Annotated in this window: 196 protein-coding genes and 1 tRNA gene (1 of these 197 cut by a window edge); 115 read left to right on the top strand and 82 right to left on the bottom strand. The window is 64.0% G+C overall.

The genetic code is table 11. From position 1 onward, the window contains the following. From BUS12_RS17175 to BUS12_RS17185, 3 genes are all read left to right on the top strand, one after another. Positions 1 to 260 (top strand): MerR family DNA-binding protein (locus BUS12_RS17175; protein WP_171991673.1); only part of this gene is annotated, 260 nt, incomplete at its 5' end. A 298-nt stretch (positions 261 to 558) separates the two neighbouring features. After that, positions 559 to 705: a DUF3563 family protein gene (locus BUS12_RS17180; RefSeq protein ID WP_074265275.1), complete on the top strand. Its 147-nt coding sequence runs from the start codon at positions 559 to 561 to the stop codon at positions 703 to 705. Between the two features lie 261 nt (positions 706 to 966). After that, positions 967 to 1,329, top strand: a complete 363-nt coding sequence (locus BUS12_RS17185) for a hypothetical protein (protein ID WP_074297627.1) — start codon at positions 967 to 969, stop codon at positions 1,327 to 1,329. A 102-nt stretch (positions 1,330 to 1,431) separates the two neighbouring features. Here the strand turns inward: BUS12_RS17185 and BUS12_RS17190 are convergent, their stop codons facing one another. Then, on the bottom strand, positions 1,432 to 2,277 hold the full coding sequence (locus BUS12_RS17190; RefSeq protein WP_074297629.1) for a 23S rRNA (adenine(2030)-N(6))-methyltransferase RlmJ: 846 nt from the start codon (positions 2,275 to 2,277) through the stop codon (positions 1,432 to 1,434). Between the two features lie 283 nt (positions 2,278 to 2,560). After that, positions 2,561 to 3,532 (bottom strand): potassium channel beta subunit family protein, encoded by a 972-nt coding sequence (locus tag BUS12_RS17195; protein WP_074297631.1) that lies wholly within the window; start codon positions 3,530 to 3,532, stop codon positions 2,561 to 2,563. Between the two features lie 255 nt (positions 3,533 to 3,787). On the opposite strand from BUS12_RS17195, the gene BUS12_RS17200 reads away from it, so the two are divergent. Together BUS12_RS17200 and BUS12_RS17205 are read left to right on the top strand one after the other, a co-directional pair. After that, positions 3,788 to 4,585: a 3-hydroxybutyrate dehydrogenase gene (locus tag BUS12_RS17200; protein ID WP_074297633.1), complete on the top strand. Its 798-nt coding sequence runs from the start codon at positions 3,788 to 3,790 to the stop codon at positions 4,583 to 4,585. 10 nt (positions 4,586 to 4,595) lie between these two features. Then, the gene (locus tag BUS12_RS17205; RefSeq protein ID WP_074297635.1) at positions 4,596 to 5,834 is read left to right on the top strand and encodes a DUF3734 domain-containing protein; all 1,239 of its coding nucleotides are present in this window, start codon (positions 4,596 to 4,598) and stop codon (positions 5,832 to 5,834) included. Positions 5,835 to 6,009: 175 nt separating this feature from the next. Here the strand turns inward: BUS12_RS17205 and BUS12_RS17210 are convergent, their stop codons facing one another. Next, positions 6,010 to 7,209 (bottom strand): amino acid aminotransferase, encoded by a 1,200-nt coding sequence (locus BUS12_RS17210; protein ID WP_074297637.1) that lies wholly within the window; start codon positions 7,207 to 7,209, stop codon positions 6,010 to 6,012. A 481-nt stretch (positions 7,210 to 7,690) separates the two neighbouring features. On the opposite strand from BUS12_RS17210, the gene uvrB reads away from it, so the two are divergent. From uvrB to BUS12_RS17235, 5 genes are all read left to right on the top strand, one after another. Beyond that, on the top strand, positions 7,691 to 9,784 hold the full coding sequence (gene uvrB, locus BUS12_RS17215; RefSeq protein ID WP_074297639.1) for an excinuclease ABC subunit UvrB: 2,094 nt from the start codon (positions 7,691 to 7,693) through the stop codon (positions 9,782 to 9,784). 405 nt (positions 9,785 to 10,189) lie between these two features. Further along, on the top strand, positions 10,190 to 10,738 hold the full coding sequence (locus tag BUS12_RS17220; protein ID WP_074297641.1) for an iron transporter: 549 nt from the start codon (positions 10,190 to 10,192) through the stop codon (positions 10,736 to 10,738). A gap of 57 nt (positions 10,739 to 10,795) precedes the next feature. Next, positions 10,796 to 11,128, top strand: a complete 333-nt coding sequence (locus BUS12_RS17225; RefSeq protein ID WP_074297643.1) for a cupredoxin domain-containing protein — start codon at positions 10,796 to 10,798, stop codon at positions 11,126 to 11,128. A 93-nt stretch (positions 11,129 to 11,221) separates the two neighbouring features. Then, positions 11,222 to 12,067, top strand: coding sequence for an FTR1 family iron permease (locus BUS12_RS17230; protein WP_074297645.1), 846 nt, complete (start codon positions 11,222 to 11,224; stop codon positions 12,065 to 12,067). Further along, positions 12,064 to 13,485 (top strand): 4Fe-4S binding protein, encoded by a 1,422-nt coding sequence (locus BUS12_RS17235; RefSeq protein ID WP_074297647.1) that lies wholly within the window; start codon positions 12,064 to 12,066, stop codon positions 13,483 to 13,485. The genes BUS12_RS17230 and BUS12_RS17235 overlap by 4 nt, the downstream gene beginning before the upstream one ends. A gap of 246 nt (positions 13,486 to 13,731) precedes the next feature. Here BUS12_RS17235 and hemP read toward each other — a convergent pair whose 3' ends face one another. From hemP to BUS12_RS17255, 4 genes are all read right to left on the bottom strand, one after another. Beyond that, positions 13,732 to 14,001 carry a hemin uptake protein HemP gene (gene hemP, locus BUS12_RS17240; RefSeq protein ID WP_074297649.1) on the bottom strand — a complete coding sequence of 90 codons (270 nt, stop codon included), beginning with the start codon at positions 13,999 to 14,001 and terminating at the stop codon, positions 13,732 to 13,734. 202 nt (positions 14,002 to 14,203) lie between these two features. Beyond that, the gene (locus BUS12_RS17245; RefSeq protein WP_074297651.1) at positions 14,204 to 14,686 is read right to left on the bottom strand and encodes an SRPBCC family protein; all 483 of its coding nucleotides are present in this window, start codon (positions 14,684 to 14,686) and stop codon (positions 14,204 to 14,206) included. 58 nt (positions 14,687 to 14,744) lie between these two features. Next, on the bottom strand, positions 14,745 to 15,143 hold the full coding sequence (locus BUS12_RS17250) for an OsmC family protein (protein ID WP_074297654.1): 399 nt from the start codon (positions 15,141 to 15,143) through the stop codon (positions 14,745 to 14,747). Positions 15,144 to 15,250: 107 nt separating this feature from the next. Continuing rightward, complete coding sequence (locus tag BUS12_RS17255; RefSeq protein ID WP_074297656.1) at positions 15,251 to 16,123, bottom strand: pirin family protein; 873 nt, start codon at positions 16,121 to 16,123, stop codon at positions 15,251 to 15,253. Positions 16,124 to 16,246: 123 nt separating this feature from the next. Here BUS12_RS17255 and BUS12_RS17260 point away from each other — a divergent pair, with 123 nt between their 5' ends. Further along, positions 16,247 to 17,275, top strand: coding sequence for a LysR family transcriptional regulator (locus tag BUS12_RS17260; RefSeq protein WP_074297658.1), 1,029 nt, complete (start codon positions 16,247 to 16,249; stop codon positions 17,273 to 17,275). Between the two features lie 372 nt (positions 17,276 to 17,647). Here the strand turns inward: BUS12_RS17260 and BUS12_RS17265 are convergent, their stop codons facing one another. The 5 genes from BUS12_RS17265 to murI form a co-directional block, all read right to left on the bottom strand. Beyond that, positions 17,648 to 18,067 (bottom strand): ExbD/TolR family protein, encoded by a 420-nt coding sequence (locus BUS12_RS17265; RefSeq protein ID WP_074297660.1) that lies wholly within the window; start codon positions 18,065 to 18,067, stop codon positions 17,648 to 17,650. A 16-nt stretch (positions 18,068 to 18,083) separates the two neighbouring features. Next, positions 18,084 to 18,815 carry a MotA/TolQ/ExbB proton channel family protein gene (locus BUS12_RS17270; RefSeq protein ID WP_074297663.1) on the bottom strand — a complete coding sequence of 244 codons (732 nt, stop codon included), beginning with the start codon at positions 18,813 to 18,815 and terminating at the stop codon, positions 18,084 to 18,086. A gap of 65 nt (positions 18,816 to 18,880) precedes the next feature. After that, positions 18,881 to 19,618 carry an energy transducer TonB gene (locus tag BUS12_RS17275; RefSeq protein WP_074297665.1) on the bottom strand — a complete coding sequence of 246 codons (738 nt, stop codon included), beginning with the start codon at positions 19,616 to 19,618 and terminating at the stop codon, positions 18,881 to 18,883. Between the two features lie 236 nt (positions 19,619 to 19,854). Further along, entirely contained in the window at positions 19,855 to 20,091 is a 237-nt protein-coding gene (locus tag BUS12_RS17280) for a (2Fe-2S)-binding protein (RefSeq protein ID WP_074297667.1), read from the bottom strand. 252 nt (positions 20,092 to 20,343) lie between these two features. Then, a complete protein-coding gene (gene murI, locus BUS12_RS17285; RefSeq protein ID WP_429307135.1) occupies positions 20,344 to 21,255 on the bottom strand; it encodes a glutamate racemase in 912 nt (303 codons plus the stop codon). Here murI and BUS12_RS38800 point away from each other — a divergent pair. Beyond that, a complete protein-coding gene (locus BUS12_RS38800; protein WP_171991674.1) occupies positions 21,254 to 21,400 on the top strand; it encodes a hypothetical protein in 147 nt (48 codons plus the stop codon). The two genes, murI and BUS12_RS38800, sit on opposite strands and share 2 nt — an antisense overlap. Here the strand turns inward: BUS12_RS38800 and bfr are convergent. The 6 genes from bfr to BUS12_RS17315 all read right to left on the bottom strand — a co-directional run bounded on the left by bfr (position 21,397) and on the right by BUS12_RS17315 (position 26,286). Beyond that, positions 21,397 to 21,876 carry a bacterioferritin gene (gene bfr / locus BUS12_RS17290; protein ID WP_074297671.1) on the bottom strand — a complete coding sequence of 160 codons (480 nt, stop codon included), beginning with the start codon at positions 21,874 to 21,876 and terminating at the stop codon, positions 21,397 to 21,399. The genes BUS12_RS38800 and bfr overlap by 4 nt on opposite strands. 217 nt (positions 21,877 to 22,093) lie before the next feature. Further along, the gene (locus tag BUS12_RS17295; RefSeq protein WP_074297673.1) at positions 22,094 to 23,617 is read right to left on the bottom strand and encodes a fumarate hydratase; all 1,524 of its coding nucleotides are present in this window, start codon (positions 23,615 to 23,617) and stop codon (positions 22,094 to 22,096) included. A gap of 51 nt (positions 23,618 to 23,668) precedes the next feature. Further along, positions 23,669 to 24,268, bottom strand: a complete 600-nt coding sequence (locus BUS12_RS17300; protein ID WP_074297675.1) for a TIGR00645 family protein — start codon at positions 24,266 to 24,268, stop codon at positions 23,669 to 23,671. 217 nt (positions 24,269 to 24,485) lie between these two features. Then, on the bottom strand, positions 24,486 to 25,094 hold the full coding sequence (locus tag BUS12_RS17305) for a hypothetical protein (protein WP_074297676.1): 609 nt from the start codon (positions 25,092 to 25,094) through the stop codon (positions 24,486 to 24,488). A 105-nt stretch (positions 25,095 to 25,199) separates the two neighbouring features. After that, positions 25,200 to 25,682 carry a hypothetical protein gene (locus tag BUS12_RS17310; RefSeq protein ID WP_074297678.1) on the bottom strand — a complete coding sequence of 161 codons (483 nt, stop codon included), beginning with the start codon at positions 25,680 to 25,682 and terminating at the stop codon, positions 25,200 to 25,202. A gap of 133 nt (positions 25,683 to 25,815) precedes the next feature. Continuing rightward, positions 25,816 to 26,286, bottom strand: coding sequence for a ribbon-helix-helix domain-containing protein (locus BUS12_RS17315; RefSeq protein WP_083640496.1), 471 nt, complete (start codon positions 26,284 to 26,286; stop codon positions 25,816 to 25,818). Between the two features lie 274 nt (positions 26,287 to 26,560). On the opposite strand from BUS12_RS17315, the gene sctC reads away from it, so the two are divergent. The 17 genes from sctC to BUS12_RS17400 are packed head-to-tail and all read left to right on the top strand — an operon-like array spanning position 26,561 to position 40,567. Then, entirely contained in the window at positions 26,561 to 28,549 is a 1,989-nt protein-coding gene (sctC, locus tag BUS12_RS17320; protein ID WP_074297680.1) for a type III secretion system outer membrane ring subunit SctC, read from the top strand. After that, the gene (locus tag BUS12_RS17325; RefSeq protein ID WP_074297682.1) at positions 28,539 to 29,636 is read left to right on the top strand and encodes an FHA domain-containing protein; all 1,098 of its coding nucleotides are present in this window, start codon (positions 28,539 to 28,541) and stop codon (positions 29,634 to 29,636) included. Before sctC ends, BUS12_RS17325 begins: the two co-directional genes overlap by 11 nt. Then, a complete protein-coding gene (locus BUS12_RS17330; protein ID WP_074297684.1) occupies positions 29,614 to 29,871 on the top strand; it encodes a hypothetical protein in 258 nt (85 codons plus the stop codon). Before BUS12_RS17325 ends, BUS12_RS17330 begins: the two co-directional genes overlap by 23 nt. A 17-nt stretch (positions 29,872 to 29,888) precedes the next feature. After that, on the top strand, positions 29,889 to 30,242 hold the full coding sequence (locus tag BUS12_RS17335; RefSeq protein ID WP_074297687.1) for a hypothetical protein: 354 nt from the start codon (positions 29,889 to 29,891) through the stop codon (positions 30,240 to 30,242). 55 nt (positions 30,243 to 30,297) lie between these two features. After that, complete coding sequence (locus BUS12_RS17340) at positions 30,298 to 30,756, top strand: tetratricopeptide repeat protein (protein WP_074297689.1); 459 nt, start codon at positions 30,298 to 30,300, stop codon at positions 30,754 to 30,756. Position 30,757: 1 nt separating this feature from the next. Continuing rightward, positions 30,758 to 31,090, top strand: coding sequence for an acyl carrier protein (locus tag BUS12_RS17345; RefSeq protein WP_074297691.1), 333 nt, complete (start codon positions 30,758 to 30,760; stop codon positions 31,088 to 31,090). Then, positions 31,090 to 32,034: a type III secretion system inner membrane ring lipoprotein SctJ gene (gene sctJ / locus BUS12_RS17350; protein ID WP_083640497.1), complete on the top strand. Its 945-nt coding sequence runs from the start codon at positions 31,090 to 31,092 to the stop codon at positions 32,032 to 32,034. Before BUS12_RS17345 ends, sctJ begins: the two co-directional genes overlap by 1 nt. Further along, the gene (locus BUS12_RS17355; protein WP_074297693.1) at positions 32,031 to 32,606 is read left to right on the top strand and encodes a hypothetical protein; all 576 of its coding nucleotides are present in this window, start codon (positions 32,031 to 32,033) and stop codon (positions 32,604 to 32,606) included. The genes sctJ and BUS12_RS17355 overlap by 4 nt, the downstream gene beginning before the upstream one ends. Further along, complete coding sequence (locus BUS12_RS17360; protein ID WP_074297695.1) at positions 32,600 to 33,382, top strand: FliH/SctL family protein; 783 nt, start codon at positions 32,600 to 32,602, stop codon at positions 33,380 to 33,382. The genes BUS12_RS17355 and BUS12_RS17360 overlap by 7 nt, the downstream gene beginning before the upstream one ends. After that, entirely contained in the window at positions 33,379 to 34,350 is a 972-nt protein-coding gene (locus BUS12_RS17365) for a FliM/FliN family flagellar motor switch protein (RefSeq protein WP_074297697.1), read from the top strand. Before BUS12_RS17360 ends, BUS12_RS17365 begins: the two co-directional genes overlap by 4 nt. Continuing rightward, entirely contained in the window at positions 34,347 to 34,991 is a 645-nt protein-coding gene (locus BUS12_RS17370) for an EscR/YscR/HrcR family type III secretion system export apparatus protein (protein WP_074297699.1), read from the top strand. The genes BUS12_RS17365 and BUS12_RS17370 overlap by 4 nt, the downstream gene beginning before the upstream one ends. Continuing rightward, positions 34,988 to 35,263 carry a type III secretion system export apparatus subunit SctS gene (sctS, locus tag BUS12_RS17375; protein WP_074297700.1) on the top strand — a complete coding sequence of 92 codons (276 nt, stop codon included), beginning with the start codon at positions 34,988 to 34,990 and terminating at the stop codon, positions 35,261 to 35,263. Before BUS12_RS17370 ends, sctS begins: the two co-directional genes overlap by 4 nt. 2 nt (positions 35,264 to 35,265) lie before the next feature. Further along, positions 35,266 to 35,988 carry an EscT/YscT/HrcT family type III secretion system export apparatus protein gene (locus BUS12_RS17380; RefSeq protein ID WP_074297701.1) on the top strand — a complete coding sequence of 241 codons (723 nt, stop codon included), beginning with the start codon at positions 35,266 to 35,268 and terminating at the stop codon, positions 35,986 to 35,988. Continuing rightward, complete coding sequence (locus BUS12_RS17385) at positions 35,985 to 36,725, top strand: EscU/YscU/HrcU family type III secretion system export apparatus switch protein (RefSeq protein ID WP_074297703.1); 741 nt, start codon at positions 35,985 to 35,987, stop codon at positions 36,723 to 36,725. The genes BUS12_RS17380 and BUS12_RS17385 overlap by 4 nt, the downstream gene beginning before the upstream one ends. A gap of 1 nt (position 36,726) precedes the next feature. Further along, positions 36,727 to 38,805: a flagellar biosynthesis protein FlhA gene (locus BUS12_RS17390; RefSeq protein ID WP_074297705.1), complete on the top strand. Its 2,079-nt coding sequence runs from the start codon at positions 36,727 to 36,729 to the stop codon at positions 38,803 to 38,805. Positions 38,806 to 38,843: 38 nt separating this feature from the next. Next, a complete protein-coding gene (locus BUS12_RS17395) occupies positions 38,844 to 40,142 on the top strand; it encodes a FliI/YscN family ATPase (protein ID WP_253190153.1) in 1,299 nt (432 codons plus the stop codon). Beyond that, complete coding sequence (locus tag BUS12_RS17400) at positions 40,142 to 40,567, top strand: hypothetical protein (protein ID WP_253190247.1); 426 nt, start codon at positions 40,142 to 40,144, stop codon at positions 40,565 to 40,567. Before BUS12_RS17395 ends, BUS12_RS17400 begins: the two co-directional genes overlap by 1 nt. Before the next feature lie 132 nt (positions 40,568 to 40,699). Here the strand turns inward: BUS12_RS17400 and BUS12_RS17405 are convergent, their stop codons facing one another. Together BUS12_RS17405 and BUS12_RS17410 are read right to left on the bottom strand one after the other, a co-directional pair. Then, positions 40,700 to 41,632, bottom strand: coding sequence for a DUF1521 domain-containing protein (locus tag BUS12_RS17405; protein ID WP_083640498.1), 933 nt, complete (start codon positions 41,630 to 41,632; stop codon positions 40,700 to 40,702). Between the two features lie 214 nt (positions 41,633 to 41,846). After that, entirely contained in the window at positions 41,847 to 44,840 is a 2,994-nt protein-coding gene (locus BUS12_RS17410; protein WP_143788388.1) for a hypothetical protein, read from the bottom strand. A 500-nt stretch (positions 44,841 to 45,340) separates the two neighbouring features. Between BUS12_RS17410 and acs the strand changes: the two genes are divergently transcribed. Further along, positions 45,341 to 47,323, top strand: coding sequence for an acetate--CoA ligase (gene acs / locus BUS12_RS17415; RefSeq protein WP_074297716.1), 1,983 nt, complete (start codon positions 45,341 to 45,343; stop codon positions 47,321 to 47,323). Positions 47,324 to 47,500: 177 nt separating this feature from the next. Here acs and BUS12_RS38235 read toward each other — a convergent pair whose 3' ends face one another. Further along, positions 47,501 to 48,331, bottom strand: a complete 831-nt coding sequence (locus tag BUS12_RS38235) for a hypothetical protein (protein ID WP_143788389.1) — start codon at positions 48,329 to 48,331, stop codon at positions 47,501 to 47,503. 408 nt (positions 48,332 to 48,739) lie between these two features. On the opposite strand from BUS12_RS38235, the gene BUS12_RS17420 reads away from it, so the two are divergent. The 8 genes from BUS12_RS17420 (at position 48,740) to BUS12_RS17455 (ending at position 58,732) form a co-directional block, all read left to right on the top strand. Beyond that, a complete protein-coding gene (locus BUS12_RS17420; protein WP_074297718.1) occupies positions 48,740 to 50,500 on the top strand; it encodes a cytotoxic necrotizing factor Rho-activating domain-containing protein in 1,761 nt (586 codons plus the stop codon). A 141-nt stretch (positions 50,501 to 50,641) separates the two neighbouring features. Beyond that, entirely contained in the window at positions 50,642 to 51,001 is a 360-nt protein-coding gene (locus BUS12_RS17425) for a DUF4212 domain-containing protein (RefSeq protein ID WP_074297720.1), read from the top strand. Between the two features lie 4 nt (positions 51,002 to 51,005). Further along, on the top strand, positions 51,006 to 53,024 hold the full coding sequence (locus tag BUS12_RS17430) for a sodium:solute symporter family protein (protein ID WP_074297722.1): 2,019 nt from the start codon (positions 51,006 to 51,008) through the stop codon (positions 53,022 to 53,024). A gap of 115 nt (positions 53,025 to 53,139) precedes the next feature. Beyond that, a tRNA-Ser gene (locus tag BUS12_RS17435) sits at positions 53,140 to 53,230 on the top strand. 350 nt (positions 53,231 to 53,580) lie between these two features. After that, positions 53,581 to 54,207: a methylamine utilization protein gene (locus BUS12_RS17440; protein WP_253190154.1), complete on the top strand. Its 627-nt coding sequence runs from the start codon at positions 53,581 to 53,583 to the stop codon at positions 54,205 to 54,207. A gap of 74 nt (positions 54,208 to 54,281) precedes the next feature. Then, the gene (locus BUS12_RS17445) at positions 54,282 to 56,603 is read left to right on the top strand and encodes a bifunctional diguanylate cyclase/phosphodiesterase (RefSeq protein ID WP_253190155.1); all 2,322 of its coding nucleotides are present in this window, start codon (positions 54,282 to 54,284) and stop codon (positions 56,601 to 56,603) included. Positions 56,604 to 56,685: 82 nt separating this feature from the next. Further along, on the top strand, positions 56,686 to 58,248 hold the full coding sequence (locus tag BUS12_RS17450; protein WP_143788390.1) for a methyl-accepting chemotaxis protein: 1,563 nt from the start codon (positions 56,686 to 56,688) through the stop codon (positions 58,246 to 58,248). A gap of 181 nt (positions 58,249 to 58,429) precedes the next feature. Further along, entirely contained in the window at positions 58,430 to 58,732 is a 303-nt protein-coding gene (locus tag BUS12_RS17455) for a hypothetical protein (protein ID WP_074297725.1), read from the top strand. A gap of 45 nt (positions 58,733 to 58,777) precedes the next feature. On the opposite strand, the gene BUS12_RS17460 is transcribed toward BUS12_RS17455, so the two are convergent. Next, complete coding sequence (locus BUS12_RS17460) at positions 58,778 to 59,641, bottom strand: alpha/beta hydrolase (RefSeq protein WP_216352727.1); 864 nt, start codon at positions 59,639 to 59,641, stop codon at positions 58,778 to 58,780. A gap of 226 nt (positions 59,642 to 59,867) precedes the next feature. Here BUS12_RS17460 and BUS12_RS17465 point away from each other — a divergent pair, with 226 nt between their 5' ends. The 3 genes from BUS12_RS17465 to BUS12_RS17475 all read left to right on the top strand — a co-directional run bounded on the left by BUS12_RS17465 (position 59,868) and on the right by BUS12_RS17475 (position 61,729). After that, positions 59,868 to 60,407, top strand: coding sequence for a YbaK/EbsC family protein (locus BUS12_RS17465; protein WP_074297727.1), 540 nt, complete (start codon positions 59,868 to 59,870; stop codon positions 60,405 to 60,407). Between the two features lie 333 nt (positions 60,408 to 60,740). Further along, positions 60,741 to 61,352, top strand: a complete 612-nt coding sequence (locus BUS12_RS39935) for a hypothetical protein (protein WP_437123874.1) — start codon at positions 60,741 to 60,743, stop codon at positions 61,350 to 61,352. Positions 61,353 to 61,510: 158 nt separating this feature from the next. Beyond that, complete coding sequence (locus tag BUS12_RS17475) at positions 61,511 to 61,729, top strand: hypothetical protein (RefSeq protein ID WP_074297731.1); 219 nt, start codon at positions 61,511 to 61,513, stop codon at positions 61,727 to 61,729. 72 nt (positions 61,730 to 61,801) lie between these two features. Here BUS12_RS17475 and pstS read toward each other — a convergent pair whose 3' ends face one another. From pstS to BUS12_RS17495, 4 genes are all read right to left on the bottom strand, one after another. Then, positions 61,802 to 62,893, bottom strand: a complete 1,092-nt coding sequence (gene pstS, locus BUS12_RS17480) for a phosphate ABC transporter substrate-binding protein PstS (protein ID WP_083640499.1) — start codon at positions 62,891 to 62,893, stop codon at positions 61,802 to 61,804. Positions 62,894 to 62,962: 69 nt separating this feature from the next. After that, the gene (locus BUS12_RS17485; protein WP_074297733.1) at positions 62,963 to 64,450 is read right to left on the bottom strand and encodes an MFS transporter; all 1,488 of its coding nucleotides are present in this window, start codon (positions 64,448 to 64,450) and stop codon (positions 62,963 to 62,965) included. A gap of 217 nt (positions 64,451 to 64,667) precedes the next feature. Then, entirely contained in the window at positions 64,668 to 66,065 is a 1,398-nt protein-coding gene (locus BUS12_RS17490; RefSeq protein WP_074297735.1) for an MFS transporter, read from the bottom strand. A 175-nt stretch (positions 66,066 to 66,240) separates the two neighbouring features. Next, on the bottom strand, positions 66,241 to 67,803 hold the full coding sequence (locus tag BUS12_RS17495; RefSeq protein ID WP_074297737.1) for an amidase: 1,563 nt from the start codon (positions 67,801 to 67,803) through the stop codon (positions 66,241 to 66,243). A 241-nt stretch (positions 67,804 to 68,044) separates the two neighbouring features. Between BUS12_RS17495 and BUS12_RS17500 the strand changes: the two genes are divergently transcribed. Continuing rightward, complete coding sequence (locus BUS12_RS17500; RefSeq protein ID WP_074297739.1) at positions 68,045 to 69,220, top strand: glutathionylspermidine synthase family protein; 1,176 nt, start codon at positions 68,045 to 68,047, stop codon at positions 69,218 to 69,220. A 4-nt stretch (positions 69,221 to 69,224) separates the two neighbouring features. Then, entirely contained in the window at positions 69,225 to 69,722 is a 498-nt protein-coding gene (locus BUS12_RS17505) for a hypothetical protein (RefSeq protein WP_143788391.1), read from the top strand. Between the two features lie 336 nt (positions 69,723 to 70,058). On the opposite strand, the gene BUS12_RS17515 is transcribed toward BUS12_RS17505, so the two are convergent. From BUS12_RS17515 to BUS12_RS38240, 4 genes are all read right to left on the bottom strand, one after another. After that, on the bottom strand, positions 70,059 to 71,492 hold the full coding sequence (locus tag BUS12_RS17515) for an HlyD family type I secretion periplasmic adaptor subunit (RefSeq protein ID WP_074297745.1): 1,434 nt from the start codon (positions 71,490 to 71,492) through the stop codon (positions 70,059 to 70,061). Beyond that, positions 71,492 to 73,618 (bottom strand): type I secretion system permease/ATPase, encoded by a 2,127-nt coding sequence (locus BUS12_RS17520; protein ID WP_074297747.1) that lies wholly within the window; start codon positions 73,616 to 73,618, stop codon positions 71,492 to 71,494. Before BUS12_RS17520 ends, BUS12_RS17515 begins: the two co-directional genes overlap by 1 nt. 92 nt (positions 73,619 to 73,710) lie before the next feature. Further along, positions 73,711 to 75,504 (bottom strand): DUF3060 domain-containing protein, encoded by a 1,794-nt coding sequence (locus tag BUS12_RS17525; RefSeq protein WP_074297749.1) that lies wholly within the window; start codon positions 75,502 to 75,504, stop codon positions 73,711 to 73,713. After that, positions 75,505 to 76,095, bottom strand: coding sequence for a hypothetical protein (locus BUS12_RS38240; protein WP_143788392.1), 591 nt, complete (start codon positions 76,093 to 76,095; stop codon positions 75,505 to 75,507). A 437-nt stretch (positions 76,096 to 76,532) separates the two neighbouring features. On the opposite strand from BUS12_RS38240, the gene BUS12_RS17530 reads away from it, so the two are divergent. The 3 genes from BUS12_RS17530 (at position 76,533) to BUS12_RS17540 (ending at position 80,236) form a co-directional block, all read left to right on the top strand. After that, complete coding sequence (locus tag BUS12_RS17530) at positions 76,533 to 77,474, top strand: LysR substrate-binding domain-containing protein (RefSeq protein ID WP_074297750.1); 942 nt, start codon at positions 76,533 to 76,535, stop codon at positions 77,472 to 77,474. A gap of 177 nt (positions 77,475 to 77,651) precedes the next feature. Continuing rightward, on the top strand, positions 77,652 to 78,959 hold the full coding sequence (locus BUS12_RS17535) for an MFS transporter (RefSeq protein WP_074297752.1): 1,308 nt from the start codon (positions 77,652 to 77,654) through the stop codon (positions 78,957 to 78,959). Positions 78,960 to 78,988: 29 nt separating this feature from the next. After that, a complete protein-coding gene (locus BUS12_RS17540; protein WP_074297753.1) occupies positions 78,989 to 80,236 on the top strand; it encodes a metal-dependent hydrolase family protein in 1,248 nt (415 codons plus the stop codon). 81 nt (positions 80,237 to 80,317) lie between these two features. Here the strand turns inward: BUS12_RS17540 and BUS12_RS17545 are convergent, their stop codons facing one another. Next, positions 80,318 to 81,244, bottom strand: a complete 927-nt coding sequence (locus tag BUS12_RS17545) for a DMT family transporter (protein WP_074297755.1) — start codon at positions 81,242 to 81,244, stop codon at positions 80,318 to 80,320. Positions 81,245 to 81,369: 125 nt separating this feature from the next. Here BUS12_RS17545 and BUS12_RS17550 point away from each other — a divergent pair, with 125 nt between their 5' ends. Then, a complete protein-coding gene (locus BUS12_RS17550; RefSeq protein ID WP_074297757.1) occupies positions 81,370 to 82,290 on the top strand; it encodes a LysR family transcriptional regulator in 921 nt (306 codons plus the stop codon). A gap of 76 nt (positions 82,291 to 82,366) precedes the next feature. After that, positions 82,367 to 82,774: a PPC domain-containing DNA-binding protein gene (locus BUS12_RS17555; RefSeq protein ID WP_074297758.1), complete on the top strand. Its 408-nt coding sequence runs from the start codon at positions 82,367 to 82,369 to the stop codon at positions 82,772 to 82,774. 1 nt (position 82,775) lies between these two features. Here BUS12_RS17555 and BUS12_RS17560 read toward each other — a convergent pair whose 3' ends face one another. From BUS12_RS17560 to BUS12_RS17600, 9 genes are all read right to left on the bottom strand, one after another. Next, the gene (locus BUS12_RS17560; RefSeq protein WP_074297760.1) at positions 82,776 to 83,615 is read right to left on the bottom strand and encodes a BtpA family protein; all 840 of its coding nucleotides are present in this window, start codon (positions 83,613 to 83,615) and stop codon (positions 82,776 to 82,778) included. Positions 83,616 to 83,621: 6 nt separating this feature from the next. Next, the gene (locus tag BUS12_RS17565) at positions 83,622 to 84,551 is read right to left on the bottom strand and encodes a ribokinase (RefSeq protein ID WP_074297762.1); all 930 of its coding nucleotides are present in this window, start codon (positions 84,549 to 84,551) and stop codon (positions 83,622 to 83,624) included. Continuing rightward, positions 84,552 to 85,328 carry a glutamine amidotransferase gene (locus tag BUS12_RS17570; protein WP_074297763.1) on the bottom strand — a complete coding sequence of 259 codons (777 nt, stop codon included), beginning with the start codon at positions 85,326 to 85,328 and terminating at the stop codon, positions 84,552 to 84,554. Between the two features lie 117 nt (positions 85,329 to 85,445). Continuing rightward, a complete protein-coding gene (locus tag BUS12_RS17575; protein WP_074297765.1) occupies positions 85,446 to 86,528 on the bottom strand; it encodes a phosphotriesterase family protein in 1,083 nt (360 codons plus the stop codon). A 13-nt stretch (positions 86,529 to 86,541) separates the two neighbouring features. After that, positions 86,542 to 87,537: an ABC transporter permease gene (locus BUS12_RS17580; protein ID WP_074301549.1), complete on the bottom strand. Its 996-nt coding sequence runs from the start codon at positions 87,535 to 87,537 to the stop codon at positions 86,542 to 86,544. A 14-nt stretch (positions 87,538 to 87,551) separates the two neighbouring features. Next, positions 87,552 to 88,340, bottom strand: a complete 789-nt coding sequence (locus BUS12_RS17585; protein WP_074297767.1) for an ATP-binding cassette domain-containing protein — start codon at positions 88,338 to 88,340, stop codon at positions 87,552 to 87,554. 33 nt (positions 88,341 to 88,373) lie between these two features. After that, entirely contained in the window at positions 88,374 to 89,321 is a 948-nt protein-coding gene (locus BUS12_RS17590) for a substrate-binding domain-containing protein (RefSeq protein ID WP_074297768.1), read from the bottom strand. A gap of 247 nt (positions 89,322 to 89,568) precedes the next feature. Further along, entirely contained in the window at positions 89,569 to 90,621 is a 1,053-nt protein-coding gene (locus BUS12_RS17595; RefSeq protein WP_074297770.1) for a LacI family DNA-binding transcriptional regulator, read from the bottom strand. Positions 90,622 to 90,707: 86 nt separating this feature from the next. Continuing rightward, positions 90,708 to 91,505, bottom strand: coding sequence for a helix-turn-helix transcriptional regulator (locus tag BUS12_RS17600; protein WP_074297772.1), 798 nt, complete (start codon positions 91,503 to 91,505; stop codon positions 90,708 to 90,710). 103 nt (positions 91,506 to 91,608) lie between these two features. On the opposite strand from BUS12_RS17600, the gene BUS12_RS17605 reads away from it, so the two are divergent. Beyond that, positions 91,609 to 92,676 (top strand): zinc-binding dehydrogenase, encoded by a 1,068-nt coding sequence (locus BUS12_RS17605; protein ID WP_074297775.1) that lies wholly within the window; start codon positions 91,609 to 91,611, stop codon positions 92,674 to 92,676. Positions 92,677 to 92,688: 12 nt separating this feature from the next. Here the strand turns inward: BUS12_RS17605 and BUS12_RS17610 are convergent, their stop codons facing one another. From BUS12_RS17610 to BUS12_RS17620, 3 genes are all read right to left on the bottom strand, one after another. After that, positions 92,689 to 93,552 (bottom strand): helix-turn-helix domain-containing protein, encoded by an 864-nt coding sequence (locus tag BUS12_RS17610; RefSeq protein ID WP_074297776.1) that lies wholly within the window; start codon positions 93,550 to 93,552, stop codon positions 92,689 to 92,691. A gap of 118 nt (positions 93,553 to 93,670) precedes the next feature. Then, positions 93,671 to 94,252: a carboxymuconolactone decarboxylase family protein gene (locus BUS12_RS17615; protein WP_253190156.1), complete on the bottom strand. Its 582-nt coding sequence runs from the start codon at positions 94,250 to 94,252 to the stop codon at positions 93,671 to 93,673. A gap of 204 nt (positions 94,253 to 94,456) precedes the next feature. Beyond that, positions 94,457 to 95,251: a hypothetical protein gene (locus BUS12_RS17620; RefSeq protein WP_074297778.1), complete on the bottom strand. Its 795-nt coding sequence runs from the start codon at positions 95,249 to 95,251 to the stop codon at positions 94,457 to 94,459. 257 nt (positions 95,252 to 95,508) lie between these two features. Here BUS12_RS17620 and BUS12_RS17625 point away from each other — a divergent pair, with 257 nt between their 5' ends. Then, positions 95,509 to 96,300: an SDR family NAD(P)-dependent oxidoreductase gene (locus BUS12_RS17625; protein ID WP_074297780.1), complete on the top strand. Its 792-nt coding sequence runs from the start codon at positions 95,509 to 95,511 to the stop codon at positions 96,298 to 96,300. A gap of 111 nt (positions 96,301 to 96,411) precedes the next feature. Continuing rightward, positions 96,412 to 96,780 (top strand): single-stranded DNA-binding protein, encoded by a 369-nt coding sequence (locus tag BUS12_RS17630; protein ID WP_074297782.1) that lies wholly within the window; start codon positions 96,412 to 96,414, stop codon positions 96,778 to 96,780. Between the two features lie 37 nt (positions 96,781 to 96,817). Here the strand turns inward: BUS12_RS17630 and BUS12_RS38805 are convergent, their stop codons facing one another. Continuing rightward, complete coding sequence (locus tag BUS12_RS38805; RefSeq protein ID WP_171991675.1) at positions 96,818 to 96,964, bottom strand: hypothetical protein; 147 nt, start codon at positions 96,962 to 96,964, stop codon at positions 96,818 to 96,820. 237 nt (positions 96,965 to 97,201) lie between these two features. Here BUS12_RS38805 and uvrA point away from each other — a divergent pair, with 237 nt between their 5' ends. The 12 genes from uvrA to BUS12_RS17690 all read left to right on the top strand — a co-directional run bounded on the left by uvrA (position 97,202) and on the right by BUS12_RS17690 (position 120,540). Next, entirely contained in the window at positions 97,202 to 103,156 is a 5,955-nt protein-coding gene (gene uvrA, locus BUS12_RS17635; RefSeq protein ID WP_074297785.1) for an excinuclease ABC subunit UvrA, read from the top strand. A gap of 508 nt (positions 103,157 to 103,664) precedes the next feature. After that, positions 103,665 to 104,240 carry a helix-turn-helix domain-containing protein gene (locus BUS12_RS17640; RefSeq protein ID WP_074297787.1) on the top strand — a complete coding sequence of 192 codons (576 nt, stop codon included), beginning with the start codon at positions 103,665 to 103,667 and terminating at the stop codon, positions 104,238 to 104,240. A 378-nt stretch (positions 104,241 to 104,618) separates the two neighbouring features. Beyond that, complete coding sequence (locus BUS12_RS17645; RefSeq protein ID WP_074297789.1) at positions 104,619 to 107,363, top strand: TonB-dependent receptor; 2,745 nt, start codon at positions 104,619 to 104,621, stop codon at positions 107,361 to 107,363. Between the two features lie 329 nt (positions 107,364 to 107,692). Continuing rightward, positions 107,693 to 109,633: an extracellular solute-binding protein gene (locus BUS12_RS17650; protein WP_083640705.1), complete on the top strand. Its 1,941-nt coding sequence runs from the start codon at positions 107,693 to 107,695 to the stop codon at positions 109,631 to 109,633. An 8-nt stretch (positions 109,634 to 109,641) separates the two neighbouring features. Continuing rightward, positions 109,642 to 110,694, top strand: a complete 1,053-nt coding sequence (locus tag BUS12_RS17655; protein WP_074297791.1) for a microcin C ABC transporter permease YejB — start codon at positions 109,642 to 109,644, stop codon at positions 110,692 to 110,694. Beyond that, on the top strand, positions 110,648 to 111,760 hold the full coding sequence (locus BUS12_RS17660) for an ABC transporter permease (protein ID WP_074297794.1): 1,113 nt from the start codon (positions 110,648 to 110,650) through the stop codon (positions 111,758 to 111,760). The genes BUS12_RS17655 and BUS12_RS17660 overlap by 47 nt, the downstream gene beginning before the upstream one ends. Next, positions 111,760 to 113,403 (top strand): ABC transporter ATP-binding protein, encoded by a 1,644-nt coding sequence (locus tag BUS12_RS17665; RefSeq protein ID WP_074297796.1) that lies wholly within the window; start codon positions 111,760 to 111,762, stop codon positions 113,401 to 113,403. The genes BUS12_RS17660 and BUS12_RS17665 overlap by 1 nt, the downstream gene beginning before the upstream one ends. Next, complete coding sequence (locus BUS12_RS17670; RefSeq protein WP_074297798.1) at positions 113,400 to 114,836, top strand: TldD/PmbA family protein; 1,437 nt, start codon at positions 113,400 to 113,402, stop codon at positions 114,834 to 114,836. The genes BUS12_RS17665 and BUS12_RS17670 overlap by 4 nt, the downstream gene beginning before the upstream one ends. Continuing rightward, a complete protein-coding gene (locus BUS12_RS17675; RefSeq protein WP_074297800.1) occupies positions 114,836 to 116,197 on the top strand; it encodes a TldD/PmbA family protein in 1,362 nt (453 codons plus the stop codon). Before BUS12_RS17670 ends, BUS12_RS17675 begins: the two co-directional genes overlap by 1 nt. A 4-nt stretch (positions 116,198 to 116,201) precedes the next feature. Continuing rightward, positions 116,202 to 116,774 (top strand): GNAT family N-acetyltransferase, encoded by a 573-nt coding sequence (locus tag BUS12_RS17680; protein WP_074297801.1) that lies wholly within the window; start codon positions 116,202 to 116,204, stop codon positions 116,772 to 116,774. Next, complete coding sequence (locus BUS12_RS17685; protein WP_074297802.1) at positions 116,749 to 117,303, top strand: GNAT family N-acetyltransferase; 555 nt, start codon at positions 116,749 to 116,751, stop codon at positions 117,301 to 117,303. Before BUS12_RS17680 ends, BUS12_RS17685 begins: the two co-directional genes overlap by 26 nt. Before the next feature lie 12 nt (positions 117,304 to 117,315). Then, positions 117,316 to 120,540 (top strand): multidrug efflux RND transporter permease subunit, encoded by a 3,225-nt coding sequence (locus BUS12_RS17690; RefSeq protein ID WP_083640501.1) that lies wholly within the window; start codon positions 117,316 to 117,318, stop codon positions 120,538 to 120,540. 84 nt (positions 120,541 to 120,624) lie between these two features. Here BUS12_RS17690 and BUS12_RS17695 read toward each other — a convergent pair whose 3' ends face one another. Beyond that, positions 120,625 to 120,996 (bottom strand): hypothetical protein, encoded by a 372-nt coding sequence (locus BUS12_RS17695; RefSeq protein WP_074297804.1) that lies wholly within the window; start codon positions 120,994 to 120,996, stop codon positions 120,625 to 120,627. A gap of 678 nt (positions 120,997 to 121,674) precedes the next feature. Between BUS12_RS17695 and BUS12_RS17700 the strand changes: the two genes are divergently transcribed. The 11 genes from BUS12_RS17700 to BUS12_RS17760 all read left to right on the top strand — a co-directional run bounded on the left by BUS12_RS17700 (position 121,675) and on the right by BUS12_RS17760 (position 133,908). Next, on the top strand, positions 121,675 to 122,658 hold the full coding sequence (locus BUS12_RS17700) for an NADPH:quinone reductase (RefSeq protein WP_074297806.1): 984 nt from the start codon (positions 121,675 to 121,677) through the stop codon (positions 122,656 to 122,658). A 111-nt stretch (positions 122,659 to 122,769) separates the two neighbouring features. After that, entirely contained in the window at positions 122,770 to 123,729 is a 960-nt protein-coding gene (locus BUS12_RS17705; protein WP_074297807.1) for a DMT family transporter, read from the top strand. A gap of 236 nt (positions 123,730 to 123,965) precedes the next feature. Then, positions 123,966 to 124,778: a helix-turn-helix transcriptional regulator gene (locus BUS12_RS17710; RefSeq protein WP_074301552.1), complete on the top strand. Its 813-nt coding sequence runs from the start codon at positions 123,966 to 123,968 to the stop codon at positions 124,776 to 124,778. A gap of 396 nt (positions 124,779 to 125,174) precedes the next feature. Next, positions 125,175 to 125,807 carry an alanyl-tRNA editing protein gene (locus BUS12_RS17715; protein ID WP_074297809.1) on the top strand — a complete coding sequence of 211 codons (633 nt, stop codon included), beginning with the start codon at positions 125,175 to 125,177 and terminating at the stop codon, positions 125,805 to 125,807. A gap of 82 nt (positions 125,808 to 125,889) precedes the next feature. Then, a complete protein-coding gene (locus BUS12_RS17720; RefSeq protein ID WP_074297811.1) occupies positions 125,890 to 126,357 on the top strand; it encodes a RidA family protein in 468 nt (155 codons plus the stop codon). Positions 126,358 to 126,571: 214 nt separating this feature from the next. Then, entirely contained in the window at positions 126,572 to 127,558 is a 987-nt protein-coding gene (locus BUS12_RS17730; protein WP_074297814.1) for a pyridoxal-phosphate dependent enzyme, read from the top strand. After that, complete coding sequence (gene dmpE / locus BUS12_RS17735) at positions 127,555 to 128,337, top strand: 2-oxopent-4-enoate hydratase (RefSeq protein ID WP_074297816.1); 783 nt, start codon at positions 127,555 to 127,557, stop codon at positions 128,335 to 128,337. The genes BUS12_RS17730 and dmpE overlap by 4 nt, the downstream gene beginning before the upstream one ends. A 28-nt stretch (positions 128,338 to 128,365) precedes the next feature. After that, positions 128,366 to 129,283: an acetaldehyde dehydrogenase (acetylating) gene (locus BUS12_RS17740; protein ID WP_074297818.1), complete on the top strand. Its 918-nt coding sequence runs from the start codon at positions 128,366 to 128,368 to the stop codon at positions 129,281 to 129,283. 13 nt (positions 129,284 to 129,296) lie between these two features. After that, positions 129,297 to 130,352: a 4-hydroxy-2-oxovalerate aldolase gene (dmpG, locus tag BUS12_RS17745; protein WP_074297819.1), complete on the top strand. Its 1,056-nt coding sequence runs from the start codon at positions 129,297 to 129,299 to the stop codon at positions 130,350 to 130,352. A gap of 141 nt (positions 130,353 to 130,493) precedes the next feature. Beyond that, positions 130,494 to 131,396, top strand: coding sequence for a pseudouridine-5'-phosphate glycosidase (locus BUS12_RS17750; protein ID WP_367117636.1), 903 nt, complete (start codon positions 130,494 to 130,496; stop codon positions 131,394 to 131,396). Between the two features lie 1,057 nt (positions 131,397 to 132,453). Further along, positions 132,454 to 133,908 (top strand): lysozyme inhibitor LprI family protein, encoded by a 1,455-nt coding sequence (locus BUS12_RS17760; protein ID WP_253190157.1) that lies wholly within the window; start codon positions 132,454 to 132,456, stop codon positions 133,906 to 133,908. 157 nt (positions 133,909 to 134,065) lie between these two features. Here the strand turns inward: BUS12_RS17760 and BUS12_RS17765 are convergent, their stop codons facing one another. The 6 genes from BUS12_RS17765 to BUS12_RS17790 all read right to left on the bottom strand — a co-directional run bounded on the left by BUS12_RS17765 (position 134,066) and on the right by BUS12_RS17790 (position 139,179). Then, positions 134,066 to 135,265 carry a tetratricopeptide repeat protein gene (locus tag BUS12_RS17765; protein ID WP_074297828.1) on the bottom strand — a complete coding sequence of 400 codons (1,200 nt, stop codon included), beginning with the start codon at positions 135,263 to 135,265 and terminating at the stop codon, positions 134,066 to 134,068. Between the two features lie 16 nt (positions 135,266 to 135,281). Next, on the bottom strand, positions 135,282 to 135,710 hold the full coding sequence (locus tag BUS12_RS17770) for an ExbD/TolR family protein (RefSeq protein WP_074297830.1): 429 nt from the start codon (positions 135,708 to 135,710) through the stop codon (positions 135,282 to 135,284). A gap of 63 nt (positions 135,711 to 135,773) precedes the next feature. Further along, the gene (locus BUS12_RS17775) at positions 135,774 to 136,199 is read right to left on the bottom strand and encodes an ExbD/TolR family protein (RefSeq protein ID WP_074297831.1); all 426 of its coding nucleotides are present in this window, start codon (positions 136,197 to 136,199) and stop codon (positions 135,774 to 135,776) included. Between the two features lie 3 nt (positions 136,200 to 136,202). Next, entirely contained in the window at positions 136,203 to 137,126 is a 924-nt protein-coding gene (locus tag BUS12_RS17780; protein WP_074297833.1) for a MotA/TolQ/ExbB proton channel family protein, read from the bottom strand. A 75-nt stretch (positions 137,127 to 137,201) separates the two neighbouring features. Then, positions 137,202 to 137,903, bottom strand: coding sequence for an energy transducer TonB (locus BUS12_RS17785; RefSeq protein WP_074297835.1), 702 nt, complete (start codon positions 137,901 to 137,903; stop codon positions 137,202 to 137,204). A gap of 958 nt (positions 137,904 to 138,861) precedes the next feature. Beyond that, complete coding sequence (locus tag BUS12_RS17790) at positions 138,862 to 139,179, bottom strand: DUF4148 domain-containing protein (protein ID WP_074297837.1); 318 nt, start codon at positions 139,177 to 139,179, stop codon at positions 138,862 to 138,864. 404 nt (positions 139,180 to 139,583) lie between these two features. Here BUS12_RS17790 and BUS12_RS17795 point away from each other — a divergent pair, with 404 nt between their 5' ends. From BUS12_RS17795 to BUS12_RS17805, 3 genes are all read left to right on the top strand, one after another. Beyond that, positions 139,584 to 140,261 carry a response regulator transcription factor gene (locus BUS12_RS17795; protein ID WP_074301553.1) on the top strand — a complete coding sequence of 226 codons (678 nt, stop codon included), beginning with the start codon at positions 139,584 to 139,586 and terminating at the stop codon, positions 140,259 to 140,261. 115 nt (positions 140,262 to 140,376) lie between these two features. After that, positions 140,377 to 141,672 carry a sensor histidine kinase gene (locus BUS12_RS17800; RefSeq protein ID WP_083640707.1) on the top strand — a complete coding sequence of 432 codons (1,296 nt, stop codon included), beginning with the start codon at positions 140,377 to 140,379 and terminating at the stop codon, positions 141,670 to 141,672. Between the two features lie 62 nt (positions 141,673 to 141,734). Then, positions 141,735 to 142,436, top strand: a complete 702-nt coding sequence (locus tag BUS12_RS17805) for a response regulator transcription factor (protein ID WP_074297841.1) — start codon at positions 141,735 to 141,737, stop codon at positions 142,434 to 142,436. A gap of 156 nt (positions 142,437 to 142,592) precedes the next feature. Here BUS12_RS17805 and BUS12_RS17810 read toward each other — a convergent pair whose 3' ends face one another. The 7 genes from BUS12_RS17810 to BUS12_RS17840 form a co-directional block, all read right to left on the bottom strand. Further along, the gene (locus BUS12_RS17810) at positions 142,593 to 142,865 is read right to left on the bottom strand and encodes a DUF4148 domain-containing protein (RefSeq protein WP_074297843.1); all 273 of its coding nucleotides are present in this window, start codon (positions 142,863 to 142,865) and stop codon (positions 142,593 to 142,595) included. A gap of 179 nt (positions 142,866 to 143,044) precedes the next feature. Continuing rightward, positions 143,045 to 144,550, bottom strand: coding sequence for an efflux transporter outer membrane subunit (locus BUS12_RS17815; RefSeq protein ID WP_074297845.1), 1,506 nt, complete (start codon positions 144,548 to 144,550; stop codon positions 143,045 to 143,047). After that, entirely contained in the window at positions 144,543 to 145,760 is a 1,218-nt protein-coding gene (locus BUS12_RS17820; RefSeq protein WP_074297847.1) for an efflux RND transporter periplasmic adaptor subunit, read from the bottom strand. Before BUS12_RS17820 ends, BUS12_RS17815 begins: the two co-directional genes overlap by 8 nt. Further along, on the bottom strand, positions 145,750 to 149,001 hold the full coding sequence (locus BUS12_RS17825) for an efflux RND transporter permease subunit (RefSeq protein ID WP_074297849.1): 3,252 nt from the start codon (positions 148,999 to 149,001) through the stop codon (positions 145,750 to 145,752). The genes BUS12_RS17820 and BUS12_RS17825 overlap by 11 nt, the downstream gene beginning before the upstream one ends. Positions 149,002 to 149,309: 308 nt before the next feature. Next, positions 149,310 to 149,984, bottom strand: a complete 675-nt coding sequence (locus BUS12_RS17830; RefSeq protein WP_074297851.1) for a response regulator transcription factor — start codon at positions 149,982 to 149,984, stop codon at positions 149,310 to 149,312. 28 nt (positions 149,985 to 150,012) lie between these two features. Beyond that, complete coding sequence (locus BUS12_RS17835) at positions 150,013 to 150,936, bottom strand: LysR family transcriptional regulator (RefSeq protein ID WP_074297853.1); 924 nt, start codon at positions 150,934 to 150,936, stop codon at positions 150,013 to 150,015. 435 nt (positions 150,937 to 151,371) lie between these two features. Continuing rightward, a complete protein-coding gene (locus tag BUS12_RS17840; protein ID WP_074301554.1) occupies positions 151,372 to 151,740 on the bottom strand; it encodes a hypothetical protein in 369 nt (122 codons plus the stop codon). A gap of 273 nt (positions 151,741 to 152,013) precedes the next feature. Between BUS12_RS17840 and galU the strand changes: the two genes are divergently transcribed. After that, positions 152,014 to 152,907, top strand: coding sequence for a UTP--glucose-1-phosphate uridylyltransferase GalU (galU, locus tag BUS12_RS17845; RefSeq protein WP_074297854.1), 894 nt, complete (start codon positions 152,014 to 152,016; stop codon positions 152,905 to 152,907). 17 nt (positions 152,908 to 152,924) lie between these two features. Here the strand turns inward: galU and BUS12_RS17850 are convergent, their stop codons facing one another. The 3 genes from BUS12_RS17850 to BUS12_RS17855 all read right to left on the bottom strand — a co-directional run bounded on the left by BUS12_RS17850 (position 152,925) and on the right by BUS12_RS17855 (position 156,359). Further along, on the bottom strand, positions 152,925 to 153,377 hold the full coding sequence (locus tag BUS12_RS17850; protein ID WP_074297856.1) for a GDP-mannose mannosyl hydrolase: 453 nt from the start codon (positions 153,375 to 153,377) through the stop codon (positions 152,925 to 152,927). 4 nt (positions 153,378 to 153,381) lie between these two features. Beyond that, entirely contained in the window at positions 153,382 to 153,522 is a 141-nt protein-coding gene (locus BUS12_RS38810; protein ID WP_171991676.1) for a hypothetical protein, read from the bottom strand. Between the two features lie 236 nt (positions 153,523 to 153,758). Beyond that, positions 153,759 to 156,359 carry a hypothetical protein gene (locus tag BUS12_RS17855; RefSeq protein ID WP_143788393.1) on the bottom strand — a complete coding sequence of 867 codons (2,601 nt, stop codon included), beginning with the start codon at positions 156,357 to 156,359 and terminating at the stop codon, positions 153,759 to 153,761. A 1,195-nt stretch (positions 156,360 to 157,554) separates the two neighbouring features. On the opposite strand from BUS12_RS17855, the gene BUS12_RS17865 reads away from it, so the two are divergent. The 9 genes from BUS12_RS17865 (at position 157,555) to BUS12_RS17905 (ending at position 170,019) form a co-directional block, all read left to right on the top strand. Next, entirely contained in the window at positions 157,555 to 158,553 is a 999-nt protein-coding gene (locus tag BUS12_RS17865) for a GlxA family transcriptional regulator (RefSeq protein WP_074297862.1), read from the top strand. Between the two features lie 66 nt (positions 158,554 to 158,619). Further along, positions 158,620 to 160,164 carry a mannose-1-phosphate guanylyltransferase/mannose-6-phosphate isomerase gene (locus BUS12_RS17870; protein WP_083640502.1) on the top strand — a complete coding sequence of 515 codons (1,545 nt, stop codon included), beginning with the start codon at positions 158,620 to 158,622 and terminating at the stop codon, positions 160,162 to 160,164. A 51-nt stretch (positions 160,165 to 160,215) separates the two neighbouring features. Then, positions 160,216 to 161,616 carry an undecaprenyl-phosphate glucose phosphotransferase gene (locus BUS12_RS17875; protein WP_074297864.1) on the top strand — a complete coding sequence of 467 codons (1,401 nt, stop codon included), beginning with the start codon at positions 160,216 to 160,218 and terminating at the stop codon, positions 161,614 to 161,616. Between the two features lie 79 nt (positions 161,617 to 161,695). Beyond that, the gene (locus BUS12_RS17880) at positions 161,696 to 162,808 is read left to right on the top strand and encodes a polysaccharide biosynthesis/export family protein (RefSeq protein WP_074297866.1); all 1,113 of its coding nucleotides are present in this window, start codon (positions 161,696 to 161,698) and stop codon (positions 162,806 to 162,808) included. Positions 162,809 to 162,920: 112 nt separating this feature from the next. After that, positions 162,921 to 165,149 (top strand): polysaccharide biosynthesis tyrosine autokinase, encoded by a 2,229-nt coding sequence (locus BUS12_RS17885; protein ID WP_074297868.1) that lies wholly within the window; start codon positions 162,921 to 162,923, stop codon positions 165,147 to 165,149. A gap of 120 nt (positions 165,150 to 165,269) precedes the next feature. After that, entirely contained in the window at positions 165,270 to 166,388 is a 1,119-nt protein-coding gene (gene gmd, locus BUS12_RS17890; protein WP_074297870.1) for a GDP-mannose 4,6-dehydratase, read from the top strand. Between the two features lie 5 nt (positions 166,389 to 166,393). Continuing rightward, complete coding sequence (locus tag BUS12_RS17895; protein WP_074297872.1) at positions 166,394 to 167,350, top strand: GDP-L-fucose synthase family protein; 957 nt, start codon at positions 166,394 to 166,396, stop codon at positions 167,348 to 167,350. Between the two features lie 4 nt (positions 167,351 to 167,354). Continuing rightward, entirely contained in the window at positions 167,355 to 168,497 is a 1,143-nt protein-coding gene (locus BUS12_RS17900) for a glycosyltransferase family 4 protein (RefSeq protein WP_074301556.1), read from the top strand. A 91-nt stretch (positions 168,498 to 168,588) separates the two neighbouring features. Beyond that, the gene (locus BUS12_RS17905) at positions 168,589 to 170,019 is read left to right on the top strand and encodes a glycosyltransferase WbuB (protein ID WP_074297874.1); all 1,431 of its coding nucleotides are present in this window, start codon (positions 168,589 to 168,591) and stop codon (positions 170,017 to 170,019) included. A gap of 43 nt (positions 170,020 to 170,062) precedes the next feature. On the opposite strand, the gene BUS12_RS17910 is transcribed toward BUS12_RS17905, so the two are convergent. Next, positions 170,063 to 170,473, bottom strand: coding sequence for a hypothetical protein (locus BUS12_RS17910; protein ID WP_074297876.1), 411 nt, complete (start codon positions 170,471 to 170,473; stop codon positions 170,063 to 170,065). Between the two features lie 286 nt (positions 170,474 to 170,759). On the opposite strand from BUS12_RS17910, the gene BUS12_RS17915 reads away from it, so the two are divergent. The 4 genes from BUS12_RS17915 (at position 170,760) to BUS12_RS17930 (ending at position 175,658) form a co-directional block, all read left to right on the top strand. Further along, positions 170,760 to 171,377: a DapH/DapD/GlmU-related protein gene (locus BUS12_RS17915; RefSeq protein WP_083640709.1), complete on the top strand. Its 618-nt coding sequence runs from the start codon at positions 170,760 to 170,762 to the stop codon at positions 171,375 to 171,377. Positions 171,378 to 171,498: 121 nt separating this feature from the next. Then, entirely contained in the window at positions 171,499 to 173,247 is a 1,749-nt protein-coding gene (locus tag BUS12_RS17920; RefSeq protein WP_074297878.1) for an FAD-dependent oxidoreductase, read from the top strand. Between the two features lie 5 nt (positions 173,248 to 173,252). Continuing rightward, positions 173,253 to 174,449, top strand: a complete 1,197-nt coding sequence (locus BUS12_RS17925; RefSeq protein WP_074297880.1) for a glycosyltransferase — start codon at positions 173,253 to 173,255, stop codon at positions 174,447 to 174,449. Positions 174,450 to 174,512: 63 nt separating this feature from the next. Continuing rightward, on the top strand, positions 174,513 to 175,658 hold the full coding sequence (locus BUS12_RS17930) for an acyltransferase family protein (RefSeq protein ID WP_074297882.1): 1,146 nt from the start codon (positions 174,513 to 174,515) through the stop codon (positions 175,656 to 175,658). Between the two features lie 92 nt (positions 175,659 to 175,750). Here the strand turns inward: BUS12_RS17930 and BUS12_RS17935 are convergent, their stop codons facing one another. After that, positions 175,751 to 176,443, bottom strand: a complete 693-nt coding sequence (locus tag BUS12_RS17935; protein ID WP_253190158.1) for a class I SAM-dependent methyltransferase — start codon at positions 176,441 to 176,443, stop codon at positions 175,751 to 175,753. 62 nt (positions 176,444 to 176,505) lie between these two features. Further along, on the bottom strand, positions 176,506 to 177,717 hold the full coding sequence (locus tag BUS12_RS17940) for an acyltransferase family protein (protein ID WP_074297884.1): 1,212 nt from the start codon (positions 177,715 to 177,717) through the stop codon (positions 176,506 to 176,508). 286 nt (positions 177,718 to 178,003) lie between these two features. On the opposite strand from BUS12_RS17940, the gene BUS12_RS17945 reads away from it, so the two are divergent. After that, positions 178,004 to 179,137: an acyltransferase family protein gene (locus tag BUS12_RS17945; RefSeq protein WP_074297886.1), complete on the top strand. Its 1,134-nt coding sequence runs from the start codon at positions 178,004 to 178,006 to the stop codon at positions 179,135 to 179,137. A gap of 97 nt (positions 179,138 to 179,234) precedes the next feature. On the opposite strand, the gene BUS12_RS17950 is transcribed toward BUS12_RS17945, so the two are convergent. Further along, positions 179,235 to 180,446 (bottom strand): glycosyltransferase, encoded by a 1,212-nt coding sequence (locus BUS12_RS17950; protein WP_074297887.1) that lies wholly within the window; start codon positions 180,444 to 180,446, stop codon positions 179,235 to 179,237. 164 nt (positions 180,447 to 180,610) lie between these two features. Between BUS12_RS17950 and BUS12_RS17955 the strand changes: the two genes are divergently transcribed. Together BUS12_RS17955 and rfbC are read left to right on the top strand one after the other, a co-directional pair. Next, positions 180,611 to 181,828, top strand: coding sequence for an oligosaccharide flippase family protein (locus BUS12_RS17955; protein ID WP_429307205.1), 1,218 nt, complete (start codon positions 180,611 to 180,613; stop codon positions 181,826 to 181,828). Positions 181,829 to 182,024: 196 nt separating this feature from the next. After that, a complete protein-coding gene (gene rfbC, locus BUS12_RS17960) occupies positions 182,025 to 182,576 on the top strand; it encodes a dTDP-4-dehydrorhamnose 3,5-epimerase (protein WP_074297891.1) in 552 nt (183 codons plus the stop codon). Positions 182,577 to 182,628: 52 nt separating this feature from the next. Here the strand turns inward: rfbC and BUS12_RS17965 are convergent, their stop codons facing one another. After that, complete coding sequence (locus tag BUS12_RS17965) at positions 182,629 to 183,525, bottom strand: LysR family transcriptional regulator (protein WP_074297893.1); 897 nt, start codon at positions 183,523 to 183,525, stop codon at positions 182,629 to 182,631. Positions 183,526 to 183,615: 90 nt separating this feature from the next. Between BUS12_RS17965 and BUS12_RS17970 the strand changes: the two genes are divergently transcribed. The 4 genes from BUS12_RS17970 (at position 183,616) to BUS12_RS17985 (ending at position 188,096) form a co-directional block, all read left to right on the top strand. After that, the gene (locus BUS12_RS17970; protein ID WP_074297895.1) at positions 183,616 to 184,494 is read left to right on the top strand and encodes an alpha/beta fold hydrolase; all 879 of its coding nucleotides are present in this window, start codon (positions 183,616 to 183,618) and stop codon (positions 184,492 to 184,494) included. Positions 184,495 to 184,538: 44 nt separating this feature from the next. After that, positions 184,539 to 185,957, top strand: coding sequence for a 3-isopropylmalate dehydratase large subunit (gene leuC / locus BUS12_RS17975; RefSeq protein ID WP_074297896.1), 1,419 nt, complete (start codon positions 184,539 to 184,541; stop codon positions 185,955 to 185,957). Continuing rightward, the gene (leuD, locus tag BUS12_RS17980) at positions 185,950 to 186,570 is read left to right on the top strand and encodes a 3-isopropylmalate dehydratase small subunit (RefSeq protein WP_074297899.1); all 621 of its coding nucleotides are present in this window, start codon (positions 185,950 to 185,952) and stop codon (positions 186,568 to 186,570) included. The genes leuC and leuD overlap by 8 nt, the downstream gene beginning before the upstream one ends. A gap of 140 nt (positions 186,571 to 186,710) precedes the next feature. After that, entirely contained in the window at positions 186,711 to 188,096 is a 1,386-nt protein-coding gene (locus tag BUS12_RS17985; RefSeq protein ID WP_083640504.1) for a dicarboxylate/amino acid:cation symporter, read from the top strand. Here BUS12_RS17985 and BUS12_RS17990 read toward each other — a convergent pair. Continuing rightward, positions 188,059 to 189,033, bottom strand: a complete 975-nt coding sequence (locus BUS12_RS17990) for an EamA family transporter (RefSeq protein WP_083640505.1) — start codon at positions 189,031 to 189,033, stop codon at positions 188,059 to 188,061. The two genes, BUS12_RS17985 and BUS12_RS17990, sit on opposite strands and share 38 nt — an antisense overlap. Before the next feature lie 94 nt (positions 189,034 to 189,127). Here BUS12_RS17990 and BUS12_RS17995 point away from each other — a divergent pair, with 94 nt between their 5' ends. The 3 genes from BUS12_RS17995 (at position 189,128) to BUS12_RS18005 (ending at position 191,178) form a co-directional block, all read left to right on the top strand. Continuing rightward, positions 189,128 to 190,033, top strand: coding sequence for a LysR substrate-binding domain-containing protein (locus BUS12_RS17995; protein ID WP_171991677.1), 906 nt, complete (start codon positions 189,128 to 189,130; stop codon positions 190,031 to 190,033). Positions 190,034 to 190,132: 99 nt separating this feature from the next. Beyond that, on the top strand, positions 190,133 to 190,774 hold the full coding sequence (locus tag BUS12_RS18000; protein ID WP_083640506.1) for a GNAT family N-acetyltransferase: 642 nt from the start codon (positions 190,133 to 190,135) through the stop codon (positions 190,772 to 190,774). 95 nt (positions 190,775 to 190,869) lie between these two features. Next, positions 190,870 to 191,178, top strand: a complete 309-nt coding sequence (locus BUS12_RS18005; protein WP_253190159.1) for a hypothetical protein — start codon at positions 190,870 to 190,872, stop codon at positions 191,176 to 191,178. Between the two features lie 90 nt (positions 191,179 to 191,268). Here the strand turns inward: BUS12_RS18005 and BUS12_RS18010 are convergent, their stop codons facing one another. Beyond that, a complete protein-coding gene (locus BUS12_RS18010; RefSeq protein WP_074265082.1) occupies positions 191,269 to 191,430 on the bottom strand; it encodes a DUF1328 family protein in 162 nt (53 codons plus the stop codon). Between the two features lie 238 nt (positions 191,431 to 191,668). Between BUS12_RS18010 and BUS12_RS18015 the strand changes: the two genes are divergently transcribed. Continuing rightward, entirely contained in the window at positions 191,669 to 193,102 is a 1,434-nt protein-coding gene (locus BUS12_RS18015) for a hypothetical protein (protein ID WP_074297903.1), read from the top strand. Positions 193,103 to 193,163: 61 nt separating this feature from the next. Here the strand turns inward: BUS12_RS18015 and BUS12_RS18020 are convergent, their stop codons facing one another. After that, entirely contained in the window at positions 193,164 to 194,564 is a 1,401-nt protein-coding gene (locus BUS12_RS18020; RefSeq protein ID WP_074301562.1) for a sensor domain-containing diguanylate cyclase, read from the bottom strand. 1,093 nt (positions 194,565 to 195,657) lie between these two features. Here BUS12_RS18020 and BUS12_RS18025 point away from each other — a divergent pair. From BUS12_RS18025 to BUS12_RS18060, 8 genes are all read left to right on the top strand, one after another. After that, positions 195,658 to 198,357 (top strand): bifunctional glycoside hydrolase/polysaccharide deacetylase family protein, encoded by a 2,700-nt coding sequence (locus BUS12_RS18025; RefSeq protein WP_074301563.1) that lies wholly within the window; start codon positions 195,658 to 195,660, stop codon positions 198,355 to 198,357. Beyond that, a complete protein-coding gene (locus BUS12_RS18030) occupies positions 198,347 to 202,312 on the top strand; it encodes a tetratricopeptide repeat protein (protein WP_074297906.1) in 3,966 nt (1,321 codons plus the stop codon). The genes BUS12_RS18025 and BUS12_RS18030 overlap by 11 nt, the downstream gene beginning before the upstream one ends. An 84-nt stretch (positions 202,313 to 202,396) precedes the next feature. Continuing rightward, positions 202,397 to 202,948: a penicillin-binding protein activator LpoB gene (locus BUS12_RS18035; protein ID WP_074297908.1), complete on the top strand. Its 552-nt coding sequence runs from the start codon at positions 202,397 to 202,399 to the stop codon at positions 202,946 to 202,948. A 111-nt stretch (positions 202,949 to 203,059) separates the two neighbouring features. Further along, entirely contained in the window at positions 203,060 to 204,484 is a 1,425-nt protein-coding gene (locus tag BUS12_RS18040; protein WP_074297910.1) for a PelD GGDEF domain-containing protein, read from the top strand. Next, on the top strand, positions 204,477 to 205,490 hold the full coding sequence (locus BUS12_RS18045; protein WP_074297912.1) for a hypothetical protein: 1,014 nt from the start codon (positions 204,477 to 204,479) through the stop codon (positions 205,488 to 205,490). The genes BUS12_RS18040 and BUS12_RS18045 overlap by 8 nt, the downstream gene beginning before the upstream one ends. Beyond that, positions 205,487 to 207,115, top strand: coding sequence for a GT4 family glycosyltransferase PelF (gene pelF / locus BUS12_RS18050; protein ID WP_074297914.1), 1,629 nt, complete (start codon positions 205,487 to 205,489; stop codon positions 207,113 to 207,115). Before BUS12_RS18045 ends, pelF begins: the two co-directional genes overlap by 4 nt. Further along, positions 207,115 to 208,488, top strand: coding sequence for an exopolysaccharide Pel transporter PelG (pelG, locus tag BUS12_RS18055; protein ID WP_074297916.1), 1,374 nt, complete (start codon positions 207,115 to 207,117; stop codon positions 208,486 to 208,488). The genes pelF and pelG overlap by 1 nt, the downstream gene beginning before the upstream one ends. Before the next feature lie 13 nt (positions 208,489 to 208,501). Then, on the top strand, positions 208,502 to 209,446 hold the full coding sequence (locus BUS12_RS18060; RefSeq protein ID WP_074297918.1) for an endo alpha-1,4 polygalactosaminidase: 945 nt from the start codon (positions 208,502 to 208,504) through the stop codon (positions 209,444 to 209,446). 87 nt (positions 209,447 to 209,533) lie between these two features. Here BUS12_RS18060 and BUS12_RS18065 read toward each other — a convergent pair whose 3' ends face one another. The 4 genes from BUS12_RS18065 to BUS12_RS18080 all read right to left on the bottom strand — a co-directional run bounded on the left by BUS12_RS18065 (position 209,534) and on the right by BUS12_RS18080 (position 213,521). Then, positions 209,534 to 210,490, bottom strand: coding sequence for a hydroxymethylglutaryl-CoA lyase (locus BUS12_RS18065; protein WP_074297920.1), 957 nt, complete (start codon positions 210,488 to 210,490; stop codon positions 209,534 to 209,536). A 26-nt stretch (positions 210,491 to 210,516) separates the two neighbouring features. Then, on the bottom strand, positions 210,517 to 211,707 hold the full coding sequence (locus BUS12_RS18070; RefSeq protein ID WP_074297922.1) for a CaiB/BaiF CoA transferase family protein: 1,191 nt from the start codon (positions 211,705 to 211,707) through the stop codon (positions 210,517 to 210,519). Between the two features lie 164 nt (positions 211,708 to 211,871). Next, entirely contained in the window at positions 211,872 to 212,780 is a 909-nt protein-coding gene (locus BUS12_RS18075) for a LysR family transcriptional regulator (RefSeq protein WP_074297925.1), read from the bottom strand. 93 nt (positions 212,781 to 212,873) lie between these two features. After that, complete coding sequence (locus BUS12_RS18080; protein ID WP_074297927.1) at positions 212,874 to 213,521, bottom strand: LysE/ArgO family amino acid transporter; 648 nt, start codon at positions 213,519 to 213,521, stop codon at positions 212,874 to 212,876. A gap of 98 nt (positions 213,522 to 213,619) precedes the next feature. Between BUS12_RS18080 and BUS12_RS18085 the strand changes: the two genes are divergently transcribed. Continuing rightward, positions 213,620 to 214,513, top strand: coding sequence for a LysR family transcriptional regulator ArgP (locus BUS12_RS18085; protein WP_074297929.1), 894 nt, complete (start codon positions 213,620 to 213,622; stop codon positions 214,511 to 214,513). Positions 214,514 to 214,683: 170 nt separating this feature from the next. Here BUS12_RS18085 and BUS12_RS18090 read toward each other — a convergent pair whose 3' ends face one another. The 6 genes from BUS12_RS18090 to irlR form a co-directional block, all read right to left on the bottom strand. Continuing rightward, positions 214,684 to 217,452 (bottom strand): helix-turn-helix domain-containing protein, encoded by a 2,769-nt coding sequence (locus tag BUS12_RS18090; RefSeq protein WP_074297931.1) that lies wholly within the window; start codon positions 217,450 to 217,452, stop codon positions 214,684 to 214,686. Positions 217,453 to 217,752: 300 nt separating this feature from the next. Further along, complete coding sequence (locus tag BUS12_RS18095; protein ID WP_074301564.1) at positions 217,753 to 219,249, bottom strand: SulP family inorganic anion transporter; 1,497 nt, start codon at positions 219,247 to 219,249, stop codon at positions 217,753 to 217,755. A 123-nt stretch (positions 219,250 to 219,372) separates the two neighbouring features. Then, positions 219,373 to 220,005: a carbonic anhydrase gene (locus tag BUS12_RS18100; RefSeq protein ID WP_074297933.1), complete on the bottom strand. Its 633-nt coding sequence runs from the start codon at positions 220,003 to 220,005 to the stop codon at positions 219,373 to 219,375. Between the two features lie 74 nt (positions 220,006 to 220,079). Continuing rightward, positions 220,080 to 220,406 (bottom strand): DUF4148 domain-containing protein, encoded by a 327-nt coding sequence (locus BUS12_RS18105; protein ID WP_074297935.1) that lies wholly within the window; start codon positions 220,404 to 220,406, stop codon positions 220,080 to 220,082. A gap of 51 nt (positions 220,407 to 220,457) precedes the next feature. Continuing rightward, positions 220,458 to 221,909, bottom strand: coding sequence for a heavy metal sensor histidine kinase (locus BUS12_RS18110; RefSeq protein WP_074297937.1), 1,452 nt, complete (start codon positions 221,907 to 221,909; stop codon positions 220,458 to 220,460). Continuing rightward, on the bottom strand, positions 221,909 to 222,589 hold the full coding sequence (irlR, locus tag BUS12_RS18115) for a heavy metal response regulator transcription factor IrlR (protein ID WP_074297939.1): 681 nt from the start codon (positions 222,587 to 222,589) through the stop codon (positions 221,909 to 221,911). Before irlR ends, BUS12_RS18110 begins: the two co-directional genes overlap by 1 nt. A 262-nt stretch (positions 222,590 to 222,851) precedes the next feature. Between irlR and BUS12_RS18120 the strand changes: the two genes are divergently transcribed. Continuing rightward, complete coding sequence (locus tag BUS12_RS18120) at positions 222,852 to 223,112, top strand: DUF4148 domain-containing protein (RefSeq protein WP_074297941.1); 261 nt, start codon at positions 222,852 to 222,854, stop codon at positions 223,110 to 223,112. A 76-nt stretch (positions 223,113 to 223,188) separates the two neighbouring features. Here the strand turns inward: BUS12_RS18120 and BUS12_RS18125 are convergent, their stop codons facing one another. Further along, positions 223,189 to 224,139 (bottom strand): LysR substrate-binding domain-containing protein, encoded by a 951-nt coding sequence (locus BUS12_RS18125; RefSeq protein WP_074297943.1) that lies wholly within the window; start codon positions 224,137 to 224,139, stop codon positions 223,189 to 223,191. Between the two features lie 127 nt (positions 224,140 to 224,266). Between BUS12_RS18125 and BUS12_RS18130 the strand changes: the two genes are divergently transcribed. Next, a complete protein-coding gene (locus tag BUS12_RS18130) occupies positions 224,267 to 225,439 on the top strand; it encodes a M20 aminoacylase family protein (protein WP_074297945.1) in 1,173 nt (390 codons plus the stop codon). A 62-nt stretch (positions 225,440 to 225,501) separates the two neighbouring features. Then, complete coding sequence (locus BUS12_RS18135; protein ID WP_074297947.1) at positions 225,502 to 226,845, top strand: MFS transporter; 1,344 nt, start codon at positions 225,502 to 225,504, stop codon at positions 226,843 to 226,845. Between the two features lie 3 nt (positions 226,846 to 226,848). On the opposite strand, the gene BUS12_RS18140 is transcribed toward BUS12_RS18135, so the two are convergent. Together BUS12_RS18140 and BUS12_RS18145 are read right to left on the bottom strand one after the other, a co-directional pair. Further along, positions 226,849 to 228,093, bottom strand: a complete 1,245-nt coding sequence (locus BUS12_RS18140; RefSeq protein WP_074297950.1) for an MFS transporter — start codon at positions 228,091 to 228,093, stop codon at positions 226,849 to 226,851. Continuing rightward, the gene (locus BUS12_RS18145) at positions 228,090 to 229,085 is read right to left on the bottom strand and encodes a PRC-barrel domain-containing protein (RefSeq protein WP_074297952.1); all 996 of its coding nucleotides are present in this window, start codon (positions 229,083 to 229,085) and stop codon (positions 228,090 to 228,092) included. Before BUS12_RS18145 ends, BUS12_RS18140 begins: the two co-directional genes overlap by 4 nt. A 588-nt stretch (positions 229,086 to 229,673) precedes the next feature. On the opposite strand from BUS12_RS18145, the gene BUS12_RS18150 reads away from it, so the two are divergent. Then, positions 229,674 to 230,686, top strand: partial view of an NCS2 family permease gene (locus BUS12_RS18150; protein ID WP_074297954.1) — the 5' portion only. The gene runs 376 nt beyond the window's last position; only the first 1,013 of its 1,389 coding nucleotides appear in the window; its start codon is at positions 229,674 to 229,676; its stop codon lies off the right edge, out of view.

Genomic DNA, 230,686 nt, shown 5'->3' on the forward strand with positions numbered 1-230,686 from the left:
GGCTGGGCTTCCTGGTCGAGGATATCCGCCGTCTGCTGGCCTTGTGGCAAGACCGTTCGCGTGCGAGCGCCGAGGTGAAGGCCATCGCGCTCGAACACGTTGCGGATCTCGACCGCCGCATCGCAGAGCTGACGGAGATGCGCGACACGCTCTCGCATCTCGCCGAGCATTGCCATGGCGATGCCCGGCCGGATTGTCCGATTATCGAAGGTCTCGCCGATCCGGAAACGGCCGCCACGCACAGTTGCCATACCGGTTGACGACCCTAAGGTGCAACCCGGGCGCAGATTCGTTGCAACCGGGCCACATAAATGCACTATGATGGTGCTTAGATGTGGCTCGATTCCGTCAAAATCAGTTTGAAACATCACTTAAGTTATAAAAATCAGTCGCTTATCGTCAAATTTCCGATGCACCATTCCAAAACGGAATGCACGCCATTCGGGCATTTCACTAGCCAGGTTGCACCAAAAGCCTATAATCCGGGTTAACCCTTCATAAGGGAAATCCCTGATGCCCAATCCACCGGGGATTCATTTTCGATCCTTGGAGAACATCATGTTTGCATACCTTCTTGAAAAGCTGAGCACCTGGTTTGAAACCGCTGAACGTAGCCGTCGTGAGGCTTACCTCGCGTCGTCGTCGGACATCGTCCAGCTCGAACAGCGCATCCGCTCGCTCGAAACGAACGGCTACTCGCTGTAATTCAGGCTTGCAGTACGTTTGACCCGCGGTAACGCAGATCGCCCACCAAGGGGACTCTCTCCAAGGCGCGCGGTCGCAGCAGTAGAGCGTAAGGCCCCGTATAGACGGGGCTTTGTCACATCTGGCGTCTGCGTTTTTTCCGGCGCTCATCGGTTGACTGGCTCGTGTCGTTCAATATCGACTAGCTTGAACGTTGCCACCGCGGTAAGGTAAAGCGTTTTTTGCGCAATCCGGCATTCTCGCAACCAACCCGGTCCGCTCATGGCTCCAGTCCGATTGATTCGCTCCTTGCAAGGGGCCGTTGTTCCCGCGCTGTTCGCTACGGTCGCGATGCTGACGCTCGCCGCGCCGACGGCATTTGCCGCCTCGTCCAGCGGCGGGCAGCCGTTGATACTCGATACGCAGCAGGGCATCAGCGACGGCCACAGCGGCACCGTGCTGCAGACTGCGCCGCTGTCACACGAGCGGATCGTTCAGGCGAAGCCGATCGCGACACCTACCGAGCTCACGCCGAACTCGTCGGTGCCGATCGTCGTTGCCCCGTATATCCAGTTGCCTGCCGGGGGTGGCACGTCGAACTCGCATTCGACGCCGCAGCCCCGTCCGGCGCAGTCGTCGCAGTAGATGCGGTAGACCGCCGCGCCAGCCTGCGGATCTCCGCCGCCGGCTCTTCAAACAAGCGCCTAGAGGTGAATGCGCTGCAGGGCAGCTCACCCTTGAATCGCCTCAATCGCCGCGGTGTTCCACCTTGAATTGCGCGGCTTTGTCCTGGCCGAGTGCCTGCACCAGCCACGGCATGGTTTCTTTAAGCGTTTTAGCCAGCGTATAAGGTGGGTTCAGGATGAACATTCCGCTGCCGAAGAGCCCAAACCCATCTGACGGCGGATTGCTGACGGTCAGCGACACGTGCAGCCAGTTGCGCTCCTGCAAACGCTTCAACTGATCCGGAAAGCGTTGCGATTCAGGGCGCGTCACCTGCGGATACCAGACCGCGTAGGTGCCGGTCGCAAAGCGTTTGAGGCTTTCCTCGACGCAATTCAGCGTACGCGTGTAGTCGCGCTTGTCTTCGAACGAAGGATCGACCAGCACTAGCGCACGGCGCGGCGGAGGCGGCAGCAAGGCCTTGACGCCGTCGAAGCCGTCGCCTGCGTAGAGCATGGCGCGCCGGCCGGCATCGCGAAAATTGTGCTGCAGCACGTCGATCTCGGTGCTGTGCAGTTCGAACAGGCGCATGCGGTCCTGTTCGCGCATCAGCCGCCACGCGAGATACGGCGAGCCGGGATAGAAGCGCAGATTGCCGTCGGCGTTGAGCGCGGCGACTTCATCCACGTAATCGGCCAGCATGGGCGGCAGATCGGTGCGTCCCCACAGTTTGGCAATGCCGGTCTCGAACTCGCCCGTCTTGGTGGCGTAGCCTTCCTTCAACGAATAGACGCCGGCGCCGGCGTGCGTGTCGATGTACCAGTACGCCTTGTCTTTCTGGGCGAGGTAGCGCAACAACTGCACGACGACGGCGTGTTTCAGGACGTCGGCATGATTGCCTGCGTGAAAGGCGTGGCGGTAACTGAGCATGATGAGGTGAGACTCGAAAGAGGGCGTGCCGGTCGATTGAGGGCCGCGGTGGACCCAACGTGGGTCCGCCCGCGCGGGGCGCCGCGTTGCGACCGGAAGTGCACGTGCAAGGCGGACGCGTATTGTACGCGAGCCCGCGTTGCCGTCCGAGCGGCGGCGGGATCTGGACCACAACCTGGCCCCTGGTCTACCGCACCGGCTGTCCGGGTTCCAAGCCGCCGGGGGGCGGTGACAGGTTGCGTTTGCCGCGCTGCCGCTCGCGCGGCGAACGCGGCAACGCGCTTCACTCGTACGTGTCGCCGACGATCTCTTCAATCTTCAGCTTGAGCTCCGGCGTAATCTTCGCGGCCACGTCCTGAGCCTTCATGTTCTCGGCAATCTGCTCGACGCGCGACGCACCCGTGATCACGGTGCTGACATGGGGGTTCTTCAGGATCCAGGCAATCGCCAGTTGGCCGACCGTGCAACCGAGCTCGTCCGCCACGCCGCCGAGCTTGCCGACGACGCCGTTCTTGCCCGTATCCGTGACCTGCTTTTTCAACCAGTCGTAGCCCTGCAACTGGGCGCGGCTGTCAGCCGGTACGCCGTCGCGATACTTGCCGGTCAGGAGGCCCGAGGCGAGCGGGCTCCACGTGGTCAGCCCAAGGCCGATGTCCTCGTAAAGCCGCTTGTACTCCTGCTCGACGCGCTTGCGGTGGAACAGGTTGTACTGCGGCTGTTCCATGACAGGTTTGTGAAGATGATGCCGCTCCGCGACGTCGTAGGCCGCACGGATTTCGTCCGCGCTCCATTCGGACGTGCCCCAGTAGAGCGCCTTGCCGCGCGTGATCATGTCGCTCATCGCCCAGACGGTTTCTTCGACGGGCGTATTCGGGTCGGGCCGGTGGCAGAACACGAGATCCACGTAGTCGAGCTGCAAACGCTTCAGCGACGCGTCGATTGCGTTCAGCAGATACTTGCGGTTCAGCGTGTGGTACTGGTTCGGCGCTTCCTGAAGGCCCCAGAAAAACTTCGTCGACACCACATAGCTGATGCGCGGCCACGCCAGTTCCTTCAAAGCCTGTCCCATGATTTCTTCGGATTTGCCGCCGGCATAGACCTCGGCGTTGTCGAAGAAATTCACCCCGGCGTCGCGTGCCGCCGCCAGCGATTCGCGTGCCGCGTGCGTGTCCACCTGATTGCCGTAGGTCACCCAGGAACCGATGGACAGTTCACTGACTTGCAGGCCGGAGCGGCCGAGTCGTCGATAGTTCATGCATTTCTCCTTGCGAGTTGATGCAGCCGGCATTTACTCCTGCCAGCGAAATCGGGCGCCGAATCGGGCGCGACCCATACAGTTTAAAGAGATACGGATTTCTGCGTGATTTCCGGATGACTTTCACGGGGTTCATGCACAATAGCAAAGTTGGCCGCAGTGCAGCATTCGTCTGAACGGCCTATGCCGTTTGGTCAGCTTTACGCCGCCTGCGTGTCGTGGTGTCATTGCTCATCAACTGTATGGAGGTTCTGGATGTCGTCACTGAACACGAATCTGAATGGCAAAGTCGCGGTTGTCACGGGCGCGGCGAGCGGGATCGGCAAGCAGATCGCGCTGACATTGTCGGCAGCGGGCGCCGCGATTGCGATTGCCGATCTGAATCAGGATGGCGCGAACGCCGTCGCTGAAGAGATCAAGCAGGCCGGCGGCAAGGCCATTGGCGTCGCAATGGACGTCACGAACGAAGAAGCCGTCAATCAGGGTATCGACAAGGTGGCCGCGGAGTTCGGCTCGATCGACATCCTCATTTCGAATGCCGGCATCCAGATCGTCAATCCTATCGAGAACTACGCTTTCTCCGACTGGAAGAAGATGCAGGCCATCCACGTCGACGGTGCGTTCCTCACCACCAAAGCGGCCCTGAAGCACATGTACAAGGACGATCGCGGCGGCACGGTGATCTACATGGGCTCGGTCCATTCGCACGAAGCCTCGCCGCTGAAGTCGGCGTATGTCGCGGCCAAGCATGCCTTGCTGGGTCTCGCGCGCGTGCTGGCGAAGGAAGGCGCGAAGCACAACGTGCGCTCGCATGTCGTCTGTCCGGGCTTCGTGCGCACGCCGCTCGTCGACAAGCAGATTCCCGAGCAGGCCAAAGAACTCGGCATCAGCGAAGAAGACGTGATTCGCAACGTGATGCTCGGCGGTACGGTGGACGGCATTTTCACCACGGTGGAAGACGTCGCGCAAACCGTGCTGTTCCTCTCCACTTTCCCGAGCGCGGCCTTGACCGGCCAGTCCTTCATTGTGAGCCACGGCTGGTTCATGCAATAAGGAGACGGTTATGGCGCAACGCAATGTCAAGCGGGCGCGTGCCGGCACCCTCGGCGACGGGGATGGCGAGCACGCCGGAGCAGCGGCTGGCGTTCGCGCCAGCCGGCATGTCCAGTTGCCCCAATACGAAACCATCGCGCTGATGCTGCAAGGCGGCGGCGCACTGGGTGCCTATCAGGCCGGTGTTTATCAGGGCCTCCACGAGGCCGGCATTGAGCCGAACTGGGTCGCCGGTATTTCGATCGGCGCGCTCAACACAGCCATCATTGCCGGCAATGCACCGGAGCATCGCGTCACACGGCTGCTCGAATTCTGGGAGACCATCTGTCAACCGGCTTTCGCGCCGCCGCTGCCGCCGTTCCTCGAGCAGACGCTGTTCAATTCCAACGACACGATCCGCAAGGCGTTCACCGCCATGCAGGCCACGGGGGCGATCGTCCAGGGGCAGAAGGGCTTCTTCGTGCCGCGCTTCCCGCCGCCCATGCCCACCGTTTCCGGGCCGCCGCAAAACGCCAGCTACTACGACACGTCGCCCATGAAGTCGACGCTCGAAAAGCTGTGCGATTTCGACCGCATCAACTCGGGTGAAACACGCGTCTCAGTCGGCGCGGTGAACGTCGGGACGGGCAATTTCGCGTACTTCGACAACACGCACATGAAATTGCGGCCGGAGCATTTCATCGCCTCGGGCTCGCTGCCGCCGGGGTTCGGTGCAATGGAAATTGATGGGGAGTACTACTGGGACGGCGGCCTGATGTCCAACACGCCGCTCTACGAAGTCGTCCAGACCACGCCACGTCGTGACACGCTCGCGTTTCAGGTGGATCTGTGGAGTGCCATCGGGCCGGTGCCGGACAATATCACCGACGTGCAGGGCCGCATGAAGGACATCCAGTATTCGAGCCGCACGCGCCTCGTTACCGACATGCTGCAGCGTTCGCAGCGTTTCAGGCACGTGCTGCGCGAAGTGCTCGACCGCGTGGCGCCCGAACATCGCGACGACCCCTGGTGCAAGTTGGCGGATGATCTGTCCTGTTCGAAACGCTACAACGTCATCCATCTGATCTACCGGCAGAAGGAGTACGAAGGGCATTTCAAGGACTTCCAGTTCGGCTTGTCGACCATGCGCGAACACTGGGAAAGCGGCTTGCAGGATATCCACAACTCTCTGGCGCAACCCGACTGGCTGGCGATGCCTGATAACGACGCCGGTTTCGTCACGCACGACATCCATCGCGACAAACGCTGAGGGTTTAGCTGAAAGCGTGGTTGAGGGTTTAGCCTCAACGGTTCTTGGCGCCCAACAAAAACGGCGCCCTGCTGATCGCAGGGCGCCGTTTTCTCCGCCAGGCCAGGCCAGGTCAGGCCAAGCCAGGTCAGAGCGGAGGATAAGCGGCTTCCAACTGCGCCGCCGCCTCAGTCCATTACTTCAGGACTTGAGCAACCGCGCTGGCCACGGCATCGAGATTGCGCGTGTTCAGCGCAGCCACGCAGATGCGGCCCGTACTCACGGCATAGATGCCGAATTCTTCACGCAGACGGTCCACTTGCGCTGCCGTCAGGCCCGAATACGAGAACATGCCGCGTTGCGCGTTCACGAAGCTGAAGTCGCGGTCCACGCCGCTTGCTTTCAGGCGTTCCACCAGGCCGTTGCGCATGGCGCGAATGCGGTCGCGCATTTCGCCGAGTTCCGATTCCCACGTCGCGCGCAGTTCCGCCGAGCCGAGTACCGCTGCGACAACCGAGCCGCCATGGGTGGGCGGGTTCGAGTAGTTCGTGCGGATCACGCGCTTGAGTTGCGACAGCACGCGCGACGCTTCTTCCTTGCTGCCGGTGATGATGGACAGCGCGCCGATGCGTTCGCCGTACAGCGAGAACGACTTCGAGAACGACGACGAGACGAATACGTTCAGTTCAGCGAGTGCGAACAGACGCACGGCGGCAGCGTCGGATTCGATGTTGTCGCCGAAGCCCTGATAGGCGATGTCGAGGAACGGCACCAGTTCGCGCGCCTTGACGACTTCGACGATCTGCTGCCATTGGGCCGCGGTCAGGTCGACGCCGGTCGGGTTGTGGCAGCACGCGTGCAGGACGACGACCGTGCCGGCTGCATAGCCGTTCAGGGCCGCCAGCATGCCTTCGAAGTTCACGCCATGGGTCTTCGCGTCGTAGTACGGGTACGAGACGACTTCGAAGCCTGCGCTTTCGAACAGCGCACGGTGGTTTTCCCAGCTCGGGTCGCTGATGGCGACCTTGGAGGCCGGGTTGACGCGCTTCAGGAAGTCCGCGCCGATCTTCAGCGCGCCCGTGCCGCCCAGTGCCTGTGCGGTCACTACACGGCCCGCGGCGATCAGCGGCGAGTCGTTGCCGAGCAGCAGCTTCTGCACGGCCGCGTCGTAGGCAGCAATGCCTTCGATCGGCAGGTAGCCGCGCGGCAGCGCCGCTTCGATGCGAGCCTTTTCCGCGTCGCGCACGGCGCGCAGCAGCGGAATCTTGCCTTCTTCATTGAAGTACACGCCCACGCCCAGGTTGACCTTGGTGGTGCGCGTATCTGCGTTGAAGGCTTCGTTCAGGCCCAGGATCGGGTCGCGGGGAGCAAGTTCGACGGCGGAGAACAGAGACATGATGGTTCGGCAGTAGTGAAAAGAGGGACGGCTCGAGCCTGGCTGCGGCACCGGTGGGGCAGAGCCTGTGCGGGCGGCCTGCGGTTGATCAGGCCGAATCGGGCAGGTCGGTGTCTAAAGACGGTGTCTAAAAGAGCAGCAGCGAGCGCAGCATGCCATTGTAGCGAATCCCGGGGCGTTTTTTGGGCCGTGGCCGCATCCAAAAGCGATTATTTGCTTGAAAAACAGCGCTTTGGCACCAGTTTCGACAAGCGGGCGGCACTGCGCCGGCGTCTGCGGGCAGCCCGGCAAGCGGTGGCGCCGCGGCTTTGCCGGGATCCGCTCTGGCGCCGGAGCCATACCCGGACAACCACCGCAGATCGGCCTGAACGTCCTCCGCAATCCAGCCATTTCCGGCCGCATCAGGCTCCTGTCCTCCACTCAGCCCGCGCTCCCGCAAACCGCTAGAATAGTCCTTTGCCCAGGCCCCGGTGCCGCACACATGTCCGAACATCATCTGACTGAAGTCAACGACGCTCTCGACGAGTCGAAATTCGTGACGTTCGACGACTCGCCGTTCCAGCTTTACCAGCCATACCCGCCCGCCGGCGACCAGCCGAGCGCCATCGACACGCTCGTCGAAGGCGTCGAAGACGGCCTGTCGTTCCAGACGCTGCTGGGCGTAACCGGTTCGGGCAAGACCTTCACGATGGCCAACACCATCGCGCGGCTCGGCCGCCCGGCCATTGTGTTTGCGCCGAACAAGACGCTGGCGGCCCAGCTTTACTCGGAGTTTCGCGAGTTCTTCCCGCGCAACGCGGTCGAGTACTTCGTCTCGTACTACGACTACTACCAGCCGGAAGCGTATGTGCCGCAGCGCGACCTGTTCATCGAGAAAGACTCGTCGATCAACGAGCATATCGAGCAGATGCGGCTCTCGGCGACCAAAAGCCTGATGGAGCGGCGCGACGTGGTGATCGTCGCGACGGTGTCGGCAATCTACGGTATCGGTAATCCGTCCGAATATCATCAGATGATTCTGACGCTGCGTACCGGCGACAAGATCGGCCAGCGCGACATCATCGCGCGGCTGATCGCGATGCAATACAACCGCAACGAGACCGAGTTCCAGCGCGGCGCGTTTCGCGTGCGCGGCGACACCATCGACATCTTTCCGGCGGAGCACGCGGAGATGGCGGTGCGGGTCGAACTGTTCGACGACGAAATCGAAACGCTGCAATTATTCGATCCGCTGACGGGCCGCGTGCGCCAGAAGATTCCGCGCTTCACCGTGTACCCGTCGTCGCACTATGTGACGCCGCGCGAAACCGTGATGCGCGCGGTGGAAACGATCAAGGCCGAACTGCGCGAGCGGCTCGAGTTTTTCTACAGCGAAGGCAAGCTGGTGGAGGCGCAGCGTCTGGAGCAGCGCACCCGTTTCGATCTGGAGATGCTGCAGGAGCTGGGTTTCTGCAAAGGCATCGAGAACTACTCGCGGCACTTTTCGGGCGCGGCGCCGGGCGAACCGCCGCCGACCCTGGTCGACTACCTGCCGGGCGACGCGCTGATGCTGCTCGACGAATCGCACGTGCTGATCGGCCAGTTGAACGGCATGTACAACGGCGACCGCGCGCGCAAGGAAAACCTCGTCAATTACGGTTTCCGCCTGCCTTCGGCGCTGGATAACCGGCCGCTCAAATTCAACGAATTCGAGCGCAAGATGCGCCAGGTGGTGTTCGTGTCGGCCACGCCTGCCGACTACGAGCAGAAGACGGCCGGGCAGGTGGCCGAGCAACTGGTGCGGCCAACGGGTCTCGTCGACCCCGAAATCGAGGTGCGTCCGGCCCGTACCCAGGTCGACGATATCCTCTCCGAGATCAACGAGCGCGTAAAGGCGGGCGACCGCGTGCTGGTCACGGTGCTGACCAAGCGCATGGCCGAGCAGCTGACCGAGTTTCTCGCCGATCACGGCGTCAAGGTGCGCTATCTGCACAGCGACATCGACACGGTCGAGCGGGTCGAAATCATCCGCGACCTGCGGCTCGGCACCTTCGACGTGCTGGTGGGGATCAACCTGCTGCGCGAAGGGCTCGATATTCCGGAAGTGTCGCTGGTGGCGATTCTCGATGCGGACAAGGAAGGCTTCCTGCGTGCGGAACGCTCGCTGATCCAGACCATCGGCCGGGCGGCGCGGAACGTGAACGGCCGGGCGATCCTGTACGCCGACCGCGTCACGGATTCGATGCGCCGCGCGATCGACGAAACCGAGCGGCGGCGCACCAAGCAGGTCGCCTTTAACCTGAAGATGGGCATCACGCCGCGCGGTGTGGTCAAGCGCATCAAGGACATTATCGACGGCGTGTACAACGTCGACGAAGCGCGCGCCGAACTGAAGGAGCAGCAACAGCGGGCCAAGTTCGAGGACATGTCGGAGAAGCAGTTGTCCAAGGAGCTCAAACGGCTCGAGAAGCAGATGATGGAGCACGCCAAGAATCTCGAATTCGAAAAGGCGGCTCAGACGCGCGATGAGCTCGCGCTGTTGCGCCAACGCGTGTTCGGCGCCAACGTCGGCGATCATCTGACCGGCACCAACTGAGATTTCGGCCCGGCACCCGCAGCCGGCCGGCAAGCCGTGCGGTGCTCAGCCGCGCGGCCTGCGACTTCAGCGTTCCCTTCGTCACGTCCTTCCGTTGGATCTCATTCCAGCCGCGCTGCGTTCAATCTGACCCCGAGTCGAACTATTCTGTAAGGCTACAAAGATAGCTCTGTCAGAACAACGCCCCGCCTATCCGGTACGCCAAGTCCTTTGTCCACAAGGGTTTCTTGGCGCCGCCATTTGTTCTCAACGCCGAAGAATGATAAAATCCGTTCAATATTGAGAATGGTTCGCATTAGCGTTAGTAATTTTGAGAAATGCGTTTGAATGGAATGCCATACCTTTCTCAATCTGGCGTTTCAGCCCGGCATTCGTCGTCTTAGTCTAAAAAAACAAGGAGTTTCAATGCGAGTCTCTTCATTTCTGCGCGGCGGTGTGGTGGCCGTCGCGGCGGTGGCCACGATGTCGGCCATGGCCGCTGAATATCCCATCGGCAAGCAGCAGATTCAGGGCGGCATGGAAATCGGCGCGGTCTACCTGCAGCCAATCACGATGGAGCCCGAAGGCATGATGCGCAAGGCAGCGGATTCGGACGTCCACCTCGAGGCCGACATCCACGCCGTCAAGAACAACCCCACCGGCTTCGCCGAGGGCGACTGGATGCCCTATCTGCAGGTGAGCTACGAGCTCTCGAAGGCCGGTTCGGCGCAGACGCAGAAGGGCGAGATGATGGCGATGGTCGCCGACGACGGTCCGCACTATGGCGACAACGTCAAGCTGCAAGGCCCCGGCAAATACCACCTGAAGCTCTTTATCGCGCCGCCCATGCAAGCCGGCCACATGGCCTTCGGCCGTCACGTCGACAAGGAAACCGGCGTGGGTCCGTGGTTCAAGCCGTTCACGCTCGAATACGACTTTACGTATGCGGGGATCGGCAAGAAGGGCGGGTATTGATTCACGCGATTCACGCAGCCGGCGCATGAAGGCGCGCCGGGTTTTCCGGAAGGACCCATGAGAATCAACCGAAAGATCGCGATCCTTGCCATGACGACTTCGCTCGTCGGCGCCGCCCATGCTGCGGACCTGCCGACCTTCAAGCTCGAGATGGCGGACGGCAAGCTCAATCCGGCGCGCATCGAAGTGCCGGCCGGCCAGCGTATCAAGATCGAAGTGCGCAACGCGGGCAAGGGCGCGGCTGAATTCGAAAGCGTTCAGTTGCGCAAGGAAAAAGTGCTGGCGCCGGGCGCGGAATCGTTCGTGGTGATCGCGCCGCTGTCGCCGGGCGAGTACAAGTTTTTCGACGATTTCCACCAGCAGGCGCAGGGCGTGATCGTCGCGAAGTAGTTGAGGCGCGCGAGCTGTGTCGACGGTGTGTCGAAGCGGCGAAGGGTCTGGGTGCGGATGCAAGGCGTCCGCTCAAGCAGTAGGAGAAGTTCGATGGGTCAGGTGTTGTTCATCGTGTGGCGGGAGAGCGTCGAGGCGCTGCTGGTCGTCGGCATTCTGTATGCGTGGCTGAAAAACGGCGACGACAATGCGCGGCGCGGCCTGCCGTATCTGTGGGCGGGCGTCGGCGTGGGCATCCTCGCGGCGATCGGGCTCGGTGCGGCGTTGATCGGTTTCACCGAGGTGTTGTCCGGCGACGCGCAGGACTACTTCCAGACGGCGATGGTGCTGGTGGCCTGCGTGCTGATCGTGCAAATGGTGCTGTGGATGAAGCAGCACGGCCGCACGCTCAAGCGCGACATGGAACAGTCGCTGCAACAGAGCACGCGCGATTCGAACGGGTGGGGCATTGCCGTGCTGGTCGCGCTCGCGATTGCCCGGGAAGGCAGCGAGACGGTCATCTTCCTGTATGGCCTCGGCTTCGGCCAGTCGGGCCACGTGGACGGCGGCCAGATGCTGGCCGTGCTGCTCGGTCTGGGCCTGGCGTTCCTGACGTTCTACGTGCTGCAACTGGGTGGCAAGTTCTTCTCGTGGCGGCTCTTTTTCCGCGTCACCGAAATCATGCTGCTGTTTCTCGGCGCGGGTCTGTTCCAGGCCGGCGTCGACAAGCTGATCGACAAGGAGATTCTGCCCACCTTCGTCGACCCGCTGTGGAACACCTCGGCGCTGCTCGACGATTCGAGCACGTTCGGTTCGCTCGTCGCCACCCTCACGGGTTACCGTGCCCATCCCGCGCTGACGAATCTGGTCGCTTATGCGGTGTACTGGGGCGTCGTGTATCTGCTGGTACGCCGGGCTAACCGGCGGCCGGCGCAGCGCGCGGCAGGGCGCGCAGCATGAGGGGTGCCCTTGACCACGCCGGCCATTCGAGCCGTCCCAGCCGGCTCGCCGCGGCGGGCCAGTGGATGCAGCGGCATGGTGCGCTGATTCGCGTCGTCCAGTGGGGCGTGGTGGCGGTCTATGCCTTTCTGATTCTCGTGCCGGCCTTCACGCCGTTGCCCGATGACACGGCGCATCTGTGGAGCAACCTCACGCTGGCCGCGCAGTTCGTGTTCTGGGGCATCTGGTGGCCGTTCGTGCTGCTATCCATGGTGATGCTGGGCCGCGTATGGTGCGGCGTGCTGTGTCCGGAGGGCGCGCTCGCCGAGTTCGCCAGCAAGTACGGCCGCGGCTGGGCGATCCCGCGCTGGATGCGCTGGGGCGGCTGGCCGTTCGTCGCCTTCGGACTGACCACCATCTACGGTCAGATGGTGAGCGTCTACCAGTATCCCAAGGCGGTGTTGCTGGTGCTTGGCGGCTCGACCTTCGCCGCGATGATCGTCGGCTTATTGTATGGACGCGAGAAACGCGTCTGGTGCAAGTACCTGTGCCCCGTCAACGGGGTTTTTTCGCTGCTGGCGCGGCTCGCGCCGTTTCACTACAAGGTCGACGAAGACGCATGGCGCCGCTCCTACAAAGAGGGCGAACACGGGCATCGGGTGATTCCGATCAACTGCGCGCCGCTCGTGCCGTTGCGCAACATGAAGGGCGCGGCGGCCTGCCACATGTGCGGCCGCTGCAGCGGTCACCGCGATGCCATTGCATTGACGTGGCGCGCGCCATCCTCGGAAGTGGTGGAACTCGGCGACCAGCAGGCGAGCGCCTGGGACACCGCGTTGATTCTCTACGGCCTGCTTGGCATCGCGATTGGCGCGTTTCACTGGACCGCGTCGACATGGTTCGTCGACCTGAAGATGTTCCTCGCGACGTGGCTGGTCGACCGCGACATCACATGGCCGCTCGCCACCAACGCACCGTGGTTTCTCTTCACGCACTATCCTGAGCAGAACGATGTGTTCTCGTGGCTCGACGGCACGCTGGTGATCGGCTACATCCTCGCCACCGGGTTCGTCTACGGCACGACCCTGCTCGTGCTGTTGATGGGCGCCACCCGCACGCTGGGTCGCTTTAGCGCGACACGCTTGCATCATCTCGCGCAAGGGCTGATTCCGCTTGCCGGCGCGGGCGTGTTTCTTGGGCTGTCGGCGACCACGCTGTCGCTGCTGCGCGCGGAGCATGTTTCGCTAGGGTGGGCGGCGGATCTGCGCATCGCGATTCTGGTGGTGGCCAACCTCTGGAGCGCCTGGCTCGCGTGGCTCGTCACGCGGCGCTACAGCGCGCGGCTTTTCCAGCGCGGCCTGGCAATGCTCTGGTTTATCGCCGCCCTTGCGGTCGTCGATAGTGCCTGGTGGCTCATGTTTTGGGGCTGGACGCGCTAAAAACACCAAAGCCGTGGGATGTCGCCATCCACACGGCTTCGTCGTTCTGTTCATTCAGCAGTTGCGACCCGCGCTTCGGCGCCTGTCCGCATTGGGTGGGAACCAAAAAAATGGCCTGGCTTGCTGCGACGGCTGGCTTGGTTATCTGCACGAAGGGGTCTAGATCTCGCGTGCAAGCCGTCGTTGCTGGCTAATGCCCAACACCTCTCGAGGAGGTGGTCCCCACAATACCCGGTGTGTCCTTCGTTACTTCGTCAAAATCAGCTTGCCGAGCCGTGTGGCGCGAAGCTGGTAAGTCTCGCCGTTGTGCACGATGCTCACGTGGCTGTGCCCTTGCAGGAGCGTTTCGCTACGTACCGACGGCGCGGCCGTTCCCGTCTTCGGCGCGACGGCATTGCCGCGTTCGCTGGACGGTCTCGGTGCGGTTGCCGTCGTGCCGGTTTTCGGACGGCTGGTCAGCGCAGCGCTCGCGGGGCGGCGCAGGCTAAGCGTAGAAGAGCGCGTGAGGTCGTTCATTCGTTCCGTCGGGTTGTCGATTCGATGGACTAATTCTAAATGATAATCGTTCCCATTTACAAGTCCATTAATTCATCGGAATAATGTTTCGATAGTCAGGGGGACGTAAGTTCGAAGATGAGAGGCGCGTGCGGTTGAGCGTGGAGCCGCGCCGCATCCGTCCGGCGCGCGACCCGGACGGACAACGGGCCGCCCTTCGTGCTCAATGCAGCGCGTCAGGCGCCTTGCGGCCTTGCACGTACTGACGAATCAGGCGGACCGTATCGATGTCCGACTCGCGGTAGGCCGATTTGACGATTTCCTGCGTCTGGCGCGCATCCTGATCGTCGGAGACGGGCAGGGTGGTGCTGTACTCGAAGCGCAGGAACAGTTGCAGTTCGTCGGGCTGTTCGATGGTCATCGTGAGCGAGCCGCCCACATGCGTTTCGGTGGCGAGGATGTCGTAGCGCACGCTCTGATCGGGCGAGAGCGTCACGCGGTCGCGTACGGTGACCTGCCCGTAGTGCAGTTCGCGCTCGAGCGTGCTGTCGGTGCGCGACAGGATCGTGCACGTGTCGAGCCCCAGCACGAACAGTTGCGGCTGCTCGGCGCGCAACACCAGGCCTTCCCACAACTGCTCGCGGGTCATGGTGTCGACGAACGGATTCAACGGATCGTTGATCTGGACGAGATGTTCGAAATTCAAAACGGTGGCTTCCTCTTAAGCAATGGGTCCGAGCCCGCTGCGATGCCTTCGGGCTGGCTCAAGCGGCAGCCAGGCCCGAGCGGATCGAGATCGGGTGCGTCAGGATCTTGTGGACCGGGCAGGCATTGGCGATCTGCAACAGACGTTCCCGCTGCTCGTCCGACAGGTCGCCTTCGAGCACGATACGCCGGTCGATCGTCGAACCTTCGCCGTCGGTCTCGATTGACAGCGTCACGCGGACGTCGGCGAGCGGCCAGCCCTTGCGCTGTGCATACATCTTCAGCGTGATCGATGTACAGGCGCCGAGGCTTGACAGCAACAGCGTCACCGGGCCAGGGCCGCGGTCGCCGCCGCCGAGCGACTCGGGTTCGTCGGCGAGCCATGTGTGCTTGCCGTCGTCGAGAAGAACCTGGAAATTCGTCGAGCCGATGTGGGCTGTGACCGTGGACTCTGCCATGCGCGCTCCTGAACCGGGACGGGATGCGCCGCGCGGCGCAGGGAGGCTGCGGCGCGCGGCATGAGTCGCTATTGTGAACGAAATTGTCCGGCTTCGTGCCGTAGAGGTCAGTGCGTAATCTGCCCCATCCGGCCTGCCTGATAGTCGGTCACCGCCTGGCGAATCTCGTCTTCGGTGTTCATCACGAACGGACCGTAGCGCACCACCGGCTCCTTCAGCGGCACGCCGCCCAGCAGCAACACCTCGAGCGGTTCCTCGCCGGCCGCCAGCGTGACCGTCTCGCCGTCGTTGCCGAACACGACCATCTGCCGCGCGCCTACTTCGCGGCGCGCCTCGCCGTAGAAGCCCTTGCCCGACAGCGCGTACGCGAACACCCGGTAATTCGCCGGCACGGCGTGCACGATCTGCGCGCCCGGCTGCAACGTGAAATGCTGATACAGGATCGGCGTGCGCGTTTCGATCGCAGCCGCCACGCCCAGCGCTTCGCCTGCAATCACTTTCACGCTGACCTGGCCGTCCTCGGAGGTCGCGACCGGAATCTGGGCCGACGGCATTTCCTGGTAGCGCGGCGCGATCATCTTGTCGCTGCGCGGCAGGTTGACCCACAATTGCAAGCCGTGCACGCGGCCGCCGCTGCGCACGAACTCCGGGTCCGGCATTTCGCTATGCACGACGCCGGCGCCCGCGGTCATCCACTGCACATCGCCGGCGTGCAGCGTGCCGGAGTGGCCTGCCGAGTCCTTATGGCCGAACTGGCCCTCCAGCACGTAGGTGACGGTCTCGAAGCCGCGGTGCGGATGGTCCGGCGCGCCCTTGGCTTCGCCGGGCGCGTAGTCGATCGGGCCCATTTCGTCGAGCAGCAGAAACGGGTCGAAGTCCATCAGCATGCGGGTCGGAAACGGGCGGTGGACGATAAAGCCGCCGCCTTCGGTCGTGCGAACGGCGGGGTACGTGCGTTCGATCGTGCGTGTCGAGCTCATCAAAAGTCACCTTGAAAAATGGGGAATAGCGTTATTTCTGAAACATAGAGCTATTATAGGGACCGTTTTTAGAGGTGCCAGCCACCGTCACGCAATGGATTGTTCTATTCATGGAACGATGAGATGAAGATCGATTCGCATAATCTGAACGACCTGATGTACTTTTCTCAGGTCGTCGAGCACGGCGGGTTTTCCGCCGCCGAGCGGGTGCTGGGTATCTCGAAGTCGCGCTTGTCGCGCCGTTTGACCGAACTGGAGGCGTCGCTCGGCGTCCGTCTGTTGCAGCGCTCCACGCGCAAGCTGGCGCTGACCGAGGCCGGTCAACTGTTCTATCAGCATTGCCAGGCGATGCTCTCGGAAGCGCAGGCGGCGGTCAACGTGGTGCAGCAATTGCGCTCGTCGCCGCGCGGCACGGTGCGCGTGAGCGTGCCGGTCACCATCTCGCAGACGCTGCTGTCGCAGATCCTGCCGGAATTCATGCACCGCTACCCGGAAGTGCGCGTGGTGATGCGGGTGACCAATCGCGTCATCGACCTGTTCGAGGATTCGATCGATGTTGCGTTGCGGATCCGCTCGGAGCCGCCGGAAAACGCCAATATCGTCGTGCGGCCGTTGTGGCGCACGCAGCAGATGCTGGTCGGCGCGCCGAGCCTGTTGCAGCAAAACGCCCCGCCGTTGCTGCCGGCCGACCTGGACCGCTTCGAGACACTCGATACGCCCACCACCGACGGCCGCCACGTCTTCCAGCTGATCTCGCCGGAGGGCACGCGTCACGCGCTCGAGCACGAGCCGCGTCTGGTGAGCGCCGATCTGATGACGATCCGCGAGGCGGTGCTGGCGGGTGTCGGCATCGCCGCGTTGCCCGAGATGATGTACGGGGCCGCGCTGCGCGCCGGGCAACTGTCGCCTGTGATGCCGGGTTGGACCTTGCCGTCGCCGCAACTGTATGCGGTGTTTGTGTCCCGCCAGGGCATGGTGCCGGCGGTGCGCGCGTTCGTCGACTATCTGGTTGAAATGCTGGATCCGGATACGGGTAAGCACATCATGGGCGAATGTCCGACGGCGGCGGAAAAACGCAAAGCCGCGCAGGCGGCGCCGGGGTATGCGGCAAACCCGGCGGTGGGCCAGGCGGTTGCGCAACCGACCGCGTGAACCCCAGCCACGCAGCGTCATATCGTTTTGGCATTTAAGCGCCGTCTGCGATGAGTACTTTCAATGGGCGTTTGCTTGAATGCCCGGGCCTGCGGGCATATAGTGAAATCCCTCCGCTAAGGAGTCTCTTACGCGGAAACTCATGGCCGCTATCATAGCGAGCCTGATAGGGCTGATCGCGCTGTCCGTGTCGACCACGGCTGTCGCATGTGGAGACACTCGCCACTCATCCGATGGCAAGTGATCTCGCCGCCCGAAGGCGCCGAGTGCGCACAAAAAAAGGCCTTCATCCGACGATGAAGGCCTTTTACTTTTTACGGCGCGTTTTAGCCCTTGAAACAAGGGTCTTTCGCGTTTCTAGCGGGCAGCGTGCTAGTGGCTCACCGGTTGCGTCACGAAACCGATTTTCGTGAGACCGCCGGCCTGCGCCGCGGACATCACGTCCGCCACCTTTTCATACGCAATCTTGCGGTCCGCGTTCAGATGCAGTTCCGGTTGCGGGTCCGCCTGCGCGGCTTGCGCAATCTTCGCGCGCAGCTCGTCGCTGCTGACCGCTTTGTCGTCCCACAGCACGGTGCCGTCGGCCTCGATCGAAACGTTGACCTGAGCCGGTTTCGTCTCTTCCTTCTGGCTGCTTGCATGCGGCAGATCGATTTTCACCGCATGCCGGATCACCGGGATCGTCACCATGAAGACAATCAGGAGAACCAACATCACGTCGACGAGCGGCGTCATGTTGATTTCGTTCATCAGGCCGTCGTCATCGTCGCTGGCGAAGGGGCTCATTCCCATCGGAGTACCTCGCTGATCAGTGAGTGCGCGTGGCGAGACGCAGGCCGTCGCCGCGCTTGGACGACGACAGGCGCGCGCCCGTCACGAAGAACGCATGCAGGCCGTGGGCGAAGCGGTTCAGCTTGGTGACGATCGCCTTGTTCGCACGGGTCAGCGCGTTATAGCCGAGCACGGCGGGAATCGCGACGAACAGACCGAACGCGGTCATGATCAGCGCTTCGCCGACCGGACCCGCCACCTGGTCGAGCGAGCTCTGGCCGCTTGCACTGATCGCCAGCAGCGCGTGATAGATGCCCCACACCGTGCCGAACAGACCGACGAACGGCGCCGTGCTGCCGATCGAGGCGAGGATCGCGAGGCCGCTCTGCATGCGCGCGATGCTGTCGTCCATGGTGTCTTTCAGGCAACGCGTGACCCAGTCCGACACGTCCATGCGGTCGTGCAGATGCGGTTGCGTCTGATGATGGTGATCGGCGGCTTCCTGACCCGACAGCGCGAGCGCGAGGAACGGGTTGTCCTGCGGCGACGAAGCACCGGCGCCGAGTTTCTGCACGCCATCGGAGAGATCGTCCGAATGCCAGAACGACTGTTCGGCGTTCTTCGTCAGGCGCTTGAGACGCATCACGTTCCAGGCCTTGATGACGATCACGCTCCACGACAGCACCGACATGATCAATAGCGCGAGCGCGATGCCGCGCGTCACGAAATCCCCTTGTGCCCAGACGTGGGCTAAACCGTAATTCTGCATTGCCATTCCTTTTTTAAAGTCTGCTTCAGCCGTTCGCTCGCGCGAGCGGCCCGATGATTCAGTGCTCAGTCGCTCAGGCCGAACTGGTAGGGCTGCGTGTAGGCCGCCCGGATCGGCACGCCGTTCTCGAGATAGGGCTTGCATGAGCTCGCCTTGACGGCGGCCAGCGCGGCGTCGTCGAGCCGGTCGTAGCCGCTGCTCTTTTTCAGCTCGACGTTCTCGAGGTTGCCGGTCAGGCCGACGACGAACCGCACGTAAGCCGTACCGGTTTCGCCGCGGCGCCGCGAGAGGGCCGGATAGTCGGGCTTGGCGATATTGCAGTCGAGATGCGAGACGTTCTTCGGCGCGGTGATTTCCATCGTCGGACGGCCGATCGCGGGCGCGGCCGCGGCGGCCGGCGGCGCAGCAGGAGCGGCCGGCGCCGCCGGCGCGGATGGCGCGGGGGCGGGTGCTGTGGGCGACGGGCTCGCCGCCACCGGCAGCGGTGCCGGCGTGGGCTTGGGCGTCGGCCGCGGCTGCACCTTGGGTTTGGCGTGCGGCACCGGCGGCGTGGGCTTGGGCGGCGGCGGAGCGAGTGACTGCAGGGCGACCGGTGCGGCGACGGGCGCGGGACTCAGCAACTCGGCGGTCATCGTGCGCGATTCGAGCGGGCGGGCCGGCGGGGTAGTGCGGGCGCTCAGGACCACCGCGAGCAGGGCGACGTGGATAGCGGCGACCGCGGCGGTCGCTTTGACGGTGCGGGAATTCATGCGGCTGGAAGGCGCCGGCGCGAAGCCGGCCGGGACGGACTGCGAGGCGCGCATGTTAGCGCGACCGCGCGCCGTCGATACCGGGTCTACGACAAAGCAACGTCATTTTCGGAATATCAGCAGCGAAATGCACAGTGTGGTCACGAAACCAATCAGCAATTCCATCTCGAACTCCGGTTACGGGGTGAGCGGTAGCTGGCTGGTAACGTGTACTGGCTTGCTGACGGCAGTGGACTAAAGCGTGAGGCCGCGGCGGACTCAGGCGCACGGCGAGCGCCGTGCCGGCAGGATCAGGCGGCCTTGCGCTCGTAAAACGTGAGCGGAACCGGATGCGCGTGATGTTCGACCCCGCAACGGCTCGCGCAGACGCCGCTTTGCGCCATGACATCGCGCACGGACTCCTCGCACTTGCCGCAGCAGGTGGCGACGCCCAGCTCGAACTGGAGTTCGTCGAACGAATCGACGCCTTCCGCGATCGAGGCACGGATCTTCCGGTCGGATACAGATTTGCACACGCAGACAATCATGGTTGGGCGCAATAGCTAACGTTAATGCGAATTATTATCATTTTGTTTGATGCATTTGGCAAGCGTCCTGCGGGAATTTTTGTAACAAAACCAGCCTGTTAGGAGGGATACCCCGGATTCGGGGATAGGGCTGGATGGGGCCGCACCGGCCGGATTGGCGGTGGACGGGGGCCGCAGGTGGGCTGGACGATGCCCGGAGATCGGGTGAGAGACTTGCCGGCGGCGCGCCCGAGGCGCGTCCGGCGGCGCGGTTCAAGCCGCCTGGGAATCCGGCGCGACCGTGCGCCGCGACGGGATCACGACGCGCTCCACGGGCGCCTCGATATGCAGCAGGGTGGCGGCGAGCTGTTGCAGATGCGCACCGTCGCTGGTCGAGCAAAAACGGGGCAGATCGGCCGGACGACCGGGTTCGCTGCGCAAGCCGTGCTGGTCGAGCACGCGCTCCAGTTGGCGCGCGATGGCGACGCTGGTGTCGATCAGCGTCATGCGCTCGCCGACGATATCGCGGATCGCCGCGTCGAGAAACGGGTAATGCGTGCAGCCGAGCACGAGCGTGTCGGCGCCGGCATCGAGCATGGGCTGCAGATAGCTGTCGAGCAGCGCGCGCAGTTCGGCCGAACCGACGTCGCAGCGTTCGATGGCTTGCACGAGGCCGTGGCCCGGCTGGCAGAGGAAACGGCAGTCGGCGGCATAGCGTTCCAGCAGCGCCTGAAAGCGGGCGCTGCGCAGCGTCACCTGGGTGGCGAGGACGCCGGCCACGCGGGTTTTCGATTGCACGGCAGCGGGCTTGATACCCGGCTCGACGCCGATCAGCGGAATGCTCAGTTGCTCGCGTACCAGCGCGATGGATTGAGCCGTCGCCGTGTTGCACGCTACCACCAGCACCTTGGCGCCCTGCTTGACGAGCCACTGGCCGATCGCGAGTGTGCGGTCGGCGATGAAGTCGTCGTCGCGCTCACCATACGGGGCGTACAGCGAGTCGGCGACATAGATGATCGATTCGTCCGGCACTTGCGCGCGCAACGCGCGCAGTACCGACAGGCCGCCCAGGCCCGAATCGAACACACCTACCGGCGCACAGCCTGTCTGAGGCTCGACGACAGCGCGCGCGAGGGGCACGGTAAGACCTGCGTCTGACGAAGCGTTAGGCATGGGTGCAGTCATGGAAACGGACAAGGGCACGGACAGGGTCACGGGCTGGGGCAAACAACGCAAGGGTACATTCAAACGCAAGGGCGAACTCAAACTCGAACTGGAACGACCCAGCCCGCGCAGCGCGTTGAACCCGCGCGCGGGCTGCGCCGCTTAGGATTCGATCGAACCCATGCCGCTTTGCTGGTAGTTCTGGATGCCGACCTTGTCGATCAGATCCAGTTGCGTTTCCAGCCAGTCGATATGTTCTTCGGTGTCGTCGAGAATCTTCACGAAGATTTCGCGCGAGATGAAATCGCGTACTGATTCGCAGTACACGATGGCTTCCTTGCAGGTGCTCTGCGAAATCTGCTCGAGCTTCAGATCGCATTCGAGGATTTCTTTGGTTTCCTCGCCGATCAGCAGCTTGTGCAGGTCTTGCAGGTTGGGCAGACCGTCGAGCATGAAGATGCGTTCGATCAGCCAGTCGGCGTGCTTCATCTCGCCGATCGATTCGTCGTACTCATGCTTGCCGAGCTTTTCGAGGCCCCAATGTTTGTACATCCGGGCGTGCAGAAAGTACTGGTTGATCGCAGTCAGTTCGTTCTTCAACTGCGAGTTCAGATATTCGATGACCTTCTTGTCGCCTTGCATGGTTTTTTCCTTGTGGGGGCTCTGAAATACGATTTTCAACAACAATAAACGCCCGATCCGAAAAAGCCAAGGATCGCAACATCTTTTGACACATACGAACGGCGAACCATGACCGCCCGGCGCCGCATCAATGAAAAAGCCGGGACCGCGGGTCCCGGCTTCATGCCATCAGACAGCGGGCGCAAGACCTGACCTGAACCAGGTAGCAGAGCGGGTGTTAAACCGTCGCGACCGGAATCTTGCCGATCTTCGCTTGCCATTCCTTCGGGCCGGTCTGGTGGACCGAGGTGCCGTTCGAATCGACTGCCACTGTCACCGGCATGTCCTGCACGTCGAACTCGTAGATGGCCTCCATGCCGAGGTCTTCGAACGCCAGCACCCTGGCGCTGCGGATCGCCTTCGACACGAGGTACGCCGCGCCGCCCACAGCCATCAGATAAGCCGCCTTGTGCTTCTTGATGGCTTCGATGGCGACCGGACCGCGCTCGGCTTTACCGATCATCGAAATGAGACCTGTTTGCGACAGCATGGTCTCGGTGAACTTGTCCATCCGCGTGGCGGTGGTGGGGCCAGCCGGGCCGACCGCTTCGTCGCGCACCGGATCGACCGGGCCGACGTAATAGATCACGCGGTTGGTGAAGTCCACCGGCAGCTTTTCGCCCTTGGCGAGCATGTCGGCGATGCGCTTGTGCGCAGCGTCGCGGCCCGTCAACATCTTGCCGGACAGCAACAGCGTCTGGCCCGGCTTCCATGCGGCGACTTCCGCCGGCGTCAACGTGTTCAGATCGACGCGCTGGCTCTTTTCCGTGTCCGGTTCCCATTGCACTTTCGGCCATGCGTCGAGCGACGGTGCTTCGAGCTTCGCGACGCCCGTGCCGTCCAGCGTAAAGTGGGCGTGCCGGGTGGCCGCGCAGTTCGGGATGATGGCGATCGGCTTGGAAGCAGCATGCGTCGGCGCCGCCATGATCTTGACGTCGAGCACGGTGGCGAGGCCGCCGAGACCTTGCGCGCCGATGCCCAGCGCGTTGACCTTCTCGTGCAACTCGATGCGCAGCTCTTCGATCCAGTCCTGCGGGCCGCGCGCGATGATGTCCTGGATGTCGATCGGATCCATCAGCGATTCCTTCGCCATCAGCATCGCTTTTTCAGCAGTGCCGCCGATGCCGATGCCGAGCATGCCCGGCGGACACCAGCCGGCGCCCATGGTCGGCACCGTCTTGAGGATCCAGTCGACGATCGAATCCGACGGGTTCAGCATGGCGAACTTCGACTTGTTCTCCGAGCCGCCGCCCTTGGCCGCGACCTGCACGTCGACCTTGTCGCCCGGCACGATCTCGTAGTGGATCACGGCCGGCGTGTTGTCCCTGGTGTTCTTGCGGGCCCCTTCCGGCGGGCTCACGATCGACGCGCGCAGCACGTTGTCCGGGTTCAGATAACCGCGGCGCACGCCTTCGTTGATCATGTCGGTGACGCTCATCGTCGCACCGTCCCAACGCACGTCCATGCCCACCTTCACGAACACCGTGACGATGCCGGTGTCCTGGCAGATCGGGCGCTTGCCTTCGGCGCACATGCGGCTGTTGGTGAGGATCTGCGCGATCGCATCCTTGGCGGCCGGGCTCTGTTCGAGCTCGTAGGCGCGGCCGAGGGCCTGGATGTAATCGAGCGGGTGGTAGTAGCTGATGTACTGAAGCGAATCAGCAATGCTCTGAATCAGATCTTCCTGTTTGATGACGGTCATGGCTAGCTCTGTGGGGACAATGGCGCTTGTCGTACCGATCGCAATGCGCGTTCAGTCTTGCGCCTTCAGGGGAGGGGAAACGGGTTGCTCGCGCGCCGGCTCGTGAAAATGGGCCGGGTGCGTATGCGTGGTCAGACGGTCGACGAGGGCCATCACGACCGCGGACAGCAGGAACGCCAGATGAATGATCACCTGCCACATGATGGTGTGCGTCGTATTCTGGTCGGGGCTGATGAAGGTCTTCAGCAGGTGGATCGACGAAATGCTGATCAGCGCCATGGAGAGCTTCACCTTCAGGACGCCGGCGTTGACGTGATCCAGCCATTCGGGCTCGTCCGGATGACCCTCGACGCCGAGGCGCGAGACGAAGGTTTCATAGCCGCCGATGATCACCATGATCAGCAGGTTCGAGATCATCACCACGTCGATCAGGCCGAGTACGACCAGCATGACGTTGGTTTCGTCGAGCGTCATCGAGGCCGTGACCAGGTGCCAGACTTCCTTGACGAACAGGACGACGTAGACCGCTTGCGCGACGATCAGCCCGAGGTAAAGCGGCAACTGCAGCCAGCGGCTCATGAAGATGAGCGACGGGATAGGGCGCATCGGGCGGCGCGGGTTACCAGCGGAGGCGGAGCGCGGAGCGGACATGGGCAAGAATCAGGGCGATGAAACCGGGCTGAAAGCGGGGGCGGCGCGCCGGCGCGCCAGGCACACCGGGAAAGCTCGCGGCAGGCGCGCTATTGTACAGCGACACCCGGGGCAAGCTCGGGGAGACGGGCAATCTCGTCGATGCGACACGACGCGCCGTCGCCAGCCCGCCGCATGCTTTCGCCGGCGGCGCTCGCGAGCGCCGCGACTGGGCGGTTCAGTGCGGCGTGCCGCTGTAGAGATCGCAGGGGGCGCCGCAGGCTTGATCCGCGAGTGCGAAGTGCGCGATGACACGTGCCTTGCCGGGACCTCGTGAACCCTCGCCGGCCACGATGCGCAGCGTCTTCAGCCGCAAAGGCGTCGCCGGCGGCACGGCAACCTGACCGGCGCAGTGCGCCGTCGACAGATTCTTCTGCGGGACCGATTCGTCGAAGATCGAGAAGAGCCGGTACGCGCCCTCGCGCAGGCGCGCCTCGGCCGCGTGCGCCGCCCATGCTGCGGCATCGCCCGGCAGCACGAAGGCGCACTGCGCGCCGCGGTCGGCAAAGTGACGTCGCAGGGGGCTCTGCAGCGCGGCCAGACCGCTGGAGGTGATCTGCGAGACGCGGTAAGAGGTGCCGACGTAATCCTCCATCAGCCGCAGTTCGTCGAGGAAACGCTGCACGGTTGCGTCCGGCGGCGCGACACTGCGCAGCGCCGCGCCGATGCGGCGATGGCCGTCGTCGACGAAGTCGGTAATGGCCGGGTAACGCTCCGCATTGGAACGTCGGATGAGGTCGTCGAGGCGTCGCTGGTCGAGGGGACCTGGCCCGCGGAAAAGATTCATTGCGTCCTGAGGAAATGAGCGGATGTAAAACGGGGCGGCGAGGCGTCACGCCGCCCCTTGACGCGGCCGGCGTCACAGCGACGGCCGGCTGTTGTCAGGGCTGTGTCAAGCGTCGGCTCCTCCGCCGGCATCGATCGCGCCCATGCCGCCCATACCGCCCATGCCACCTGCACCGCCCATACCGCCTGCACCCCCCATACCGCCGACCATTGACGAGAACATGGAGAGCAGCGGTGCGACAGCGGAAACGAACGACTGGAGCATGTTCATGATCTGGCCCACCAATCCCGACATGCCGTTGCCTGTACCGTTGCCGTTGCCCGCGCCCTGCTGCGTTGCGTCACCTGCTTGCGGCGTCGCGCCGCCGCCGTCGATGGTCGCGTGGTGAGCGTGCCGCGTAGGCGCGAGGCCACGCTCGCCCTCTCCCATGGGCGTATGCGCATGGCTCGACCCACCCGCGCCGTCGGGCGGGAACACCCGCAGGGAATTGCGGGCCACGTCGGTCTGTGGGAGGTTTTGTTCCCTTGTCGGTATATCGGCCATGTCGGCCGGTGTGCTGGTGTAGATGTTATTGATCGTGTTGCACATGAATAATCCTTGTGATGGGTAATTGAATCGCTTTGATTCCCTTGCGCGGAACCGAGCGTAATGTTTGAGTATTCGCCTTTTGTCATGCGAAGAAGAAAATTAGCTCATTTCGGATAAATCTCCTCATTTTTGATTAAAGTGGAGCGGGCAGCGCCGCGGGGTCGATCGTCTTCAGGTCGATCGGATGTTTCTGTTCGAGGATTTGGGTCACGCAAATGATCCGGATAAATCCTGTGAAATTGCAGATCGTTTCTTGCGTCATATCAATTTCAAGTGCCCATTTCGATATCAGTTTTCCTACCGTTAAAGATTCCTGGCGGGCAATTTCCTCGATGATTCGCCAATAGATTTCCTCAAGTCGGAGACAGGTCGCGAATCCGTTGATTCTGACAGAGCGCAACCGTGGCCTTGCAAGCTGCGGAGTGAAGTTGCAATACCGTGTCATCCGCATGTGGGTACGCACGTAGGAAGTGTGGAGCTTAAAGCTGCTATTTCGGACTCGAAGCCGGAAAATGCGACGTCTAATTTTAGAAAAATCTGGTTTATACCGTTTGGATCGAAGATGCTGTTTGCCATGATGGATCGAATTAATTAAGCGGTCCATCAATCCTCGCTCTACGCCGGCGAGGTGGGTAATACAGGTATAAGACTTATGTGAGGTGCGAATTTGCTCTATTTCGGGATAAATGAATCATGCTTGATGAATTCGATCGCGGACGGATGCTGCGTACTGGAATTCAGACAGTCAAGCGAATAGGGGGGTGATGCCGCCGTGTTTGAGTGTTTGTCAAAGTCATACATCTGTATGACCTGAGCCGATTGAAGCGCCATTAAATTTCTGGTCAACGTAGCCAACAAAACGTAGCCAGGAATTTTTCATGCTTATGAACGGGCGCAACGATTCGACCATCAGGAAGAGCCACGGCCGGCCGCGGCCCTTGCCGCCGTGCATGCGCCGGGTCGCCATGCAGCACTTCGCGGGTCAGCTCGGTGTGGTGTGGGCGGTGCTGTCGATGCCGGCAGCGGACGCGGCGACGCCGATCTGGCATGGCGCGCCGCTTCACTACGCGGTGACCGGCGCACCGCTGCCCGATGTGTTGCGCGACGTGCTGGCCGTCGAAGGCTTGAGCGCGGACGTGGGCCGGGACGTGAAAGGTGCGGTCAATGGGCGCTTCGACGATACGCCGGGCAATGTCTTCACCCAGCTTGTGGAGGCCTATGGCCTCGTCTGGTATTTCGACGGCAAGGCGATGCATGTCTCGACTGCTGCGGACGTGCGTAGCCGGGTGATCCCGTTTGCGCCGATGACCCGCGAGGCGGTCGCGTCCTTGCTGCGCAACCTCGATCTCGACGACGCTCGCCTGCCGATCCGTTACTCGGCGACCACCGTCAAGGTGGCGGGCCCCTCGAAATTCGTCGACGCGGTGGCCGATGCGGTCGACAAGGCGCAACGGCAGACCACCGTCGAGCCGTCATTCGATGCGACGGTGATCCGTGTCTTCCCGCTGCGCTATGCGCAAGCGCAGGACGTGCGTTATACGGTCGGTTCGCAGGAGCAGGTCATGCCGGGCGTGGCGACCCTGTTGAGCCGGTTGATGACGGATACCTGGCAGGCCACGACGCCGCGCGCCGCCCGCTCGCGCACGGACGACCCCCGCGCCGACCCCCGCGCCGCGCCGCGCGCCGAGGCCCGCGACGCCCGCGGCGGCCCGCCACCGCTGCCCAGCCTGCTTGGCCTGGGGCTCGGCGCCGCGCCGGCCGCCGGCGACGACACGGCCGTGCCGCTGCCCGCGACGGACACCGCGCAGCCCGCCGTGACCCCCGCGCGGCGCAACATCGTCGCGGACCAGCGCAGCAACTCGGTGGTCATCAGCGACATCGTTTCGATGATGCCGAACTACGAGCGCGCCATTGCGATGCTCGATCAGCCGCAGGACCTGGTCGAGATCGACGCGGTGGTGATCGACGTCTCGTCGAATGCGGCGCGCTCGCTGGGTGTCAGTTGGGGCGGCGCGAATGGACGCATCAATGGCGCGTCGGGGACCGCGAGCGCGCCGCTGAGCCTGGGCACCCCGAGCTTCGCGACGGCGGCCAGCGCGGCGAGCGGACTGAATCTCGCGACGCTGGTCGGCAATTCGGCGCAATACCTGTTCGCCCGGATCCAGGCCCTGGAGAATACCGGCGAGGCGCGGGTACTGTCGCGCCCGCAGGTCCTCACGCTGAACAACACGGAAGCGGCGCTGACCTCGCGCAGTTCGGTGTATGTGCGCGTCGCGGGCAACCAGGCGGTCGATCTCTTCAACATCGACACGGGGCTGACGCTGAAGGTGACGCCGAGCGTCGAATCGACCGGCGAGCCGCGCCGCAATATCCGCCTCAACATCCAGATCGAGGACGGCTCGTTCAATACGACGGCGTCGGTGGACAGCATTCCGGAGGTCGACAACCATTCGGTCGTCACCCAGGCCGTCGTGCGCGACGGCGAGAGTTTGCTGATCGGCGGCTACCAGTACGAGCGCAGCCAAAAGACGACGTCGAAAGTGCCGGTGCTCGGCGACGTGCCGTATCTCGGCGCGCTCTTTCGCGACACGCAGACGACCCACGAGCGCCTCGAGCGCCTGATCCTGATCACGCCGCGCCTCAAGCAACGCTCGGGTGAGGGGGAAGCGACCTCGAACGCCGCGCTGGGCGACACGGCCCCGACCGCCGCCAGCGTCGGTGCCGACGCCGATGTCAACGCCGCGTTGCGGGACATGGCGTCGCGCGCTGCACTGGGTGCCTCGCCCACTTCGACGTCGTTACCGTCGAGTCCGCCTGGCTTGCCGCCGGCGCACGAGATGCAGTGGGAGAGCCGCCATGACCGCTGATGCGCTCATCGTAGTCATGGACGGCGTGCACGCCGGCGCGAAAGTGGTGCTGTCATCCGGCAAGCCGGTGCGCATCGGCAGCGGCGCGGACGCGGACCTGATGGTGATTGACGAGGGCGTCGAAGCGCAGCATGTCACCGTCGAATCTCGCGGGGTGTTGCTCGCGCTGCTGGCCCAGCACACGCACGTCGCGGTATTCGGCCGCGCGCTCGCGCCGGGACGGCGCGTGCTGTTGCAGCGCGGCGCGTGGTTTTCCGTGGGTGTCGTGACCTTCCAGTTCACGGGCCGCGATGTGCCGGACGCGGCGCTGGCGCGCAACGCTGAGCGGGCCTATCTGCTGCGCTATGCGCCGCTTGCGTATGTGGCCAAACGCTGCGCCGATGCGTCGCCCGTGACGAAGGCGGCCGTCCTGGCCATGCCGCCTGTGTTCGCGCTGCTGGCGTGGCTAGCCGCGAGTCAGTTTGCCGGGACTGCGCATCCGGCGCGCAGCAACGATGCGTTCCGGCTGGTGACGACGCATCTCGACCCAAAGACCGGGGCGCTCGTCTACGAGGGCTACGTGCAGTCGGCCGCCGATCTCTCCGCGCTGACCGCGAGCGCCTGGTCGCAGCAACGGGCGCCGGTCATGCATGTGCTCGTGCTCGACCAGTTGCAGGAGCAGCTCGGCGACTTCCTCGCGCGCTACTACCGCGGGGCCGAGCTGCACGCCGCCGCGCCCGGTGCGTTCACGGCGACGCTGCCGGACGATCATGGTTTTCTGTCGCCGGAGGCGTGGGACTACGCACGCGTTGCACGGCTGGCGCGCGCCGAGATCGGCGGCTTGCGCGAGGTCGTGTTTCCCGGCCACGTCCAGCCAGGCGCACGGGTGCGCGTACCGCTCGACGCGCTCGGCCTGAATCTGCTGGCGAGCCGTCATGCCGTCTGGCTCACGGACGGACAGGGCGTGCGCTACTTCGTGGGCGCCCGGCTGCCGCTCGGGCGGATCACGGCCATCTCGACATGCGCGGCGGACGTGACGCGCGACGACGACGGTTCGGTCTACGAATTTTTTACGGATGCTGACCATGGACAGAAAATCTGTCGCTAAAAGCATGCTCGGTGGCTGCACCGATCTGCCGATCGAAGCACAACTCGCCGAAGGCGGCGGCGCCGGCCGCGCGACGATCGAAGCCCGCCTGACGGCTGAGATCGAGCGTGTGAACGACGCGTTGTTGACCGCTACGCCGGTGGTGAAAAAAGAACTGATTCTGCTTGTCGAGTGTTTGCGCGCGGCTCGACAGGTGGTGGAGCGAAGCGTCAGCTTCAGAAACGCGCGCAATTAACCTAAGGAATGCAAATTATGAATACGATCAACCCGACTATGTCCCCGAACCTGGGCGGCAACGGCCTTACCGGCGGCCAGGGCGCAACGGGGACGAACGCGAGCGGCGGCATTTCGACAGCGAACATTCTCGCCGCCGTGCTGGCGAAACTCCAGAAGGACAACGCCAACGTCAGTCAAGCCGAGCAGGCAGTGCAAGGTGGCGGCGGTGCGCAGCAGGGCGGCAACGGCGTCGGCGGTACGCAGGGCAACACCGACATGCTGAAACTCCAGCAGGCGGTGACCGAAATGAACACGGACAACTCGCTCGGCACCAATCTGATCCAGGGCGTGGGCGATACGCAGAAGGACACCGCGAAGGCCACCCACTAACGCTTCTCTAACCAGGACGAAGACGCCCTCGCGGCGTCTTCGGGAGCCTTTGCAGATGCAGGACGACACCTTGGAACTGCTGATTTCGATCGGCCACTACGCCCGGATCTATCGACGCTTCGACGAAGCGCGCTACCTGTTCGACCGGCTGGCGCTGCTGTACCCGCGGCGGGCTTTTCCGTACCTCGGGCTGGGTCTGGTCGAGCTCGACCGCGAGAACTATCGCAGTGCCTCGTTGCTGTTCGGCCGCGCGGTGGAAGCCGTGCCTGAGAGCACGCTGGCGCGCGCGTGGCTCGGTGTGTGCCAGGTGTTCGAAGGCCATTACGCGCTGGGCGCACGCACGCTGATGAGCGTGGCGGATGGCGATGAGCCCGGCGCCGCCTCGATGGCCGCGGCGTTCCTGAAGCTGCCCGAATGCGCGCGCCATAGCCGCGCCGCTCGCGCCGCGCAGGTCGAGCCTGCCGCCGCTCCCTTTTCAACCCTTGAACGACTGACTATTCGAAACGGGCATTGATATGTTGCAACCCCCTGTCACTATCGTTCCGGTGCAAACCGGCGCGCTGTCCGCCGTCTCTCCGGTGTCTCCAGTAAGCGGCACGTCCGCGGATGGAGCCGGTGCGGGTGCCTCACCGCTCGAGCGTCTGCTGGCGAGCGCGCAGGACAAGCAGGACACCTCGACGCAGCAACTGTCGCAGCACCTTGACCGGATCGGCTCCGGCGGCCTCTCGACGAGCGACCTGTTGCGTCTTCAGGTCGACCTGAACGCCTTTGAGGTGCAGGTGCAGATGACGGTACGCGTGGCCGACGTGGTCGGCACCTCGATCCAGACGCTTACGCAGCGAAGCTGATGCGGCGCGCCCTGATCCTGCTGCCGCTCCTGTTGCTCCTCGCCGGCTGCAGAACCTCGCTTTTCGAAGGCCTGGACGAGGACCAGGCCAACCGCATCATCGCCGCCTTGAGCCATCACGGCATCAACGGCTACAAGGAGCGCAACGCGGACCAGAGCTGGAACATCTCGGTCGACGACGCCGACGCGGTGGTCGCCACCGAGCTGGCGAGCGCGTATGCGTTGCCGCGCGGCGGTCACGCGAATCTCGGCGAACTGTTCAAGCGTCAGGGGCTGATTTCGAGCCCCGAGGAGGACCGCGTCCTCTACGTCTATGGGCTGTCGCAGGAACTGTCCGAGACGCTCGAAAAGATGGACGGCGTGCTGCTCGCCCGCGTGCATATCGTGCTGCCCGAAAAAGATCCGCTCGATGCGACCCAGGACACGCCGCCCTCGGCGTCCGTAATGATGCGTTACCGCAGCGACTACAACCTCGAACCGATGCGCGACCGGATTCGGGCGCTGGTGGCCGGCAGCGTCGAAGGGCTGACACCCGCGCGGGTGTCGCTGACGCTGCTGGCGGTGACGCCGGTGCTGACCTTTCCGGGCAACTGCGCGGACGGCGTCGACGTCGCCAATGCGGCCGGCGGGGTCGCTGTCACCACCTGCCGCAACGACGGCGGCACGGGGGCCGCGCGCGCGACGACGATGCTCTGCGTGTTGGCCGTGATCGTCATGATCGTGGCCGGCTTCCTGTGGTTCTGGAACTCCGGGGCACGCACCTGGTTGACGCGGAAAATGAAGCGGAACGCGCGCGGGGCGAGCGCCAGGACCGAGCCGGGCCTGCCCCGGCCGCACGAGCGTAATGAGGAGTCCGACGCAGACGGGGCGGCGCCCGGCGAAGGCACTGCGGAAGCTGCCGCCGACACGCCCAGGTCCGTAACCGGCCGAGGAGAGAACCCATGAAACACGCCTATACCTGCGCGCCCGCCTACTGGGCGCATCACAGCTGGCTCGAATCCGGGCGGCCGATCCATCACGAACGGGCTGCGCGCGCTGCTCACGCCAGCCTGTTCAGAAGTTATCCGCAACTGGTTCAGGTGGCCCTCGCCGACGTTCCGCCCGCGCTGCCGCTCTGGCCGCGGCCGGCGTGCGCGCGCCTGTGCCGCATCGCCGCGGCCCTTGGGTTCGCCGCTTCGTTGCGCCGCGTGGTCGCCGCACAGGCTCGCGCTGCCTTCGCGGCCGGCGTCGCGCCGAGCCTGCTGGTTGCCATCCAGCGGCACCCGCGCGCCGGTGCGGCCGACCTGAACGTCGAACCGGCGCCGTCGCTGTTCAGCCGGCGCGACATGACGGCGCTGGGACTGGCGGTGGCGATGCAGGCGGCCGCCGACTCGCGCTATGCCTTCTGGTGGAGCCTGCGCTTGCCGCGCGAGATCGCCGAGGCCGCCGGGCGCTTTCACCTGCACGGACTGTCGCCGCTCGAGGCACGCGAACTCGTGACCGACGCGCGGCGTTTGATGGAGGGGCGGCCATGCTGATCTGTCGAATGGGCGAATGGCGCATCGAATCGGACGGACATATAAGCGCGCTCGAACTGAAATCGCTCGAAGGTCTGCGTGCCGTCGAAGCGGAGCGCGCCGCCGCGGCCGCGCTCGAACGCGTGCGCCTCGGGACGCGGGGTCGCGAACTGAAACGCCGTGCATGGCGCCGCGGCCACGCGGCCGGCAAGGCGGCGGCGCTGCGCGAACAGGCCGCGCGGGCGGCGGTGGTCGCGTTTGCCGCTCATCGTCTCGAGGAGCGGCTGACGCAAATCGTGCTGGCCGCGGTGACCGATATCGTCGGCGCGCTGCCGCCGTCCGCCGCGTTGACCAATCAGTTGCGCCGCGCGGTCGCCGTCTCGCAATCGCAACGGCTCATCTCCGTCCGCGTGGCGCCCACTGTGTTCGATGAAGCGACGCGGCTGATTGCAGCCGTCGAAAAGGAGCTCGGCGCGCCGCTGTGCGTCGTGCTGGCCGATGCCGGCTTGCCGGCCCATTCGTGCGTCATCGAAACCGAGGCCGGCGTGATCGACGGCGGTCTGAAAGTGCAGTTGCGGGCGCTGGAGCAGGGCATCCGCGAGGGGGTGGCAGCGGTGCTGCGCCGCTATGACGTGGCTGACGGTTCAGGGCGCACGCGGCTCGACACGATTGGGCAAGGTGTCCGCGAGACGCTGGCTTTGCTGGCGGCGGCTCCGCCTGCGCCGCTACCCACGCCGCCCCTTGTGACAAACACCGGGCGCGTGGTGCAGCGGCCGTTCGCGCGGGAGGCGGCATGATCGTCTGGCCGGACCTGGAGACCCTCGCCCTGGTGGATGCGGAGCGCCACAACCTGGCCATCCGGCATTTCGGCCGGCCGCGGGCGGTGCGCGTCGGCAGCCGCCGCTTCACGCTGGCGTTCGAACCGTGCCGGGCGCGCTATCCGTTGCTGCTGTCCGGCGTGGCGGCACAAGGGCCGTTCAGCGCCGCGTGCGATGCCGGCGCGCTGCTGCCGGAACTGACGCCCGCGGTGATCGGTACGCGCGGCGATACGGCGCTGACGCACGTCGCCGATGCGTTGAGCGACTGGTTGTGTGCGCTCGAAGGCCTGTTCGGCTTCACGATCGACCTCACCGGGATTGCCGGCGACGCCGTCCCGCCGGCCGGCGCATACGGCATTGCCGTGACGCATGTCGGGAGCGGCCGGGTTGCCCATTTCTCGTTTAGCAGTCCTGCGGTCGATGCCTGGCTGCGGCTGCATTCACCGCCGCCGCCGTCCAGCGATGCGCTGCTCGGCCGGCTGCAAGTCCGCTTGCCGGTCTGCGCAGCCGGCCCGTCGATGTCGCTGCCGCGCCTGCGCAAGGTCGCGGCAGGCGACGTGCTGCTGTTCGACCGCGATTCCTGTTATCTGCGCGCGCCGTTGCGATTGGGCGCGTGCCGGATTTTGCTGAAGTTCACTGAGGAGTACACCTTGATAGACCAAGTCATGAATGAGCAACCTGCCCCCGTCGAAGTGACCAGCGAACTGCTGCCGATCGACTCCCTGACGTTCGCCTTCGACGCGGTGCTCGGCACCCTGTCGTTATCGGTCGCGGAACTGGCTCATCTGCGCCAGGGATCGATCGTCGCGTTCCGGCTGCCCGCGCGCGAGCGAACCGTCACCCTGTTGTGTCAGGGCATTCCGTTTGCGCGCGGCGAACTGATCGACATCGACGGTTCGCTCGGCGTGCGCGTGACCCGCATGACCCATGAGGACCTGCCGGCATGACCGCCCAGTTCGACCCGCTCCAGGTCGTCAGCCTGTTCTTCATGCTGGGCCTGCTGCCGCTCGCCGTCACGATGACCACTTCGTTCACGAAGTTCAGCATCGTGCTGACGCTGTTGCGCTCGGCGCTCGGCGTGCAGCAGGCGCCGAGCAACCTGGTGATCTCGGGTCTCGCGCTCGCGGCGACGCTGGTCGTCATGGCGCCGACCCTCGCAAAGATCGAAGCCGCGCTGCCGACCGGCGATAGCGGCGAACTGGTCATGCCGCGCGCCACTGAGCTTTATCAGGCGCTACGCGGCCCGCTTGGAGAATTCATGCTGGCGCATTCGCGGCCCGACGAGCGGGCGTTTCTCGTCGGCGCCGCGAAGCGCATCGATCCGCAGCGCGACGCTCACGAGACCGACTTGCAGTTGCTGATTCCAGCCTTTCTGATCAGCGAAATCTCGAGCGGATTCGAGGCGGGATTTTTGCTGTATATCGCCTTTCTGGTGGTGGATCTGGTGGTCGCCAACGTGCTGAGCGCGATGGGCATGATGATGCTGTCGCCGAGCACGGTGTCGATTCCCTTGAAGCTTTTCATCTTCGTATCCGTGTCAGGCATGTCGAAGCTGATGCACGGCCTTATTGTCAGTTATGCAAAATGAACGGTGTCCCTTCTCTCACCACCCTGTCCAGCGACGCGCTCATGCTGGTGTTCTGGCTGTCGCTGCCCGCGCTCGCCGTCGCGACGCTGGTGGGCTTGCTGCTCGGACTCCTGCAGTCGGTGACGCAGGTTCAGGATCAAAGCTTGCCGTACGGCGCCAAGATCATCTGCGTCGGCGCGGTGCTGATGGTGACCGCGCCGTGGGCGTGCCGCGAACTCGCGCGTTTTCTCGCCCATGTCTTCACTTTCATCGCGGCGGGGCGTCTGCAGTGAGCATGAACGACATCGGCTATCTCGAGGGTTTTGCGTTCTGCACGATCCGGCCAGCGGTGGCGCTGTTTCTGATTCCGTTTGGTCAGAGCGGCTCGCTCGGCAAGGCGTTGCGGCTGCCGCTGCTGCTCGCGCTCGCCATGCTGCCGCAACAGGCCGGCTGGCCGCCGCACCTGATGCTGTCCATCTGTGCCGAGGCGGCGACCGGTATGGCGCTCGGCCTGTTGCTCGGCACCGTCTTTCATGCGGCGAGCGCGGCCGGCGCCGTGCTCGACCAGCAGGGCGGCTATGCGAGCGCGGCCGTCTACGATCCGCATTTCCAGCAGGAAGCGGCGTTGTTCGAAACGCTGTTTCTGCAGTTTGCCGCGCTGACGATGTTCACGGGGCCGGGCTTGCCGCTCCTGTTCGGCTTCTTCACCGATGCCTGGGTGCTGTGGCCGCCGGGACGGTGGCGCGTCGATCTGGTCGACGTGTTCCGGCAATTCGCGCTGCGCGATCTCGCCGACGCACTCAGCGAAGGCGTGCGGCTCGCCAGTCCGTTGCTCGGCCTCATGCTGTTGATCGACGTTGCATTCGGGCTGATGTCGCGGCATGCGAAACGGCTCAACCCGTTTGCCACCGCCCGCACGGTCAAGGCCATGGTCCTGTCGTTTGCCGCGGTGCTCAGTGTGCCCGCGCTGTTCGTGCAGTTGCGCACCGCCTTCGATCACGTGATCCATCTGCGATGAGCGACAAGAGCGAAGCCCCAACCCCCAGACGGATTCGCCGCGCCCGCGAGGACGGCAATATCGCGAGGAGCACGCACCTGACGGTGGTGGCAAGCGGCCTGTGCTGGTGGCTGTATCTGTTCATCGAGGCGCCGCGTCTCTATGCGCTGGGCACACGGCTGATCCTGCAGGTGACGACGCTGGATGGCGCGCGCCCGTTCGACGAGCGGCTGGCGTCGACGCTCGCGCTCCTCAGCGCGTGCCTGCCCACCGTGCTGAGCACGCTGGGCGTCGGTGCCCTGGCGGTGCTGGTGCCGGAACTGGCGCAGACGCGCGGGACATTGGCGTTCAAGCGCATCGCACCGGATGTGAAACGCCTGAATCCTGTCAACGGGCTCAAGCAGATGTTCAGCCTGCGCCTGCTGTGGGACACGCTGCTGACGCTGCTGCAGTTTGCGATCCTGCTGTATCTGTTCGTGCAGGCGCTCCTTGCATGGTTGCGGCAACTTGCGCCCATGTGGACGTTCCCGTTGCCGGTTCATCTCGGCTACATCGCGATGTCGCACTCGCACCTGCTCATTTCCATGGTGGCGTCGCAGATCGCGCTCGCTGCCGCCGACTATTTCATCCAGCGCTTTCTGTGGCTGCGCGGCCTGCGCATGGACAAGAACGAAATCAAACGTGAATACCGCGACGACGAAGGCGACCCCTACGTGAAAAGCCGTCGCCGCGCGCTTCATCGGGAGCTTGGTCAATAACATGTCGAACCGTTCCATTCTTAGCCGCTACGATCTGTCGGCCTTATTCGAGCGTCACGCGGATCTCGCGGTCGGCGTCGGCATGCTTGCCGTGCTGGCACTGCTGATCGTGCCGGTGCCGCCGTTCGCGCTCGATCTGTTCATCTGCGTGAGCTTTGCCGCCAGTCTGACGATGCTCACGACCACGCTGTATGTGTCGAAGGCGGCGGAACTCGCGAGCTTTCCGTCGCTGCTGCTGATCACCACGCTGCTGCGCCTCGCACTGGCGATTGCCTCGACCAAGATGATCCTGCTGCATGCGCATGCCGGCCAGATCATCGGCGCCTTCGGTCAACTGGTGGTGGGCGGCAATGTCGCCGTCGGGCTGGTGGTGTTCGTCGTGCTGGCCGCCATCCAGTTCATCGTGGTCGCGAAGGGCGCGGACCGCGTGGCCGAAGTGGCCGCGCGCTTCACGCTCGACGGCATTCCCGGTCGCCAGATGAGCATCGACGCCGACATGCGCAACGGCGTGGTGACGGCCGCGCAGGCGAGCCGGATGCGCGCGGCGCTCGAACGCGAGACGTATTTCTACGGCTCGCTCGACGGTGCGATGAAGTTCGTCAAGGGCGATGCGATGGCGGGGCTCGTCGTCGCGCTGGTGAATATCGTCGGCGGCCTGGCGGTGGGCATCGCGCAGCGCGGCATGTCGTTCGGCGATGCACTGCATACCTACACGATTCTCACGGTCGGCGACGGGCTGGTGTCGCAGATTCCCTCGCTGATCGTGTCGGTGGCGGCGGGCGTGCTGGTGACCCGCGTCGCCGTGGGCGACGGCAAGGACGTGCACCTCGGCGGCGACATCTACCGGCAACTGGCGACGCATCCGAAAGCCATCGGCATGGCCGGCGTGGCGTGCCTGTCTCTCGCGGCGATTCCGGGCTTTCCGCATATCCAGTTCATGGTGGCCGGCGCGCTGTTGCTGACCCTCGCGCTGACCTTGATGCGCAACGCCGCGCTGGCGACGAACTCGCAGCGCGCGCTGATGCCGGAGATGACACGCGACGGCGGCAACTACGTGCCGCGCATTCTCGACGACGTCGAACTGGGCACCAGTGCGAGCTTGCGGCTGCGGCTCGGCCTGAAGGCCTTCGACGCGTTGCGGCCCGAGGCGCTGAACCGGCAGCTCGGCCAGTTGCGCCGCCGTCTGATGATCGAGCTGGGCCTGCCGTTTCCGGGTCTCGCGTTGCTGCGCGATGGGCGGCTCGCTCCGGAGCGCTACATCGTCGACATCGAGGACGTGCCCTATGCGAGCGGCACGCTGGTGGCCGGACATACGCTGCTGAGCGGCGAGGAGGATGCGATCGGGTTCGACGGCGTCGAAGGCTACCGGCCGCGCGCCGCCAAATCGGTCTGGGTGCCGAACGCCACGGCGGCGTCGATCAAGGATCCGGAGATCCTCAAGGCGAGCGTCGACGAGGCGCTGTGCGATCACCTGGGCGAGGTCTGCGAACGCTCGGCCGCCGATTTTCTCGGCACCCAGGAGACCCGCTTCCTGCTCGATCAACTGGGTATCGAATTTCGCGAGCTGGTGGCACAGGCAGGGCAGGCCGCGACGACGGTGCAGCTTGCCGGCGTGCTGCGGCAATTGCTGCAGCAGCGGGTGCCGATTCGCAATCTGCGCGCGATTCTCGAAGCCGTCGTCCGCGTGCCGGCCGGTGAGCGCACGCTCGACCGGATGGTGCGGGAGGCGCGCATCCAGCTTGGCCGGCAGATCGTGCGCGGCTACGCCGACCTCGAGACATGGACGCTCACGGCGGCGGTGCTGGATCCGGCATGGGAGGCCGGCCTGGAAGCGCAGATCCGCGGCGGCGCCGACGGTGAGCCGCAGTGCGTGTTGTCCGCGGAAGAACTGGGCCGCGCGCAGGAGATCTTTGCCGCGGAGCTCGCCGGGATCGCGCTGATCGTCACGAACGCCGTGCTGCGTCCGCACCTTGCGCGCTTGTTGCGCGACTTCGGCCGGCGCGTCGAGGTGCTGGCGATCGAAGAGATTCCGCTGGACGTTTATCGTATTCATGCGATCGCAACCCTGGGTGCGTTATGAACCGGCGCAACCTGCAATTGTCTGGAGACGAGGTGCCCGTGTTGAGTTCAACACCTGCGTTGCGCGGGCGGGTGATCGAAGCGCGCGGCGTGGTGGCGCGGGTGGTGGGCGTGTCGCTGCGCATCGGCGAGAGGGTGCGGCTCGTGCGCCCGGATACGCTGGAGTCGCAATACGGCGAGGTGGTCGGCTTTGCGCACGACGGCACCCTGGTCATGCCGCTCGCCGGCCTCGCGGGTCTGTCCGACATCACCGAGGTGCAAGGCTGCGGTTCGGCGTGGGGCACGTTCGATGCGGCGGGTCTGCTCGGCAGGGTGGTGGACGGTCTGGGCAACCCGCTCGACGGCGCGCCTGCACCGGTGCCGCTGGCGACCGATGCGGCGGCGCACGCGGCGGCCGGGGCGACGCTCAATCCGCTCGAGCGGCCGGTCATCGCCACACCGTTTGTCACCGGCGTGCGCGCGATCGACGCGCTGCTCACCTGCGGCGTCGGCCAGCGCACCGGCATCTTCGCACCGGCGGGCGGCGGCAAGAGCACGATCATGGGCATGATCGCGAACGGTGCTTCAACCGACGCCATCGTGGTGGCACTGATCGGCGAGCGGGGCCGCGAGGTGGCGGAATTCATTCACGACCATCTCGAGCGCCGGCGCGGCTCGACGATCGTGATTGCCGCGACGTCCGACCGCCCCGCCGCGGAGCGCATCAAGGCGGCGGAACTCGCGGCCAAGGTCGCGGCGGACTTGCGCGCCACGGGACGCAACGTGCTGCTGCTGTTCGATTCGTTGACGCGCTATGCGCGCGCCTTGCGCGAACTCGGCCTTGCGGTCGGCGAGCCGCCGTTGCGTGGCGGCTTTCCGCCTAGCGTGTTCGCGCAGTTGCCGCGGTTGATCGAAGCGGCCGGCGCGACGGAGCAGGGCAGCATCACCGCGTTCTATACCGTGCTCGCCGACGAGACGGACTTGTCCGATCCGGTCGCGGAAGAGGCGCGCTCGCTGCTGGACGGGCACATCCAGTTATCGTCGAAACTGGGGGCGGCGGGTCACTATCCCGCGATCGACATTCTGCGCAGCCGCAGCCGCCTGATGAACCGCGTCGCCGATGCCGCGCAGCGCGCCGACGCCAACCGCGTGCGCGACTGGCTGGCACGTTATGAGGAGGTCGAAATGTTGTTGCAGATCGGCGAATACGAACGGGGTAACGACACCGGGACGGATCTCGCGATTGACCTGCGCCCCGAGATCCAGCGCTTTTTGCGGCAGCCGTACGACCGCAGCAGTCCGTGGGTCGAAACGCGCGCGCTGCTGCGCGAGTTGTGCGCCGATGCGCCCCCGGTGTGATGCGCAGCGCGGCACAGGAGGCGGATCTGTGGCGGCTGCTCGCGCGGGTGCGCGCCTTGCGGGTGCGCCGCCGGCTGCGGGCGCTGGCCGACGCGCGCCGCCACGAGCGGCGGGCTGCCGATGAGGTGGCGCAGCGGGTGGCTGCACTGGAACACCATGCCGACGCGCGACAGCGCATGCTCGCGTTTTGCCGGCACGATCGGCGGGGCGGCGGCCAGTGGCATGCGACGCTGCGTGCGCACGATGCGTCGACACCGGTGTTGCAGCGGCACCTCGCCGACGCGCAGCACGCGCACGCGGCGGCACGCGATGAAACGAGCGAAGCGCTGCGTGCCTGGCAGGTTGAGAGGGTGCGCCATGACGACGTGCAGCAGCGCTGGCGAACGGCCGTCGCACGCGCCGCATGCGACGGCCCGCAGGACTAGGGCGGCTACGGCACGCACGGGAACAGGGGGCACTCGTAGGGCGGTTCGATGCCGCACTCATGCGTCGATCGTGCGTGCGGCATGTATCGGGGGCAATGACAGATGCAGTTGCCCCCTCATCGTATGGTCTGCTTACGTGTTGGCCTTCTTGATCTCGTCCGGCGTCGCTTCCTTGCCGGTGGCGGGATTGATAAAGCCGCTGCCGTCGCGGGCGGCCACAAGGGTGAAGCCGTCCGGTGTGGCGGCATCGAGCGCGCGGCCATTGTTGCTCTTCTGCACGCTCAGGCCTGATTTGTCCTGCGCGCTCAAGCCCGTGACCTCATAGGCCTGATTGCCGCGGGTGATCGTCACCTGATCCGCGTACGAGATCGACTTGTTCTTGGGGTCCGGCTGGGAATTGACGGTGACCTTGGTGTTGTCGGGCAGCGTGAACGTCATCGGGCCGTTGAACATCGCAGTCGACGAATTGGAATTGGAACCGCTTTGGTGCTGGGTGAGATGCGGATCGCCATAGATCATGGTCTTGTCGCCGGTTGTATTGTTGGTCATGACCATCGTCGAATTGGATTTGTCGAAGTCGAGCTTGTAGTCGCCGAGGTTGATGCTGGCCTTATTGTTGCAGACTGCCGTGTTGCTCCACTGCGTCTGGTTGGTGCTGCCCGAGTTGTTGCAGCCGCAATGGTTGATCGACGGCGTGCGGTCGCAGCCGCGCGATTGATTGGCAAAGCCGCTGTTGGTGCGGCTGCTGTTGCCGTAGCCGGATGGATTGCAATTGCTGCCCGGGCGCATCGGTTGCGGGTTCGCCGCCTGAGCGCGATTGATAATGGTGCCCTGCGCGGAGAACGTGGTGGTCCGGCCATTGCCGGCGGTTTGGCTGGAGATTGAGAACGACGTCTTCGAGAAGCCGCCCATCATGTTGGACATCTGGCTCGCCAGATTACGGGCACCATTGGACCCTGTGGCAAGCGGCAGCGGCGACGATGCGCGGTTGCCGACAGAGCGATGGGTGTCCATGTTGTTTTGGAACGAGAGAACCGAGGTGTTGATTTGCATTGCTGCTTGCATGTCGAGAGTCCTGAGGTGAAAGAAGTCGGCGTGTGCTGGATAGCCGGAACCGCGGTGCCGACGGTATGGAGTGGGCTCCGCGGATGAAATAGTAGAGGCGCGATTGCTGCGGCGCGCCGTACTTATTTATAGCGTTGGGCGTTACCTCGAAAAATAAATTATTTCGTTTAACTACCTATTTAAGCTGTGCATCGCCGACGCAATCGCATTCGTTTCATGTTGTCGCGGGGCCCGGCTGGTTTGTAGCGCCGTGCGTGGGCAGCGGCGGCAGGTCGGGGTTGGGCGGCGACGGCTGCGCCGGCGGTGTCCGGGTTGGCTGGAGCGTCGTATAGACGGGTGTCGTTCCCGACGGGTTGACCAGTTCCTGTTCGCCTGTGTAGATATTCTTCGCGAAGATCGGCGTGTCGACGGGTACCTCGGTCAGACGCAGGCCGATGCGGGGCGTGACGGCCCCATCCTGAGGTGTCGCCGCGGCGATTTCGTCGATTCTGAATACGGTATTGGGTCGGAATATCCATTCGTGTTCTCCGGACGCCAACGTGGTGACACGATAAACAAAAGGCGTCGCCGACTTCGACTGGATGTCGTAAAGAGCAAACGCTCCGCCGGGTGCAGCGGCGTACTCGCTGTCCGCCAGCGTTGCGTTCGTATATTCGCTTTCGCTGGACGCGGACATGAAAGCCGGTGAATTGGTCACGTAGTCGCCCGGTGCAAACTTGCTCGCGTAGTCGGCAGGGACCTCCGCGACGCGAAGCAGGCGGCTATCCTGGTCCGGCCGCGGCAGATGGGTCAGTGCGGCTTGCAATGCATGCGCGCGTGAGGCGGTGTCGGTTTCGTAGCTGCGATCGCGCAATTGCCGGTTGAGGTCGAAATTGACGTCCTCGTAGTCGGAGCCCGTCGAGTAGGTTTCGCTGAGATCCAGATAGGTCCAGTTTCGGAGGGCCTCTTGCTGCGAGTCGGGAAGATTGTCGAACGCGGCTCGGTACCGTCCGTTGAACGCGATGTCATCGAGTAAAGCGTCCGCGTCGGAGTGCCACGCCGGCGGATTGAGCGTTTGCAGCATCTCGGCGGAGAGGGGAGTGCCGGATGCGTTGGAGACCTGAAAGCGTTCCTCGAACGGTTGCTCTTGTGGAGGGGCGAGAGCCGGTGCGTTGTCCGGGTTCATGCCGCCCTTGAGTCCCACATCGTTATGGACCTCCCAGCCGCCTTGAGCATCGGTCCTGACCGGATATTGAGGCCGGTACGGATTGTCCGCCTGATACACACGCCAGGTGTTGTTGTCGCGATCGAAGCGGGCGGGATACGTCTTTCCACCGCTGTCGAGGTAGTACCGCCCTTTGTCGTCCGTGAATATGCCTGGCTGGCCAGTGGCGGGTTTCAGGGCGCCGGGCGCGGGCTGCACGGCGTAGTCGTCGGGCAAGCGTGCCTTCGTGCCGGTGATGCGCTGCGATGCCTCGGCGGCGGCCGTGTCCACGCTTAGGCCCTGCGCTGCAGGGCTTGCCGCCGCTTGCGTGGCTTGCGCGCCCACGCTGCCGGGTTGACCGGACGGCGCGGGTGGGAGGGTGGGGCTTCTGTCGCCTGTCGCGACAGGGTGCTCGGGAGCGTACCCTTCGGGTGGCGCCTTGAGCACGCGGGTCGCACTCTTCGCGGCAAGCCGTTCCGTGAAGGCCGTTGCACCTTCGCCCGCGACAAGACCCAGCAGGCCGGAAGCCAGGTCGATGCCGAGGCGCGTGTTTGCCGACAGCAACGAGTGGGGATCGAACGCGGCTGTGAGCGGCGCGAACGGCGTCATGCCCAGCAGGAAGCGGGTGGCGCCTTCGAAAATCTGCTCAGCCAGTTTTTCCCCGCGCGCGCGTGGCGTGATCGAAGCGTCCTTGTATGAGCTGTCGTGCAGCACGGCGTTATACCGGTCCGCCAGATCGCGGACGTAGTCGGGGCCGGACGACGGCAACTGTTTCAGGATGTCCAGGTAGCTTTTCGGCGCGTCGACGCCATAGACGTTGAGTTTTCGTCCCGCCTCCACGGTCCATTTGACGAGCTTGTCGTGCAAAGCAGAATCGTCCCGCATCCGTTGCGTGAAAGCCAGCAGCCGACGGTCTGCCAGGTCGTCGCGACCCGTGCCCGGATTGGTGCTGTACAACTGGCGACCGATCAGCTCGTAGCGCTTGCCGGGGGCGTTGGTGAGCGCATCGGCTTCGTGGACGATGCGGTCGACCTCCGCGTTCGCCTCGGCCCATTTGCCGGCTTCCTGCGCGGTATGCTGGTCGATCGCCTTGGCGATCTTGTGCTGCAGAGTGTGTTTCAGCTCGGCGGCCAGCGTGAAGTAGCGCTCGCGAACAGCCGGCGTCGCGGCGATGACGAAGCCCTGGCGCAGCCGGCGCAGTGCGCTGAGTTCCTGCTGGTTCGCCAATCCGGTCAGGTAGCCTGCGCCGACTGGACGGTTGAAGACGCTCAATGCCCGCTCGACCGGATCGTTGCTGGCGGTGTTGACGCGTTCGAGCAGCGCAGTGCCCAGCAGCGACAGTTGTTGATCTACACGTTGACGGTCCGCGGGGGCCCTGGCGTCGCGAAACGCGACATCGAGCGTCGCAAGGGCGCCGGCATAGGCCTCGTATTCGGGCTGCGGCAGCGCGGTGAGCAGTGGCTGCATGTGATTGACCTGTTGTTCGAACTGCTGAACTTCGGGAGGGTAGCCGGTCAGGTTTTGCTGCAGCGCCGTGCCGAGCCGCGCCATGTTTTGCTCATCCTGATGGCTGCTCGTCGACAGGCTGGTCAAGTTGGGCAGGGTGCTGGTGTCATGCGCGCCGAGCAACTGCTCAAGTTCCGCGCGCGTGGCGCCGGGTAGCAGCGGTCGCCCGTACGGTGAGTAGGGAGATGCCGCCGCGGCGAGGGGTGCCGATGGCGTCGATGGGGCCGGCATCGGTGAAGACGGGGCGGGGTTGTCCACGGATCGCTGAAGCCGGCTCGGAGCGAGGTTGAGTGCGGCCCGGGAAAGCGGCGACAGTAGCGGCGGCACCTGATCGTTGCCGTCCGGTTTATCCCCGCCGCGTACGGGTGGTTGTCCCGCGTTCGTCGAGCTGGATGACGTGTTGTGGATAGCCGGTTGCCGCTGCGGCTGGTCACGAGGCAACACGGTGTTGCTGTCCGCATCGGGCTGCGGGGTACTCGAAGACGCGCTGCCAGTCGCGTTGATCGGATTCGTGCTCATGGGCATTCCCTCTGCATGTGTAGAGGCGGGATCGAGCGTGCGCTCGATCTGGCCGGAGGATTGACATGGGTGGTGACGCCCGTGTAGTGGACCATCCGGGTACAAGCGCGGGTGCCGATCCTGTATCACCACGCGTCCGATCCATTGATGCACACGTCGGCGTTGCTTGCGCGGCGCAGCAAAACGGCTTTGCACGATGGCGCGACGTCGCGAATTCGCTCCGGCCGCGACGTCGCAATCCGAGGCCGTCTCCGGTAAAACCCTGGTATCGCTCGCGTATGCGAGCCGATCCAGCGCAAGTAGCGCCGGCGCTTTCCATGACACCGGTGGACCGCATCGGCTAACATGACAATCCGGGGTGCCTCGGCACCCGAGGTGCCACCTTCGCCGGATGTAAGTGGCGGGTAAGTTGCGGCATCTATCGTGGCAGCAACGCGGCGTCGCCACAGCATGGCGCGCCGGCACAGGCTTTACGTTTCGTCTTCACCAAGGGGTTGTCGATGTCTGCGATTGAATCGGTTCTTCAGGAACGCCGCGTTTTCCCTCCCTCTGCCGACGCAGTGGCAGGCGCGACGGTCTCCGGCATGGACGCGTACCGGGCGCTCGTCGCCGAAGCGGAACGCGATTACGAAGGCTTCTGGGGGCGTCTTGCGAAAGAGACGCTGAGCTGGCACAAGCCCTTCACGAAGGTGCTCGACGAGTCGAAGGCGCCGTTCTATACGTGGTTCGAGGACGGCGAACTGAACGCGTCGTATAACAGCCTCGACCGTCACGTCGAAGCCGGCCACGGCCAGCGTACCGCCATCGTCTTCGAAGCCGACGACGGCGCCGTCACCAACGTCACCTATCAGGATCTGCTGCAGCGCGTGAGCCGCTTCGCCAATGCGCTCAAGAAGCGCGGCGTCAGGAAGGGCGACCGCGTGGTGATCTATATGCCGATGTCGATCGAAGGCATCGTCGCCATGCAGGCGTGCGCGCGGATCGGCGCGACGCATTCGGTGGTGTTCGGCGGCTTCTCGTCGAAGTCGCTCAATGAGCGCCTCGTCGACGTGGGCGCCGTGGCGCTCGTCACCTCCGACGAACAGATGCGCGGCGGCAAAGCCCTGCCGTTGAAGAACATCGCCGACGAAGCGCTTGCCATGGGCGGCTGCGAAGCCGTCAAGAGTGTGATCGTTTATAAGCGCACCGGCGGCAAGGTCGCATGGCACGAAGGCCGCGATCTGTGGATGCATGAGATCACCCAGAGCGAGTCCGATCAGTGCGCGCCGGAATGGGTGAGCGCCGAGCATCCGCTCTTTATCCTCTATACCTCGGGCTCGACCGGCAAGCCGAAGGGCGTGCAGCACAGTACGGGCGGCTATCTGCTGTGGGCCGCGCAGACCTTGAAGTGGACCTTCGACTGGAAGCCCACGGATGTGTTCTGGTGTACTGCCGACATCGGCTGGATCACCGGCCATAGCTACATCACGTATGGCCCGCTGGCGCTCGGCGGCACCCAGGTGGTGTTCGAAGGCGTGCCGACCTATCCGAACGCGGGCCGCTTCTGGGACATGATCGCGAAGCACAAGGTCACGCTGTTCTATACCGCGCCCACGGCGATCCGTTCGCTGATCAAGGCCGCGGAAGCCGACGCGAAGATCCATCCGAAGAGTTATGACCTGTCGTCGCTGCGCGTGATCGGTACGGTCGGCGAGCCGATCAATCCGGAAGCGTGGATGTGGTATCACGAGAACGTCGGCGGCGGCCGTTGCCCGATCGTCGATACCTGGTGGCAGACGGAAACCGGCGGTCACATGATCACGCCGCTGCCGGGCGCGACGCCGCTGGTGCCGGGGTCGTGCACGCTGCCGCTGCCGGGCATCATGGCCGCGGTGGTGGACGAGACCGGCCAGGACGTACCGAACGGGCAGGGCGGGATCCTGGTCGTCAAGCGTCCGTGGCCTTCGATGCTGCGCAACGTGTGGGGCGATCCGGAGCGCTACAGGAAGAGCTACTTCCCCGAAGAACTCGGCGGCACGCTCTACCTCGCCGGGGACGGCGCGGTGCGCGACAAGGAAACCGGCTACTTCACGATCATGGGGCGGATCGACGACGTGCTCAATGTGTCGGGCCACCGGCTCGGGACGATGGAGATCGAGTCGGCGCTGGTGTCCAATCCGATCGTCGCCGAAGCGGCGGTGGTGGGACGCCCCGACGACACGACCGGTGAGGCCGTGTGTGCCTTCGTGGTGCTGAAGCGCTCGCGGCCGGAAGGCGAGGAAGCGGTGAGGATCGCCAACGAATTGCGTGCGTGGGTTGGCAAGGAAATCGGGCCGATCGCCAAACCGAAGGACATCCGCTTCGGCGACAACCTGCCGAAGACGCGCTCGGGCAAGATCATGCGCCGCTTGCTGCGCTCGCTGGCGAAGGGCGAGGCGATCACGCAGGACGTGTCGACGCTGGAGAACCCGGCGATTCTCGATCAGCTTGGCGAGTCGCTGTGAGGGTCCAACCGGATGGTTGAATCGCCGGGCTAATCGGCAGCGCTTGAGCCGAGTGGCTCGTTGCGGTACTCGTACGACGGCGCATCATTCGATGCGCCGTTTTCCTTTTGTGCACCCGTACAAGTGAATCTTGCCGGGGGACGAGTTGGACGGAGGCATGGGCGCGGCCTTGCGCCTCTAGCCATCTTGACTCTGCGGCTTTTTTTGAGGCGGTGTATTGGCTGGACGTGGCGCTGTCTGTTTGGCTTGCGGCCCGGAAGGTCCGGCAGGCTGTTGCTCCGCCGGCAAACGCGGTGGCTGCGTCGGACTCAAAGGATAGCCGAGCCGGCCGTCGGGGAGACGGGTCGGCTGCCTGAAGGCCGGCGGTTGCCTGGTCCGCGGCGGTCGGCGGGAAGGGGGCGAGCCACCCGTCGCACTTTTCGCGAAAGAGGAAAACGGCTTGCTCAACGCGTCCACGAAGATCGCAGTGCCTTCGTCGAGCGTGTAGTCGCGCTTGATCTGAACGCCACCCACATACTTTCGACGCGGACCATCTTTTGCTTTGGGAGCGGAGACGGGTGTGGTCGTTTCCACGTTACCGGGATTGCCCACGGCACGCCGATCCCGACTTGCATCCGGACTCCCAAACAATGGATCGCGGCGCAGTTCGTTGTACACCTCACGTGCCCATCGCTCGGCGTCCGAGAGTGAGGCCCCTGCGCGTTGCTTTTGCTCAATTTTCCATACACCTTTCTCGAAACCCTGAAGACGCACCCACAAGGCGCGCGGGTCGACAATCGGTAACGTCAACCCGTCCTTCACGGGTTCGCCTGACGCAGGTGCGTTTCGTACTTGTGCCACCGCCGAACCCGTACCCGTCGAATCTGCGCCGTTGACTACCGGTGCAGAACCGGAATGGTCGTAAGCTGATCCATTTTGAGCATTCACTCTCACAACCAACCCTCCAGAAAAGGACCAACCGGCGAACCGGATGTCCGAAGCACCTTCCCCAATCACGAGGATATTCAAGCATTTCAGGACGATTCCTGGCGCCGCAGGGTTCGCTGCGCGGAATTGATCAACTGAAAAGGATAGCTAATCAATGGAATCGTCTCGCCGAGTCCGGTCTTTGCCACGTCACGCCCAGCACGGTTCACCGTGGCGCATCGTTTGAGCAGTCCACCCGGCAATCGTCATTGTGCCCTCAAGGGTATGAGCGGGGCATTATTCCAGTAGTTCCGACGGAGGCACACACAGCGCTCTGGACTGCGCAACCGCGAAGGCTTGCGCGCGAACGTCTCGAAGTATTGGGGTAATGCCTCCCGCGAAACCATGAGGTCACTATCGGATACGGCCAGGCGGACGCACTGCGGACGGCTTCTGCGTGAGTGAAATCCGAGGGCTTACGCCTGACCACCGTCTATCGCGAGGTCATTGATGAAAGTTGATCGCAGTCTTGCCATCTACAGCGGGTTTGAACAGACAGTGAACGAGGCGGCACATGCTGGCGTGAAGCCGGGCGGCTCCCGCATCAGCCGCTCCATCATTTCACCGGGTGGAGCGGGGCAGTCCAAGCCGCAGCAGGAAGCACCCGCCCATAACGGACCCGACAAGGTCGAATATGTGGGCGGTGTTCGGATCAAGTCGAAGTACACGTTGGAAGAGGTATTGCGGATCGTTAAAGATGCGCTTGGACATCCCGTGGGTGCCTTCGCCGCCAGTACGACCGACATGCACCATGTTCTGGTGCACGATAGAAATATCGCCGAATGGGAGCGCGCCCAGATTGCGGAAGACTTCAAGCAGATCGACTCGATTATGGTAGGTCTGCGAAATTTTCATCCTGTTGGTGCGGCGATGAATCTAGTCTCTGTCAATGCCGGTGCGCTTCACACGCTGGAGGAAAAGAAGCCGCTAACCCTGGATCAGGCGGACGATTTGCTCTTCAGCATCAACGATTTGCCGTCCGCGGACAGCGTCCCGATTCCTGTAAAACGCCTGGCGACGGAGGGTGGGGCGAGACGCCCGAGGTACAAACCTCCGACGCGAATAAAGGGTGGCCGTGTCGGCTATCCTGCCAGCCCGACCCATCCTCCAAAATTGCCGATTGACGCGAAGGGTAAGAAGGAAACCCAGGGAAGCGGTGGAGCGGGCGCGTCTTCCAGCACCGGCGCGACGAGTACCGGCGCAACCAGACCGGTTCCTGGGACGAGCACGACGCCCCCTTCAAAACAGAAGGGCGGCGCCGCGAAGCTGGTGTCGGCGATCAAGGCGAAATTCTCCAGCGACGCCCATCGGATAAGAAATGGAAAGATCGAGGCACTTAAAAATAAAGGTGCGATTTACGTAGGTGAGAAATCGGAGATCAGGACGAATTTTGATTTTTATCGTTACGACAATGATGTAAAAATGTCGGAGCCAGTTAAATCTTCGAATGCTGGAACTGAAAAAACGAGGGAGGTTCTGTACACCGGAAATGGCAAGGGGATTACCTCGCTATGTCAGGGTGGGAAGATGTACTACGGTGGATGGGGGCGCGGCAATCGTAAATTGAGCTCCCAGACGGATGTCATTGAACTAGCCAATGGCAAGGAGGGTGTGGGCGCGGTCAGGATAGCCTTCGCGGATATTCCACCCAAAGGGTCTCTGCTGGTGACCGCCGGCGGCCTGAGTGGATGCACCGTGATGTTTGCGGCCGACAACGCCCATTTCTACGCATACCACGTTGGAACGTCGACTCCAACGCGTAACTGGAAGACGGCTCAGGACGGCGTGCGTCTTCTCCGCCAGGCGCATGAACAGTTAAAACCAGATGCAACAAGGAAGGCGCTGACGCACCCGGAAAACAACGATCTGATCGACGTGGCGAAGCAATATCCATTTGCCTCCGTCATATATTATGGAAAACACGGTGAGAGTGGAGCACAGGCCGATACGCGGATTACCGGAGCGGCCGGACCTGCGGCGCAGGGGACCCATATTCACGATTATTTTCAGCCGGACGTAAAAGGGGCGCCAATCGGCACAGCCTTCGCGCTGATTCGCAAGGACGCGCGAGGGCGGATTTCGGTCAGCACGCTTTACGAACGAGGCGAACTGCCGATCGCAAACTATAAAAGCGACGCCAAGGGCAATGTGATGTACGACTTTCACGAGAACGACGCTCAAATCGACAGGTTTACCCCTCAGACGGGTTGACGGTCTTGCCCAGTCGATTTGCCGCTTCGCTGTCAGGCACGCGGCTCAGCGCTCACCGCCTCCCGATGATTCTTCGCGCATGGCGGTGGCGCCACGGACAATCCCGATTGCCCGCACGGTGTCTTTTTGGTAAATAGGCGCATGACCACGCCGCATACCTCCGCCCAACCCGCGCTGAACCCGCTGCCCGAGCCGCCACCGGTCTCGGAGGCGATGGCGCGCGCGCATCGACGCTACTGGCGCTTCAATCTCGTTTGCATCGCCGTGCTGATGACGGCGGGCTTTCTGGTCTCGTTCGTCGTGCCGCTGGCCGCCCCTTCGCTATCGAAGGTGCGCTTCGCCGGCTTCAGCCTGCCGTTCTACGTTGGCGCGCAAGGCGCAATCCTCGTCTATGTCGCACTGATTCTCGCCTACATCGTGCTGATGCAGCGCGCCGACCGCACGCTGCAACGCGCGTTCGTAGCGGACGCGAACGCCGCAGCAACGGCGCGCGGAAACTGAGCCGATGACGCTCACGCATCGGCTCATCCGCTCCTACGCGTTCTACACGCTCGGGTTTCTGGCCTTCATCTATGTGATGTGGCGCATCGAAGCCGTGACCGGGCCGGGCGTGTGGATCGGCTATGTGTTCCTGTTCGTGCCGATTGCCGTGTATGCGGTGATCGGCCTGCTGTCGCGAACCTCCGATCTGGTGGAGTACTACGTCGCGGGACGGCGCGTGCCGTCGGCCTTCAACGGCATGGCGACCGCTGCCGACTGGTTGTCGGCGGCATCCTTCATTGGTCTGGCGGGTTCGATCTACGCGACCGGTTACGACGGCCTCGCGTATCTGATGGGCTGGACGGGCGGCTATTGCCTCACGGCGTTCCTGCTCGCGCCGTATGTGCGCAAGCTCGCGCGCTACACGATTCCGGATTTCCTCGGCACGCGTTTCTCGAGCAACGCGGTGCGCGGCCTCGCGGCCCTGGCTGCGATCCTCTGTTCGTTCGTGTATCTGGTCGCGCAGATTCAGGGCGTGGGGCTGATTGCGACGCGCTTTATCGGCGTCGATTTTGCCGTGGGCATTTTTTGCGGACTGGCGGGCATTCTGGTGTGCTCGTTTCTGGGCGGCATGCGCGCGGTGACGTGGACCCAGGTGGCGCAATACATCATCCTGATCCTGGCGATCCTGATTCCGGTGTCGATGATCGCGCATAAGGACGGCCTCGGCTGGGCGCCGCAATTTAACTATGGACACCTGATGGAGAGCGTGGAGACACTCGAGCGTCAGGTGCGCGATGCGCCGCTGGATCAGAGCGTGCGCGACGACTACCGGAAGCAGGCAGCAAAACTGCAGGTGCAGATCGACGGGCTGCCGCAGTCGTTCATCGACGAGAAGCAGGGGCTCACCGAGAAGGTGGCGGATTTGCGCCGGCACAACGGCCCGCTACGCGACATCAACACGAGCGAGCGCGCGCTCGAAAGTTTTCCGCACGATGCCGCGGCCGCGAAGATCGTATGGACGCAACAGCGCGAGGTGTTGTTGACGCGCGCCTCGGCGCCGGTGCCGATGTCCGAGCCGTTTCCGCCCATCAGCGGTGAAGACCGGCGCACCCACGAGCGCAATTTTCTGTCGCTGCTGCTGTGTTTGTCGCTGGGGACGGCGAGCTTGCCGCATATTCTGACGCGCTATAACACGACCACTTCGGTGGCGTCGGCGCGGCGTTCGGTCGGCTGGACGCTGTTCTTTGTCGCACTGTTCTATCTAACGGTGCCGGTGCTGTCCGTGCTCATGAAGTACGAAATCCTGACGAATCTCGTGGGGCACCCGTTTGCCGATCTGCCGCAGTGGCTGACGCAGTGGCTCAGGATCGAGCCGAACCTGATCAGCGTCGTCGATACGAACCGCGACGGCATCGTGCAGTGGAGTGAGATCCAGATGCAGCCGGACATGATCGTGCTGGCGGCGCCGGAGATTGCGGGGCTGCCGTATGTGATGTCGGGGCTGATTGCGGCGGGGGCATTGGCGGCCGCGCTTTCGACCGCCGATGGCTTGCTGCTGACCATCGCGAATGCGCTTTCGCACGACGTCTACTATCACATGGTCGATCCGGCGGCATCGAGCCAGCGGCGCGTGACGATCTCCAAGATCTTGCTGCTGGGGGTGGCGCTGTTTGCGTCGTATGTGGCGTCGCTGAATACGGGGAACATCCTGTTTCTGGTGGGAGCGGCGTTTTCGCTAGCGGCCTCCAGCCTGTTTCCGGTGCTGGTGCTCGGCGTGTTCTGGAAGCGCACGACGCGGCTTGGGGCGGTGGCCGGGATGGTGGCGGGGCTCGTGGTGTGCATCTATTACATCGTCTCCACATACCCGTTCTTTACGCAGATGACTGGGTTCGTCGGGACCCGGTGGTTTGGCATCGAGCCGATCAGTTCGGGCGTGTTTGGCGTGCCGGCGGGGTTTCTGGTGGCGATCTTGGTGAGTCTCGCGGATCGCAAGCCGGATGCTTATACGCGGGCGTTGGTGGACTATATCCGGCATCCGTGAGGGTGGCTGGATGGGCGCTGGGCGGGGGGTTCGGGGTGGTTCGAGGGGCGTTTTGCCGGTGTTTTCGGACGGGGCTGGCGCGCGCCCCAGAGTTTGCTATAATTCGACTCCCGCCGGAGAGATGGATGAGCGGTTTAAGTCGCACGCCTGGAAAGCGTGTATAGGTTAATAACCTATCCGGGGTTCGAATCCCCGTCTCTCCGCCAAGATATTGATCAAGTAAAAAGCCGTTGAATCCAGCAAAGATTCAACGGCTTTTTGTTTTTCTGGCCCATCAGCGGCCCCATCATCGACCCGCCGCCATCCAACACGCGCGAACCCGGACCCCATCGGCACGCCCCATCAACACGCACATCATCAACACTCCTCACTGCACCAGGCCGCGGCGCGCAACACATAGCCCTGACCTATCACCCCCTTTAAATAATTTGATGTTGGCCGCACGGAATAACCGCCCAGGTTATGCCGTTATACAAGGGCGCTCGCGGCACGTGTTGAAGGCAAGCACTCCAACCCGTCATTGCTGACCGCTAACCAACACCAACATTACGAAAAGATGAAAACGGGGAAGACCTTGTGGATGACGGCGGCCGCCTGTGTGGCAGCCATGAGCGGCGCCGTGCCGGCAGCCAATGTCAATGCCGCCACGCTTGCGGTCCATGTCGCAGACCAGGCAGGGGCTCCCATCGCAGACGCGGTGATTTACGCGACTCCAGTGGATGGCCGGTTGCCGGCGCGTCCGCCGGCCGGCGCGGTCATCGCACAGAAGAACAAGATGTTCGTACCGCTCGTCTCGGTGATTCAGACCGGCGCATCGGTCAAGCTGCCGAATCTCGACGATATTGCGCATGACGTCTATTCGCTCTCCGCACCCAAACGCTTCGAACTGAAGCTCTATCGAGGCGTTCCGCCGCACCCGGTCGTGTTCGACAAACCGGGCCTCGTGGTGCTCGGCTGCAACATCCACGACATGATGGTGGCGTACCTGCTCATTGTCGATACGCCGTACTTCGCCAAATCCGACGCCAGCGGCAATGCGACGTTCGCCAACTTGCCCACCGATCGCTATCGCGTGACCGTCTGGCACTATCGGCAGAGCGACGCGAACGCGCGGCCCACGCAAACGATCGACGCGAGCGCGAACAGCGCGGCGACGTTCACCGTAAAACTGGACGCCGAATAACCGGCGTATTGCGCGGAGGTCCTGTGCGCTTACACAGGTTGCGATCGAAAATCGCACTCGTCTTTGTTCTCTTGATGCTGGCGATACAAGCCGCGGTGTTTGTGGCCACCCGTAGCGTGATCGCGTCGGTGGCGCACGCGCATGTCGACGCCCAGTTGGCGATGGGCGAGCGCGTGTTCAGGAAGGTCCTGCAATCGGACACGGAAAAACTGAACCAGGCGGCGGCGGTCGTCGCAGCCGATTTCGGCTTTCGGGAAGCGGTCGCCTTGCGCGATCAGACGACGGTGCTGTCAGCGTTGCAGAATCAGGGTGACCGCATCCATGCCGACATCGTGATGCTGGTCGGGCTCGACGGCAAGCTGATCGCCGATAGCCGGGATCCGGCGAGTGCGGGGAAGCCGTTTCCGTTTCCGTCGCTGATTCAGCACACCACGCACAAAGATGCGTCGTCCATCATTGGCGTAGTCAATGGCCGGCCGTACGAACTAGTGCTCGTTCCGGTAAAAGCGCCGTTGACGATTGCATGGGTCGCGATGGGCTTTGCGATCGACGATATTGCTGCCCGAGAAATGCGGGAGGTGGCATCGCTGCACGTGTCGTTCATCGCGCGGCCGGCCGGCGGTCAATGGACGGTCCTCGCAAGCTCGCTGCCCGCTGAACAACGCACCGCGCTTGAGCGTGCAAGCCGCACCGCGACGCTGGTCGAGCGGCAAAGTGCGAGTGTCTCTCTCAACGAAGGTTTCGGATCGCGGATCGTCTGGCTTGCGGTGTCGAACCAGCCGGTGGCTGCGGTGTTGCAGACATCGCTTGACGAAGCCATGGCGCCGTATCGCAAGCTGCAATCGACGTTGTTCCTGCTGACGCTGGCCGGTGTCGTCATCTCGATCGCCGGCGCGACGCTGACCGCGCGTAGCGTGACACGGCCGCTTGCCGAGCTGACCCGTTTCGCGCAACGCATCGGCCGCGGCGACTATAGCGCCCCGATCCAGATTGCGCAGAAAGACGAAATCAGCGCGCTGGCGGCGGCATTCGGTCAGATGCGCGACGACATCGCCGAGCGCGAGGCGCGCATCACCGATCTGGCGTACGTTGACCGGCTGACCGGATTGCCCAACCGGGTTGCTTTCAACGAATGTCTTCAGCAGGCCATCGAAATGGCCGCGCCGGAACGCAGTCCGCTTGCGGTGATGATGCTGGACATGGATCGCTTCAAATATGTGAACGACACGCTCGGTCATCACATCGGCGATCTGCTGTTGCACGAAGTCGCCAAGCGCCTCATACGCTGTGTCCCGGGCGACACAGACACGGTTGCCAGACTGGGCGGCGACGAGTTCGCCATCTTGCTGCCGGGTGGCGAGCTGGGCACTGCACAGCGCATCGCCCAGGCGATGCTGAAAGCGCTCGAAGAGCCGATCGTCATCGAGGCCCATGTGGTGGATGTGGCCGCGAGCATTGGCATCGTTATCTTCCCGGACGACGGCGGCGACGTGCACTCACTGTTGCGGCGAGCGGACGTCGCCATGTATCGGGCGAAGCGCACCAATGCCGGCATGTCTGTGTACGATGAAAGCGAAGAGCGCTATGGCGAGGAACGCCTGTCGCTGATGAGCGAATTGCGGCATGCAATCGAGTACGGCGAGCTGCGTCTCTACTACCAGCCCAAAGTCGATCTCGCCAGCAACGACATGTCGCACGTCGAAGCCCTGGTGCGCTGGGTGCATCCGGTGAGGGGCGTCGTGCCGCCGGGAGAGTTCATCCCGTTCGCCGAGCAGACCGGCTTCATTCGCTCGATCTCGCGCTGGGTCGCAGGCGAAGCGATTTCCCAGTGCGCAGCCTGGCACGCAAAGGGGATCGCACTCAGCGTGTCGGTCAATGTCTCCGCCCGCGATCTCGCCGAGGCGGATTTCCCCGATGTACTCGAAGCGTTGTTGCGGCAGCACGGCGTCGAGCCTCGCTGGCTGTGGCTCGAGATTACGGAAAGTGCGTTGATGGATGACCCGGCACACGCAATCGCCATACTCGATCGCTTGCATCGACTCGGCATCCGCCTGTCCATCGACGATTTCGGTACCGGGTATTCGTCGCTTTCGTATCTGAAGCGTATGCCTGTCGATGAACTCAAGATCGACCGCTCATTTGTGATGGGCATGGTGAGCGGTCCGGACGACGAAATTATTGTGCGCTCGACGATCGCGCTCGGGCACAACATGGGTTTGCGCGTAGTCGCCGAAGGTGTAGAAGACGCCACGACGCTCGAAACGCTGCGAACCTTGCATTGCGATGTGGCGCAAGGCTATCACCTGGGCCGGCCGTTGAGCGCCGACGGAATCGAGTCGTGGATAACGAGGTGGGCCGAAACGGTTGCCTCTGCCGCTTTAGCCGATGAAGTCTGAACGACATGCCGGTCGGAGCCTGTCGTCAAGCTGACGTGGCGACGGTTACCGGACTGGACAAGAAAGAAGGAGCGTAACGACAATGAAAAACATCACGATTGTTCGCTGGCTCGCCATGACACTCGGAGGCGCACTGCTCGCGCTGGCGGTGGTCGGCGGCTACGGATTGATGCAGCTTCACGCGTCCTATCAGCGCATCGAAGGGCTGGAGACGCGTACGATACCGAGCCTGAAATCGATATCGGCCGCGCTCGATGACGTTGCCGCCATGCGGCTTGCCGTTTACCGCTATGTTGTCGACGGTGTGGACGACGCCAGCCGTTCGGGGATGAAACGGGAGGTTGCCGAGTCGGACCGTCAGTTTGACGAAGTGATGGCTCGTGCACTGGCTCAGGAAGTCTCCGACGACACCGATCAAAAACTGTTCGTGGCGGACGGCGCCCGCATGGCCACCTATCGCGATGCCCGCGACGCGTTCTTCGAGAAGATGCAGGCGGGCGACCGCGATGGGGCGCTCGCGATGCTTCACGACGGCGGCGCCGTTCATAACGCTGCGCTGGCGCTCAACGACGGCCTGCACGAGCATCTGAGCGAGGACATCGCGCGCGGCAAGCTCGTGCGCGAAGAAAATGCAAACGCCTACCGGCTCGCGTTCAGCCTGATGCTCGCGATCGCCGGCGCAGCGCTCGTGCTGACCGGGATACTGGGGGGCCGCCTCTATCGGCTTATCAGCCGGGGTATGCGGCAGATGCAGGACACGCTGCAGCGGGTCAGCGAGTCGCTGGATCTGTCGCAACGCGCAAGCGTGGTGCGCATGGACGAGATTGGTCACACGGCAACGGCATTGAACAGCCTGCTCGAGCAGATGGCCGGCGTCGTCGCCGAGGTACGCTCGTCGAGCGATGCGGTCGGTGTGGCGTCGAAACAGATTGCTGCCGGCAACCTCGATCTGTCTTCGCGGACCGAACAGCAGGCTGCGTCGCTGCAACAGACGGCCAGCAACCTGGGCGAGCTCACGGCAACCGTGCAGCAAAACGCCGACGCCGCACGCCAGGCCAACGCGCTTGCGATCAGCACGACGCGAATCTCCGATGAAGGGAATCTCGCGGTCGAGCGGATGGTCGGCACGATGAACGAAATCGCATCGAGCTCCTCGCGGATCGCGGAAATCATCTCGATGATCGAAGGCGTGGCCTTTCAGACCAACATCCTCGCACTGAATGCGGCGGTTGAGGCGGCTCGCGCGGGCGAAGAAGGGCGGGGCTTCGCCGTGGTCGCGGCGGAGGTCCGTAGCCTTGCGCAACGTTCGTCGTCTGCCGCGAAGGAGATCAAGGATCTGATCGAGCAATCGGTCGCCACGATTCAGTCGGGCTCACAACAGGCGCAAGAGGCGGGTCGCGCCACCGCGGAGGTGCAACAGGCAATACGCCGGGTCGCGGGCATTGTCGAAGAGATCGCTACGGCGTCGGATTTGCAGGGTCACGGTATCGAGGAAGTCAACGTCGCGATCAGTCAGATCGATCAGGTGACGCAGCAGAATGCGGCGCTGGTCGAAGAGGCGGCGGCTGCCGCACAGTCGCTCGACGAACAGGTGACGCGCCTCGACGGGGCGGTTTCCGTCTTTACGGTCAGCAACGGTACGTAATGCCGGTGGGTGCAATCCTGCTCCCCTATGCGGACATGAAAAAACCTTCACGCGTTCGAAGTGGCAACGACAAGCCGTCCAGCCTATGCTGAAAGCGCAACTTCTGCACCGGCCCATTTGCTAGCGCAACACGGGCCGTCTAGCCGAAGGGTGTGATCAGACAAACTGGAGGAAGACGCTCATGAAGACCCCCTTGAAGTACGCATTGCCCCTCGGGCTGATGATGGCCAGCGCCTGCGCCATGGCCTCGGACCGGCTTACCCCGCACCAATGCAACAGCTATCCGTTCAAGCCGGCAAACGGCGAATTGACGCACCGTGACATGATGCGCGAGCTGACCGAACTCGAGGCCGTCGGTTACCGGCCGGCCATCGACAACTATTCGCTCGACATCACCGACGCTCGCGCGCGGCTCATGGCGAAATATGCTACGGACTGCAAACCGGATCAGCATGCGGCGGACGCGCCGCCGTCGAATAGCTGAGGCTGGTCGACCGCTGGGCGAGGAGGGCGCCGGCCGCGACTGCGGTCAGGCGCCCACGCGGGCCATCCACTCGGCGATATCGTCGACCACGGTGCCTTCGATACCATAGTAGCCGTGCGGCGACAGCGACGCGCATTCGTTCGACGAGCGCACCTCGCCCCCTTGCACGAACAGGACGGTCGCGTGGGTGTTGCGCATCGATTGCGCAATGGCGTCGGCCATCGACGGCGGGGCCACCTTGCAGCGATCGTCGCGGTTCGCGACCACGAGCGCGGGGATGTGGACGTCCTCCGGATGGGCATCGAATACCGTCTCGTGCGAAGCGCCCAGGATCGATACCGATTCGGTCAGGATCACGCCTGCGAGTTCCTCGCCTCTCGCGTGCGAGGCCGCATTCATGGCCGCAATCGACCCCTGGCTCGTGCCCATCACCCAGACGGGCGCGTTGGCCTGCTCGTGGGCGAAGGCGACCACTTCGCGTGTCACGGCGGCATAGGCGTCGGTGCTGCGCTTGCCGCGCATCGACTGGTGATCGATGGCGTCCACGAGGACGACGCCGTAACCCCTGGCAGTCCAAAGATCGCGCGAGCGGACGACAAAGTTGTCGCCGTGCCTGATCACGCCGTCTTTCTCGATACCGATATCGTCGGCGCCACCCGAAAACATCACGATGATGCCGCGCACTTGCGACGGCGGCGCGTCGTACAGCACGCGTTGAAACTCGCCGCCTTCGAGCGGCAGGTCGCGTACCAGTACGCCGCCTTGCGATGCGACGCCGATGGCTGCTTCGTTCGCGGGGTGGTGGTGATGCGGTTCGAAGTCGGACGCGTATGTCGTGGCAGTCGCAAACGCGCAAAGCGTGGCGGCAACGAGGGCTGTGCGAAGGCAAGCAGTTTTAAGCGAGAACACGTAACGCCTCTTGATCAGGGTTCAGCAAAACGTCATGTCGCCCAGGTGGATGACAAAGGCGAGGATACGAGACACGGCGCCAAATTGAAAATACCTGTGAATGGCGGTTGCCATATCTCCTGCGTATGGGAGCCCGGTGCTCAATCATGATGTGTGACGCACGACCCGCGCTGCACGTCGAAAACCGACCCGCTAGAATAGAGTCACGTTAAACCGCCTGTCCGCCATGCACTCACACGAATCCCTCCAGAAACTGGACGTCATCGCAGCCGACCAGCTTGCCGAGCATCTGCCGGCGCATGTCATTGGCCATTTGCCGCCTGGCGAAGTGATCGTATTCACCGTCAGCGACGACGCTTCGGACACAGCCGCCTTCAGCGCGCGCTACGGCTTCGGCCTGGAAGATTGCGCGAACACGATCGTGATCCGCTACAAGAAGGACAGCGCCGAGCACTACGCCGCGATCGTCACGCTCGGTTCGCTGCGGCTCGATATCAACGGTGCGGTCAAGGCGCATCTCGGCGCGCAGCGGCTCTCGTTCGCCAAGCGGGAGGTCGCGGTCGAACATAGCGGCATGGAATTCGGCGGTATCACGGCGTTCGGGGTTCCGGACGATTGGCGCATCCTCGTCGACGCTGCGGTGATGGAGCGCGAGCAGGTCGTGATGGGCGCCGGTTTGCGCGCGGCCAAATTGCTGCTGGCACCGGCTGTGCTGCGCAGCTTGCGGAACTGCGAGATTGCGGCGCTGACGCTGGCCGAGGAATAAGCCGCGCGGGCCGCCCCCTGCGCAACCCGAACGCGCCCCGCAAATATCCCTTAGCTTCAACCACTTGCCCGCTTTGCCCGCGAGTTATCCACATCCTTACGAACAGAATGTGTGGACAACTTGCGAATCGGCGCGCGCGGGTTTGCCACATGTCGAAGCATCGATCAAACAATATAAACCGTATATACTGTTTATATTGTTTATGACATGGAGATGACAATGAACGAACCCAGCATCAAAAAACCGACCAAGAAGGCCTTTCACTTTCCGAAGGGTGCAACGGCGACCACCGCAACGGATGACGCCCAGGCCGCCGCACCGGTCGAAGCAACCGTGAAAGCGCAGGCGGCCGCAGCACCGAAAGCGTCGCGCGGCAGCAAGGCCGCTGTGAAGGCAGAAGCTGCGCCGAAGGCGAAGGCTGTAGCGAAAGACAAGGCCGCACCGAAGGCAGAAACCGCCACCAAGGAAAAGGCAGCGCCGAAGGCGAAAGCCGAACCGAAGCAAAAGGCCGCGCCCAAAGCCAGAACCGCAGCGAAAGAGAAAGCGGCTGAGGTTAGCGTAGTGGCGGCCGACAAGCCCCAGCGCGCGAAGAAGGACACGGCGGAGAAGGACGCTGCGAAAAAGGAAACCGCGAAAAAAGCCGGCACGAAGAAAGAAGCTGTGAAGAAAGAGGCGGTGAAGAAAGAAGCGGTGAAGAAGGAAACCGTAAAGAAAGAAGTCACGAAGAAAGAGAAAGTCGTCCGCGACAGCTTCACGATGCCCAAATCCGATTACGACAAAATCGCTGCCCTGAAGCAAAAATGCCTCGACGCCGGCGTGTCGGTGAAGAAGAGCGAAGTGCTGCGTGCGGGTCTGCTGCTGCTCGAAGGCGCAACGTCGAATCGTCTGCTGGCGGCGATTGCTGCGCTGGAAACCGTCAAGACCGGCCGCCCGACGCAGTCGTAACGTAGGGTCGTATCGGCTGCGCATTTCGCGTTGACCTGGAGAGTCGCCCCCCGTCGGATTCCGCGACGGGGGTCACGCAAGTGACACTGCTTTTCACTATCGTGGACAGGCTCACTCCTATCGTGGAGCGGGCCTCGTAGCAGATACCGGAGACTTCCATGAGCGATCAACACGAAGTTCATCACCATCACCACGAAGCAGCCAAGCACCTCGATTCGGCCGCCAGGCACCATCGCGAAGCGGCGAAGCATGCCGAGTCGGGCGATCACGAGGCGGCCAGCCATCATGCGCATCTCGCGCACGGTCATGGCCTGCATGCGAGCGAGCACGCCGAGCATGCCGCCAAGAAGGCAGCGCATCTGCACAGCGGTCACTGATTAGCCGTGTGACTGTGTATGGGCCGGAAGGCGCGCCCGAACCGAGCGCGCCCTCCGGACAGCACAAACCGCTTACCTGATCGACTGAATCTGCGCCTGGCTCAGTTCCCACGTATGCGGCGGCAGCGGAATGAAGTGCACCGTATCGAGGTACGCTTCATTGGTTTCTGACGGCACGATCGACCACAGCAAGAAGCGGCGCAATGCTGCAGCCGTCGCTGGATCCGCCTGCTTCGTCGACACCACCGCATACTCATAGTTGACGAGCGGGTAGGCACCCGAGGCCGGCGCATACACGAGACTGAGCCTCTCATCAGCCGGTGTGCGCGGACCCAGCGACGCGGCGCCCGCCGTGATCGTCTCCTTGGTGGGCAGCACGAATTCGCCGGCGCCGTTCTTGAGCGCGACGGTACCTAGCTGCGCGGCGGCCAGCTTGTCGGAGAAGCTGACGCCGACATAGCCGATCGAATACGGCGTCGACTGCAAGGCCTGCACCATCCCCGCGTTACCCACGGCCGTCGCGCTACCCGGCACGTTCGGCCACGCGATCGTCGTGCCGTAGCCCTTGTCGTTTTCCCAGTCCGGCGTCGCGAACGACAGGAACTGTGTGAACACGAACGTATCGCCGGAGCCTTCGGCGCGGTGGATCGGCACGATCGCATGATGCGGCAGCGCGACGCCCGGATTGAGCGCCGCGATCTGCGGCGCGTCCCAGGTGCGAATCGCGCCGTTGTAGATCCCGGCGAGCACCGGTCCATCCAGCTTGAGATGCGCTGCGTCAAGACCGGGCAGGTTGTAGTTGACGGTCTGCGCGGCAATCGCCAGCGGCACGTTGATGATCTGCGGATGTTGCCGCATCTCGGCATCGGACATATACGCATCCGACGCGCCGATCAGCACCTTGCCCGCCAGCACCTGCTGGATGCCGGCCTCCGAGCCGGTTCCCGCCACGTTAATGTGGATGCCCGGATGCGACCGGGTATACGCATCCACCCAGGTCGTGAAAAGCGGGTACAGCAGGGTCGAGCCGGTTTCGGTCAGCGTGAGGTCTTGCGCATTGGCAAATGCGCCCGTCATCAGCGCAAGCGTTGCAACGCACAGCGGCGCTGCGGCCCAATGCCGCCAGCGCAGGCGCAGTACCGGGTTCTTAACGTGGTGAGTCATGCCTCTCTCCGTCGCATTACTTGGGAAGCCATCTTGTGGTTGAAGCCGCCAGGACGATGCGTGGACGGGTTAGTGTCCAATCTCGTCGAGGCTCACACCATTCGTTTCGATGCGGAAGATCCACGTCACCACGGCGCCGAGAATCGACGTACCCACGAGAATGTAGAGCAGCGGGCCGGTGCCGATACCGGTCAGCAGTATGGGAAACAGGAACGCCGTCGCCACCGCGCCGATCTTGCCGACGGCGGCCGCAAAACCGGCGCCGGTGCCGCGAATCGCGGTCGGGAACACTTCGCCCGCCAGCAGATAGGTCTGCGCGTTCGGTCCCAGGTTGGTCATGAAGTTGAACAGCATGAACCCGGCGAAGATGATGACGGTCCGGGTGGAGCCTTCGAATCCATCGGAGAACGAAGCAAGCAGCAGTCCGGCCGCGCAACCGATGAAGCCGACCACCTGCAGCCAGATGCGTCCCACCTTGTCCGCGAGGATGACCGCGAAGATGATCCCTACAATCAGCAGCATCGTGATCAGCGCAGCGCCCTTGGCGGCGAGGATGTCGTTGAGGATCAGGTCGGTGATGCTGCGCACGTGGTCCTGCTTGGCGCCAAATGCGGCGCCGAGGATGGTCGGCGTGAAGATGCCGATCCCGTAGGTGCCCAGATCCTGCAGGAACCACGGCACCGAGGCGAGGATCGTCGCGCGCAGGTTGCGCCTGGCGAACAGCGCGAAAAAGCTGCCCTGGCCGCCGTGGCCGGTGGCGGCGTTGTCGATCTCGCGCGACAGCGCGATGCTGGTCGGATACTGCGGCGTGCGCACCAGCAGGCGTGTCGCTGCCGCCTCGGCACGATCCACCGCGCCGCGGATATGCAGCCAGCTCGGGCTTTCGGTGATGAAGAAACGGCCAACGGTCACCGCCAGCGCCGGGATGATCGCTGTGCCGTACATCCAGCGCCATGCATCGAGGTTCGGGATCGTCGAGAGCACGAGAAAGCCCACGGCGGTACCGCCCAGGGCGCCGAGCGCCTGGAAGCCGAACGCGGCGAGCACCAGCTTGCCGCGGCTTGTACTGGGGATGCTTTCGGAGATGATCATGTGCGCGGTCGGATAGTCGCAACCGAGCGCGACACCGAGACCGAACAGGCAGATCACGAGCGAAACGAAGTTGGTGCACATCACCAGCAGCACCAGGAACGCGCAGAAGATGACCATCTCGACAATGAACATCCGCTTGCGTCCGAAGTAATCGGACATGCCGCCCAGACCCACGGCGCCGACCAGAATCCCCATCAGGCTGGCCGCGCTGATCAGACCGTTTTGCGCCGCGCCGATGCCGAATTCGCGCGAGATCAGCGGCAGCGCCACACCGGTCATGAAGACGACGAAGCCTTCGAAGAATTTGCCGGCGGCCGCCAGCGCCCAGATGCGCCATTGCATGCCGGTCATCGGCACGGAAGGCAGATGCGTGCCGTCGGGCCACATCGGCCGCTCGTCGATGTACTGCTGGACGGATTTCACACTGGCGCGTTGCAACCGGTCGGGATCTGCCACGTCTTGCATACCAATCTCCTGGTGGTGTGTTGCTATTGCGCTTGCGATGGGATGGGGAAGGCGTGTCGCATGCATCCGCTTCGACGGGCGGCGCGGCACCCTCGCGCGGAATGGCGATGTCTGCGGCCATGTTGCCGCGCGTGGGTGTCGTTCGGATGACAGGCGCGACCAGCGGGCCGCTCGCCAGGGAAAACCCCGCTCTCTGCGGGAGTGCTAACGGATCGGATCAGCCGCGGCTGCCGCGCGAGATTTCCTCGCCCGCGCGATGCGGCAGGCGCAGCGTCACGGGGATGGACGCGAACGAGCACAGCCCCACGACGAGGAAGGCCGGCCAGAAGTCGGTCCAGGCCACATGCGTATGGTGATGCAGCAGTTGCGAAATTTGCAGAACAATGCCGCCGACCGTCACGCCGAGGCCAAGCGACATCTGCTGCACGACGCTGCCGAGGCTCGTTGCCCGGCCGACATCGCGGCTTGCGATCTCCGCATAGGTCAGCGAGTTCAGACTGGTGAACTGCAGCGCCGGAAAGAACCCGCCGAGCAGCACGACGAACCAGATGAGCCAGGTGGGCGTGCCCGGAAAGAACGCACCGCAGATCGCAATGGCGATGCCGGACAGCGCGGCATTGACGACCAGCACGTCGCGAAAACCGTAGCGCCGCAACACCGACGACGCGATGGTCCGCATGAACATGCCGCCGAAGGCGGAGGCACAGGTAATCAGCCCGGACTCGAACGCGCTTTTGCCGAGCCCTTCCTGCAACAGCAGCGGCAACAGGAACGGCAAGGCTCCGAGGCCGATCCGGAACAGCGACCCGCCGGCCACGCTGGCCTGGAAGGTGGGAATGCGCAGGAAGCGCAGATCGAGCAGCGGCAGTTTGATGCGCAGCGCGTACGGTACGTAGCAGGCAAGCAGGAACGCGCCGCACAGGCACATGCCAACCGCATTGCTGTTCGACATCATCTCCCCGCCGATCAGCGACAGCCCCAGCAGAAACAGCGAGGCGCCGCCGGCGGAGAGAAAGAAGCCGATCCAGTCGAGCGGCCCGGGGTGCGGTTCACGGGTGTTGACGATATGGCGATTGGTCAGATAAATGCCGAGCACACCGACCGGCACGTTGATGAAGAAAATCAGCCGCCAATGCAGATACGTGGTGATGAAGCCGCCCAGCAGCGGACCGGCGGCAGGCCCGAGCATGGCGGGCACGCTCAGGTAGTTCATCGCGCGAATGAACTCGGACTTGGGCACCACGCGGAAGATGATGATGCGCCCGACCGGCACCATCATCGCGCCGCCCACGCCCTGGATGAAGCGGGCCACGGTGAAGGTGGCGAGCGAGCTGGATGCCGCGCACAGCAGCGAACCGGCCACGAAAATGCCGATGGCGGTGCGAAACACGGTGCGGGCGCCGAAGCGGTCGGCGAGCCAGCCGCACACGGGGATGAAGACGCCGAGGCCCAGCACATAGCTGGTGACGGCGATCTTGAGGGTGACCGGATCGCGGCCGAAGTCCCGTGCCATCGAGGGCAGGGCGGTCACGATCACATTCGCATCGACACTTTCCATGAACATCGCGCACGCGACGATGAGCGGGGCAAGAAGCGCTTTCTGGACAAGTGTCATGGGTGAAACGGTCAGCGGAGGGCCTGCGAAGTGCCGATTATGGCATCGGAACGCGTGGAATTGCGCTGAAGTGTTCCCTACATGAACCGGAAGCGCGTTTTGCGAACGCTCGGACGGATCTTGACCTTCGAGGCACCCTGCGGCGTGAGATGACCGCCGGATGCCGCACAGCGCATCAAGCCCGCAGGGGCGGAATGCTCGATTGTTTGAGGAACTGAGGCTCTTCGCGCCACTGGGTGGCCTGCTCGAACGCATAGCCGAGCGCCAGCAGCCGCGCTTCGCTCCATGCCGGACCGACGAACGACAAGCCGATCGGCAGGCCGCGCACGAGGCCCGCCGGGACCGTCAGATGCGGATAGCCGGCCACCGCAGCGGGCGTGGAGAAGCCGTCGCCGCCGCTGTCGCCGTTGATGAAATCGGTGAGCCATGCGGTGCCGCCGGTCGGCGCGACGATCGCATCCAGCTTGTGCTCGCGAATCGCGCGGTCGATGCCTTCCTCGCGCGAACCCTTGCGGCAGGCGGCCAGCGCCTGGACATAGACCGCGCTGTCGAGGTCGCCCAGGGCCTGCGCCTGGATCAGCAGTTCCTGGCCGAAGTACGGCATCTCGCGGTCGCGGTGCGTGTTGTTGAATGCAATCACATCGGCGAGCGTGCGAATCGGCGCGTGTGGGGCAAACGTCGCGAGCCAGAGCGGCAGGTCGTGCTTGAATTCGTGCAGCAGCACCGCCTGTTCCTCGGTCTCGTAGCCGACCTTCGGCAGATCGATCGGATCGACCAGTACGGCACCCTGCAGGACAAGTCGAGCCAGCGCGTATTCGATGCGCTCGTCGATTTCATCGTGGCCGGTGAAGAACTCGCGCGCCACGCCGATGCGGGCGCCGCGCAGCGCATTCGGATTCAGCGCTGCGAGATAGTCGTCGGGTGCGGGCGCGCCGAGGGTCGCCGGATCTTGCGGGTCCGGGCCGGCCAGCGCGGCCAGCAGCAGGGCGGCGTCGCCGACGGTGCGGGCGATCGGCCCGGGCGTGTCCTGAGTATGCGAGATCGGGATGATGCCGTCGCGGCTGATGCGCCCGACCGTCGGCTTCAGCCCGACGACGCCCATGATCGACGACGGCGAGACGATCGAACCGTCGGTCTCGGTGCCGATCGCGAGGCGCGTGAGGTTCGCCGCGACAGCCGCCGCCGATCCCGAACTGGAGCCGCTGGTGGAGCGGTCCAGCGCATACGGATTGCGCGACAGGCCGCCGCGTCCGCTCCAGCCGCTCGTCGAGCGCGAGGAGCGGATGTTGGCCCACTCGCTCAGATTGGTTTTGCCGAGGATCACGCCGCCCGCTGCACGCAGGCGTGCGACCAGGTGCGCGTCGCGCGTGGCGCGCACGCCGTCGAGCGCCAGCGAGCCGGCCGTCGTTGCCATCCGGTCGCCGGTGGCGATGTTGTCCTTGACCACAATCGGCAGGCCATGCAGTGGACCGCGCACGGTCCCGGCCGCGCGCTCGGCGTCGAGCGTCGCAGCAATCTGCAACGCATCCGGATTGAGTTCGATGAGGCTGCGCAACTGCGGACCTTGCCGGTCGAGCGCGGCGATCCGTTCCAGGTAGTGACGGCTGTTTCGCACGGCGCCGGTTGGGTCGGGGGCGGCCGCGGCGCTTGCCGGCTTGGTGGGCAGGGCGGAGGCGTGCTTCGTGGAGAGGGCGGAGGCCAGCAGGCCGAGTGAAGCGAAAAAACTGCGTCGTCTCATAGTGAGTTTTCTTGTTGAAATGGATACGCGGGGTCGCTACGCGGTGCGCGTCCGGGCCGTGGCCTTTGCCTAGGCACGCCGGAGGCGAATCGCAATCGCGCGAGATTACCTTAACAAAATTAGATGGCGGCGAAAGTCCGCACGGCAGACGAGGCGAAAGGTGGGGCCGCGCGCCGCGCCGCTGGGCGTTGGCGATGCGCTAACATACGGCGAGGCAAACGACAGTAGAACAACAAACGTCATGCAACGAATCAAACAGACGCCGCGTGCGGACTGGCCGCAGCGTCTCGACGACATCGGCTTCCGCTTTCATTCGATCGACAAGAACGGTGTCGCCCAGCCGCCCGACGCGAGCCGGTTTCCGTATTGGCTCGAAGACGCGGCCTACGTCTTTGGCGAGGCCGAAATCGAGGCCCTGTGGACGGCCACCCAGGAATTGCACGCCCGCTGTCTGGAAGCCGTGGATTATGTGATCCGCGCCAATCTGTTTGCGCGCATGGCGATTCCCCCTGCATACGAAGGGCTGATCCGCGCTTCCTGGGAGCGCCGCGATCCGTCCGTCTATGGGCGCTTCGATCTGACGCTCGACCCGAACGGGGTGCCGAAGCTCTACGAATACAACGCCGATACGCCGACCTCGCTGATCGAATCGAGTCTCGCGCAATGGTTCTGGAAGACCGACGTCCAGCCGGCGCACGATCAGTTCAACAGCATCCACGAAGCGCTGATCGAACGCTGGGGTGGGCTGCGCAAGCATTACCCGCAAGTCCCGACGCTGCACTTCGGCTGCATCTTCGACAGCCTCGAAGACATCGGCAACGTCGAATATCTGATGGAAACGGCGGTCCAGGCCGGCTGGCAAGTGAAGATCCTCGACATGACGCGCATCGGCGTGGACGCGGCCAGCCGGTTCTACGACGAACAGGACGAGCCGATCCAGTTGATGTTCAAGCTTTATCCTTGGGAGTGGATGATCCGGGAGCGTTTCGGCCGGCATCTGATCTCGAGTCCCACGCGCTGGGTCGAGCCGCCGTGGAAAATGATTCTCTCCAACAAGGCCATTCTGCCGGTTCTCTGGCAGTTGTTTCCCGATCATCCGAATCTGTTGCCGGCGTCGTTCACGCCGTACCTGTTCGACGGCGTCCCGCATGCGAAGAAACCGTTCCTGTCGCGCGAAGGCGCGAACGTGACCCTGGTACAGGACGATGGACAGGTGATCGAGCACGAGGGCCGTTACGGTGAAGAGGGCTTCATCTATCAGGCGTTCGCGCCGCTGCCGCGCTTTGGCGAGCGCTATGCGACGCTGGGCTCGTGGGTGGTGGGCGACGAGCCGGTGGGGCTGTGCCTGCGCGAGGAGTTTCATCCGATTACCAAGAACACCAGCTATTTCGTGCCGCACTATTTCATCAAGAGCTGAGTCGATGACCATGCATAAAACACAAAAGCGACCGACACTGATGCTGATCGGCGCGGCGGGGACACTGGCCGGGGCGGGCCTGATCGCGGGCTGTCACAACGATACGCCGGTCCAGGTTGAACGGGCCGAGTATGCGTCGCAAGCCGATTGCGAGCGCGACTGGAATCGTCCCGACGATTGCGCGCTGCTTGCCGATGGCGGGCAGCCGGCTTCGGGAACGTCGAGCTCGTCGGGGACGTCGGGTTCAGCGGGCGGGGCGCATGGCGGAGGCGGCGGAGCGCACTGGTACGGACCGTACTACACGAAGAGCGGCAAGGTGTACCACGCGGACGGCGACGAGACCGATGAGATCGTGCGCGCCTCCCATTCCACCCAGATCAGCGAGTCGACCCATTCGGAAGGTGCGTTGACCGGTCATGGCGGCGGCGAGGAGGGCATCTCGCGCGGCGGCTTCGGCGAGTCGGCTCATGCGGGTGGTGGGGAAGGTGGGCACGGCGGCTAAGGCGACATGACGCACGCAGGCCAGGCTTGCCGCGTCGTGGGGTTGTTGCACAGTGCGCGATTGACAGCCTCTTCGAGACGCAGCGGTTCACCAAGGCGGCCGAACGCGCAGGGCGAAGCCGTAGTGGCGGCGACAAGCGCCGCAGCAGATGTGTCTGAAACCGCGTTGTCGATTTTGAATACGTCAAACGCCATTACCCTATGCGGCTTTCCCGTCAATAGCGCCAGGCACAACAGCAGGGTTGTCGCGCAAACGTGCTGCGGTGCCGCTCGGATCCCGGAGTCACCATCCCGGCTAGCGTCGACTTGCATTTGAGAAGCCTCGCAGGGCAGCCGACTAACGCTCACGCAAACCTTCCCCGGCAGTCTGCACCAACGGATCAAGAAAATAACTTGCCACACTACGATGACCGGTCCTGATTTCGGCCGTCACTTCCATTCCTGGCGTCAGATTGATGGATTTGTTGTTGACCCGTATCTGGTTGGTCGGCAGGAGAATTCTTGTCGTAAAGGTCAGCCCCTGCTTTTTGTCGCTCCCCCGTATGGCATCGTTCGAGACGGAGATTACCTTTCCGGTCAGGTAGCCGTAACGCGTGTACGGAAAAGCCTCAATCTTGACGATCGCTTCCTGTCCGACGTTGACGAACCCCACGTCCTTGTTTTCGACGTTGGCTTCGACCTCCACGGGGTCGTCCGGCACAACCTCCATCAGCGCCTGGGCCGTGGTCACCACGCCGCCAAGCGTATGCACGGACAACTGCTGGACGGTCCCGGTGACGGGCGCGTAGAGCGTCAGCAAATCCTGGCGGGTCATGGCTTTGGTTTCGTCCTCCGTGGTCTGGGCGAGTTGCTGGTTTGCCTTGTCCAACGAGTCGAGTTGCTCGCGCGAAAACTGCGAGATCATCTGTTCGATCGTCGCCCGCTGCTCGGCGATACCGGCCACGAGTTCGCTCGCGTGGCTTCGCTGGGCGGCGAGTTCGTGCTCCTGTTCAAGCGCCACCTGCTCTTTGCCAAGATAGTCGTGTTGAGACACGTAGCGATCAGGTGCGAGCGTCTTGTAGTCGTTGGCCTCACTGCGTGCGAGCGGAGCGGTCGCGCGCAGTTTTGCCACTTCATGCTGAGTGGAGGCCAGTTCGGCCTCGCGTCTTGCGAGCTCCGCATGGGAAACTGCGAGCTTGTCGGCGTATTCCCGATACAGACCTTCGGCGAAGCGTCGAGACTCTTCTTGCTGCGTTTGCGAAGCACCGTCCACCATAGCGAGCGTCGGTACGCGCCCCGTCTTGAGTGCATCGAGTAGTGCGCGCGCACGCGCCGACGATAGCGCGGCATCGATCCGGGCCGAACTTGCCTTGTGCGCGTCAGCGGCCGCTTGAGTCGTGTCGAGAACCAGCAAAGCCTGGCCTTGCGTTACCCGCTCACCGTCCCGAATCAGAATTTGCCGGACCACGCCGGTGATAGCCGGCTGCACGGTTTTCACGCGCGCACCCGGAATCAGTTTGCCTTTGGCGGTCGCGACGATGTCCAGTTTGCCGAACACGGCAATCAGGAGGATCAGCACGCCGAGCGTCACGATGACACGCATGGTCCACCGCGGCGCGGGATGTGACGGAGCCTCGATCAGCTCCAGAGTCGCGGGTAGGAACTGCCGCTCCTGCGCTGTACGCGCAGGCGCGTCGAGTTGATCGCGGATTGTCCATACGGAGCGGAAAGTTGCTCCGTAGCGCCGGCACAGGTCTCCGAGCGCCCGGATCTTCAGGAAATGCGTAGGCATCAGGTACTTTGCAAAGAGACGAGGTGCGCGTAGTAGCCGTCCTGTTGCAGCAATTGGTCGTGGCTGCCGCGCTCTACGATCTGGCCTCTGTCCATCGCCACAATCTGGTTGGCATGACGCACTGCGCTCAATCGGTGCGCGATGATGATGACTGTGCGGCCGCGGCACATCGCCAGCATATTGTTCTGAATCACCCGCTCCGTCTCGAAGTCGAGCGCGCTGGTGGCCTCGTCGAAAATCAGTATCCGCGGGTTGGTCAGCAGTGCGCGCGCAATGGCGATACGCTGACGCTGTCCGCCGGACAGCGAAGCCCCGCGTTCTCCCACTATCGTGTCATAGCCTTCGGGTAGCTCCGAAATGAAATCATGCGCACCAGCGAGTATTGCGGCCTGGGTCACCGCATCCAGCGAAGCGCCAGGATCTGTCACGGCAATGTTCTCGCGTATCGAGCGGTTGAAGAGCAGGTTTTCCTGCAGCACGACGCCAATCTGCCGCCGCAGCCACGCCGGATCGGCGAGTGCGAGATCGATCCCGTCAATGCGCACGCGCCCGCTCCCGGGAATGTACAGTCGCTGCAGTAGTTTGGTCAGCGTGCTTTTCCCCGATCCCGACCTGCCGACGATGCCGACAATCTCTCCCGCCGGAATCGTCAGATTGATTCCGTTGAGGACCGGCTGGCTATCCGGGCGGTAACGGAAGCGCACGTCCTCGAAGCTGACTTCTCCTTTGAGTGCAGGCAAGGCCTGGCGACTTTGCGGCAGTTCCGTGCGCGTGTTGAGGATGTCGCCGAGGCGCAGCATTGAGATCCCGACCTGTTGAAAATCCTGCCAAAGTTGGGCCAGCCTGAGGACCGGCGCACTGACGCGCTGCGACATCATGTTGAATGCGATCAGTTGACCAACGCTGAGCTTGCTGTCGATAACCAGCTTTGCGCCGAAGAACAATGTTGCCAGCGTGACCAGCTTGCCCACTAGCTGAATCAGTTGCTGCCCAAGGTTGCTTAGCGAGTTGACCCTGAAACTCGCGGTGACATACGCCGCGAGCTGATTGTCCCAGCGGTGGGTGAATAGCGGTTCAATGGCCATGGCCTTGACCGTTTGCACGCCGGACACTGCCTCGACCAGGAACGACTGGTTGTCGGCTCCGCGGGCGAACTTATGATTCAGACGTTCCCGTAGAAGAGGATTCAGCGTCATGGAGAGAGCAGCATAGACGGGCAGCGAGATCGCGACGATCAACGTCAGCCAGACGCTGTAGATACACATGACGCCGAGGAATACCACTGAGAAGATCAGGTCGATGACAGCGGTCAATGCCTGACCAGTGAGGAAGCTACGGATGCTTTCAAGCTCGCGTACACGTGCGACGGTGTCGCCTACGCGCCTCGCTTCGAAATAGCCGAGCGGCAATGCCAGCAGATGACGAAAAAGGCGCGCGCCAAGTTCAACGTCGATACGATTGGTCGTGTGTGCGAAAACGTAGTTTCGTAGACCCGTGAGTACGACTTCGAATACCGAACTCACCAACAACGCCACGCAGACGACGTTAAGCGTGCTATAGGCACGGTTGACGAGCACCTTGTCCATCACAACCTGGAACATCAGTGGCGAGACCAGTCCAAAAATCTGCAGCATCACCGAGACCATCAGCACTTCGAGAAGCAGCCGACGGTATTTGACGACAGCTGGAATGAACCACGAGAAATCGAAGCGAGCCAGGTTGCCTGCGAGCGATGCTCGAGAAGTGAATAGCAGCATGCGACCGGAGCATCGATCCACGATTTCACTGACTGGTGTCGTGCGAGGCGTCTGCATGCCGGGTTCCAGTACCAGCGCAGTTGCTCCGTTCGAGCCCGCGATAATGAAGTGGTGACCGGTGCGGTCCAGTGCAAGCGCGGGGAATGGGGTTTTCGGCAATCGTTCGGGCAGCAGATTTATGGCGCTCGCTCTGAGGCCGATTGCGCGGGCCGAAAGAATCAACTGCTCTTCGGAAAATGCATGGCCATCGGTCACGCTTGCGTGCCTGAGTTGCGATGCCTCCACTGCGATGCCGTGGAGGCGTGCAATGACGACTAGTGCGGCCAGTCCGGCATCTTCGATTTGAGCCGGTCGTTCTTCGAGTCCCATTGTTTCGGAGCAGTGCGTGCGAATAGATATCGGCGGTGGGGTGCTTTCCGCCTGAGAAGGGAAAGCACCCCAACGTGGGGAGGGAGGGGGGCCTAGTGCGGGGACGCCGCCAGCAAAAGCTGGGGGTTATCGGGCGGAATGGCTGCGAGGCTGATTGAGGCCGAAGTCTCCGGGGCGTATACAGCCATCGCGTGGACCAGTTGTGCTGCCTGGTGGTCGGCGGCGGAGTAAGCCGTGGCGATCAGGCTATTGGTGCCGCTGCCCGAACTCCAGGCGACAGCTCCCGTGGCGGGATCGAATTGCAGAGTGGGTAACGATACGCCGCTGAGCGTGTTGTATGCGGTGGTAGCCCCCGTGACCGGATCGATCACGAACTGGCTGGACGGTCGATCTCGGTTGATGTAGTCCCGCTCAATCGTCTTCCCGTACGAATCGAACTTAAGAACGAGGCCCGTGCCATCTCCGTTGGAGAACGTCCACTGCCTCGCCTCGCCGGTTTTTGGGTCGAATAGTTCGTCACCATATGAACCATCCGGGCTCACGACCAACTGCTCGGTCATCACGTCGGCTGCATTGTAGGTACGCTCCCACACCCGATCGTCGTCGTCGTACCGTGTGACCAGGGTTTGCGAACCGTCGGCATGGATGGCGATGCTATTTGTCGTGCCGGCGGTGACCGTTGCGCCTCCGCAGGGACCATTAGGATCACCGGCTACCGTGAGGATGCCGTCTGAAATGCTGAGGTTATCCCCGGTGACTTCATTCCAGACGGTATTGCCTGACGCGGAATTGAGCGTGATTGCCGTGCCGGCATCCGCGTAGATGGTGTTGTTTGCTCCCGTGATGCTAGCCTGTGTTCCGGCCGCAAGCGATATCTGATTGTTGTCGCCCTGGACAGTAACCTTGTTGTCCTTGCCTTCGACGTCGATGAACTGGTAATTGCCGTTCATGGGTGCAATGGTGTACGTGCCCGATGAGCCTGCGACGTAGACCTCGGTGACTTTGTTTCCCTGTGGATCGGTGAAGCTGTTCGAGTAGCTGCCGTCTTTGTGGATGTCGAGGGTTAGTGGGCTGCCGGCGCCTGCCGCCGGGACGGTCCAGAGGCTCTTTTCCGCGCCCGTTGAGGAATCGGTCAATGGGTCGTCGTCCGTGACGTTGCCGATAATGTACGTTACGCCGGACGCAAAGGTGTAGGTCTTGGCGTCGCCTTCCTCTGTAATGCTGGCTGGTGCTTCGGCCGTGTAACCGGTAATCCAGCCTGCTTCATTCACCTGAGGGAGAAGCATGCCTCCGGATAGCGTGGCCGACATCGCTTCAGACATCTGACTTGCGAAAACAGTTTGATCCGACGGGGAAAGTTGGTTGTAGTAAGGTTGGATCAGGTTCTTTAGCTGGGTGACGGCGTTGGACAACGTGTTGTCTGGATTGGTATCGAAGACCGAGGCCGCGACCATGAGCGAACCCACGACTGTCAGCGTGACGGCTACTTCGGGTAGCGACACTGCACCTGCCATCAGCGCCGCACCTGAAAGCGCATCAAGCTGGCTGGTGGTGATGGCTCCTCCGTCTCCGTTCAGCACGGCCTTGAGAATAGGCGCGCCAGCCAAACTGAGCCCGAGCACAGATGACCTGGCCCCTGCTCTAGCTAACAGTTCGGCCGCTTCTGTGGACGCTGGGGACAATGTCTCCAGTCCCTTCTGCATTCCTGCTGAAACCACACCAAACAAATCGTTCGCTGCAGTAGCAGTCGCACTTATTTTGTCTCGCGTGGCTTGAGCGGCGAGCGCTTGTTGGGCAGAATTGGTCGCATCCGCCACGCTGACCGAAGCACCCGTGATAAAGGCCGTGACATCGGCGATGGCTTCGCTGAAATTTTGCGTATTCATTTAATTTACTCGAGACAGGTTTTTCTTGAGTTTGATTGCATTCGAGAGTGAGATGGCCCACAGGGGAAGCGTGGCCGCATACTCCCATATCAATATTTCGCCAAATGGCTCCCGATTACTCTTTAAATTTTTACTCATTTTTTCTCGACTCAACAGTGCGCGTCCATCAGTCATGGTGACCAAAGTCGGCCAGAAAAATCCCTGCCCATCTTCTAGAACAAACCCTTCCACATAGAATTCTTTCCCTGAATTCATGTTTGACATGATCTCGTGACTAGAATTTAATGCTCCGTCTTGTACTGGGTAGGACCGTCCGTCTGCAGCATGAAAAATGCCGGTGTACCGTTGAATTGCCTTGGAGGAGTAAGTGTGTTCGCCAGTGAAATTTCCGACGCTTTTTATTAGCGGCGCCTCAGGTGGAATTGCCCCCCGGTATGGTAGGGCGTTCAGCATGTTCGCGATCGGGAACGCCACAAGAAGGCCAATTGCCGTATTGAGGACGCCACGCTTCCAGTTGTGCCCTTCTCCAATCTGATAGTCCGATCCATTTCTCAGTATTGAAAATGCTTTGAGCAAGCTTATATGTGACATAAGTTGTTTTCGCTGGGCAATAACGGCAGGTCAAAAATTTGGTTCGGCAACGTGATGGTATTCGAGGTGCAAATCCTGTCCAGCTGGTGTACATAACCGATCCAATTGAGCAACTGTCCGTTTATCAACCAAGTGCACGTCAAGGAGTTATTGTTCCTGTGTAAGATATTGCAAAAATAGAAAGTGCGTTGTCATTTTTTGTAAAAAGACGGTGGGCGACGATCCGGGGGTGAAAATCTCAATTGAAGATTTATTTGATCGGATATCTCTCAATGAAAAATTGAGAAAATAAGAATCGAATGCGCTGATATCCTTTAGCCCGCATCTCAGAATGCAGCCGCGTCATCCAATCGCGCAAACCATAGTAAGAGTCGCGCCGGAACCTCAGCCCATCCCTGGCGCTATGATGAAGCCACCCGTAACGACACCCCGTCACCATGCGTATCGCCCCGCTCCCACCGCTCCAATGCCTGATCGCGTTCGAATCGGCCATGCGTCATGCCAGTTTCACCAAGGCCGCCGCCGAACTGCATCTCACGCAAAGCGCAATCAGCCGCCAGATCGCCCAGCTCGAAGATTTTTTGGGCCGCTCGCTGTTCGTGCGCGAGCATCGCTCGCTGCGGCTCACCATCGCCGGCGAACGCTACGCGAAGCACGTGCAGTGGCTGCTCGCCAACTGCTCCGAGGCGACGCTCGACGTGATGAAGCGTTACGGCGACCAGGAGTTGACGATCGCCTGCTCGTCCGGCGTCGCCGTGCTATGGCTCACGCCGCGCCTCGGCGCCTTCCGCGCGGCGTACCCCAACATCCATCTGCGCATGATCGTGCGCGACGGGCTCGCCTCGCTCTCGCCGGCGGAATTCGACGTCGGCCTGTACTACATCAGACAGCGCGCCGAACCGCATTTCACGGCACGCCGGATCTTCGACGAGGAGGTCTATCCGGTCTGCTCGCCGGGCTACCTTGACGGCCGCAAGCTCGAACCCGCCGACCTCGCTCAGGAGACCTTGCTAATGCAGGAGGACGGCCAGCGGCAATGGATGTCGTGGCCGGAATGGTTCCGGCTGAACGACGTGCAGATGCCTGGCTCGCCGAAGTCGGTGGTGGTGAATCACTATCCGCAACTGGTGCAGATGGCGATTCTCGGCCAGGGTGTGGTGCTCGGCTGGCGCCACATGATCGATGCGTGCCTCGCCGAAGGTTTGCTGGTGCGGGCCACACGCGCTTCGGCCAGTCACGGCGGCGGCTACTACGTGGTGTCGCCGAACGACCGCTCGCAGAACCAGGCGGGGCGGCTGTTTACAAACTGGTTGTTCGAGCAGGCAGAGCGGCAGACGATGCAGCACGCGCCGCAACAGACGGCGCGGCCGGCGGCATAAGAAAGCATAGAAAGCCCGGAAAGCCCGTTCGCATGCGCTACGCGCATGCATGCATGCGATTCTTTCGTTTCAGAAAAAAACCACAACGCTCCTAGGATCGGTCTTGTGCATGCGGGGGTGCCGCTCAATCCTGAACCGGCGCGCTGCTGACAGCTCATTCAGATGAGGAAAGAGACCATGCAAGGAACGCTTTCACCCCACGTGGCGCTACCGCTCGACTCGCTCACGCGGCAGCGGCGCCGCGCGATTCTCGCCACCGTGCTCGGCAACGGCCTCGAATGGTTCGACTTCACCGTGTATAGCTTCTTTGCGGTCATCATCGCCAAGCTGTTCTTTCCGACCGGCAATGAACTGACTTCGCTGCTGCTGACGGTGGCGACCTTCGGCGTCGGCTTTTTCATGCGTCCGGTGGGCGGCATCGTGCTGGGCATCTACGCCGACAAGGTGGGCCGCAAGGCGGCCTTGTCGCTGACCATCCTGTTGATGGCGGCCGGCACCGCGCTGATCGGCCTCGCGCCCACCTATAGCCAGATCGGCGTGTGGGCGCCGCTCCTGATCGTGGCGGCGCGCCTGCTGCAAGGCTTTTCCGCCGGCGGCGAAATGGGCAGCGCCACCGCGTTTCTGACCGAGTACGCCCCGCCGGACAAGCGCGCGTATTACTCGAGCTGGATCCAGTCGAGCATCGGCTTCGCGGTGCTGCTCGGCGCGGCGGTCGGCACCTTCGTGACGGCGCGGCTAAGCGCCGATGCGCTGCATTCGTGGGGCTGGAGAATGCCGTTCCTGATCGGCATCCTGATCGGACCGGTGGGCTACTTCATTCGCAGCCGCATGGAAGAAACGCCGGCCTTTATCGCGGTCGCGGAAGAAGCGAAAAGCGACTCGCCGCTCGCCGAAGTGCTGCAACGCTTCCCGCGCGAAACCTTCGCGAGTTTTTCGATGGTGATCCTCTGGACCGCGTGCACCTACGTGCTGCTGTTCTACATGCCGACCTACTCGGTGCGCACGCTGCATCTGCCTGCGTCGCAGGGCTTTCTGGCAGGGATGCTGGGCGGTCTGATGATCATGTGTTTCTCGCCGGTGGTGGGCAAGCTGGCCGATCTGTATGGCCGCCGGCGCTTCCTGTCCGGCGCCGCCGCCGCGATCCTGCTGCTCGCCTGGCCGATGTTCGTGTACATCAACCGGGCGCCGGGTCTGGCCTCGCTGCTCGTGTTTCAAGGCATCTTCGGACTGCTGATCGCCGCCTATACCGGCCCGATTCTCGCCGCGTTTGCCGAACTGTTCCCGACCAAAGTGCTGTCGACGGGTCTCTCGGTCGCCTACAACTTTGCCGTGACGATCTTCGGCGGCTTCGCGCCGTTCTTCATCACGTGGCTGATCGCCTCCACCGGCAGCAACATGGCGCCGGCCATCTACGTGATGATCGCCGCGGCCATCAGTCTCATCGGAACCTTCTACGTACGCGACCCGCGCCGCCTGCGCGGGTAACGCCGGTTCTTTCTTCCAGGAAGCTATTCATGACCATCACGGTAATCAGCGGCGGCAACGTACTGGACCTGTCGCAGGGTACGTTGCTCGAACATCATCATGTTGTGATCGAAGACGGTCACATCGTCGAAGTCACCGACCGGCCGGTGGATCTGCCGGGCGCGCGCGTGGTCGACGCGCGCGGCAAGACGGTGATGCCGGGCCTGATCGACTGTCACGTGCATGTGCTCGCGTCGAGCGCGAACCTCGGCACGAACGCGACCCAACCCAACATCCTCGCGGCGATTCGCGCGCTGCCGATTCTCTCGGCGATGCTCGGCCGCGGCTTCACGAGCGTGCGCGATGCGGGCGGCGCCGATTGGGGGCTGACCCAGGCGCTCGCAACCGGCCTGATTCCGGGGCCGCGCATTTTCCCATCCGGCAAGGCGTTGTCGCAGACCGGCGGGCATGGCGATTTCCGCCCGCGTGGCGACATGCTCGAACCGTGTTCGTGCTGCTTTCGCGCCGGGGCGATTGCGCGGGTGGTCGACGGCGTCGATGCCGTGCGGCTTGCCGTGCGCGAAGAAATCCAGAAGGGCGCGACGCAGATCAAGATCATGGCGTCGGGCGGCGTCGCCTCGCCGACCGACCCGATCGGCAACACCCAGTATTCCGAAGACGAGATCCGCGCAATCGTCGCCGAGGCGCATGCGGCCAATACGTACGTGATGGCGCATGCGTACACCGGCCGCGCGATCGCGCGTGCCGTGCGCTGCGGCGTGCGCACGATCGAGCACGGCAATCTCGTGGATGAAGCGGCGGCGCGCCTGATGCACGAGCATGGCGCCTTCGTCGTGCCGACGCTGGTGACCTACGACGCACTTGCGAAGCACGGAGCCGAGTACGGCCTGCCGGCCGATTCGATCGCCAAGGTCGAGACCGTGCGGCAAGCCGGCCGCGACTCGCTGCAGATCTATGCGCGCGCCGGCGTGCCGATGGGTTTCGGCTCCGACCTGCTCGGCGAGATGCATACGTTCCAGAGCGACGAACTGCGGATTCGCGCCGAGGTGCTGGGCAATCTGGAGACGCTGCGTTCGGCCACGACGATTGCCGCGCAGATCGTCGACCGGCCTGGCAAGCTCGGTGTTATCGCTGCCGGTGCGATTGCGGATGTGCTGGTGGTGGACGGCGATCCGCTGCGCGATATCGGCGTGTTGACCGGGCAGGGCGAGCGCATCGAGTACGTGTTCCAGCGCGGCGAAGTGGTGAGTCAGCGGGGACGGGTGGCGTCGAGGTAAGGGGTGGGCTGCGCCGGCAGGTTGCGGCCGCTGCTACGGTGATGGGTGGCCGCCCCAGTCCCGCGAACTCCGTCGCCAGCCTTAAGCCTGTTGCGGCGCCGCGGGTACCTCAACCGGCACCCCCTTGCGCCAGCGCACCGTAGCCAGCAACGACGCCGCCACGATCAACCCGCCGCCGACCCACGCCATCGGCGCGATCCGCTCGCCTAACCACAGGCACGCGAACAGCGCGCCAAACGCCGGCTCACTACCCATCAGCAGCGCGACGCGCGTCGGGCTGCTGCGTTTGATTCCATAGTTCTGCGCAAAGAACGCGAACAGCGTGCAGGCGAGCACCAGATAGAACACGCTGCCCCAGAACGTCGGATGCCCTGCAAACGACGGCACGGGTTGCCATTGGTCGCGGGCAAACAGCAGCGCCACGGCTGCGCTGCCGAATGCCACCACGCCGGATTGCACGGCGGTCACGGTCAAAGGCGGCAGTGCCGCATCGCGCATCACGCGCTTGGTCACGCAGACGGTCACAGCACGCAGAAGCGCGGCCGCGAGGATCAACGCATCGCCGGGACTGAGCGTGAAGGTGTCGCCTCCGGTCAGCAACCACGCACCGAGCAACGACAGCGCTACAGCCGCCCATTCGATGCGGCTCGGCCGGCGCTTCAGAAGCGACCACTCGACCAGCGGCGTCAACACCACGCACAGGCTGATGAGAAACGCCGCGTTGGCCGCGCGTGTGAGCAGCAGGCCGAAGGTCTCGCACAGAAAGATGCTGAACAGCAGCACGCCGGCGCCGAGCACGCCGCGCAAGGCGCGGGCGTCGGCATGACGCAGGGGCCGTAGCGCGGGCGACAGCACCACGAAGGTGATGCCGAAGCGCAACGCAAGCAGCCCGAGAACCGGGTAATAGGCGAGCGCGCTTTTGGCGACGCCATAGCTGGTACCCCACACCACGGCGACGGCGAGCAGCATCAGGTCGGACAGGAATTGCAGGCGTTCGGGTCTGGACATGGCGAACCTCGGAGGACAGGTGCGTATTGTCCAGCCTTGCGTGCAGGGTGATAATCGGGCCGCGACGCATAGCTTTTGTGTCGCGCATGCATTAATCCAGCCGCGCTTCTCTTTCTACGGTCACGATGAACCCCAACGAACTTTTCGCCCTGTTGCACGATATGGCGGTGTTTGCGCGCGTTGTTGAGGCCGGCAATTTCTCGGTGGCGGCGCGCCAGCTCGGCAGCACGCCGTCGACGGTCAGCCGGCAGATCAAGCGTCTCGAGGACGCGCTCGCCACCCGCCTGCTGGAGCGCTCGACGCGCAAGGTGCGGGTCACCGAATCGGGTGCGCAGGTGGCGCGCTACTGCCGGGAGATGGTGAGCGCCGCCGCGGGCGCGGTCGATGCCGCCGGTCAACTCGCCGGCCGCCCCCAAGGCAAGGTGAGCGTCAGCGCGCCGACGCAGTTCGCCCGCACGGTGATCCACCCGCTCGTGCCGGGTTTCCTGCGCGCCTATCCGGAGGTCGATCTCCAACTGCTGTATGCGGACCACGACGTCGACCCGCTGGACGACGATCTCGACCTCGTGATCCATTTGACCGAGCGGCCGCCACCCGGCCTGGCAGGGCGGCGGCTAGGGACGGTGCGCTGGCTGCTGTGTGCGTCGCAGGCCTATCTGGACGCGCGCGGCACGCCGCAAGCGCCGCGCGAGCTCGCCCAGCACGACTGCATCTATCTCGGCGAAACGGCGGACGATAACCGCTGGCGTTTGCGGCGCGGCACGCACACGCAGACCGTCGAGGTGCGCGGGCGCTATATCGCCAATCATGCTGGCGCGCGGCTTGAAGCGGCGCAACAGGGCTTCGGCATCGCCAACCTGCCGGAATTCGCGGCGGCGGATGCGCTCGCGCGTGGCGAACTGGTGCCGGTGTTGCCCGACTGGGCGCTCGAAGGACAGGCTTATGTGGGCACGGTGTGGCTGCTCTATCCGCCGAACCGGTTTTTGCCGTTGAAGGTGCGAGCCTTGATCGATTACCTGGTCGAGCATCTGCACGGCCTCGAATGACCGGACCTCAGGATGGCACAATAGGCGCAGCGTCCCGCCTTATCCCGCGTGAACCCTGCCAACCAGGAGCCGAGCGATGCAAACCCATCCCGTGCGCCTTTCCCCGGGCGACGACCTGCGCGGCGCGCTCGAAGACGTGCTGCGCGCACGCAATCTGACGGCGGCCTTCGTGCTGCAGGGCATCGGCAGCCTGAGCGTCGCGCAGTTGCGCTTCGCCGGTGTCGACCAGCCCACCGAGTTACGCGGTGACCTCGAAATTCTCACGCTGGCCGGTTCGATCTCGCCCGATGGCGCGCATCTGCACATGTCCGTTGCCGACGCGCGCGGCCAGGTGTTCGGCGGACACGTGGCGCGCGGCTGCAGCGTTCGCACGACGGCGGAGATCTTGCTGGCGCTGCTGCCCGAGCATCGTTTCTCACGCGAGCACGATGCGCGTTCAGGTTTCCCGGAACTTGTGATCCGGCCTGAATCGCATCAGGCGTGAATTAGCGCGCCGCTTGCATGAAGGCGCGGACTTTCGCTTCGTCGACCGGATTCCACCAGACGCCGCCCACCTTCAACGAACTCGCGACGATCACGCCGTCGACGATGGAAAGAATCTCCGCGACGTTGCGCTCGGTGCAGCCGCTGCCCACCAGCAACGGCAAGGTGGTCGCGGCGCGAATCTGCCGCAGGTAATCCGGGCTGGCGGCGTCGCCGGTGCGCTGGCCGGTGGCGATGATCGCATCGGCATCGAAGAATTCCACGTCGCGCACCAACTCCTCCAGCGCGCGGTCCGCGACAATCGCATGCGCGCCGTGCTTGACGTGCGCATCCGCGAATACGCTGATGCCGTCGGCCCGCAGGCGCGCGCGGTAGCGCAATGCGCTGGCGGCGGCCCCTTCGATCAAGCCCTCGTTCGCGACATACGCGTTGGCCCACTGATTGACCCGCACGAAGGCCGCCTGGCTCGCCGCGGCGATTGCGAGCGCCGGAATCGCCGCATTCGCGAGCACGTTGATGCCGATCGGCAGGCCGGTTTCCCGCGCGATGCGATCCGCCGTCACGGCCATGAACGCCGAGGTCTCATGACCGATATCGTCCGGCTTCGAGAACGGCACGTCGCCGTGATTTTCGATGATCAGGCCATCGACGCCGCCGCTCGCATAAGCGAGCGCATCGGCGCGCGCGGCCGCATACAACGCTTCGCTCGACGCGCCCTGATAGCGCGGCGAACCGGGGAACGCCGGACAGTGAATCACGCCGATCACCACACTGCGAGGGCGGCCAAAAATCTGCGCGACGCAGTCGAGACGTCCACGGCCAACACCAGAAGAAGTTTCCATATCGATTCAACTTGCCTGAAGGGGAGGAACGGAGGAGTGCAGCAAATCGCGCGTCGTCGCGCGGTCGGGAAAGCTGGCTTGCGCCCCGCGTCGCGCGACGGCATAGGCGGCCACGGTCTGGGCCCAGCGCAGCGCGAGCGGCATGGCGAGGTCTTGCGCCAGCGCGGCGAGCAGCGTGCCGCAGAATGCATCGCCGGCGCCGACGGTATCCACGGCATGGGTGGGTATCGCGGCGAGACGGTAAATGCCGTTGTCGTTGCACCAGAGTACGCCGTTTGCGCCAAGCGTCACGCAGACCTCGCGGGCACCGGCGCGATGCAATGCCGTGGCCGCCTGCGCGGCATCATCTTGCGCGGTGAGCGTCGCGGCTTCGACGCGGTTGACCACCAGCAGATCCACGTCGGCCAGCATGGGCATGCAATCGAAGCAGACGGGTCCGGGATTGAGCAAGGTACGGCGCGCGTTGAAGCGCGCCGCGCATAAGACGTCGGCGGTGACGTCGGCGCTCAGGTTGCCTTGCAAGGCGATCCAGTCGCCGGCGCGGGTGGCGTCGAGTACGGCGCCGGGCTCGGGGTGAAACCCCGCTGCGACTTCGTTGCGCGTGACGATGGTGTTCTCGCCTTGAGCGTCGACGGTGACGATGGAGAGATCGGTCGGGCGGGGCACGCGCAGCACATGTTGCGTGTCGATGCCTTCGGCGTTCAGATGGGCGATCAGCCGGTCGCCGTCCGCGTCCTGGCCGACCGCCGCAAACAGTTGCGTGGATGTGCCCGCGCGTGTCGCCGCCAGCGCCTGATTGGCACCCTTGCCGCCGAAGTCGGAGGCGCTTTGCAGGGCGAGCGAGGTTTCGCCGGCGAGCGGCAGATGCGCGACGCGCAGGCTCAGATCGATCGCCGCATTGCCGACCACGCAGACGCGTTCCTGGCGATGCGTCATCTACTCGCCACCCGAACTCAGCCAGTCGAGGCAGTTCAGCCACAGGCGCGCGTTGCCGTCCCAGTCCGAGAATTCCGGCGGCAGCCAGTGATGCGACATGTCGCTGGTCCACGCAAGCGTGCGGCCCTTGCCATACGTGCCGGCAACCAGTAACGGATGCCCGGTCTCCGGCACGGTCGCAATCAGCGTGGCGTCCGGCTTGAGCTGGACTTCGTTGTAGCCGAGCAGATGCGGCCACGCGGTGCCGAGTCCATCGACGAGCGGATGCGCGGCGACCACCTGCGGCGTGAAGCCTTCGGGCACTTCGACGCGGTCGTCGTAGGGCAGGCAGGTCACCGGCAGTACCTCTTCGACGGGCGTGCCGCGAAACCGCGCGCTGCCATTGATGCCCTGAAAGCTCAGATAGCCGCCGACCATCATCAGCCCGCCGCCCGCCGCCACATACTCGCGCAGCAGCTTGAGCCGGTTCGGCGTGCGCTGGCTTTTGGCCCACGTATCGGGGTGCAGCAGCAGCGTATTGGCGCCGATGTCGGACAGGATGATCGCCTCATAGGCGAGCAGGCCTTCGAGCGTGCTCGGAAAGTCCTCCTGCGCCTCATGGCTCGGCATATGGCGGATCGTGTAACGGCTGTCTTTCAGCGCATCGAGGAACAGCTTCGCGCCGTTGTGATACGTCACGGTCGGAAACTGGTCGAAGCCTTTGATGTGCGTTGCCGTGCTGGTCCAGCTTTCCCCCGCAAGCAGGATCGAATGCGCGGAATGAGCGGATGGGGTCATGCGAAATCTCCTTTAAGGCACGTGTGCCAGCCGTGTCGGCGGCGGCACACGCGGCGTTAAACCGGTTTACCGTTCAGTCGGCAATCGCCAATGGGCGGCGGGAGTGCGCGCCTTCATTCAGCGTTGCCGCGAAAAGACCTTCGCCGGATTGGCGATCATCATGGTTTCGATCTGCGGGTTCGTCACGCCATGGCGTCGCAACCGCGGCACGAAATGCTTGAGGATGTAACCGTAGCCATAGCCGCCGTAGCGGGTCAGCATGGTCTTGAGAAACACGTCTTGCGACATCAGCAGCCGGTCGACGAAGCCCGCGTCGATCAGCGCCTTGATGGCCCGCGCGTTCTCTTCATCCGATGGCGACTGCGCGTCCTCATCGGCGTAGTAGTAGTCCATGCCGATCATGTCGTATTCGAGCCAGGCGCCACGCCGCGCCAGGGTGTGCTGGTACTCCGTGTCCATGTGGCTGGGGTTCATGTGGCATAGCACGGTGTGTTGCAGGTCGGCGCCTTCGGCCTCGACGACGTCCAGCACGCGGTGTCCATGGCGCACCCAGCCTGGCAGATGGATCGAGAGCGGCACGCGGGTCGCGGCGCTCGCGCGCGCGGCCGCCCGCAGCGACTTTTCTTCGTTGGGCGTGAAGGCTGCGGAGACCCCGATCTCGCCGATCAGGCCGGCCACGACGTCGGGCTTGTCGTGCGCACCGCCGACTTCGAAAATCAGTTGCTCGGCCAGATCGTCGATCGACCGCTCGCTGACGTAGCGGGGATGCGAGGGCTCCAGATAAAAGCCGGTGGACATCACAATGTTGAGCCCCGTGCGCCGCGCCACGACTTGCAACGCGGCCGGGTCGCGGCCAATGCCGAGGTTGGTCGGATCCACCACCGTCTCGCCGCCCAGCTCGCGAAAGCGCATCAGTTCGTCGATCGCGGCTTCGACATCGAACAGTTGGCAGTTGTCGCGGTTCATCAACGGATTCATCCGCAGCGCGCCCAGAATGCCGATATGCACCTTCTGCTCGCCGATCTCGCGATCGCCGCAACATGAAGGCGGCACCCACTTGCCCGACGCATCCAGCAGGATGTGCTCATGCATCAGCGTGACGCCCATCTGCGCGACCGGCAGCGGGCCGAGCACGGTCATCACGTAGCCGCTGTCCACGCCGATGGGCAGCGGGGAAGCGTGGCGGAAAATCGACCTCATCGCTTGACGCTCCTTAGCCCTTGCGACTGCGTTGCGGCGAGAAAATGCGCGTGTTCATCCAGATGGCGAGCAGCATGATGGCGCCCTGGATGATCTGCGTATAGAACGGCGAGACGTGAATCAGGATCAGCCCGTTGCCGAGCACGGCGATCGTGAGCGCGCCCAGCAGCGTGCCGAGAATGGTGCCGCGGCCGCCGAACAGATTCGTACTCCCGAGCACCACCGCGGCGATCACCGCGAGTTCGAAGCCGACCCCCTGATTCGACGAACCGCTGCCCAGACGCGCGGTGGTGATGAGTCCCGCAAGCCCGGCCGCCGCGCCGCTGAGGATGTAGACCTTCAACGTCACGATGCGCACGTTGACGCCGGCCCGCCGCACGCCTTCCGCATTCGTGCCGATGCCGACCACGTAGCGTCCAAAGCGCATGTGCCGCAAGGCAAACCAGCCGGCAAGCAGCGTCGCGATGGAGATTACGGCGGGCATCGGCACGCCGAGCAGATGTCCGCGGCCGAGTTGCACGAACCAGCCGTCGTTTTCGATCGGCACGGAATAGCCCTGCGTGATCAGCAGCGCAAGGCCGCGCACCACCGAGAGCGTGCCGAGCGTGACGATGAAGGCCGGCATGCCCGCCCAGGCGATGAAGTAACCGTTGATCGCACCGATCAGCGCACCGAGCAGGAGGCCGCCGATCAGCACGACGCCGTCCGCCACACCCGCATGCAGCGCGATGGCGGCAAGCGCGCCCACCAGCGCGAGGGTCGAGCCGATCGACAGGTCGATGCCGCCGGTGGTGATCACGAGCGTCATCGCGGTTGCGACGATCAGGAGCGGTGCGCTCTGGCGCAGCACGTTCAGCAGGTTGCCGGTGGTGAGGAAGGTATCGGTGGCGAAACTGAAGGCGACGGCGCAGCACACAAAGAACACCGCGATGCTGGCAACCCCCGCGTTGCCGCCGAGCCGGTTCTGCAGCGAGCGGTGCGGCGCCTTCGGGTCCTTTTCCTTTTGCATGGCGATTTCCACGATCAGTTCTCCGCAAGAGCCCGCGCCGAGCGCGCTTTGAATTTACGTCCGACGATCAGGTCGACGATCTCCTCGAGATTCGTCTCGCCGATCTTGCGGTCCGCCACGTTCTGTCCTTCGTACATCACGCTGATGCGGTCGCAGACGAGAAACAGGTCCTGCAGGCGATGGCTGATCAGGATCACGCTGACGCCGCGGCGGCTGATGGTCTGCACCAGTTCGAGTACGGCTTCGACTTCGGCCACGGCGAGCGCCGCGGTGGGCTCGTCCATGATCAGCACTTTCGGGTCGAACGACACCGCGCGCGAAATCGCAATGGCCTGACGCTGGCCGCCCGAGAGGTTTTCGACATCGAGACGCGTGCTCGGAATGCGGATGCCCAGACCGTCGAGCATCTCGCGGGCGTCGTGATGCATCTTCGCGTGATCGAGCATGGGGATGCCCAGCATGCGCCGCATCGGCTCGCGGCCGAAGAACAGGTTGCCGGCCACATCCACCGTATCGCAGAGCGACAGGTCCTGATAGACCATTTCGATGCGATGCTTGCGGGCGTCGCCGGGGTCTTCGAAACGCACCGGCTCGCCGTCGATTTCGATGCGGCCGCTATCGGGAATCACCGCGCCCGCCAGCACCTTCGACACCGTGGATTTGCCCGCGCCGTTATCGCCCACCAGTCCGAGCACTTCACCCGGCGCCACTTCCAGAGTCACCCCGCGCAACGACTGAACAGCGCCGTAGCTCTTGGTGATGTTTTCCATGCGTACGCGTGGAGGGATGGCATCGCTGTTCATCTGGGTTTCCTCGTCCTGAACGGCACCGGCTGCTTACTTGAAGATAGCGCGGTATTTGTCCACATTCGCCTTGGTCACGATCGTGACGGGCACGGAGATGTTCTTGTCGACCGGCTGTCTGGCGATCAGCTTGAGCGCCGCGCCGACGGCCGCCTTGCCTTCGCCCTCGGGATCCTGCTGCACGACGGCGGTTACGAAGCCGGCGTCGATGCCCTTGATGGCCTGCGCACTCAAGTCCCAGCCGACGATCTTCAGGTGATCGGTCGAGCCTTGCGAGAGGGCGGCCGCCACCAGGCCGATCAGCGCGGGTTCGCCCGTTGCGTAGACGATCTGCAGATTCGGATTGCCCGAAATCAGGTTCTCAGCCGCCGTTTGCGCCTGATCCTGCACGTTCTGGCCGTCGACGGTCGACACGATCTTCGCGCCCGGCGCACTCGCCACGCCTTCCTTGAAGCCATCGAGCCGCACGTTCTGGATGAACGAATTCAACGCGCCGACGACGCCGATCTGCGCCTTGCCGCCGAGGCTCCTGTTGATGTAGTTCGCCGTGTATTTGCCGATATCCACGCCGACCTTCTTGTTGTCCACGCCCACCTGCACCGAGTTGTCGCCGTTCACGATGGCGTCGATGGTGACGACCGGAATGCCGGCCTTCTTCGCTTCGGTGATGGCGGGCTTGATGCCGTTGACGTCGATCGCGACCACCAGAATCGCATCGACCTTCTGCTGAATATACGTCTCGATCGCGTTGTTTTGCGCGTTCGGGTCGTTGTTCGAGTTGTAGATCTCCAGATTGACGCCGGCCGCTTTCGCCGCGGCCTGCGCGCCCTGGTCCATCTGTGTGAAGAAAAGCGCTTCCTGGTTGATCTGCACGAGGGCGATCTTCTTCTTGTCCGCGGCGCACGCGGATCCGGCGGCGCTCAACACCGACAGCGCAAGGAGGGTGGCGGCGAGCCGGCGCAAAGGTAGTGCTGCGTTCATCGAAATCCCTTTTCTGAGTAAGCGGAGCGGCGCGCTGCAAGGCGTCGCCCCGGGAGTGGAAAAGACTTTCAAGGACGCAACCGACATTGCGCCCGCCTTCTTGTAAACCGGTTTATCAAAAGTAAGCGGCGAGTATTTCGCTGTCAACCGTTTCAATAAAGACCAGGGGAAAGTACGGGGGCGGCGGATGCGGAGTGGGGCGAGCGGCGCCCGGCAAGCTTGGGGTGCGGCGCGCGCCGCGGCCCGCCTAGCGCTTGCGCGGCGGCGCCACGGAGGCGCGCTCGATCAGGCTGACCGGCAGGCGGTGCTCCGGTTTGCCGGACGTCGCCGCCGAGGTGGAGGCCAGTGCGGTGGCCGCAGGGTCGCCGGCGAGCATGGCGAGCAGGATCGCGACGCCTGCGCGGCCCAGTTCGCGGGCCGATTGGCGCAGCGTGGTGATGGGCGGCATGAGGAGGCTGGCGAACTCCATGTCGTCGAAGCCGACGATCGACATATCGGCCGGCACGTCCAGACCGCGCTCGCGCAGCGTTTTCAGCATGCCGACCGCGAGGTAGTCGCTGGCGGCAAATACGGCGGTGGGGACCACGTCACGCGCGATCAGTTCGGCGGCGGCCGCTTCACCGAAACGGCGGTCATAGGCGCCGTACAGCACGAGCGACGCATCGAACGGAAGGCCGGCCTCGTCGAGCGCGCGCCGGTAGCCTTCGAGCCGCTCGCGCACGCTGAAGAGCGTCTCCGGACCGGTGACGTAGGCGATGCGCGTATGACCCGCGTCGATCAGGTGGCGGGTGGCCAGATAACCGCCCTCGACGTTGTCGACGAAGACCTTCGGCACGTCGACACCCGGCACGTCCTCGTCGATCAGCACGATGTTGCTGCGCTCGCCGATCAGCCGCTTGAGCGAGCCGTCGTCGGGGCGATTGGTGGCGAAGATCAGGCCGTCGAGATGCTGGGTGTCGAGCCAGCTCAGATAGAGCGCTTCGCGTTCGAGCCGGTTGCGCGTGATGCACAGCGACAGGCCGAAGCCGCCCTCCGAGGCGGCTTCCTCGACCGCGTCGGCGAGTTCGGCGAAAAACGGGTTGGCGACATCGGGCATGGCAAGACCGATGGTCTCGCTGCTGCCGATGCTCAGGCGCCGCGCGAGGCTGTTCTGCCGGTAGTTGAGGGCGATCACGGCGTCGTCGACGCGCTTCTTCGTCTCCGCCGGCAGCGTGAGCGTGCCGTTGAGGTAGCGTGAGACGGTCGCTTTGGATACGTTGGCCAATTCGGCGACGTCGCGGATCGTGGAGACTTTTGCCAAGTGAGCGGTTCCCGGTAGGTGCGCGGCTAGTTTATCGTGCGGGGCGCGTTGAAGGGGCGCGGCATGCCCGACACGCGCAGCGGACCTTAGCGCGTCACTTCCTCTACCTTGTAGATCGCGAGCTTCAACGAGGGATCGTCATTGGCCTGAAACGTGGCGTACTCGGCCGACAACATTCCCCTCGTTCGATGATGCAGCCGCTTGCGTCCGGCGACGGTCGCGCTGATGTCGTGGCTTTGCCACCAGGCGCTGAATTCCGTGCAGCCGCGGCTAAGGCGATCCTGCAGTTCGATAAACGCCGGATCGCCCGCCCACAGATCGTGGCTTGCGCGAAACTGCGCGACCATGCGTTTCGCCTCGCGGGCCCAGCTTGTGCCGAACAGGCTGCGCGCATCCGGGTCCGTCAGCATATAGATGAGGATATTGCGCTGCGCTAGCGGGATCCTGCCGAAGTCCTTGAACAGGTCGACCGCTGCGGCGTTCCACGCCAGGATGTCCCAGCGGCGCCCCGTGATGTAGGCGGGCTGGTCGAGATGTTCGACGACCCGGCGTACCGTATCCGGCACGCTTTCGAGTACGAAGGGACGCCGTTCGGCGACGCGCGCCAGCGCCCGCAAATGGGCGTGTTCGGCGGGTTCGAGGCGCAGCGCGCGAGCGAGTGCATCGACCGTGGTGGAAGAGGGACTGACGTCGCGCCCCTGCTCGAGCCGGATATACCAGTCCACGCCGATGCCCGCGAGTTCGGCCACTTCTTCGCGCCGCAGCCCGGGCGTACGCCGACGCCGGCCGTTGGCAATGCCGAGCGCGAGCGGGTCGAGCCGCTCGCGGCGGGCGCGCAGAAAATTGCCGAGTTCGGCCCTGCTCGGATCGGTAAGGTCGCTCATTGAGACGCTCTGGGAGGGACTGGCTAATCCTGGGATAGTACCAGTCCTGAATACGACGCACAGCCGCGCTTACGATGCGTTCTTTCCACGTTGGAGGGACATCATGAAGGCCGCCATGCTGAAGGCGTTCGGAGCGCCACTGGTGATTGAAAACCTGCCGGACCCAGGGGCCGGCGCGGGTGATGTCGTGGTCGACATCGTCGCCGCCCCTGTCCTGTCTTACGCGAATGAGGTGTTTAGCGGTGCCAGGCAATATCCGCTGTCGCTGCCGCTGGCCTCTGGGGTCGGGGCGATCGGGCGGGTGCGCGCCGTCGGGCCGGATGCGACGCGTCTGGCTGTCGGAGATTGGGTGTTTTGCGATCCGACGGTGCGTTCGCGCGACGACGCCGTCTCGCCCGACGTCATGCTGCAAGGCTGGATCGCGCCCAGCGCCGGCGCGCAACGCTTGCAGACGGTGTTCCGCCACGGACCGTTCGCCGAGCAGATGCTCACGCCCATGGAAAACGCGGTGCCGCTCGGCGCGCTGGATCCGGCGGACGCGGGACGCTGGTGCGGCCTGATGACGATGCTGGTGCCCTACGGCGGTTTGCTCGCAGCCAACTTGCAAGCCGGGGAGACCGTGCTGATCAGCGGCGCGACAGGCCACTTCGGCAGTGCGGGTGTGGCGGTTGCGCTGGCGATGGGCGCGGGCTGTGTGGTCGCGCCGGGCCGCAACGCGGCGGCGCTCGCGGATCTGACGCGCCGCTTCGGCCCGCGCGTGGCGACCGTCGTGCTGACCGGCAGCGAGAGCGAGGACACCGTTCGCATGCGCGCCGCCGCGCCGGGCCCGATCGACAAGGTGCTCGATCTGATGCCGCCGCTGCCCGACGCGGCGCCGGCCCGCGCCGCGGCCATGACGGTGCGGCCGCAAGGCACCGTCGTCCTGATGGGCGGTATCCGCGTGGGTCTGGAATTGCCGTACGTGCATCTGATGCGCAATGGCATCACCGTGCGCGGCCAGTACATGTACCCCCGCGATGCGCCGGCGCGGCTCGCCGCGTTGATCCGGTCCGGGCTGCTGTCGCTGGAGAGCTTCGAGGTCAGCGCTTTTCCGCTCGAGCAAACCAACGAGGCGGTCGTGCACGCGGCGGAACATGGCGGCCCGTTCCGCATCACGGTCATCGAGCCGTGATCGCGGATGCGGCTAGCTTTGCTCGCCGCTGCGCGCAGCGCCGCCGATCATGCGCGCATGCTGCGCTTCCGTCTGGTCGTCCGCCGGGAACATGCATTCGACGCGCAGTTCCTGCGCGGCGATCGTCTGCGGCGTTCCGACCGTCGTGACCATCGAGAAGTAGTTCAGCACCTGACCGTCTTTGGTAAAGCTGAGCGGGATGACGGGCAGCACCGGCGTCACCGGTATCGCGCCCAGCACCTTGGGGCTTGTCCACTCGCTTTGCACATCCGGGTAGGCGAGCAGGGCGCTTAGGAGTTCCTGGGTTTTCCCGTCGATCGCGCGCCCGACGGATTCGCGGTACACCCGCTGGAGCAGGCTTTGCGCGACCGCTTCCCAGTTGGCGACGAACGGGCGCATGCCGTGCGGATCGAACATCAGGTGCAGCATGTTGCGCGGCCCGGTGCGGGCCGCCATGTCGATGAAGCAGTTGAAAAAGCGCGGTGTGGCATCGTTGGTCATCAGCACGTTCCAGTAGCGGTCCATCACCAGGGCCGGAAACGGTTCGTGCTGGCGCAGGATGCGTTCAAGTGCGCGGGTGACGCTCTGCATGTCCTGCGCGTTCCATGCGCTTTCCGCGTAGAGGGGGGCGTAGCCCGCCGCGAGCAGCAAGGTGTTGCGTTCGCGCAGCGGCACGTCGAGCGCCTGCGCCAGGTCCAGCAACATCTGGCGGCTCGGCACGCTGCGCCCGCTTTCGATGAAGCTGATGTGCCGTTGCGACACGCCCGCATCGAGCGAAAGGTCGATCTGGCTCCTGCCGCGCGTGTCGCGCCAGTGGCGCAGCAGCACGCCCAGTTCGCCGGCCGGCAGTTTGGCATTGAGGTTCGGTACAGTCATCGCGTTTTTCTTCGCAAGAGGGTTCGGCTCATGGGCCGTGCATCTTTAGTCCGGCAGAGGGGCGCGCGCAGGACCCGGCGTGAAACGAATCCTGCGCGCGCGTTCGGCCTGGTTTCCCTTAAGCGGCGTTCCAGGCTTGCGCCTTGAAGCGGTCCTCGACCGGCGTGCCTGCCATATTAGTCGTGGTGGCGGCCATCGTGGAAATGCCGATGCTGGCGATCACCTCGAAGATCTGGCTCTGCGAATAGCCCGCCGACGTGAAGCGTTCGAGTTCCGCGTCGCTTACATTGCCGCGCTTTTCGATCAGGGCCCGGGTGAGGGCCGACAGCGCCGCGTACTTCGGGTGGGCTGGCAACCTTCCCTCGCGCATGGCCTTGACGTCGCTCTCGGCCATGCCGTCCTCAAGGGCAAAGGTCGAGTGCGCCGCCACGGTCCACGGGCACTTGATGGTGACCGCGTTGGTAAGCAGCAGCGCCTGCTTCTCGCATTCGTCGAGACTGCCGCCGTGGAAACTGCCGAAGCTGCCGGCGAATCCGTTCAGCAGAACGGGGTTGGCGGCCATGGTCGCCATGACGTTGGGCAGGAAACCGAATTTCTGCGTGAGCGCCTGCAGGGTCGGCCTGGACTGTTCCGGGGCCGATTCGATGGTGTGAACGGTAAAAGTTGGCATTCCTAACTCCTTGATGAACGAATCGAACATGACTGCATGGGTATCTCCGTGGCGGTGCGTTTTTGCACCGGCGTCGAGAGGAGATGACTGCCATGGTAGCGATCGTACGCAGGAGTTCAATTACATCGCAGGTAATAAGGAGGCGTCTCGCCCCTGAGGCCCAGGCAGGGTGAGCGTCAGGGGCCGGCTGAAGCGGCAACGGCGTGCGGATGGAAGAGGGCGCGGAGACAGCTGTTACGGTTGCGGGGCGTCGGGCTCCGGCGGCAGAAAGCGCGGCTGCACCGCTACGAGCTGATCGTCGGAGGTGGCTACCAGCCACAGACGGGCACGCTCCACCTGCAGGCGATTATGGTCCTTCAGCGAGCCCATCGACACGGCGGTTTTCCAGGCCACCGGCGCCACGCGGCTGGTTCTGCCCGACGGTGTGCCGACCAGCAAGGCATAAGGACCAAGCGGCAGCGAGACGAGCGGCAGCGCGGGCTTCACGCGCACCCGCCAGTCGACGAAGGGCATGTCGCTGAACAGCAGCGGCGCGGGCAGGCCGTACAGGACGGTGAAGTCGTACAGCGCGAGGTGTTCGCGCATGCCTGCATACATGCGGCGGATATCGGCGACCACCGCGGCGCGGATCTCATCGTCGAACATCGCCTCTTCCGCATAGCGGGCTTGCGCGTCCAGGGCGTCCTGCTGATAGGCGCTGAACACCGCGAGCTCCATGCAGTCTTGCGCCGCACGCTGCACGTCCGCGGGCGATCCCGCTTCCTCCGGCTTGCCCAACTGCGCCGCGCGCAGGAAACGGTCGAGCGCGGCTTCCCGGATGGCGGGGCCTTCGACCTTGGGATCGTCCACGGCATCTTTGCCGAGCGGGACGTACACGTATTTTTCAGCAGCGAAGCGCGACTTCTTGCCGTCGTCGAACTTCACTTCGCCGTTGCTGCAGTCGAGATAGCGCGTGCCGATTCGGCCATGCTCCCACACGAAGTTCTTCAGCATGGGGCGCAACGGATGCAGCGTCTCGCGTTCGGTCATGGACAACTCCAGTGCCTCGGTTGGGTGCAGCGGCAGGCGGATGCCGCTGCTGCTTCGTCTCCCATCATGGCATGCTCGCCGGACCTTCGCGAGGGGTTTGGCGTGCGCGCTCCGCTGTCGAGGTTGGCGTCCTGCTGTAAATTGGCACCGGGGCTGATCCCGTCACGCCTTGCACGCATGTTGCCGTCCTGCGGCACACTGTCCACCCGCGATTGAATGGCGGCTTGTCCGCGGCTAACCGATAGAGAGGAAAGAGCATGGATCTGCAACTGAAAGACAAGCTGGCGCTGGTGAGCGGCAGTACCGCGGGCATCGGACTGGCTATCGCTACGACGTTGGCGCAGGAAGGCGCACGCGTGATCGTCAATGGCCGCTCGCAACAGGCCGTGGATAAGGCGCTCGCGCAGGTGAAAGCGCAGACCGGCGCGGACGCGCTGGGGTTCGCGGGCGATCTGAGCCAGGCCGGGACGGCCAACGAACTCGCACGACGCTATCCGGACGTGGAGATTCTCGTCAACAACCTCGGCATTTTCGAGCCGAAACCCTTCGAAGAGATTCCGGATGAAGACTGGCTGCGCTTTTTCGATGTCAACGTATTAAGCGGTGTGCGTCTGGCGCGTCTCTTTCTGCCGTCCATGAAGCGCGCCAACTGGGGGCGCATCATTTTCATTTCGAGTGAAAGCGGCCTGCAGATTCCGGCGGAAATGGTCCACTACGGCGTGACGAAGACCGCGCAGATCGCGGTGGCGCGTGGCATTGCCGAGTCCGTCGCGGGCACTGGAATCACCGTCAATAGTGTGCTGCCGGGGCCGACCCGGTCGCGCGGCGTGGGCGACTTCGTCGAGAGTCTGGCGAAGGCCGATGGTAAATCGGTTGAGCAGGTCGAGCGGGAATTCTTCGAGCAGGTGCGGCCGACTTCGCTCATCAAGCGCTTCGAATCGACCGAGGAAATCGCTTCGCTGGTCGCCTACGTGGCGAGTCCGCTGGCCTCTGGGACGACCGGAGCCGCGTTGCGCGCCGATGGCGGCGTCGTGAAGAGCGCGTTTTAACGCAGGTTCCGTATCCGCTCGTGGGATCATACGGCTTTCGCGAGGCGCCGACGCCTCGCGTGCCGAACGAAATCAGGCGAGACCAGGCAAAGCCAACACGGAGCGGATGAGATGATCGATGGACTGGTAGGTGGGCGGCTCTACGGCGAAGCCCAGATCCGCACGGGACAGAACGGCAAGCGTTTTGTGACATGCAAGGTGCGGGCGACCACCGGCGACGGCGACACGCTGTTCGTCAATGTGATCGCTTTCGACGACGACGTGCAGACCGGTTTGCTCGCGTTGAGCGATGCCGATAGCGTGGCGTTGAGCGGCGCGCTCACGCCGAAGGTGTGGACCGACAAGAACGGGCTCGTGAAGCCCGCGCTCGATATGGTGGCGCATGGGCTGTTGACGGCCTATGACGTGCGGCGCAAGCGTTCGGTGATGACCGGACAGCCGGCGGAACAGGACGGCGGCGATCCCGATGAGGCGCTTTGAGCGCCCGGTGTCCTCTCAGTGCCCTTTCAGTGCCCGCTCAGTGACAAACAACCGCGCAGGTCATGGCGGTCACGCCGGCCACGGCTCCGAGCACGACGCCGGTCGCAAACGTCTCGACCGACGACGCACAGCCCTGCAGATTGAGCAACCCCGCCAGCACTAGCACCTTGATCACGCGACTCATGGTTGTGGTCCCCCGTGTTTATCGCGCGCATCGTAGCAAGTCCTTGTCTTGATGGGGCTTTCCAAAACTATCGGGGCCTTACGCCGTGATCTCGCGGTGCCGGCAGTCCGTGCTTGCAGCGTCGATGGAAAACTGTATAAATATACAGTATAGTGTTCCCTTCAAATCCGCCCTGCGGCGATTGATCCGTATGGTCGGGCGCGGTGAATCTGTACGGTCGTCAAGCGGCCGTAAGATATGGCCAACTCATTCAGACGGTCGGACAAATTGTCATCTACAGGAAAAATCCGCATTCGCGGAGCGCGTCAGCACAACCTCAAGAACCTCGATCTCGACCTGCGCACAGGCGAGATGACGGTCGTCACCGGCCCGTCGGGGTCCGGCAAATCCAGCCTGGTGTTCGACACCTTGTACGCGGAAGGGCAGCGGCGCTACGTCGAAACGTTCAGCGCCTACGCCCGGCAGTTCCTCGACCGGATGGACCGCCCGCAGGTGGACCGTGTGGACGGCGTGCCGCCCGCCATCGCGATCGACCAGACCAATCCGGTGCGCAGTTCGCGCTCCACGGTCGGCACGATGACCGAGCTCAACGATCATCTGAAGCTGCTCTACGCGCGCGCGGCCGAGCTATTCGACCGCAAGACGGCGCAGGCCGTGCGGCACGACTCGCCGGAGACCATCTACGCCGAACTGGTGGCGCGCACCGCGCAGGACGATCCGCGCCTCGCGGTCACGTTCCCGGTTGAGCTGCCCGAGTCCGCGAGCGAACAGGAGGTCGAGCAATGGCTGTCGGCGAGCGGCTATACGCGCGTGCAGGCGCAGCGCGAGGTGCAGTCGCCCACCGGCCCGCGCAAGCTGCTCGACGTGGTCGCGGACCGCTTCCGCCTGAGCGCGGTGGACAAAGGGCGCGCGGTCGAAGCCATTGAGGCGTCCTTGAAGCGCGGCGCCGGCCGCGTCAACGTTTACGTGCTGCCGCAAGCGCCGTCTGCCGAACCGTCCGCCGCGTCATTGGTCGAGCCGTCCGCCGAACCGCAGATCTGGCGCTTCTCCACCGGCTTGCACAACCCGGACAGCGACCTGCGCTACGCCGATCCGCAGCCCGCGCTGTTCTCGTTCAACTCCGCCTACGGTGCGTGCGAGACCTGCCGCGGCTTTGGGCGCGTGATCGGCGTCGACCTCGGCCTCGTGATTCCGGACGGGCGCAAGACCTTGCGCGGCGGCGCCATCAAGCCCATGCAGACGCCTGCCTGGAAGGAGTGCCAGGACGACCTGATGCGCTACGCGGCCAAGGCCGGCATCCCGCGCGATACCGCCTGGGCGGAGCTGACCCAGGCGCAGCGCGACTGGGTCATCAACGGCTCGCCCGACTGGAACGGCAAGTGGCAGAGCCACTGGTACGGGGTGAAGCGCTTCTTCGAATACCTCGAATCGAAAGCGTACAAGATGCACATTCGCGTGCTGCTGTCGAAGTACCGCAGCTACACGCCGTGCGAGACCTGTGGCGGCGCGCGTCTGAAGACCGAATCGCTGCTGTGGCGCCTCGGCACGAAGTCCAATGCAGATGCCGTGCTCGAGCCGGCGCTGCGTTTCATGCCGCGCGGCGTGGACTGGAACCGCACGCAGCTCGAAGCGCTGGCGGGCCTGACGGTGCACGATCTGATGCTGCTGCCCATCGAGCGCATCCGCCGTTTCTTCGACGACCTGAGCCTGCCCAGCGCGCTGCTCGACGATGCGCTGAAGCTGCTGCTGGCGGAGGTGCGCACGCGCCTGAAGTATCTGTGCGACGTCGGGCTCGGCTACCTGACGCTGGACCGGCAAAGCCGTACGTTGTCGGGCGGCGAGGTGCAGCGGATCAACCTCACCACGGCGCTCGGCACCTCGCTCACCAAAACGCTGTTCGTGCTCGACGAGCCGAGCATCGGGCTGCATCCGCGCGACCTGAACCGGATCGTCGAGGCGATGCATCGCCTGCGCGATGCGGGCAATACGCTGGTGGTGGTCGAGCACGATCCTTCCGTGATGCTCGCGGCGGACCGCCTGATCGACATGGGCCCCGGTCCCGGCGAGCGTGGCGGCACGATCATTTACGACGGCGTGCCGGACGACATCCGTTCCTCCGGCACCCTCACCGGCGAATATCTCGGCGGACGCCGTCACGTGGCCGACGTCTCGCACTGGTCGAGCCGGCCGGTGAAGAAGGACACGCCGCGCATCGTGCTGGAAGGCGCGAGCGAACACAATCTGCGGGACGTGACCGTCGAGATTCCGCTGCAGCGTCTCGTCTGCGTCACGGGCGTGTCAGGCTCGGGCAAGTCGACGCTGGTGCAGGACGTGCTCTATCCGGCGCTGGCGCGCCACCTGGGCGTCGCCACGGAATCGCCCGGCGCGTTCCGGCGTCTCGTCGGCGCGGAGCAGGTGAACGAAGTGGTGTTCGTCGACCAGTCGCCGATCGGCAAGACGGCGCGCTCGAATCCGGCCAGTTATGTCGGCGCGTTCGACGAGATCCGCAAGCTGTTTTCCAAGGTGCCGCTCGCGCAACAGCGCGGCTACGGTCCGGGCATGTTCAGCTTCAATTCGGGCGATGGCCGTTGCCCGACCTGCGGCGGCTCGGGCTTCGAGCACATCGAGATGCAGTTCCTGAGCGACGTCTATTTGCGCTGCCCGGATTGCGACGGCCGTCGCTACCGGGCTGAACTGCTCGAGGTGAAGATCGAACGCGGCACGCCGGCGCGCGCGCTGAGCATTGCCGACGTGCTCGAACTGACGGTCAGCGAAGCCACCCAGTTCTTCGCCGCGGATGCGGAAGTCCTGCGCGTGCTGAAGCCGATCGTCGACGTGGGCCTCGAATACGTGAAGCTCGGCCAGCCGGTGCCCACCTTGTCGGGCGGCGAAGCGCAGCGCCTGAAGCTGGCGGGCTTCCTCGCAGAGACGGCCCAGGCCGGCACGGCGCGCAGCGCGAAGCAGGCCCCGGCTGCACGCCTCTTCATGTTCGACGAACCCACCACGGGTCTGCATTTCGACGACATCGCCAAGCTGATGCAGGCGTTCGGCAAGCTGCTGGCGGGCGGCCATTCGCTGATCGTGATCGAGCACAACCTCGACGTGATCCGCGCGGCGGACTGGTTGATCGACCTCGGCCCGGAAGGCGGCGACGGCGGCGGCCGGGTGCTGTGCGCGGGCACGCCGGAGCAGGTCAAGGCCTGCGCGGAGTCCTACACGGGCCAGGCCTTGCTCCAGTACGACGCGGCCATGAGCGCGGCGGCCGAGCCGGCATCGCAAGGCATGCCGCTGCAAAAGGCGTTGACGGCGGCGCGGGCGCGCCGCGCGGTCGAAGGCGAGGACGTGGTGCGCATCGTCAATGCGCGCGAGCACAACCTGAAATCGCTCGACGTCGATATTCCGCACGGCAAGTTCAACGTCATTACCGGCGTGTCCGGTTCGGGCAAGTCGACGCTGGCGTTCGACATCCTGTTCCACGAAGGCCAGCGCCGCTACCTCGAATCGCTGAACGCCTATGCGCGGTCGATCGTGCAGCCGGCCGGGCGTCCCGAAGTGGATGCCGTGTACGGCATCCCGCCGACCGTGGCGATCGAGCAGCGCCTCTCGCGCGGCGGTCGCAAGAGCACCGTGGCGACGACCTCGGAAGTCTGGCACTTCCTGCGCCTGCTGTACGTCAAGCTCGGGCTGCAGCACTGCATTCACGACGGCACGCCGGTGAGCGCGCAAAGCGTCGAGTCGATCGCGGCGCAACTGCTGCGCGACCACAAGGGCGAACACGTCGGCTTCCTGGCGCCGCTGGTGGTCAACCGCAAGGGCGTCTATACCGATCTCGCCAAGTGGGCGAAGGCGCGCGGCAATACCCATCTGCGGGTGGACGGCGAGTTCCTGCCGGTCGACCCGTGGCCCAAGCTCGACCGCTTCCGCGAACACACCATCGAACTGCCGGTGGCGGACCTCGTGGTCTCGGCGGATAACGAGGCGGAGTTGCGCCGCCTGCTCGACGAGACGCTCGAGCTCGGCAAGGGCGTCATGCATCTGCTCGCGCCGCTGGACGGCTTGCAGAACGCGCTGACGAGCGGCCGCGCCACGGCGAAGCTCGGCGAGGTCAAGGTGCTGTCCACCAAACGCGCCTGTCCGGTGTGCGGCACGAGCTACCCGGAGCTGGACCCGCGGATGTTCTCGTACAACAGCAAGCACGGCTGGTGCACGACCTGCGTCGGCACGGGCCTCGCGCTCACGCGTGAACAGCGCGCCGCCTACGACGACACCGTGATCGCCGAAGACGGTCGCGGCCGCGAACAGAGCCTGCCGTCGGAAGAGCAGGAGCCGGAAGGCGTAGTCGACGAACCGTGCGCGGATTGCCACGGCACGCGTCTGAATCCGACCGCACGCGCGGTCACGTTCGATGCGCAGCCGATCGTCGATGTCGCGCAATGGACGGTAAGCGACACGCGCCGCTGGATCGACGGGCTGGAACTGTCCGGCCGCGACGCGGAGATCGCTCGCGACGTGGTGAGCGAGATCGGCAGCCGCCTGCAGTTCCTCGAGGAAGTGGGCCTCGGCTATCTGAGCCTCGATCGCGCGGCGCCGAGCCTGTCGGGCGGCGAGGCGCAACGCATCCGGCTGGCGGCGCAACTGGGCAGCAATCTGCAAGGCGTGTGCTATGTGCTCGATGAACCCACTATCGGCCTGCATCCGCGCGACAACCAGATCCTGCTGAACGCGCTGCGCAAGCTCGGCGAGAAGGGCAATACGCTGGTGGTGGTCGAGCACGACGAGGACACCATCCGGCGCGCCGATCACATCATCGACATCGGGCCGGGCGCGGGCAAGCGCGGCGGCATGCTGGTGGCACAGGGCAGTGTGGCGGATCTTTCGGCGCAAGCGGATTCGTTGACCGGGCAGTTCCTCGCCAACCCGATCGTGCATCCGTTGCAGCCGCGCCGCACGGTGAAGCAGAAGACCCGAAGCGCCGCGGCGGTCCCGGAACAATGGCTGACCGTGCACGGCGGCAAGCTCCACAACCTGCGCAACGTGACCGTCGGGCTGCCGCTGTCGCGTCTCGTGGCGGTGACGGGTGTGAGCGGCTCGGGCAAGTCCACGCTCGCGCGCGACGTGCTGATGGCGAACCTGCTGGATGCGGTGGGGCGCTCGGTACTGTCGTCGCCGGCCACGCGCCGTGCCCGCAAGGCGGCCGCACAAGACGAACCGGCTGCTAACCGCCGCTCGAGCGTGCTGGCCCGCAGCGCACCGCGCGCGCAACTGAACGTGACGCACGCGTGGCAGGGCTGCGACGCGATCACGGGCTGGGAAAGCATCGACCGCGTGCTCGAAGTCGACCAGACGCCGATCGGCAAAACCCCGCGTTCGTGTCCGGCTACTTATATAGGCGTGTGGGATGCCATCCGCAAGCTGTTCGCCGGTACCCTCGAGGCGCGCGCACGGGGTTACACGGCCTCGCGCTTCTCGTTCAATACGGGAGAGGGTCGCTGTCCGGCTTGCGAAGGCCAGGGCGTGCGGACGATCGGCATGAGCTTCCTGCCGGATGTGAAGGTCGGGTGCGACGTCTGTCACGGCCAGCGCTTCAACCCGGAGACGCTGGCGGTCACGTGGCGCGGCAAGAATATCGGCGACGTACTGACCATGGAGATCGACGAGGCCGTCGAGTTCTTCGCGCCGATCACCAGCATCGCGCATCCGTTGCAACTGATGAAGGACGTGGGCCTCGGCTATCTCACCCTGGGGCAGCCGTCGCCCACGCTCTCGGGCGGCGAAGCACAGCGCATCAAACTCGTCACGGAGTTGAGCAAGGTACGCGACGACGTCACGCGGCGCGGCCAGAAAGCGCCGCATACGCTGTACGTGCTCGATGAGCCCACGGTCGGCCTGCATATGGCGGACGTGGCGCGGCTGATTCGCGTGCTGCATCGTCTCGCGGACGGCGGTCACAGCGTGGTGGTCATCGAGCATGACCTCGACGTGATCGCCGAAGCCGACTGGATCATCGACCTCGGTCCGGAGGGCGGTGTGGGCGGCGGCTCGATCGTGGCGGCCACAGATCCGGAAGGGCTGGTGCGGGTCCGCGAAAGCCATACCGGCGCCGCGCTTCGTCCGGTGCTGGAGCGTGCGGCCCGTCAGCCGACCCATCAGCCGGCGCTATCGGTCGAGGCCGGCGAAGGCACCCACGGCTGACGCGAGAGGGAGCCCTCTGTCGCAAATTTGCGACGAGGGTTTTCCCGGCTTGCGGCTGGGGGTGCCGTTCATTCTCAAATACGGTTTGCAGCCGCTTGGGTGCCTGGAGTTCACCTCGTAATTGGAGGAAATGCTCTAAACACTGTCTGTTCCTATCAAAAAAAGTTTGACGGACGATTTTGTCTTGATATCGTCCGATTCATCAAGCGCATCAAAGCGCGCGCGCCGGGCCGGCGAGATGTTTGCCGGCTCCGTGCACACCGATTTCTATTGTCAATTCAATGATTCCAGACTGGAAGGGAATGCGCTCGCACTTTAGTTGTGCATTCAACCTTCCGGGGACACTGGATGAATTTGTCCGTCGCCTGGGTAACCGGCTTCATCCGGTTTTCACCGCGGGCGAGCGCTCACCCAATTTTTCAACCGACTTCGCGGCTGACGTCGCGCTTTCAACGAAACTAAATTTGCTTAGATCAAACAAATTTTGACTACTGGATTCTGTCTTGCTATGGTTCCGCCACTCGATAAGAAGGCATCAGCCGCACTCGCAATAGGCAGCAAGATTCGCGCGTTGCGACAACGGCTCAAGCGCACGCTCGATGAAACGGCGAAGGCGGCAGGCATCTCCAAGCCGTTCCTGTCGCAAGTGGAGCGCGGGCAGGCCACGCCGTCGATCACGTCGCTCGTAGGTATCGCGCAAGCGCTAGGGGTAACGGTGCAGTACTTCGTTGAGACGCCGACTGAAGCCAAGTCCGTGTGTCGAGGCGACGACCTGAAGTTTTTCGGTTTTGCCGATTCGGCAAACCTGTTTGGCAGGCTGACGAATCTGTCGGTGGACCGCAAGCTGGAAGCGATTCTGGTGCGGATGCCGGCCGGTCAGCAACCGTCGGAAGTGACGACGCATGCAGGGGAAGAATTTTTGTACGTGATGAGCGGCCAGATCGCTCTCACACTTGAAGGTACGACCTTCATATTGCAGGCTGGTGACACCGCGCATTACGAGTCGACTGTCCCGCATGCATGGGCTAACACCGCAGGGGAAGAGACGGTGCTGGTCTGGGTCGGAACGCCAAGATTGTTTTAGTCGCAGTGCCTTGTGTTCGAGATGGATCGGTCGAAACATATCCATCAGTAGTCCTACAGGTTAACCCGTAGCTTGAATATGCAATACGAGTCGAGTAGTGAACGGTCCGGTCATGACTCGTGTTCATCGAGCTGCTGAAATGAAGTTGAAAGATTAAACAATAAATTAGTAAGTTTTTAGTAGTCCGAAATCAAATAAGTCGGAGTGCCCCGTCTTCTCGCTGCAGTGGTTTAGACGCTAATCGGTTGGTGGAGTGATATGACCGCGGGGCAACTTTGGCGAAAGCGGCGCAACGTCGCCGCAATTCGAGTAGAGGGGTTCACAAGACCTCTCTTCGCACAACAGGTGTGGCCTTACTGACGAGTGAGAAGGGGAAAAATGAAACAACGGGCATTGGCGTTGGCCATCAGAAGAATAATCTGGGCCGAACTCGCATTGACGACTGCATTCGCCGTTCCGGCGTTTGCGCAAAGCCAGCCGGCGGCAGCTCCTGCAGCCGCGGCCTCGGGTACTGCAGCGGCGGCCGCTCCGGCTCCTGCTTCGGGCGCGGCGGCCAGCAACAAGAACGTCAAGCAGTTGAAGACCTTCGAAGTGACGGGTTCGCTGATCCGTCAGGCGGACAAGACGGGCTTCAATTCGGTTCAGGTGATCTCGCAGAAAGACATCCAGCAGAGCGGTGCAACTTCCGTATCGGACTATCTGCGCCAGACTTCGGCCAACTCCGCGAGTAGCTGGAGCGACGCCAATCCGGACAGCTTCGCACCTGGCGGCGCAGGCATCGCATTGCGCGGCCTGAGCGAGAAGTACACGCTGGTGCTGATCGACGGTCAGCGCGCTGCGCCCTTTGCATTCGCAGTGAACGGCACCGACACGTTCTTCGACCTGAACACGCTGCCGACGAACATGATCGACCGGATCGAAATCGTCAAGACCGGCGCTGTGTCGCAGTACGGTTCGGACGCTATCGCCGGCGTCGTGAACATCATTACCAAGCACGATTTCCAGGGCCTGCAGCTCGACGGCAACATCGGCGGCGCGCAGCACGGCGGCAATGGCACGGGCAACTTCAGCATCCTCGGCGGCTTCGGTAACCTGACCGAAGACGGCTACAACATCACGGCAGCGGCCAGCACGTTCCACCAGAGCGGCATCATGCTCGGCCAGCGCGATACGACGTCGCAATACAACGCGTACTCGCCTGCGTCTTACTGGGTGAACCCGGCTACCAATACCGCTACGGCGATTGGCTGCGGCGCTTCCAACAGCCGCGTGGTCCCGGCAAGTGCGTCGGCCAGCACGTTCGGCTCGCTGGGCGGCACGGTCTGCCAGCACAACATCACGGATGAAGAGTCGCTCGCCCCTGAGTCGGATCGCTCCAACATCAAGATTCACGGCGACTTCAAGATCAACGACCACATCCAGGCCTTCGCCGACGTGTGGGAAAGCTACAACCAGACGACGCTGTACGGTACGACGGGCGTAGGCGCAATTGGCTGGGCTGGCGTGCCGCAGGTGTACAACCCGGCGCTTGGCGCACCGCAGTCGCTGAATACGACCAACGTGATCGCGGCGAACAATCCGTACAACCCGAACCCCGGGGTCGCGACGCCGATCAACTATCCGTTCGTCAACAACCCGCAAAACGTTACGACCACGGCGAACTTCTACCGTCTGTCGACCGGCTTGAAGGGCGACTTCAGCACACCGCATCTGGGTGACTGGAACTGGGCGGCGTCGTACGGCCATTCGCAGAGCGAAGTGTCGAACTCGTATTCGAACGAAGTGTCGGCGGCGGGCTACAACCAGTTGCTCGCAGGCGGCTACGATTTCGCCAACCCGTCGGCTACGCCGAACGGTCTGAATGGCGTGTTCGGCACGCTGAACAACCAGGCTATTTCGAAGCTCGACACGATCGATGCGACGATCTCCACGCCGAACCTGTTCACGCTGCCGGGCGGCGATGTCGGTATCGGCTTCGGTGCGCAGTTCCAGCACCAGAGCGAATCGATCGACACGGCAGCCGGCTATGCGACCGGCGACTTCATTACGCCGCCGTACCAGACGGTGGAAGGTCAGCGTAATGTCGCCGCGGTCTATTACCAGATCGACATTCCTATCATCAAGAACCTGACGTTCAGCCAGTCGAGCCGCTATGACCACTATAGCGACTTCGGCGGTGCGTTCTCGCCGCGCTTTGCGTTGCGCTATCAGCCGGTTCAGGCCTTTACGACGTACGCGTCGTTCAACCGCGGCTTCCGCGCACCGACGCTGATCGAAGACGGTAAGGCAACGAGCTTCGGCGTGCAGAACGCGGTCGACCAGGATCCGGCATCGCCGCAGTACGGCCAGGCAGGCAACTACTTCCTGGAATCGACGGCAGGCAATCCGAACCTCCAGCCGGAACGTACGAAGAACTACAACATCGGCTTCGAACTGTCGCCGACCCGTACGACCGACATCGGCTTCGACTGGTACAAGATCGACATCACGAACGTGATCGGTGTCGAACCGCTGCAGGGCTTGATCGATCAGAACAACCCGAACGTGGTGGTGCGTGACCCGAGCACGAACCTGATCAACTTCGTGAACACGCAGTACGTCAACGAGTCGTACCTGAACACGGATGGTTTCGAAGCCACGCTGCGCCAGTCGCTGCCGACGCCGCTCGGTACCTTCACGGTTTCGGCTGACTGGGCGTATGTGCTGAGCTTCAAGACGCCGGGTCTGGCTGACGGTCAGACCAACGCTGCCGGTAACAACAGCGCGATGGCCGAAACCTTCGGTGCTTCGTTCCCGCGCTGGAAGGGCAATACGAGCCTGAACTGGAACTACCACCAGTGGAATGCCACGCTGACGTGGCAATACACGGGTCCGTACGAACAGGATCTGGTGTCGGGCCCCGGCATCGAGTCGTCGGTTCCGTCGTATAGCCAGTTCAACCTGTATGCTCAGTACACGGGCTTCAAGCACTGGACGCTGTATGCCGGCATCGACAACATTTTCAACCGTGCGCCGCCGTATGACCCGTACTGGTTCAACACCATCGACAACACGGGCTATGACGTCTCGCTGTATTCGTACATCGGCCGTTACGCTCAGATCGGTGCAACGTATAAGTTCTAACAAGTTGTAAGCCTGTTGACGATTGGTCGCTCCGGCATTCTTTGTGCCGCCGGAGCGACTCTTTTTTTTAAGTAGCACACTGTGAACTTCTCCGTACGTCGCCGCGGCCAGCATTGCCGTATCGCCGACCCGGCCAGCGCGAGAAGAACGCAGGGATTGTTGTCGGCGCCGGGGTCGTTTCGTGCAGGCCCCGCGTACGACGCTAACCCATAACCCAAGGCGCCATGCGACGCCTTAAGTGACCTTGACGATGGCGGTTGCGTCGCCCTGGTCGATCCGACGAACCGTGCGTTGGCCATAAGCCGGCGCGCGACCTACGCATACTGATGATGAGACTTGTGAAGTTTCGGTTGCCGCGCGCTGCATGGACGATCTCTTGCGCATCGGCGACACGGCAAGCCGCCACGCGCGCCGCGCCGGCTTTCGCTGCCGCACTGCTTGGCGCATTGAGTCTGGCCGTCACGCCGGCCCATGCCGCCTCTGCGATCGCCCAATACGATCAGCCCAAATATCCCGCCAATTTCACGCATTTCGACTACGCGGATCCGGACGCGCCGGCCAACGGCTATCTGAGCTTCGAGAACCACGACGAACTGCAGAGCTACGACTCGCTCAATCCGTTCCTGGTACGCGGCGCGCCCGCCCCGGACATCGCCAACCTGATGTTCGATACGCTGATGCAGCGTAGCTGGGACGAACTCGCCTCCGAGTACGCGTTGATCGCGGACGATGTCGAAGTGGCGCCGGACCAGACTTCGGCGACCTTCCACATCAATCCGGCCGCACGCTTTTCGAACGGCGACCCGATTACGGCCGACGACGTCAAGTACTCGCTCGATACGCTGAAAAGCCCGCAGGCCTCGCCGCTCCTGAACTCGCAGTTCGCGATCATCAAGAGCGCGACCGTGCTCAACAAGTCGACCATTCGCTTCGACTTCGTGCATCCGGAGCGCGACGCGCCCCTGATCGCCGGCGATCTTCCGGTGTTCTCGCCGAAGTGGGGCATGACGGCCGACGGCAAGCGTCCGCCGTTCGATCAGATTTCGACCGCGGCGCCGATTGCGAGCGGTCCTTACCTGATCGCCCAGCGCAAGAACGACAAGGACATCGAATACGTTCGCAATCCCGACTATTGGGCGGCGAACCTGCCGACGCGGCGCGGCATGTACCGCTTCGAGCGCATCCGTTTCAAGCTTTACGTGGACCAGTACACGCAGCTCGAGGCCTTCAAGGCCGGCGACGCGGACGTCAAGGTCGAGTACAGCGCGACGCAATGGGCCCGCAAATACGTCGGCAAGAACTTCGACAACGGCCTGCTCAAGCAGGTCAACGTGCCGGACGGCCCGGCCCAGATGCAGGGCCTCCTGATCAACCTGCGCAAGCCGATGTTCCAGGACGTGCGAGTCCGTCACGCGCTCACGCTGGCGTTCGACTATGACTGGATGAACCGGATGATGTTCTACGGCCAGTACGTGCGCACCAACAGCTATTTCGACGCCAGCCCGTTCGGCGCGAAGGGCATGCCGGGACCGAAGGAACTGGCCTTGCTCGATCCGTTCAAGGCGAGCTTGCCGGCTGAAGTGTTCGGACCGATGACGATGCAGCCCAACACGCTGCCGCCGAACTCGCTGCGCAGCAACCTGCGCCAGGCCCGCGACCTGCTGGCGCAAGCCGGCTGGCACTATCGCGACGGCGCGCTGCGCGACGCCAACGGCACGCCGATGAACATCGAGATCATCGACGACCAGCCCGGCATGGACCGGCTGCTGCTGCCCTACATGCAGGCGCTCGGCATGCTCGGCATCCAGGCGCACATGCGCGAGATCGACAGCGCGTTGTACCAGAAGCGGCTCGACAACTTCGAGTACGACATGACCACCTATATCTACAACCCGGTGACGATTCCGGGTGCGGAGCTGGAGCGCCGGTTCGGCAGCGCGGCAGCCTCGCAGATCGGTTCGGAGAACTATCCGGGGATCAAGTCGAAGGCGGTTGATGCGATGGTCCGCGCGGCGCTGGCAGCCAATACGCTTGACGATCTGGAAGCGGCCACGCGCGCGCTCGACCGCATTCTCATCAACGAGTACTACCTCGTGCCCGAGTACTACGCGCCGAACACGCGCATCGGTTACAAGACGACACTTGCCTATCCGAAGGTTATCCCGACCACGTATCAGGCCGAGGACTGGATCATTGACTACTGGTACAAGAAACCGCAGGCCGCACTCAGTGCAGCCACGCCGGTTTCCGCGCCGTCCGCAGCAAACTGAGGTTCACCATGCTTGCTTACATTCTTAGACGTCTGTTGTTGATGGTGCCGACCCTGATCGGCGTCGTGACCCTGACCTTTGTCGTCACGCAGTTCGTGCCGGGTGGGCCGGTCGAACAGGTGATGACGCAACTCCGCCACGGCAAAAGCCGTGGCGGAGAGGCGGGGGCGGGCGGTGGCGGCTATCACGGCAGCCAGGGTGTCGATCCTCAGCAGCTCGAACAGATCAAGAAGCAGTTCGGCTTCGACAAGCCGCCGCTCACGCGCTACTTCCTGATGATGAAGAACTACGCGACCTTCAATCTCGGGCAGTCCTACTATCAGCACGACAGCGTGTGGGAGGTGATCAAGTCCAAGCTGCCGGTCTCCATCACACTCGGCTTATGGACGGTGCTGCTGACCTATGTGATATCGGTGCCGTTGGGCATTGCGAAAGCAGTGCGCAACGGCTCCCGCTTCGACACCGTGACCAGCGTGCTGGTGCTGGCCGGCTACGCTATTCCGGGCTTCGTGCTGGGCGTGCTGCTGCTGATGCTGTTCGGCGGCGGCACCTTCTGGCAGGTGTTCCCGATGCGCGGCCTGACTTCGGATAACTTCCAGGACCTGAGCCTCGTCGGCAAGGCGCTCGATTACCTGTGGCACATCGTGCTGCCGGTCACGGCGTCGGTGGTGGGTAACTTCGCCGTGGTCACGATCCTGACCAAAAACACCTTCCTCGAGGAGATTGGCCGGCAATACGTGCTGACCGCTAGAGCCAAAGGGGCGCCGGAGCGCGACGTGCTGTGGAAGCACGTGCTGCGCAACGCTGCGATTCCGCTGCTGACAGGTCTACCCGCCGCTTTCGTGGGCGCCTTCCTGAACGGCAACCTGCTGATCGAAACCCTGTTCTCGCTCGACGGTATGGGCCAACTGTCGTACGACTCCGTGATCCGCCGCGATTACCCGGTCGTCCTCGGTTCGCTCTTCCTGTTCACGCTGATCGGTCTTGTAACCAAACTTATTGCTGACGTCTGCTATGTCCTCGTCGACCCCCGCATCCAATTCAACCGCCTGGGCCGCTGATCCGGCGGCGGTCACGCTCGTCGCGTCGGTGTCGCCGTGGCGTCGCACGTGGCTGCGTTTCAAGAGCCAGCGCCTCGGTTACTGGAGCCTGGTGATTTTCGCTACGCTGTTCGTGATCAGCCTGTTCGGCGAAGTGCTCGCCAACGACCGGCCGCTGATCGTGCGCTACGACGGCCATTACTACTTTCCGATCGTGAAGGACTATCCGGAGACGGTGTTCGGCGGCGATTTCCCGGCCGGCACCAACTACCTGGACCCGTATATCCGTTCGCGTTTCCAGGGTAACGGCAACTTCGCGGTCTATCCGCCGAATCACTATCACTACGACACGATCGACTATTTCGCGGCGCATCCGTATCCGGCGCCGCCGTCGTCGAGCAACTGGCTGGGCACCGACCAGTTCGGCCGCGATGTGCTGTCGCGCCTGCTGTACGGCTTCCGCCTGTCGGTGCTGATGGCGTTTGCGTTGACCGTCTCGGGGGTGGCGATCGGCGTGCTGACCGGCGCTGTGCAGGGCTTCTACGGCGGGCGCACCGACCTGATCGGGCAGCGCCTGATCGAAATCTGGAGCTCGATGCCGGACCTGTATCTGCTGATCATCTTCGCGTCGATCTTCGAGCCGACGCTGTGGCTGCTCTTCATCCTGCTGTCGATGTTCGGCTGGCTGGTGCTGTCGGACTACGTGCGCGCCGAATTCCTGCGCAACCGTTCGCTCGACTACGTGAAGGCCGCCCGCACCATGGGCCTGTCGAACTGGCAGATCATGTGGCGTCACGTGTTGCCTAACAGCCTGACTCCGGTGATCACGTTCCTGCCGTTCCGCATGAGCGCGGCTATCCTGTCGCTCACCAGTCTCGACTTCCTCGGCCTCGGTGTCCCGCCGCCGACGCCTAGCCTCGGCGAGCTGCTGGCCGAAGGCAAGAACAACCTGGATGCATGGTGGATTTCGATCTCGGCGTTCTCGGCGCTGGTGATCACCCTGCTGTTGCTGACCTTCATGGGCGACGCATTGCGCAACGCGCTCGACACACGCATGCGCGGCTCGGCATTTGGGGGTGGCAAGTAATGAACAAGCCTGTGAACAAGCCTTTGCTGGAAATCGACCGCTTCTCGGTGCGCTTCGGCGAGAAAGTCGCGGTGCAGGAACTGAGCCTGTCGATCGGGCGCGGCGAACGCGTCGCGCTGGTCGGCGAATCGGGCTCGGGCAAGAGCGTCACCGCGCTGTCCATCCTGCGTCTCGTGGAGCAGGCGGAACTGAGCGGCCGCATGCTGCTCGACGGCGAAGACCTGCTGCAGAAGACCGAGCAGCAGATGCGCGGGATTCGCGGCGCGGATGTCGCGATGGTCTTCCAGGAGCCGATGACGGCGTTGAACCCGCTGTACACGGTCGGCAAGCAGATCGCCGAAAGTCTGCGGCTGCACGAAGGCATGCGCCCGAATGCGGCGCGCGAACGCGGCATCGAACTGCTGCGCCGCACCGGCATTCCCGAGCCGGAGCGCCGCATCGACAGCTTCCCGCACCAGTTGTCCGGCGGCCAGCGCCAGCGCGCGATGATCGCCATGGCGCTCGCCTGCCGCCCGCGTCTGCTGCTGGCCGACGAGCCGACCACCGCACTCGACGTCACGGTGCGCCAGCAGATCGTCGATCTGCTGATCGAATTGCAGGAACAGGAAGCCGCCGAGCGCGGCATGGCCGTGCTGCTGATCACGCACGACCTGAATCTGGTCAAGCGCTTTGCGCAGCGCGTGGCGGTGATGGAAAAGGGCGTGCTGGTGGAAACCAACACCACCCATGCGCTGTTCTCGAACCCGCAGCATCCCTATACGAAGCGTCTGCTCGACAGCGAGCCGCAGCGTTGCATCGACGAGGTGGAAGAGGGCGCGCGGCAGATTCTCGACGTCAAGGGGCTCGCCGTCGACTATCACGTGTCGGGCAAAGGCTGGCGCTCGATGTTCGGCAAGTCGACCTTCCGCGCGGTGCACGACGTGGACCTGAGCTTGCGCCGCGGCGAGACGCTCGGCATTGTCGGCGAATCGGGCTCGGGCAAATCGACGCTCGCGGCTACGGTACTCGGCCTGCAGCATCCGGCTTCGGGGACGATCGACATTGACGGCCTCGCGCTGTCGTCGCTGAAAAACGCCAAGGCCAAGCGGGCGCTGTACTCGCGCATGCAGGTGGTGTTTCAGGACCCGTTCGGCTCGCTGTCGCCGCGCATGACGGTCGAACAGATCATCGGCGAAGGCCTCGCCGTGCACCGTCCCGATGTCGACGCCAAAACGCGGCGCGATCGCGTGGGGGCCCTGCTCGAAGAAGTGGGCATGCCGGTCGAATCGATGCTGCGCTATCCGCATGAATTCTCCGGCGGCCAGCGTCAGCGCATTGCGATTGCCCGCGCGCTCGCGGTCGAACCCGAACTGCTGGTGCTCGACGAGCCGACCAGCGCGCTCGACGTGTCGATCCAGAAGCAGGTGCTGAACCTGCTGACCAATCTGCAGAAAAAGTACCAGCTAAGCTACCTGTTCATCACCCACGATCTCGCGGTGATGAAGGCGATGGCGCATCGCGTGATCGTGATGAAATCGGGCCGCATTGTCGAAGCGGGCAATACGATGGACGTGCTGCATGCGCCGTCGCATCCTTATACCCAGTCGCTGCTGGCGTCTTCGCTGATGGTGCCGCAGGCGGACATCCAAGAGAAAATCGCATGATTGACGAACGGTGGGCGCAAGCCGCCCGCACGCTGAGGAGCGACGCGGATTTCTGGTCGCTGCGCATCGTCGACGAAACCATCGACGATCACGAAGTCCGTGACGACATCGCCCAGCCGTTGCATACGCTGCGCGACCGCGGCGCCATGCTGATCGCCTACGTGGGCGCGGGCGCCGGTTATGCGGCGAGCGCCAACCTGTCGGCCGCCGGTTTGCAGGCTGCGCTGGATATCGCCACCGCCCGCGCCAAAGCGAGTGGGGCGCTGTCGCTGATCGATCATCGCGAGATCGCACGTCCGGCCACGAGCGGCCGCTATGTGTCGCCGAACGCGGAGCATGCGTTGCCGACCCGGCGCGAGTGGCTCGAGCGGCTGGCGCACGAATGCGCGGCCGCCAATATCGACCCGCGCATCGTCGAGCGTACGGCGAGCGTGCAGGTGACGCAGACCGATCAGCTCTACATCACCGGCGACGGTGTGCGCATCGACCAGCATTTCCGCTTCGTGATGCCGCAGTTGAGCGTCGCCGCGCATGCCGACGGCGACACCCAGGTGCGTACCCTGGGCGGCCACTACGGCACGCTCGCGCAGGGTGGTGTCGAAGTATTGGCGCGCTACGGCTTCGACGGTGCGGGGGCGCGTGTCGCCCACGAGGCGCTGCAATTGCTGGCCGCGCCGAATTGCCCCTCGGGCAAGCGCGATCTGCTGCTGATGCCCGACCAGATGATGCTGCAGATCCACGAATCGATCGGCCATCCGCTCGAGCTGGACCGCATTCTCGGCGACGAGCGCAATTACGCCGGCTGGAGCTTCGTGAAGCCGGAGATGTTCGGCAGCTATCAGTACGGATCGAACCTGCTGAACGTCACGTTCGATCCGGACCTGCGCGAAGAGGCCGCGGCCTACGCTTTCGACGACGACGGCAGCGCGGCGCAGAAGCACTATCTGATCCGCGACGGCGTGCTCGAGCGGCCGCTTGGCGGTGCGCTGTCGCAGCAGCGCACGGGTCTGCCGGGCGTGGCGAATTCGCGCGCTTCGAACTGGAACCGGCCGCCGATCGACCGGATGGCCAATCTGAACATCGAACCGGGCGACCAGTCGCTCGAGCAGATGATCGCCAATATCGAGCACGGAATTCTGATGCGCAGCAATACGTCATGGTCGATCGACGACCATCGCAACAAGTTCCAGTTCGGCTGCGAGTTCGGTCAACTGATCGAGAACGGCAAGCTCACCGAGATCGTCAAGCAGCCCAACTATCGCGGCATTTCCGCGAATTTCTGGCGCAGCCTGTCGGCGGTCGGCAATGAGAGCACCCGCCAGCTGTTCGGCACGCCGATGTGCGGCAAGGGCGAACCGGCCCAGGCGATTCGGGTCGGCCATGCGTCGCCCGCTTGCGTGTTCAGCAATATCGACGTCTTCGGAGGCGCATGATGAGCGACTCCCTGATCCCGCACGACGCGGCCGCGGTGGACTGGCATCGTCACTTCCTGCTGCTGGCCGATGCGATCGACCGTGCGCAGCAAGGCGGCGAAATCACGCTGACCTCGTTCTCCGCGGAGCAGTCGGATTTCATCCGCTTCAACGCGGCCAAGGTGCGGCAGATCGGCAGCGTCGCGCAAGGCAAGCTGACGCTGCGCCTGATCGACGGCGCGCGCCAGGCCTATTCGACGCTGACGGTGTGCGGCGATGCCGACGCCGACCTGCAGGACGTGAGCCGCGCGCTCGTCACCCTGCGCGAAGGATTGCGCGATGCGCAGGACGATCCTCATCTGCTGTTCGACACGTCGCAGTGGGAGCGCTCGACGCGCCGCGCCGGCAAGGTGCCGGAGCCGCACGCGCTGGTGCGCACCGTCGCCGAATGTGCGAAGGGCCTCGATTTCGTGGGGTTTTACGCGGGCGGCACGATTGTGCGCGGCTTTGCGTCGACCAAAGGCAGCCGCGGCTGGTACGAGGTCAGCAACTTCAACTTCAGCTGGTCGCTGTACGATCCGAGCGGCCGCGCCATCAAGACCAGCTACGCGGGCGACCACTGGAGCGACGCCACCTTCGCCCGCAAGGTCGAGCAGGCCGCGCAGCGCTTGCCGATCCTCGCGCTTACGCCGCGTGCGCTGTCGCCTGGACGTTACCGTTCGTATCTGGCGCCTGCCGCGCTCGAAGAGTTGCTGGGGGTGACCGCATGGGGTGGTTTCTCGGCGCGTGCCCAGGCGACCTCGCGTAGCGAACTGTACAAGCTGCATACCGGCGAGGTGGCGCTGGATTCGCGCGTGACGCTGACCGAGGACCTGAGCCTCGGCATCACGCCGGGTTTCAACGACGACGGCTATCTGCGCGCGAGCGTGCCGCTGATTCAGGACGGCCGCAGCATGGAGCGCCTGACGAATGCCCGCAGCGCCCGCGAGTACGGTCTGCAGCCCAACGGTGCGCTGGACTCCGAAGCACCTCTTGCGCTGTCGATGGAAGGCGGCGACCTGGCCGAAGACGACGTGCTGACGCAGCTCGATACGGGTCTTTATATCGGCAACCTCTGGTACGTGAATTTCTCGGACCGGATGAATTGCCGTCTGACCGGCATGACGCGCTTCGCGACCTTCTGGGTGGAACGCGGGCAGATCGTGGCGCCCGTGGAGGCCATGCGTTTCGACGACAGCATGTACCGGCTGCTCGGCGATCAACTGGAGCGCCTCGGCGCCCAGCCCGAACTGCTGCTGAGCGACTCCACCTATGGCGAGCGCGCCACCGGCGGCATGCATCTGCCGGGACTCCTCGCGCGCTCGTTCGAACTGACGCTGTAAGGGGATGGGTCAAAACATCACGCCACCGTCCCCATCTGAGCGCTTCACGCTGCGCGCGTTGGGCGTAGCGGACGCGGAGCAGCTCCACGCCCTGGAGCTGCAGCCCGCGATGTTGCATGGCAATCCGAGCGCGCCGTATCCGACCCTCGAAAAAACCCGCACGCGGCTCGCGAAAGTCCCTTCGCCGGGGGTGGCCATTGCGGCCGTGTCCGGCGATATACTGATCGGCTTCGGAGAAATGATCCGTGGCACGCTGCGCCGTGCCCATACGGCAAAAATCGCGGTCGGCGTGCACGAGGCATGGCATGGCCGCGGGGTCGGCAGTGCGTTGATCGCGGAAATGCTCGATCTTGCCGATCACTGGCTCGGCCTGCGTCGCGTCGAACTCAATGTGTTCACCGACAACCTGCCGGCCCTTGCGCTGTACAGGAAATACGGTTTCGAAGTAGAAGCGACGCACCGCGCAGCGGCATTGCGCGACGGTGTGCTGATCGATAGCTACTTCATGGCACGGTTGCGTGAGCCGATGCCATTCGCAACGGACCAGAATAATGAACACGAGCAGCGAGAGGTTTGAGAGAGCAGCAGGGACAACATCGCACGTGAACGTGCGCGCATGCGAAGCATCGGACGTGGAAGCGATTGCCGACATCACGAATCAACCGGGTGTGCGGTACGGCACCCTGACGATCGGCTATCGCACGCCCGAAGCCATGGCGTCATGGTTCGCCAATTTGCCCGCGGGCGCCTTGGCCTTGTGCGCGGAGCTGGATGGCCGCGTGGTCGGGTACGCCGAGATGGTGGTGGCGCGGCCGCGCCGCGCGCATAGTGCGGGTTTCGGGTTGTCGGTGCACGACGCCTACCTGCGGCGTGGTGTGGGCGCCGCGCTGCTGGCCGCGCTCGTCGACTGCGCCGACCGCGCGCTCGGCCTGCGCCGCCTCGAACTGACCGTGTTTGCCGACAACGTGCCGGCCATTGCGCTGTATCGCCGCTTCGGTTTCGTCGAAGAAGGGCGCTCGCGCGGCTATGCGATGCGCGACGGCGTGCTGGCCGATGTTTTGCACATGGCGCGCCTCGCTGACGCGCCATCTTTCGTGCCGCACTGACAGGAATCCTGAGTGCCCTCATTTTTTATCGACCGACCGGTCTTCGCCTGGATTGTCGCGTTCGCCATTATCGTGGCGGGCGCGCTAGCCATTCCGCAACTGCCGGTTGCCCAATACCCTCGCCTGTCGCCGCCACGCATCGTGATCGTGGCGAGTTATCCGGGCGCCGCGACCGAGGTGGTCGACGGCGACGTGGGCAGCATCATCGAGGAGAGTCTCGATGGCGCCGACGGGATGCTGTACTACGAAACCAGCAGCGACGGCCAGGGCAACCTGGAAATCGACGCGACCTTCTCGCCGGCCACCAATCCCGACATCGCGATGGTCGACGTGCAGAACCGCCTGAAGCAGGTCGAACCGCGCCTGCCGCAGCAGGTCGTGCAGAACGGCATCAGCGTCTTCAAGGCGTCGAACACCTTCCTGATGCTGGTGGCGCTGACCTCGACCGACGGCACGCGCGATTCGACCGAACTCAGCAACTACCTGAACCGCTACGTGATGCGCGAGCTGAAACGCGCGCCCGGCGTGGGCTCGGCGGAACTGTGGGACTCGGACCAGGCGTTGCGGATCTGGCTCGATCCGATGAAGCTGCGCGAGTATGGACTGGCCGCCGGCGATGTGAATGCCGCGATCACCGCGCAGAACGCCACGGTGACGGCCGGCACCCTGGGCGACGCGCCCTTTGTGCCGGGGCAGCAGATGGTGGCGTCGGTCACCGTCAAGGGACAACTGATCTCGCCGGAGGAGTTCGGCCAGATCGTGCTGAAGGCGAAGCCGGACGGTTCGGCCGTGCGCCTGCGCGACGTGGCGCGCGTCGAACTCGGTCGCGACGACTACTCGTTCTGGTCGCGCCTGAACGGCCGCGCGTCGGCCACCGTCGGGATTCAGCTAGGGCCGCGCGGCAATGCGCTGGAAACGTCGAACGCGATTCGCGCGCGCCTCGCCGAGCTGGCGAAGAGCATGCCGCCCGGCGTGCAGATCGAGATTCCTTTCGACAGCGCGCATTTCGTGCAGATCGCGATTCGCGAGGTCGTGTACACGCTGATCGAAGCCGTGGTGCTGGTGTTCTTCGTGATGTGGCTGTTCCTGCGCGACCTGCGTTATACGCTGGTGCCGACGGTGGTGATTCCGGTCACGCTGATGGGCGCCTTCCTCGCGATGTGGGCGTTCGGCCTGTCGATCAACGTGTTCACGATGTTCGGCCTCGTGCTGGCAATCGGCATTCTGGTCGACGATGCGATTGTGGTGGTCGAGAGCGTGCACCGCGTGATGGAAGAAGAGGGCTTGCCGCCGCGCGAGGCGACCCGCAAGGCGATGTCGCAGATCGGCAGCGCGATCGTGGGCGTCACCGCCGTGCTGACCGCGGTGTTCGTGCCGATGGCGTTTTTCCCGGGCAGCGTGGGCGGCATCTACCGGCAGTTCTCGGTGGCGATGATCGCCTCGATGCTGGTGTCGTCGTTCATGGCGCTCTCGCTCACGCCGGCGCTGTGCGCCAACCTGCTGAAGCCGACCGGCACCACGCCGCATCAGCGCGAGGCGCGCCGTGGCTTGCGCGGCTTCTTCGCGCGTGCCGCGTCGAAATTCGCCGATGGCTTCGACGGCGCGTCGCGCGGTTACCGCTGGCTCACTACCCGCACCGTGCAGCGGATCGGCCGGGTGCTGGCCGTGTATGCGGTGCTGGTCGGCATCTGCGGCTTGCTCTACTGGCAGATGCCCGGCGGCTTTCTGCCGACCGAGGATCAGGGCCAATTGCAGGTGATGATCCAGTTGCCGGCCGGCTCGACCCAGGCGCGCACGCTGTCGGTGATCAAGCGGGTCGAAGCGATCCTGCATCGCCACCCCGAAATTGCGCACGTGACGAGCCTGATCGGCTGGAGCTTCCAGGGCACCGGTCAGAACGTCGGCATGGCCTTCGTCGAACTGAAGGACTGGGACGACCGCAAGCTCAGTGCAATGGAGTTGCAGGACAAGTTGAACGACGAGTTTTCGAGCATTCTCGACGGCTCCGTGGACGCCCAGTTGCCGCCCTCGGTGCCGGGCGTGGGGCACTCGGACGGCTTTGTGTTCCGGTTCGAAGATCGCGGCGGGGTGGGGCTCGATGGCCTGAAGGCCGCGCGCGAAGCGTTGTTCGCGAAGGCGAAGACGGATCCGGCGCTGGTGGACGTGCACTCCGAAGACCTGCCCGACGCGCCGCGTGTCGAACTGACGATCGACCGGGCCAAGGCCTATGCGCTGGGCGTGTCGTTCGACAAGCTGTCCGACCTGCTGGGCAGCACCTTCGGCTCGACGTATGTGGACGACTTTCCAGATGTCGGGCGCATGCGGCGCGTGGTGGTGGAAGGCGACGCCTCGACGCGCATGACCGACGACGACCTGATGGCGCTCTCCGTGGAGAACGCGCAGGGCAACATGGTGCCGCTGTCGGCCATCGCGACGCGCAAGTGGACTGTTGGGCCGGTGGCGCTGTCGCGTTACAACGGTTATCCGTCGCTGGACGTGAGCGGCCGCGCGGCGCGCGGCTACAGTTCGGGCGCGGCGATGGCCGAGATGGAGCGGCTGGCCGCGTCGTTGCCGGTGGGCGTCGCCTACGACTGGGTGGATGCCGCGCGCGAGGAAACCGTGGCGGAGAAGCAGACGCCGCTCCTGATCGGTTTGTCGTTGCTGGCGGTGTTCATGGCGCTGGCCGCGCTGTACGAGAGCTGGACCATTCCGTTCGCTGTGCTGATGGTGGTGCCGCTTGGGGTGATCGGCGCGGTGTCGGCGGTGCTGATGCGCGGTATGCCGAACGACGTGTACTTCAAGGTGGGGATGATCACGGTGATCGGCCTGTCGGCGAAGAACGCAATTCTGATCGTGCAGTTTGCCCGCGATCTGCACGCGCGCGGCTTGCCGTTGACGCGCGCGGTAATCGACGCCGCGGGCGCGCGCTTCAGGCCGATCGTGATGACCTCGGCGGCGTTTCTGCTGGGCGTGGCGCCGCTGGTGATGTCGAGCGGGGCGGGGGCCGAGAGCCGCCAGTCGATCGGCACTGGCGTGTTCGGCGGGGTGCTGGCGGCGACCTTGCTCGGGCTGGTGTTCGCGCCGGTGGCGTTTCACGCGGTGGCGTCGCTCACGGAACGGCGGCGCCGGCGTCCGGCCGGGCCCGAGCATGCCGCGACGGATGAACGCAAGCCGGATCCGGCGCGGCCTGCGCGCGCGGATCGGGAGCGGGAGCGGCAGGAGACCAGTAGCAAGTGAGGCACAGGCGAGCCGCAAACGGGCGACCGACGCGCGGCGGTGCGGTTGGCCCGCGTGTCAGTTGGCCGGCCGCCAGCGCGCGCCCTATTCGCTTAGCGGCCGGCCTGCTTCGACCCAACGCGTCAGTTCTCCGAGCGTCAAACGGTAGCGAGCGAAGTTGTGCTCACCGAGCCGCGCAATGTCGCCTTTGACGATCTCCGTGAGCCGCTCTGCGTCTTGCGGCGGCAGGCTGAATTCGGCGACGGCTTCCTTGAGTGGATGGCCGTCGCGCACCACACGGCTCACCAGTTCGCTGATGGCGTCGCGGTGTACCGCGCGAAACAGGTCAGGCAAGCCCGTCGAGGGCGACTCGCCGAGCGCCGCGGCGATATCCGCCTGGGAGACCGGATGATGCCCGGTGTCCCGCTGTTCGGCCAGGTACCGGAGGACGCTCTCGTAGAGTTCGCGCTTCGCCATGTGTTTCGCCAGGCGGGTCTGGAATGAACCAAGAATGAGCTAAGAATGGTTCAAGATCCAAAAAATAAACCTAAGCGCGGTTGTCGGGTGCCACAGAAAGTGAAAACTGTGCCAGGTAAGTGAAAAACTGCTGACACGGTTAGTGAAAAAATCCGGGCGGCGGCCCCTACCCGACGGGAGGTTGACGTCCGCGACCGTCGCTGATTGGTCACCCGTCACGGACCCTCGGTCCATCACGACCAATGACTGCTCCCCGGGCGCTTTGAGACATCCGTTTTCAACGTCAACAGCGTAAAGCGTCCCAGAAGGTATGTCGCTGCAATCCCGTGAGCGGAGTAGCGAAGTACCGCGAAGCGTTCCGGCTGTACGAATTTCGCGGTAACTGAACTGCATATACCTTGTTGGGAAGCGCGAAAGGAGCGACATGACGAGTTTTTGAATCGGCAAGGTTCGCCCGAACAAACCATTCAATACTTAACCGCTGTCGGCGGCCATCCAGAGACCTGGTAAGGGTCTTACGCCTGGCCCAGCGGCGGCCGGTAGTTTGTATTGTCAATTTTTTACAAGCGCGTTCAGATGCGAAGAATCACAGTATTGGTAGCGTTGCGCTGAGAAGTTCTGCTGGGACACGTCGGTTTGAGAGCACTCTTCACTAAACCAGCTTGGAGGTCGAAAGATATGAAGGCCGCGCACTATTCCTCAAAGGGCCCCGCGCGAGACGTACTCGTCGTTGGCGAGCAGCCTGATCCGGCCCCTCAAGTGGGCGAAGTCCTGGTGCGCATTGCACACTCGGGCGTGAATCCTTCAGACGTCAAGTCGCGCTCGGGCGTCACAAGCTCCGCCATGGAGTTTCCGCGCGTTATTCCTCACAGCGATGGCGCCGGCGTTGTCGAAGCAGTTGGGGAAGGCGTGTCGAAACAGCGGATCGGACAGCGGGTCTGGACGATCAACGGCCAGTGGCAGCGACCGTTCGGTACAGCAGCCGAACTGATCGCCTTGCCCGAAAGCCAGGTTGCGCCGTTGCCTGACAGTGCGTCGACCGAGACGGGCGCCTCACTTGGGATTCCGCTTTTGACGGCTTGGTACTCGGTTCATGCTTGCGGAGGACTTCTCGGCAAGACGGTCCTTGTCTACGGTGCCACCGGCGCGGTAGGTGGCTACGCGACGCAACTGGCCGCGCTCTCGGGCGCACGAGTCATTGGCGTGGCGGGCAGTCGGGAGAAGTGCCAACTCGCTTCCCGCCTTGGTGCCGAGTGGGTCATCAATCGCAACGAGCAGGATGTGGCTGTTTCGGTACGTGAGATCACGGCCGGCCAAGGTGTGGACGCCATCGTTGAAGTCGACGCAGCAGCAAATGCCGGCAAATATGGAAAACTGTTGAAGTTCGGCGGCGACGTAATCATCTATGGTTCGGGGGCCGGAGTGATCGAGATCCCCTTCAGGTCGATGATCGTTGGTTTCGCGAATCTACGATTCTTTATTGTCTACAACTTGCCCATCCCGGTGAGGAAGGTAGCCATCGATGTGCTCATCCCTCTGTTGGAACGAGGGGCGCTGCAACATCCTCAGGTCGAAATTTTTCCCCTGTCGGAAATCGCGAAGGCCCACGAACGCGTCGAGTCTGGTGCGAACGCAAAGATCATCGTCGACATGCGCGGATAGAGGCTCACGATCCTCAAGCTTCAGCGCACTCTTTTCACCGCCCAAAAAGAATTCCGGGACCATGCCACACGATTTTGCGCAGATTGACGCCGTCACCGGCCAGATACGAGTATGAAGGTCCCCGCGAAAACCACAGGCTCGCCGCGTGTCGGGGGCTTGCTGCTGCTTTTGCCGCCTCCATTGTTCTGGGCCGGCAATTTTATCGTCGGCCGGGCGATGCACAACCACGTTCCGCCGATGGCGCTGTCGCTCTGGCGCTGGGTGATTGCACTCTTCTTTATGCTTCCCTTTGCCTTCCGGCCGATGCGCCGCGACTGGCTCAAATACTGGAAATATCGCTGGCGCGTGCTAGGCGTGTCGCTGGCTGGCGTTGTGTCCTTTAATTCCCTTGTCTATCTCGGGTTGCAGTCGACCACGGCGTCAAACGCTCTGCTGCTGAACTCATTCATCCCTATCCTGATCGTCCTGCTAGCCGCGATCTTCTATCGACAGCGGCTGCATATGGCCCAGGTGCTCGGACTCACGTTGTCGTTTGCCGGCGCCCTCACCATCGTCATGCATGGCGATTGGTCGAGCCTGTCGTCGCTGTCCTTTTCCCGCGGAGATCTCCTGATCTTTTGCGCGATGGTGTCCTGGGCTTTCTACACTCTGTGGTTACGCGGCTTTCCCGCAGACATCGACCGCATCGGCCTGATGGGCGCCCAGATATTGCTAGCGCTCGTGGTGCTGGTCCCGCTGTGGCTCTGTGAGCGTGCATCCGGCGTCGCGCCTACGTGGGATATCCAGTCGATCGGTGCTTTGGCCTATCTTGGCATCTTCCCGTCCGTCGTCGCCTATCTTCTCTACAACATCGGAGTGGCACGCTTTGGGGCAACGCGAGCCGGCCTCTCAATTCATCTGATCCCGCTCTTTGGTGTCGTGCTTGCCGTGCTGTTCCTACATGAGACGGTTCACCGCTATCAGGTTCTAGGCATGGTCGCGATTGTGGCCGGTGTTGCATGCGCCGCGAGAAATCGGAGTGAGATCAAGCGTCCCGGACCTTGGTCTACCAAACCTCTCACCCCGTCATGAGCTTTCAGACTTGATTTTCAGACTTGGCAGAACTGCGCCAAAAGATCGTCCTAGCAACGTGCATACGCTCACGCTCACCGCATCATTGCGCTCGCCCATGCCGGATGAGGAGCCCAAAACAGCGGCCTGTCTATAATAGGCACAATATTGTGGATGGTTCGGAGAACGCAGAGCAAGTTGCGCCTTGGGACGGCGGTTCGCTCCAACGCGAAAGGAAAGCCCTGCAGGAGGCCCTGATGAAGGATCGCGTCGAGTACAAACGCAGCAACGAGATTCCTGGTCTCGTGCTTAGCGAGGCGCGCTTTTCCGATTTCCGCTTCGAGCGTCACTACCATCTGGACTACCATGTCGCGCTGGTGACCGAGGGTGTCCAGCGACAGGGATTCCATGGCGAAACGCTGCTGCTCACGCCGGGCAGCATCCAGTTGATGCCACCCGGTGAAGTGCATGACGGCATCAGCGCCGGGGACGAGTCTTACACACTCAAGACGTTTCGCCTCTCACCTCAGTTACTGAATGGGCTCGGAGAGGAAATCTCGGGGCAGAATCGCTTCCCTGCACTGGGCGGGGCGGTCCTTCAGGATTCGTCGCTTGCCGGTCATCTGTCCCGATTGCACGATGCACTACGGGCGGCTGCGCCGGGGTCCGAGCCCATGGAAGTACAGTCCGAATGGCTGACCTTACTTGACCGCTTGTTCGTCCAGACGCGTATGGTCAAGCCGCAGTTTGTCAAAGGCACACTCACGCCAGTACAGTGGCAGCGGGTCAGGGAGTATTGCGACGTCCACCTGGCCGAAAAAATCACCCTCGAAGAGCTTGCCGCCCTTTGCAACCTCGAGCGCTTCCATTTCCTCAAGCTCTTCAAGCAAACAGTCGGCATGACTCCACATGCCTGGGTCGTACGCCTGAGACTGGAGCGCGCGTGCTCCTTGCTGAGTCACACCGACCGATGTCTGACGCAGGTGGCTCAGGAAGTTGGCTTCTACGATCAGAGCCACTTCAATCGGGCGTTCCGGCAAGCCTTTGGTGTATCCCCGTCGAAGTATTGACATTCCAGATCGCAGCAGACGAATGGGTCTGGCGCTTCGCCCTCCAGCACTCCCCAGCACTCCCCAGCACTCCCCAGCACTCCCCCAGCACTCAGACGAAGCTGGATCAACGCGGCATTAGCGGCACGCAGCCATATCCCAGGCAGCTAGACCACGCGCGGCATCTCATCCGCGCCGAGCGCCCCGCCGACGATTGCACCCCACCATTGCAAACCCTCAATTTTTTACAAGCGGGACGGGCGTACGTCCTTTAACTTGGAGTCATGCGGGAAGTGAGTTGTCTTTCCGCGATTGTCGCGCTGCACGAGTCGCCTTTGGCCAACAAGCCGCGTCTCACGTCAAATGCGTTTTGACGAAGCATGACCGCAATGAAGAATATGCATTGAGGAATACGAAATGACACAACGGACCTACTACAACAGCGACGAACTGACGATGCGCACGCTGGTACTCGACTGTTCGCCCGCAGACGACGGCAAGTTCCGTGTGACGCTGGCCGCGACCCTGTTCCACCCGCAAGGCGGAGGACAGCTCTCCGACCAGGGCAGTATTGCCGGCGTGAAGATCGGGCGCGTGATTCAGGAGGGTGATGAGGTTATTCACATCGCCGATCAGGAAGTCGCCGTCGGCGATGCGCTGATTGAAGTATCGCCCGGGATCCGCATGCTGCACGCACGACTCCACTCCGCCGGTCACCTAATTTCCGGAGTCGTGGAGCAGATGGGTTGGTACGCGAGCAAAGGTCACCATTGGCCTGGTGAGGGACGAGTGGTTTTCGAGCCACGCGGTAACCCACAGCCGCTGACCGCCGAAGGCGTGGAGCAAACAGTAAATCAGCTCATTGCAGATGATGTGCCGCGCCATCTGGCCGAAAACGATGGCATGAGATCCGTATGCTTCGGTGACCTGCCGATGCATAGCTGTGGCGGCACTCACGTCAAGTCCGCTGGACAGGTCGGACGTATCAAGATCCTGAAGCTCAAAGAGAAGAAAGGCCAACTCTCGATCCAGTACGACCTCGAATCCTGAATGTTCCGTTTTCACTCGTGCCATGTGCCCGTGTACGTCGGGCGTCGTGCGTCGGCACGTACTTCACCCTTAAGGAGATTTCATGAACCGCATTGAACTGGATGCTCGTCTCGCAGAACTTGGCATCGAACTGCAACCGCCGAAGGCGGCGATCGCCAACTACGTACCCACCGTTCTGGCAGGTGGCTTTTTGCACATTTCTGGACAAGTCGCCTTCAAGGACGGCAAGCCGTTTGCGCTCGGCCAGGTCGGCCAGGAAATAAGTATCGAGCAAGCGAAGGAAGCAGCGCGGCTGAGCGGCATGGCGATTTTGTCGCAACTTCGTTCGCAACTGACGGACGACCTGAGCGTGATCCGCGTCTGCTCCGTGACAGGCTACGTGCACGCAGCCACGGAATTCACGGAGCACCCGGAAGTCATCAACGGTGCCTCGGAGGTCCTCGTTGCAGTGCTGGGCGATAAGGGAAGGCACAGCCGCGCCGCAGTAGGCGTATCGAGCCTGCCGTTTCGTTGCCCGGTTGAGGTCTCCGCTGTCATCCAGCTTGGCTAATGTCATTCGCTCATAAGGCAAACGATCTAAACGCAAGCCTCGGGCTATCCGCCCGTTGGCTAGCGAATGGGTCTCCTTTTTCGATGAAAACCAACATCGCCCGGATGAACGACGACATGCGCAGATGCATTGGTGACGCCATGACGTTGGAGCTGGGACCGATGTCGAGGTGTTTGTATCAAATGCCAACGCCTTTCACAGATGAAGTCCTGCTATGACATTGCATATCGAAACACCGCTAATCAACTCCCGAGCTCTCTCACTCAGGACGGGCAGAACAGTTCTCCTGAAACTTGAAGGCCTGCAACCGGGTGGCTCATTCAAGCTGCGGGGCGTTGGTTTCGCCTGCGAAGAACATAAGCACCGGGGAGCGCGGCGCTTCGTCACCGCGTCAGGAGGAAACGCCGGGTACGCGGTGGCCTACGCGGGCCGAGAGCTTGGAATTCCGGTGACGGTCGTCGTGCCGCAGACGACATCTGAGCGAGCCCGTGCCCTCATTCGGGGCGAAGAAGCAGAGGTCATAGTTCACGGAGCGTCGTTCGGTGAATCCAATGACCACGCACTCTCGATTCTGCGCGATGGTGACGCGTACCTCCATGCGTTCGACGACCCTCTACTGTGGGAAGGTCACGCGACGATGGTCGAGGAGATCGCGCGGCAAACCGAACGCCCTGACCTGCTTGTTTGCTCGGTCGGCGGTGGCGGCCTGCTTGCAGGCGTCATTGAAGGACTGCGGCGAGTCGGCTGGAGCGATATCCCGGTATTGGCAGTCGAGACCGCTGGCGCCAATTCGTACGACCAGGCACTCAAGGCTGGGGAGCCGGTCACTCTCCCGAAAATCCAATCCGTGGCCACGTCCCTTGGTGCCAACAAGGTAACTGCCCGCATCGTGACGCTTGCCAAGGAACATCAGATCCGAAACTGCCTGGTGACTGACGCTGAAGCGATTCAAGGCAGCGTGACCCTGCTCGAAGAGCATCGCCTTCTGAGCGAGCCGGCCTGCGGTGCATCGGTAGCGGCACTCGCCCGGGTTCCGGAGTATTTCCCTGACGCTCAGCGCATCGTAGTCATTGCTTGCGGTGGTGTAGGCACAACGAGTCAGCAGTTGCTGGAGTGGTCCGATTTCTACCGGCTGGAATGCGACCCGCTCACCGCCAGTCATTCCGATGAAGTGAACTCGCTCGAGAGTCAGCAATCATGAACGACATTCTTATCAGTTCGCTTGGCGACGAGCTGTACGCCGCAGTTAAAGACTGTCGCGTGCTCGACCCGCTCACCAGTCGCTACGCCGATCTGACGATCGAAGACGCGTACCGCATCCAGCAACGCCTGAACGCCCGCCGCATCGAAGCGGGAGAACGCGTCATCGGCAAGAAGATCGGTGTGACGTCGCAGGTCGTGATGAACATGCTCGGGGTTTATCAGCCTGATTTCGGCATGCTCACCGACGTGATGCTTTATGAGGAGGGCGACTCGATTCCGGCCGCCTCCCTGATCCAGCCCAAGGCAGAGGGAGAAATCGCCTTTGTGCTCAAGCACGATCTGCAGGGACCCGGCGTGACTGCAGAGGATGTCCTCGCCGCAACCGGTGGCGTGATGGCCTGCTTTGAGATCGTCGACTCGCGCATCCGCGACTGGAAAATCCGCATCGAAGACACGGTGGCCGACAACGCATCGTGCGGCGTGTTCGTGCTTGGCCAACGCGTTGTCGATCCGCGCGAGGTCGACCTGGTCGGATGCGCGATGAAACTGGAGAAGAATGGCGAGGTGGTGACCACCGGCTCAGGCGCTGCTGCGCTTGGGAACCCGCTCGAAGCGGTTGCGTGGTTGGCCAACACGTTGGGCCAACTGAACGAGTCATTGAAGGCAGGTGAAGTGGTGCTGTCTGGCTCATTGGCGGCGATGGTTCCAGTCGCAGCCGGCGACAACCTCAATGTTTCTATTGACGGCATCGGCAGTTGCTCGGTGCGGTTCATTTGATCGATTCGTTTGATCCAAAGGAGGAGACATGGCAAAGAACAAGGTGAAGTGCGCATTGATCGGACCGGGCAACATCGGCACGGACCTGTTGGCAAAGCTGCAACGCAGTGAAGTGCTGGAACCCGTGTGGATGGTAGGTATCGACCCCGAGTCTGACGGCCTTAAGAAGGCGCGGGAGCTGGGACTGAAGACCACGTCCGAAGGCGTAGACGGCTTGCTGCCGCACGTGAAAGCCGACGGCATCCAGATCGCCTTCGATGCGACTAGCGCGTACGTGCATGCGGAAAACTCGCGCAAGCTCAATGAACTGGGTGTGATGATGATTGATCTCACGCCGGCGGCGATCGGCCCGTACTGCGTGCCGCCCGTGAACCTGAAGCAACACGTCGGCAAAGGTGAGATGAATGTCAACATGGTCACTTGCGGCGGCCAGGCAACGATCCCCATGGTGTATGCAGTGTCGCGAGTGCAGCCCGTACGGTATGCCGAAATCGTCGCAACGGTGTCCAGCCGATCGGCCGGCCCAGGAACGCGCAAGAACATCGACGAATTCACGCGCACGACAGCCGGAGCAATCTCGAAGGTCGGAGGAGCGAAGGAAGGTAAGGCGATCATCATCATCAACCCCGCCGATCCGCCACTCATGATGCGCGACACCGTGCATTGTTTGTTAGAAAGCACGCCCGATGCCGCCGCGATCGAGAAGTCGGTACACGAAATGATCGAGCAGGTACGCAAGTACGTGCCCGGCTACAGACTCGTCAATGGCCCAGTGTTCGACGGTGATCGGGTCTCGATCTACCTGGAGGTCGAAGGCCTCGGCGACTATCTGCCTAAGTATGCCGGCAACCTGGACATCATGACGGCGGCCGCCGCACGCACCGCCGAGATGTTCGCCGAGGAAATTCTGAGCGGCTCGCTCAAGCTCGAACCCGTCGCTCACTAGGGAGGAATCAGACATGAACTTCAAAGGCAAGACGATCGTCGTGCATGACATGACGCTGCGCGACGGAATGCACCCGAAACGTCATCAGATGACACTGGACCAGATGAAGGTGATTGCACAGGGTCTGGACGAAGCAGGCGTGCCGCTGATCGAAGTCACGCACGGCGATGGACTGGGCGGCAGTTCCGTGAACTATGGCTTTCCCGCTCACACGGACGAGGAATACCTCTCCACCGTCATCCCTCTCATGAAGCAGGCGCGCGTCTCGGCGCTGCTGATTCCGGGCATTGGCACGGTGGACCATCTGAAAATGGCACACGAGCTTGGCGTGAACACGATCCGCGTGGCCACACACTGCACGGAGGCCGACGTCTCGGAACAGCACATCACGCTCGCGCGCAAGCTCGATATGGATGCCGCCGGCTTTCTGATGATGGCGCACATGAATACGCCCGAAGGTCTCGTGAAGCAGGCCAGGCTGATGGAAAGCTACGGTGCGAACTGTGTCTACGTGACTGACTCCGCCGGGTACATGCTTCCCGAGGACGTACGGGCCCGTCTCTCCGCTGTCCGTGCGGCACTGAAACCGGAGACCGAACTTGGTTTTCATGGTCACCACAACCTAGCAATGGGGGTCGCGAACTCCATCGGTGCCATCGAGGTTGGCGCGACCCGGGTCGATGCAGCCGCCGCGGGTTTGGGCGCCGGTGCCGGTAACACGCCGATGGAAGTGCTCGTCGCGGTGTGTGATCGCATGGGCATTCAGACGGGCGTCGATGTCTGGAAGATTCAGGACGTGGCCGAGGACCTGGTCGTACCGATTATGGATTTCCCGATCCGCGTTGATCGCGATGCGCTCACACTCGGTTACGCAGGCGTGTACGGTTCCTTCCTCCTTTTTGCAAAGCGCGCAGGACAAAAGTACGGCGTACCGGCTCGTGACATCCTGGTCGAACTGGGGCGCCGTGGCATGGTGGGCGGCCAGGAGGACATGATCGAGGACACCGCTCTCACCCTGGCCAAGGCGCGAAATCTGGAACCGGCCGCTGCGGACCCGCGTGCGGCGTGAGTTCAGCTTCTAGGGCGATCGCGGTCTTCACTGCGCACGTTTGTTTCGGTGGGTGGACACGGTATTTGCCAGACGCGGCCTTCGACAGCACGTCGCTTTGTTGGGCTTGGAGGAAGAGATTCGATGTGTTTGAGCAGATGTTTGGATATCCACCCGGAAGTCGCTGCGGCATTAGGCGCAGGGCGACCCGTTGTGGCACTGGAGTCGTCGATCATCTCGCATGGCGCCTCCTGGCCGGGGAACGCTGAAACAGCGCTTGCGCTCGAAGCCGAAGTCCGCGCCCACGGCGCGATACCCGCCACCTGCGCGATTCTGGACGGCCGTATCAAGGTCGGGCTGACGCGTGACGAGATTGAGCGCCTCGGTCGCAGCGGCCACGATGCGGCTAAGGTCAGCCGGCGCGATATTCCGATTCTTGTTGCATGTGGCGGCGATGGCGCAACGACGATCTCGGCGACGATGATCATCGCAGACCTAGTGAAGATTCGTGTGTTTGCTGCCGGCGGTCTCGGCGGTGTGCATCGGGGCGCGCAGGAGAGCTTCGACATCTCGGCTGATCTGCAGGAACTCGCCCGCACGCCGGTGGCATTGGTGTGCGCCGGCATCAAGTCGATCCTCGACACTCAGTTAACCTTAGAATACCTGGAGACGCACGGCGTACCAGTGATCGGCTACTGCACCGACAGCCTACCCGGATTCTTTACTCTCGATAGCGGGTTCGGTGTCGATGTGCGCCTCGACGATCCTCACCGGATAGCTCGTGTCATGAAAGCCAACTGGGACCTAGGCCTGAACAACGGCCTTGTTGTTGCCAATCCGATTCCCCAGCCATTCGCGTTGCCACGTGAGGTCATTGATCTCGCGATTGAACAAGCACTGGCGGAAGCGGATGCGGAAGGTATGGTCGGCAAAGGCGTGACACCGTTCCTTATTTCCCGTGTGAATGCATTGACTGGCGGGGCGAGCGCGGGAGGCAGTGTTCAGATCGGTCTCAACAACGCCAGGCTTGCAGCCGCGATAGCGGTCGCTTATGCGTCGCTTTAGAGCCGGTACCGACCCAGACATGGCTCACGCGCCCCATAGACGCACGGCACCGAGCAAGGGACGGGGCATGGCGGCGATCTATGAATGCTGACCAAATGCCAAATCGCTTATCGACCGGTGGCCATGTCAAGAATCCGCCAAAAGGAACGACCGGTCCAACCCGCTCCGCCAGCGAATGGATCGTCCTTGCATATTGAGCGTCCGTACCGAGTTCGCTTCCGGTCGTTCCGAGCGCTCGCCGGGGCTATGCGCGACTGCCCGGACGGTCTTCGTACTGTATGAGCCAGCTATGTACCGTTTGCCATGGGTCGCCTTTCGCCCGAAAGGTCAGGAAATAAGGCCTATGCCGAGTGAGCCAAAGGAAAAACAGGAACATCGGTTGTCCAGTCGTTTTATCGCCAGCCCATAGCGCCCACGCCCGCTGAATTTCAGCCTTCGCGTCATCCTTCCTGATTCGCTTCTTTGGCTTGGTCTCATAGCAGTCCAGCCACGCGTCAAGGGGGTCGTCCGGCAAACCACCTTCGGTCATCCGACCCGGACTCGGACGTTCGATATACGTCGTGCCGCTTGGCGTTTGCCGGATAGCAGCGCACCACGAACACCACCTTTCCCCATTAATGCAAACGGGCTCCGCACCATCGGGGCGCGGCTCATCTGTGCGTCCGCAAGAGGGGCAATAAGGTTCGGATCTGGGTTGCATCTTGAGTCCGTCGTGGCAATGTTCGCAGGCATTGTAGCGACCCGCGCGGACGGCGCGGCGGGCCGGGATTCGAGCCAGCCCACCCATCCGCTTGTCGGCGGGGGGTGATGAGGGCTGTCCGCATTTTTTCAGGAGTAGCGGCACGGTTGAGGGAGTTTTTCACTTTCAGCGTCGTAGTTGGAGATGTTGAATGTCACTTTTAGTGAAAAATCGCCTGAAATTCAACAACGCATTTTTCATGAATGGTGACACCCGACAGCGGTCTCAGATCGGTACGGCCAGGTGCGCATCACATGGCGCGGCGCGGTTGGCTAAACTTGCCTACCTCGGAGAACAACACGCCAAAGGAACGCCATCGTGACACGCACTACCCGCAAGCGTCTGCCTTGCCTTGCATCGCTCATGCTATTGACCGCCGCGCCGCATGTCTGGGCGGCGGGCCTGGACTGCAGCCGCGCCGAAGGCGACACGCAGACCGCAATCTGCGCCCATCCCGACCTGCAACGCCTCGACCTCAGACTGTCGGCGGCGTACGGCAGACTGATTGGCGCGCAGTCGCAGCAGCGCGCGTCGATTCGCGAGGCGCAACTCGCCTGGCTGAAACTTCGCGATCAATGCGGCGCCCAGACGGACTGCCTCAAGGACAAGTATCAGGAGCGCCTCGGTGCGTTGCAAAACCAGTTGCGCGAGGTGGACGCATACAAGCCGGATAGCGTGGACCTGCAGGCGCTGCAGGATTTGCGCGCCGCCGTCGAGGCGATGCGCAGGACCGATCCGCAGTTTCCGCTCGAGAAGGTCCTCGCCGGTCTGGCGATCAAGACGGGGCAGACGACGTTCTCGAATGTCGGGGATAGCGCGAGCGACGACGGTGCGCATTTTCCCACTGTGCGGCCGGTCGGCGTGACGGCCGACGAGTGGAACGCCTTGCTCGCCTCGCGGATCGACGGAGGCGGCGAGAACGGCACCGCGTCCTATACGCTGCTCCATATCGACGGCAACCCGCAGCGCGATCTGGTGATCGACTCGTACAGCGGCGGGACCGGTCTGTTCACCCTCACGAGCGTCCTGCGCCGTAAAGGCGGCAAATTCGTAGGCGCGTACTTGCCCGCCAGTCAGCGTATCGACGCGAATGCGCAGGCAAGCGATGCCGACACGGCCGCCACCGATGCCGCCGCCGATCTCGCCGACGGCCAGACGGCGTTGTACTCGCAAAGCGACCGTGGCGCGAATCAGGACGCTGTCTGGATCAGCTTGCGCGGACGCGTCTACGCGGCGTATCGCAACGGCTCGTACGGCCAGGACGATGTCTATCTGCTCAGGCCGTTGACGATCGTCGGCGCGGTGCCGAAGCTGACGGTTCACTACCGCTACAACCTGTTGCTGCCGAAGGTCCAGAAGAACGAGGACAAAGGCACGGTGACGACGCTCGACGACCCGCTGTACGCGGCGTTGACGCACGCAGTGGCTCAGTTGAACGCGGAGCCGGTCAAGAGCAGTGGGGACGAGACGAAGCCGCTTTGTCCGGTCCCGCCCAACGTCACCGGCGACGAGCGTCTCGAGTATGAGAGCTACGGTCCGGGTCACTACAGCTACGATATCGTCGGCGACGTCCCGGTGTGGCTGGGACATCAATGCTATCTGGGGCGCGTGGTCGACTGGTTCGGCCGCTATTCCGCAGACGGCGTCGAGGCGCAGCTCTGGATGCGCAAGCCGGGTGACGTCGAGAACACCCGCACCTTTACGATGCATGGCGTGCGGACTACAAGCGGCGTCGATACATCGGTTGGGAAGGTTGAGGCGGACAACGGCTAGTCACGCTTGCGTGACGCCGAATGCATCCATGCCGCTACCGGTCAGGCGCAGCGTCTTTGACAGGGGCAGGGCAGGGGGAGCGGAAAGACGGAGGGCGTTGAGAACGCTTATTGAGAACGCTTAATGAGGCGGCAGGCGCCGCCTCATTCACAACAATTTACTTCGACGCTACCAGAATCCACAAACGGGCAAGGTCAGCCGATCCATCGTCGCCCTTGACCGCCTTGAACGCCTGAATCGCCTTGGCCTTCTGTCCGGCGATGAAATACGCTTCGCCCAGATGCAGTTGCGCCTGATCCGGATGTTCGAGGCCGCCCTTGGCAATCAAGGCTTCCATCGTCGCCAGACCCTGCTGCGCCTGACCCGCGAACACCTGATTGAAGGCCGCATCGAACGGCGGAATCGGCACGCCGTTGCTGTCCACCGTGCTGGTCGCACGCTTGGCCGCCAGCGCCTGCAGACGCTTCTCGCGATCCGCACCGGCGTCGTGACCCAGCACGCCGGACGAGAAGCCCTGATCGATCACCTGCTTGCCTTCGGCCGTTGTGCCCGCAACGATCGCCAGCTGCGTCATCTGCATGTAGTCGTCAGCCGTCGTCAGCGAACCGGTAGCACGGCGCAGACGATAGGTGTCGATATCCAGACCCGACGAGTACCCCGGCTTGCTGCGAATCGCCGAGAACAGGTCATCCCAGTACGATTGCTTCGGGTGGAACGCCACCAGCTTTTCGAGCGCACCGCGATAGGTGGCCGAATCGTTGGACTTCTGTGCGCACGTACCCAGCAACTGCAGTTGCGACTCGTCCGGTGCATGACCGGCGCGCGCCTGTGCATCCACGGTAGGCTTGAGCAGGCTCACCACGTTTGCGCAGTCGCCCGACAGGTAGTACGACTGGATCAGCAGGACGCGCATGTCCGGGTCCGTGCCGCCTGCCTTCAGGTAGCGCTGCGCGGTCCTGATAGCCTGCGGATAGCTCTTTTCCTGAAAGTAGATGCCGGCGAGCGCCGCCGTGGTGCGCTGTTCGTCCGCGCCCGTCAGCTTGCCCGATGCCAGCAGCGTTTCGTAGGCCTTGGCCGCGGTGCCGGAGTCGCCGGCCGCGGCGGCAGCCGCACCGCGCATCTCTTCGACCATATAGCTTTCATACGGCGTCTTGTTCGGCACGGCGTCCGCCTGGGCGATCTTCGCCAGCGCGTCCTGGTACTTGTGAGCCCGGTACGAATCCTGCGCCGCGTTGAGCGGCTTGGCCACTTCGGGGCGCAGCGTGTCGGCGGCATGTGCGCCCGGCAGCACGACGAGGGCAGACAGCCCCCCGAAAGCGGCCGCGATCACGGCACGCTTGAACCGTTGATGGATCATTAGCTCTCCCACTTCCTTATTGCATGTACTGCTCGTTGCCGATCAAACCGATCTTGGTGGCGCCGACACGTTGCGCCGCAGCCAGCACGGCAGCGACGTCCTTGTACGGCACCAGCTTGTTCGGCAGCAGATGGATCTCAGCCTGCACCGGCTCAGCAGCAACCTGAGACAGCTTGGAGTTGAGCGTGGCCTGGTCCGGGATCACCGTGCCGTTCCACATCATCGTGCCGTCGAAGTCGATATCGATCTGCACCACCTCCGGCTGCACGAGCGGCGGGGGAGGGTTGCCGACCGGCAGGTTCATCTTGATGGCGTGCGTCTGGATCGGAATCGTGATGATCAGCATGATCAGCAGCACCAGCATCACGTCGATCAGCGGCGTGGTGTTGATGTCGACCATCACATCCGGTTCGCTACCGCCGCCCGAAGATACGTTCATTCCCATAATCAGCTCCTTCCTGTCGATCGGACCGGGCGCTTGAGCGCCGGGTCCGATCCCATGCAACGCTTAACCTCCGCGCGGCGGCGGCTCAGTAATAAACGACACCTTGGCGATGCCAGCACGCTCGCAGGCGGTGATCACGCGGCCGATAAACTCGTAACGCGTGTTCTGGTCGCCGCGCACGTTGACTTCCGGCTGCGGTTGCATCACAGACACGGTCTTCAACTGCGTGAGCAGCGTCGCTGCATCCACATGCTTCTCGTTCCAGAAGAAATCGCCATCGCGGTTGACCGCGATCACGATACTTTTGGGCGTGGTCTGCAGCGGCTGGACTGCCTCATTCGGCAACTTCACCGGCACCGTGTGCGTAACAACAGGAATCGTGATCAGGAAGATGATCAGCAAAACCAGCATCACATCGACTAGCGGCGTGGTGTTGATGTTGGAGATGACTTCGTCGTCATCCCCATCTTGCCCAACGCTCATAGCCATGACTTACCCCGCTTGTTCGACCAGCGTAGCCTTCTGACCTGCGACGCCGCGCTTCGAGCGACGGCTGCCGGCCAGCAGGACGGTGTGCAGTTGTGCGCCGAAGGCACGGACACGTTCCATCACCGACTTGTTGCGGCGAACCAGGAAGTTGTAGCCGAGCACAGCCGGAACCGCGACGGCCAGACCGATTGCCGTCATGATCAGCGCTTCACCGACCGGACCTGCAACCTTGTCGATCGATGCCTGACCGGCGATACCGATGGCCGTCAGCGCGTGATAAATACCCCAGACCGTACCGAACAGGCCGACGAACGGCGCCGTGGAGCCGACCGTACCGAGGAAGGCGAGGCCGTCCTGCAGGCGGTTCGACACGTTGGTGATGGCGCGCTCGACCGACACGTCGATCCAGGTGTTGCGGTCGACGGCTTCGAGCAGCGCTTCGTCGTGGTGTTCGCCGGCTTCGATCGCGGTTTCGGCGATGAAGCGGAACGGCGACGATTCGTCGAGCAGCTTCGCGCCTTCGGCGAGCGACGGAGCGGTCCACAGCTGTTCGTCGGCGCTCTTGGCGCGACGGTTGGCGCGGTATTGCTCGAAGAACTTCGTGATCATGATGTACCAGCTACCCATCGACATGATCACCAGCAGGATCAGCACGAAGCGGGCAACGAAGTCGCCGTTTTTCCACAGGGCGCCGAGGCCGTACGGGTTGTTGACGGTTTCGGAGGTGGCCGGTGCCGGCGGCGGCACAGCCTGGTCCGCGGGCGCTGCTGCGGGTGCAGCCGTCGGTGCGGCGTCGGTTGCCGATGCTGCTGCTACGGTTGCGTCGCTAGCTTGCGCGTAGGCAATTTGCGGTGCGACAAAGGTCGTCGCCGTGGTTACGGCGAACACCATGCTTGCCGCCACTGCGGCGAGAGAACGCTTCTTCATGTCTGCTCCAGTTCATGCGTTGAACTTGTACAACGTGACTAATAAATCGCTACCGGTACCGCTCGGTTCGTGGGTTCAGTTCAGGTTAAACGAGAACGGAACCTGGACACGGACAGGTTGGCCTTGGGAAACGCAACTAAACTTCTTTACAGCATTGAACGCCGCGCGATCGAGTGAAGAGTCTTCCGACGACTTCGCGACATGCTCATCCGTAATATGGCCCTGCGGATCGACTACGAATTCGATGAGTACGTCACCCGTGACGTTGTTTTCCTGAGCTTCCTTCGGATAGACCACGGATGAGCGGACCTGATCGGAGTTCGGGCATGCCACGTCAACCTGAGCGCTCACCGGCTTGGACGGTGCGACCGGTGCGGGCGGGGCAGGCGGCGGCGCGGGCTGGGCCACGACCGGTGCGGCCTGGTGCGTAATGGTGGGCTGCGGCGGCGTCGGCACGTTCACTTCCGGCGGCGGCACGAACGGCGGCGGCGGCGGTGCGAACTTCGGCGGCGGCAACTGCACGACAGGCAACGGCGGCGGCGGAGGCGGCTTCACCGGCTCGATGATCTTGGTTTCAATCGGATGTTGAATGACCTGCACCACCTTGGTGGCGAGGCCGTTGAGCAGTGCATAAATCAGCACCACGTGGAGGAGAAGAACGGCGGCAATACCGCCAAAGCGGCGCACGGGGTTCTGCTGCTTTTTCCCGAACTCGCGCGGGCGCCCAGTTCTCTGAACCGGGGACGTGCCCGCCGGAAACTGCCCTTCAACTTTCATAACCACCTTCGTTCCTCCCGGCGTGAACCGCCCATTTCCGTGACTGCAGCGTTCTTGCTACGTCGAAACATTGTTTACTTCAGCCCCAATGCGGGCGCGCAACATTCTTTTGGACTCCAGATGGGGTGTCGCCGTACCACTCGCCCCGGGCTCCAAGGCCTCAGCCTTCGCTTCCTATCCCGGGTGCAACGGCATCACGCCGTCTGTGTGCAAGGCGTGTGCCCGCTTCGGACAGATTCTGAGCGGTCCGCGGGGATGAGCGGAAACAGCCAGTAATCTATCTGCGTAGAAGTACTAATAGACGGTATTTGATACATCCCCTTCGGTTTGGCACAGGCTGCGACGAACGAAAAGAAGCTCGAACGTCACACGTTTTTCACAGGCCAGCGCTACTTGGCTGTGATTCCTGCGACGGAACGATATCAGTTCAAAATCGCGCGTCAAACTTTTTTTGATAGGGGCATACTGTGTTTAGAGGGTGCGCTCTAATCGTGAGCGGGCTGTTGCGCCAGTTTGCTTACAATCACGGACGATCCGGCCAGAAAATCCGTTTGCGCTCAACGATATGCCGAATGATGTTGTAAGGTTGTGAAGGCTCGCGTTAATACTGATTTACGGCACGCTGGAAAACAGCATTAAGAATAGGCGCTGCGCGGGTCGATTCTAAAGCAGGCGAGCGGTTGACTGCACGAGGAAAAAAACGTATTGCGGCCCGAGCAGGCGGTGCAGACGAAGCGGGTGCAGTTGGCGTTGCGCGGTTCGCGCGTGGCGAGGGCGGCGCTTGCGCACTATGAGAGTCGCAGTGGCGTCGCAAGCGCGATGAATGCGCTTCGAGAGGGGCGCGGCAGAGATGAAAATCTCTGCCGCCAACATGAAGAATTTTTCAGGGCGGGCGTTTGCCCGATTCACGTTGCACGATGGGCTTCCGAGCGACGCTCGATTGGCGCCCGATTGACAATTAGCTGGCCGGATTGGCGACGCCCTGCGCATTCGTCGCGGATGCGGCCGGCATGCAGTCGGCGCGATATTCAGCCTGCAGTTTCTGTTCGGCCGCCTGGATGTCGGCGGGGTAGATGTTTTCGTTGGCGGTCGGGTCATAACCCACGGCTTCCAGTTCTCCGAGTTCGCGCATCAGTTGCTTGTGCGTGACCTCGCCCTTCGTGTGCGTGAACGGATACGAGTTGCACTGCTTCGGCGTGAGTCCCGGCGCAGCCATGGCAGACGCGCTGCCTGCGAGCAGAAGGGTCATCAAGACGGTACGGGTGGCGAGTTTCATGTTTGCATCCTCCATGGATCAGGTGGTCAAGGGCAGCGGCAAGGGGCCGTTGCATGCAAACAGGCTAGTGGATGGGCGATACCGTTTCGCCCTCGCAACCATGAAAGATCCTTCATCTCCAGGCCGCGGCCGCGCAGGCCGCCAAACCGGGCGTCGCCCGCTCACCCCCGCCGGTGCTGGCGCCCTTCGCGAACTTAAATGTTTTTTAATGAAACCGATGCGTGACGGTTACTTGCGCGCGCGTAGCCTGTGCACATCGCTGTCACCCCTACGCCACGGTGCTTTGCGTGCCGTCCGACTCGAATTCAACCCGCTAGCCGAATATGGCATCATGTCCTTCTACCGATAACCCGTCGCGCACGCCGCTCAAGTTGGCCGAGTTTGTCGCTGCGCGTGAAATCATCATGTCGCGAGTGCTGACCATCGAAGATGACGAGATCACCGCCAACGAAATTGTCGGTGAGCTGAAGAGCCGCGGCTTTACCGTGGACTGGGTGGCGAACGGCCGCGACGGCATGGCGCGCGCCATGAGCGACGAGTACGACGTGATCACGCTCGACCGCATGCTGCCGGGCGTCGACGGGCTGACCATCCTCACCACCATGCGCAGCATCGGCATCCAGACGCCGGTTCTGATGCTGAGCGCGCTGGGCGACGTGGACGAACGCGTGCGCGGCTTGCGGGCCGGCGGCGACGACTACCTGACCAAACCCTTCGACCCCGAAGAGATGACCGCGCGCCTCGAAGTCCTGTTGCGCCGCAGTCAAACTCCGACCACGCCGTTCGAAACGACGCTGCGCGTCGGGCCCCTCGAACTCGATCTGATTTCGCGCAAGGTTCAGCGCGACGGCGAAGAGATCGTGCTGCTGCCCACCGAATACCGCGTGCTCGAATTCATGATGCGCCACGCCGGCCAGACCATTACCCGCACCATGCTGTTCGAAGCGGTGTGGGGCTACCACTTCGATCCGGGCACCAACCTGATCGACGTGCACATGGGCCGCCTGCGCAAGAAGATCGATCCACCGGGCGTCAAACAGATGATCCAGACCGTGCGGGGCTCGGGTTATATCCTCGCGTGAGCAGACTATCTTGACGGACCACTCTTTCCCCGCGCAATCCGCACTGGGGCGCCGCTGGCATTCCACGACCTTTCGCCTGATTGCGGTCTATGCCGTCATCTTCTCCCTTTCGGTGATGTCGCTGCTGGCGTTTATCGGCTGCGCGGTGACGGGCGACATGGAGCGCGAAACCGACGTCGTGATGGAATGGCAGCTCATCTATTTCGACTCGATGCCGCATGGCGAACTGGCCGCTGCCATTCATCGCCGGCTCGAGCACGAGCGGATGCATGCTAACTACTACGGGTTGTTCTCCGCCGACGGCCAGCTGATCGCCGGCGACGTGCTCAAGCTGCCCCCCGATCTGCAGGCCGACCGGCACGGCATGACACTCCACCACACCTTGCAGGTCACGGGCGGCGAGCCGGCCCCGGTGGTGCGGGCGATGGCCGAGCGCCGCCACGACGGCGAAACGCTCGTGCTGGCGCGCGACCTCACGCACATCCTGCGGATTCGCGAGACCATCATCAACGCCTTGATCGGCGGCGGCGTGCTTTGCCTCGTGGCGGGCGTGGTGGGCGGCCTCGCTCTCAGCGTGCGGCAGATGCGCCGCCTGAAGGCGATCCGCCGCGTGACCCTGCGCATCGCTCAGGGCGATCTCGGCCAGCGTTTGCCGATTGGCGGCCGCGATGAAATCGACATGCTGGCGCATCTGGTCAATCACATGCTGGCGGAAGTCGAACGCCTGATGAACGAAGTGAAGGGCGCCTGCGACGGCATCGCCCACGATCTGCGCACGCCGCTTGCGCATGTGCGCACCTTGCTGGGACACATCGCCGAGCGCTCGGACGCGCTCGAAGACGGAGCCTTGACGACGCTGGTGGAACGCGCCCGCGGCGAGACCGACGCGTTGCTCGACCGCTTTCGCGCCATGCTGCGCATCTCCGAGATCGGCACCCTGCAACGGCGCGGCGGCTTTGCCGAGGTGGAACTGCAGGCGCTGGTCGAAGAGGTCGCCGAACTGTACGAGCCGCTCGCCGAGCTTCGCTCGCTCAGCTTTGCGGTCGAAGCCGAGAGCGTGCAAGCCATTCACGGCGACCGGGCGCTCCTGTTCGAAGCGTTCAGCAACCTGCTCGACAATGCCTTCAAGTTCACGCCCGCAGGCGGGGCGGTGCGCATGGTGCTGAGCCGGACGCCTGCGGGGCCGCTGGTGGAGATCGTCGACAACGGCCCGGGCATCCCGCTGGATGAGCGCGACGCCGTGCTGCAACGCTTCTACCGCGGCGAGCGCACGCGTCACCTGGCCGGTTCGGGCCTCGGTCTCAGCATCGTCTCGGCGGTGATCCGCGTGCATGACTTCACGATGCGCATCGGTAACGCGGAACCTGGCGCACGCGTGAGTATCGAATGTTGGTCGAGGACATTGGCATGACCGGTTCCGCTCGCCCTCGCGTGTCCGGTTTCCTTTCCCATCCCGCTTTGACAGGTGGCTGAATGCGCATCCTGTTCGTCGCCGCACCGCATCCCGAATCGTCATGGCTGTATAAGGCCTTGCAGGAGAGTGCCCACAGCCTGCAGCGCGCGGAGGACCTGCGCGACGGCGCGTTTCTCGCGACTCAGGAGGCGTTCGATACGATTGTCGTGATGTCGCTCGACCCGCCGTCGTATGCGGGCTTGCTGGCGGCGCTGCCGCAGTTTGTCGAGGCCGGCGCGGGCGCCGCGCTGATCGTCGTGCTGGGCCAGTCCGGTGCGCAGGATCGCACCCGCGCACTGCGGGCCGGCGCCGACGCCTGTTTCGGGCAACCGTATTCGTTCATCGAAATGCATGAACGGATGCAGGCGCTGCGGCGCACGGCGGTCTCGCGCGCCGCGCACGATCAACCGGCGAGCGCGGCCGCCGCGAGCACCACGCTGGCGCTCAATCCGCTCACGCACGAACTGGTGGACGGCGAGCACCGGCTGGTGGTGACGCGGCGCGAATACCTGCTGCTCGAGTGCCTGCTGCGCCAGTTGAACGCGCCCGTGCCGCGCGAGCAACTGATTCGCTATGCGTGGCCGGAAAAGGACGACGTCGATCCGTCGAGCGTCAATCTGGTGGTCTCGCGCCTGCGGCGCAAACTCGCGCAGCATCTGCCGGGCGTCCACATTGAGACGGTCAGCCGTTACGGCTATCAGATTGCGACGGGATCGTCCTAGCGCCTGGTTCCTGGTCCTTAGCGTCTGGCATGGCGCCTCCAGGAGGCGCGGAGAATAATGAAACGAGCGCGCTCACCCATCCGGGGAGCGCGCTCTTTACATTGGCGAAGCGCAACGAGGCTGGCAGAAGCGGGACAGTCCCATGCCGTGCCGGTTTTAGTGCGAGTAGATCGTCGAGTTGAGGTAGTTGAGCTCGCCGTCCTTTTCGGATTGCACCAGTTCCTGGTAGACCTGCGCGCGCGTCTTGGCGCCGTTGGCTTCGGCCGTCGGCGGGACCCATTGGCCGGCCTGGCCGACCGACGGGGTCGCGTTCGACGCGACCTGGGTGGCTGCCACCGGTTGCTGGGCCGCCGCCGGAGCGGACTGTGCGAAAGCCGAAGCGGTAGCCGTGGCGCCGACGAATGCGATAGCGATCATGAAAGTCTTCATGTTGGTTCTCCTTACTATATTCAGGTTGTCTTGTTTCGGGTTGGTCAGCCCAGGCTGCAAGCGATTCGCTGTCTGGTTGATGAACAGGATAGTCAACGCGGTATAGCGGATTGACGGTGTGAAGGTGAAAAGAAATTCATACTGCGAAGGCGCTGCGCGCCCTCGCGTCGAGCGCACGCTCAACCGGCATCCGCCAGCTTGCTCACCGCAACCGGCTGGGCCTGCGCCTGCACCGGCTTCGCAGGCGCTGCGGCCACCGCAGACTGATCGGCCGACCATCCGCCACCCAACGCCTCGATCAACCCCACCGAAGCCAGCAGACGCCGCGTATTCACGTTTAACGCGAGGATCTGCGTATTGAGCTCGGTGGTCTGCGCGGTCACCACGTCCAGATAACTGACCACCCCGTCGCGATAGCGCGACATCGAGAGATTCAGGGTGCGCTGCGCGTCGGTGAGCGCTTCGTTTTCCTGCGTGGCTTCGTCACCCAGATGATGCAGTTGCGCCAGATTGTCTTCGACCTGCTGGAACGCCAGCAATACGGTGGCCTTGTATTTGGCGCCGTTCTCCGCCAGCGTGGCGCGTGCTTCCTGGGTGATGGCTTCGCGGCGTCCGCCGTCGAACAGCGTCATCACGAGACTCGGACCGATCGACCAGATTTCATTGGGCGCCATGATCCATGGCGACAGCGTGTCGCTCTGGAAGCCGCCGTCGAGTCCGAGCGAGACATCCGGGAAGAACGCCGCCTTGGCGACGCCGATCTTCGCGTTCGCTTCCGCCACGCGCCGTTCGGCCGCCGCGATGTCGGGCCGCCGCTGCAGCAGCGCGGCCGGCACGCCGGTGGGAAGCGACGGCAGATAGGCCAGTCCGATCGACGGTGCCAGCGAGAACGACGAGGCCGGTACGCCGGTGAGCGACGCGATGGCATGCTCATACAACGCGCGGCTGGCCTTGACGTCCTCGGCGGAGGCGCGCGCCGAAGCGAGCTGGGTCTGCGCGCGCGATACATCGAGGTCCGAAGCAATGCCGCCGGCGTGCCGGCTCATGGTCAGCTTCAAGGCACGCTCGTAGGTGCTGATCGTGTCCGCGAGAAGCTGCTGCTGCTCATCGAGTCCGCGCAGATTGAAATAGGCGTCGGCGAGACTCGCCTGCAGGCTCAGACGTACCGAGGCGAGATCGGCGTCGGCGGCCTGGGCGGCCGCGCGGCCCGCGCTGACTTCGTTGCGCACCTTGCCCCACAGATCGAGGTCGTAGTCGATGCCGACGTCGACGGTATTCGATCCATACACCGACGGTTGATCCGTGCCGCGCAACGGCCGGTTGTCCGATTGCCGGTTGGTCGACACATTGGCGCCCGCGCCGATGGTCGGGAACAGGCCCGAGCGCGCCTGCGCCAGATAGTCGACGGCCTCGTCATGCCGTGCGACGGCGGCGGCCACGTCGGGATTGGCCGCGGCCACCAGCACCTCGAGCCTGTCGAGCACCGGGTCGTGATACACCTGCCACCATGCGTCGCGCGGCACCTGATCGGCGGGCTTCGCCAGTTGCCACGCGCCGCCCTCCTTGAAGGCCGTCGGGATCGCCGTAGGCGGCACCTGATAGGTCGGCGCAAACGAGCAACCGCTGAACAGCGCGCTGACCGCCAGCGCGACACAGAGGCTGCGCTTGAACGTGAACTCAACCATGAGCGCGCTCCGCGTCGCGACGGTCGGCGAGCGAGGTGGCGGGCGCGTTGGACGCGTGGGTGGCAGCAACCCGCACTGCGTCGCCCGTGGCGATCGAATCGGGCGGGTTGTCGATCACGCGGTCGCCGGCGTCGAGGCCCGAACCGATCTCGACCTGGGTGCCCAGATCGGTGGCGATCGTGACGGGCTTGAGGATCGCGTGATTGTCCTTGCCGACCACCGCCACCTGCAAACCGCTTTGCCGGAAAATCAGCGAGCTGGCCGGGATCAGCAGCGAGTGCGGATCGGTCGGCATGGCGAAGTGCACTTCGGTGTATTCGCCCGGAATCAGCAGACCGTTCTGATTGTCGACCGCCAGCTGCACGAGCAGGGTGCCCGAGGACGGCGTGATCGAATCGTCGGTGTCGACCAGCTTCGCGTCGAACTTCATGCCGGGGCGTTCGGGCACGGTCAGCGTCGCGGTCATGCCCGGCTTGATGGCGGCGGCGTCGCTTTGCGGCACGCTCACATAGACTCGCAACTGACGCGCGTCGGACACCGTGAAGAGTTCATGACCGTCGCCGCCGCCCGCGTCGATCAGGTCGCCGATGTCGGTCTTGCGCGCGGTCACGATGCCGTCGAACGGCGCGGTGATGCGCTTGAACGACTCCAGCGCTTCGAGGCGGTTCACGTTCGCCTGGGCCGCCGCGACGCTGGCCAGCTTGGCGGTGAGGTCGCTGGTCTTTTCATCGGTGTCCTGCTGCGAGACCGAATCCTGCTTGAGCATTTCGGTCCAGCGTTTGGCGGTGGACGCCGCCAGCTTTTCGTTCGCCTGCGCATTGTCCAGATCGGCTTTGGCCTGCAGCAACTGCTGGTCGAGATCGGGCGTGTCGATCACGCCGAGCAGTTGTCCGGCCTTCACATGCGTGCCGATATCCGCATACCAGGCATGTAGATAACCGGGCACCCGCGCATAGATCGGCGCGTCGACGAAGGCCGATAAATGGCCCGGCAGGATCAGCGATTGGGTGGCGCCCTGGCGGCTCGGCGTGTAAGCGGCCACGGTCGGAATGGCCTGCTCGGCGGACCAGGTGGTCATTTCCTGTTTGGCGTGCACGCGGGTGAAGATGCCGGTCGTCACGACCCCTGCGGCGGCGAGCAGCACCACGATGCCGACCAGCTTCAGATGACGCAACCGCTTCGGCGAATTGATTTCGATATCAGTGGACATGGACGACTCCGGTGTCGGAAGTAGGGTGATCTTTATCTTTGGCAGGAGGATGCTTCGCCGCATCGCGGCGGTGCACGAGGCTAAACACAACCGGGACGAACAGCAGCGTGGCGAAGGTGGCGCAGATCAGGCCGCCGATCACGGCCCGGCCGAGCGGCGCGTTCTGTTCGCCGCCGTCGCCGAGGCCGAGCGCCATCGGCGCCATGCCGATGATCATGGCGAGCGCGGTCATCAACACCGGACGGAAGCGCGTGAAGCCGGCTTCCATTGCGGCGACCAGCGCGTTGCCGGTCGCCGCGAGACGCTCGCGGGCGAAGCTCACCACCAGAATGCTGTTGGCGGTCGCGACGCCCATGCAGAGAATCGCCCCGGTCAACGCCGGCACCGAGAGCGGCGTATGGCTGGTGAACAGCATCCAGACGATGCCGGCGAGCGCCGCGGGCAAGGCGGTGACGATCACGAACGCGTCGGCCCACGAGTGGAAGTTCACGACGATCAGCATGTAGATCAGCACGATCGCGCCGACGAGACCGAGCGAGAGTCCGAGGAACGCGCTGTTCATGGTCTGCACCTGGCCGCGCAAGGTGACCACCGAACCCTTCGGCACGTCCTTGGCGGTGGCATGCAGGATTTGCTGGATGTCCGAGGCCACCGCGCCGAGATCGCGGCCTTGCGTCGTCGCGTAGACGTCGTAGAGCGGCTCGATGTTGTAGTGCGAGACGACCGCATCGCCGACGCCGCGCTCGATGCTGGCGATACCGCCCAGGATCTGCGACTGGCCGTCCTTGCCCGTGATGGGCAGATTGGTCAGCGCCGAAAGCGACTCCATGCGGTATTGCGGCGTCTGCGCCACGATCGGATACGACACCCCGTTGTTGGGATTCAGCCAGTACGTCGGCGACACCTGGCTCGTGCCGGAGAGGCTCGCCACCACGGAGTTGGTGACGTCCTGCTCGGTGATGCCCAGTTGATCGGCGCGCGAACGGTCCACCGAGACCGTGAACTGCGGGTAGGTCGAGTCCTGCTGGATGCGCGTATCGGCAATGCCCGGAATCAGGCGCATCTTGCGCATCACTTCGGTGGCATAGCGCTGGTTGCCGTCCTGGTTCGGGCCGGCCACCTGCAGGTCGATCGGTGCGGGCGCACCGAAATTCAGAATCTGACTGACGATATCGGCCGGCAGGAACGAGAAGGTGGTGCCGGGAAACTCCTGCGGCAGCAGCTCGCGCAGTTTCTTCACGTAGTCCGCGGTCGGTGCATGATTTTCGTTCAGCGAAATCATGATGTCGCCGTCTTCCGGACCGGTCGTGCCGCTATTGTTATAGGTCAGGTTGATACCGCTGTTGGGCAGGCCGATATTGTCGATGATGCTGGCGAGTTGATCCGGTGGGATCAGACGGCGCACGGCGTTTTCGATGTGATCGAACTCGTCGGCCGTGTCTTCGATGCGCGTGCCGATCGGCGCGCGCACGTGCAGGGTGATTTCGCCCGAATCGATGCTCGGAAAGAAATTGCGGCCGAGCCACGGCGCGAGCAGGAACGAGGCGCCCACCACGATCAGGAAGCCGACCACGAAACGCTTGCGGTTCGTGAGCGCGAGGCCGAGCACGATGCGGTAGACGCCACGCACCCGTTCGAAGCGATGCTCGAAGCCGCGCTGAAAGCGCACCAGCGGATTGCGCGAAAGGGGGGCGTGGTGCGGGCCGCTGTGCGAGTCCATCACGGCTGCCAGTTCGCCGGAGGCATGACCGCCGGAGGCGTGCGGGCGCAGCAGGTATTGCGCGAGCATCGGCACGAACGTACGCGACAGCACGAACGAGGCGACCATCGCGAAGATCACCGCTTCGGCCATCGGCACGAACAGGTAGCGGGCGATGCCGTTCAGCAGCAGCATCGGCACGAACACGATACAGATACACAGCAGCGAGACGAATGCAGGGCCGACGATCTGCGCCGCGCCGTCCATGATCGCGGTTCGGACGTCCTTGCCTTGCTCGAGGTGCCAGTTGATGTTTTCGATCGTCACCGTGGCGTCGTCGACCAGAATCCCCACCGCGAGCGCGAGACCGCCGAGCGTCATCACGTTGAGCGTTTCGCCCATCGCCGAGAGACCGGCGATGGCGGCCAGCACGGCGAGCGGAATCGACGCCGCGATGATCAGCGTGGAGCGCCAGCTACCGAGGAACAGCAGGATCATCAACGAGGTCAGGGCGGCGGCGATGACGCCTTCGCGCGCGACGCCGCTGACGGCGCCTTTCACGAAGGTCGACTGGTCGCCCATCGTGACGAGCTTGAGGCCGGGCGGCAGCGTCTCTTCGATGAGCGGCAGTTTGGCCTTGACGCCCGCGATGATGTCGAGCGTCGAAGCCGAACCGTTCTTCAGGATGCTCATCAGCACCGCACGGTGGCCGTCGACGCGCACGATGTTGGTCTGCGGCGGATAGCCGTCGCGCACGTGGGCGACGTCGCGAATGTAGATGGTTGCGCCGTCCACCGTCTTGATCGGCAGCGCGTTCAGTTCCTGCAGCGCGAGCGGACTGTTATTCAGTTTGATGTTGTATTCGAAGCGGCCGATTTTCTGCGTGCCGGCCGGAATGATCTGGTTCTGCTGCGCGAGCGCGTTCGCTACGTCCTGGGCCGAGAGCTTTTTCTCCTGCAGCGCCTGCGGGTCGAGGTCGATCTGCACTTCGCGCGTTTTGCCGCCGTAGGCGGTCGGAATCGCCACGCCGGGCACGCTCAGCAGTTGCGGGCGAATGAAGTTGGTCGCGTAGTCGGCGAGCTTCTGTTCGTCGAGCGTATTGCTGGTCAGCGCCAGTTGCAGCACCGGCACGGTCGACGCGCTGTAGTTCAGGATCTGCGGCGGCGTCGTGCCCGGCGGCATCTGTTTCAACACCGTTTGCGAAACCGAGGTGACCTGGGCGGTCGCGGTGCGAATGTCGACGCTCGGCTGAAAGAAGATCTTGACGATGCCGTAACCGCGGAACGATTGCGATTCGATGTGCTGGACGTCGTTGACGGTGGTGCCGAGCGTACGCTCATAGTAGGTGACGATGCGTCCGGCCATGTCGTCCGGTTGCAGGCCCGCGTAGTTCCACACGACGCTGATCACGGGGATGCGGATATCGGGGAAGATATCGGTCGGCGTGCGCAGTGCGGACAGCGGGCCGATCACGAGGATCAGCAACGCAAGCACGATGAACGTGTAAGGCCGCGTTAAGGCTAGCCGGACAATTTTTAACATCGAAAGCTGCTCCGTTTAGATACATACGCGCAATGCTCCGCGTGCGTCAGTCGTTTAGGGCAAGTACGAATGGTGGATTACCCGATGACGGTATTCTGGAGAGCAGGCCCTAACAGGCGGTGCCTAAAAAAATGAAACAAGTTTTAGGTGTCCGGCATAACGGTCACCCCGTCGCCGCGGCGGCGGCGCAGCACCTTGCCGCGAGACGTGGACATGCAGGAACGCCGGCTCCAGCGCCGCAAGCGCCCGTGCTGCATGGAGCACGGGCGCTTGCCCGGAGGGGGGACGATAGACGTGACGCCGACGTGTCAGCCGAACAGATAGCCCGAGCCGCGAATGGTGCGGATCAGCGGTCGTTCGCCGGGCACGTCCACTTTCTTGCGCAGACGTCCCACATGCACGTCGATGAGGTTGGTGCCCGGATCGAACCGGCAGCCCCAGACCGCTTCGAAAATCATCGTGCGTGTCAGCACCTGGCCCGCGTGACGCATCATGAATTCGAGTACGCGGAATTCGGTGGGCTGCAGTTCGAGTTCGCGCTTGCCGTGCGTCACCCGGCGCCGCACGAGGTCGAGTTCCAGCGCGCCGGTGCGCAGCAGGGTCTCGGCTTTCGCATTGCGTGGACGGCGGCGCAGCAGCACTTCGACGCGCGCAAACATCTCGTCGGGCGAGAACGGCTTGGTCAGATAGTCGTCGCCGCCGGCGCGCAGTCCCTGAATGCGATGATCCACATCGGACATCGCGCTCATCACCAGCACCGGGGTTTCCATGCCGACACCGCGCATGGTGGCGACGATGGTCAGGCCGTCGAGATCGGGCAGCATGCGGTCCAGCGTGACGACGTCGTATTCGCCCGCCATCACCTTGGCCATGCCTTCGCGGCCGGTGCGCGCCACGTCCACAGAGAAGCCGCTTGAAGTCAGGGTGCGCACGATGTCGTCGGCGATCAGTTCGTCGTCTTCGATCGTCAATATCTTAGGCATGGTTCGCGATTGCCTTTATGCTGGTCCATCAAGCCACCACCCGCAGCGCGACCGGCTTGTCCGGGGCGCGGTACTGGCTCACTGCATAGTCGATGAAGCTGCGCACCTTCATCGAAAGATAGTTGCGGCCGGAATAGAGGATCGACACCTGACGCGGACCACCGTTGACCTCGTAGTCTTCGAGCACCGGCACGAGCCTGCCCTGCGCGAGATCTTCGCTGACGGAAGGCAGCGGCAGCAGCGCGATGCCCATATGGTTGAGCGCGGCCACCCGCACCATGGCGCTGCTGGTGGCCGTCAAGGCGCTGCCGGTGTTGACGCGGTACACGCCATTGGTGTCCGCGAATTCCCAGGTGCGCGAGGTGCCGTCCGATACCGTCAGGAGACCGTGGCGATTCAGGCCGGCCGGGTCGCGTGGCGTGCCGTGGCGCGCCAGATAGGCGGGCGAAGCCACCGTGACTTCCTCCATGCTGGTGAGCGTGCGGCTTACCAGCGTCGAACTGGCGAGACGCCGGTCGTCGGAGAAGCACACGTCGAAGCCGCCTTCGACCATGTCGATATGCGTGTCGTAAGTGGTGACGTCGAAATCCACCCGCGGGTGCAGCGTCCGATACGACGCGAGCAAGGTACCGAGTCCGGAAGTGGCGAAGGTCATCGGCGTGGCGATACGCAGCGTGCCGCGTGGATCGCGCGTGGTCTGCACGAGGTTCGATTCCATTTCATCGAGCTTCTCGATGATCGTGCGGCAGCCGTCCAGATACTCTTTGCCGACTTCGGTGAGCGACAGGCTGCGCGTCGTGCGGTTGAGCAGGCGCATGTTCAGGTGTGCTTCGAGCATGCTGACACTGCGCGTGACGGCGGCAGCCGACATGCCCAGTTGTCGCGCGGCGAGATTGAAACTGGCGAGATCGACTACGCGTGTGAAGACACGCATCGCTTGGAGCTGGTTCATGATCTGTCACGAGGAAAGGACAATGCATGCATCATGGGCGTTCGCGGGTAAATCGGAACAGCCAGCTTGATTAAGTCTTTTTTAATTTTGTGCAATGTTCGTGAACTGCGCGGATACATTGCGCGCCTCGGCGGCGCAGTGCGCGAGCCGGCTTGCAAAAGCGACAGGCAAAAAAAGAGCGCGGCCGGAGCCGCGCTGCTAAGGAGATCTTGAAAAAGACCGCAGTGATGCGGACAACCCAGTATAGGGTGTCGCGTGCGAGCGGTGGGGGCAAACTCTGAAAGACATTGCTGCGCAAAACGGAACAACGCGCGGCATCGGCGTGGCGACTCACGATTGACCATTCATGCCAACGATGCGCAAATCGCGAATCGCGAAAGAGTCCATTGCGCGATACCGCGTGAATCGTTCAGGCGCGCAGGCCCACCGTGCAGCCTAATTCATCAACGCGTGCGCTTCTTCCAGTTCCAGCGTTTGCAGATGCTGCGACAATGCTTCGTTCAACTTGGCGAGACTCGGCGTGGGCAGTGCGAATCCCGCCCAGCCCAGACCCGTATGCCGCATGAATAGCACCGCGCCGTCATAGAGCGGATGCTTTTCGGTGTGCCAGCACGGGTCCATCTCGATCACATACTGGTGCGTGCGTGAGGGCTCCTTCGGCACTTCGGGGCGCATCGCCGCGCGGATCAGACTCAGGCGCTCGATCACGGCATCGATTTCATGCGCCTCCAGCAAAACCGACGCGTCGTCCACAGCGACCCGCACTGAATGGGTGCCGTACTCGTTCATCATCTCGATGGTCATCGCCATGTCCTGACTCCTCATACCTATCACGATGGGGAAATTATGGAGCGACTGTACGGGGCGCAGGCTGAAAGAGAGCAATCGTTTGATGAAACTTTATTTAATGAGCGCGGCAACCCGATCCTTGCGGCGATCCGGCGGGAAAGGGCGAACTGTTGGCAGACGGCTTCGAGGTCTGACGAATAGGCTCGAAGTCATCTGGTGGGATGACCGAGGCTCGCACCCCGGCAGGAATCAGGTGGAACGCGAGTGAAACTGGCAAGGGGCAAAAATATGCGCAACGTACACAAGGCAGTCTTTCCCGTTGGCGGACTCGGAACGCACTTCCTGCCGGCCACCAAGGCGAGTCCCAAAGAGATGCTGCCGGTGGTCGACAAGCCCCTGATTCAATATGCCGTCGAGGAGGCGATCGCCGCAGGCATGACGGAACTGGTCTTCGTCACGGGCCGCGGCAAGCGCGCCATTGAGGATCATTTCGACAAGTCGTACGAGATCGAAGCCGAACTGATCGCACGCGGCAAGCAGGACCTGCTCGACCTGGTGCGCGGCATCAAGCCGAGCCACGTCGATTGCTTCTACGTGCGGCAAGCGGAGCCGCGTGGGCTCGGTCATGCGGTGCTATGCGCGGAGAAGCTGATCGGCGACGAGGCGTTTGCCGTGATACTCGCGGACGATCTGATCGACGGCCATCCACCGGTTCTCGCGCAGATGATCGACGTGTTCGACCATTACCACTGCTCGGTGCTCGGCGTGGAAGAGATCGAAGCGCAGGATACGCGCTCCCATGGCGTGATAGAAGGCAAGGCCTGGGACGAGCGGATCTTCCGCATCTCGGGCGTGGTCGAGAAGCCGGAACCGGCGCAGGCGCCGTCGAATCTCGGTGTGGTGGGACGTTACGTGTTGACGCCGGGCATCTTCGATCAGTTGCGCAAGACGCGGCCGGGTGCCGGCGGCGAGATCCAGTTGACCGATGCGATCCAGTCGCTGCTCGCCGACGAACAGGTGCTCGCCTACCGGTACCACGGCCGGCGTTTCGATTGCGGCACCAAGATCGGCTATCTGAAGGCGACGGTGGAGTTTGCGCTCAGGCATCCCGAGGTGAAGGCGGGCTTCGAGGCTTATCTGCATGCGAAGCTCGCGGCGGACTATCCGGAGATGACCGTCTGAGTGGATGCGGCTGTGTCTCAGCGGAAATACGCCTTGGTGTTCTCATGCACGTCGGCGCACGCCAGCAGTTCCGACGGCGCCATCCAGACATAGTCGCTGTGCTGCTCGAAGCGGCCGATCGGCGCCGCGTCGCGCAACAGCAGCATATAGCCGAGCACGACGTAGTGCGTCGAGATATCGGCAGCGCCGGCGAAATTGTCGTCGTAGTGATGTTCGAACACGCCGCGAAAGCACGCCGTATTCTGCGAGATATTTTCCAGCCCAAGTTCCTCGCGCACGACGCGGCTGAACGCGCCGTTCAACGACTCGTCCTTGCGGATCCGCCCACCGGGCACGAACCACGTGCCGCGCGCCGGACGATTGACGCGGCGCCCGAGCAGCACGCGGCCGCGATCGTCGACCACAATCAGGTCGATCGAGATGAGCGGGGTGAGGCGGACGACGTCGAGAAATTCAGGTCGGGCAAGCATGGTCTCATTCATCTCGCTCTACGCGTGCAATTCGGGACGATACGCCCCATAGCAGCCACGCCAGTCCCGCCGCGATCAACAGCAGCATGACGAGCGAGCCGAGCATTCCGCCAAGCAAGAGCCAGTACCATGGCAAGTCATGCATGACGTCTCCGCAAGCAGGGATCGTACGGTACTGCAAATGGAAGGGTGGGGCCGCCGATGGCGGGTGGCATTCGCGCGGCCATGAGGCCAGGGGCCAACGGCTGGTCCGTTGACGGCGAGTCAACGGTCAGTTCGTGTCCACAATGCCGCGGTGCTTTCAGTCTAGCGCCTGGTTCCACCGCGCCGGGTCCGGCATCCCTGCCAAATGCGCCGAACTCTCTGCACATCAGGACAAACCTACTGTGCGACGTAGCCGGCGGGTGTCGTGACGTTGGCCCGCGCGAGCGCGGCGTTGGTCGAGATCACATAGATAGGCGTTTCGCTGAGCGTGAGCGCCGCGATGCCGTTGCGGTAGGCGAGGCTCGACGGGTTGCCCATCATGTCGAGCACCGTCACCTGGCCGGAGCTGCCCGGTGCGTCGACCTGCAGGTTATAAGGTACCTGGTAGGTCGAACTGAAACCCTTGCTGGCGTCCCAGACCGCATTGTTGTGGGTCCACAGCGCCGTGATCACCGCGCCGCCGTTCAGTTGCTGGAACGCATACGCATAGACGCCGGGCGGCAGGCCGTTGAGCGGCCCGAGCGTATTGGTGCCGTCGACGATGCGTGTCATGGCGGCGGTGGCCATTGCCGCGGGCTTGGGGCTGATCGCCGACGGCCCGAAGCCGCCTTGCGGATCGGCGAGATCGAAGAACAGTCCAAAGCCGATCTGGTGTGGAAAGTCCGTCGCGTAGAACAGAAACGTCACGTCGGCGCCTTCGCCGAGCAGGATCAGGTGCGTGCGCGCGACCACCGCGCCCTGCGCGAACAGCACGTTCGGCGCCGGATAGTTGGGGCCGTATTGCGCGCCGAGATCGTAGCTGATGCCGGTTTCGGTGACGAACAGCCGCGCGCCGGGCTTGAGCGTGGTGGCGATCTGCTGGCGTAGCGCGCGCATCATCGCCGGCAGCGCTTGCGCCGCCTGTGCCGGATCGCTGGCGCCGACGAGCCGCTCGGGTGGATGCGAGGGCGAGCTGCCGATGTCGTAGTAGCCGTGAATCGAGACGCCGTCGAGATAGCGCCCGATGCCGAGCGGCGCGAGCCGTTGCAGCCAGGCGGTATTGGTGCCGACCGAGGCGTTGGTGGTGCCCATGATCACCGCGTCGGGATCGGTCGCGTGGATGCCCTCCCAGGTGGCCTGATACAGTGCCACCAGGTTGGCGTCCGTGTCGCGCCACGGCAGGCCGCTGTTGTAATCCGGCTCCCAGGTCACCTGATAGTAGTTGCGCGATTGCCGCGGGAATCGTTGCGTGCGCACCTGGTTCGACTCCTGGCCGACCCGGTTCATGAAGCTCTGGTACGCAGGCAGCGAAACCGGCACATAGCTGTGCGTGGCGACGTGCGTGGGGCTCGCCCATGCCGGAATGCCGTCGAGCTGGATCAGCCGCATCAGATCGCCGGCCTTGAAAAACGGCGCCAGCGGATACGTGTTTGCATTGAAAGTGTTGGGACCGTTCGGCTCCAACTGGTACCAGTTGCGGTTGTCGTTGGTCCAGCGCAGTCCGAGGACGGGATAGAGCGGGCGGTAGCCGTCGCCGGAACAGCAACTCTGGCCCGGCGTGACATAGGCCGCGCCCTGGCCGCCGAAACGGTGCAGGTCCTCGCGCGCATAGCTGGGCGCGCTCAGCACGCCGGACAGTTCGGGCAGCACGCCGAAGGTCGCCATGCCGGCCGGCCGCGTGCCGCGCGTGGGCAGTCCCGTGCCGGCCGAACTCAAGCTGGCGGAGATCGCGAAGTAACCGGCGAGGGTCGACACGCAGCTTAGCGAGACGACCTGCGGGCCGCTCGCCACGTTGAACTGCCCGGAGGCGCGCACGTTGGCCCACGCGTCGACGATCTGCCAGTCGAGCGTATCGGCCTGGCGCGCGCGGGTGGTGAGCGTCACGGCGAACGGCTGGCCGTTCGGGAAGATCCGTGTGCCGTCGCTGCCGGGCGTGTCGGCTTCGATCGCGGCGCCGGTCGGTGTCGCATTGGCGGGTTCGGACGGCGCGCTGCACGTCAGCGTACTCATACCGGGCGTGGCGATGATCGACGGCGCGCTGGGCGCGGGTGCCATGCCGCTGTCGTACCAGCAGCGCTTCTGCGTGCCGGGCGCGGGGTCGCCGAACACGGAGTTGTTGCACGGCGTGCCGCCGGTAAAGGTCAGGATCACGTATTGCGTATCGCTGCCGTACTTGACGTCGTGCTTGCCGGAGAACGCGCACATACCGCGCTCGCCGGCACACGCGGTCCACGTGATGGCGGGGCGGTGTATGGCGGTGGCGGCGCCGGGCGGCGTTTCGGGTGCGCGCGCACTCGGCCGGTCTGCGGGAGGCGGGGCCGCCGGCGCCGCGCTCGACAGAGTGGGATGGACGATCCAGCAGCTCTTGAGCGCGCCGGGTGCGGGGTCGCCGAACACCGTGTTATCGCAGGGCGTGCCGCCGTTGAGCGTCAGCATCACGTAACGGCTTGGCGTGCCGTAGCGAACCTGTTGCGTGCCTGTGAAGTGACAGACGTCGCGTTCGGTTGCGCAGAGGGTGGTGGTCGTTGCGCCTGCAACCTGATTCGATGTCGCCGGTGCGGCCGGTGCAGCCGCGGCGGCTTGCGGGGCACGGTCTGCGCCTGCGTTGGCCGTTGCATTCGCCGCTGCGTTCGCGGACGCGCTTGCGGGCGCAGTGGCGGCGCCGTCGCGCTGGCTGCAGGCGGCGAGGGTGAGCATCACCAGCACACGAAGCACGGCCTTCGCCAGCGGCAATCCCGTGCGCCGGCGACGGAGTACCGGTTTTGCAGCGTCAAGCTCCGAAGCCGGTGGGTGTCTCATGATGCCTGGAATAATCATGGAAGACAGCATCAGGCCGGCGCCGTGAAGATAGCGCAGGCAATATTCACATCCTTCACGCGTGCGCAGTGAAGCCCCGTCCTGTGCGCGACGCCACGCCACGGACCGTGCGCCTGCTTTGCCGTTGCGTCAATGTGGTGCAGCGTGTCCCCCACATCGTCGGCGTGTCGGCGGACGCCGCACACGACGTCAACGCCAAGCATAGTCGATGCCTACCTGGCTCGCCACGACAAAGCCCAGGTCATGAGAGCACTCGAGGTCGCGCGTCGTGCAAGCCGGACCCCCCGGCTGACAAATCATGCAATGGTGCGATCGTACGAGGTTTGCCGGCGCGAAGCGGTAAATTCGATTCACCATAGATAATACGAAGTCCGAACTATCTTCCTGCAATTGCGGATGCTGGCCGAAACCGCCCCGGACGATGCTGCGCGGACATAAGAGGACGCATATGAGCCGCATGCTGAAAATGCGGCATGACGAATAGATCGGATGCTTTAAAACAGTCTTCTGTTTCAATACTGAAACATTTTCTGAAGCTGATTTTTCTGTATGGTTTTGATACAAATTCGCTAGTGGGTTGTAAATACGGCATTTGGAAGATTTCTAGAAAATAAATAATCCCGCTGTGCTTCACGGCGTCATCTTCGGCCGTCCCGGTCGCTCTCGCGAATATCATGTTTGAAACGTTTTTTAACGTTCGAGCCGGTGGCGAACCGGGCCGCCTCGCGCAATCCCAATGCCATCAAGACTGGTACGGCACGTGCTTGTTGCGATGCATCAAAAAGTTTCAGATCAGGCCATCGTACGAGGATTCCTCCACAGGACTCCTGTCCCACGCAGCGCAACATCGCCGTCTCCCGGCGATTTCGCCTGTCGTACCGGTTTGCGCTCGTCCAGTCGACCGTTGATTCATCATATGTTTGCCGCACCCGCTATTCCGGGGCGTTATCACGTATGAAACGGGTCAATGTCGCGATAAGCCAAGCTGTTGTACATTCGCATCAAATTGCCAATTTGCGAATTTATATATAGCGACGCAATCCGCCAACATCGCGCGCATTTCGGTCACTGTCATCAACGGCGTTTTTCGGCGTGGATATGATGCGGTGCAATGATATTAAAAAGCGAGAAAATCAGAAGACTCGGCCCACAACGTATGACATGGTAGGGGAAGATCATGCCGCATATGTCCGTTGATACTGCGAGGATTACCTGGCTGCACACACCCAACGTGAACGTGCGTTGTGCAGCTCGCCGCGTCGGCATCCTGCTGTTCGATCGATTCGGTCTGCTGGGCGCAGGCATCGTCGCCGAGATGTTCCACACGGCCAACGAAATCGCCACCGCTCACGGCGGCGACGACCCCCCTTACGAAGTACAGTTTCTCTCGATGGAAGGCGGCAGCGTAGCCAGTTCGTCGTCGGCGCGGATGTGGACGGATGGCGTCGATGCACGCTATAGCATCGGTTTCGATGTGCTGTTCGTGGCGGGCGGATACGGCGCCAACGCAGCGGCACGCGACGAGCGTCTGCTCGGCTGGCTGCGCTCGGTGCGCTCGCGAACCCGAACCATCGAACCCATCGCCGAAGGCCGTCTGGTTCTCGCGGCCGCGGGTCTCGCCGAACACGACGACATTCGCCCCACCAGCCCGTATCTGACCCACGTCGCACACGACAGCTCGCCAGGCGAGGTCAACGACCGTCACGACTCGAGCAAGAGCGCCTTGATGCTCATCAAGCGCGACCTCGGTCTCGACGTGGCGCGCGGCGTCGCCGACCGGGTGATGCCGGGCATGGGCGCGGCGCTGATGCCGCGGCTGGCCGAGGGCGGCACCATGAGCGTCGGCGAGAAGATCCGCGCGGCGGCCCGCTGGATGGAGGCCAATTGCGATCGTCCGGTGTCGGTGGCCGACGCGGCGCACGTGGCGGCCATGAGCGAGCGCAATTTCCTGCGCCGCTTCAAGCACGAGATGCACGTGACACCATCGGATTACCTGCTGCAGGTTCGCTTGCGCATTGCCTGCAATTTCCTCACGGAAACCGAACTGCCCGTAGACAAGATTGCACGGCGCAGCGGCACCGGCAACGGCGACCGGCTGGCCAAGATCTTCCGCAAACGCATGGCGCTCTCACCGACGGAATATCGCGCACGCAGCCGTACCTCGTCTCACGAATAACGCTCTCAAACCGTGTTTCGACCCTGCAGGTAAAAGAACGTCCTATTAGTAATAGGAGTACTAAAAATGGTAAATGCGTACCGGGATGAAGCCGAGCAGGACGGCAGTACCGGCGACGGCGCCGACAGGCTGGCACAGGCTGTTGCGCCGGCCGCTTGTCTGAGCATTGCCCCTGTGATTCTCGCCGGCGGCTCGGGAACCCGGCTTTGGCCGCTGTCGCGCGAGCATTACCCCAAGCAGTTGATCGACGTCATCGGCACGCATTCGCTGTTGCAGGACACGGTCCGGCGCATGGAAGGCTTTCCCGTGCAATGGACGGTGCGGCCCGCACCGATCATCGTATGCGGCGACGAACACCGTTTCGTCACGGCCGAGCAGTTGCGCGAAAGCGGCGTGACGGCCCACCTCGTGGTCGAACCGGCGCGTCGCGACACGGCCCCTGCATTGACGCTCGCTGCGGCACTGGCGGTGCTGGACGGCGAAGACGCCATCCTGGTGGCGATGCCGGCCGATCACGCGATGCTCGACACGGCCGCCTTTCAGCAAGCTGTTGCACGCGCCGCAGTGCATGCGCAACGCGGCGCGATGGCGACGCTGGGCGTGCCGCCGACGCGGCCCGATACCGCGTTCGGCTATATCCGGCTCGGCGCTGAAATCGACGAGGGCGCTTATCGCATCGACCGCTTCGTCGAAAAGCCCGCGCTCGAGCTGGCGGCGCAGTACGTGGCGTCCGGTGCGTACTGGTGGAATAGCGGCATCTTCGTGGTGCGCGCGTCAGTGTGGCTCGCGCTCGTTGAACGTCTGCAGCCGGCGATGGCCGAGGCCTGCCGCGCAGCGGTGGCGGACGGCAAGGCCGATGGCCCGTTCTTCCGGCCGCAGCCTGAGGCCTTCGGCCGCGCACCGTCCGATTCGATCGACTACGCGGTGATGGAACGGCTCGGCATCGCCGGTCCCGCAGGCGAGCCGTTCGAGGGCGTCGTCGTGCCGCTGGTAGCGGGCTGGTCCGATCTGGGCTCATGGGATGCCGTGTGGGATGCGCTCGACAAGGACGCGGCCGGCAATGTCGCCCGCGGCCGGGTGCTGTTCGAAGGCGCGACCTCCTCGTATGCGCACTCGGAAGGGCGCCTCGTGGCCTGCGTGGGCACCAGCAATATCGTGGTCGTCGAGACGGCCGACGCCGTGCTGGTCGCCGACCGTGCGCACGTGCAGGACGTCAAGGGACTGGTGGCGCGCATCAAGGCACAGCATTCGCCCGAAGCGGATGAGCACCGCAAGGTGCGCCGCCCGTGGGGCTTTTACGACTCGATCGACCACGGCGACCGCTTTCAGGTGAAGCGCATCGTGGTCGATCCCGGTTGCCGGCTTTCCTTGCAGCTGCACCACCATCGCGCCGAGCACTGGGTGGTCGTGCGCGGCACCGCGATGGTCACGCGCGGCGAGGAGCGCTTTCTTCTGAGCGAAAACGAATCGACCTTCATTCCCTTAGGGGTGCGGCACCGGCTCGAAAACCCCGGCAAGGTGCCCCTCGAGATCATCGAAGTCCAATCAGGATCGTATCTCGGCGAGGACGATATCGTGCGGTTCGACGATACGTACGGCCGTTGCAATTGAGTTTGGCGCAGGTGGCAAAACCGTTTCAATGCAGGTGGTGGGGAGAGAAAAATGATCAAGCCGGAAGCATTGGCCGCGCGTCTCGTGGACGTCGTGCTGGTCGTTTCGGGCGCGGCTATCGCGTCCCAGATCCGCTTTGACGACATCGGTCAGCGCAATATCTATTACGCCTTCGTCGCGTTCTCGGCGGCGTTCGCCCTCGCGTTGTTCCCGGCCTTCGGCGTCTATCAGTCATGGCGCGGCCGCTCGAAGATGGGCCTGATCGGCCAGGTGTCGCTCGCCTGGCTGACCGTGCAGACCTGTGCGCTGGTTCTGATGTTCACCTTGCACCGCAGCGACTTCGTGTCGCGTCTGTGGTTCGCCTACTGGACCGGCACCACGGGCGCGCTGATGATCGTTTCGCGCGTGCTGGTGCATCGCGTGCTGGCCCGCGTGCGGCATGCCGGGATGAATCTGCGCCAGGTGGCGGTGGTGGGGCGCGGCGCCCATGCGGCGCAACTGGTCCGCAAGATCGACGGCTGCACGGCGGCCGGTTTTCGCACGGCGGCGGTGCTGGACGTGGCGCATGACGGGCCGCCGCTAAGCGGCGTCATCAACGGTGTGATGCCTGCCGTGCCGGCCTTCGACGACCTGCATGCCTTCGCCGACTATATCCGTGCGCAGGACGTGCACGAGTTGTGGCTGGCCTTGCCGCTCTCCGAAGAGCACACCATCCACGCGTGCGTGAAAGAACTGCGCGACGACCTCGTCAATATTCGCTTCATGCCCGATCTGCGCAGCGTCGCGATGTTCGAGAGCACCATGATCGATCTGCTCGGCGTGCCGGCGATCAACCTGGTGGCTTCGCCGCTCTCGCAGACCTCGCAGTTGCAAAAGGAAATGTTCGACCGCCTGTTTGCAGCGGTGGCGCTGCTGTCCCTCGCGCCGCTGCTGGTGGCGATCGCAATTGCGATCAAGCTGTCCTCGCGCGGACCGGTGCTGTTCAAGCAGAAGCGCAAGGGCGCCGACGGCCGCGTCTTCACCATCTACAAGTTTCGTTCGATGCGCCCGCATATCGAGAAGGCGGGCGCGCTCAGCCAGGCAACCCGACACGATGCGCGCATCACGCGAGTCGGCGCGTTTCTGCGCCGCACCAGTCTCGACGAGCTGCCGCAGTTTTTCAACGTGCTACGCGGCGATATGTCGGTCGTCGGACCGCGCCCGCACGCCCTCGAGCATGACGATCTGTATCAGAAGGTGGTGGCCGGCTACATCCAGCGCTACCGGATCAAACCGGGCATCACCGGTTGGGCGCAGATCAACGGCTTCCGCGGTGAGACCGACCGGATCGAAAAAATGGAGCGGCGTGTTGAGCATGACCTGTACTACCTCGGTAACTGGTCCTTCGGATTGGACATGCGCATCATCGCAGCAACAATCGTCAAGGGCCTGGTGAATAACAATGCTTATTGACGCGGTGAGGGAGACAAACATGTGTCAAATAAAAGCGGCAACGTATAGGGTTGGCGTCGTGCACTCAACGGCGCATCGTATGCGGGTGCTCGGCATGATGGTGACGGTGACGATGCTGTCGGCCTGTTCGATCGCGCCGGGCATGCGCATGATCCAACCGCCTACGCTACCCGTCAGTAATACTGACGATGGCAAGGCCACCGGTGAGGAGCAGATCCCGATCACCGACATCACGCTGGCATCGGTGCAGCAGCAACGCACGATGCAGGCACAGCCGGGCGCAAGCGGCGCCGCGCCGCTGTATGGCCAGCCCGGTCCGTACAAGATCGGCCCGGGAGACGTGTTGCAGATCACGGTCTGGGATCACCCGGAACTGGCTGCCGCGGTGGGTCAGCCGAATGCGCCGAACCGGCCGTCGGATGCGGCCGCGGGCTTCATCGTCGACCACGAGGGCAACCTGCAGTTTCCGTATGTCGGATCGCTGCACGTGGCGGGCGACAGCGCCGAACAGGTGCAGCGCAAGGTGGTCGCCGATCTCAGCAAGGTTATGGTCAAGCCGCAGGTGACCGTGCGCGTCGCGTCGTTCCGCGCCGAGCAGATTTACATCGACGGCGAAGTGCGCTCGCCGGGCGCGCAGTCCATCAACGACATTCCGATGACCCTCACCGAAGCGATCAACCGCGCCGGCGGCTTCAGCCCGAATGCCGATCAGAGCCACGTCGTGATCGTGCGCGACGACAAGACGTACGAGATCAATGTCGCGCAGATGCTCAAGAACGGCGAGAACCCGTCGCGGGTGATCCTGCAGAACGGCGACCTGCTGCGCATTGAGGGCCGCGACGAATACGCCGTCTATGTGATGGGCGAAGTGGGCAAGCCGGCCACGGTGACGCCGATGAAGGACGGCAAGCTGACGCTGGGCGAGGCGATCTCGCAGGCCGGCAGCGTGAATCCGGGCACGTCCGATCCGAAGGAGCTCTATGTGATTCGCGGCGAGCCGAACGGCAAGCCGCAGATCTATCACCTCGATGCGCGCTCCCCGGTGGCCATGCTGCTCGCGAACCAGTTCGACCTGAAGCCGAAGGACGTGGTGTACGTCGACGCCAGTGGCCTCGTGCGCTTTAGCCGGGTGCTGGATCTGCTGTTGCCGCTGGTCAATGCAGGCGTGACGGGAGCGGTCGTGGCGAAGTGAGTGTGAGCGGGGCAAGCAGTGCGGGCGGTGCCGGCAGGACAGGCGCTTGACAGATCGGGACCCGGCGCGGCGCGCCGACCCAACGCAATCGTTGTGCAGGACTCGAGACACCATGGCTACCAATTTCGAAAATCGTTACGTCGATATCCAGAGTGCGGACGAACTGCATCTGTCGGATTACCTGTCCGTCGTGGCGCAGCATTGGCGCATGATTCTCACGGTCACGGTGGTGGCGCTGCTGATCGGCGCCACGGTGGCGTTCGTGCAGACGCCGGTGTACAAGGCCGACGCGATGATCCAGGTGGAAGACACCGCCGGGGCCGAGGGCAATGCCAACGGCAACAAGGATCCGTTGACAACCATGGCGTCGATCTTCGACACGAAGGCGGTGACCTCGGCGCAGATCGAACTGATCCGTTCGCGCCTCGTGATCGACGAGACAGTGCGCAAGCTGCATCTGGACATCGCGGCGGCGCCGCGCATGCTGCCGGTGATCGGTCCGCTGCTGGCCCGTTTGCGCGGCGCCGATGGTCTTGCCGCGCCGCTGTTCGACATGCCTCAGTATGGATGGGGCGGCGAGCAGATCGCCGTGACGCTGTTCGATACGCCCAAGGAGATGTATGGCAAGCCGTTTGTCCTGACCGTGCAGCCGGACGACTCCTATGTCGTGACCGATGAGGCCGGCGCCGAAGTGTTGCGGGCGCGCGTGGGGCAGATGGCGGTGGGCGTCACGACTCACGGGCCGGTGCGTCTGCAGGTCGATCAGCTTACGGCGCGCCCCGGCACGCAGTTCGATCTGAAGCGCGCGTCGACGTTGGATACGGTCAACAAGCTGCAGAAAGCGCTCAACGTGGTGGAGACCAGTGTGCAGTCGGGCATCATCGCGGTGACCCTCGAGGGCGCCAATAGCGAGTTGACGGCGGCCATCGTCAATAGCATTGCACGGCAGTACGTCCAGCAGGACATCGACCGCAAGTCCGCCGAGGCCGAGCATACGCTCGCGTTTCTCGACCAGCAGTTGCCGCAGTTGCGCTCGGAACTCGATCAGGCCGAGCAGCGCTACAACACCTTCCGTAACCGCCAGGGCACGGTCGACCTGAGCGAGGAAAGCCGCCTGCTGCTGCAGCAGATCGTCGAGAACAAGACCAAGCTGGTGGACCTGCAGCAACAACGCGCCGAAATGGCGACGCGGTTTACCGCGGCCCATCCGGCGGTCGCGGCACTCGATGCGCAGATCGCCGCGCTGCAAAGCGTGCAGGGCCAACTGACGCATAACGTGTCGACCCTGCCCGATACCGAGCAGACCGCGCTGCGTCTGTTGCGCGACGTGCGCGTCGATACCGAGCTGTATACGAACCTGCTCAACAGCGCGCAGCAGTTGCGCATCATCAAGGCGGGGCAGGTGGGCAGCGTGCGCGTGGTCGATTATGCGGAACCCGCCGACGACCATGTGCGTCCGCAACGAGCCCTGATCATCGGCATCGCTGGCGGACTCGGTCTGGTGCTGGGAATCTGCGCCGCGTTCACGCGCCGCACGCTCTACGGCGGCGTGCAGAAAACGACGGAGATCGAAGCGTTGCTCGGCGTGCCGGTCTGCGCGGTGGTGCCGCGCAGCAGCCTGCAACTGCGCGTGCAACGCAATGTGGGTTTGCGGCGGGCCGGCGTGCATGTGCTCGCGGCTCAGGCGCCGGACGACGTCGCGGTCGAAGGGGTGCGCAGCCTGCGCACCACGCTGCAGTACGCGCTCACCTCGGCCCGCAACAACGTGGTGATGCTGACGGGGTCGCGGCCCGATGCGGGCAAGTCGTTCATGTCGGTGAATCTGTCGGCGCTGGTGGCGTCGGCGCATAAGCGCGTGCTGCTGATCGACGGCGACATGCGGCGCGGCGACATCCACAAGCATTTCGGCCTGCCGCATACCCCGGGTCTTGCCGACGTGCTGAACGGCGCGGAAATCCAGGAGTGCGTGCTGCGCGACGTCTTGCCGGGGCTCGACGTGCTCACCAAGGGTGGCTTGCCCGGCAATCCGTCGGAACTGCTGATGAGCGAGCGCTTTCGCACCTTGCTCGAACACTTCGCCAAAGTCTATGACCTCGTGATCGTCGATACGCCGCCGGTGCTCGCGGTGACCGATGCCGCGCTGATCGGCAAGCATGCGGGCACCACGCTGATGGTGGTGCGGCATGGACGGCACCCGGCCATGGAAATCTCCGAGGCGCTCAAGCGCCTGCTCAATGCAGGGGTGGCGCTGCATGGCGTGCTGCTGACCGACGTGCCGCCGCCGAAGCTCAACCTGGGCGGCTACACCGGCTACTACGGATACGAGAGCCGCGCGGACTGACGCCGCCCGCGCGGCTCGCGCTGCATGAACCGAGGTTCGCTTTTTCCCGCTTTCTCAAGTGCGTCCGGTGGACCGTCGGACGCACGGCACTGCAGTCAAACGCTTGACGAGGGGAACACAATGAATCGGAAGGTTGCTTTGATCACCGGCATAACAGGGCAGGACGGCTCATACCTGGCGGACTTGCTGCTGTCCAAGGGCTACGACGTGCACGGCATCAAACGGCGCACCTCGCTGTTCAACACCGATCGGATCGATCATCTGTGTTGCGATCCGCACGTGGCCGACCGGCATTTCTTCCTGCATCACGGGGATCTGACCGATTCCTCCAGCATCGTGCGCATCATCCAGCGCGTGCAGCCCGACGAGATCTACAACCTCGCCGCGCAGAGCCACGTGGCCGTGTCGTTCGAGGAGCCCGAATACACCGCGAATGCGGACGGCCTCGGCACGCTGCGGATTCTCGAGGCGATGCGCATTCTCGGACTCGAGAAGAAAACCCGCTTCTATCAGGCCTCGACCTCCGAGCTCTACGGACTCGTGCAGGAAGTGCCGCAGAAGGAAACCACGCCGTTCTATCCGCGCAGCCCGTATGCGGTGGCAAAGCTGTACGCGTACTGGATCACCGTCAATTATCGCGAAGCGTACGGCATGTATGCGTGCAACGGGATTCTCTTCAACCACGAATCGCCGGTGCGCGGCGAGACCTTCGTGACGCGCAAGATCACGCGCGCCATTGCCCGCATTGCGGTAGGGCTGCAGGACGACATGTACCTCGGCAATCTGTCCGCGCTGCGCGACTGGGGTCACGCGCGCGATTACGTCGAGATGCAATGGATGATGCTGCAACAGGACACGCCGGAAGATTTCGTGATCGCCACCGGGCAGCAGTACAGCGTGCGCGAGTTCATCCAGGCAGCCGCGGGCGAACTGGGCGTGACGGTGCGCTTCGAGGGCGAAGGCGTCGACGAGGTGGGGGTGGTCGACAAGGTGGAAGGCAAGGAGACGCGCCTGTCGCCGGGCGATGTGATCGTGCGGGTCGATCCGCGCTACTTCCGGCCGACCGAAGTGCAAACGCTGCTGGGCGATCCGTCCAAGGCGCATGCACGACTGGGCTGGCGACCGTCGACGTCGTTCCAGACGCTCGTCAAGGAAATGGTGCGCTCGGACTTCCAGATTGCGCGCCGCGACGCGCTCGTCACGCTGGCCGGCTTCAAGGCCCTTGAACATCACGAGTAACGGCCATGGACAAGAGCGCGCGCATTTTCGTGGCAGGCCATCGCGGCATGGTCGGCTCGGCCCTCGTACGCCGTCTGCGAACCGACGGCTACAGCGCAATCCTGACGAGGACCCACGCCGAGCTCGACCTGCTCGATCAGGCGGCGGTGCGCCGTTTCTTCGCCGCCGAAGCGGTGGACGTGGTGTTGCTGGCGGCCGCGCGAGTGGGCGGCATTCTCGCCAATTCGACGCAGCCGGCCGACTTCATCTATCAGAACCTGGCGATCGAAACCAATGTGATCCATGCCGCGTATCAGGCGGGCGTGACGCAACTGGTGTTCTTCGGCTCGTCGTGCATTTACCCCAAGGCGTGTGCGCAGCCTATCGAAGAAGCGTATCTGCTGAGTTCGGCGCTCGAGTCCACCAACGAGCCGTACGCGATTGCCAAGATCGCCGGCCTGAAGCTGTGCGAGGCCTATAACCGCCAGTACGGCACGAAGTACATCGCCTTGATGCCGACCAACCTCTACGGCCCGAACGACAACTACGACCTGCACAACAGCCATGTGCTGCCGGCCCTGATCCGCAAGGCCCATGAGGCCAAGCTGCGCGGCGACGCGACGCTGACGGTGTGGGGCACCGGCACGCCGCGGCGCGAGTTCCTGCATGTCGACGACCTCGCCGCGGCCACCGCGTTCGTGCTGGAGCAAGGCGTTCCCGATGGTCTCCTGAACGTCGGCGTGGGCGAAGACCTGTCGATTCGCGAGCTGGCGCAGCGAGTGGCGCAAGCGGTTGGCTTTCACGGCGAGATCGTGTTCGACACCTCGAAGCCGGACGGCACGCCGCGCAAGCTGCTCGACGTCTCGCGCCTCGCACGCCTCGGCTGGCGGGCCCGCATCGGTCTGATGGAAGGGATCGAAGCCACCTATCTGGACTTTGTCGAACGCTTCGGCGCAAGCATGCTCTCCGAAGGGACGGTCTGATATGGTGGCGAATTCCGTGACGATTTTCCATAACGTGGTCTGGTCGCGTCACAAGGGCGTGGTGTTTTCGGCCCTGTACTCGATCTCGGCGGCGAGCTCGATCAAATATTCTATCGTACAGATTTCGGATACCGAAACGTTTCGGATCGGTTTCTCCGATGTGGATTATTCCTACCACCGCTATCCGATGCGCAAGCTGTTCGACGGCTGCTACGAGGATGTGCCGCACTGGCGCATGATGTGGCGCCTCACGCTCGAAGTCCTGAAGACCCGCGCTGACCTCGTCGTGCTGCCCGGCTATCACCGGCCGGAGTATTGGGCCATGCTGCTCGCCTGCATCGTCACAGGCAAGCGGCGCGCCGTGTTCTGCGATTCGACCGGGCGCGATCGTCCGCGCCGCATGCTGACCTCGGTTCCGAAGCGGGTGTTTTTCTCGCTGTGCGACGGCTATTTCGGCTTCGGCGAGCGCAGCCGCGAATACCTGATGTCGCTCGGCGCCAAGCGCGAACGCATCTTCGTACCTTGCCAGGCGGCGGCGCTGCCGTGGTCGTTCGTGCCCGAGCGTGCGGTCGCCGACCGCGTCGCCGCGCGGGCCGGCGAGCGTCCGGTGTTTCTGTTCGTCGGCCGCCTGTCGCAGGAAAAGGGCATCGACGCGCTGCTCGAAGCGTTCGCGGACGTGAAGCAACAGATACCGGCGGCGAAACTGCGCATCGTCGGCACCGGGCCGCTCGCCGATCCGTTGCAACAGAAGGTGACCGAAGCCCGCTTGAGGGATGGGGTGTGCTTCCTCGGCAGCCTGCAGGACGAAGCCCTGTCGCGCGAGTATTTCGCCGCCGCCTGCCTCGTGTTGCCGAGCCTCAGCGAACCGTGGGGGCTGGTCGTGAACGAGGCGCTGAACCACGGTTGCCCAGCGGTCGTCAGCGACAACTGCGGTTGCGTGCCGGAACTCGTGATCGACGGCGTCACCGGTTATGCGTTCAGGTCGGGCGATGTTGCGTCGCTGCGCCGTTCCATGCTGAGGGCGCTCGAAGCCTTCGCCGATGCAGGCGAGACCGCGACGCAATGCATGAAGGTCATCCAGCGCTTCGATCCGCCGAGCGCGGCCGCCAACATTGCACGGGGCTGCGCCACCATGCTGACCCGCTAGACAGGCAGGTGTCGTACCGCAGTTGAGCGTTTGCGCCGCTGCAACGCGCCGTTGGGCGCGTGGCGGGGTGGACGCCGAAGGGGGATCTTGTATGAGGCTTCTGATCGTAGGGCTTAACTATGCCCCCGAGCTGACGGGAACCGGCAAATATACCGCCGAGATGGCGGAGGCGCTGGTCGCCCAGGGGCATGAGGTGCGCGTGATTTGCGGCCAACCCTATTATCCGCAGTGGCAGGTCGCGGACGGCTATCGCGCGTGGCGCTATCGCTCCGAACAGAGGCTCGGCGTGCGGGTGCTGCGTGTGCCGTTATGGGTGCCGCGCGTTCCCACGGGCGTGAAGCGCCTGCTGCACCTGGCGAGCTTTGCGCTCGCCGCCTTGCCGGTTCTGGCCGCGCAACTGCGGTGGCGTCCGCACGTGGTGATGAGCATTGCGCCGAGCCTGATGAGTGCGCCGGGTGCGTTGTTGCTGGCGCGCGCGAGCGGCGCCAAAACATGGCTGCATATTCAGGACTACGAGGTTGACGCCGCGTTCGAACTGGGCGTGATTCATGGTACTCGAGCACGACGCTTCGCACTCGCGATCGAACGCACGCTGCTGGCCCGTTTCGACGTCGTCTCGAGTCTCTCCGAAAAGATGGTGGAGCGGGCCGTCCTGAAGGGCGTGGATCCGCTCAAGACGTGCGGTCTTATCAACTGGGTCGATACGCGCGTGATCGCGCCGCTGCCGCATGTGAGTTCGTACCGGCAATTGCTTGGGCTCGATCTGCCGGTTCGGCAAACCGTCGTGCTGTATGCGGGGAATATGGGCGCGAAGCAGGGCCTCGACATTCTCGCCGAGGCGGCGCAGGCGCTCGCGCGGCGTCACGATATCCATTTTGTGTTTTGCGGCAATGGGCCTGCGCAGGCGCAACTCGAACAGCGTTGTGCGGGTGCGCCCAACTGTCACTTCATGCCGCTGCAACCGGCGCAGCGTCTGAACGAACTGCTGAATCTCGCCGACATCCACGTGTTGCCGCAGCGCGGCGGCGCGGCGGATCTGGTGATGCCGTCCAAGCTCGGCGGCATGCTCGCGAGCGGCCGCGCGATCGTGGCGATGGCCTGCCCCGGCACGGAACTGTTCGACGTGGTCGCGCCGCGCGGCGTGGTGGTGCCGCCGGAGGACGTGACGGCGCTGGTTGCCGCGATCGAGGCGCTGGCCGCCGATCCCGCACGACGGATCGCACTCGGTCTCGCGGCACGCGACTATGCCGAGCGCACCTTGTCGAGCGCGCGGGTGTTGGGCGGCTTGAATGCGCGGCTGCGCGCGCTCGCCGGGCAGGACGAGGTGACGGTGGGCAGCGTGGATCTGTCTAACTCCACCGCCGTGGATGGCGTGCCGGGCGGCATCGCCGGCAGCCTCACAGCGGGCCTGGCGAGCGGTTTGACAGGCGCGGTATCGGGCGGCGTATCGGCCAATGCGTCAGGCGATGCCGCGGAAGAGCAAGTGGGTGCGGGACGGCTTGAGCCAACCCAGGTCGAGTGAATCGAGCGGGCCTTGTATAGCCCGCGTCAGCAGAGCGCGCGATCTAGTAGGGCAGCTTGTAGACCGGGCGTGTCCCGGCGCCAAGGCCATAAGGTTGCGGCCCGGCGCCGCCCAGCGCGTAGGGATCGCCGGGCGCGGCCTTCGCCTTGCGCGCAGCCGGCGCGGCAATCCCGCCGCCGGCCTGCGGCATGCCGGGCGCCGCGAGCATGTGCTCTTCCGGCGTGGCGGCCTGGCCTCCCGGCATGCCGGGCGTCGTGCCCGGCTGCACGACGCCGGCCGTCTGCGACTGGTAGATATCGTCATACGCTTGCGGGCCGCCCCTCAGTTGCGCTTCGTTCGCATCGTAGGGCGTCACGGCGGCGGCGCCATCGGCGCGTGCGGCCTGGGTCGGAAAAAGCGCGCACGTCAGTGCAAAGGATGCGGTGAGTGCAGTGCGTCGAACGATGTCGATCATGTCGGTTCCTTCGCTCGTTGCCATGCCTGTTATGGGGCGCGATATCGCTATGGTAGTGGCTATCGCGACACGCTTTGAACGCGATGCTAGTGCAAAGACGACAAAGCCCGTGCAGATGGAGCCAATCGCCTGGAGCGGAAATCCAACTCGCAGCGGCATGTGCAAAATTTCCTACTTATCACCGTTCCTTACGCGACGCGGCGGTCTGCCCGCGCGACGCACCGGTGACCAACGTGCCCTCCGTATGCGGGTGAGCGACGGCATTCCACTGAAGCGGGGTATGCGGATGAAGCGTGACGAGCTCGACGGCCCGCTGGAGTGGGACCCGGACAGCGTTGGGACGCCGTTGGCCCCGCCACGCGTGATCGACCTGAGCCTTGCCGGCAAGGGTAATTACGTGCGCCGCAAGAGCCGGCTGGTGGAGGCGGTCTGGTTCGTGGTCGAGGCGTGCGTGATCAACAACCGGCTGGTGCCGTTTTCCGCGCTGCGGGTCGCGCTATTGCGCGCGTTCGGCGCGCAGATCGGCAGCGGTTGCCGTTTCGTGCATCCGCTACGCGTGAAGGCGCCCTGGAATCTCGAGGTGGGCGCGAATTGCTGGTTCGGCGTGGACTCGTGGATCTATAACCAGGCGCCGATCCGGATCGGCAGCAACGTGTGCATCTCGCAAGGGGTCTTTCTCACCTCGGGGTCGCATGACGCGGCCGGCAATATGGATTTGCAGGTCGCGCCCATCGTGATCGAGGACGGCGTGTGGATCAGTTCGAAGTGCGTGGTTCAGAAGGGCGTGACGATCGGACGTTCCGCGGTCGTGACGCCGCTTTCGGTGGTGCACCGTTCACTGCCGGCGGCGGGCATCTACGGCGGTAATCCTTGCCGTTTCATTCGCCAGCGATTCAGTTCCTGAGGAACGGCGGCACGGCCTGGCGGGCCGCGCTGCGTTCTTGTCGTGCCGCATCTTGTAGCGTGACCGATGATAGATGAGCGTCGGTGAATGAGCAGTAGTACTAAAACGGGGAGGTTACGGGATGTTTATCGATACCCGTAGTGTCGAGGAAGGAACGTGCGTAGGGACCACGGTCTGCATCATCGGTGCGGGCGCCGCGGGGATTACGCTGGCGCTCGAAATGGAACGGCTCGGCATCGATACCTGCGTGCTCGAAAGCGGCGGCTTCAAGCCCGATGAACAGACACGCGATCTGTACCGCGGCGAAAACGCCGGGCTGCCCTATCAGTTCGCCGACGGCAGCCGCAGCCGCTATCTGGGCGGCAGCAGCAATTGCTGGGGCGGCTGGTGCCGCCCGCTCGACCCGCTGGATTTCGAAAAGCGCGACTGGGTCGCGCATAGCGGCTGGCCGTTCGGTCTCGACGAACTCATGCCGTTCTATGCGCGCACGCACGCCGTGCTCAAACTCGGCCCGAACAATTTCGACCCGCAGTTCTGGGAAACGGCGATCGGCCGGCCCGACGTGCGCCGTTTGCCGCTCGTAACCGGCAACGTCCGCGATACGGTGTCGCAATTCAGCCCGCCGGCGCGCTTCGGCAGGCTGTACCGCAAGGAACTGGAGAGCTCGCGGCGCATCAGCGTGTACCTGTATGCCAATGTGCTCAATATCGACACCGATAGCGCGGCGCGTACCGTAACGAAGGTCGACGTCGCGACGCTAAGCGGACGTCACATCAGCGTGCGCGCGAAACTGTTCGTGTTGGCAACCGGCGGCATCGAGAACGCGCGCCTGCTGCTCGCCTCGAACCGGATCCGCCCGGCCGGCCTCGGCAACGGTCATGACCTCGTCGGCCGCTTCTATATGGATCATCCGCGGCTGATGTCGGCGGAGATCCAGTTTAGCCGCGCGTGGTCGCGCAACAAGCTCTACGACATCAAGTACCACTACCAGAATGCTGCCGTATCGGCGCACGGCACCCGCATTGCCTCGCAGTTCGCGCTGACCGCGGAGCTGCTGCAGCGCGAGCGCTTGCTGAACGCGCGCGTGTGGTTCTTCTCGAGGTTCGCCGGCGAAGGCAGCAAGGCGGCCGAAGCGCTGATCCGCTGCAAGCAGGGGTTGTTGCACAAGGACCAGCCAGGCTGGAAGCTGGGGCGCGATCTCGTCACCATGGCCTCGCACCCAACCGATACGGCGGGCTTTGCGCTGACGCGCATCCTGCATCCGCGCGCATTGATCAGGAGTGTCAAGTTGCAGGCCATCGTCGAAGCGGAGCCGAATCCCGATAGCCGTGTGACGCTTTCGGAGCAGAAGGATCAGTTGGGCATGAACCGGGTGCGCGTCGCCTGGCAACTGACCTCGAACGTGCAGCGGACGTTCGACCGCACCTTCGCGCTGATCGCGGAAGAGTTGCAGCGCAGCGGCGTGGCCGCAGTGAAGCTCGATGCGCCGATCGAGGGGCAACTCTGGCCCGTCGGCCTGGAGGGCACCTGGCATCATATGGGCACCACACGCATGCACGATTCGCCGGGCGAAGGGGTGGTGGACCGAAACTGCAAGGTGCATGGCATGACCAATCTGTTCATTGCCGGCAGCTCGGTGTTTCCGACGGTGGGCGCCAATTTTCCGACCATTACCATCGTCGCGTTGACGCTGCGCCTGGCAGGCCACATCGCCGTCGAACTGAGTACGCCGCAAGCGATGCTCGTGAGCCAGCCCGGCCTCGACGATCCCCCCAGCGAGGTGGCCGCGCCTGCTCCGAGCGAACTGGCGTGGGCCGCCTCGATCGCGCCTGCGCCGGGGAATGGTCTGCTATCACTCGGCAAGCAATGACGGCAATGAAAATTCTTCATTTACTTGCTTCGCTCGATCCGCGCGCCGGCGGCCCCGCGGAAGGCGTGCGGCAGGGCGGCGCGATGTTGCGGGCCATGGGGCATCAGGTCGAGGTGCTGACGTTGGACGGCGCCGACGCGCCGTTCCTGCAGGACTTTCCATTGCCGTTGCATGTGTTGGGGCCGACGCGCAGCACGTACGCCTATTCTGCGCAACTCGTGCCCTGGCTGCGGCAGCACGCGCCGGAGTTCGACGCGGTGATCGTCAACGGACTCTGGCAGTACCACAGCTTCGGCACCTGGCGCGCGCTGCGCAATCTCGAGGTGCCGTACTACGTGTACGTGCACGGCATGCTCGACCCGTGGTTCAAACGGACCTATGCGTTGAAGCATCTGAAGAAATGGCTGTACTGGCCGTGGGCGGACTATCGCGTGCTGCGCGATGCCCGCGCCGTGCTGTACACCACCGAGGACGAACGTCTCGCGGCGCATGAGTCGTTCTGGCTCTACCGCGCGACCGAAGCCGTCTCGACATATGGCACGAGTGCGCCGCCGCGCAACGACGACGAACTGCGTGAAGCATTTCTGTCGGCGTACCCGCACTTGCGCGGCAAGCGCGTGATCCTGTTTCTCGGCCGGGTCCACGAAAAGAAGGGCTGCGATCTGCTGATCCGGGCCTTTGCGAAGGTCGCGGCGCTCGACGCCGAGGTTCATCTCGTCATGGCCGGCCCCGACAGCAACGGTTGGCTTGCGGCCTTGCGCGAGCAAACGGAACAACTGGGTCTGGCCGCGCGCGTCACCTGGACCGGCATGCTGCAGGGACCGCTCAAGTGGGGCGCCTTCTATGCGAGCGAGGCTTTCGCGCTGCCGTCGCATCAGGAGAATTTCGGCGTTGCGGTGGCCGAGGCGCTGGCGTGCGGCGTGCCCGCGCTGATCTCGGACAAGGTGAACATCTGGCGCGAGATCGCCGCCGACGGCGCCGGCTTCGTGGCGCCGGATACGGTCGAAGGCACCGAGCAGAATTTGCGGCGCTGGCTTGCGCTCGATGCCGGCGCGCGGGCCCACATGGGCGCGCGGGCGCGGGCGCTGTTCAAGGCGCGCTTCACCGTCGAAGCCATGGCGCGCGATCTGTTGAACGTGCTGGAAGGCGAAGCCTTCGCGCTGCCAGCAGGGCTCGACACTTCCGCTGCGCGCCGGGCGTAACGATGAGCAACGGGACACGAGGCACCGCATGAACCACACGTTCCATCGGCCGGGGCTGCAGGCATGAGATCGACCTCACGCGAGCCGCGCAGCGCCTTACCCGCGCTCACCAGCATCCGCTTTTTCGCGGCGTTGTGGGTGGTGGTGTCGCATCTGGCGGTGATGGGCTACGTGAATTTCTCGGCGCCGGTGCGCTGGGTGGCGGGCGACAGCCGCCCGGCGGTGACGTTCTTCTTCGTGCTGTCGGGCTTCATCCTCGCGCACAACTACGGCGACGGCCTCGATGGCGAGGGGATGCGGCGCTTTTACGTGGCGCGCTTCGCGCGGATCTATCCGATGCTGGTGTTCTCGCTGTTGCTGGCGGCGCCGGTGACCGCCATCCTGCTGATCTCGGACGACCACGCGCACCTGTTCGAATGGTACGGGCTGCCTGGCAATCCTGCTCTGCCGCTGATTGCCAGCCTGCTGGCGCAACTGCTTTGCCTGACCGCCTGGCTGCCGTTTGCCGCGCTCAATCAGCCCTGGGATGGGCCGACCTGGAGCATTTCGTGCGAGGCCTTTTTCTACCTGGCGTTTCCGCTGCTGGTGGCCTTCGTCAAACGGATCACGCCGGCTCAACGCGGCCTGCTGCTGCTTGCCGGGTTCTGCGCCCAAGGGTTGTGGATCGCCGCGCTGCCGCATTTGCTGCCGCCTTCGCGCAGCGGCTTTCTGACCTCGCAGTTTCCGCCTACTCATCTGTTCGAGTTCGTACTGGGTATTGCCGCGCAGTGCTATTGCCGCGAGTTGCAGCGTGGTGGGCGGCGGTACGATCGCGAGGCGCTGCGGGCGTCGCTGCTGGCGGTGCTGGGGATCGGCGTACTGTCGGTGTGGCGTCCGCTCGCGCCGGCCTACTATCTGCTGTCGCCGTGTTTTGCGCTGCTGGTGGGCGGCATTGCCATGCAGAAACGGCCCGCCTGGGGGCTGCTGGGCCTGCGGCCGATGGTCGTGCTGGGCGAGGCGAGTTTCTCGCTTTACCTCATCCACGTCCCGCTGATTCATCTGGCCGAACTCGCCGGCATCGGCCCGCGCGGCGCGCTTGCACTGCTGGCCGGCATGGTGGGCTTGAGCGTGATTCTCTTCTTCGCCATCGAGCGGCCCATGCGGACGGCGATCCTGCGGCGTTACGGGCAACGCGCGAGCGCCGCGCCCAGTCCGGCTATTACCGCATGATTACGGCGTTTGCGGCCGGCTGACGGACCGCTTTGCGGGCCGGGCCCACGGCCATGCAGCCATGCAGCCCCACACCCACACACCCGCACGCACTACGGCAGCGCACGCCGCTGGCAGATCATGAAGTACTGCGAACTCATCCACCAGGGCAACCAGTCAAGCGGGCTGCGAAACACCTGCTCGACCATGAACTGTGTGCTGACGAGCGAGCGCAACTCCCGGAAATCGAAGCCCTTGTGCGTGATGCGGGGATTCTCGGGCCGTGAGATCCTGAGCCCTGCCACGGAGCGCAATACTTCACCCGCCGAATAGCCGACGCGAATGTCCCGGCCGCGGATCGCCCAGTTCACGAGCTTCGGAATGACCGAGGCGCCGTACATGATCGGCACGGAGATGATCAGCACGCCGTCTTCGTGGAGGATCTGCGCGGCGTTATTCAGCAGCGTGTCGAGTTCGTTCGGGTAAAGGTGCTCGCAGACTTCCAGCACCGTCAGGATGTCGACGGAGCCCGGCGCCAGGTCCTCGAGGCGTACCTCGTAGCGAATCTCGGGATAGGCCGGCTGCATATATGGATCGAGGCCGATCAGGCGCAGGTCCGGGCGAATCTGCCCCAACGTATGCAGGAAGAGTCCGGGACCCGAGCCGAAATCGACCACGGTCGCATCGGGAGCGCAAAAGCGTTCGACCAGTTTCAAGGCGAGGGCGATGCGGGCCCGGTGTGCGTAGCGTGCCAGCGGGTTGGCCGATTCGACGGTCTGGCTGGCATAAGAGATATTTCTCATCATGATCTCCCGATTGTTCTCTGTTCTGGTTTGGTTATTGGGGCGGCGGCGGACGTTTTAGGTGCTTAGTACTCCGTCGCTGACTGCGCCCGGTGGCTCGCGGCTGCCGGTGGAGGGGAGACGGGAAGAGAAGCGGGAAGAGGGCGTGCGGCTTGCCGGCGCCCGATCAGCCGCCGCCGTGCCCAGCGCGAAACGGGCTGCTCGATTTCGCGCGCCGTGACGAGCGCGGCCGCATGCGCGAGCAGCAGGACGACGACCGCACCGAGCGCAAACGTGGCGACCGGGTAGTGTCGCGCGACATCCGACAACGGCGTCTTCAACGCCATGCGCACGGCAAAGATCGCCAGAAAGTGCCAGATGTAGATGCCATAGCTGTTCTGGCCGATACGCAGCACGACGGGCGCCAGCAGCATGCGGGCCGGCACGCCGCACAGGGCGACCAGCAACGCGGCGGACGCGAACGCCACAAGCACCGGCACGGCGGCAAACGCCTCCATGCCGATGGCGGCGACCAGCAGCGCACCGAAGCCGGCGAGGGCGGCTGCCGCCGCGACGGTTGTCAGGCGCGACGCCCGTTGAGCCCCCGACAGCAGCGGCTTGTAAAGATGCCAGAGCCAGAAGCCGACGATGAAGCACGGCAACTGGGTGGGCGGCCAGTAGTAGAGAAAGGTATTGTTCGGCACTGTGCAGCCCGCGTGGCCGAGACACGCTCCGGCGTAGAGGAAGACGCTACAGAGGAGCGCCGTGCCGACAGTGATGGCCCACAATCCTGAGCGTGTTTTCGCGGCGAAGAACAGCAGCGGCGCGAGCGCATAGAAGAACATTTCGATGCCGATCGACCAGCCGCCCGGCACGACGCTGTTGACGGCGGACGGCACCCACGCATGGATGAACAGCAGGTTCGCCACGACATCCGTCAGGTGATGAGGGGCGAGCACCTGGGCGTGAGCGAAGCGCGTCCCCAGCAGGTCGAGGATGCCGTACACGGCGACGCCGATGTAGTAGAGCGGCGCAATGCGAAAGAAACGCTTGATGTAAAACATGCGCACGGCTTCGCGCGTGCTGGCCGTCTGCTGCCCGGCATCTTCGAGCGTCTTGCAGATCGTGATCGCGCTGATGACGAAGAACAGTTGCACGCCGTATTGGCCGTACTCCGTTACGTGTTGCAGCGTGACAGGCAGGTTCGGCAGGAACAACGCCAGATGTATTGCGATGACGCCGGTAATGGCCAAAGCGCGACCCACGTCGAGGATCGCAAATCGCTGACTGGCGCTCATCGACTCCCTCCAGAGAACTGCTTTTTTGGGGCACTCCGCGCTGGGACGCCAGCATCTGGCTGCGAAGCAGCTTGCCGCCCCTAACGCCTGCTGTCGGTCCACCCGGAACCCTTGGCTCCACAGTACCCGCGCCCTTTATTGCTTTTCCGCCATAGCGGCACGTTTTTCCGACAGATTGCTTGCAGAAGGCTCAGTTTCTTACCGACGAACACTAGGCTGTACACGCCGCGTACGAACCCCATTGAAATGCAGCCGGTACTATCGGTCCATACGAACAGGGGGCGCTGTGAAAACCAACTACGCCGAATTGCATTCGCTCCGCGGCATCGCCGCGCTGATCGTTGTCAGCACCCATTTCCTGATCATCCTGCCGCAGTTCTATAGCGGCGTCACCTTGCACAGCGGCTGGCTTTCGGTACTCCTGAAATACACGCCGTTCCACTTCCTGCTCGGCGGACACGGCTCCGTGGTCCTGTTCTTCGCGTTGAGCGGATTTGTCCTCGCGCAGGCGTTTCTGGGCGGTAAGAAGGTGTCCTACGGGACCTATCTGATCCGGCGCGTCCTGCGCATCATGCCGGCCTACTGGATTGCGATCCTCGCGGCATGCGCGCTCGCGAGCATCGTGCCGGGCTATAGCGACGCCAGACTGAGCGACTGGTATCGCGGCGTCGCGAATCAGCCGCTGCCCACACTCGACGTCGTGCTGGGCCACCTGTTATTGATCGGACAGTTCGACACCGAACGGGTCAATCCGGTGGTCTGGTCGCTGGTGCACGAGATGCGCATCTCCATCATCTTCCCGTTTCTGGCGATGTTCGCGGCGCGCCGTCCACCGAAATTCGTGCTGCTCGTGACGGCGCTGGCCGTGCCGCTGTCGATCGCGCTGCAGTTCCTGTCGGCGAGCTTCGGGGCGACGCTCGAATACGTCCCGGTGTTCATGTTCGGCATTCTGCTGGCGATGCATCTGCCGGCCTGTTCCGCATGGTTTCTCGCGAAGTCCGGCCTGTTCAGGATCGGCTCCGCGGTGGCCGCCTTCCTGCTCATCTACTACGTGCGCACCAACGAAGCGACGCCGATGTGGATCAGCAGCATCCTCGAGTACTTCCAGGGGGCTGCCGCCACGCTGCTGATGCTGGTCGCGATCAGCTCGGCGCGCACCGGCCGCGTGCTCAAACACAGTGTGGCGCGCTTCTTCGGCGATATCTCGTACAGCCTGTATCTGTGGCACGTGCCGGTCCTGATCGCCACCATCAAGCTGCTGGGAGCGTCGTCGTTGCCGCTCGCCGTCGTGATGCTGATCGGCCTGAGCCTCGCGGTGCTGGTGTCGCTGCTGAGCTTCCGTCTGATCGAACGGCCCTTCATGGCGCTCGGCAAGGCGCTCACTTCAAAGCGCAGCAAGCTCGTTGTGTCGTCTACCTGATGGCGGGCACTTCGTCGCGCATGCGTCAGGCACGGCGTTTGGGTCTACTTATTTTTGCGTGGGATGGTTAGCCGGAACCAGGCGTGCACTCCGCAAGCTAGGAGATCGCAAGCTGCAGCGTTTTCTTGAACTGGCTGAGCGTGTTTTGCGCCAGCATATGACCGGCGGGCGCGCCCGGCAACGCGTGCACGGTGGCGCCCTGGGCGCCGTCCGGGAACAGTTGATCGAGCGCCGCGTTGATGGCGGTAGCCGACAGCTCGTCGAGCACCGGACCCAGTTCGCCGTTGCGGCAGAACCAGCCGATCAGGCCATCCGAAGTCGCAATGACCGGCTTGTTGAAGCGGTAAGCCTGCACCAGCACACCGCTCATGCCGTAGTGTCCCTTGTAGCCGAGCCATACCGCGTCGCAGGCGGAAAACAGGTCGCGTTCGAGATCGTCGGGAATGAAGCGGTCCAGAATCACGGGAGGTTGCGTCAACGCGCTTGTGACGCTGTGCAGGTAGGCGCGCGTGTCGGCGTCCTGCTCGCCGGCAATGAGGAGGCGCACCGGGTCCTGCCGTTCGGTCAGCGCGTCGATCAGTTCGTGAATCCCTTTGCGTCCGGTGATGGCGCCATACACCAGCAGATAGCGGCCGCTTTCGAGCTGCAGGCGCCGGCGCGCTTCGGCGGGGTCGCTCGCGAGGGTGTCGGGAAACGGATCGGCGAGATACAGCACGGCCGCGCCGCCGAGCGCCGCGCCACGCTGCTCCGCGGCGCCGGTGTACCAGTCGCGCAAGGTCGGGTCGATGGACAGCAGCGTCTTCATGCCGGAGGCGCGCAGCGCGCGGCGAAACAGGGCCGCCTTGAGCGTATTGACGAGCGGCCGGCGCGGAGCGCGCACGCCGACCTGGCTGTGATGAAACGACGCCCGCATGGTGATGCCGATCCACGGGGTCGCGCCGAACGGCGAGCCGAAAAAGGGCAGCGCGTAGAAGAAGTAATCGACGTAGGGGACGATCACGAGCGCTACGCCGTACTCGCGGCTGACGCTGCGGTACAGGTGCTGGAAATCGCGCAGAAAGCGCACGTAGCTCACCGAGCCGAGGCGGCCATGACTCGCCTGCGCGGGCGGATCGACAAAGGCGATCCGCAGGCTGGCGTCGTCGGCCGCGGCGAGCCGTTGCGCTAGCGGGTGCGTCGCATTCGCCGAGGCGGTCACGATCACGCAGCGGTAGCCGGCTTCGATGCACGCAGCCGCGGCCCATTCGGCGTAGCGCCAGCGATGTCCGGAGAACTCGGGTTCGATAACCAGGACGGTGTCGTTTGTCATCTCCCCACGGTAGCGAAAAACATGGCCGCGGGCCCGCGCGGGGCCGATATCGGCTATGAGATGGCGGTCCCCGCATAAACAGCCGCGTTACCGTGTCAGGCAATGGTTGGCTCATGCAAGCAGGGGAGGCTTCAGTGCGATCGATAAGGGTTCCGCTTGTCTCGATGAGGCCTGCCTTCGGCGGCAGTGCGGCGACCTGGGTCCTGATCCAGCAGGTGCTCGTGCGCGGCCTGGTGGCGCTGAAATTCCTTGCGATCGGCCGCATGCTCGGGCCGGCGGCTATCGGCAGCGTGAGCGTTGCGCTGCTCTCGGTGGCGATTGCCGAATCGTTGAGCGATACCGGGCTCGCGCAGGCGGTGGTGCAGGCAAAGACCACGCCTACGCGCACCGAACTCGGTGCGGTTTGGACCACGCTCACCACACGGGGCGCGCTGATCGCGCTGCTGCTCATCGCGCTGGCGCCTTTGATGAACGCGCAATTCCATCTGGGCGGCTCGCTCGCGCTGCTGCAACTGGCAGCGGCATTGCCGTTGCTGCGCGGTCTGGCTTCGCCCGCCTATTACGTGGTGCAGCGCGAGCGGCGTTTCCAGCAACTGGCCGGCGTCGAAATCTCGGCGGCGTTCGCCGATTGCGCCATTGGACTCGCCTGCGCATGGGGCGGCGCGGGTGCGTATGCGGTATTGCTCGGCATGATGGTCGGCGAGAGCCTGAAGACCGGACTCACCTGGACCACCATGACGCCGCGGCCGCCGGTGCGTCTTGCGTGGCACGGCATCGGCCATTACGTGAATTTCAGCCGCTGGATCTGGGCGGGCAGCGTCGTCAATCTGCTGCTGAACCAGTTCGACAAGGTGCTGGTGGCGAAACTGCTGGGACCGGTGGCGCTCGGTGCCTATCAGATGTCGTCGAAGCTCGCGCAGATGCTGCTCGCGGATGCGGCGATCGCGCTGGGACAGTATCTGTTTCCGACCTTCTCCGCGCACTACCGGCGCGAAGACGGCTCGGCGGCGAGGCTCTTTATACGCTGCCTCGCGCTGATCACGGTCGGGCTGGTGGCGATCGTGCTGGTGCTGAGGATGACCGCCGGGCCGCTCTTCATGTTCGTGCTGGGGCCGGCGTGGATGTCGGCGGTGCCGCTGTTCCGGATCTTCGTCATCAACATGGCGATCGGCGCGGTGATCGCGATTCTGGTGGCGTACCTGCGGGCCATAGGCGCGCCCAAGGCGGCCACCCAGGCTTCGGTGCTGCAGGTGATCATGCTGGTCGCGATCGTGCCGCCGGCGACGCACTGGTGGGGTGTCACGGGCGTGGCGTGGGCCATGACCGCCGGTCTCGCGGCGAGTGCGGGCTGGATGCTGTACCGAACCGTGAAGAGGCCGTGATGCAAACTGTTCATCGGACGCAGCGCTTGCCGGAGGGCGCGCGTGCCATCGCTCGCGTGGCGACATGAGCGCACGCTGTCTTCATGCGGGCAGGACGGGCGCAGTGCATGCCGCGAGGCGTGGCTGCGAACGGCTGGCCCATCGGGGCGCGAGCCTGGGTTACGACACGGTAGCACCTCTTCATGGATCGAGCGGTATGGGTATCAAGGTGATACGGACGGCATTGCCGGAGGTCGTGATCGTCGAGTCGGACGTCTGTTACGACGAACTGGGCAGCGCGTTCGAAACCTTCAACGCCGACGAGTTCGCGAGCCGCGTCGCGGCGGACGTCGAGTTCGTGCAGGACGATCATTCCCGCTCGCGGCGCGGCGTGCTGCGCGGGCTGCACTATCAGATCCAGCATCCGCAGGGCAAACTCGTGCGGGTAGTGGCGGGGGACGTGTTCGATGTCGCCGTGGACATCCGCCTCAGCTCGCATAACTTCGGCAAGTGGATCGGCGTGCATCTGAGCTCGGCCAACCGCCGGCAGATGTGGGTGCCGCCCGGCTTCGCGCACGGCTTCGTGGTGATGTCGGATATGGCCGAGTGCCTGTGCAAGGCGACGGACTACTGGTTTCCCGAACACGAGCGCAGTCTGTTGTGGAGCGATCCGGATATCGGCGTCGACTGGCCCATCGAGTTTGCGCCGATCCTCGCCGCGAAGGACGAAGCGGGTAAGCGGTTGTATGAGGCGGAGTATTACGCTTAGAGACGCCGCTTGGAGACTCCGCCTGAAGGCTCCGCTTGGAGAGCGTGCGTTTTCATAACCCCGTGGCCCGCAGCCGCTCCCCGACGAATTCGATAAAGGTGCGCAGCTTCGCCGACAGCCGGTGCCGCTCCAGATACACCGCGTAGATGTCGGCGTTCGGCAGCGCCCAGTCTTCGAGCAGCGGCACCAGCTTGCCGCGCTTCAGATACTCGCCGATCTCCCACTGCGAACGCACCACGATGCCGCGGCCGTCGAGCGCCCAGTTCAGCACCGTGCTGCCGTCGTTGCTGCTCAACGGACCGCTCACCTTCACCGTCTCGTCCTTCTTGCCGCGCGAGAAATGCCACGTGCCGTAGGCCGATTCGTTCTCCCGCAGCACGATGCAGTCGTGCTGGGTCAGGTCGTGCGGCGCGAGCGGCACGGTGCGCCGCTTCAGATACGCCGGCGAGGCGCACACGAGGCGCCGGTTTTTCAGCAACAGCCGCGCGTTGATGCGCGCGTCCGGCACCTCGCCGAAGCGGATCCCCAGGTCGAAGCCCTGGTCCTGCAGGCTCACCGGCCGGTCCGTCAGATGTAGCTGAATCTCCATCCCCGGATAGCGTTCGATGAACGCCGAGATTGCCGGCGAGATCTGCGCGCGTCCGAAACCGAACGAGGCGTTCACGCGCAACAGGCCGGTCGGCTCGGCGCGGCTCTTGGTGACGAGCTGCTCGAGCTCGGCCAGCTCCGAGAGAATGCGCGAGCCGTTGCCCAGATACAGTTCGCCCTCGCTCGTCAGGCTCACGCGCCGGGTAGTGCGGTTCAGGAGCCGCACGCCGAGACGCCGCTCGACCTGAGCAAGCCGTTTGCTCACCGACGGCGTGGTCACGCCGAGTTCGCGCGCGGCCGCCGTGAGGCTCTGCTGGCGCGCCACCAGCGCAAAAAAGCCGAGGTCGGAAAGGCTGTCCATTGTTGCCTCACAGTTAAGGATAGATTGCTTTGGTCGACACCCTATCGCACCAAGCAGCAATTAAACTACCTGAAATCACAGGAGATTGCGATGTTTGAGGATTTCAGCGATGTGAGCACGGTCATCGACGGCGTGAAGATTCATGCGCTCCGCGGCGGCGCCGGACCCGCGCTGCTGCTGTTGCACGGCCATCCGCAGACCTCCGCGATCTGGCACAAGGTGGCGCCGGTGCTGGCGCAACACTTCACGGTGATCGCGGCGGACCTGCGCGGCTATGGCGACAGCGGCAAGCCGGCGGGCAGTGCGGACCACAGCAACTATTCGAAGCGGCGCATGGCGCTCGATCAGGTGGAGTTGATGCATTCGCTCGGCTTCACGCAGTTCGCGGTGCTGGCGCACGATCGCGGCGGCCGCGTCGCCGCACGCATGGCGCTCGATCATCCGGCTGTGGTGACGCGGCTCGTCACGCTCGACGTGGCGCCGACGCTGGCCATGTACGAGAACACCTCGTTCGAGTTTGCGCGTGCCTACTGGCACTGGTTCTTTCTGGTGCGGCCCGCGCCGTTTCCGGAGACATTGATTCGCGCCGACCCGGATCTGTATCTGAAGCAGACCATCGGCGCGCGCAGTGCCGGGCTCAAGCCGTTCACGCCGGAGGCCTACGCGGAGTACCTGCGCTGCCTGAGCGACCCGGCGACGGCGCACGGCATCTGCGAGGACTACCGTGCGAGCGTGACGATCGACCTCGAACACGATCGCGAGGACCTCGCCGCGGGTCGCAAGATCGCCTGCGAGTTTCTTGCCTTGTGGGGTGCCGAGGGCGTGATCGAGAAGTGCTTCGACGCGCTAGCCGAGTGGCGCCCGTGGGCGCCGCAGGTGCAGGGCGGGGCCTTGCCGTGCGGCCACTATATCGCGGAGGAGGCGCCCGAGTTACTGCTCGCGCAAGCCTTGCCGTTTCTGCGCGCCTGATCGCAGCGCCAACCGTTCGAGAAGCCCAATCCACTCATTCCATCATGTCGAACCGAACGCTTTACCAGAAACTGGTTGATTCGCATACCGTAACGTCCATCGACGAACAGAACGTGCTGCTGTACGCCGACCTGCATCTGATGAACGAGTACACCAGCCCGCAGGCCTTTGCCGCGCTCGAAGCGAAGCGCCGTGCAGTGCGCCGGCCACGCCAGCAACTCGCGGTGGTGAGCCATATCATCCCGACCCACGCGGAGACGCCGCGGGTGATTCGCGATGTCGCGTCGCTGCTGCAGGCCAATAACCTGGCGCGCAACTGCGAACGGGAAGGGATCCGGCTGCTGGCGGCCAACGATCCGTTGCAGGGCATCGAGCATATCGTTGCGCCCGAGCTCGGCCTGATTCGCCCCGGCATGGTGGTGCTGTGCGGCGATAGCCACACCACCACCTATGGCGCGTTGGGCGCATTGGGCTTTGGTATCGGCACCTCGGAAGTGGAGCATGTGCTGGCGACGCAGACGCTGGTCTACCGCCTGGCGCGCACGATGCGCATCGTGGTCGACGGGGTCTTGCCTTATGGCACGGCCTCGAAAGACCTGATTCTGTGGATCATCAGCCGCATCGGTGCGCAAGGCGCGCGCGGCTATGCGGTCGAGTTCGCCGGCTCGGGCATCGGCGCGCTGTCGGCCGAAGCGCGCATGACCCTGTGCAACATGACCGTCGAAGCGGGCGCGCGCGCCGCGTTGATCGCGCCGGACGCCACGACGTTCGAGTACGTGCGCCGGCATGCGCTATTCCTTGACGAGACGGCTTGGCGCAACGCGCTGGTTGACTGGCGCGAGTTGATCTCCGACGAAGGCGCCGTGTTCGACGCCGAATTCCGCTTTGACGCGCACGAGGTCGCCCCGTTCGTCACCTGGGGCACGAGCCCCGATCAGGCGATGGCGGTCGACGCCCAGGTGCCCGACGAGGCCGGGCAGGCAACACCCGAAGCGGCTGCGGCGCTGCGCCGTGCGCTCGGCTACATGGGTCTCTCGGCGCATCAGCCCATCGCGGGGACGCCGATCGACCGGGTCTTCATCGGCTCGTGCACCAATGGCCGCATCGAAGATCTGCGCATCGTGGCGGGGCTCGTGCGTGGCCATCACGTCGCCCCGCAAGTGCGGGCGATGGTGGTGCCCGGGTCCGGCAGCGTGCGTCGCCAGGCCGAAGCCGAAGGACTCGCAGCGATCCTGACCGAGGCCGGCTTCGAATGGCGCGAACCGGGCTGCTCGATGTGTCTTGCGATGAACGACGACGTGCTGTCGGACGGCGAGCGCTGCGCTTCGACCACCAATCGCAATTTCGAAGGCCGCCAGGGTCGAGGCGGACGCACGCATCTGATGAGTCCCGCGATGGCCGCCGCCGCCGCACTGACCGGCTGCATTACCGATGTCCGCACTCTGGAACCGCACCATGACTAAGCTCACCCTGATCGAAGGCCGCGCCGCGCCGCTGCCGATCGAAAATCTCGACACCGACCAGATCATGCCGAAGCAGTTTCTGCGCATCATCGACAAGGCCGGTTTGAGCGACGGCTTGCTGTACGACCTGCGTTTCGATGCCAACGGCGCGCCGCGCGACGATTGCGTGCTCAACCAGTCGCGTTACCGCGGCGCGAGCGTGCTGATCGGCGGCGCGAATTTCGGCTGCGGCTCGAGCCGCGAGCATGCGGTGTGGGGGCTGCAGCAGTACGGTTTCGCCGCAGTGATCGCGCCAAGTTTTGCGGAGATCTTCTATTCCAACGCGATGAACAACCGCTTGCTGCTGGTGCAGCTCGAGCGCAGCGAGGTCAACGAACTGCTGTCGTTGAGCGAAGCGCCGGAGCGCGCCGACGCGTGGCTGCGTATCGACGTCGAACAGCAGAAGGTGACCACCGCGGCCGGCCGTGCGTTTTCGTTTCCGCTCGGGGCGCGCCACAAGCGCATGGTGATGGACGGCATGGATACGATCGACCTGACGCTCGCGTCCTTGCCGGAGATCGAAGCATTCGAGCGGACGCATTTCAGCCGCCATCCGTGGGCGGCCGTGATGTAAGCGCCGCGGCTTGCGCGGCGCCGTCAGCGCCCGCGCAAGTCACGCCCCCTCGTCGTACCTCAACGCCGCATTGCCCCACTACCGCCTAGGTATTCCCCTGAGCGGGAAGGGCGCAGCTTTGCCCAAAAAACGGAGGAGACATGAAACGCAAGCCGTTCTACAAGATTCTTTATGTGCAGGTACTCGTTGCGATCGGCGCCGGCATTCTCGCCGGACATCTGGCGCCCGCCGACGCCATCGCGCTGAAGCCGCTCGGCGATATCTTCATCAAGCTGATTCGCATGATCATCGGGCCGGTGATCTTCTGCACCGTGGTTACGGGCATTGCCAGCATGCGCGACATGAAGAAGGTCGGCCGGGTGGGCGGCAAGGCTCTGCTGTATTTCGAACTGGTGTCGACTTTCGCGCTCTTCATCGGTCTGCTGGCGGCGCATGTGCTCGCGCCCGGCAAAGGTTTCAACGTCGACCCGGCCACGCTCGACGGCAGCATGGTGTCGGGCTACGTGAGCCAGGCGGCGCATGGCGAGGGCGTCGCAGGTTTCCTGATGCATATCGTTCCCGAGACTTTCGTCGGCGCCTTCGTGCAGGGCGATATCCTGCCGGTGCTGCTGATCGCCATGCTGTTCGGCGCGGCGTTGGCGTTGCTGGGCGAGGCAGGCAAGCCGGTGGCCGAGCTGATCGAAGCGCTGTCGAAAACTTTCTTCCGGATCGTGCATCTGATCACCCGTCTGGCGCCGCTCGGCGCATTCGGCGCGATGGCGTTCACTATTGGCCGATACGGCATCGCCTCGCTGTTGCCGATGATGAAGCTGATCGGCGCGTTCTATCTGACGGCGTTCGTCTTCGTGATCGGCGTGCTTGGCGTCGTGACGCGTCTATGCGGCTTTAGCATCTGGCGTTTTCTCGGCTTCATCAAGGACGAACTGCTGATCGTGCTGGGCACGTCCACTTCAGAAGCGGCGCTGCCGCAGTTGATGGAAAAGCTCGAGCGGCTCGGCTGCCCGCGGGCGATTGTCGGGCTCGTCGTGCCCACCGGCTATTCGTTCAATCTCGACGGCACCAATCTCTACATGACGCTGGCGGTGCTGTTTCTCGCCCAGGCAACGAATACGCACTTGAGCATGACCCAGGAAGCGACCTTGCTGGCCGTGACGATGCTGACCTCGAAGGGCTCGACGGGCGTCACCGGGGCCGGCTTCATCACGCTGGCGGCGAGCCTCTCCGTGGTGCCCACCGTGCCGATGACGGCGATGGTGCTGATTCTCGGCATCGACCGATTTATGTCGGAATGCCGGGCATTGACCAATATCATCGGCAACGGCGTGGCGGCGATCGTGGTCGCTGCGTGGGAACACGAGCTCGATCGCGAGCGGTTGCGCCTGGCGTTGGGGAGCAGACGCCTGCGAGCGGGCAGCGGCGACAGCGCGGATGCCGCTGCGCTCGAAGCCAACCCCAACGCGAACCTCAACGCGAACCGCGGCGCGGCCTTCACGGCCCCGCCAGCACCACCCCCAAACTTGCGCTGACGACCAGCAGCGTGCCAGCCAGTTGCAGCGCGCTCATCGGCTGACGCAGCACGACAAAACCGGCTAGCGCGCCGATGGCCGGCTCGATGCTCATCAGGATGCCGAACGAAGAGGCGCGCATATGACGCAGCGCGATCATCTCCAGCGCATAGGGCAGCAAGGGCACCAGCACGGCGAGTCCCGCTGTGGCGCCAAGCTGCGCGAGCGGGACATGTCCGCCACTTTCGACGAGACCGAACGGCGTGGCCACTACGGCCGCGGCAAGCAGCGACACGGAAAGCCCTTCGAGGCCCGCGAAGACGGCGCCGGTCTTCTTCATCAATACGATGTAGCTGCCCCAGCCGAGCGCCGCGCCGAGCGCGAGCAGCACGCCGGGCGGATTGCCGACCCAGCCGCCGCGATCGTGCGCGAGCATCAGCACACCCGCGATGGCGAGCGCGGGCCAGACCAGCGCGCGGATGCGCCGCACGCCGAAGGTGGCGACCGCGAGCGGTCCGAGAAAATCGATCGCAACCGCGAGACCCAGCGGAATGCGCTGGATCGCGGCGAAGAAGCACAGGGTCATGCCGGCCATGGCGACGCCGAGCGTGCCGGCGGCCAGCCACCTTGACGGCGAGTAGCTGCGCAGGGGCGGCCGCACGATCGCGGCGAGCACCACGGCGGCCCAGCACAGGCGCAGCCAGGTGGTGCTGAACGAGCCATAGGCCGTCATGGCGGGCGCCGAGAGCGCAGCGCCGAACTGCACGCTGGACATCGACAGCAGCGCGAGCAACGCCGCCGCGCCGGCGGCGCGCTTCGACGACGCCCCGGCGAGGGGGACGGTCCCGGGCAAGGCAGGGGAGATCGTGGAACCCTGTCCCGCCGCGCCGCCGGCGGCAATGGGTGTAACCGGATCCGCGGAGCGAGGTGTGGGGCCAGGCGCAGTGTTGTCCTGCATGTCGAGCTCATCGAAAGAAGTGCGCCCATCATAACCATGCTCGCGACGTTAAGATAAGCTGATATTCCTTATGCCGGTATCACGAGCGTTAATAATGATGCGAGATCTCGATAGCAGCCTGCTGCGCGCTTTTGTGACGGTCGCTGAGACCGGCGCGGTCAGTGCCGCGGCCACGCGGTTGGCGCGCACCCAGGCGGCCGTCAGCATGCAGTTGCGGCGGCTCGAGGAAGAAGTCGGCCAGCGTTTGCTGGACCGCTCGCCGCGCGGCGTGCGTCTGACCGAGGCGGGCCATCGGCTGCTGCCGTATGCGCATACGATCCTCGGCGCCGGAGCCGACGCACGGCGTGCACTGAGCGCGGAGCAGGTGTCCGGCACGGTGCGCCTCGGCATGCTCGAGGATATTGCGGTCGGGCGTCTGCCGCATGCGTTGCGGCGCTTTTCGAGCGCGTATCCGCAGGTCGCGCTGGAGATCGTCGTCGATAACAGTGAGGCGTTGTCGGCCCGCCTGGGCGAGGGCAGTCTCGATGTCGTCGTGGGCGATCCGGCGCTAGTGGATGCGGCGCCGTTGATCGCATGGAGCCAGCCGCTCTTCTGGGTCGGCGCGCGCGGTTTCAGCCGCGCGGCCGATGAACCCTTGTCGATCGTCGCGTTCGGCGCCGGCTGTCTGTGGCAGCAGCAGGTGCTGACGGCGCTGCGGCGCGCTGGGCTCACGTGGCGCATCGTCTGCACCAGCACGAGTCTGCCGGCGGTGCAGTCGGCGGTCGAGGCGGGCCTCGGGGTGTCGGTGCTGCTCGACGGCAATATCCGTCACGACGCCATGCGCGTGCTGGGTGAGAGCGACGGCTTGCCGCCGGCGCCGGTGGCCGACTTCGGGCTGTTCACGCGGGCGGCATCCGCGCCCTCCACCTCGCCCGCGCTACCCGGCACCCAGGCCGCGGCCGTGCAGACCCTGCAAACCTTCCTCTGCGAGGAATTGAATATCGGTCTTGCAGGGCTTTAGGCAACGCGCTTCGCCTGCCACGCATGCAGTTTTTACGAGATTTTTTCTTGCGGGCGATCCCCGGCCAAACCTAAACTTCGATCAACCTGATGAACTTGGATGGTCAAGGTGAACAAACGCGCAGCCACGCAGCAGCCCAAACGGATCGATTATGTCCGGCGCGGTCCCGGCCGCATCGAACTGCGGCGCTTCGACCCGGCACGCGATTCGTTCGATGCGCTCACAACCATGTTGCACCGGGCCTTTGCGCGGTTAGGGGAGATGGGGCTCAACTGCACCTGCGTCGACCAGAGCGCCGCCGTCACCCGTTCGCGGGCCACGCGTGGCGATTGCTACGTGGCGGTGTGCGACGGCCGCATTGTCGGCACGATGACGCTGTATGCGCCGGATCGCGACTCGCCCTGCGAACTGTACCGCCACGGCGAAATTGCCAGCATGCGCCAGTTCGGCGTCGAACCGGCCTGGCAGGCACGCGGCATCGGCACCTTGCTGTTGGCGTTCGCCGACCACTGGGCCGCCACGCGCGGCTACGCGGAACTCGCCCTCGACACCCCGCAACCCGCTGCCCATCTGATTGCGTTCTATCGCGGTCATGGCTTCCGCATCGTCGACTTCATGCGCTTTGACGGCAAACGCTACGACAGCGCGATTCTCAGCAAGCCCGCCGTGGCCGCACGGACGCTCGCGACATGGTCGCAGCGGCTCGAACTGCCGCGCCGGCAGATTGCCCGCGCAGCGTAAGCGCCCGGCGATCCATGCGCGACCCCTTAAACAAACGTGTAGAAGGACTGAAGAAACCGATGGTGCGCCCAAGACCAGGGATGATGTTCCGAGGCATGCTCAAGGTCGTATTGATTGCGATTGCGGCGAGCCAGATCCTGACCACCGCCTTCACCGTGCTTGCGCGGCAGATCGATGCGGGCCTGTCGCCGCAGATCATTTCCGTGTTCGGTTTCGTGACCTGCGGTCTGGTGTCGATGTGGCTGCAGGCCGATGCGCGCCGCGCTTTCGGCTTTGCGAAAGAGAAGGGCTTTGTCGCCGCCGCGCGCGACGGACAACCGGGTCCGCGGATCGCGGCCGATTGTCCGCGGCGCTGGCTGGTGGTGCTGCATATCGAACTGAATCCGGCAGCCGTCACACCTTGAAGCGGGCTCGCCTCGCGTGAGCCGGAGCGCAACCGCAGCGCAACTATTGCAAGAGCGGGCAGCAACTATTGCAACGAGGCGAGCCGGCGCTCAGCGTCTGACCACGCCCATCAGCAAGGTCACGAGGAAGATCACGATAAAGATAAAGAACAGGACCTTGGCGATCTCGGCCGCGCCGGCGGCGATGCCACCGAAGCCGAACACCGCGGCGATGATGGCGATGATGAAGAAAATAGCAGCGTAGCGAAGCATGGCCCCTCCTCGAAGGATTGCTGGAATGAGTGAAACGGCGGGTCTTCGTTAGCCGCATGCGCCTGTGTCTCCGTCGACGCAGGTTCAGCGCGTGCGTGCCGCCGTTTCCTGAAAGAGCAACTCCTGTGCCCAACGAGGCCGGCTGCGCGGCTGGAAGACCGGTTCGCCGCCGCCGAACCGGCTAAAGAAACAGGCGTGAGCGCCGATATCCGTTAAGTACCCATCCGGACATCGGCTCATGCTCTTTCGCAAACCTGTCGCAGTACTCACATTCACACTTTCGCTGACTGCCACGACGGCCTTCGCAGTCGGCATGCATGCCGACGAGCCCGCAGCGGCAGCGTCCGATTCGCAGCCTCCGGCGCCTGGCGCCGCTTCAGCAGCGTTTGTCGGGCGCATCCGGCTGCTGCTGGTCCGCATGGGCATCGACCCGGATGGCGCGAACGGCAAGTCACTTCTGGTGTGGGCGGGTGGCCTGATGAGCGATCCGGACTGGTCCGCGCTTTTGACTCGGCGCAATGGCCCGGGTGTTAGCGCATTCAATCTCAAGACGCTCTCGCTTACGCCAGCCGCACGTCTGCAGGTATTGAAGGATTTCAGTGTTCTCGCGCCCTACATGCCTGCCGGGGTGTTCGGCGGCGCCAGGCTCGATGCGGCTGACTTCGGCAAATTCCTCAATGCTCTGCCGCCCGGGGGCGTGGCGGCGTTCGAGAACCTGCTCGATGTGATGGTGAAGCAGCACGATACGATGGATCCTGCCGAGCACTACAGCACGGCCGAGTTGCTTGAACTGGAAAACCGCTTCGACACGATCGCGGAGACTGCATCGGCGAACCATAAGATCGCCGCTCTCGATGGCAAAGGCGGCGCGCTCAACGGGCAGGATGTTGCTTTCCTCGCCGGTTTGATCGTCGATCTGCCCGAACCGTTGCGAACCCGTGCGTCCTGGGCGCTCCTTCCCGGCACGAACGGGGATGGCCGCTCGTACGGAGCGATTACGCGTGGTGTGCTCGACGACCCCTATCCGTACCTCGCGGACATGTTCGACGACCGTGCGTTGCCTGCCTCCTTGCATGAGCGCCTTCCCGCAGACGGGTCGCGGCCCCTGCCGTTCAGGCGTCTGACCGTTGAAGGCAACTGGGTCGATACGAAGAAGCCGGGCAGTCCGCATCCGTGCCGCTATGTCTACGCCAACCTGCACGATAACGGCGTGGTGGCCGAGGTGGCCGAGCGGCTCGCCGATTCGGGCCAGACAGTCGAGGGGCCGGCCTACTTCACCACGAACTACGGTCTGGTTGCCTTGCGCAAGCAGAGGGTAGGGTTCGGCACGGATTGGGCGCCGGTGGCACAAGTGCTGGACAGCTCGACAGTCGCCCTCGGCAGCCGGGTACCCGCCGAGGGTGAGCAGGTCGAGTTTCCGGTTGCGCAACCGTCCGACGACGGTGTTCAGAGCGCGCGCTGTCTGATGGGAAAGACGCAGCCTGCCGCGTCGATTTTTCCAACCCTGAAGGGCGACGCGGTCGACGTGACCTGTACGCACGTCGCAGAACACGGCGCCGGTTGGTCCATCAAGTCCGTCTGGTTGCCCGACTACGGTATTACCCTCATGACCGGAGTGCGTAACGATGGGGAGCGTCGCTTCGAGATCAAGAGCGTGACGGTCTCGGAGTAAAGCAAACGACGAAGAGCCACAAGGTGCGCCGTCCCTTCAATCTCGACCTGCCGCCGTGCCGCTAATGAGCGTGCACTGAGCGCAGCGTGAGCGGCACGCCTTGCCATGCCGCGACGCGGTTGCGCCCAGCTTCCTTGGCGCGATATAGCGCGGCGTCGGCGTGGGCGAGCAGTTCGGCGGCCTGGATCGGCTCGTCGGGGCGAGCGGTGGCGACCCCGATCGAGACGCTCACACAGCCGGCCTCGGTGAAGGGCGCCGCGACGGCGAGGCGCGCGACCGCCGCATGCAGGTTCTCGGCGAGGCGAGCGGCCATCTCGCGCTCGCAGTCCGGCAGCACGACGACGAACTCTTCGCCACCGAAGCGCGCCACAAAATCGGCGCTGCGCCGCAGACTCGCCTGCAAGGCGCCGGCCACCGCAACGAGGCACTCGTCGCCGCGCAGATGGCCGAGCGTGTCGTTAAAGCGTTTGAAGTGATCGATGTCCACCATCAGGATCGACAGCGCGCGGCGCTCCGCGTTGGCCTCGGCCAGCGCGGCGGGGTAGCGCTCCTCGAAGTAGCGCCGGTTGAAGATACCGGTCAGGCCGTCGCGCGAGACATATTCGCTCAGGCGCGCATTGGCCGCGTGCAGCTCGCGGTACAGATGACTGATCTCCCAGATCAGCACGCCCAGCACCGTGCTCGAAGCCAGCACCGATTCGAGCCGCGCCACATACCAGCCCATGCTGTAGCGGGCGTTCGCCACCAGCGTCACCAGCACGTCGCCGAGTCCGGCGAAGAGCGCGACGGCGAGCCACAGTTCGAGCAGGCTGCGCAGCCGCGTCGTGACAATCAGATAGAGCAGCGTAGCGGCGCCGACGATGGCGATGCCGATGCCCGACGGACTATGCGCCAGCCGCTGATAGGCGTGCCCGTCGATCAGCTTCGGCAGCCACGCTTCCCCGCGAATGGCGAGCGAGCAAAGGGCCACCGACAGGCAAACCGGGCCGCCCACCAGCACGAGGCCGGCGAGGCGCGTCTGCGCACGCGGCAGCGGCGCAGGAAAGCGGCGGCGCACCAGCAGGGCGGCGAAGATCAGCAACGGCGAACCGCAATGCCAGAACGCCCAGATCCACACGGCGCCTTGCGCGCCGGTGCCGAGCAGGCCGGTCGGCGAAAACACGCCGGGAAACACCAGCAACTGGATCGCCACGGTGACCGAGGTGTACGCATACGCACCCGCCAGTGCCGCGAGGAAGGGCCCACGGGTGATCATGAATTGCGTCCACAGCAGATAGGCGGTGAGGCCCTCGGTGGTGAACACGGCCATCGCGAACAGGGGCAGGAAGGCCGCGATATGCGGCTCGGCGACGCCGGCGACCGGCAGGGTCGCCAGCACCACGCACAGAATGAAGCCCGCCACGGCGTACGCCGCTACGCGATGTTGGCGGGTGACCGCCAGACTCATGATGCTGCTCTTCATGCGAGGCTTGACTGGAATGGTGAGATGGCCGGAGAAGGCCGGCTGAAGCGGCGTCGAAGTGTAGGGTCGCGTTTGTCCATCGCGCATTCTAGCGACAGGTTCGGGGTTTGGGCGCTGCCGGCCGGCGGCCGCGGCGAATATTGCGGCGGATTGTTGGGGATTCGCTGCGGCGCCGGGGCCTCTCCGCTTAAAAAGACGCGGCACGGGGAGTGGTCCGTGCAATAGCGCCAATTGGCAATTTTCGAATGACGGTGCAGTGAAGCGGGAATGAGGTGGATATGGGGTTGGAAAGCGGGCCGAAAAGCGTGCGGAAAAAGCGCAGAGAAGTCCGCCATTCCCGGCTGGATATTCCGGTCATAAAGGAATGATTTGCGCTTTGCGAAGTCATGGGATAACGTTTGCGCCAGATCCCCGTCATCAATTAAATCGAACCACTGTGCGTTACCGTACACTCGGTTTCAAATGTCAAAGATAGTTAAATATGAAACGCGCATAGCTTCAAATTTGACGGATGTAAAACGTTTGCGCTGCCTGATTTGTCCCGCTTCATCTCGTAAATGGCTGATAACTCGTTGATCTGACTCGTGTTGGGAGGCAACGTGTTGCAAAAATACCGCTTTTCTTGTGCGGAGGACGCGCTAGAATGCGCGCCGAATCATCGTTTCGGCCTGTGTCTCGCGCACCTTGATCCATCCTGTTTGCAACAGCGTGAATCCGGCCATTTGCTTTTTCCGTATCTGGAATGCTGTCGGTCATTAACGGCAGAATTTTTGAATCGAATCGGTAAATTTGGCCTGGCTGGATGGGCCGTGCATCGCCGGTTGCCAATAAAACATCCAAAGCGATCATAAGAAATCAGATGCTAACGAGGATTGCGCCGGTATTCGGCGTTCGAGTGGAGGCCCCGGGGGTGGCGCCGCTCATTAAGCAGATTAACGGGCGCGCGATTATCGAGTGTTTGGCATGGGGGATTACCCGGATATTGGGCCCGGCCAAAACGCCACGAGATTCGATAACGCCACTGGCTATCCGCACGCGGGCGTCGCGTGCGGTGCGTGGGCGCGCGGCCGTGCCGGTCGTGCTGACGGCGCTCATGGCGCTGCTGGTGCTGGCGGCGAGCCTTGCGCCGTGGCAGGCCGCGCACGCCGGCGATGCACCCACGGGCGCGGCCGGCCGTCCGGCGCAGCCGAATCTGGCGTTCTTCTACGGCGCGAATCCGCCGGTCGAACTGCTGCAAGCGTTCGATGCCGTGGTGGTCGATCCCGCGCGTGGCTTCGATCCGGCCGCGCATCCCTTGCCGCATACCGTATGGCTTGCCCGCACGCATCCGGCCGACTCAGGCGCAACGCCGGAGGCTGTCGCGCAAAGTTTCGGGCCGCTGTGGCAGCACGGTTACCGCGGCTTCCTGCTCGACACGCCGGCGGCGATTGCGGCCGCCGAGGCGATTCGCGCGGCGCATCCCGATGCACGCCTCGTGGTTGCCGGCGCCGATGCGCTGCAGGCGGCACTGCCACATGCGAAAGCGCTGTATGCGGTGGTGAGCGACTCGCTCGTGCGCGGTCTCAACGACACCGCCACGCTGCCCGCCGACGTACCGGACGCGCTGCGCGCGAGCCGCCTCGCCGCGGCGCGCAGCTTCATGCAGCAGACCGGCGTGCCGGTGGTCTCGCTCGAATACTGCCCGCGCACCGATCGCGAATGCGCCCGCACGACGGCGGCGCAGGTGATGGCGAACGGCGTGGTGCCGTATGTGACGAGCGTGGCTCGCGATATTGTCGGCGTGGGGGCGATCGAAGTCCTGCCGCGCAAGATTCTGGTCGTGCAGGACCGCGATATCAAAGAGCCGCTCGATCTGAGCGTCGGCGTGCGCGATCTCGCCACGCCGCTCAATTACCTCGGTTACGACGTCGAATACGTCGACTTCTCGAAGCCCTTGCCCACCGGCATCACGCCGGACCGCTATGCGGGTGTGGTGGCGTGGCTGCAGGGCAATGCGCTGCCCGACCCGCAGGCGTGGCAACGCTGGGTCGCCGCGCGCATTGTCGATCATGTGCCGGTGGTGTTCCTCGGCCAGTTCGGTTTCGATGCGACCGGCGCGATCGGCGATGCACTCGATCTGCAGGCCGTGCCCGGCACCATGGCCGCGCCGGTCAATGTGATTGCCCGTGATCCGATGGTCGGCTTCGAAATCGATCCACGCCCCGATCCGCGCGATCTGCTGGGCGTGCGCGTCGGGGTCAAGAGCCACTCGCTGCTGCGCCTCTCGGCTAACGGCGCGCTGATCGATCCGGTCGCGCTGACCCCGTGGGGCGGCTATGCGCTTAATCCGTACACCTCAGTTTCGCTCGACAGCATCGGCCAGGAACGCTGGGCCATCGAGCCGCTCAAGTTCCTCACCGCGGCGTTGCGTCTGCAAGCCATGCCGTCGCCGAGCGTGACTACCGAAAACGGCCGGCGTTTGCTGATGACGCACGTCGACGGCGACGGCTTCGCCTCGCGGGCCGAATTCCCCGGCCCCGACTATTCGGGCGAAGCGCTGTACGAGCAGATTTTCACGCGCTACAAGATCCCGATGACGCTTTCGGTCATCGAAGGCGAAGTGGGGCCGGCGGGGCTGTATCCGAAGATCTCGCCGCGTCTCGAAGAGATCGCCCGCAAGATGTTTGCGCTGCCGTATGTGGAGATCGGCACGCATACCTACTCGCATCCGTTCCAGTGGGAAGACGTGGACAGCAGCACCGGCGCGAAGGTGGACCGCGGCGGCGGCGATGCGGCGTTCTCGCTGAATATTCCGGGCTACAAGTTCAATATCGACCGCGAGGTGAGCGGCTCGATCGACTACATCAACTCGCGCCTCGCACCTGCCGGCAAGCGGACCGTCGTGCTGCAGTGGTCGGGCGATTGCCAGCCGCCGGGGATCGTCGTCCGTAAGGTTTACGAAGCAGGCGTCTACAACTTCAACGGTGGCGACACCGTCATCACGAAGTCGGCGCCGAGCTGGACCAACATCGCGCCGATCGGCGTCGACAAGGGGCCGGGCGCGTATCAGGTGTACGCGCCGAACCAGGACGAGAACGTTTATACGAACGACTGGCAAGGGCCGTTCTACGGCTTCACGCGGGTGCTCGAAACCTTCGACATGACCGACCGGCCGCGCCGCTTCAAGCCGATCGATATTTACTACCACATGTACAGCGGCACCAAGGTGGCGTCGCTGCGTGCGCTGGATCAGATCTTCTCGACTGTGCTGGCGCAACCGGTATTGCCGGTGCATGTCACCGATTACATCCGCAAGGTGCTCGACTGGCGCTCGTTTGCGGTGGCGCGTCAGGTGGGCAGCCGCGACGGCTGGCTGGTGCGCGGTAACGGCGAAGTGCGCGAGCTGCATTGGCCCAATACCACTACGCCGACGCTTGAGGGAGCCTCGGGTGTCACCGGTTTCTCGGCGGGTCCGGACGGGACGTATATCCATATCGACGGCGGCGCCGCGCGGTTTGCCTTCGGCGCGAATGGCGGGAATGCTACGAACGCTGCGGCGCGTAACGTGCCGTACATCGCCGAGGCGAATGGTTTCGTGCGCAACTTTCACCCCACCGCAGGCGGCCTGAGCTTCGAGTTCGGCGGCTATTATCAGCCGTTTGTTTCGCTGGCGAATGCCCAGAGCTGCAGCGTGAGCGTCGACGGCAAACCGGTTCCCACACGGCGCGACGGTGCGCTGCTGCGCTTCGACACCGCCGGTGTGGCCGCCACGCAAGTCGCCTATCAACGCGTCGAGGTGGCCTGTGCTCGCTAGCCGCCCGCGCATCGCTTCCACGTGGCTCGTGCTGCTGCTGGCGGCCGTAGTCGTGCTGACGTTCTATGCGACGTATCCGCATGGCGGGTTGCGCGAACGGATGACGGCGGCGGCCGAGCCGAGCGATCTGAGCGCGGCCTATCTGGAGGCATGGTTGCGCGTGCAGCCTGACAACGTCGAACTGCTTACCACGCTGGGCACGCAGTACGCCCAACTTGGCCGCGGCGACGACGCCGAACGCATCGCGCAGCGCATGGACGAGCAGCATACGGACGCGCTGCATCGCGCGGCCGTCATGCTGCGCCTGACGGTAGCGGAGCAGCAGGCGTTTGCGATTCCCGCGAACGATCCGCGCCGCGCGGTGGCGCTGGCGAAACTGCGCGAGCAGTTTGCCGCCGTCGCCGGTCTCACATGGGACAACGGCGAGCTCGAGATTCTCGCGGCGCGTGCAGCGGCCATCGACGCGCCGGAACTCGCGGTGCAGTTGTACACGCGCCTTGCTGTTCAGGATCCGCATGGCCGCCAGCGCTGGAACGCCGAGGTGGCGAAGTACGGCCTGTGGGTCGGCCAGTATCGCCGCGCGGCCGATGCATGGTTCCGCCAGCAGGCCGATGCGACGACGCGCGACGAACAGCGCCGTTGCTTCATCGCCGGCATCCGTGCGCTGCAGTCGGGCAATCTGCTCGACGAGGCGCTGAAGGCCGCCGACGAGCATGTCGGCACACTCGCCGACGATCGCGATACCTTGATCGTGCTGCTCAATCTGGCGCGGGCGGCGCAGCGGCCGGATCTGGTTGACCGTTATGCGAAGGCACTGGTCAAGTACACGAACTCAAACACGAACGTGCGGCCCGACGAGCCGCATGGCGGGTTCGAACTCGCGATGCTGGCGGTGAGGGCAGGGCGTGCGCATAAAAACGCGCCGGCGGCTTATGCGTATATGGATGGCCCGCAAGGGAGCAACAGTATGCGTGACTGGGCGCCGGTGCGGGTGTTGAAGGCGGCGGCTAGTGCTGAAGCGGTTGCCTCCGCATCTGCCTCCGCCTCCGCATCTGCGGCAACCTCAGCGTCCACGGCTGCAGCAACCGACGTCGACGTCGCCGGCCTCGTCTATCAATCGTTTCTCGAATCGAACGATCTCGACAACGCGCAGAAGGTCGCGGCCGCGCAGGTCGCCAGAGACCCGCATTCGGCGCTCTGGCTCAAGCGCCTCGCGCAGGTGGCCGAGTGGAACCGCGCCGCGCCGCTCGCGCTGCAATCGTGGCTTGGCTATGCGCAGGCGTCGAACGATCCGGCCGGCTGGGCCAACGTGCTGCGTTTAGCGCCGATGCTCAACGACGACTCCGCCTATCTGGCCGCGCTGGTGCATGCATCGAACGCGGCGCCGGCGGACCTGAAACTGGTCGACTCGGTGATTGCCACCTATGAGCGGCTTGGCCGCCCGGACGACGGCCTCGCGTTTTTGCAGGCGCATGCGCGCACCGCGGGCAGTCACGCAATCGACGAGCGCATGGCGATTCTGGCCGAGCGTGCCGGCCATGACGAACAGGCCCTCGCGATCTGGCGCAACCTGCACACGAGCGAACCCGGCAATACCGCGTACGCGCTGCACGCGGCAAGCATCCTGTATCGCCAGGGCAAGTATGCCGAGGCGCTGGCGGCGCTCGAGTCGGCGCGTGCCGGCGCACGCGACGACGACGTGCTGTTCTGGCGCAACGACGCGCAGCTCGCGCGCCTCATGCAACAGGACACGGTGGCGAACAACGCGTACAAGCATCTGCTCGCGAGCGGCGCCGAGGCGCCCGAAGACCTGAGCGCGATGACCTACTTCTACGACGCGTATCCGCTCGATGCGGGCCGCACCGCGGAGCTGCAGTATCAACGCGACCACACGCCGCGCGCCCTGCAGGAAGCCCTCTATTACTACACCGACGCCCAGGCGATGGACCGCATCGCCGCCTTGCTCGATAGCCTCACGCCCGAGCAGCGCGCCGCCGCCGAGAAGTCGGCCAGCTTCCTTGGCGTGCGCGCCGAATACTACCGGCAGACCGACCGGCCGCTCGACGCGCTGCACGATCTGGAGCGCGCGGTGGATCTGCCCGACGCGACCCCGGAAGTCCGCGCGGCGCTGCTCTGGACCCTGGTCGACTACGGCAGCGACGCCGAGTTGCGCAAGGTGCTGGTGCGCTGGCGCGACGATGCGGCGCAAAACAGCCTGCTTTGGGGGCCGTTCGCTGCTGCCGGGCTGCGTCTGAACCAGCCGGTCGCCGCCCTGCAGTATCTGCGTTTGCAGGCCGCGCTGATGTCGCGCGATCCGCTCTGGCTGCTGACGCTGGCGGACGCCCAGGAGATGGCGGGGCGCCCGGACCTCGCATGGTCGATCCGCCGCAAGGTTTGGCTGCAGATCGAGCAGGACGAGCGGGCCGTGACGACCGGCGGCACTAGCGCGCAGGCAGCGCTCAAGCGGCGCGCCTCGCAGGATGCGGAAGCGCGCGAGCAGTTGCGCGGCCGGCGGGTGTCGCTGGCGGAGATCTTTGCCGACGCCGACGTGTCCACAGGACTGCTTGACGATCTGCTGAAGCACGACGGCGGCCGCGACGACACCACGGCGGCGCGCCGCACGTTGCTCGGGGATGCGCCCGGCTTGCCGCCGGCGCCGCGGGTGTCGGCCAGCAAGGCGAAGGACGATGGGCGGCTCAAGTCAGCGGTGGCGAAGGATGTGGCCGTGGCGTGGGCGTTGTCGCACGAAGCGAATCCGCTCGCAAAACGTTGGCTCGCCGAGCAGTACGTCAACCGTCTCGCGCAACCGGCCGATTCGCAACTTGCGCTGGCGCTCGCCGAGGGCGACGTGGCGTCGATGGAGCGTCTCGTCGACAAGGAAGGGGCACGTCTGCCGCTTTACGGCCGCATCGATGCGACGATCGCACTCGATCGTCCGGGCCAGGCCGAGCAACTGTCGTTCATCGGTCTTGCCGGCGCGCCGGAAGATACCGAACTGCATACGCGTCTCGTCGATACGGCGCTCGGCTGGCCGCAATACCTCGGCACCACGGTGGAGAACTACGTCGAACATCCGCTCGATTACGTCGAGCAGACGCTGGCCGGCACCATGAAGATCGCGGACCTCTATATGGTCGGCGTCACCGGCACGCAGCGCTATCAGTGGTCCGTCGATCAGACGCAACTGGTTAACGTGCCCGGCGTGGATCGCGCGCTCGACCTGTTCCTGCGCCGCCAGACCCAGGATACCGACTGGCAGGTGACAGGCGGCCGGCGCGAAGGGCTGGACAGCTTCTATACGCTCGATGTCGCGGGCGAACTCGGCCGCAATTCGACGTTTACGCTGACGGGCAGCGCAGGCCGCGACCAGACCGCGACGGAATCGCAGGCGCTGCTGGTGGGCGGTATGAAGGACAACCTGATCGGCGGCTTCACCTGGCGCATGACGTCGCATATCTACGCGTCGGGTACGGTCGAAGCAGACCGCTTCTATAGCCAGGCGCGCGACTACCTGGGCAGCGGCGTGCTCTCGACGGGCGAGCTCGGCTACAAGATCCGCACCGATTATCCGGACTTCACCGTGCGCCTCGTGGGCATTCGCGGCGAATACGGCGCGAGCGGCGAGGCCGACGCGCTGATCTCGCGGCTTGCGCCGGCGAGTGCGGGCCCGACCAGCGCCGCTACCTTCATGCCGCTGACCTATGCGCAGTACGGCATGTTCTTCGGCTTCGGCAACGACCTGCTCGACCAGTACACGCATCGCTGGCGGCCGTTCCTCGATGTCGGGATCGTGCACAACTCGTTGCAGGGATGGGGGCCGCAAGTCAGCGTGGGCGTGGCCGGCAGTGTGTTCGGCGGCGACCATGCCGCGTTGTACCTGGAGCATGAAAGCGTATCGCAGGTCGGCTCGACGCCCATCACCGTGATCGGCGCGCGTTATAGCTGGTTCTACTGAACGGATCAAGCGGCTGACCGGGCGCGGCATGCGCACCGCAGGGCGGCCGGAACGAATATCGACGTTATTTGAGGAGAGGTTTCAATGAACGGATTCAAGAGCGGTATGCGTCTGGCGTCGTGGTGTGTCGCCGCGGTGGCGGCGTCGTTGCTGTTTGCGGGCTGCGGTACGCTCAAGCAAACTGCGGCGCCCACACTCGGCGCGGGCGATTCGGTTGCGATCGCATCGATTGCGAACTACACGGAAACGCCGTCGGCCGGCCGCAGCGCGGAGGCGATCGCGGCGAGCGTGCTGCGCGCCAACGGTCTGAAGGACGTGCGCTTTGCCCCGGCCGAGGCGGGTTCCAACGCGCTGTTCGACACCGCGCAGAGCGAAGGCGCGGACCAGAAGCTCGAATGGGCGCAGTCGCAGCAGGTCAGGTACATCCTGACAGGGGCGGTGGAAGAGTGGCGCTACAAGACGGGCGTCGACGGCGAACCGGTGGTCGGTCTCACACTCGAACTGATCGACGTGCAGTCGGGCCGCGTGGTCTGGAGCGCGACGGGCGCGCGCAGCGGCTGGAGCCGTTCGAGCCTGGCGAGCGTGGCGACTTCGCTGATCGGCCATGTGCTGGCGCCGCTTGCCGCGAGCCACTAAGCGCGCGGGCTGGATCGCTCAGGCGATCGTCCCGCCGAAGGCTCCGGTGCAGAGGCATTTGCCTGCCCAGAGCCGATCATTTGCATTCCGACACGTCATAAGGAAACGGCCGTGAATACCGCCGCCACGCAATCCGCTTCAGCCGCCTCGAAGACGCGCACCTCCAATCCGTTCGGCAACCTGGGGCGCGTGCGTCGTTTCGTGCTGCCGGCCGTCACGCGGCCGTTTGCGGTTGTCGAGACGGTCGTGTTCATTGCTATCGTCGTCGGCGTGAGCTGGTCGTTCAATCATCAGGATCCCTTGCTGTTGCATGCGGGCTTCCCGTGGCTGTGGTTCGCGCCGTTGATCGTGGCGCTGCGCTACGGCACCTTGCCCGGCCTGCTGGCCGGCGCGCTGCTGCTGGCGGCGTGGAAACTGCTGTATCCCGCGAGCGATGCCTGGCCGGTGATGGTGTTCGTCGGCGGCTTGCTGCAGACGGTGATCGCCGGTCACTTCGGCGACACCTGGGGCCATCGCGCCGCGCGTGCCTCGACCATCAACGGTTACCTGAACGACCGGCTGGTGGCGATCACCAACAGCCACTATCTGATGCGCCTGTCGCACGAGCGGCTCGAGAAGGACCTGCTGTCGAAGCCGACCACGCTGCGCGATTCGATCACCGAGTTGCGCCGCCTGTCCATCACGGAAGAGGGGAGCGGCGCGGCGGATACGACGCAGGCAGCCATTGCCGCGCCGTTGCGCGCCTTGCCGGGGGCACATGGCCTGCTGGAGTTCGTCGCGCAGGTGTGCCAGATCGAAGTCGCGGCGCTCTTTCCGGTGCGCAACGGCCGGGTTGGCAGCGAGGCCGCGGCGCGCGTCGGCGACGACTTCGAGTTGGCGCCCGACGACATCCTCGTCACCCATGCCATCGGCACGATGAGCGTCGCGCACCTGAAGAGCGAGGACATTCCCGCGGCCCAGTCGCAGTACCTGGTGTGCGCGCCGCTGGTGAGCGCCGACGGCCAGTTGCTGGCGATGCTGGTGATCAAGCGCATGCCGTTCCTGTCGCTGAACTTCGACAACCTGCAACTGCTGCTGGTGCTGCTCGGCTACTACGCGGACGGCGTGGAGCATGCGAGCCTCGTGCAGGGCATCCTCGCCGCGGTGCCAGGCTGCCCGTACGACTTCGCGCTCGACCTCGGCCGTCTCACGCGTTTGCAGCGCGAGGCCGGCATCGCGTCGTCGATGGTGGCGCTGGCGTTCCCGCGCGACGAAGCGGGCGACTCGCTGTTCGAACACGTGATCCGCCGCCGCCGCGCGCTCGACCTGATGTGGCCGGTGCAAACGGCGTCGCAGTCGGTGCTGGTGAATCTGATGCCGGCCACCGACACGACCGGCATCGACGGTTACCTGGCCCGCATCGAGACCAGCCTCTCGGCGCAGTTCAACCTGGATCTGGAAAGCGCGCGCGTCGGCGTGCATACGCTGCATCTGGGCGACATGGAGCCGGGCCCGGCGCTGCAGCGTCTACTGAAGCGAAGCGGCCTCGATGTCTAAGCTCATGTCTGCCCTCGTCAACGTGCTGCTGTTCGCCGGCTATGTGCTGGTGGAGGCGCTCGCGTACCAGGGATTCCTGCATGCTCCGGCCGGCATCGATCCGCTGCTGGCCGGCATTGTCGCCCAGGCGCTGGTCGCATTCGTGCAGGCGCTGCTGCTGCGCTGGATGCTGCCGACCCGTTACCGCGAGCCGCGCTTCTGGACGCTCCTGCTGCTGTGGGTGCTGTGCACCTTCGTGCCGCTGGGCGCAGGCTTCGTTCTGCTGACGAGCTGTCTCTGGGCCGCGTGGTTTCCAGGCACACGGGAAAGCGATCAACTGGCCGACGTGCCGCGTCCCGAGTTCGTCACCTACCTGGTCTCGCGGGTCTCGCACGGCGGCGGAGCGCGTTTGCAGGCGCGTCTGATCAATACGCAGGTATCGTCCACCGACCGGCTCACCGCACTCGTCGCGATCCAGAGCATGCCGACTCGCACCACGGGCACGCTGTTGCGCGACCTGCTGGCCGATCCGATCGAGGACGTGCGCCTGATCGCCTATGGCACGCTCGACCAGGCCGAGAACGAGATCATGCAAAAGATCTTCACGACCGGCAAGGCGTTGGAGCAGGCCAAGGACGACAGCGAGCGCCATGCGATCAACCGGCGCCTCGCCGAGCTGTATTTCGAACTGGTGTATCAGAACCTCGTGCAGGGCGCGGTGTATCGCCATACGCTCGAGCAGGCCGACCGCTACGCACGCGCCGCGCTCGCAATCGACGAGAAAGACGCGGCGTTGTGGCTGATCCGCGGCCGCCTCGCGCTGGCCGAAGGCCGCCCCGATGAAGCGGGGCAGTATATGGAACGCGCCCTTGAACTGGGTTTCCCGCGCGAACGGCTGATTCCGTGGCTCGCCGAAGTGGCGTTCCTGCGCGGCGACTACGCTCAAACCGGCCAATGGCTCGCGACGCTCGGCAATGCCGCGGCGCTGCCGACGCTCAAACCCACTGTGACTTACTGGTCATCATGAAAGAGTCCCTGATGCGGCGCGCCGCCGATGCCGATGTCTGCCTGCTGCTGGAAGGCACCTTCCCGTTTGTGCGCGGCGGGGTGTCGAGCTGGGTCAACGAAATGCTGCGGGCTTATCCGCAGACCCGCTTTGCGATCGTCTTTATCGGCAGCCGCGAGCAGGACTATCACGGCGCGGCCTATGCGCTGCCCGACAACGTCGTGCACTTCGAGACGCATTACCTGTACGAGGCCGCGCAGGCCGATGCACGTCGGCCGCGCGAGATCGAAGGCGACGTGGCGGCGTTTGCGAAGTCGGCGGAACTGCATGCCGCGTTGCGCGACGTGCGCGGCGCGGATGTCGGCGCGCTGATGGCCGAGATGGTGCCGACGCTCGGCGAGCACGGCACGCTCAACGAGGCGCAGTTTCTCGCTAGTCGTCAATCGTGGAATTTCATTGTCGAGCAGTACGAAAAGTACTGTACCGACCCATCGTTTACCGACTACTTCTGGACCGTGCGCATCATGCACAAGCCGCTGTGGCAGTTGGCGAACGTCGCTGAAAAACTGATCCCGGCGCGCGTCTATCACACGGTGTCGACGGGGTATGCGGGTTTTCTGGGTGCGCTGCTGCACTACCGCACGGGGCGCCCGCTGCTGATTTCCGAGCACGGCATCTACACCAAGGAACGCAAGATCGACCTGCTGCAAAGCCAGTGGATCCACGACAACCGCGGCGCGTTCGAGCGCGACATTTCGCAGATCAGCTATTTCCGCGAGCTCTGGGTACGCTTTTTCGAAGCGATCGGCAAGCTTGCGTATGACGCCGCCGACGAGATCGTGGCCCTGTACGAGACCAACCGCCTGCGCCAGGTCGCCGACGGCGCCGCCGCCGAGCGCACCCGCAGCATTCCGAACGGCGTCGACGTGGAGGGTCTCGCGCCGCTCGTCGAGCAACGGGGCGCGGGGCGTCACCGGGTGGTGGCGCTAATTGGCCGGGTGGTGCCGATCAAGGACATCAAGACGTTTATCCGCGCCATGTTTGTGGCGTCGCGCAGCATGCCCGACATCGAAGGCTGGATCATCGGACCGGAGGAAGAAGATCCGGCCTACGCGCTCGAGTGCCGCGCGCTGGTGGAAAGCCTCGGGCTCGCCGATAACGTGAAGTTCCTCGGCTTTCAGCGCATCGACGCGGTGCTGCCGAAGATCGACGTGATTGCGCTGACCTCGATCAGCGAGGCGCTGCCGCTCGTCGTGCTGGAGGGCTTCGCGGCCGGCATTCCGTCCATTACGACGGATGTGGGCGCGTGTCGGCAGATGATCGAAGGCCTGAGCGACGAGGACCGCGCGCTGGGCAGCGCGGGCGCGGTCGTGCAGATCGCCAATCCGGCCGCTTTCGCGCAGGCCGTGGTGGCGCTGCTGAACGACGATGCGCGCTGGCAGTCGGCGCAGCAGGCCGGGCTCGCGCGGGTACGCCGCTACTATACGAAGGCGCAGATGACCGGCAGCTACCGGACCCTGTATGACCAGCTCGCAGCCACGCCCGACGTCGAGCGTCGCAAGCACGGCGCTGCGGCCGGCGGCTGCCCGGTGCATCACGGCGCGCCGGGCGGGACGCGCGCCGCTCAAAGCGGGGAGACACGCTAATGGCCGGGATTGGTTTCGAACTGCGCAAGATCCTCAAGCACGAGACGCTGTTCGGCGTCGCCCGGGCTTACGCATATGCCGGCCTGATCAGCTCGGGGCCGCTGATCCTGTCGATCTTCGGTATCCTGATCATTGGCGTGATGAGCCTCGCGTTCGTCATACCCAAGTACGCGATCGTGCAGTTTCAGGTGTCGGTCACCTATCTGATCTCGCTGAGCCTGATCCTGACCGGGCCGCTGCAACTGTCGTTCACGCGCTTCATCTCCGACCGGCTGTTCGAAAAGCGCGACGATCTGGTGCTGTCGAACTACAACGGCGTCGTACTGGTCAGCACGATTGCCGCGGGACTGGTCGGCGTGGTGGCGATGCTGCTGGGCTTCAGGAGCGAGCCTTTGGCGTATCGCGTGCTCATGGTGGCGGGTTTCGTGGTGGTCAGCAATATCTGGATCGCCGTGATCTTCCTGTCCAGCGTCAAGCAGTACCGGCAGATCCTGTTTGTGTTTCTGATCGGCTACGGCTGCACCGTGGCGTTCGCGCTGATGCTCAACCGCCATGGGTTGGCCGGACTGCTGGGCGGCTTCGTGGCGGGGCATCTGGTGTTGCTGGGCGGGCTGTCCGGACTGATCTACCGCAACTATCGCAGCGGCCGGCTGATTTCCTTCGAGGTGTTCGACAAGCGTTTCGCCTATCCGACGCTCGCGCTGGTGGGGCTGTTTTTCAATCTCGGCGTGTGGCTCGACAAGTTCATGTTCTGGTACGCGCCCGGCACCGGCGCGCCGGTCATCGGGCCGCTGCACGCTTCGGTGATCTACGATATCCCGGTGTTTATCGCCTATGTGTGCGTGATGCCCGGCATGGCGACGTTTCTGGTGCGCATCGAGGCGGATTTCGTCGAGTACTACGACGCCTTCTACGACGCCGTGCGCAGCGGCGCGACGCTGCGCCACATCAACGACATGCGCGACATGATGGTGGGCAGCGTGCGCGCCGGGCTGTATGAGATCATCAAGATTCAGGCGGTGGTGCTGCTGCTGATTTTCGCTTTCGGACAGAACGTGCTGCAGGCGCTGCATATCTCGCCGCTGTATATGCCGCTCTTGACCATCGACGTGATTTCGGCCAGCCTGCAGGTGGTGCTGCTGGGTCTCCTGAACGTGTTCTTCTATCTGGATGCGCGGCGTACGGTGTTGAAACTGTGCGTCGCGTTTGTGGTCCTCAACGGCGCGCTGACGTGGCTTACGTTGCAGATGAGTCCCAATGCCTATGGCTACGGCTTCGCGCTGGCGCTGCTGATTCTGGTGGTGGCCGCCGTGCTGACGCTGGACCGCAAATTCGCCAAGCTCGAATACGAAACCTACATGCTGCATAACTAACCGATCACGCGAGATGCGGATGTTCATGGTGCGCACGTTGTGCCGTTTTGCTGCCTGGGTGGCCTGCTTCGGCACGGCTGCGGGCCTAACACCCGCGGCACAGGCCCAGACCCTCGCGCCGGTTGGTGCGGGCTGCAGCGCCGCGAATGCGGCTAACGGCGCCGCGCTGCCGTCGGTGGCGTTCTTTTATGGCGAACCGGTGCCCGTCGAACCGCTCTCGCGATTCGATGCGGTCGTGGTGGAGCCGGATAGCGGTTTCGATCCGGCGGCTCAGCCCGCGGGATGCACGGCGTGGTTTGCCTATGTCAGCGTCGGCGAAGTCACGCCGCAGCGGGCGTATTACGCGGCCATGCCGAAGGCCTGGCTGGCGGGTCATAACGCCGCGTGGGCCTCGAACGTGGTGGATCAGGATGCGCCCGGCTGGCCGGCGTTTTACGTGAAGCAGGTGATTGCGCCGCTATGGCGCAAAGGCTATCGCGGCTTCTTTCTCGACACGCTCGATTCGTATCAGTTGATAGCCAAAACCGACGAGGCCCGCCGGCGCCAGCAAGCGGGACTGGTGGCGGTGATCCGCGCGATCAAGGCGCGCTACCCGCGAGCGTTACTGATGTTCAACCGCGGCTTCGAGATCCTGCCGCAGGTGCACAATCTGGCGTACGCAGTGGCGTTCGAATCGCTCTACAGCGGCTGGGATCAGGCGAAGCAGCGCTATACGCAAGTGCCGCCGGCGGATCGCGACTGGCTGCTGGTGCAGGCCAAGGTCATCCGCGAACAATACCGCTTGCCGGTGATCTCGATCGACTACTGTGCACCCGGCGATGAGCAGTGCGCCCGCGACACGGCGCAGAAGATTTGCAAGGACGGGCTGGTGCCGTACGTGACGGACGGCGCGTTGCAGACGGTCGGGGTAGGGCGCGTGGGGATCTGCGAGGACACACCGGCGGCCACCCAGCCTTAAGGCGAACGAGAGGCAGCCGCGCGTGTTTGACGCCGGTACATTCGCCTGACGTGCGTACGCCGCGACCGCCTGGTTCGGGAAGGCGTCTCAATGTGCAGAAGCGGGCGGACGCTGCTCGCTCGCTTCGGGAGCGGGATGCAGATCGAGCCGCCGTCCGGCCTTGAGCAACTGGCTCGGGACATCGTGACCGATCAGTCCCGGCAAGTGTGCGGAGGCTTCCAGCGCCTGGGTCAAATCGACCCCCGTGTCGTAGCCGTTCAATTCCAGCATATGCACGAGCTCTTCCGTGCAGACGTTACCTGTCGCGCCCGGTGCGTAGGGACAGCCGCCGAGGCCGCCGAGCGAGGCGTCGAAGCGGTCGATACCCGCGTCCAGCGCGGCCATCGTATTGGCGAGCGCCATGCCGCGCGTGTTGTGAAAATGCAGGGTGGTTTCAAGCTGGGCGAACTGGGCGCGCGTGCGTTGCGCCAGTTGCCGCACCTGGTTCGGGTATGCCATGCCTGTCGTATCGCACAGCGTGACGCCGTGCACGCCGAGTTCGGCGAAACGCGCTACCCAGCCGAGTACGTCGTCCTCGGGCACATCACCCTCCATCGGGCAACCGAATGCGGTCGACAACGACACGTTGATCGCCACACGTGTCTTGCTGACCACCTCGATCACATCGCGCAGTTGTGCGAACGATTCTTCCCGGCCCATGCGCAGGTTGGCGCGGTTGTGGCTTTCGCTGACCGACATGACGAGGTTGACCTCGTCGACGTCGCACGAGAGCGCCCGTTCCGCGCCGCGGACATTGGGCACCAGCACGGTGTAGACGACGCCCGGCGCACGCACGATGCGATGCATCACCGCTTCGGCGTCGCGCAGCGCCGGAATCGCACGCGGCGAGGTGAACGAGGTCACTTCGATCTTGGCGAAGCCGCAGGCGCTTAAACGGTCGATCAGGGCGACCTTGTCGTCGGTTTCGATAAAGCGCGCTTCGTTCTGGAAGCCGTCGCGGGTGGCGACCTCCTGGATGTAGAGGCGAGGGCGGATGGCGCTCATGTGTGGCTCCGGAAGGATGGGGTGCGTCAGATGACGCCGCGTTCGCGCAGGGCCGCGCGTTGGGCGTCGTCGAGGCCGAGCGAGGCGAGCACCTCGTCGGTGTGTTGACCGAGCGTCGGCGCGCGGCTGCGCACCGTACCGGGCGTGGCATCGAGTTTGGGCAGCACGCCCGGCAGTTGCACCGGCGTGCCGTCGTCGAGCGTGCTGTCGAGGATCATCTCGCGGGCGCGGTAATGCGGGTCGGTGGCGATATCGGCGACGTCGTAGATCTTGCCGGCTGGAATCCGCGCTTCGTTCAGATGGTCCAGCACCTCCTCGAGCGAGTGCTGCGCGGTCCAGGCGCCGATGGCGGCGTCGAGCCGTTCGACGTTCGCCACGCGGCCGTCGTTTTGCGCGAGCGTCGGGTCGGCGGCGAGGTCGGGGCGTTCGATCACTTCCATCAGGCGCCGGAAGATGCTGTCGCCGTTGCCCGCGATCAGGGCGAACTTGCCGTCCCGGCAACGATACGCGTTGGAGGGCGCGATGCCCGGCAGACTGCTGCCGGCCGCTTGCCGGACCGCGCCGAACACCGAGTATTCGGGCAACAGGCTTTCCATCATATTGAAGACCGACTCGTAGAGCGCGACGTCGATCATCTGGCCTTGGCCGCCTTGCTGGTCGCGATGGCGCAGCGCGAGCAGAATGCCGATCACGCCATGCAGGGCCGCGAGCGAATCGCCGATCGACACGCCCACTCGTACGGGCGTGCGGCCCGGCTCGCCGCTCAGATGGCGCAACCCGCCCATGGCCTCGCCGATCACGCCGAAGCCGGGCAGGTCGCGATACGGGCCGGTCTGGCCGTAGCCCGACACGCGCAACATCACGAGCCTGGGATTCAGTTCATGCAGGGTGTCCCAGCCGAGGCCCCAGCCTTCGAGCGCGCCCGGGCGGAAGTTTTCGATCACGACATCCGCCTCGGCGGCGAGACGCCGCGCGATGTCCTGGCCTTCGGGGTCGCGCAGATCGAGCGTCACCGAGCGTTTGTTGCGCGACTGCGAGGCCCACCACACCGACGTGCCGTCGTGCAGCATGCGCCATTTGCGCAGCGGATCGCCCGTGCCGGGCGGTTCGACCTTGATGACGTCGGCGCCGAATTCGGCGAGCAGCCGGCTCGCGAACGGGCCGGCAATCAGTTGTCCGAGTTCGAGGACGCGGATTCCGTCGAGCGGGCGAGCCATGCTGTCGTCTCCATCCAGTGTGTTCCGTTGCACAGGATAGTGACGCCGCGCGGCGGACTTGGGAATGTCGGAATGTTCACGGACCCTTTCCCGGGGGGAAAGGGCGCGGGAGTGCGGGAGTGCAGGGGTTGACGGGGCGTCCGGGTGCTGCAGTCCGGCGACGCTCAGCCGGCCGCCGGCACGCCCGCCAGGAAGTCGAACAGCCTGGCCGCTTCGGGCGTAAGCGCTTCGGCGTCCTTCGCGCCGATCCATAGCGTGCGTTCGGCCCAGGCGTCCGTCAACTGCACGGCGCGCAGGCCGGCTGCGAGGATCTCCGGGCGCACCGCCGCCGCGGGCAGCATGCCGATGCCGAGGCCCGCTTCGATCATCCGGCAGATGCCGTCGAAGCTGCGCATCTGGATGCGCAGCCGCAGCGGGCGCTCGGCGGCGAGAGCGGCGTCCATCATGCGCAGCAGCAGCGAACTGCCGCTGTTCAGGGCGACGTAGTCGTATTCGAGCGTATCGGCGAAGGCGATCTGCGCGACGTCGGCGAGCGCATGGCCGGCGGGGACCAGCAGCACCAGCCGGTCGCGCCGGTAGAGGCGTTTGTCGACCAGCGGCGCGGGCACGTTGTCCGCGAAGATGCCTAGATCCGTGCGGCCCGCGCCGAGTGCTTCGATCACTTCGCCGCTCAGGCGTTCTTCGAGCGTGACCTTGACGCTGGGGTTGTCGGCAAGGAAGCGCTGCAGGTCGGTGGGGAGGAACTGCACGATGGCCGAGGTGTTGGCCCAGATCCGCACGTGGCCGCGCACGCCCACCGCGAAGTCGCTCATCTCGCTCGCCATCCGGTTGACCTGGTCGAGCACCTGCAGCGCGTGGGTGAGGAGGCCGTGTCCCGCCGGCGTGAGTTCGACGCCGCGCGGATGACGCACCAGCAGCGCGCAGTCGGTGGCCCGCTCGAGGTCGGCGATGCGTTTGCTGATCGCGGAGAGCGTCATGTGGCTGCGTTCGGCCGCACGGGTCAGGCTGCCGGTTTCGGCGACCGTCAGAAAGACGCGCAGGGAGTGCAGGTCGAAATGCGTCGGATTGACCATGAGGGCGGGGGCCTGGAGAAAGCGGGACGGGAGTCTGATTTTACGGCTTCCCGTCCGCCTTATGGCCCCGCCGGTGGTCCCTTGGGTTGTTTTCTAACGCAACTGCGTGACAGCGAGCAGCAAGACCATGCTGCCGATCGCGCCATCCAGCACGCGCCACGCGGTAGCGCGGCGAAACAGCGGGGCGAGCGCCCGGGCGCCGTAGCCGAGTCCGACGAACCACACGGCGCTGACCGCCATCGCGCCGAGCGCGAACGCCACCCGGCCGCCCAGCGCTTCACGGGCGCCGGCGGTGCCGATCAGCAGAAAGGTGTCCAGATACACATGCGGGTTGAGCCATGTGAAGGCGAGCGTCATCAGGACGATCGGCATGGCGCGCTGGGTGGACTGAGCGGCGGGCGCGGAATGCCCCGAAGCCGGATCAGCCGGGGCGTCGACCGCCAGCACCGCATGGCCGGGCCGCACCGCGCGGCGCAGCGCGTTGACGCCGAACCATGCGAGGTAGGCAAGCCCGACGTACAGCATGGCATGGACGAACACCGGATAACGCTCCACCAGCACCGAGGCGCCGCCCACGCCCGCGGCAATCAGGATGAAATCCGACACGGTGCAGAGCAGCACGATCTTGCCGATGTGCGAGCGCATGATGCCTTGCCGCAGCACGAAGGCGTTCTGGGCGCCGATGGTCACGATCAGCGACGCGCACAGCGCCGCTCCGTGGGAGAAAGCGAGCCAATCCATAAGAGATCCAGTAGACGGGTGAGGCGGAAAGGCGCTAGTCTGCGGCTTTGTTTAGAATAAGCGAAGCTAATTTACGTAATGCCGATTAAGGAACGCTAATGCTCGACTACGCCTTGCTGGATGCGCTCGCTGCCGTGGTGCGCCACGGCTCGTTCGACCGCGCGGCGAGCGCGCTGAATGTGACGCCGTCAGCGGTGTCGCAGCGCGTGAAGCTGCTAGAGGAGCGGGTGGGCAGCGTGCTCGTCAAACGTGGGCAGCCGTGTGTGGCGACCACCTCCGGTGCGCTGCTGTGCCGGCATACGGAGCGGGTGCAATTGCTCGAATCGGAGTTGACGGGGCGCTTGCCCGCCGTGCCGGGGGCGTGGGTCGAGTCGTGGCCGACCTTGCGGGTGGCGGTCAACGACGACAGCGTGGGCACGTGGTTTATCGATGCGGTCGCCGGTTTTTGCGTCGAGCGGGAGATGCTGCTCGATCTCGTGATCGACGATCAGGACCACACCGCCCAGCGGATTCGCGACGGCAGCGTGCAGGGCGCGGTGACCACGCAGGCCGAGCCGGTGCAAGGCTGCCGTTCGGTGCGGCTGGGACGGATGCGCTATCTGGCGGTGTGCGCGCCGGATTTCCATGAACGCTACTTTGCCGATGGCGTCACGCGCGAGACGTTGCAGCGCACGCCTTGCGTCGACTTCAATCCGAAGGATCAGTTGCAGAAGCGTTTCATGCGCCGGATTACCCGCGCGGAAATGGATCCGCCGTTGCACTGGATTCCGCATGTTGCCGGCTTTTTGCGGGCGTGCGTCACGGGGATGGGGTGGGGCCTGTGCCCGGAGCGGATGATCGCGCCGCATCTCGAGAGCGGCGAGTTGGTGGACATGGCGCCGGGTAAGCCGGTCGATGTGGATCTGTACTGGCAGAGCTGGCGTCTGTCGATTGGGTGGCTGGATGACTTCGGCAGCGTGTTGCGCAAGCGGGCGGCGGAGTTGCTGGATTGAGGAATGTTTTCAGTTTGCGCTTGACGGTTAGTCCAGCGCGATAGCTGGAGCGATCAGGCCGAAGGCTTGTGACGGCCTCCAGCCTGATCATCGGATTTGCTGGCGCCGGGGCGTCGGTGGCTGACTCGAGCGCTTCGCGCGAGCCGCCATCCATGCTACGGCTAGCGGGGTTAGTGTCCCGCGGGCGAACCCGGAGGAGGGGGCGTCTGCAGGGATCCGCGTCCGTTACCCGGCGATCCGGGCGGGTCTTGCTGGGGTGAACCGGGCAACGAATAGGGACTTAGATTCACGGTTCCGAATGTTTGCGAAGGCGAGCCCGGAGGAGGTGAGCCTGGAGGGGGCGTCTGCAAAGCTCCCGGGTTGCTGGCCGGCGATGCGGGTGGGTGTACCCCTGGCGAGCCAGGCGGGGTATAGGAAACCAGAGGTATCGCCTGAAATATGTAGGGAGGGGATTCAGGCGGCGGAGGTGCTGTGGAAGTGCCTGGCTGAGGAGACCCGCGCTGCTGGGTTTGCGCAGCACCTGGATGCGTATAGCCTCCCGTGGAAGTGCCGGGTTGCGGAGACCCGTGCTGCTGGGTTTGCGCAGCACCTGGATGCGTATAGCCTCCCGTGGAAGTGCCGGGTTGCGGAGACCCGTGCTGCTGGGTTTGCGCAGCACCTGGATGCGTATAGCCTCCCGTGGAAGTGCCTGGCTGGGGAGACCCGCGCTGCTGGGTTTGCGCCGCACCTGGATGCGTGTAGCCTCCCGTGGAAGTGCCGGGTTGCGGAGACCCAGGACGCTGGGCTGATCTCCTGCCTGCGTGGGTGGCAAGGATGCCTTCCTGCCGAGCGATATTGTCTACAGTCGATGCAGATATACCTAGGCGGCGGCCGATCTCTACATGCGACAAGTGTCCTTCCCGCAGTAGCTCGACAGCGCGCCGCCTTGTTTCTTCCGGTATATGAGAGTAGGAGAGGATGCCTTCCTCCCGAGCGATTGTGTTTACAGTCGTCTTAGATATACCTAGACGGCGTCCGACCTCACGTCGCGACAGGCCTTCCCGCAGTAGCTCGACAGCGCGCTGCCGTGTTTCCGGCGATATCGCAGGTGTTCCTCCGTGAAGCCCAACGTCGCCATGCGCCTGCCAGTTGCCGTGTTCGTCGAGCTTGACCGGATACTGGTACTTCGCCTGATTCTCCGGGACATAGACGCGCCACGTGCCATTGTCCTTGTCGTATTTGACCGGGTACATCTGCTCGCCTGACTTGATGTAGGCCTGGCCCGTTTCGTCCCTGAAGACACCGGAACTGTCCGGATCCGCGTGCAGGGAGCCCTGCGGTTTCCGGGCGTACGTTTCGGGTACACCGAACTGCGCGCCACCCGTGCCCGTTTTGTCGGGCGTTCTGAGTTTGCCCTTGAGGTCTTCGAGGCCTTCTGACAACGCCGGGAATGCCATGCCGGCTTTCGAGGCCGCGCCCGACACGCCTGCACCGAATATCCCGCTGACGATATCCACCGCTGTCCTCGCGTCCGCAGACAGGTGACTGCGCGGGACGAGCTGGTTGACGAACAGGTTCACCCCCGGAATCATGCCCAGCACGAGACGGCCAAATACCTCCTCCAGCTCCTGCTGCCACTCGGGCTTGGGCGGCGTGTGCTCCTGAAGGTATTGCTGTCTGATGGGGCCGTGCTGGGACGCGGCGTGATAGAGCTCGCTGGCGTTGGAGACGTCAATGAGCCTGTTCTGGTAGGCGCTCAACAAGCGCTCGCCGTAGTGGGCCAGGGGGAGCGGGTTTTCGTCGGCATCCAGAAACCCTTTGGGGACATCCGGAAGCGTGGGCTGGCGCTGCAGCGGATTGCCCGCGATGGTCTGGCGTGCCCACGCGGTTTTCTCCCCGGCCTCGCGAGCCCAGTCACCGAGCTTTGCCAGCAGTTCGGGATGCGCCTGCTGCAGCGCCCTGAACTCCTGTGCGTTGGCGGCGGACGTGAAGACCTTGTTGGCGAAGTAGGCCAGCCGGTTGAACGGCAGATTGGTGTTGGCATCGCCATTGTCCGTCATTCCCGCTGCGTCCTTGATCGCACCAAGGATGGTCTCGTCGGCCTGTTTCTGGGCGGCGCTCACCTGCGCGACGGCATGCCCGATCGCATGGCCGATCTGCTGCTGCAGTCCGTGCTTTAACGCCGCCGCGCCCCTGATCGCCGCCTCGCGCTCGCCGAAGGTCGTTGCTGCATCGAAGTCGTGGCGATAGCGCGCCAGTCCGCTCGCTATGGACTGCCCATTTTTATCCAGAAACGGGCTTTCATCAGGCGGATCGAAAAAGCGCTGTGCGCGCCAGTCCGGATCGCTCATGTATTTTCGATGCGTGCGATCGAGCGTGTGCATGAACGAGCCGAATTTGCGCACGACGTCATCGCGCTGTTCTTTCGTGGTGGCGGTTTCGTACCGGTTGAGGAAGGCGGCCTGTGCGCCACGGTAATAGTCCTGCTGCCGGGGCGGAAGATCGGCGATCTTGGCACTGACGCCTTCCTGGCGGGCTTCGAACTGCGCCGCGCCGGGCGGCATGCCGCGTTGCCGGAGCAATTGCAGGTGCTCCAGTTTCCGGACATTCGTGGCGTTGTTCGTCTGCGGTTCGTACTGGTTGAGCAACTGGGTCGTTTCGAGGTCGCTCGCGTCCGTTTGTCCGGTGTCATGTGTGTCGCTGGGCGGGGCAACCGTCGTGGTGCTGGAGCGACCGGCATCCGGATGGGCGGCGGAAGCACCAGCGGCGGCATCGGAAGCGTGCCCATCGCCGGCTAGCGACGCGGTTGAAAACGGGCGAAGGTACTCGTGCAGGGCTGTCTTGCCCTTGTCCGGCGGGTTGCGCGGTGGTGCCTGTACGGGTTGCGGCTTCGGGCCGGTTGCGACGTAAGGATCGGTCGATACGGCTGCATTGGGGTTGCTGGTTGAAGAGACAGTCATGATGTCTTCCTTGCGGGTGACAGCAATGGCGAAAGGCTCACGCCTGGCGAGGCGCCGCTGCGTCGCGCACTGGCCGGCGTGAACACGTCAGGGTGTGGTCTTCCAATGAATTTCCTGAGGCGTGCCCATGTCCAGTGACATAGGAATCCTGATGAAATGCCGGGGAGAAAAAACCACAGGAACACCCTGATCGCCAAAGTACCGCCAGCCGCGTTGCCCCATGTATTACCGGCATATACAGGGCAGATTATTTGGCGCAGGCCGGCCCGAACCGCAACCGGCCTGCGCAGTCCTCGTCGGCTAATGCGCAGGCCAATGCTTGAAATCGACCCGAATCCCGTTGGCCGTGGCCGCCGCGGTATAGCTGGCCACGACTTCCCGTACATCATGGTCGATATGGTCGGCATGCGTCGCATCGAAAATCAGGGTGGCGCCTGTCGGGATCTGGCCGAGATAGTCCTTCAGGCGGGGCATGCAGAAGAAAGTGGCGCTTTTGCGCACGGTCAGCAGATAGTGGTCGCCGTCGCGCGTCAAGGTCAGCACGCGGCCGATATTGCGTTTGACCACCAGCACGACGCTCACGCCGAAGCCGATCAGAATGCCGATCAGCAGATCGGTGGCGAGCACGCCGGCGACGGTCGCGATGAACGGCAGCCATTGCGAGCATCCCGCGCGTCCCATCGAGATGAACAGTTGCGGTTTCGCCAGCTTGTAGCCGGTATGGACCAGGATGGCGGCGAGGCACGCCAACGGGATCATGTTGATGATCTGCGTGAAAACCACGACGCTGACCACTAGCGCCAGCGCGTGCACCACGCACGACAGGCGGCTGCGGCCGCCGGCCTGCACGTTCGCCGCGCTGCGCACCACCACCGCCGTAATCGGCAGGGCGCCCACCAGTGCCGCCAGCATATTGCCGACGCCCTGCGCTTTCAGTTCGCGATCGGGCGGCACTTTCTGATGGGCGGGATCGATCTTTTCGAGGGCCTCGATACTCAGAAGCGTTTCGAGACTCGCGACAATCGCGAGCACCACGGCGACGCGCCAGACGGCCGGGTTGAAAATCTGCGTGAGATCCGGCGCGTCGAGCACGGCGCTGAGCATTCCGAACGAACCAATGGCCGGCAAGTCGACGCGTTGCGCCTGCGGCAGCGATCCATCCGGCGCGAATGCGCCCAGCAGCGCCGTTGCGCCGATGCCCATGGCCACGACGGCAAGCGGTGCAGGCACCGCCCGTACCCACGCAAACCGGCGCAGCGCCCGCGTGTCCCACACGAGCAGAATCGCGAACGAAGCCAGCGCCAGGCCCATCACCACCCAGGAAGGGGCGCCGTTCGACAGGCCGAGCGTGAGCGGCAACTGACTCACGATCAACAGGATGCCGATCGAGGCGAGCATGCCGTGAATCACCGGCGTCGGCACATAGCTCGCCAGCTTGCCGGCCCGTATCGCGCCGAGTCCAATCTGGATTGCGCCCGCGATCAGTAACGCACAGAGAAAAGCCGAGAAGCTGCCGAGCGTCGCCAGCGCCTGTGCGACGATCACCACCAGACCGGCAGCGGGCCCGCTCACGCTGAGGCGCGAGCCGCTCAGCAGGGCGACCACCAGGCCGGCGATGATGCCGGACAGAATCCCCGCAAAGGGTTCGACGCCCGATGCGGTCGCGATGCCGAGGCACAGAGGTAAGGCGATCAGAAAAACCGTGATGCCGGCCAGAACGTCGCCGCGCTGAAACGTGAATGCATGCGCGCGCCGTGGCGCTGGCTTGTCAGGTGAGAGGGAGGGGAGTCTCGTCATGGTGATCCGTTTCAGGTAGAGACGGCCGGCGCGGCAAGCGCCGGCGCGAAGGGCGTGGTCGATCGGGCGCAAGTCACGCAGGGAGCCCCGCTTGACGTTGCGGGCCGCGCTTCAGTACGCGCTTCAGGCCACGGCACAGAGCGCGTCGGCGCGCTGCGCGTCGTTGGACCAGACGGACGGTGTCACGGGTTCGAGGCGGCCGCGTCCCATCGAAAAGATCCAGCCGTGCAGTTGTATGGGTGTGGGGGCGTCGCGCACCAGCGGCATCTCCTGCAGGTGCCGAACCTGCGCGGCGACGCTGAGTTCGGCGAGGCGGTCCGTGCGGGCGTCGAGGTCCGCGAGGCCCGAGAGTTCCCACGCATGGGCGCGCGAGAGCGTGCGGATTTTTTCGATGCGGCGATTGACGCGCGGAATGCCAGCGACGGGCGGTCGCAAAGCCGCACCGACGCCGCCGCAACAATGATGGCCGCAGACGATGATGTGCTGCACCCGCAGCACGACGATCGCGTATTCGAGCACGCTGGCGAGATTCTCGTCCTCTGCCGCCACCAGGTTGGCGATGTTGCGATGAACGAAGATTTCGCCGGGCCGCGCACCGGTGATGTTTTCGACGGGCACGCGGCTGTCGGAACAGCCGATCCAGAGCACCTTGGGCTGTTGCGTTTGCGTGAGCCGATAGAAATAGTGGGTATCCTGACGAAAGATCTCTTCCGCCCAGGCGAGATTTTCGAGGAGCATGCGCTGCGGATAGGTCATGGTGTCGTTCCTTCGAATGTCGAGTGCCCGGAGCGCGCCGGGCGGGTGGTCGTATGTCCGCTCATCCGGCTGCGCTAGTCGGTCTTGCTCCAGTAGCGCTCCGCAATGGCGTAGCGGGTCCGATTGAGCTCGATGGTGGCGGGGCTCGGCGGATAGTCGGTTTTGGTGGCCGGTATCGTGCCCGCGCGGAGCGCTTCGATCAGTTCCTGGCGGACCTGCGCGCGGCTCTTGCCGATCGGCTGAGGTTGCCGGTCGGCCGGACTGGCTGCTTGCACCTGGACCGGCTGGGCGGTGGCCAGGTTGGCGCCGTCGGGCGAGGGGTAGGCTTGGCCACGGGACGCCATGGCGGCGGGCGCGGTGGCCGTGATGGCGAGCGCGGCAATGACGATGGCTGTTTTCATAAGTCCTCCGAAGTGATGGTGAGCCCGGAGAGGATTGCTTCCGGACAGTTCCTATTCTGCGGAGGGAGGTACGCGTGGACGGTGATGCGAAGATGATATTTTCGTCATCGACGCCGTGTTGCGCGGAAAGCGCAGCAGAAAGGTCGTACGCACGTGAGGCTCGCTTGCTACTGTGCAATTGCCGCCATGTTCTTCCATGATGGACTTCACGATGGCGAGACCCAGGCCGGTGCCCGACGCAGAATTATGACGCGCGGGGTCGACGCGATAGAAGCGGTCGAAGATGTGCTCCGTATGCGGGCTGGTGATGCCGGGTCCCGAATCGGTGACGGACACTTCGGCCCAGCCCATGATCTCGGCGCAGTGCAGCTCCACGGTGCTGCCGCGCGGCGCATGTGCGATGGCGTTGGACAGCAGGTTGCTCAAGGCTCGTTGTACCAGCAGCAGCTCGCCGTCGAAGCTGGCCTGGCCGGTGACGGAGAGATTGACGCCGGCCTCGTCCGTCATGATCTCGTAGTAGGCGGCCATCCGTTGCGCCTCGTGGCGGGCATCCACGCGTTGCAGCGCTAACTTGCGTTGAGCGCTGTCTGCGCGCGCCAGAAACAGCATGTTGTCGATCATGCGCGACAGGCGCTGGAGTTCTTCGACGCCCGATTCGATCACCGCACGATACTCGTCGGCCGGGCGTGGCTGCGAGAGCGCGACCTGGGCTTCGGCCAGCATGTTGGTGAGCGGCGTTCGCATGTCGTGGGCCAGGTCGGAGGAAAACTGGGCAAGGCGTGTGAACGATTCGTCGAGCCGGGCGAGCATGCGGTTGAACGCGTGACTCAGCTCCTTCAGTTCACCCGCCATTTCGGTCTCCGGCAGCGGATGCGCGAGGCGGCTGCTGGACACCTGCTCGGCTCGTGCGGTCAACCGGCTCAGTGGACGCAGGCCGAAGCGCGTCATCGACCAGGTGAGCACGGCGCCCACCAGCGTGCCGATGACGATGACAGACAGAATGTTGAGCGCGTAGGCTCGCAGCAAACTCCGGTCAGCGGTAGCGTCGTATTGCACGACCACCCGCACCATCGCAGAAGCCGGTCGCCCGACGGGAACCATGGCCACCAGAAACCGGATGGGCGAGCCCGGCGCCTCGAGACGGACCGGCGCGCGCGAGACGCTCGCCGACAACACGGCGGCATTCGGCCAGTAGCCATTGGTTCGGGCGAGCGGCGAGCCGTCCACGTCGAAGATCGCGACATCCATGCTCTGATGGCCGTGCAGGCGGTCGTACCAGGTCTCGCGGTTGGCGCCGATGTCGGCAATCGCCGGAATCTCCTGCAGTTCCAGTTGCAGGGCCGTCAGAATGGAGGTCATCTCGCGCGCCGAATTGGCTTCGAGCCTTGTCCTCAGCACTTGATAAAGCAGCAGGCCGCTCAAGACGAGCAGGAGGGACGTGGAGACGGCGAACAGGATGGTCAGGCGCGCCCGCAGCGTGCGTGGCAAAACGTGTCTCATCATCAGGCCGACGGCTCCCGCTCTTCCAGCACGTAGCCCATGCCGCGTACCGTGTGGATCAGTTTGGGCGTGTAGTTGTCGTCGACTTTGGCGCGTACCCGGCGGATGGCGGCGTCGACCACGTTGGTGTCGCTGTCGAAGTTCATGTCCCACAACTGCGAGGCGATGGTCGAGCGTGGCAGGATCTCGCCACGCCGGCGCATCAGCAGCCACAGCAAGGCGAATTCACGCGCGGTCAGGAGTATCGTGTCGCCCTGACGCGTGGCTTTGCGGCGCGTGAGATCGAGCGCCAGATTGGACACCTGCAGAGAGGTCGATTCGCGGCCTTGTCCGCGGCGCAGAATCGAACGCACTCGCGCCACCAGCTCCACGAATTCGAAGGGCTTGACGAGATAGTCGTCGCCACCCATTTCGAGGCCTCTCACCTTGTCGCCGACTTCGTCGCGCGCAGTGAGCAGCAGGACCGGCGTGGACCGCTCGCGGCGCACGTTCTTCAGAATCGCCCAGCCGTCCTGGCCGGGCAGCATGATATCGAGAATCAGCAGGTCGTAGTCTTCGGTCAGCGCGAGGTGCTGACCGGTGATGCCGTCTTTGACCCAGTCGACCACAAAACCTGCTTCATTCAAGCCTTTCTGCAGATACATGCCCGTTTTGGACTCGTCTTCGACAACCAGAATTCGCATGTCTTATTTCCTGGAGAGCGCGCTTCCCGGCATCGCAACAGGGCGCTGCCGTGGAATGAAAATGGAACGTTGTCCTCAATACATCTTATTTTTAATATAAGTCGCGATAGCGCTTCTTTCGAGAGGGGCGCTATCAGGTCGGACACAAGCGTGTCCCGTTTGTTCCCCGTGCCGAAATGAAGATGACGGAACCATCATGTTCCGATCATCCTGGCGTTTCAGCACGCGGTTAGGATAAAGACTCATTGATAGGAGATAGATCATGTGGACAACGAAATTATTGGCGGGACTGGTGATGACTGTCGCGTGCGTTCCGCTCGCACTGGCGGTGGATACGGTGCCGTTGAGCAAGCCGACACCAGGGCCGCACGAGTTTTACGCGCCGAAGTCGCAGGGTAAAACGCGTGCGCAGGTCATGCGGGAGCTGGAAGTGGCACGCGCCTCTGGTTGCATCGACGGGCCGGATAACCAGTATCCGCAGCCGTGTCCTGTTCCGGCGGGCGGGCAAGGTATGGTCGAGTGAGACTCGAGCGGGCGGCGGCGAAGGCGCGCAGCTAGCGCCGGGGGCCGCCGGGTTTCGCCGGAACTTGCCGGCCGGACTACAGCAGTAACTCAATAGAGTGAAACAACCTGCGTTGTTCGGGGTCTTTCGAACGCGCGCCTTCGTCGATGACTTCGCGCAGGCAATCGAGAAAACACGCGGCTGCGGGACTCGTCGGCGCGCCGCGCCGTGAGGTAATGCTGACGATGGTCTCATCCACCGTCTCTCTGAGCGGCAGGGCCCACAGATTCTCCTTCGCACTGCTGACTTCAACCAGCGGCCACGGAAAGATGCTCAGCATGTCCGTATGCGCCAGCAGACCCAGCACGATCGCCAGCGAATGCGCGAGGTGAATCGTGTGCGGCACCTTCATGCCGCGTTGCCGGAACAGATTGTCCGCAATCGATTCGCGGCTCGCCGGATCCCAGTTGAGCACCCACTCCGCATCCTCCAGTTCGAGCAAGGTCCGGCAGCCGGCCTTCGGATGATCGCGCCGCGCCACCACCGCCGAATGCGTGGAAAACAGCGGCACGTTATGAAACTCCGATTGTGGCGAAGCGGGCGGTGGCCGGCCGATCGAAAAGTCCAGGCTGCCGTCGCGCAAGCGCGGCTGGACGACCGCCAGCAACCCTTCGAAGAACTCCAGTTGCACTTCCGGCATGCGCCGACGAAAACGCTGTACGGTCTGCGGCAAAAACGTCAGCGCGATCCACGGCGTGACGCCGATCGACAGTTTCCCCGCCGCCGCGCCGCGCAGCGCTTCGATTTCCGCCTCGGCCCGTTGCAGTTGCCCGAGCACGAGCCGCGCATGGACGACGAGGGCGCGGCCGAACTCGGTAAACGCGACACCGCTCGCGCTGCGGATTACCAGCGGCGCCTGTAAGTCCGCCTCCAGTTCGCGCACGGCCTTGGTCACCGCGGCGGGCGAAAGCCCCATCGTGCGTGCTGCCGCCCGGATACTGCCGGTATCCGCGATTGCCGCCAATGTATTGAGTTGATGGAGTTTCATCGGATCTAAGCGAGCGGAGGGTGGCAACCCATGGTTGCCGTCGTGACGATTCTACGCCTGCCCGTCAAAAATCACGTTGGCTATGCTGGCCTCACGCATTCACCGATTCACTGAGGGAGACAGCAACGTGAACACCATGGCCATTCCGGCGGGCATCGCCGATCTCGAAGACGAAATGATCGCGCTGCGCCGCCGCATCCACGCCCACCCGGAACTGGCGTACGAAGAATTCGCCACGGCCGACCTGGTGGCCGAACGTCTGCAGGAATGGGGCTACACGGTGACGCGGGGGCTCGGGCAAACCGGCGTGGTCGGCCAGTTGAAAGTGGGCAGCGGCACGAAGCGCCTCGGGCTGCGCGCCGACATGGACGCCTTGCCGATCCACGAACAGACCGGCCTGCCGTATGCCAGCACGATCCCCGGCAAGATGCACGCGTGCGGTCACGACGGCCATACCGCCATGCTGCTCGCCGCCGCGAAGCACCTCGCTCAGGCGAAGTCGTTCGACGGCACGCTGAATCTGATTTTCCAGCCGGCCGAAGAAGGCCTGGCCGGCGCGAAGAAGATGCTCGACGACGGCCTCTTCGAGACGTTCCCGTGCGACGCGGTGTTCGCGATGCACAACATGCCTGGTTTTCCGACCGGCAAATTAGGCTTTTTGCCGGGCTCGTTCATGGCGTCGTCGGACACGGTGATCGTCAAGGTGACCGGACGCGGCGGCCATGGCGCGGTGCCGCACAAGGCGGTCGATCCGGTGGTGGTGTGTGCGCAGATCGTGCTCGCGCTGCAGACCATCGTCTCGCGCAACATCGCGCCGCTCGACATGGCGATCATCACCGTCGGCGCGATTCACGCCGGCGAAGCGCCGAACGTGATTCCCGAAAGTGCGGAAATGCGCCTGTCGGTGCGCGCGCTCAGGCCCGAGGTTCGCGAGTATCTGCAAACGCGCATCACCGAGGTTGTGGAGGCGCAGGCCGCGGTGTACGGCGCGCGTGCCGAGGTGGACTATCAGCGCCGCTATCCGGTACTCGTCAATGACGCCGCCATGACCGGCTTTGCGCAGCAGGTCGCGCTCGACTGGCTCGGCGAGGCGGGCCTGATTCCCAACATGCAACCGCTTACCGGCAGCGAGGACTTTGCCTTCCTGCTCGAACGTTGCGCGGGCAGCTATCTGATCATCGGCAATGGTGACGGCGAGGGTGGTTGCATGGTCCACAACCCCGGCTACGACTTCAACGACGATTGCCTCGCCACCGGTGCCGCCTATTGGGTGCGCCTGACGGAGTCGTTTCTCGCGTGACGGTGTGGTGAGGGTGGTGAGGCCGGCCACGCAGCAGCAGGACATCAGGGAGGAGACACACAATGGACTATTCCGCCGCACCGCATTCGCCATCCGTCGCGCAAGATCAGGCGCACGACGCACCCGCGTTATCCCGTGGGCGCCTGGGCCACGCGAAAGCGATCGCCGCGATCACGCTCGGCAACGGTCTCGAGTTTTTCGACTTCACGATCTACAGTTTTTTCGCCACGATCATCGGCAAGCTGTATTTCCCGGTCGAAGGCCAACTCGCGCAACTGATGCTGGCAGTGGGGACGTTCGGCGTGGGCTTTATCATGCGACCGGTCGGCGGCGTCGTACTCGGCGCTTATGCGGACCGTGCCGGCCGCAAGGCGGCGATGAGCCTCACGCTGTGGATGATGACGCTCGGCTCGGCGATCATCGCGTTTGCGCCCACCTACGCGGCCATCGGTGTGGCGGCGCCGTTGCTGGTGATTCTCGCGCGCCTGATTCAAGGCTTTGCGCTGGGCGGCGAGATCGGCGCCTCGACCTCGCTGCTGATGGAATACGGCAGCGACAGGACGCGCGGTTTCTACGGTAGCTGGCAGTTCGTGAGCCAAGGCTTGAATACCGTCTGCGGGTCGCTGCTCGGCGTCGCGCTGGCGGCCGGCCTGTCGACGCACGCGCTGGAAAGCTGGGGCTGGCGCGTGCCGTTCGTGATCGGCATGGCGATGGGTCCGATCGGCATTTATATTCGCAGCCATCTCGACGAAACCTTGCCCAGTGCCGTGCAGAGCAAGGACGCAGTGGATCGCGGGCAGCCGGTGCGCGAAATTTTTCGCGGCCACCTCGGCGTGATTGCAACGGGCGTCGTGACGACCATCGGCGGCACGGCGGCAAACTACATCGTGCTGTTCTATCTCTCCACGTACGCGATCCGCATCCTGCATCTGCCGATGTCGCTCGCACTGTGGGCCTCATGGACCGCGGCATTCGTCACCGTGATTCTCTCGCCGTTCGCCGGTGCGTTGTCCGACCGCGTGGGCCGCAAGCGTGTGCTGTGGATCTCGCGCGTCCTGCTGATTGCCGCCGTCTATCCGGCGTTCATGCTGATCAATGCCACGCCGACGGTTCCCGTGTTGCTGTCGGTCGTCGCGGTGCTTGCTGTGCTGGTGGCGTTCACGGCCGTGCCGAACATCGTCATGTTGCCGGAGATGTTTCCGCGCGAAATCCGTGCGACCGGCATGTCCATCGTGTACTGCCTGGGCGTGTCGATCTTCGGCGGTTTCGCGCAATTCTTCGCGACGTGGCTGATCCAGTTGTCGGGCAGCACGCTGGCGCCGGCGTGGTATCTGATCGGCTGCGGGCTGGTGTCGTTGTTGCCGCTGCCGTTCATGCGCGAAACGGCAGGGCAGCCAATTGACTAAAGGTTAGCGCGCTTCGGGCACCCCTTCCGCCTGCGGCGCGGTCTCGCTCTCGCGCGTCTCCGGCATCGCGGCCCATACCAGCAGCACAGCGAGCGCCCCCGCCGCCGCGAGACCGAAGAAGCTGACCGTATTGCTGAAGCGATCCGCGATGAAGCCCGCCGCCGCCGTACTCAGCGTTGCGCCGATGCCGGCCGCGAGACCGAACAGACCGATACACAGGTTGTAGCGCCCCTTGCCGCCGGCCACATCCGCGGCGATCAGCGGCAGCATGACCCCGAACACCGCGGCGCTCAACCCGTCGAGCATCTGCACCGGCACCAGCAGATAGGGACTGCTGATCCCGGCGAACAGCAGCGCGCGCAGCGGCAACGCGGCAAAGCCGAACAGCAGGATCGGCCTGCGGCCCCAGCGTTGCGCGGAGCGTCCCACCCACGGCGACATCATCGCGACAATCGCTTGCGGCACGATGATGCAGGCCGCGATCACGAGCTGCACGTTATCGCCCATGCCCGCCGTCACTTCACCGGCGGCGAGGTTGAGCATCGCGGCGTTCGACAAGTGGAACAGCACGATGCAGGCCGCGAAGATCAGCATGCGTTTGTCGCGCAGCAACTCGCGCAGGCTTTCGCGCTTTTCGTCGGCGTCCGGCGCGGGCCTGGCTTGCGGCAGCGGGTCGACCGTGCCGGTGTCCTGCACCATGCTCAGCGCCACCAGCGCGGGCATGGCGAGCGCCGCGGTCAGCCAGAACACCGCGCGCGACGAGAAGTACTCGCCGAACAACCCCATCAGCCCGGCCGCCACCGCGCTGCCGATCGAGGCCCAGCGCGCGTTGCGGCCGAGCCGGTCGCCGAGATTCTGGCGTCCCACCAGCGCGAACGAGATCGCCGCCATGGCCGGCACCAGCATGCAACTGGCAAAGCCGTGAAAGACCTCGGCGGCGATCACCGGCAACACCGTCGGGCTGCTGGCGAGCAGCACCGCGGAGAGGATGATCGCGAAGATTGCCCAGGCGGCGGCGCCTTTCTTGTTGCGCATGGCGTCGACGGCGGCGCCGGCGGGCACCTGGCTCACCATGGCGCTGATCGTGCCGACGGACAGCGCCATGCCGATCTCCCCCTGGGTCCACTTGTGCGACGCCAGGTAGGACGCGATGAACGGCCCGAAGCCGGTCTGCACGTTGGCGACGAAGAAGTTCATCCAGTCGAGCGCGCGCAGGCTGCGTGCATTAACCATAAGCCGGCCTGTCATCGGGACGCCCGTGCGGTCGAAGCCGCCGCTGTAGACGACGATGGCGCGGCGGGGGCGGGCGCAGGGGCGGGCGCAGGGGGCGGCGCCGGCGAGACGGCGCGGATCGGCTGGCCGGCGTCGTATGCCGGCGAAGCGGCGATTGCCGCATCGCTGAGATCCATCAGCGGATAGAGCGCCTTGTCTTTGGTGCCGAAGTGCAGCGCGGACCAGTTCGCCGCAATCGTGCGGCGGTCGGCGCTGACCATGCCGCTGACATCGAGCACCACGGCTTGCGGCTGCGCATTGCCGTCGATCAGTACGTCGACCACGCGGCCCACTTTGCCGCCGTTGGGCCGCTCGACGGTGGCGTCGAGCAGCGGCAAGCGCGTGGCGGTGGCGACACCGGCCGCCGCCGCGGCCGCCTTCGAACGGTCGGCGGGCGGCGCCTGGCCCGGCGCCAGGTTGAGCGTGATGGTGGCGGCCTTCGCGTTCGGCGTGAAGCGGAACACGTTCCACGGGAAGTTGACCTTGCGGTCGCCGACGCCGAGGAAGCCCTGCAGGTTGACGACCATTTCGATCGGCTTGCCGCTCGCGTCGGTCACGAGATCGACGGCGCGCCCCACGACCTTGCCGTCGGGCTTCTGCACTTCGCTGTCGAGCAGCCCATGCGCCTGGTTGCGGTCGATCAGCCGCGTCACGATCAGCGGCGCAGGCGCGGGCGGTGGCGTGGGCGCGGCCACCGGCGGCGCAGGCGGCTCCTCGGGCTTGCGGGGCGGAGCAACGGGGCGTTTGGGTTTGGGCGGCGCTTCGGGTTTGGCCGCTTCCGTCTGCACGGTCGTCTCGGGCGGCCCGGCGACGAGCGTGGAGCCGTCCGGCGAGACCAGTACCGGCACGGCCTCGGTGATCGGCGCCTGCTGCGGTCCGCGCAGCAGGCTGCAACCCGACAGGGCCATGGCCGCAAGGACGAGAAGGATCGGATAACGGAAAGCTGGACGTGGAAAACCGCCACTCATCAAGAAGGACTCCATGGGCGAGAGCGGGAGGCGGCGCATGGCCTGCCATCCCGCCGCTGCAGCAATTGAAACGGCGTATGCGTCAGAGTTTAACCCGCGGCGCGCTGCGTTCCGGCGCGGCCAGGCATGAAAACCGCAGACCGGGTTCGCGTGCGCGGCATGCGCCTCTGCACGCCGCACGCCTGGATGAACAACAGGCATGCGACAGCCGCGTGACAGACCGTAGGTGTAAACACGCGGGCCGAACCCGTATGCCACCGTGGCTTAAACGATATAAGCATCGAGACATGACCGGCATGCCATTCATGCGATGGGAGACATATTTGTATTGGCCTACATTTCGGGACAGCAAATGACGAACGGTGCTAACGCGGGTTGTCCCCACAGGTTTTAACCCGACACGTAGGTGCCCGATTGTAAGGGATGTCGGGAATCTTCGGACGATAGCGGGCCGGCCTGAAACACAGACTGTCCGCCGGGACGAACGTTCAAACCTTGCCCTACCACACTACATAAACGCAACGAGACGAACCTGATGACAGCCGGTGCCCCGGCTGTTTCAGCATGCTGATAAAGGAGGCACTCATCATGATGGAACCCCACGCCCAGCCGATTTCCGACGTTGAAGTCGGCGTCGACACTTTCGACTCCAAGGGCTTTCTCGACCGCTACTTTGAGATCTCCTCGCGCGGCAGTTCGCAGCGCCAGGAAATCATTGCCGGCGTCACCACCTTTCTGGCGATGGTCTATTCGGTGTTCGTCGTGCCGGGCATGTTCGGCAAGGCGGGCTTCGACACCAGCGCGGTTTTCGTCGCCGTGTGCCTGACCACTGCCTTCGGCTCGCTGCTGATGGGCATCTGGGCCAGGCTGCCGATCGCAATCGGCTGCGCGATTTCGCTGACCGCCTTCACCGCCTTTGGCCTCGTGCTGGGCAAGGGCCTGCATCCGACGGTGGCGCTTGGCGCCGTGTTCCTGATGGGGATCGTCTTCACCGGCATTTCGGTGACGGGCGTGCGCTCGTGGATCCTGCGCAATCTGCCCTCGGGTGTGGCGCACGGCACGGGGATCGGCATTGGCCTGTTCCTGCTGCTGATCGCGGCCAACGACGTGGGCCTCGTGGTCAAGAACCCGGGTGCCGGCCTGCCGGTTTCGCTCGGCAATATCACGGCGCTGCCGGCGCTGATGTCGGTGGTGGGGCTGGCGGCGATCTTCGGGCTGGTGCGCCGTCGCGTGCCGGGTTCGATCCTGATCGTGATCGTCGCGATTTCGGCGCTCGGCCTGCTGATCGATCCGGCCGTGACCTATCACGGGGTGTTCGCGCTGCCGTCGCTGAGCGCGCCCGGTCATGCGTCGCTGATCGGCGCCATGGACATCAAGGGTGCCTTGTCGCTGGCGGTGCTGCCTAGCGTGCTGGCGCTGGTGATGACGGCCGTGTTCGACGCGACCGGCACGATCCGCGCGGTGGCAGGGCAGGCCGGTCAACTCGATGCCAACGGCCGCATCATCAACGGCGGCCGTGCGCTGACGGCGGATTCGCTGAGCTCGATTTTCTCGGGCTTCCTCGGCGGCGCGCCGGCGGCGGCGTACATCGAATCGACCGT

It is taken from the genome of Paraburkholderia phenazinium, assembly GCF_900142845.1.
In the GTDB taxonomy this organism is placed as follows: domain Bacteria; phylum Pseudomonadota; class Gammaproteobacteria; order Burkholderiales; family Burkholderiaceae; genus Paraburkholderia; species Paraburkholderia phenazinium_A.

Coding starts and splice junctions, on each gene's coding strand:
- BUS12_RS17180 (WP_074265275.1), top strand. CDS start 559: ATGTTTGCATACCTTCTTGAAAAGCTGAGCACCTGGTTTGAAACCGCT.
- BUS12_RS17185 (WP_074297627.1), top strand. CDS start 967: ATGGCTCCAGTCCGATTGATTCGCTCCTTGCAAGGGGCCGTTGTTCCC.
- BUS12_RS17190 (WP_074297629.1), bottom strand. CDS start 2,277: ATGCTCAGTTACCGCCACGCCTTTCACGCAGGCAATCATGCCGACGTC.
- BUS12_RS17195 (WP_074297631.1), bottom strand. CDS start 3,532: ATGAACTATCGACGACTCGGCCGCTCCGGCCTGCAAGTCAGTGAACTG.
- BUS12_RS17200 (WP_074297633.1), top strand. CDS start 3,788: ATGTCGTCACTGAACACGAATCTGAATGGCAAAGTCGCGGTTGTCACG.
- BUS12_RS17205 (WP_074297635.1), top strand. CDS start 4,596: ATGGCGCAACGCAATGTCAAGCGGGCGCGTGCCGGCACCCTCGGCGAC.
- BUS12_RS17210 (WP_074297637.1), bottom strand. CDS start 7,209: ATGTCTCTGTTCTCCGCCGTCGAACTTGCTCCCCGCGACCCGATCCTG.
- uvrB (WP_074297639.1), top strand. CDS start 7,691: ATGTCCGAACATCATCTGACTGAAGTCAACGACGCTCTCGACGAGTCG.
- BUS12_RS17220 (WP_074297641.1), top strand. CDS start 10,190: ATGCGAGTCTCTTCATTTCTGCGCGGCGGTGTGGTGGCCGTCGCGGCG.
- BUS12_RS17225 (WP_074297643.1), top strand. CDS start 10,796: ATGAGAATCAACCGAAAGATCGCGATCCTTGCCATGACGACTTCGCTC.
- BUS12_RS17230 (WP_074297645.1), top strand. CDS start 11,222: ATGGGTCAGGTGTTGTTCATCGTGTGGCGGGAGAGCGTCGAGGCGCTG.
- BUS12_RS17235 (WP_074297647.1), top strand. CDS start 12,064: ATGAGGGGTGCCCTTGACCACGCCGGCCATTCGAGCCGTCCCAGCCGG.
- hemP (WP_074297649.1), bottom strand. CDS start 14,001: ATGAACGACCTCACGCGCTCTTCTACGCTTAGCCTGCGCCGCCCCGCG.
- BUS12_RS17250 (WP_074297654.1), bottom strand. CDS start 15,143: ATGGCAGAGTCCACGGTCACAGCCCACATCGGCTCGACGAATTTCCAG.
- BUS12_RS17255 (WP_074297656.1), bottom strand. CDS start 16,123: ATGAGCTCGACACGCACGATCGAACGCACGTACCCCGCCGTTCGCACG.
- BUS12_RS17260 (WP_074297658.1), top strand. CDS start 16,247: ATGAAGATCGATTCGCATAATCTGAACGACCTGATGTACTTTTCTCAG.
- BUS12_RS17265 (WP_074297660.1), bottom strand. CDS start 18,067: ATGGGAATGAGCCCCTTCGCCAGCGACGATGACGACGGCCTGATGAAC.
- BUS12_RS17270 (WP_074297663.1), bottom strand. CDS start 18,815: ATGCAGAATTACGGTTTAGCCCACGTCTGGGCACAAGGGGATTTCGTG.
- BUS12_RS17275 (WP_074297665.1), bottom strand. CDS start 19,618: ATGCGCGCCTCGCAGTCCGTCCCGGCCGGCTTCGCGCCGGCGCCTTCC.
- BUS12_RS17280 (WP_074297667.1), bottom strand. CDS start 20,091: ATGATTGTCTGCGTGTGCAAATCTGTATCCGACCGGAAGATCCGTGCC.
- BUS12_RS38800 (WP_171991674.1), top strand. CDS start 21,254: ATGGAAACGGACAAGGGCACGGACAGGGTCACGGGCTGGGGCAAACAA.
- murI (WP_429307135.1), bottom strand. CDS start 21,255: ATGACTGCACCCATGCCTAACGCTTCGTCAGACGCAGGTCTTACCGTG.
- bfr (WP_074297671.1), bottom strand. CDS start 21,876: ATGCAAGGCGACAAGAAGGTCATCGAATATCTGAACTCGCAGTTGAAG.
- BUS12_RS17295 (WP_074297673.1), bottom strand. CDS start 23,617: ATGACCGTCATCAAACAGGAAGATCTGATTCAGAGCATTGCTGATTCG.
- BUS12_RS17300 (WP_074297675.1), bottom strand. CDS start 24,268: ATGTCCGCTCCGCGCTCCGCCTCCGCTGGTAACCCGCGCCGCCCGATG.
- BUS12_RS17305 (WP_074297676.1), bottom strand. CDS start 25,094: ATGAATCTTTTCCGCGGGCCAGGTCCCCTCGACCAGCGACGCCTCGAC.
- BUS12_RS17310 (WP_074297678.1), bottom strand. CDS start 25,682: ATGTGCAACACGATCAATAACATCTACACCAGCACACCGGCCGACATG.
- BUS12_RS17315 (WP_083640496.1), bottom strand. CDS start 26,286: ATGGACCGCTTAATTAATTCGATCCATCATGGCAAACAGCATCTTCGA.
- sctC (WP_074297680.1), top strand. CDS start 26,561: ATGCTTATGAACGGGCGCAACGATTCGACCATCAGGAAGAGCCACGGC.
- BUS12_RS17325 (WP_074297682.1), top strand. CDS start 28,539: ATGACCGCTGATGCGCTCATCGTAGTCATGGACGGCGTGCACGCCGGC.
- BUS12_RS17330 (WP_074297684.1), top strand. CDS start 29,614: ATGGACAGAAAATCTGTCGCTAAAAGCATGCTCGGTGGCTGCACCGAT.
- BUS12_RS17335 (WP_074297687.1), top strand. CDS start 29,889: ATGAATACGATCAACCCGACTATGTCCCCGAACCTGGGCGGCAACGGC.
- BUS12_RS17340 (WP_074297689.1), top strand. CDS start 30,298: ATGCAGGACGACACCTTGGAACTGCTGATTTCGATCGGCCACTACGCC.
- BUS12_RS17345 (WP_074297691.1), top strand. CDS start 30,758: ATGTTGCAACCCCCTGTCACTATCGTTCCGGTGCAAACCGGCGCGCTG.
- sctJ (WP_083640497.1), top strand. CDS start 31,090: ATGCGGCGCGCCCTGATCCTGCTGCCGCTCCTGTTGCTCCTCGCCGGC.
- BUS12_RS17355 (WP_074297693.1), top strand. CDS start 32,031: ATGAAACACGCCTATACCTGCGCGCCCGCCTACTGGGCGCATCACAGC.
- BUS12_RS17360 (WP_074297695.1), top strand. CDS start 32,600: ATGCTGATCTGTCGAATGGGCGAATGGCGCATCGAATCGGACGGACAT.
- BUS12_RS17365 (WP_074297697.1), top strand. CDS start 33,379: ATGATCGTCTGGCCGGACCTGGAGACCCTCGCCCTGGTGGATGCGGAG.
- BUS12_RS17370 (WP_074297699.1), top strand. CDS start 34,347: ATGACCGCCCAGTTCGACCCGCTCCAGGTCGTCAGCCTGTTCTTCATG.
- sctS (WP_074297700.1), top strand. CDS start 34,988: ATGAACGGTGTCCCTTCTCTCACCACCCTGTCCAGCGACGCGCTCATG.
- BUS12_RS17380 (WP_074297701.1), top strand. CDS start 35,266: ATGAACGACATCGGCTATCTCGAGGGTTTTGCGTTCTGCACGATCCGG.
- BUS12_RS17385 (WP_074297703.1), top strand. CDS start 35,985: ATGAGCGACAAGAGCGAAGCCCCAACCCCCAGACGGATTCGCCGCGCC.
- BUS12_RS17390 (WP_074297705.1), top strand. CDS start 36,727: ATGTCGAACCGTTCCATTCTTAGCCGCTACGATCTGTCGGCCTTATTC.
- BUS12_RS17400 (WP_253190247.1), top strand. CDS start 40,142: ATGCGCAGCGCGGCACAGGAGGCGGATCTGTGGCGGCTGCTCGCGCGG.
- BUS12_RS17405 (WP_083640498.1), bottom strand. CDS start 41,632: ATGCAAGCAGCAATGCAAATCAACACCTCGGTTCTCTCGTTCCAAAAC.
- BUS12_RS17410 (WP_143788388.1), bottom strand. CDS start 44,840: ATGAGCACGAATCCGATCAACGCGACTGGCAGCGCGTCTTCGAGTACC.
- acs (WP_074297716.1), top strand. CDS start 45,341: ATGTCTGCGATTGAATCGGTTCTTCAGGAACGCCGCGTTTTCCCTCCC.
- BUS12_RS17420 (WP_074297718.1), top strand. CDS start 48,740: ATGAAAGTTGATCGCAGTCTTGCCATCTACAGCGGGTTTGAACAGACA.
- BUS12_RS17425 (WP_074297720.1), top strand. CDS start 50,642: ATGACCACGCCGCATACCTCCGCCCAACCCGCGCTGAACCCGCTGCCC.
- BUS12_RS17430 (WP_074297722.1), top strand. CDS start 51,006: ATGACGCTCACGCATCGGCTCATCCGCTCCTACGCGTTCTACACGCTC.
- BUS12_RS17440 (WP_253190154.1), top strand. CDS start 53,581: ATGAAAACGGGGAAGACCTTGTGGATGACGGCGGCCGCCTGTGTGGCA.
- BUS12_RS17445 (WP_253190155.1), top strand. CDS start 54,282: ATGCTGGCGATACAAGCCGCGGTGTTTGTGGCCACCCGTAGCGTGATC.
- BUS12_RS17450 (WP_143788390.1), top strand. CDS start 56,686: ATGAAAAACATCACGATTGTTCGCTGGCTCGCCATGACACTCGGAGGC.
- BUS12_RS17455 (WP_074297725.1), top strand. CDS start 58,430: ATGAAGACCCCCTTGAAGTACGCATTGCCCCTCGGGCTGATGATGGCC.
- BUS12_RS17465 (WP_074297727.1), top strand. CDS start 59,868: ATGCACTCACACGAATCCCTCCAGAAACTGGACGTCATCGCAGCCGAC.
- BUS12_RS17475 (WP_074297731.1), top strand. CDS start 61,511: ATGAGCGATCAACACGAAGTTCATCACCATCACCACGAAGCAGCCAAG.
- pstS (WP_083640499.1), bottom strand. CDS start 62,893: ATGACTCACCACGTTAAGAACCCGGTACTGCGCCTGCGCTGGCGGCAT.
- BUS12_RS17485 (WP_074297733.1), bottom strand. CDS start 64,450: ATGCAAGACGTGGCAGATCCCGACCGGTTGCAACGCGCCAGTGTGAAA.
- BUS12_RS17490 (WP_074297735.1), bottom strand. CDS start 66,065: ATGACACTTGTCCAGAAAGCGCTTCTTGCCCCGCTCATCGTCGCGTGC.
- BUS12_RS17495 (WP_074297737.1), bottom strand. CDS start 67,803: ATGAGACGACGCAGTTTTTTCGCTTCACTCGGCCTGCTGGCCTCCGCC.
- BUS12_RS17500 (WP_074297739.1), top strand. CDS start 68,045: ATGCAACGAATCAAACAGACGCCGCGTGCGGACTGGCCGCAGCGTCTC.
- BUS12_RS17505 (WP_143788391.1), top strand. CDS start 69,225: ATGACCATGCATAAAACACAAAAGCGACCGACACTGATGCTGATCGGC.
- BUS12_RS17515 (WP_074297745.1), bottom strand. CDS start 71,492: ATGCCTACGCATTTCCTGAAGATCCGGGCGCTCGGAGACCTGTGCCGG.
- BUS12_RS17520 (WP_074297747.1), bottom strand. CDS start 73,618: ATGGGACTCGAAGAACGACCGGCTCAAATCGAAGATGCCGGACTGGCC.
- BUS12_RS17525 (WP_074297749.1), bottom strand. CDS start 75,504: ATGAATACGCAAAATTTCAGCGAAGCCATCGCCGATGTCACGGCCTTT.
- BUS12_RS38240 (WP_143788392.1), bottom strand. CDS start 76,095: ATGTCACATATAAGCTTGCTCAAAGCATTTTCAATACTGAGAAATGGA.
- BUS12_RS17530 (WP_074297750.1), top strand. CDS start 76,533: ATGCGTATCGCCCCGCTCCCACCGCTCCAATGCCTGATCGCGTTCGAA.
- BUS12_RS17535 (WP_074297752.1), top strand. CDS start 77,652: ATGCAAGGAACGCTTTCACCCCACGTGGCGCTACCGCTCGACTCGCTC.
- BUS12_RS17540 (WP_074297753.1), top strand. CDS start 78,989: ATGACCATCACGGTAATCAGCGGCGGCAACGTACTGGACCTGTCGCAG.
- BUS12_RS17545 (WP_074297755.1), bottom strand. CDS start 81,244: ATGTCCAGACCCGAACGCCTGCAATTCCTGTCCGACCTGATGCTGCTC.
- BUS12_RS17550 (WP_074297757.1), top strand. CDS start 81,370: ATGAACCCCAACGAACTTTTCGCCCTGTTGCACGATATGGCGGTGTTT.
- BUS12_RS17555 (WP_074297758.1), top strand. CDS start 82,367: ATGCAAACCCATCCCGTGCGCCTTTCCCCGGGCGACGACCTGCGCGGC.
- BUS12_RS17560 (WP_074297760.1), bottom strand. CDS start 83,615: ATGGAAACTTCTTCTGGTGTTGGCCGTGGACGTCTCGACTGCGTCGCG.
- BUS12_RS17565 (WP_074297762.1), bottom strand. CDS start 84,551: ATGACGCATCGCCAGGAACGCGTCTGCGTGGTCGGCAATGCGGCGATC.
- BUS12_RS17570 (WP_074297763.1), bottom strand. CDS start 85,328: ATGACCCCATCCGCTCATTCCGCGCATTCGATCCTGCTTGCGGGGGAA.
- BUS12_RS17575 (WP_074297765.1), bottom strand. CDS start 86,528: ATGAGGTCGATTTTCCGCCACGCTTCCCCGCTGCCCATCGGCGTGGAC.
- BUS12_RS17580 (WP_074301549.1), bottom strand. CDS start 87,537: ATGCAAAAGGAAAAGGACCCGAAGGCGCCGCACCGCTCGCTGCAGAAC.
- BUS12_RS17585 (WP_074297767.1), bottom strand. CDS start 88,340: ATGAACAGCGATGCCATCCCTCCACGCGTACGCATGGAAAACATCACC.
- BUS12_RS17590 (WP_074297768.1), bottom strand. CDS start 89,321: ATGAACGCAGCACTACCTTTGCGCCGGCTCGCCGCCACCCTCCTTGCG.
- BUS12_RS17600 (WP_074297772.1), bottom strand. CDS start 91,505: ATGAGCGACCTTACCGATCCGAGCAGGGCCGAACTCGGCAATTTTCTG.
- BUS12_RS17605 (WP_074297775.1), top strand. CDS start 91,609: ATGAAGGCCGCCATGCTGAAGGCGTTCGGAGCGCCACTGGTGATTGAA.
- BUS12_RS17610 (WP_074297776.1), bottom strand. CDS start 93,552: ATGACTGTACCGAACCTCAATGCCAAACTGCCGGCCGGCGAACTGGGC.
- BUS12_RS17615 (WP_253190156.1), bottom strand. CDS start 94,252: ATGTTCGATTCGTTCATCAAGGAGTTAGGAATGCCAACTTTTACCGTT.
- BUS12_RS17620 (WP_074297778.1), bottom strand. CDS start 95,251: ATGACCGAACGCGAGACGCTGCATCCGTTGCGCCCCATGCTGAAGAAC.
- BUS12_RS17625 (WP_074297780.1), top strand. CDS start 95,509: ATGGATCTGCAACTGAAAGACAAGCTGGCGCTGGTGAGCGGCAGTACC.
- BUS12_RS17630 (WP_074297782.1), top strand. CDS start 96,412: ATGATCGATGGACTGGTAGGTGGGCGGCTCTACGGCGAAGCCCAGATC.
- BUS12_RS38805 (WP_171991675.1), bottom strand. CDS start 96,964: ATGAGTCGCGTGATCAAGGTGCTAGTGCTGGCGGGGTTGCTCAATCTG.
- uvrA (WP_074297785.1), top strand. CDS start 97,202: ATGGCCAACTCATTCAGACGGTCGGACAAATTGTCATCTACAGGAAAA.
- BUS12_RS17640 (WP_074297787.1), top strand. CDS start 103,665: ATGGTTCCGCCACTCGATAAGAAGGCATCAGCCGCACTCGCAATAGGC.
- BUS12_RS17645 (WP_074297789.1), top strand. CDS start 104,619: ATGAAACAACGGGCATTGGCGTTGGCCATCAGAAGAATAATCTGGGCC.
- BUS12_RS17650 (WP_083640705.1), top strand. CDS start 107,693: ATGAGACTTGTGAAGTTTCGGTTGCCGCGCGCTGCATGGACGATCTCT.
- BUS12_RS17655 (WP_074297791.1), top strand. CDS start 109,642: ATGCTTGCTTACATTCTTAGACGTCTGTTGTTGATGGTGCCGACCCTG.
- BUS12_RS17660 (WP_074297794.1), top strand. CDS start 110,648: ATGTCCTCGTCGACCCCCGCATCCAATTCAACCGCCTGGGCCGCTGAT.
- BUS12_RS17665 (WP_074297796.1), top strand. CDS start 111,760: ATGAACAAGCCTGTGAACAAGCCTTTGCTGGAAATCGACCGCTTCTCG.
- BUS12_RS17670 (WP_074297798.1), top strand. CDS start 113,400: ATGATTGACGAACGGTGGGCGCAAGCCGCCCGCACGCTGAGGAGCGAC.
- BUS12_RS17675 (WP_074297800.1), top strand. CDS start 114,836: ATGAGCGACTCCCTGATCCCGCACGACGCGGCCGCGGTGGACTGGCAT.
- BUS12_RS17680 (WP_074297801.1), top strand. CDS start 116,202: ATGGGTCAAAACATCACGCCACCGTCCCCATCTGAGCGCTTCACGCTG.
- BUS12_RS17685 (WP_074297802.1), top strand. CDS start 116,749: ATGAACACGAGCAGCGAGAGGTTTGAGAGAGCAGCAGGGACAACATCG.
- BUS12_RS17695 (WP_074297804.1), bottom strand. CDS start 120,996: ATGGCGAAGCGCGAACTCTACGAGAGCGTCCTCCGGTACCTGGCCGAA.
- BUS12_RS17700 (WP_074297806.1), top strand. CDS start 121,675: ATGAAGGCCGCGCACTATTCCTCAAAGGGCCCCGCGCGAGACGTACTC.
- BUS12_RS17705 (WP_074297807.1), top strand. CDS start 122,770: ATGAAGGTCCCCGCGAAAACCACAGGCTCGCCGCGTGTCGGGGGCTTG.
- BUS12_RS17710 (WP_074301552.1), top strand. CDS start 123,966: ATGAAGGATCGCGTCGAGTACAAACGCAGCAACGAGATTCCTGGTCTC.
- BUS12_RS17715 (WP_074297809.1), top strand. CDS start 125,175: ATGACACAACGGACCTACTACAACAGCGACGAACTGACGATGCGCACG.
- BUS12_RS17720 (WP_074297811.1), top strand. CDS start 125,890: ATGAACCGCATTGAACTGGATGCTCGTCTCGCAGAACTTGGCATCGAA.
- BUS12_RS17730 (WP_074297814.1), top strand. CDS start 126,572: ATGACATTGCATATCGAAACACCGCTAATCAACTCCCGAGCTCTCTCA.
- dmpE (WP_074297816.1), top strand. CDS start 127,555: ATGAACGACATTCTTATCAGTTCGCTTGGCGACGAGCTGTACGCCGCA.
- BUS12_RS17740 (WP_074297818.1), top strand. CDS start 128,366: ATGGCAAAGAACAAGGTGAAGTGCGCATTGATCGGACCGGGCAACATC.
- dmpG (WP_074297819.1), top strand. CDS start 129,297: ATGAACTTCAAAGGCAAGACGATCGTCGTGCATGACATGACGCTGCGC.
- BUS12_RS17765 (WP_074297828.1), bottom strand. CDS start 135,265: ATGATCCATCAACGGTTCAAGCGTGCCGTGATCGCGGCCGCTTTCGGG.
- BUS12_RS17770 (WP_074297830.1), bottom strand. CDS start 135,710: ATGGGAATGAACGTATCTTCGGGCGGCGGTAGCGAACCGGATGTGATG.
- BUS12_RS17775 (WP_074297831.1), bottom strand. CDS start 136,199: ATGGCTATGAGCGTTGGGCAAGATGGGGATGACGACGAAGTCATCTCC.
- BUS12_RS17780 (WP_074297833.1), bottom strand. CDS start 137,126: ATGAAGAAGCGTTCTCTCGCCGCAGTGGCGGCAAGCATGGTGTTCGCC.
- BUS12_RS17785 (WP_074297835.1), bottom strand. CDS start 137,903: ATGAAAGTTGAAGGGCAGTTTCCGGCGGGCACGTCCCCGGTTCAGAGA.
- BUS12_RS17790 (WP_074297837.1), bottom strand. CDS start 139,179: ATGAAACTCGCCACCCGTACCGTCTTGATGACCCTTCTGCTCGCAGGC.
- BUS12_RS17795 (WP_074301553.1), top strand. CDS start 139,584: ATGTCGCGAGTGCTGACCATCGAAGATGACGAGATCACCGCCAACGAA.
- BUS12_RS17800 (WP_083640707.1), top strand. CDS start 140,377: ATGTCGCTGCTGGCGTTTATCGGCTGCGCGGTGACGGGCGACATGGAG.
- BUS12_RS17805 (WP_074297841.1), top strand. CDS start 141,735: ATGCGCATCCTGTTCGTCGCCGCACCGCATCCCGAATCGTCATGGCTG.
- BUS12_RS17810 (WP_074297843.1), bottom strand. CDS start 142,865: ATGAAGACTTTCATGATCGCTATCGCATTCGTCGGCGCCACGGCTACC.
- BUS12_RS17815 (WP_074297845.1), bottom strand. CDS start 144,550: ATGGTTGAGTTCACGTTCAAGCGCAGCCTCTGTGTCGCGCTGGCGGTC.
- BUS12_RS17820 (WP_074297847.1), bottom strand. CDS start 145,760: ATGTCCACTGATATCGAAATCAATTCGCCGAAGCGGTTGCGTCATCTG.
- BUS12_RS17825 (WP_074297849.1), bottom strand. CDS start 149,001: ATGTTAAAAATTGTCCGGCTAGCCTTAACGCGGCCTTACACGTTCATC.
- BUS12_RS17830 (WP_074297851.1), bottom strand. CDS start 149,984: ATGCCTAAGATATTGACGATCGAAGACGACGAACTGATCGCCGACGAC.
- BUS12_RS17835 (WP_074297853.1), bottom strand. CDS start 150,936: ATGAACCAGCTCCAAGCGATGCGTGTCTTCACACGCGTAGTCGATCTC.
- BUS12_RS17840 (WP_074301554.1), bottom strand. CDS start 151,740: ATGACCATCGAGATGATGAACGAGTACGGCACCCATTCAGTGCGGGTC.
- galU (WP_074297854.1), top strand. CDS start 152,014: ATGCGCAACGTACACAAGGCAGTCTTTCCCGTTGGCGGACTCGGAACG.
- BUS12_RS17850 (WP_074297856.1), bottom strand. CDS start 153,377: ATGCTTGCCCGACCTGAATTTCTCGACGTCGTCCGCCTCACCCCGCTC.
- BUS12_RS38810 (WP_171991676.1), bottom strand. CDS start 153,522: ATGCATGACTTGCCATGGTACTGGCTCTTGCTTGGCGGAATGCTCGGC.
- BUS12_RS17855 (WP_143788393.1), bottom strand. CDS start 156,359: ATGAGACACCCACCGGCTTCGGAGCTTGACGCTGCAAAACCGGTACTC.
- BUS12_RS17865 (WP_074297862.1), top strand. CDS start 157,555: ATGCCGCATATGTCCGTTGATACTGCGAGGATTACCTGGCTGCACACA.
- BUS12_RS17870 (WP_083640502.1), top strand. CDS start 158,620: ATGGTAAATGCGTACCGGGATGAAGCCGAGCAGGACGGCAGTACCGGC.
- BUS12_RS17875 (WP_074297864.1), top strand. CDS start 160,216: ATGATCAAGCCGGAAGCATTGGCCGCGCGTCTCGTGGACGTCGTGCTG.
- BUS12_RS17880 (WP_074297866.1), top strand. CDS start 161,696: ATGCGGGTGCTCGGCATGATGGTGACGGTGACGATGCTGTCGGCCTGT.
- BUS12_RS17885 (WP_074297868.1), top strand. CDS start 162,921: ATGGCTACCAATTTCGAAAATCGTTACGTCGATATCCAGAGTGCGGAC.
- gmd (WP_074297870.1), top strand. CDS start 165,270: ATGAATCGGAAGGTTGCTTTGATCACCGGCATAACAGGGCAGGACGGC.
- BUS12_RS17895 (WP_074297872.1), top strand. CDS start 166,394: ATGGACAAGAGCGCGCGCATTTTCGTGGCAGGCCATCGCGGCATGGTC.
- BUS12_RS17905 (WP_074297874.1), top strand. CDS start 168,589: ATGAGGCTTCTGATCGTAGGGCTTAACTATGCCCCCGAGCTGACGGGA.
- BUS12_RS17910 (WP_074297876.1), bottom strand. CDS start 170,473: ATGATCGACATCGTTCGACGCACTGCACTCACCGCATCCTTTGCACTG.
- BUS12_RS17915 (WP_083640709.1), top strand. CDS start 170,760: ATGAAGCGTGACGAGCTCGACGGCCCGCTGGAGTGGGACCCGGACAGC.
- BUS12_RS17920 (WP_074297878.1), top strand. CDS start 171,499: ATGTTTATCGATACCCGTAGTGTCGAGGAAGGAACGTGCGTAGGGACC.
- BUS12_RS17925 (WP_074297880.1), top strand. CDS start 173,253: ATGAAAATTCTTCATTTACTTGCTTCGCTCGATCCGCGCGCCGGCGGC.
- BUS12_RS17930 (WP_074297882.1), top strand. CDS start 174,513: ATGAGATCGACCTCACGCGAGCCGCGCAGCGCCTTACCCGCGCTCACC.
- BUS12_RS17935 (WP_253190158.1), bottom strand. CDS start 176,443: ATGATGAGAAATATCTCTTATGCCAGCCAGACCGTCGAATCGGCCAAC.
- BUS12_RS17940 (WP_074297884.1), bottom strand. CDS start 177,717: ATGAGCGCCAGTCAGCGATTTGCGATCCTCGACGTGGGTCGCGCTTTG.
- BUS12_RS17950 (WP_074297887.1), bottom strand. CDS start 180,446: ATGACAAACGACACCGTCCTGGTTATCGAACCCGAGTTCTCCGGACAT.
- BUS12_RS17955 (WP_429307205.1), top strand. CDS start 180,611: ATGAGGCCTGCCTTCGGCGGCAGTGCGGCGACCTGGGTCCTGATCCAG.
- rfbC (WP_074297891.1), top strand. CDS start 182,025: ATGGGTATCAAGGTGATACGGACGGCATTGCCGGAGGTCGTGATCGTC.
- BUS12_RS17965 (WP_074297893.1), bottom strand. CDS start 183,525: ATGGACAGCCTTTCCGACCTCGGCTTTTTTGCGCTGGTGGCGCGCCAG.
- BUS12_RS17970 (WP_074297895.1), top strand. CDS start 183,616: ATGTTTGAGGATTTCAGCGATGTGAGCACGGTCATCGACGGCGTGAAG.
- leuC (WP_074297896.1), top strand. CDS start 184,539: ATGTCGAACCGAACGCTTTACCAGAAACTGGTTGATTCGCATACCGTA.
- leuD (WP_074297899.1), top strand. CDS start 185,950: ATGACTAAGCTCACCCTGATCGAAGGCCGCGCCGCGCCGCTGCCGATC.
- BUS12_RS17985 (WP_083640504.1), top strand. CDS start 186,711: ATGAAACGCAAGCCGTTCTACAAGATTCTTTATGTGCAGGTACTCGTT.
- BUS12_RS17990 (WP_083640505.1), bottom strand. CDS start 189,033: ATGCAGGACAACACTGCGCCTGGCCCCACACCTCGCTCCGCGGATCCG.
- BUS12_RS17995 (WP_171991677.1), top strand. CDS start 189,128: ATGATGCGAGATCTCGATAGCAGCCTGCTGCGCGCTTTTGTGACGGTC.
- BUS12_RS18000 (WP_083640506.1), top strand. CDS start 190,133: ATGGTCAAGGTGAACAAACGCGCAGCCACGCAGCAGCCCAAACGGATC.
- BUS12_RS18005 (WP_253190159.1), top strand. CDS start 190,870: ATGCTCAAGGTCGTATTGATTGCGATTGCGGCGAGCCAGATCCTGACC.
- BUS12_RS18010 (WP_074265082.1), bottom strand. CDS start 191,430: ATGCTTCGCTACGCTGCTATTTTCTTCATCATCGCCATCATCGCCGCG.
- BUS12_RS18015 (WP_074297903.1), top strand. CDS start 191,669: ATGCTCTTTCGCAAACCTGTCGCAGTACTCACATTCACACTTTCGCTG.
- BUS12_RS18020 (WP_074301562.1), bottom strand. CDS start 194,564: ATGAAGAGCAGCATCATGAGTCTGGCGGTCACCCGCCAACATCGCGTA.
- BUS12_RS18025 (WP_074301563.1), top strand. CDS start 195,658: ATGGCGCTGCTGGTGCTGGCGGCGAGCCTTGCGCCGTGGCAGGCCGCG.
- BUS12_RS18035 (WP_074297908.1), top strand. CDS start 202,397: ATGAACGGATTCAAGAGCGGTATGCGTCTGGCGTCGTGGTGTGTCGCC.
- BUS12_RS18045 (WP_074297912.1), top strand. CDS start 204,477: ATGTCTAAGCTCATGTCTGCCCTCGTCAACGTGCTGCTGTTCGCCGGC.
- pelF (WP_074297914.1), top strand. CDS start 205,487: ATGAAAGAGTCCCTGATGCGGCGCGCCGCCGATGCCGATGTCTGCCTG.
- pelG (WP_074297916.1), top strand. CDS start 207,115: ATGGCCGGGATTGGTTTCGAACTGCGCAAGATCCTCAAGCACGAGACG.
- BUS12_RS18060 (WP_074297918.1), top strand. CDS start 208,502: ATGCGGATGTTCATGGTGCGCACGTTGTGCCGTTTTGCTGCCTGGGTG.
- BUS12_RS18065 (WP_074297920.1), bottom strand. CDS start 210,490: ATGAGCGCCATCCGCCCTCGCCTCTACATCCAGGAGGTCGCCACCCGC.
- BUS12_RS18070 (WP_074297922.1), bottom strand. CDS start 211,707: ATGGCTCGCCCGCTCGACGGAATCCGCGTCCTCGAACTCGGACAACTG.
- BUS12_RS18075 (WP_074297925.1), bottom strand. CDS start 212,780: ATGGTCAATCCGACGCATTTCGACCTGCACTCCCTGCGCGTCTTTCTG.
- BUS12_RS18080 (WP_074297927.1), bottom strand. CDS start 213,521: ATGGATTGGCTCGCTTTCTCCCACGGAGCGGCGCTGTGCGCGTCGCTG.
- BUS12_RS18085 (WP_074297929.1), top strand. CDS start 213,620: ATGCTCGACTACGCCTTGCTGGATGCGCTCGCTGCCGTGGTGCGCCAC.
- BUS12_RS18090 (WP_074297931.1), bottom strand. CDS start 217,452: ATGACTGTCTCTTCAACCAGCAACCCCAATGCAGCCGTATCGACCGAT.
- BUS12_RS18095 (WP_074301564.1), bottom strand. CDS start 219,249: ATGACGAGACTCCCCTCCCTCTCACCTGACAAGCCAGCGCCACGGCGC.
- BUS12_RS18100 (WP_074297933.1), bottom strand. CDS start 220,005: ATGACCTATCCGCAGCGCATGCTCCTCGAAAATCTCGCCTGGGCGGAA.
- BUS12_RS18105 (WP_074297935.1), bottom strand. CDS start 220,406: ATGAAAACAGCCATCGTCATTGCCGCGCTCGCCATCACGGCCACCGCG.
- BUS12_RS18110 (WP_074297937.1), bottom strand. CDS start 221,909: ATGATGAGACACGTTTTGCCACGCACGCTGCGGGCGCGCCTGACCATC.
- irlR (WP_074297939.1), bottom strand. CDS start 222,589: ATGCGAATTCTGGTTGTCGAAGACGAGTCCAAAACGGGCATGTATCTG.
- BUS12_RS18120 (WP_074297941.1), top strand. CDS start 222,852: ATGTGGACAACGAAATTATTGGCGGGACTGGTGATGACTGTCGCGTGC.
- BUS12_RS18125 (WP_074297943.1), bottom strand. CDS start 224,139: ATGAAACTCCATCAACTCAATACATTGGCGGCAATCGCGGATACCGGC.
- BUS12_RS18135 (WP_074297947.1), top strand. CDS start 225,502: ATGGACTATTCCGCCGCACCGCATTCGCCATCCGTCGCGCAAGATCAG.
- BUS12_RS18140 (WP_074297950.1), bottom strand. CDS start 228,093: ATGACAGGCCGGCTTATGGTTAATGCACGCAGCCTGCGCGCGCTCGAC.
- BUS12_RS18145 (WP_074297952.1), bottom strand. CDS start 229,085: ATGAGTGGCGGTTTTCCACGTCCAGCTTTCCGTTATCCGATCCTTCTC.